Origin of the sequence: Cytobacillus sp. FSL H8-0458 (assembly GCF_038002165.1) — a bacterium.
Classification (GTDB): Bacteria; Bacillota; Bacilli; order Bacillales; family Cytobacillaceae; genus Cytobacillus.
On record NZ_JBBOBR010000001.1, the window covers coordinates 2,303,745 to 2,534,430 of the forward strand.

Consider the following 230,686-nt stretch of genomic DNA (forward strand, 5'->3'; position numbering starts at 1 on the left):
CAGGATAAATCGATGGAGTCTTCATGATCTCCTCAAACTCTTGAAAAAAGCTTTCTTTAAACCAGCGGAAAGAAGCGGCAGCGAAATTGGTCGCGCTATTTTGGTAGAATAAATTATCGACAAGATGATGATAGGTAGTTAGTTTTTCATTCTTGGTAACCGTATCAGTAACCAGACAAAAGTTTCCGGCTGTTGCCAGCTTGACAACACCATCACCATCCTTGATGGTGCCGCAACCATAAACTTCAGCAGCGGTATCCGCCGTGCCGACAATGATTCTTGTCTTTTCCGAAAGTCCAAGCAATTTAGCGATATCAGACGAAATGGTTCCACATTCATCCGTCGGCGATAAAACCGATGGGAATACGCTTTCATTTAGGTCAACTAGTGAAAGTAAAAAATCAGACCATTCCTGTTTTTGAATATCATATAAAAGCGTACCTTCCGCCTCGATATAATCTGTAGCCATCTGGCTAGAAAAACGGTAACGGACATAATCCTTCATAAAGAGGATTTTGTCGATCTTTCCATACTGGTAAGGCTCATACTGTTTCAGCCATAATAGATGGCTGAGTGTCCAGGTCGGATTTGGTGCATTATAAGTAAGTTCAAATATTTTCTTTCCATATAGCTCTCTCAGTTGTTGCGACTGTTCCCCGGAACGCTGGTCATTCCACATAATGGCCGGACGGATTACCTGACGATCCTTATCAAGTAAAACCGCCACATGATGTGGGGCAGTAAAGCTAAGCGCCTTAATATTCTTCCTTCCATACGGGCCTAATTTCTCCGTTGCTTTGGATATCGCCTCAAAGGCAGCCTTGATCCACGTTTCAGGTTCCTGCTCCACCCACTTAGGATGGGGATAAAGAGAGGGATATGGGACATAAGCTTCTGAAAAAATGGTTCCATCAGACTTAAGACAGGTGACCTTACATCCGCCTGATCCATGGTCAATTCCTAAAACGTATTGTTCACTCATACCTTCTCATCCTCATCTGAAATTGAAATGAGAATCTTGATAACATTCTCGCCGTTGTCAATCGCTTCAAACCCTTGCTGAATTGCCCCATCTAGCGGAACTACCTTGCTAATGAGGCTGCTCAGATCCAGCCCTCCGGACGAAAGCAATTCAATGGCTTGATCATAATCTTCTTTCATATAGACCCTTGTTCCGACAAGCTGCAATTCTTTTGCGATAATGCGATACACATCAAAATCGGCATTCTTCTTAGGAAGACCGGTTATCACAACGATCCCCTTTGTGCGGGCGGCTTCAATACAGGCAACCATCCCATTGTTGGTACCAGTTGCTTCGATGGAAACATCCACACCCCGGCCATGGGTTATTTCATTAATTTGTTCAAAGAAATTCTCCTCTGTTGGGTTCAACACTTCAAACCCCAATTGATTGGCAACCTGAATTCGATACGGACTAATTTCTGAGATGAGTACTTTTGCCCCTCTTTGTTGGGCGGTCAGTGCGGTAATAATTCCAATTGGACCGCCGCCAACCACTAATACCGTTTGGCCGGCTGCTATTTTTCCTTTTTCCACGGCATGGACACACACCGCAAGCGGTTCGATTAAGGCTCCGTCCTGCATCGAAATGGTATCTCCCAGCCGGTAAACCTTTGACTCCGGAACTTTAATATATTCGGCAAATGCCCCATCGCTATCAATGCCAATTAGGTTAAAAGCAATCGTGCAAAGGTTATAATCTCCTCTTTGGCAGCTGTCGCATTCGCCGCAGGAGGTAATCGGCTCAACCGTTACTCTGTCCCCTTTTTGATAGCTGGAAGAAGCTCCAGCTTCGTAAACAGTTCCTGAAAATTCATGGCCTAAAATAACAGAAGGCTTTGTCCGTTTGGTCATCCCGCCGTGATAGGCAAGCATATCGGTCCCGCAAATCCCTGCATAGTTTACTTTAATAAGCACTTCCCCCGGCCCGATTTCAGGTATGCTTCGTTCTTTAACGGCTAATTCATTGGGGCCAACATAGCATAAGGCTTTCATAACTCCACTCCTTCTACTAAACTATTAATCAACTAGTTTACCAAATGCCAAATCCTAACTTCCCTGGGTTCATGATTCCTTTAGGGTCGATGCCTTTTTTAATATTTAATAAAACATCAAACATATCTCCATAAAGCTCCGGCATGAGATATCCAAGCTTAAAGCCTATTCCATGATGCTCATTTAATAGTGCTCCATTTTCTAGATTGACCCGTGAACAATCCGCCCAAATTTGGTTATGCAACCGGAATAATTCCCTAGAGTCTTCTGGAGGCTTGGCAATATAAAATCGGTCATAAATCATCGTTCCCCATGGATACCAATGAGAAAAATGGGCCATATATTCTGCGTTATATTCCTTATACTTTTCCTCCACCAGCTGTTTTTTCTCATCGTAAAGCTTGTGGATTTTGTCATAGGTCGTGATGGTTTCTACTGTTCCATATAAAAGCGGATATGACGGCTGAAGCGGTGGGCGGTAGAAATCATAACGGGTATTCCACCAGTATAATCCCGGCTCTTCCCCTAAATCAGTCCCTCCATTTTCGAGGCAGATTTCTAACACCTTATTCATCTGTTCATTAGCGATGCCTTTAAATCCATCCACCATGAGTACCATATTGACACCGTCTACATCCAATCCGGTTCCCTTCAACGATTTTTGTGTGGATCCTGGATCATACAGCCTGATGACAGCAGGGTTTAATCGGTTGATCATGATTTGCCGTCCTGCTTCAATTCCATCGTGAATTTCATTAAATTTAATCATCCGGAATAAACGTGCTTCCGGTAATGGATCCAAGCGGATGCGTATCTTGGTAATCACCCCTAGTGTCCCTTCTGAACCCACAAATAGCTGCAGTAAGCCCGGGCCGGAGGCATGATTGGGAACAGGCAGGGTTTCAACTATTTTTCCATCTGGCAGGACAACTTCCACAGATAGAACCATGTCCTCCGCTTTACCATATTTAGTGGACATAACCCCAGAACCTCTTGCGGCAAGATACCCTCCCAATGTAGCCATATCCACCGAGGATGGGTAATGGGCAAGCATGAATCCATGTTTATTAAGTTTATTTTCTAAGACACGTCCATTGATTCCTGGCTGGGCCGTTAAAACTAACGACTCTTCGTCAATGTTGATAATTTTGTCCATCCGAGTAACGTCAAGCACGATTCCTCCATACATAGTGGCTGCGCCGCCCTGGGTTCCTGATCCTCCACCTCTTGGGACAACCGGCACCTTATAGGTGTTACAGATTCTCATCACCCTTGAGACTTCTTCGGTCGTTTCCGGCCTTATAATATAGTAAGGCATCGGCAGTTCTTCATTCTTTTGTTTCCACATATAGGTCAGCCAATATTGGTCGATTGCCAAATCCTTTTGGGCATCATTCACCACGTCTAACACATTTTCCGGACCTACTGCATCCTCAAGCTCTGACCGGAACATCTCCTGAGCATACCCTTTTAAGTTCAAAATAATTTCCCCTTTCTATTTACCTTTTTGTATTGGTTCGACGGATTTACCGGTACTTTCTCGAAAATATGATTCTATAATCAAGACTGGATTATTCACTGGAAAGATTGATTGTATAGGAGAATTTATCTCCTCGAAAATAGGAGTGTAAAAGTTCAACTGGATTTCCATCATGAAGGTAGGAAATTCTTTCAAAAGAAAAGTAGGGAATACTATCTGATATACCCAACGTGACTGCTACCTGGTCATTCATGACAGCTTCCATATGTTGTTCGGCTTTTTTAATGGGCTTGTTGATATTTTCTAAGTAGGAGTAAAACGATTGATGTTCTAGATCAACTGAGGCTAAATCTGGAACCAGATATTCAGGTATGACTAACTCTTGAAACCCATAAGGAATATCATCAATATACCTGATCCGCTTGATGGAGAAGACTCTGTTTATTTTCCGGATGGCTAACTTTTGGCACTCTTTATCGGTTGGGGGTCTTTTTTGGAATTCCAATAGTTTTGATCTGGGATGAAGGCCAATTTCGAGCATATCCTGATGAAACCCAGTAATTTTATTTAGGCTGCGTTTTAATTTAACATTTCCAACAAACGCTCCTTTTCCTTGAACGCGGTAAACTAACCCATCATTCACTAACTCGGTTACAGCATTTCTGGCTGTCATACGTGAGACACCATACTTGACTACAATTTCATCCTCGGTTGGAATTTTTTCATCCTGTTTATAATGGCCGCTGACGATTTGGCTTCGAATGTCCTGTGATATTTGAATATAAATTGGCATTTGAGTTTTAGCAAAGGTTTTCATTTTTTCCACATCGTAAACCCTTTCATTTTGGTTATTGTAAGGCGTTATTACTTCTTACTGAGCAGTAAATCCTCCATCCACCATTAAATTTGCTCCACAAACAAAAGAAGAATCATCACTTGCTAAAAATAAAATTGCTTTGGCTATCTCCTCCGGTTGACCTAAGCGGGCAATTGGATGTAATCGGATAAGTTCCTCTATCGCTTCAGGAGATTTGTTTCGAATTAAGTCGGTATCAATGTAACCTGGACAAACGGCATTAACACGTATTCCTTTACTTGCATACGTTACTCCCAAGGTTCTAGTTAAATTGGCCACCCCGCCTTTTGAAGCGGAATAGGAAGTGACCTCATTCCTGCCAATATGGCCAAGCATGGATGCTGTATTTACAATGACACCGTATCCTTGAATCAGCATTTTTTCGATGGCATATTTATTTGTTAAAAATACACCGGTCAAATTGACATCAATGGTGCGATTCCAGGTTTCGAGAGAAAGATTATGTATAGGTATGGTTTCTGCAATACCGGCATTTGCAATCATAATATCAAGCTTTCCAAAAGTATCTAATGCTGCTTTAACTAGACCCTTAACAGACTCTTCCTTGGTGACATCCACTTTTACAAACACAGCTTTATGTCCTTTAGCAGTAAGTTCATCCGCAGCAATTTGACCTTTTTCAACATCAAGATCCCCAACAACGACAATAGCTCCTTCTTCAGCGAATAGTTGGCAAACTGATTTTCCTATTCCTTTGGCCCCGCCTGTTACGATGGCAACCCTTCCTAATAACTTCATTCGTCCCTCCACCTTTAGTTATTGTATATACAACTATACATATAATAATACCATAATTCTGAAAATTCAACCTTTTTTTTCTAAAAAATCTGAATTATTTAATTAAAGCCTTTAATAATGAAAATCAGTCAAATTAGCAGTAAAAAGCCGGCTTCATTAGGAAACCGGCCACTTTTTAATAAGTTATTTACTGGTGGTTAATCGAATAAAATTGAAACCTCGGGTGGTGTTAGGCACTGTTACCATGCCATTTTATAAATTTTATAAATATCCTCTTTTTGCAATAACATCGGACTGCGGGCTAACAGACGCTTTTGCTTAATAGCATCATTTGTTAATTCATCAAGTGCCTCCTCAGGGATGTTAAAGCTCCTTAGTGCCTGAGGTATATTTACATCCTTTACCAAGCGTTCGAGCTCCTCTATACATTTGAGAGATGCCTCAACTTGGGATAATTTCATAGAACTAAAACCCATTGCCTCGTATATATCCTTCATTCGCTTTTCACAGCTCTTTCGAATATAGCCCATGACATATGGGAGTAATACCGCATTTGCATTCCCATGGGCAATATGGAATAGACCGCCTAGCGGATAAGCTAAAGCATGAACACCCGCCACTCCTGCATTGAAAAATGCCATACCTGCCAAATAACTCCCATAGCTCATATCGGTGCGGGCCTGCCTATCTTCACCGTTCTCCACTGCCGTACGAATCGATCGGCTTATTAGCCTGATAGCTTGTAGCGCCAGCGCATCCGAAACGGGACTTGCGCTTTTAGAAACATAAGCTTCAATCGCATGAGTAAGTGCATCAACCCCTGTAGCTGCCGTGATCTTTGCTGGCAAAGACACCGTTAAAGCAGGGTCGACAATCGAAACATCCGGCAGTAAATAATCATGAGTTACAACATCTTTCGTAGTCTCAAGAGATAACACAGAAATATTCGTCACCTCTGATCCGGTTCCTGAAGTTGTAGGAATTAAGATTTTGGGGAGACCTTTTTTCTTTATTTTTTTTGTTCCTGTTAGGTTTAAATAATCCTCCACCTTGCCCTCGTTTCCAGCCAATACACCTACCAGTTTCGTCAAATCCAGCGCACTGCCGCCGCCAAAACCGATAACCAAATCAAATCGCTTATCACGAGTATAGGAAACTAGTTTTTCTCCAACGGAAAGAGGAGGCTCAGGAACAATATCCGTATAAATTTCAGGAGAATAACCTGCATTAATTAGAGGGGCAACCACTTCATTTGTCAAGCCAATATTGTGTATTAACGGATCCGTAATGATAAGAATCTTATTGACCTTTAGGCTATTCACTTGGTCGACAAGGTGAGATAGCGAATCCCATCCAGTAAAGCTAACCCGAGGAAAAGTAATTTTTTCAGACATATCAACCGCTCCCTTCATGTTTTGTTCTCCTGGTTTAGAACACAAAAAGGCCCCATTATCCCCTATTTACATATTCAAAAACAACACAAAAATGTGTGAATTAATAAATAACTTACAATAGATGGAGCATACCAGTGAATTTCATCTTAACGAATTTATAAAAGAATGTTTCTAAAGAAAATTTCGCCATCTCTATTTAATTTCCTTCTGCATCACCTTTTTTCCCAACAAAAAAGCGCGCCAGCTTTTATGCTGGACGCGCCTTTATATAGCAAATGCATGGTTGCCGATTTTTTTCACAACTTCACGTGAAAAAATCCACTGGCTTGTAGCTGTGTCAGGGTTATAAAAATAAAGAAGCTCTTCATTTTGCTCCTTATCAACAAGAGCTGTCTCAACGGCCTGAACTGCTTCATTACTTGCCGGTTCATTGATGGAACCATTTTGAACAGGTTCAAAAGCATTCTTCTGATAAATAACATCTTTGACAGTATCCGGGAATTGTTCATGCTCGACACGATTCAGAACCACGTCAGCAACCGCTACTTTTCCTTCAAACGGCTCCCCTTTTGCTTCAGCTTGTACAAGACGTGCAAGCAGCTTTTTTTCTTCCTCTTTGATAAAGCGATGATCTGTTGATGATGACTCTTTCACGTCAACCTCAACATGTTTATATGTTAATGTTTCTGCAGCTTTCTGATCCACTGTCTCAGCATCGAAATGATCAGCAGGAAACACACTATATGAACCCATAATGAGTGAAATGGCAGCAACATATGTTACTAAATTTTTCATTTGTAAACCTCCTGTTTGTAGTTTTTAGGCAAAACAGGCCACTTACAAGGCTAACAGGTTTACAAGGATAACTCATTAGTGAATCAATGGGAGAATTACCAGTCAAGAAATATGAAAATTCAATTTGCTCCATTATTATTTTAAGATGTATATTTGTTATAGCCATGCTTTAAAAAATAAGGTTAATAGCCTGGAAATTGATTGAGGTGTAAAAATAATTGAAAGTACTTGAAACTGACAGATTAATTCTTCGCTGGTTAACAACAGATGATGCAGCATTCATTCTCGAACTTTTAAATGAACCTGCATGGATTCGTTATATTGGCGATAAAGGGGTACGTACGCTTGAGGATGCTAAGAATTATATTGTGACCGGACCAATGAAAATGTATTCTCAGTTTGGCTTTGGCCTTTTTCTCGTTGAGCGAAAAGAAGGAAGCTCTCCTATTGGCATGTGCGGATTGATAAAACGAGATACTTTAGACAACGTTGATATTGGTTTTGCTTTTTTATCCAGATATCAAACGCAAGGTTATGGGTTCGAGTCAGCTTCTGCTACATTGAAATATGGTCATGAGCAGCTGGATCTGAAACGGATCCTTGCCATCACATCCTTGGAAAATCATGCTTCCTCCAGACTACTTGAAAAAATTGGTATGAAATATGAAGGGACGATTATTTTGGATAAGGAAGAGCTTAAATTGTTTGCATCCGAAAAATAAGTTCTTAGAGTATTTTTTCTATTCTTTAAAAAGGTGTCTCCCCCACATTATTAAACCGGGGCAGACACCTTCTTTACAAACTTAAATATCCATTAAATATTCCATCAGTTTTTCCTTTGTCCCTTCATCTGCAAAGGAAGCTTCCACACTATTTGTGTATATTTGTTTATAATCCTCAGCACTCATAGCGAATTCTTTCGAAACTATATCACATTCCTTTGTCATTGTTGTATCTGATACCGTTCTGTTGTCCGTATTAACAGTTACTTTTATTCCATCCCGATGGAAGTCAGAAATGGGGTGTTCGCTAAATTGGTTTACCGCTTTTGTTTGGATATTGCTGGTTGGGCACATTTCAAGCACTACCTGTTTTTCCTTTACAAGCTTATATGCCTCTTCACAGTCTTTAATGAATACACCGTGTCCGATTCTTTCAGCTCCCAGCCATTCAACGGCCTCCAGCACATTTTTACCGATTCCCGTTTCCCCGGCGTGAATGGTGACTCTGTAGCCATATTCTCTGGCCAGCGCAATTGGTTCAATGAATTTTTCGCAGAAGCCTTCCCCCTCGGAAGCACATAAATCAATGGCGACAACCCCTCTTCCAAGGAATTCCTTTCCCTTTTCGACGACCTCAAATGCACTTTCCACACTCATCGTTCTCATGCATGACAAAATGATATTTCCTATAATATCAAATTCTTCTTCTGCTTCTCTCACCCCTTCAATCACACTTTGGATGATTTCTTCTACGGATAATCCCTTTCGAGTATGAAGCAGAGGGGCAAAGCGGACCTCCATGTATTTCACATTTTCCTTTGCTGCACCTTCAAAAAGCTCATAGGATATTCTTTTTAAATTTTCTTTTGACTGCATGACTAAGTTAGGGATGGAGAATCTGTTTAAATATTCATCCAGGGATTCGCAATCCAATGGGGCAATTAGTTCTTCTTTGATTTTTTCTTTATCAAAAGAAGGCAGGCTGATGCCTTCTCTCTTTGCGATATCAATGATGGTTTCTGGTCTAACACTCCCGTCCAAATGACAGTGAAGTTCAATTTTAGGCATAATAGTAAAATTCATAGCTGGACCTCCTAGATTTTTTGGCAAAAAAAAATTCCTGATTACGAAGAAAATACATCACATGTATCTTCTTCGTAATCAGGAATTATAGGTTCCTGGTAGAGACCTCCAAACCATATTATTGGAGTTATACGAATGAAAGTATTTCATTAGGTTTTTTAAAAGGATAAATAATATTATCTTTTTTGTCAATCACTTACTCAATTTTTTAACAGCTCTTCAATATGCCCTATAGCCCGCTGAAGCCGATTCTTGTAATCGCCGCTCAGGATTTTATAATCAATATTATGCTTTCTCAGCAGTTTTTTTAAAGCCTCGTTGTTTTGAAGTCTTATCTCATTCTCTCCATGAACCCGAAGTCCATCATCCACCCATTTTACATCCGGCTCAAGGTATAGCCAGAGATCATAATCCTGAAGCTTTGCAATTTCATCCAGTACTGCTTGATGTTCATGGTTGTAAAGGTTGGAATAGAATTGAGTCACGTTTACCTCCGTATCAATAAAAACAACTCTGTTCGCTTTTTCAATCGCCTTGATTTCTTCAAGCTTATGGCCATAGGCAATTTTGTGGTAATCTTCCTGAACCATAATCCCATCGCAGCCGCCTAATTCTTCACATACGGTTCGTCCATATTCCTCCACATAGGAAGTGTTGTAGATTTTAGCAAGATTTCTAGCCAGGGTAGATTTACCGCAGCTCTCGGTTCCTACCACAACAACCTTTTTAACGAAATAAGGTTTAACAAAGTCAGGGATGTACTCCCAATGATGAAAAACACCTTCATTCCGGATTGCTGTTGCCGAAATATTCACATGTCCCCGATTGGGATCAATCAATTCGTGTTTGGCTTCTGGATATAGTTCATTAAAAATATCGTTATATTCATATTCTGAACTAAATACATAATCAATGCTCTTTCCAATTGCTTCTTTTATATCCCTAGCACCTTCAGCCCAATTGTAATTCTCATTTCCTTGATCGTCTTTAATTGAAATGACCTTTACATGCGGCATATCTTTTATTAATTGACTGAGCCAGCGCAAACGGATATGCGGCGGAATATAAGCCATTTTAGATTGGTCGCACAATTGCCTGTCGCAGTTCGCTATGGGACAGCACAACGTACAGCTCGTCAACGATGGATGTGGCCTGAACTATGGCATAGACATGGCCAAGATGCAGAGGAAGAAACTTGCCTCCAATAAACCCGACTGTCATTTAAACCCCCTCCTTATTCTGTTTCACATATAGCTTCCGCCAGTTGATATAACCATAAATACTGTTGACCAGGAAAGCCGTCCACATGACTAACATCGAAAAGTCATTGCCGCCCTGTGTGATGAGAGCACCCGCCCAAAGGATAATGGATAACACATTAACGGAAATCCACAGGAGCCATTGCTCTGCAAATCTTTTCAGCATCAGGATTTGTGCAGTTATTGAAAGAACGTTTGTAGCTGAGTCCGTCCAGACAAAATTGCCCTCTAAATATCTAAGGAAAAACCCATATCCAATTGTAAGGACGGCGATAGATACTAATGTATAGATCCAGCCTGTTTTAGTCAGGCTTTTAACTTTCACATCTTCCCCTTTGACATCCCGATTTGTTTTATGCTGCTTCCACAGATAAATTCCGATAAATTGCACCGGAAAATAAAACAGGGCATTGAGCATGGCTTCTCCATAAAGACCATAACCGTAAGCAATATAAGCATAAGTTAAGGTCTGAACGATGCCAAAGTAATAGTTTGCAATTTTCCCCTTCGCCACCAGCACCACACATAACATCCCGCTTATGGATGAAATCAGGCCAAGCAGTGAATCAGACCAGGCAAAGAAAAGATAAATGTTGACCAATGTAAATGTTATTAGCCATATTATTTCAAACCGTGTCCAGTTCTTAAAAATCCTCATGTGAATCTCTCCCCTTCTATAATTTGGATTATCACCCTTGCAGCTTATTTCTATATACGGACACAATCGGCTGGAAGTCATTAAATCGATAAAGCTGAGCCGGCGTCTTGGAATAACGGCTTGATTTCTTAGGCTTTCCGTTTTCCGATACCGCTTTAATAAAGGGAAGTGTCGGTGCTTTTCTGAAAAAGGCAGCATCAGTCGAGATTGAAGGATCATCCAACACGGTTAATAAGACCCCCTGCAGTTCAGAAAGCACAAATTCATCAGGAAGAAAATGCTTGGCCAGTGTTGTCAGCGCCATATCTTTTTTAATAAACCAAAGTGCATCATCGATAATAGTCCCATGATCAAATGCAAGATCAAGTTCAAGTGCCGCTTCAAGCGTAAACAGCCCAATTTCAGAAGCATCATAAGTCTTTTTCCGGCTCCATAATGCCCCTTCATTTGCGATAACATAATGTGCATTAGAAATAATCCATCCCCGTTGATCACGGCCAGGAGTATCATAAACACCAAAATGCTTTATTTTCAGCCCTTCCACTCCGGTTTCCTCTGCTAACCTGCGCTCTGCAGCCTGAAATGCTGTCTCTTCGGGACGGACAAACCCACCAGGCAGCCCCCACTTCCCTGCTTCCATATTTGGATTTCCTTCATGGTCCAACTCACTTCTTTTAATCAGCATGATTTTCAGCTCTTTTTTGGGAGGTTTATACTCTCCAACTTGTTCAGATGTGATTGTAAAAACCGCAATATCACTTGTATATCCGTCTGGTGTAATAAATTGATTCTTCAAATTCGGTTCACCTCTTTTTTAATTAACAATTTGTTAATTATTAATTAAAATATATTCCATTTTTTGCTGTTAGTCAAGATCGTTTTTCATTCATATGCAAAAATAAGCTGCCCATTTAATTGAGCAGCTTAAAAAGCGAGATGTTGTGTATGAAAGAAAAAGGTGCTCTTCCCCCACAGTCATGAGCGGAAACACTGAAGGGAAAAAACACCTATATTCCTATTTACAACTTCACTTCAACAGGACGAACTGACTTATCCTCTTCTCTTTGAACAGCAGGTTTCTTTGACCAATAAGTTGCCAGAATCGGCCCTGAAATGTTATGCCAGGCAGCAGCCAGCACGCTTGGAAGAGCCGCCAGTGGACCAAAGTGTGCAGTCGCAAGTGCAACACCTAAACCAGAGTTCTGCATGCCAACTTCAATAGCAATCGCTCTTCGGTTTACTTCATCCTGACCCAGCACTTTTCCTGCAAAGTAGCCAAGCAGGAGTCCGAATCCATTGTGGAGCATGACGGCTGTAAAGATTAGAAGCCCTGATGCAGCAATGGTTGCTGAATTGCCTGAAACGACTGCAGCCACAATGGAAATAATCGCCGCTACCGAAATAAGCGGTAAAACAGTTAAGCTCTTTTCAACAGCGACAGGGAAAAATTTCTTGATAGCCAATCCGAGAACAATCGGTAAGATGATGACCTGGACAATAGACATAAACATGGCAACAGCATCAACCGGCATCCACTGGCCAGCAAGCAGCAGGAGCAGCAGAGGTGTCATGATTGGCGCCAATAAAGTTGAAACGGAAGTCATGGCGATGGACAATGGTACATTTCCCTTGGCCAGATACACCATAACGTTAGAGGCAGTTCCCCCAGGTACACATCCGAGCAATACCAGGCCTGCTGCTAATTCTGCCGGCAAATTCAACAGTTTTGCAATGACGAAAGCGACAAGCGGCATTATAATGAACTGTGCACAAACACCGATTAACACAGGCAGAGGTTTAGTAAAGATGATTTTAAAATCGACTGCCTTCAGTGTAAGCCCCATTCCAAACATGACGACACCGAGAAGGATGGTGATATAGCCTCCCAACCCTAAAAAGGGGTCTGGAAACATAAAAGCAATAACCGATGTTAAAATAACCCACACCGCAAAATACTTTCCTGCAATGGTACTGACCGCTTCTAATACCTTCATATCATCACGCTCCTTCTTTTGTCTTTAAGATTTTATTTGGATTAAAAAGGTTATCCGGATCCAGGGCATGTTTGATTTTTTCCATAACCTGAAGCGCCTGACCATGTTCTTTTTGCTGATATTTCTGCTTGCCAACCCCTACACCATGCTCACCCGTGCAGGTACCGCCCCGCTCCAGAGCATAGAGAACAATTTGTTCATTGAACTTTTCTGCCTTTGCCACCTCTTCGGGATTACTCATATCAATCATCAGGAGTGTATGGTAATTTCCGTCCCCCACATGTCCGACGATTCCCCCAGGAAGTCCGAGTGAATCGACAGCTTCCCTTGCATGACTGATAGCGCCAGAAAGTTCTGAAATCGGCAGACAGACATCAGTAACCATCATTTTCTTTCCGGGATAGCCATGGATATAGGCATAAGCAAGGTTATGCCTGGCCTCCCACAAGCGATTTCTTGCTGCATTATCGGTTTCAAATTCAATATCGAGACAGTGATGGTCTTCGACTATTTCTCTTGTGAAGGCGACATCCTGCTTCAAACCGGCTTCATTGCCGTGAAACTCTAAAAAGAGTGTTGGACTATCGGTATAGTTCGTTTCACTGAACAGGTTCACCTGCTTCATGGATGGTTCATCGACAAGCTCAACCCTGGCAATCGGAACGCCTGCCTGTAAAATGGAAACAACCGCTTCAACCGCATCGTTTAATGAAGGAAAAGAAGCTCTTGCCGCCATCACATGCTCCGGAATTCCATAAACTCTTAATGTCAGTTCCGTAAAGCAGCCAAGCGTCCCCTCAGAACCAACGAATAAACCATTCAAATGGTATCCTGATGAGGATTTAGCAGCTAAATTGCCTGTATGTATGATCGACCCATCAGCCAGAACCACTTCAAGATCACGTACCTGATCACGCATGACTCCATATTTAACCGATGTTGTTCCGCTGGCATTCGTTGCCGCCATTCCGCCAAGCGTAGCATCCGCTCCAGGATCAACAGAGAAGAACAGTCCATACTTTTTCAATTCCTTGTTGAGCTGAGTGCGAGTCACGCCAGGCTGTACACGGACAATAAAATCATGTTCACGCACTTCGAGGATTTTATTCATCAATGAAAAATCAATTGTAATTCCATGTTCGTATGGTATCACATGCCCCTCAAGACTGGATCCCAGCCCAAAAGGAACAATTGGAACTTTATATTCGTTTGCCAGCTTCACAATTTCACTGACCTGCTGTGCCGTTTCCGGAAAAACAACCAGGTCAGGAAGACTCTCCGTATGGTATGATTCATCCCTGCCATGCAATTCTCTTACGGTCTGATTTTCAGTTACTTGCTGCTCAGAAAGAACCTCTTTTAAAGCATGCAGGAGGTTCATACTCGCTGTTTCCATCCTAAACTCCTTCTTTCTTTTCCGGTAAATTTGGTCAAACCAATGTTATAATTGGTCCAACAAGTTAGATTAATTATACTAACTTATCAGAAAAATTCAATTATTAATTTTATTATTTTTAAGATATTGATTAATAGATTTAAGGTCTGTTACATTTAGGAAAGTAAGAGAGGCCTATTTTTGAAAAGAGGTTAAGGGGAATGGCGGAGAAAAAAAAGACCTATCTGGTTTTAGCAGATAAATTGATAGAATGCTATTTGGGAGGAAATCTTAAACCAGGTGAACGGCTGCCTTCAGAAAGGGAATTGGCAGGCCAATTCAACGTCAGCCGCACAACCATCAGAGAGGCCCTCAGAACCCTGGAATTGAACGGACTTATCAATATCCGCCAAGGGGGCGGCAGCTACGTTAAAGTCTCTGATATCCATTCAAGAAAAGAAGAAATCATCACAGCTGTCAAAGCAGAAAATCAGCTAGTTTATGAAATGCTTGAGCTCAGGCGTGCACTGGAGGTCGAATCCTCCTTCCTTGCTGCCAAAAGAGCCACTTCTGCAGACCTGGAGAAGCTGCGAATAGCATTAAATCAAATGGCTCTGGCCAAACCAGACCCGGAGTTAGGGTTAAAAGCTGACCTTGACTTTCACATTGGAATTGCGGAAGCCACCCATAATTCGATTTTTATTGAATTGATACATACCCTCAAGGGACATATGGAAGATACCATTAGAGCTACACAGAATCATCGCTTTAAGGATCCGTCCCGTTATGAGGATACCATGGAAGAACATAAGGAAATTTATCTGGCTATTGCTTCTGGAAATGGAGATAAAGCAAAGGAATTGATGGAGTCGCATATTACGAAAGTCAGGGCGGAACTGGTGGAGTCGATGATTTAATTAATAAGAAGCAGGCACCCTTCAGGCACCTGCTTCATCTTTTACGATCAGCTCAGTATCTAACTTTACTTCATCATCTAAATATTTCGTAGTGCTATACCCATAAATTTCCAGTGATTTAGGTGTTATTTTCTTGCCATGTATCTTTGTACTTTGAACAGTAAAGAAGTGACGGGGCTGTTCCATTACTTCGTATATTTTTGGCGTAATCTTTTTCATATCGTATTCTTTTCCATTTTTATCAACAATAATTCCTTCATGATCCATCTCCATTGAGAAATCATCACCTTCTTCAGTCACTATATTGTAATGAAGTGATTCATACGCCCGATTCTTAATGTCGTGATTGCTGAAAATAACAGTAGCATGCTGACCCATTTCCACCTTATCTATTGAGATGGTACTTCCTGCATATTCAAAGGTTTGCGGAAATTCATCGGCAGCATCAAGGGCTATTGTTTTATTGGCTTGGACTGACAAATATGCACTGGCGAATCGAACCTTAACCTTACTTGTTTTCTTTTCAAACAGAGGCTCGAAATACGCCTGGAACTTGCTCCATCTTAAATCAGACTGCGCATGAACGTATGAATTTCCATATAGATCAGCTTCCGCAATTTTATTGTTAATTTCCAAATTTTTAAAATTAATCATATCGATCCGGTTCTCCGGCTGTTCATTTTTGAGTCCATATTGCAGAATTGTCCCTGTTGGAGCAAGGATTAGCTTATCAATCAGAACTGCTGCTCCCTCAATTTCAACTTCTTCATCCAATGCATACTCGACAGAGGGTTTTTTTGTTACAGGAATGTCAAATTTCCAATTTCCTTCTTCGGGCACCATATTCACATATGAATCTGAGGAGTTTCGTTTTAATTTCAAAACTTTATTTATATTGAGCTGAATGGTGGCTTTATTTTCTTTCAGCGGCCTCAGAATCATTTTCCCATGATAAATGTTCTTTTCCTTTTTATTAAGGTCTGATTCCATATCTGGCGGAATGTACCTCGGATAGGTATTTGCCACCATTATTTTCATTTCGTCTTCAATAAAAATACCATCATCTATGTTAATCATATATTGATTGTTGTCATTGGTATCTTCTATCTCATAAAAAATAAGAGTTTGAATCTCATCAGCAATCACACTCTTAATCTTTATTTTAACCCCATCGCTTTCCGCTTCGAGCCCGAGGCTTTCACCCAAATCCTCCTGAAGAAACACGCGCAGCTCCTGATTTTCTTCTGTCAATGAGTAAAAGATTTTTGAAAAAATCCCGGTAAAAAAACCTGTGCACATGATTAAGGCGAAGACACTTGCTGAAATTAGTCCAATTCTTTTACGTTTCTTCTTCTTCTGCTTAATGAAATGTTCTCTTTGTGAGATTCGTTCTTTTACGTTTTCCATGAAACCTGCAGGTACACTGAATGTCTCAATGGTTTCAGAGGAACTCAAGATTACTTCCTGCAGAGATGCTAAATCATCCTGGCAGTTATGGCAATGATAGATATGCATTTCAAAATCAATTTTCTTCGGCCGCTCCAGTTTTCTTTCCAGGTAATCCAGATAAAGCTTTTGATATTCATTACAGCCCTGATAATGCTCTCCATTACCCAATCTTACTCTGAGTAATTGGAATCCTGAAAATAAAAGCTCCTTTATCCGTTCAGGTGACACTTGGAGAAGCTGTGCTGTTTCCTCCCTTGAGATCCCTATTATATATGTTAGAACCAGCACTTCTCTTTCCTGCTCTTTTAACTGTTGGATTGCATCAAAAATACTTTCCTCTGAAGCTTTTAAACTTTTATCTATTGAAAGCTCCCGGCAGATAGGTATAAAAATAGATAAAACCCGCATTTCAAAAGATGTGCTTCTTGTAAACTTTGACAGCTCCTTATGCACCTGTAAAATGGCACGATAAAAAAGCTCCTCAATCTTGAGTTGGTTCCCCAGATATGACCAGCCGAGTATATAGAGGGATCGCTGATGCTGATCAAACCATTCAACGATGGATTCTATTTCTTTTACACTTATCGTCACGGGTAAAGCGGGTTTATTTTTTGCTGGAATGATCAAGAACATTCTCCCCTCTATGTGCCTAATTATTTGTATACTTGATTTTATTATAGCGATTAAAGTTATATTATTCACCAAAATTTGGATAAGAAAGTCATATTCCCTGAAACAAATAAAAAAACTCCTTTTGCAGAGTCCTGCAAAGGAGTTTTCCCAATGAAAAGCTATCTATATCCCTCAGCATTGACCGGTTTCTCCGGCTCCTGGACCTCAACCAGGTATCTGAAAGCCTCCGGCTGAGAACCATCCAAATCATGAAAATGAACAACTGCCTATACTGTTTCATATTATATAAACTGAATACGTACAGATAGGAGAAATGGTATGCCAAAAGAAAATAAACAGCCAATTCAAGTGGTGAATATCCCCAGTCCAAGCTTGAATTCAAAGCTTGGGAGATATTTTATAGGAAAAACAGAATTATTGAATTTTGGCGGAGGATATTACGCCTGGGGCGGCATAGTAAACCCCATTAATTCTGGAGTCAATCTATATATCGATCTTTTTACCATTACAAACTTTTCAGCTCAAAATTTTATCAGTGAAATTTGGTTAAATGCGGATACGCCTAAAAATGCAGTTGACTCCTTCAATGTAACTCCAACAAATCAGACTGTTTCACCACCTCCAACACCAAAGGCGGTAATGAAGAATGCTGGTTATTCTACTGAACCCATGACTAAAGGTGTGAATATTTTTGATAGAATTGTTACTCAAAATTCCACCCTTGTAAGTGATTCACACAATGGCTCCATAATTATTGGTCCCGGAGGCTCTTTCTCCATACTTCTAAGACCACCGGGATTTCATTATATCTCAGGGACAATCGTTTTGACCTGGTGGGAGGAAAATAAATGAGTCGTCGGTCGATGCATGAATATGAAACGGCAGATATGGGCCTTGAGTTAAAGGATAAGGAAAAACACCCCAAAGAGGTCACTGTATTGCCAGAAAATGTATATCACTCTTATCTTGGGGAGTACTTTCTGGGTCAAACTGATATCATATCCTTAGGAGATGGATACCATGGATGGGGAGGACTAGTCAACCCGGCGGACTCTAATGTAAATTTATTTTTAAATGCCTATACCATTTCCAACTATTCCAATGAACCATTAACAGCTGAAGCTTGGCTAAGCGGTATACTTCCTGCTGGCGGAAAAACATCACCGTTTCTTGCAGCCGGAAACCAAGCCATTACTCCGCCGCCAAGGCCAAAGGTTGAAATAAAAAATGCAAGCTTCGTATCAGGAAAACCCAGAGGCGGTACTTACGCCTTTGTAAGAAGGGTTGAACCCATAGTCACCCTTACAAAACACGATTTTCAAGGTATGTTTATCATGCCTCCAGGAAGTTCCTTTTCCCTATTCTTATTGTCACCGGGAAAAAGGCAGGTAAATGCAAGAGTCGCCTTTGGCTGGTGGGAAGAAAAAGCATAATCAAAATTTCAGATCACAAAAATATTAAATTTTATTTAATCAGGTTGAGATTTTAAAAAGAGTCTGGAGAAAAAGTAAATATTAACTCCATACAAACGAGACGGCTTTTTGAGAATTAAAAAGCCGACTTTTTATGTCATGTAAAATACCTATGCTATTTCTCATTCCATGGTGGTGCTGGCCATACAACCCTTGTTTCAGCAACAGATAATGGCCATATTATTTTATATTCCTGATTGATAATTTGAGCCAGTAATGCATCAGCTAATATGTTCTGCCCATTTGAATCAAAGCGAACGCCTTTCCAAGGCATAATTAAACGTTTTCCTGGAATGTTGGTACCAAGAAGAGCTTTTTTTATTTCATATCTATTATTACTTCCAGCCCGATTAATTGCATCAGCCAGAACAAAAAATCCTGTAAAGCTGCGTGCATTGGTTTCATTCATATCTTCATTATATTTAGAACGGTATAGGTTATTGACTTCCGTTACAATTGGTTTGACTCTTCCCAAACCCAGTGCCCAGGCAACACGACTAATAATGTATTTACCATCTTCTCCTGCCGCTTTTAGAAATTCAGGAATGGTGTAACCTGCATTTTGGACAACTAGCCCTTCAGGAAACCAATTTAACCTATTAAGATCTTGAACTACTTGTGTTGCATCAGATAGGAATTGGTGACCAAATACAACTTGTGCCTTACTTTTTCGAATCCTATCGAGTTCATCCAATAGCGACGTAACAGGCGGGGTATACATTTCAAGTTCTACAAGCTCGCCTGAGAACTTTCGAATCAGACTTTTTTCAATTGCAGCTGCCTCTAACCCAAAAATAGAATCTTCCGTCAGAATAGCAAAATTTTTGATATCTCTGCCTCTGTTTCTTAGAAAATGAAATAATTCAAAGAAAAGATTCGTATACAAAAGATCATTAGGTGCTGTTCTAAAAAAATACTGATAATCCCTCTCTGTAAGTGAAGGTGCAGATGCTTCCGGGGCTAAAAAAGGAACTTTTTCCGCTTCAGAGATAGCAGAAGCTTGTAAAGTCACACTACTTTGATAAGAACCCATCAGTGCTACTACTTTCTCTTTTACAATTAATCGTTCAGCCTCTTCGCGACCAATTGCCGGAATACCCTGAGAATCTCCATAAATCACCTTGATTTTCTGATTCTCTAATAAGGGAAGGCCATTAGTACGAGCTAACGGTAATGGCAAATCGTATCGATTATTTACTATCTCAACAGCCAAATCAATGGCTTGGCGAATATCTTCCCCAACAGCAGCCAAAGAACCTGTAAATGGATAAACGGCTCCAATTTTTATCTCTTTTCCTTCTCCCATAGTTCTACCTCCCTATCTTTAAACTTTTAAAGAAGACGTCACTATTTACTTTATATTCAATAAATGATTCCCTATGATTCATACATTTAAGAAAAAAACTCCTGTTGCAGAAGTACTTTGACTTAAAAAGTTAAGTCCTCTGCAAAGGAGTTTTTCCACTGAAAAGCTATCTATATCCCTCAGGATTGGCCGGCTTCCCCGCCTCCTGGACCTCAACTAAATATCTGAATGCCTCCGGCTGAGAACCATCCAAATCACGAAAATGATACATTTTCGCCAGCTCACCGCTTGAAAAGGACCCGCCGTTCAATCGTTTTTTATCAGGATCTTTTGCAATGGCACTAATTGCTCGTCCTATATACCTTGGTGTTTCAGATATCACAAAATGAGGCTCCTTTTCGGCGGCATCCTTCCAGTTATATTCTGTTACTCCAAACACCTCGAGCATAATTTCTGAACGCATCCAGCCGGGTGAAACAGCAACCGCAGTGCAATCATAAGGCGAAAGCTCGTGGCCCAACGCTTTGGCCATACGGATGACAGAGCTTTTGGCCAAGTCATAATACAGAGACACCCGGTAGCGATTTTGATTATACTCTTCTGTTCCGTCTGTTACTTCGACCACTAATCCCCCTTTGTTTTTGATCAGAAGCTGAAGGGCATAATGACTTGTGATAATATGAGTATCAATCGCCAGCCGAAGCATTCTCATCCCTTTTTCCAGTGAATGCTCCCAGACAGGAATGTCCCATTCCATCAAATTTTCACTTCCCCATATATCATTAACGAGAATATCCAGCCTGCCCTGTTCTCTCTCAATCCTTTCTATCAATGACTGCACCTGATCGGGTATAAGATGATCCACTTGGACAGCTATTCCAGTTCCCCCCAGCTCGGTGACTAACTCAGCTGTTTCTTCAATGGTTTCCTTGCGCCCATATTCCGATATCTGACTTCGCGTTGTACGTCCTGTAACATACACGGTCGCCCCGGCTGCACCAAGTTCCATGGCGATTCCGCGGCCAGCCCCCCGGGTTCCGCCGGCTACCAGCGCCACCTTCCCTTTTAATGAATTCATTCCGATCTGCCTCCTTTTGTGTTATATCTATACTATAATCATTAATGTCGACATCTAATGTCATATTTAAAACTTTTTACCAGAGGTGAACAGATTGCGCGCAGACAGACTCATTGCTATCGTATTATTGCTTCAAAATAATGAAAGAATGACCTCAAGGGAATTGGCAAGAGAGTTAGAGGTAACGGAGCGGACCATACACCGGGATATGGAAGCCTTAAGCGCCGCAGGGATCCCTGTCCTGGCTGAACGAGGAAAATACGGCGGCTGGAAACTGCTTGAGAATTACAGAACAAATCTTACCGGGTTAAAAGCAGCTGAAATCAAAACACTGCTTCTCTCCCCCTCCTTTGAGCACCTTGCAGACCTTGGCATCAGCAATGATTGGAAAGAAGCACGCCAGAAACTCCTGGCGGCCATTCCTGCTTCACTGAAAGAGGATGTGAAAGACATTTCCAACCGGATTCATATCGATACCGGCACGTGGAGGCAAACACCACGGGAAATGAAGTCTTTTGGAAAACTTCAGCAGGCGGTATGGGAGGAGAAAAGACTTCAGATTCAATACGAAAAAGCAGATAATCAGACAAGCGAGAGAATAGTTGAGCCGTTAGGACTGGTCGCCAAAGGGAACACTTGGTATCTTATAGCTGCTTCTGAGGCAAAGATAAAAACCTACCGTGTTTCAAGAATAGTTGATGCCGTGGTGATTAATGAGAATTTCAGCAGGCCGAATCACTTTGATCTCTCTGACTATTGGCAGGAATCGAAGCAGACATTCATTAGCAGCCTGCCTAAATTTGAGGTTAAAGTGGAGATTTCACCAGCCATTCTTCAGAGGATTAATTTTACTGGCCGATTTGTTCAGGTACTTCACACGGATTCGCCTAAGGAAAATGGATGGATTCCTGTAAGCCTTAGCTTTGATACCGAACAAGAGGCAAGAGAGTATATTCTTGGGTTTGGGGATCAGATTAAAATTGTACATCCTGTTTTCCTTAAGAAAAATGTGAGGGAGATGGCTGAAGGTGTTGTTAAGTTATATAAAGAAAATAAGGAATAGCGGAGAAAAGGTTTCACCAGATGACCTGCGCAGTTCCCGCAGACCGGGGCCATTATTCCAAAACCGGACCTCAATCTTTTATAAGGCTCGGTTTTGTTAATGGACCAGGGTACATTTAAGTACTTTAAGTACTTTATATCCTTATTACAATCTTGGCTTACCTTATCCCCTATACTTGATCGTTAGTCCTTTTAAAAAGTTTCTGGCAAAATTGTCTAAGCAAACTTTATAATTTTTATGCCCTTCTTTTCTTAAAAAAGCTCCGAGTTCTCCTTTTGATACGTTTAATCCAGCTTTTTTGAAAACATCAATCATGTCCTCTGTTGTTAAGGACAAGGCGATTTTGATTTTCTTTAAAAGGATATTGTTTATGTTTGTAATGTTTTCACTGGAAGGTTCCGGCAAATTAGTCTGGCCGGGTTTTGGCTTCTGTTTTCCTCTTTTATAGACAATAAAGCCATTTAAAAAAGAATTTAACATACTATTCGTCAATTTTATTTGAGTGTCATTTTCTTCTTCATCATCAGACTTTTTGAGGATCCTTACCACCTCTGGTACGGACACTTCCGCGCCTCCAAGTTTAAAGATCTCTGCCATTTCACTATTTTTGATTTCTAACGCATACCTCAATCGAATTAATATATCATTATTATCCATGATTTAATTTTCCTCCTATTTTAATGCTCTTCGCTTCAGCAGACTGGCTTAACTATCTTCAGTCTATCATCTCTCCAGCCTCACAATACATAGTAAATGGAAACAATTATGTTTGATTACCTAAAGAGATAATATGTGCGGCACAAAAAAACCGCACAGCATCCCACTATGCGGAAATCATATTTATAGTTGGCGGGACCGCCTGGGAATCGAACCCAGCTGACCTGGCACGCAGGTCACAAGCGGTTTTGAAGACCGTGGAGGGCACCAGCACCCCAATCAGCCCCGTAAAGACTCTTCCTATTATAAGGGCAAACGGGACTGCTTTCAAGACTTATGCTTCCTTTCTTGTCGTTTCGCGGGACAAGGCTTATAATAAGGACAGGAAAATATGTGTGTAGGTGAAGAAAATGCTAGAAGGCTGGTTTATGTATTTTATATTGTTCTGGGTTGTCATTCTGATTTCGTTCTTTGCGATTGGCGGCTTTTTTATGTTCCGCAAGTTTTTAAAGCGCATGCCGAAAGAAGATGGCAAATCGGATTTGGATTGGGAAGAGCACTATGTCAATGAAACGCGCCATCTATGGCAGCAGCGGGAAAAAGAGCTGCTGGAGGATCTCGTAAGTCCGGTGCCTGAACTGTTCAGGGATGTAGCAAGAATGAAGATTGCCGGTAAAATTGGAGAACTTGCTGTAAATGAAAAGGCAGATCAAATTGATCAGGACCTTCTGATTCGAGGTTATATTCTAGCCACGCCAAAACGGGACCACAAATTTCTGCGCAAGAAATTGACAGAAAAACAGATAAGTATCACGCCATATGAACATTTATTCTAAGCCATTTCGGAACGCCGGAATGGTTTTTTATTTTTTCCGCCTATAAGAAGGATACTCACCACCTTTATTGAATAGAAATGGAGAGTAACTCTATCCAAAAAGGAGTAATCCAATGACCACAAAAGAAGTGTTATTAAAACAGCTATCCGCCTGTCTTGACCAGCCCAATTGGTTTGTCCCGTTATCAGCTGCCATCGGAGGATTATCAGCAAAAGAAGCATCCTACAAGTCAGGAACCGGTAATTCAATCTGGCAGATCGTCACCCACCTTACCTTCTGGAATGACCGCTATCTAAATAGATTAAAAGAATTACCGCTCACCCAAACCCATATCGCCAATGACGAAACTTTCCGCACCAATGAATCCGTTACTGAAGAGGATTGGCAATCTGCCATAAAAGCTCTTCAAAAAGTATTGACTGAGTGGATCAAAGCCCTGGAAGAATGCAGTGAAGAAAAGCTTCTCTCCTCCGCCTATAAGGAACCGATCGAATCCTGGTCGTCTGTCATTTCAAACTTAACCATCCACAACGCCTATCACATTGGCCAAATCGTAGAAATCCGGAAAATGTATGGACTATGGGACCCCAAAAATGGAGTCCATTAAATAACAATGCAAAAGCCGCCGAGCGCAATACCGGCGGCTTTCATTCAATTAAGTTGTTTTTGGATTCCCCGTTCCATTCAGCTTGTGATGAAGCTTCCGATAATTCATATACATCGCAATTCTCCACGGTACTATCATCGAAAATGCAAGAATCCAGAACATGCCGCTCAGCTGACCATAGTCGATTGTTGAGCTAAGAACTATTTTTCCTATTATGCGGGTTACAAGCAATCCTATTAATATAAAAGCAAAGGCTTTGGAGCGCTTCAGATAAATTTCGCTGTCCTTGATTTCAAAGGAGGATGTTTTAATTAGAAGGATGGAAAACAGCAATCCAACTGTGGCTGCTTCCAGGATCTCCATTGGAGTAACGCGAAAATAAGGAACGGTAAACATAAGAGCACCTGTGCTCATAAAAATCGGCGGCAAGATGATTTTCTTGGCGGAAGCCGGCTTTTTTGCAGCCTTCATGCGGATGACCATCGCGAAGATTGCCATAAATACGGCACCGATTGATGAAATTAATACAAAGTCCATTTGATTTCATCCTCTATTTCATTTGATTACTAACCATATTATATCTTAATAGGTCTGATTAAGGTACTCAGAACGATAAAAGTTCATCAAAAAAAGCCCTCCAGCTGATACCCGGACATATCCGTATGTCCAGGGTACCCTGAGTCAGCTCTTAACTTAATACCCGATTTACCGCTTCTAGTACACGGCCTTCATCAAATGGTTTTATAATAAAATCCTTCGCCCCGGCTTCAATGGATTCAACCACTACCTTCTGCTGGCCCATGGCTGAACACATGATAACTTTTGCATTAGGGTTGTTCCTCTTTATTTCCCTGACAGCTTCAAGCCCGCTCATTTCAGGCATCGTGATGTCCATCATCACCAAATCTGGCTTTAGATTTACGAATAGGTCCACGGCTTCCTTTCCGTTTTCCCCTTCTCCCACAATTTCATGCTCGGCTTTTTTCAGAATGCTGCTCAGTGTAACCCTCATAAACTTCGCATCATCAACTATCAAAATTCTCGCCACCGCTGTTCCCCCCTGCATTGGAAGCTATATATCTATTATACTACATATATAGTAAAAAATACCCATAATAACTTCAATTAAACATCAGGCTAAAAAAAAAATCAGTCCTTTAGTGAGATACATCAATCCACTTCAAAGAACACATATTTCAATATATCGAACTATCAGATAAATTTCAATTGAAAGAATATGACAAATTTCGACCACCAGTCATAGCCCTTTTTCCTTATAACAGAAAAAGAGGCACATTCCCAACTTGAATGTGCCCCTGCCTTTAGAAACCAGTAAATCCGCCAAATAACGGTGAAAGGAAAATAATGATTTTTGTCATCCAGTCAAAGAATAAAACTACACCCATGATCATCATCAATACACCGCCGATTTTCATAATCTTGACGCTGTTTCGCCTAATCCATTGCATTTTTCCGATGAAGAAGGAAAGAACAAAGAATGGAATTGCAAAGCCAAGAATATAAGCGATCATGTAAACCATTGCAGAATTAGGATTTGTGACTGCTAATGACCACACCGCCCCTAATATTGGACCTGTGCATGGGGTCCAGCCTGCTGCGAATGCCATTCCGATCAGAACAGATCCCAGAAGGCCTGATGGACGGTTCTTAAATTCAAACCGCCTTTCTTTCATGAGAAATTCGGGCTTAATAATGCCTACAATTAATAAACCAAAGATAAATACAAAGATAGCGCCAATTTGCCTGATTAAATCCTGGTATTGCTGAAAGAATTGACCAAGCAAGGTTGTTCCAAAACCAATTGCGATAAAAATGGCCGAAAACCCAATCAGGAAGAATAGTGTATGAAGCATGCTCCTTCTCTGCATCATCGCATTTTCTTCTTTAATCTCCCCTACAGACATTCCGGTGATATATGATAAAAAAGCCGGATATAATGGCAGGCAGCAAGGTGAAACAAAGCTTAAAAACCCTGCCCCTAATGCAATAAATACATTCAAATCTGTCATAGTCACAACTCCTGATACTCATTCATTCCAATTTCATTCTAACAAATCCCATCTAGAAAAGATAATGGATAGTATGTGAACATTTTGTGTCACCAACTGTTACTAAAATTTATATTAATTTTCAATCTAAAACATGTAATTTTAATGTAAATGTTACTAAAGTTTAAAACAAGTTTCTTTTGAATTTATTACCATAATTCGATATACTAGTATAGATCTTAACAAATTCTGTTATTATCTTTCAGCTTTTGACAAGGATTCAATTGGCAGAGTATACCCTACATCCTACATATAAGAAATGATCAGAGAGGAACTATTGGCCATGTGTAAACAGGAACTGCTTACATTAATCGAACAAAAAAGAACAGAGTTAATTCAAGTGGCCATGAAAAGCGGCTTAAGTTCTGCCGCAGCAATTCGATACAGCCAGGAATTGGATGCCCTATTAAATGAATATAACCGAAGCTTCATTAAAAAAGTGCAGACACATTAAGAAACAGCCATGCAGTAATTGCAGGCTGTTTTTTACATTTCGTCCATCTGGTACTAGGCAGTTATTTATTAATGACTATCGTTAATTTATAATTTGCATGCTTATTCAAGTCTGTTAAAAATTGATCTAACCGTTCATTAGACGGGAATTTGCATTCAATCAGATAACAGCCGTCTCCGCTGATTTTATAATTATGTATGATTTCCTTCTGTGTTTTAACAAATGTCAGATACGGCTGATGATTCATACTTTGAGTAATAACCGTAATAAAAGTATGGATGGAATACCCTAATTTCTCCTGGTTCACCTTGATTGTGTATCCTTCAATAACGCCCTGATCTTCTAATTTTGCCACTCTTGTTGCGGCTGCCTGGCCAGTTAAATGGACTTTCTCCCCTAGCTCCTTCATGGTGATCCGGCTGTTTTTGGAGAGCTCTTCCAAAATACGCTGATCCGTGTGATCCAGCATTTTTTCAACTCCTTTCACTTTTCAAGTTAAACGGCAAAAAGACTTGATTTTATCTATGTTAGTGCCAATGGGTCTTAGTATAAACTATACATAAATCAAAGAAAAGGAGTACATTTTTATGAATATACAGCAAATCCGCAACGCTACACTAGTTGTCCATTATGCAGGGAAGAAATTTTTAATTGACCCTTTTTTAGCCGAAAAAGAGACTTACCCGCCTTTTCCAAATTCATTAAGGCAAGATCAAAACAATCCTTTAACAGAGCTTCCAGTTTCCATTGATGAAATTATTCACAATGTAGATGCAGTGATAGTTACCCACCTGCATTTAGACCACTTTGATGATGCAGCCAAAAAATCATTACCAAAGGACACTAAAATGTTTGTGCAAAATGAAGAAGATGCTGCTGAAGTAAAAAATGCAGGTTTTAATAATATTGAAGTCCTCCATGAGAATACTGTCTTTGAAGATATCCAACTAATAAAAACAAAGGGCAACCATGGCAGGGGCGAAATTTTAAAACTGGCCGGTCTGGTTTGTGGAGTGGTCTTCAACCATCACAGTGAAAAAACACTTTATGTTGCAGGAGATACAGTTTGGTATGATTCTGTACAGGAGGTCATTGAAACTCACAGCCCTGAAGTCATTGTTGTGAATGGCGGAGATAACCAGTTTCTTGAAGGCGGCTCGCTTGTTATGGGGAAAGAGGATATCTATGAAGTTTCCAAAGCTGCCCCGGATGCCAGGATTATTTCTGTCCATATGGAGGCGGTCAACCATTGGACACTATCAAAGGAAGAGTTAAAAAGCTATAGTAAAGATAAAGGCTTTTCCGATCAACTGTTAGTGCCTGAAGACGGAGAAACCTACTCCTTTTAAGAGACGAAAAGACGTGTGGCCATTCACACGTCTTTTCTATTACCCTACAGCATCCTCCACTTTTTCAGGAGTTCCATTCTGCAGCAGATACATTTTATGATACAATCCCCGCATTGCAAGCAATTCCTGGTGCGTTCCTCTTTCTACTATTTCCCCCTGATGAAGAACGAGAATCAGTTCAGCATCCTGTATCGTAGACAATCGATGAGCAATCGCAATCGTCGTGCGGCCCTTCCGCATTTTTTCCAGTGCGGTTTGAATCGCTTCCTCTGTTTCTGTATCTATATTGGCTGTTGCTTCATCCAGCACAAGAATTTTAGGATTGGCAGCAATCGTCCTTGCAAAGGCAATAAGCTGTCTTTGCCCGCTGGAAAAAGTCGAACCACGCTCAACCACTGCATGCTCATATCCGTCTTCCAGCTTATCTATGAATGTATGAGCCTGAACAAACTGTGCCGCAGCTTTAATCTCTTCATCTGTCAATTCATTACTATGAAGTCTGATGTTATCCTCAATTGTCCCGTAAAAAAGGAAAGGATCCTGAAGGACGAGCCCCATCTTCTTGCGCAATTCTTCCGCTGGATAAGACTTAATGCTTTTTCCGTCAATCAGAATATCGCCGCGCTCATATTCATAGAATCGCATCATTAAATTAATGATTGAGCTCTTTCCGCTGCCGGTATGGCCAACCAGGGCAACGGTTTCGCCCGGTTTGGCTGTAAAAGAAATATTTTTCAATACATCCCGTTTGCCGTCATAGGAGAAGCTGAGGTTCCTGAACTCAATCTCTCCCTCCTTGATTCCATCAGACAGTTTATCCTCCTGTGCCGGAGCAAGTTCCTTTTCGTCCAGCAGAGCAAACGCTCTTGAAGCGGCAATAATTGCCTGCTGATACATGGAAAGCCTCATCATGATCTGATTCACAGGCTCAAAAAAGCGGTCCAGATAGCTGACAAAGGCATACAGCACACCGATTTCGATCGGACTGTTAAAAGAAGAAATGCCAAAGAAGCTCAATACAATAATAAGTGCAAGAACATACACAAGGTCAATGGCCGGCCTTAACAGCAGCCCATCCATTTTGATATTGCGCATACCCGCTTGGTAATGCTGTTCATTGATATCGCCAAATTCCTTACGCAGCCTTTTTTCCTGTCTGAATACCTGGATGATCGACATTCCCTGAAGTGATTCACTCAGTTTTGCATTCAGCTCACTCAGCCTCTCCCTTAGGTCCTTATAGAAAACAGAGCTGTATTTGCGGTAAGTTCGGATGATCATAAAAAGAATCGGGAGAATTACCAGACAAAACAGGGCAAGCTTTACATTCAGGATAAACATTGCCACAAAGATTCCCGTCAGCAGGAAGGCACCCTGAATGAAGGTAACCAGGACACTGACAAACATATCTTTAATCGCCTCTGTATCATTGGTAACCCGAGAAACAATACTTCCCGCAGGTGTTTTATCAAAGTACTTCAAGCCCAGTGACTGTACCTTTGAAAAAACATCCACACGCAGCTGCTGAATGATTTTCAGCGCGATTTCCTGAAATTTGAGCAGCTGAAAATAGGATACCAGCACATTCATGATCTGAATGCCCAGATAGGCTGCACCGAGGACAAATAATGGCTCAAAAACCAGATTTCCAGTTGTTAAATAATCATCGATAAAAATTTTGACAAGAATCGGACCCAGTATGTCTCCAATCGTTGTTAACAGAAGCAGACTGAAGGCAAGTGTGATTGTTTTCTTATGCGGTTTTGTATAGGAAAGCAACCGGAAAAGGACCTTCCGCTGCTCTTTTCCCTTCATAATCGGTGACTTTTCCATTGTCTTATCCCCCATGCTCTACAAGCTCTTCCAGCTGCTGCCGCAGATACATATTCTTATACCAGCCTTCTTCAGCCATTAGTTCATCATGTGTTCCTCTCTGAACAATTCTTCCTTCATCCAGCACCAATATGAGATTCGCATGCTGAATGGCACTCAGCCGGTGAGCAGTAATAATCGTTGTCTTGCCAGCCCGCTCAGCCCGTAATGAAGTAAGAATCGCTTCCTCAGTTTTGGCATCAACAGCAGAAAGGGAGTCATCTAAAATCAATACTTCCGGATTCATCATAAGTGCTCGCGCAATGGAAATACGCTGCTTCTGCCCTCCGGAAAGGGAGACCCCTCTCTCGCCTGCAACAGTATTATAACCTTCTGTAAATTCGAGAATATCACCATGGATATTGGCCAGTTTCGCAGCCGCATAAATATCTTCAATGTCTGCATCCGGCCTCGTGAAAGCTATATTTTCAGCAACAGCGGCAGAGAACAGGAAGTGCTCCTGCGGGACATATCCAATCGCTTCTCTCAGCTTTCCGATTTTATAGCGGCTGATAGGATGTCCTGCAAAAAGAATTTCCCCTTTATAGCCTTCAAACTCTCGAAACAAAAGCTTCAGAAGTGTGGTTTTGCCCGCACCAGTTTTACCTGCTATGCCGAGAGTCTCTCCTCTTTCCAGTCTAAAATGAATATCCTTTAGCAGCCTTTCCTGTTCACCCGGATAGGCGAACTCCTCAATCTTGTACTCAATATCACCGCTTGGAACTTCATTGATGCCAGTCTCATCATCCTTTATATCGATTTCTTCTGCAAGAAGAGCAGAAACTCGATCAAAAGAGGCCCGGCCTCTCTCGACAATGTTGAACAGCCAGCCAAAAGCCAGCATTGGCCAAATCAGGAGACCCAAGTATGTTGTAAATGAAACCAGCTGCCCGATTGTCAGCTCTCCTGCAATAACATATCTTGATCCAAATGCAATAGACAGGAAGAAAGAAATCCCTACAATAATGCTGATCGTCGGATCAAACAAAGAATCAACCTTAGCAACAGAAATGTTCTTTTGCACTACATCTTCAGACTGCCTGCGAAAATCTTCAATATCTTCTTTTTCCTGGCCGAATGTTTTAATCACTTTAATTCCTGAAACACTTTCCTGAGTTTTGTCATTCAGTGAAGAAAAAGCCTCCTGTGCTTTGTGGAACCGCTTATGAAGGAGTGTTCCGTACCAGCTCGTGAGAAGTGCCATGAAGGGCATAGGAATCAAACAGATTAGCGTCAGCTTCCAGCTGATAGTTGCCGCCATGGCAATGATAACGAAGCCGCCTGTTGCCATCGAATCGACAAAAGTGAGGACCCCGGCTCCTGCTGTCTGCTGAATTGCCTGCAGATCATTTGTCGCATGGGCCATTAAATCCCCCACCCGCTTTTTCTGGTAGAAGGACTGTGACATATTCGTAAAATGCTGATAAAGTCTGTTGCGCAGGAGTTTGGACAGCTTTACTGCTGAACCGAAAATCATAATCCGCCAGTAATAGCGGAGCACATACATCATGAGGGCAACAACAGCAAGAAGTCCAATCCACATTAATAATGCTTTTGCAGTCAGCTCGCCATTTTTAATCGAATCAACAACCATTCCAACTACCTTTGGAGGTACCAGCTGCAGCAGCGCCACAAATAACAGCAGAATAATTCCGTTTACATAAGCCTTCTTCTCCTGTTTAAAAAACCACATTAAATCCAAAAAGACCTTCATACCCCATCCTCCGAAATCCATAATAGCTTAAATAGTTTATCAAATATTGAGAAAATAAGGAAGATTTTTCCCACAATAAAAAAGCACCCGGATGGATGCTTTATTGCCCTAATGCTTCTATGCGGTTTATCAGGCTTGTGGCCTCATTAATCGTAGTGAACAGCTCTGAATTTTCCAGCTGATCCAATGCAAGGCTGCCTCTCTCTAATACTTTATTGATCTCTGCCAGAAGTGCTTCATTCTGGATCACAAGTTCCTGATGAATATCCTCTGCCAAGGTTGGGATGTCCTGAATGGCGATAAATTCTTCAACTTCCTGCTTAAGTGTCAACAATCTGTCTTCAAGTTCCTGCTCCATTGCCGGATCTGCTGCCGCATCCTGAATCATTTGAGGCGCCTCTTCGGCAAAGTCGCTTAATGTATTGATATGCTCAGTCGCTACATTAACATAGTCAATGGAATTATTCACTTCACCCAGAACGGAACAGCCGCTTAAAAACATGGAAACGGTAAGGAACCCTATTAGAATTACTTTTTTCATTTGCTCGTTCCTTTCATGATTTGTCATAGTATATATACGGTCTGTTTCAAAGAAGGTTTCATTTTGAAAATAAAAAAACCACCTTTCTGTTATTGTAACAGAAAAGTGGTTTCCGATGGGATTCTTGTCCCTGATTACTTGCCAGTCTGCTTGTTCATGGCATTCATCATTTGGTTGATCTTCTTTTGAGATGGCTTCATGCCCATTTGCATCATCATCATTTTAAGCATTTGTTCATTAATTGGCGGATTTTTCTCAAGGTAGCTCATCATATATTTTCGAGCAATGAAAAATCCTAGTGCTACACCGGCAAGAAGCGCCAGTACACCAACTAGAATGTACATACCCATACTAACTTCCTCCTTCATGTTGTCTATCATACAGTGTACTAGACCAAAGGTTATTATACAATATTTGCTTCAGTTTTTCTCTTAATTTTAGACGAATTTTCTCTCTTTTATCGGTTTTAGCCACCCATAGCGCTTATGCTGGAGGTCAACAGCCAGAAAGGAAGACTCGCTTTTTCGCAGCACTTCGAAAAAAACTGTCTCTGCCTCATAGCTGCCGGCCGCTTCTAAAACCAGGCTCCGTTCAAAAACTTCAAGCTTTGCTCTGCTTCTCTTGCTCATCTCTATATAGTATGCACTTTTTTCTATGATAAAGTCCTTTTTTCGCTGCAGCTGCTGGTGGATATATTTATGCACTTTCAAACCCGGGATTGGCTTAGTCACAAAATCAATTTGCTTCGATAGAATAGACTTCATTTCACCTGACGAACGCTCATACTCTTCAAACAACTGAAAAAACATCCGCTCTCTGCCAAAATAATGGGACGCAAATTCATCTTCTATTAAATACAATTGATAAGCTCTCATCTGGCCCCTCCTTCCGGGACAATCCATTTCTTTCAATTATAAGTAAACGATTTTAAGGAATGTGTCTGAAGATGTTAAAAACTTTCACTAATTTTGTCGAAAGCGAAGAATTCAGTTGATTATGAGGATTCTTGGTGGAAGAACATCTGTTGTTTGATTCTTTTACAAATATTCACTATTGCATATTCCCCGATTTGATTAATCGTAATCTTGTTTTTTGATGACGGCTTGCTTTGTGGCGACCTTTTCTTTTCCTTCCGCTTCCTTTTGGGCTGCATAGTCCTTCTAAGCTCACCCCTATCTTTAATGGTATAAAAAAAGGGAGAGCTTCTCAGCTCTCCCTTCCCGGTTATCATTATCCCTGCAGCAATGCTTTCACGCGTGCTACAACGTTGTCTACTGTGAATCCGTATTCTTCCATAATTTTTTCACCTGGTGCAGATGCGCCGAAGGTATCGATGGCAAGAACATCGCCTTCGTCTCCCGCATAGCGGTGCCAGCCAAGTGAAGATCCCATTTCAATGGCAAGACGTTTCTTGACTGTCTTAGGAATCACGCTTTCTTTGTACTCTTTTGTTTGTGCTTCAAAGCGGTCCCAGGCAGGCATGCTTACTACAGATGCATGGATGCCTTCGCCCTCAAGCGCTTTTTGAGCTTCAACTGCGAGGCTGACTTCTGATCCTGCAGCAAGCAATAATACATCCGCATTGCTGTTGGAGGCTGGTGAAACAACATAAGCACCTTTTTGTACACCTTCGTATGCCTCTGAATCCGTTCCTTTTAAGGTAGGAAGGTTTTGACGGGTCAATACTAATGCAGTTGGCTTGTTTGTTGATTCAATTGCTGTTTTCCAGGCAGCTGCTGTTTCGTTTCCGTCAGCAGGGCGGACAACAGATAGGTTTGGCATTGCACGCAATGCAGCAAGCTGTTCTACAGGCTCATGCGTTGGGCCGTCTTCACCGACAGCGATACTGTCATGTGTGAATACATACGTTACAGGCAGGTTCATAAGAGCAGCCAGACGAATTGCCGGGCGAAGGTAATCAGAGAACACGAAGAATGTTCCGCCGAATACTTTTAATCCGCCGTGAAGCGCCATTCCATTCAAAGCAGCGCCCATTGCAAATTCACGTACACCGAACCAGATGTTGCGGCCATCAAATGATTCAGCCGTAAAGTCACCCGTTCCTTTTATCATTGTTTTGTTGGAGCCTGCAAGGTCAGCAGAACCGCCAAAGAATGAAGGCAGGTTCTGAGCGATAGCATTTAGCACTTCTCCGGAAGAAGCGCGGCTTGCAAGGCTCTTTCCTTCTTCATAAACTGGGATGTCTTTATCCCAGCCTTCAGTAAGCTCACCATTGATCGCCTGCTCCAGCTGTTTCCCTAACTCAGGATGAAATTCTTTGTATTGAGCAAAAAGGTCTTCCCATTCCTGCTGCTTTTTCGTACCATTTTCAACAACTTGCTGCTTAAAGTGATCATATACTTCCTGTGGAACATGGAAGTCTTCTTCAAATGTCCATTTATAAGCTTCTTTTGTTAATTTCAATTCATCAGCACCAAGAGGGGCGCCGTGAACATCAGATTTGCCTGATTTGTTTGGAGAACCGTAGCCAATGACTGTTTTCACTTCGATCATTGTCGGGCGGCTTTCATCCTGTTTCGCTTCTTCAATTGCTTTTGCGATATCGTGAAGATCATTGCCGTCTTCTACACGGATGTACTGCCAGCCGTATGACTTGAAGCGCTGTTCAACACTTTCAGAGAAAGACTTATCAAGGTCTCCATCAAGTGAGATATCATTTGAATCATAAAGAACAACCAATCTGCCCAGCTTCAAGTGCCCAGCAAGGGAAGCAGCTTCAGCCGATACGCCTTCCATAAGGTCTCCGTCTCCGCAGATGCTGTATGTATAATGATCAACAACATTGAAGTTGTCTTTATTGTATGTTGCAGCCAGGTGGCGTTCAGCCATCGCCATACCTACAGCCATAGCAATACCTTGTCCTAATGGGCCTGTTGTTGCGTCAACACCAGGTGTATGGCCGAATTCAGGGTGGCCGGGCGTCTTGCTTCCCCACTGTCTAAACTCTTTAATATCATTCATGGAAACATCATAGCCGGAAAGATGAAGAAGGCTGTATAAAAGCATAGAGCCATGTCCGGCAGAAAGGACAAAACGGTCACGATTGAACCATTCTGGATTTTTCGGATTGTGGTTCATGAAGCGTGTCCAAAGTGTATATGCCATTGGAGCAGCTCCCATTGGCATGCCCGGATGGCCGGAGTTCGCCTTTTCAATGGCGTCGATTGATAAAGTACGAATGGAACTGATGGATAGTTCATCTGTGTGATTAAACATTCAATACATCCTTTCGAGTAGTAATTCTTCACTCTTTTAATATTATCGGGTGTCCCTTTTTTTCACAACCAATAGGGTCAGGTAAAGGACAAAAAAAGCCGGTTTGTTACTATATTGACACAAAAAGACCCGGCATATGTAAAAAAAGCGGAGATAGAACAGTAATGCCATCTCCTCTATTAAAAGAAGGAATACAGCACAGTGTATCCCTTGCAATTATAGTATTAGTGAAGGCGGTTTTTATTTTGGAATTCTTTCAGCTTTTTCGGAGTTACATCGTTTCCTTTCGGGTCAACGATTGTAACGCCTTTCAGCGTGTTTAACATACCAGAGCGGAAAGTCTCCAAATACTCTTTGCGCAGCGACGTCTGTTCCTTCGCTTCTGCTTCTGTTAGTCCGGATTCCTTGGCCTTCTTTGCCAGTTCATTAATTCGGGCAAGTTTTTGTTTAGGCAGCATTTATTAAAACTCCTTTATATCAAAAGTTTACCTTTGAATAATTCCGATGGAAGTTTTTATTATACATCAGCTTCAGACATGGAACAATACTGAAACTCAAATGCCATCATACTAAAAATGAGCACTTTTGACAAGAAAAGTGCCCTACTCAGCAAGTGAATCAATATGTTCTTTATACCTTCTATGAACAGTTGCTTTGGAAATATTATAGCCAAACCCCCTAAGCGTAGCAGCAATTTCAGCAAACGTTAACTCGTTTTTCCTCAGCCGGACAATTTCCTCTATTGGCACCTCTATTCTTTCCCTGCCGCCATTTGCTCCCTGATTACTTAGGTTTTTCTCGGGCCTGTATCCTTTATCAACAGCGCGCTGCATGCCGCGTCTGATTTTGATGTTATGCAGCTTTCTCTGATACTCCTCTACCATTCCTACGATGCTCAGCACCATCGAATCTGATTCCGAAAGCTCCAGCTTTCCGTTATTCGAGATGCTGTATAACTGGACTTCTTCTTTAAAGATGCAATGGAGAATCGCAATCTTGGCATTCCCCCTCCCCAGCCTGGTTTCATCCTGGATGAGAACAACCTTAATATCCTTTTTTTTAATTAAGTCTAAAAGTTCCAATATACCGTCTCTCTCAAGGTCGTATCCGCTGGCCTGTTCGCGTATGACCTTGACTACTTCAAAGCTATGCTTTTCTGCCAGGTTCAAAAGCTCTTCTTCCTGTCTTGAAAGGGACGTTTCCTGAGTATCCTTTGTTGTACTAACTCTGCAGTAAATTATTGCTTTCATAACTTCTCCTTATTCGTTAAGGTCTGAACTGGCAAGCTCTTTATATGGCTGGTCATGCAGGGCTTTTACTGGAATAACAATTTCATCACCCGGAAAAATCCTTCCAGCTGCTATCCCATTATTTTGTTCTACCCAATTTATAAATTGATCTGTAGACAGAGAATGCTCAGAAGAAAAATTTTCAGCAATCTTCCATAAAGTATCACCTTCTGCAACAGTGACTTTCACAAACTTTTCCGTATCAGGTGTTTCTATGAGCACGAGCAATATAAAAGATGCTGCCAAGCTTAAAACGAAGAGAATAATAGCATAAGAATATGATTTCCACAATTTGTTCAGCAAAATATACCACCTCGAAAGAATATATGTTCGTATTTATCGATTTCATTATAGACCGAACATTTGTTTTGTGTCAACATAAATTCGAACTTATGTTTGTATCATATGGTAATTGATGCTATAATTGAGACAATAAAAAACACATACGAGGTGCGTATAGATGGTGAAATTATCAAAAAGACAGCAAGATATATTAGAGTTTATAAAAGAAGAAGTTAAATTGAGGGGATATCCCCCTTCAGTAAGGGAAATCGGTGAAGCAGTCGGCCTGGCTTCAAGCTCGACCGTTCACGGTCATCTGGCTAGGCTTGAGAGCAAAGGACTGATCCGGAGAGATCCTACTAAACCACGCGCCATTGAGATTCTAGATTTGGACGAGGCTTCTAACATCCCCAAGGTCAGCGCAGTCAATGTTCCGATCGTCGGTAAAGTAACTGCAGGGCAGCCGATAACGGCAATTGAGAATGTTGAAGAATATTTCCCTCTTCCGGAAAGAATGGCACCTGCTGACGAGCATGTATTCATGCTTGAAATCATGGGCGAAAGTATGATTGAAGCAGGAATCCTTGATGGAGACTATGTAATCGTCAAACAGCAGAGCACTGCCAATAATGGGGATATCGTGGTTGCCATGACAGAGGAAGATGAAGCAACTGTCAAGAGATTCTTTAAAGAAAAAGACTTTATCCGTCTGCAGCCGGAAAACTCGACAATGGAACCAATTATCCTCCGCAATGTTTCTATTCTTGGCAAGGTTATAGGCGTATACCGTCATATGCATTAATAGATGGATTAAAAGCAGGCATCTCTGCCTGCTTTTTGTTTTTTCCAATTTTAAGAAGGTTATCAGTTCCTATTACCTGGTACTATCAGTTAAATCCTACAAAAGTAACTGATACCTTTCTTTTAGCATAATGTTACAGTCATGTATGACTAATTTATTGTTCAGAAAATTCGGTATTTTTATGCATATTATTTTATAGCCACTTTCTATATAATGGTAATACACCGAGAATCAACCTAAGGTCGCTTGTCCAAAATCTCGACTTTAGGAGTGTGAAGTAAAGATGTTTTTGAACATTACCTTCGCTTTGTTGATTGGTGGGCTGGTTGGTGTCGTTGGACATATTCGGAAAGAAGGCAAAATGGTTAAACCCAGAAGGACAAAGAAATTCATCTATCTGGGGGTCTTTGAAGAGGTAATTATGGGGGCTTTAGCGGCTGTTTTTTTGGTCGTATCTTCAGATCCTGACTCTGCCTTAAAGGTAGTTCTTCTGGCGGTGATTGCAGGATTTGGAGGAGATGCATTGCTGACATGTCTCGATTTCTTAAAAATAAGACATAAAGAATAGAGAGATGCAGAGATAGAAATTAGTTAAAACCTCGTTCAATTGAAAACGGGGTTTTTGCATTTTTCATAATAAAAAACCCCTGGCTTTATCAGCCAGGGGTTTTTCATATTTTTTTAGTACATGCTCAGGTACTGCTCGCGCTCCCATGGATGCACTTGCGTACGGAACATATCCCACTCGATTTCTTTCGCTTCAATGAAATGTTCGAAAATGTGGTCGCCAAGAGCAGAAACAATTACCTCATCTCTCTTAAGCTCTTCAAGGGCTGCTGCCAATGTAGGAGGCAGATCCTTGATTCCCTCTTCCTCACGCTCTTCTTTTGTCATGACATAAATATTGCGGTCCACTGGAGCAGGAGGAGTCATTTTATTTTTGATTCCGTCCAGGCCTGCTTTTAATAATACGGCCATAGCAAGGTATGGGTTTGCAGCAGGGTCAACGCTCCGCACCTCAACACGTGTACTTACTCCGCGGGAAGCAGGGATACGGATGAGAGGTGAACGGTTTTGAGCAGACCACGCAACATAGCAAGGTGCTTCATAACCAGGAACCAGACGCTTGTATGAGTTAACGATAGGGTTTGTCACAGCTGTAAATGCAGTTGCATGGTTTACGATACCAGCAATAAAGTGGCGGGCGTCATCACTTAATTGAAGATCGCCGGTTTCATTGAAGAATGCATTTTTGCCCTCCTTGAATAGTGAAACATTGCAGTGCATTCCTGATCCGCTGACACCGAATAATGGCTTCGGCATGAAGGTCGCATGCAAGCCGTGCTTGCGGGCAATCGTTTTAACCACTAGCTTGAATGTCTGAATTTGGTCACAAGCTGTTAAAGCATCCGCATACTTGAAGTCGATTTCATGCTGGCCAGGTGCAACCTCATGGTGGGAAGCTTCAATTTCAAAGCCCATTTCTTCAAGCTCAAGTACGATATCACGGCGGCAGTTTTCGCCAAGATCAGTTGGAGCAAGATCGAAGTATCCGCCATTGTCGTTCAGCTCCAGAGTCGGCTCTCCTGCATGATCAAGCTTAAATAAGAAAAATTCCGGTTCAGGTCCTAAGTTAAAATCAGTGTATCCAAGATCTTCCATTTCTTTAAGGATGCGTTTAAGGTTGCTGCGCGGATCGCCAAGGAATGGAGTTCCATCCGGATTATAGATATCACAAATCAGACGTGCCACTTTGCCTTTTTCCGCAGTCCAAGGAAATACTACCCAAGTATCAAGGTCTGGATATAGATTCATGTCTGACTCTTCAATGCGCACGAAACCTTCGATTGAAGATCCATCAAACATCATTTTGTTATCAAGCGCTTTTTCAAGCTGACTGATTGGAATTTCCACATTCTTAATTGTCCCAAGGATATCCGTAAACTGTAAACGGACAAATTTCACATTTTCCTCTTCTGCAATACGTTTAATATCTTCTTTAGTAAACTTTGCCACTGGTAGTTCCTCCCTTAAATTTACATGAGTAATTTATTTTTTGCTCTGTTAATGCGCGCTCGGAAATCCAAGACATTATCAACGAGCTTAAAAACGGCTTTGTTAATGAAAAAAGCGGTGGATGTTGCCCTGCCGGGATGAAGAGCGATTAAAACGCCCTGCCTGCACAATTTCTTTGCGTAGAAGTTTCCGGATTTCTTCATCCGATAGATCGCGTCTCGCTTTTTCAGCTTGTTTATTCATGGTTTCAGTTAGCGCTTGCTGTTCTTTAACGAAAAATAGCTGCTTGATCCCGGCCATATTCACGCCTTGATCAATTAAATCTTTGATTTCCAGAAGGACATCGATGTCATTTAAGGAAAAAAGCCTTCTATTTCCGTCAGTTCTAGCTGGAGAAATCAATTGGTGTTCTTCATAGTAGCGAATCTGCCTGGCAGTAAGGTCAGTCAGCTGCATAACAGTACCAATTGGGAAAAGCGGCATGGAACGGCGAATTTCGCTTCCAGTCAACTATTTCTCCCCCTTTTCAATTACTTCTTGAATTTATTATATGTAATGTCAGATAATCTGTCAACAATATGTTAGTTTTTATAACATGATTTTTTCAAAAAATTTTTTCCTTTCATATTTTCATATAATTCTCAGTAAAGCAAAAGAGAGGGACAACTAACTATGTAGCTGTCCCTCTTATATTCACCTAATTTATTTGGACTAAACCCTTTTCCAGCAATTGGTTCAATGCGATGCATACAGCCATTTTCACATGCGAATAGGTAAGGCCGCCCTGGACATAAGCAACGTATGGAGGTCTTATCGGTCCGTCTGCAGTCAGCTCAATGCTTGCACCCTGGATAAAAGTACCAGCTGCCATAATGACATCATCTTCATACCCCGGCATATAAGCAGGGTAGGCTGTTACGTGGGAATTAACAGGTGATGCAAATTGAATCGCCTGGCAAAACCCCACCATTTTCTCTTTATCATCAAATTGAACAGATTGAATTAAATCAGTTCTATTACTGTCCCACTTTGGGTTGGAGTTCATTCCGAGCCGCTCAAGCAGTGCTGCTGTAAAAACAGCCCCTTTCAGCGCCTGGCCGACAACGTGTGGAGCAAGGAAAAAACCCTGATACATTTCCTGAAGGCTGTACAGGGAAGCACCCGCTTCTGCACCAATTCCCGGTGAAGTCATTCGGTAGGAGCAGGCTTCCACCCATTCCTTCTTCCCGACAATATAACCGCCTGTCTTGGCAATCCCGCCGCCAGGGTTCTTGATGAGCGACCCGGCCATCAAGTCTGCCCCAACATGGCAAGGCTCCCTGTCCTCTACAAACTCCCCATAACAATTATCAACAAAAACAATCACATCCGGTTTAATTTCTTTTACAAACTGAATCATTTCTTCTATTAGTTCAATTGTGAAAGATGGTCTTGTTGCGTATCCTTTAGAACGCTGAATGCCAATCATTTTCGTGTTCGGCCTGATGGCTTTTTCAATCGCAGGGTAATTGATGCTTCCATCTTCATTCAGCGGGATGCTATTGTATCCAATGCCGAACTCTTTCAGCGAGCCGTTGCCAGATCCCCGGATTCCAACGATTTCTTCCAGTGTGTCATAGGGCTTGCCTGTTATGTACAGCAATTCATCACCCGGCCGCAATATGCCAAAGAGTGCAATGGAAATGGCATGGGTGCCTGAAATAATCTGAGGACGCACCAATCCGGCTTCCCCGCCGAATACTTCTGCATATATTTCCTCCAATGTATCCCTGCCGATATCATCGTATCCGTAACCGGTTGATGGAATGAAATGAGAGTCGCTGACTTTGAAATTTTGAAAACTCTTTAATACACGGAATTGGTTCTCATCAATCCGCTCATCAATGTTCTTTAATACTTCTGAAATTTGCTGCTCCACTTCTTTTACAATCGGCTGCAGCTTTTCTCCTTGCGATAACTGTTGAAACATGATGTTCTCCTAACTATACTGTATATTTCGTTAAAGGTCCTGAGATCTGATGGTCTTCGAGGTAATAGCCCTTGCAGACATAGAGTTCTTTGTCTTCATTAAATGACAATTCCCTCAGGATGGTTTCATTCTTGAGCTGTGACAGCAGTTTCCCTTCTGTCGACGGCACCTCAACATGATAATGCTTCATCATCCCCAGGATCATCTGCTCGATTTTCCGTTTCAGCTCATTGCGGTCATCTTCTTCAAAGGCACTGATTTGAATCGTTTCTGTCCTGGCGGTCGGGACAAAATCAGGATGCCTTAGATCTCTTTTATTATATACCGTCAGCTGTGGTATTTTATCATTTTCCAAATCTTCTATTAGTTTATTGACTGTCTGCTCATGCTGGTAATAATCTGGATTCGACATATCGACTACATGAAGAAGGAGATCTGCTTCCTTTACTTCTTCCAGGGTGGAACGGAATGCCGCAATCAGCGTAGTCGGCAAATCCTGGATAAATCCGACTGTATCTGTTACAAGTGTAATGAATCCGCTTGGCAAAATCAGCTTGCGGGTCATTGGGTCAAGTGTGGCGAACAGCTGGTTCTCTTCATAAGAATCTGCTTCAGACAGCCTGTTAAAAATCGTGGACTTCCCTGCGTTTGTATAGCCGACAAGCGCAATTTGGAATGCTTTGTTTTTCTTCCTCCGTTCACGATATCTGTCCCGGTGCTGTACAATGACGGAAAGCTGGGCCTTAATATCATCAATACGGCGGCGAATATGCCGGCGGTCTGATTCAAGCTTGGTCTCACCCGGCCCCCTTGTGCCGATTCCCCCTCCAAGTCTTGAAAGCTGGACACCCTGGCCTGACAGGCGCGGCAGCAAATACTGCAATTGAGCCAATTCAACCTGCAGTTTCCCTTCTTTAGAGCGTGCTCTTTGAGCGAAGATATCTAATATCAGCTGTGTGCGGTCAATGATTCGCGCATCCAATTCTGCAGATAGGTTTCGAACCTGGCTTGGTGAAAGCTCATCGTTAAAAATGATAATATCTGATTCCATTTCTTCCTGAAGAGCAGCCAGTTCCTCCACTTTTCCTTTTCCTATATATGTAGACGGATGAACCCGGTCCCTTTTTTGTGTCACCGAAGCTAAAACTTTCCCGTTGGCAGTTTCCGTTAAGGATTCCAATTCTTCCATTGAATATTCAAACCGCTGATCATCTTCTTCAGTATGGCAGCCGACAAGAATGACTTTTTCATAATCTGGCTTTTGTTCCAACCAGCATCCCTCTTTCATAGTCTTATTTTAATTGATCATAACAAAAAACCTGGTCAAATACTAATCTCACCGCTAATCATAGGCTTTTGCACCAATACATAAAAAAAGGTTGTATTTCTATTTTTCCGTGTTAAAATCATATTGTTTGGAAAGAATTTACGTTTGTTCTTAAATTGGACAAAAATAGATATAGAGATTTGCATCATGAGGAGAAATGGCATATGACATGGGAAGTTTTAAGTATGATTGGCACTATTGCCTTCGCTGTCAGCGGTGCAATTGTTGCCATGGAAGAAGAATATGATATTTTAGGTGTATATATCCTCGGGATTGTTACTGCTTTTGGCGGCGGGGCCATCCGAAACCTGCTAATAGGCGTTCCAGTCTCTGCCCTCTGGGAACAGGGGTTATTTTTTCAGATTGCCCTTTTATCCATCACAGCAGTAATGCTGTTCCCGAACAACCTGCTCAAACACTGGCAAAAGTGGGGCAATTTCACTGACGCAATCGGATTATCCGCATTTGCCATCCAAGGAGCATTGTACGCAACTGAAATGAATCATCCTTTAAGCGCTGTAATTGTGGCAGCAGTATTGACAGGAAGCGGCGGTGGAATAGTCCGCGACCTTCTTGCAAGAAGAAAACCGCTTGTATTACGATCTGAAATTTATGCTGTCTGGGCTATCCTTTGCGGCTTCGCAGTCGGACTCGGAATCGCCTCAGCACCGTTTGAACTTTATGCTTTGTTTATCATCATTACCGCTTTGAGGGTTTTATCTTACACATATAATTGGAAGCTTCCCGTTAAGAGTCTGGGGACAAGCAAAAGCATCGGCTAGCCGATGCTTTTTTAATATTTATAGGGTTGTTAAAAACATTGATATCGCAGGGAAATAAGTAATAATAAATAAATCAAAAACCATTACTGCAATAAAAGGAATTACAGCCTTGATTAATTTATCGTAGGAAACATCGGCAATTCCCTTCACAATAAACAAATCCAATCCAACTGGAGGAGTAATTAAACCGATTGATAAGTTTACAACCATAATTAATCCGAAGAAGACCGGGTCAATTCCTGCTCCTAGAGCTATCGGTAGAAGCAATGGCGTAAGGATTGTAATCGCTGCAGATGCATTCAGGAAGCACCCTGCAATAAAGAAGATAATATTGAAGATAAATAGTATCAGATATTTATTTTCTGTTGCGTTCATTACAAGCTGTGCAAGCTGCTGTGGAATTTGTTCAGCCGTTAATAACCATCCGAATAAATTTGCCCCAGCTATAATAAAGACAACCATGGCAGACATTTTTCCTGCGTTAATAAACGCTTCCGGTATATCCTTCCAATCCATATCTTTATAAACAAACTTATTAATGATGAAAGCATATGCAGCTGCTACTGCACCAGCTTCAGTAGGAGTAAAGATCCCTCCCCTTATGCCGAAAATAATGATTAGCGGCAAGAGCAAAGCCAGTATCCCTTCATATAAAGTTTTCCGGAATGTTGTGAATTCGAATGTTCTTTTTTCCTCAGAATAATTGTTTTTCCTGGTTAACCAGTAATTTAACATCATTAAAGACAACCCTATTAATATCCCGGGAATGATGCCTGCTGTGAACAGGTCCCCTATGGAAACTCCCGCAGTTACACCATATACAATCATCGGAATGGACGGAGGTATTACTACAGCGATTGTACCCGCACTTGCAACAGTGGCAGCTGCAAATCCTTTATCATATCCCTTTGACTCCATCATAGGTATCATCATTTTACCTACAGCTGCTGTATCTGCAGCTCCTGAACCGGATATACCTGCAAAAAACATACTTGTTAAGGTTGAAACCTGGGCAAGACCTGCCCTTACCCAGCCCACAGCGGCAAAAGCAAATGCCGCTATTCTTTTGCCCATGCTCCCTGACATCATAAATTCCCCTGTAAGCATGAAGAATGGAATTGCCAGCAGCGGAAAAGAATCAACTGATGTTATCAAACGCTGTGGAACCACTTCAAGAGGAATGTAATATATGCTTGATATAAATCCGGAAATGGAAGCTATAATTAAAGAAATTGCAATTGGCACACCCAGAATCATTAATAAAAACAATACAGCCAATACAATTATTGCTACTGTCATCAATTTCCCTCCCTTTCAACTAACCCATATTTGTATTTTGGGGTTCTGCTTGAACAACTACTCTTTCATCTCTTTTTGCAGTGCGCAGTTCCAAAATATTGACCGATGAGTGAACAAAACAAACAATTGAACTGACCAGGACTGCTCCGTAAATAAAAGTCATATTCAGTCCAAGCGAAGGAGAAATCTGCTGAACAGAAAACTTCAATATTTTTGATCCATAAACAATGAGAAACAGAAATAATGCACTGTTAATACATTCGACCAGCAGCATTACTATACTTTTCCATTTTTCAGATAAATAATGATGGAGAATTTCTACTTGGGCATGCCCTTTGCTTTTATATACGATTCCGATTCCTAAAAAAACGATCCAAACAAACATGTACCTGATAAGTTCTTCAATCCAGGTTAAGTTAAAAATACTGAAGTCTACAAAAGGGAGTATACTTTTTGCAATCGCACTTTGGAGAATGTATCTTGAAAATACCTGATACACTGTGGAGATAAAGGCAATGACAAAAAACAAGATAACAATATTTCTGGATAACTTATCCGCTTTGTCACTCAATTTTGCGAAAAATTCACTCATTTCCAACACCTCCGTCCTTTATTTTAAGCTTTCTATCTTATCAAACAGATCTTTTCCTATCGTTTCTTCATATTCATCATAAACTGGCTTTACTGCTTCTCTAAACGAGTCTAAATCCGGATTCTCTTCAATTTCTATCTCCGTTTTTTTAAGGTCCTCCAGCAGTTTACTCTCATCCTCCGATGCTATTTTGCGTTCATAATCAACTGCTTCTTCAGAAGCTTCAGATACTGCCTTTTGCAGTTCTTCAGGCAATGTGTCATATGTTGTTTTACTCATAAGAAAAACTGCAGCATCATAGTTGTGGGCAGTTAATGTCAAATAGCTCTGCACCTCTTGAAATTTATTTAAGTAGATTTGCGCAAGCGGATTTTCCTGGCCGTCGACCACTTTCTGTTCCAGAGCAGTATATAGTTCACCGAAAGGGACAGGAACTGGTGTTGAACCAAGGGCTTTGATGAATGAGATGTATGGAGGTGACTCCTGAACCCTCAACTTTAAATTCGATGCATCGGCACTTGTCTTAATAGGTTTCTTATTATTTGTCATATGCCTCCAGCCATTCTCCATATACCCGAGGTTGATGAGGCCCCTGTTCTCTAAATCAGAAGCGATCTCTTTGCCTATCTCCCCATCCAGGACCCGAAAAGCATGCTCCCTGCTTTCAAATAAATATGGAAGATTAAGCAAATTAAATTTAGGGGCGAAATTTGTTACCGGTGCTACTGACCCTATATGAAAATGAATGGAGCCAATTTGCGCACCTTCAATTTGGTCTCTTCCATTTCCTAATTGGCTGCTTGGAAATATATCGATTCTTATCCGCCCATTAGATTTTTCTTCCACCAGCTCTTTAAACTTCAATGCTCCTTTGTGATAAGGATGAGTTTCCGTTTGAAGATGGCCCAGTCTCAAGACATATTCTGCATCCGGCTCTTTTCCATTAACATTGCTGGAGCAGCCGCTCACAAATAATAACAATAGGATTGATAAGATGGACAGATATACCCTCATATAATACGCCTCCCGCACATTATTGTAAGCCCTTACAAATACATGAATAAAAACTGCTAGGATTCCCCTGATTTACTGCCGCAAAGGCAACATTAATAAGTTGTTAATATTGTTAAATGAATAGACTAAATTGATTTTCCCCTTAAAATTCCTCCTTTTTATTCACTATCCTGCTGATCTATTAAAATTTTATTATGGAATGACTATTCTTCAAGGAGATTACTCTATTTATGGTACAGTCACCCAACCACTATTCATATTCTATTTATAATTTTCTAAAAAATCAATACTTTCTAAATTTTTTTCTTTAATTTTTATATTTTTCTTGATAACCCTTTTTAAAAATGCTTAAATTAAATTACATTGGTTGGGTCTCCTAACCACTAGACCAATTCTATGAAAAGGAGGCAGATTATTGAGTAATGCTGGAGCAACAAAAATGCATAAAACAAAAACAGTTCCCTTTCACTCCAGAAAAAAAATAAAAACCTTAAAGCTGCAGAAGGGCTGGTTAAAAGGAGTTTTTCTAACTTCAATCCTTGCTGTATTAGCTGGTTCAATAGCGAAATTGCCTGTTTTTTCAGTAATGGGAATTATGATTGTGTCCATACTGCTTGGCATGATCTGGAAAGGAATAATGGATGTGCCAGATGAAGCATCTGCCGGGATTACTTTCAGCAGCAAGACTCTTCTGCGGGCAGGAATTATTCTGATGGGATTAAGACTCAATGTTGAACAAATCTTTGCTGCTGGCTTTTCTCTTATTATTGTCGATATCATTGTAATCGTTTTCACTCTTGTCCTTATGATGTATATCGGAAAACTTCTTTCGGTCGACCGCCATTTATCAGCACTTATCGCAGTTGGAACAGCAATATGCGGTGCAGCTGCCATTGTTGCTGTTGCCCCGCTAATTCGGGCTAAGAATGAGTTTACTGCTATCTCCGTTGCATTTATTGCCATTATGGGTACTATTGTGACTATCATTTATACTTTTTTGTTCCCTGTACTGGGGTTAAACCCATATGATTATGGAGTTTTAACAGGGGCAACCTTGCATGAGCTTGCGCATGTCATTGCAGCTTCAGCCCCAGGAGGAGCTGTGAGCAGTGATACTGCCCTTCTCGTAAAACTGGGACGTGTAGCATTATTAATTCCTGCAGCAATTATACTTGGATTGATATTTAATAAGAACAGCTTTAAGAAACAGAAAACCAGATTCAGAGATTTGCCGATTCCCTGGTTCATCTTCGGCTTTCTGTTTATGTGCCTGGTTAATACTGCTGGAATATTATCTGATAGAATGACCCAAATGCTGATTGCACTAAGTATCTTTTTATTATCTATGGCCATGGCAGGCTTAGGTTTGGGAGTTAATTATTCTGAATTTAAAAAGTTAAACAGCAAGGTGATTTTTACCGGAACTTTCGGAGCTGCCACTTTAGCAGCATTGGGATTTTTAATCGTTTATATCATTTAAAGCTGCCTATGAAGGCAGCTCTATTTACCTTTTTAAGAAAATTAAGACAGCGGTGTTGATTACTTGACTCGTTAATGATTTAATAAAATAGGTTGGGCCATTGAACCATTCTTCCTATAAAAGAAGCCCATCAGTAAATTTGCTTGGAGGGGTTTATTTGGACATTAATAGAAAAGGGATTTCGGAGCAGGTAGCCGATAGTATAAAGAAAAAAATCCAAAATGGCATATACAGAGCCGGTGAAAAAATTCCAGGTGAAAGAGAAATGGGAATGGAGCTTTCTGTCAGCAGAAATACAGTAAGGGAAGCCTATAAAATACTCGAAGCATATGGGTATTTAACAGCCAAACACGGAACAGGGGTCTTTGTAGCTTCTCCTGAGCAGCAGATACAAAAAATGACTGAAGCTTTTTTTGTCTCTTCTGATCAATTTAAGGATTTCTTCTCCGTCAGAAAAATTCTCGAGGAATGGACAGTAAAATGGTCCATAGAGAATTCAAGCCCGGATCTTATTCAGCAATTAGAAGTAATCCTAAAGGAAGCAAACGATATTGTAAGCGGTGACCAGGATTTTGACCGTCTGGCTGAGTTGGACCATAAATTCCATATGACACTTGCAGATCATTCAAATAATGTGGTTTTAGTACGAATCATGCACTTTTTAATCGATCTTCTGTCAGAGTCACGTACAAAATCCATTAACATTCCGGGACGTGCTTTAAAATCTGTCCAGGAGCACGAAAGGATTCTTGAAGCCATAAAGCAGAACAACATTGAGTTGGCTCAAGAACGTATGATAGACCATATTAAAAGTGTTGAATGTTCGATTACTCAGAATACATTATCCAACTAAAAAAGCTGTTATGGTGTTTATATCCTTCATCCAATTGGATGGGGGAATAATCACCATACAGCTTTTTTTAAAGAGAAAGACTTTTACTGGAATGATTAAGTGACATTGCCTCAGGAAAGGGAGTATTGAAATTCTCCCCCAATTCTTTTAATTCCTGTTCAACATTGCCTGATAATTCAATTCCTGTTAATCGCCTGCTGGCACTATCTCTTTTTCTTCTTTCTCCCGGATAACGTATTTCACTTACATCCGGTTTTTTGGGAACTTCTTTCATTTCCTGCAGCAAGTGTTGAATGGAAGTAAAGAATATTGATAAATCCATAAATTTCTCAATATCTAATAATAAAAAGAAATGCCCAACATTTGCATTCTCTGTTTCACTGTCATCATAAAGATTTTTTACATGAGGGCCAAATGCCCCTCCTGAAAGCACACCAGTTAATATCTCAACCGCGAGTGCAAGTGCAGCTCCTTTTGCTCCTCCCAGAGGCAATACTGACCCTTTTAAAGCAGCCGCTGGATCCCTGGTTGGATAACCTTCTTCATCAATTGCCCAGTCATCTGGTATTTCAGTCCCCTGTTTTGCGGCCAGTATGATTTTTCCTCTGGCCACGATACTAGTTGATAGATCAATGATTACAGGCTGATCATTGCCAGTTGGAAAGCCAAACGCGATTGGGTTGGTACCAAAAAAAGCTTCCTTCCCTCCCCAGGGTGCAATCCCTGGCGGGGAATTAGTAAAGCCTAGGCATGCAAGATTCTGCTCGCAAGCCATTTGGCAAAAATACGAAGCAGTCCCAAAATGATTGCTATTACGAATTGCAATTGCTGCAGTGCCATTTTCTTTTGCAGCTTCTACGCCTTCTCTAATTGCCTTCCAGCTGACTACATGGCCCAGACCATTATCACCATCAACCAGCAGCACGGATGGGGCTTTTTTAGTGACTTTAATATCCGGATTGACATTTATTCTTTTATCCATGAATCGTTTGGCATAAATGGGGAGCCTGCTGATCCCGTGGCTATCCGTTCCTTCTAAGTTTGCTTTTACTAGTGAATCCGCGACAACTTCGGAATAATCTTTGCGCATTCCCATTTTCCCAAGAACTTTTTCACAGAATCCCTTTAAATCCGATTCATTATATGTGTTCATGTCTAAACTCCTTTTTGTACTTTCTTTAAAAAAGGATTCTCCCTGCTCAAAAATGTGCAGGGAGAAATTGAATCAGGCGCTTCGGTATAGTTTTGTCATGACAAATTCACGATGTCCTAATGCCTCAGCACTGGTCAAGCGGCCATTTACTGTACGGCAGATAACTTCCATTAATTTGTCGCCTGCTTCTTCCAGGGAAATCTGACGGGACAATAATCCCTGTACATCTACATCAATATGCTCGCTCATTGTTCCAGCTGTTATGGGGTTTGCGGTAATTTTCACAACAGGCTCAATTGGATTTCCGATAATATTACCCTGCCCTGTTGGGAAAAGGTGCAGTACTGCTCCGCCTGCTGCCATTAAAGTAATGCATTCTGCAGCTGCTGAAGAAGTATCCATAAAATATAAGCCATTGCCATTCTCTGGCTTTTCTGCCGGATCAAGTACCCCGATAACTTCCTTCGTGCCCGTTTTGGCTATATTACCGAGAGCCTTTTCTTCTATAGTTGATAGGCCTCCTGCAATATTTCCCTGAGTTGGCTGGGATCCAAGCAAATCTACTCCTTTGGATTCGATTTCACCAACATAATCTTTATAAATAGCCATAAACTTTTCATGAAGTTCAGGCGTTGCCATTCTTTTTGCGATTAAGTGTTCCCCGCCAGTCAATTCAGATGTTTCTCCAAAGAATACCGTCGCACCGGCATCAACCAGGCGGTCAACTGCCTGGGATACTGTAGGGCATGATCCCAGCCCTGTAGTTGTATCCGATTCCCCGCACTTGATGCTGATCGTTAAATCTTTTAGTTCAATTGGCTCTCTCTGCAGTTCAGATGCCCATTGAACATACTCTTTAGCTTTCCATGATGCTTGACGGATTGTTTCAAAATCACCATTTCCCTCGATAGAAAAATAGGATACTGGTTTGCCAGTTTCGGCAATACCTTCCGCGATTTTCTTGGACCAGTTTTCTTCAATGCCGATGACAATAACCGCTGCCACATTTGGATTTGAGCCAGTTCCTATCATAGTTCGGAAATGCAGATCAAGGTCTGGTCCATACTGGAGTCTTCCATATGCGTGAGGAAGGGCCATCGTTCCTTGGACTTGTCTTGCAACAGCCTCACAGGCAGCATTTGAAATATCATCAACAGGCAAAATGATGACGTGATTGCGTATTCCAACTTTTCCATTTTCTCTGCGGAAACCCATTAGTGTATTATTCATTTTTACCACCTCGCCGTTTTAATATTATGAGTATGGACATAATCTCCTACAGTCCATTCTGTTGTAGTTAACCCAATTTGAATTCCGTATTTTAAGACTGGCTGATTACTATTTAAGTCCACTAATGAAATTTTATGCCCTAAAGGAATATCCCCGCGGGACTTTACAGACACCTCAGAATTATCATCCATATAGATTCCGATAACCTGTTCTCCTTCTTTTATCGGACTAGTCGCTACCCCTACATGATCTCCCTTATGATGAATTAAAAACTTATGTGTGCTAACCTCTTTAGATTCAGGAGAATGCGTATCTGCAAGAGTTGTAGATTGACTGTTATTACTCATTCAATTGCCTCCTTTTAGACTTGGTTGGGTGACCCAACCACTGTTTATAAGTTAATTAAACCACTCCTAAATTGTTAAGTCAATTATTTATTTAAATTTTCGGAAACTTTTTTTTAAATTACACATAATGACGGCTGGTTTTTCATAACCTTTGCTACTTCCTTTGCCACCAAAAGGGAAGTTCTCATTTGTGATTCTTCAGTTAGACCAGCAATATGCGGAGTAATGACAGCATTCGGGCAAGCCAATAGTTTGTTCGATGGGAGGATTGGTTCTGTCTCAAGCACATCCAGAAACGCTCCTGCAATCGAACCATTGGTCAAAGCAGCTGCAAGATCACGTTCATTTATAATACCGCCCCTGGATGTATTAATAATATAGGAAGAAACCTTCATTGTTTGAAGTTCTGACTCGGAGATTAAATACTTGGTTGAAGGTGTAAGCGGAACATGTAAGGAAATAAAATCAGATTCAGCAAAGAGAGCTGCTAATGATTCTCTTATTTGAACCCCAGTTTCAAAAAGGATGTGATCATAATCCGCAATAAAGGGATCATAACCAATCACTTTCATCCCAAAAGATATTGCTCTTTTGGCAACGCGATGGGAAATCTCACCTAATCCTATAAGGCCCAGTTTTTTACCATAAAGCTCCAATCCAGTGTATGTTTTTCTATCCCAATTGCCTTTCCTGACATCATAATCAGCAAGATGAAGAGGCCGGGAAGCACTTAGCATGGCCATCATCACATACTCGGCCACCGATGTAGCATTAGCATTCTTAGCATAAACAACTGGAATTCCCATTTTTTTTGCTGATTCTCTGTCTATATTATCAAGGCCGACTCCAAGCCTGCCTACAACCTTTAATTGTGTACCAGCTGCCAATAATTCCTGATCTGCATTTGTTTGATTTCTTACAATTAAAGCATCATAATTTCCGATTTTACTTAATAATTCTTCACGATTCCTCCATAGATTCTCGTCATAATCAACTTCATAGCCATTATTTATTAACTCTTCAATTCCTTCTTTCCATATTAATTCAGTAATTAGGATTTTCATTTCTCAAACTCCTTCCAGAATAAAATGGTTAGGTGACCCAACCAGTTATAATTATTAAAACACCCTCAGAGAAACTGGTCAATGTTTTTTGAAAATTCTTTCTTTAAAATAAAAAACATCAGATTATCTGATGTCAATTTTTGATATTAAAGAAAAACAGAATCACAGTTCAGATGTTATTTGCAGGTTTAAGCTGTTTGTTTGCAAGTTCATGCACTTTCTTTGCAAGATTCCCTATTTGTTTGCAAATACAGGTACTTTATTTGCAGAGTTCACAATTCCATTAAAAAGGCCTGCTCAATAACGAGCAGGCCCCTCTACATTATTGCTTTACATTCGCCATAATCGTATTCGGATCAAAGCCAATGACCCATTTGCCATTCACATTAATTTGAGGAACTCCCATTTGGCCCGTGGTTTCAACCAGTTTTTGTGCCTCTCTCTGGTCATTCTGGACATTAACCTCTTTATACTCCAGCCCCTGCTGTTCAAGGAAGTTCTTCACCATAGTACAGTACGGACAAGTATCGGTAGTATAAACTGTAATTTCATTCACTTTACATTCCTCCTCCAGTAAAAAACAATGTCAATGTTCCTTGACACTGTCTTTTTTATTACAATATCCCCTTAATCAGCTTCTTCAAACACCAAATCATTGCTCCTGATGGTCATCAGATCATGTTTGTCATAGCTGTTTTGCATTAACAGGCGCATGGCCTGAGCTCTTATTGATTTTTCAAGGATGTTTCTGATGTAGCGCCCGTTTGAAAAGCTATTGGGGCTGAGATTGGTTTTTACGAAGTGCAAGTGCTCCCTCAGCTTCTTTTCGGATTCGTGACTTAAAGTATACTCCCTTTCCTTTAGCATCTTCTGCCCAATTTCCATCAGCTGCTCTATCGAGTAATCAGGGAAGTCAACAACAAGGGGAAAACGGGAATGAAGACCCGGATTCAGCGTCAGGAAATGATTCATTTCTCTAGAATAGCCTGCCAGAATCAGGATAAAGTCATGCTGCCGGTCTTCCATATGCTTGACGAGGGTGTCAATGGCTTCCTTGCCAAAGTCTTTTTCTCCGCCTCTTCCTAATGAGTACGCTTCGTCAATGAAGAGAATCCCGCCTATCGCTTTTTTTACCAGATCCCTTGTCTTTTGGGCAGTATGGCCAATGTATTCACCAACAAGGTCGGCCCGCTCTGCTTCAATCAGATGCCCTTTTGACAGCACATTCATTTTTTGAAAAAGCTTTCCTATTAATCGGGCAACCGTTGTTTTACCTGTGCCGGGATTTCCTTTGAACATCATATGCAATGCTTGCTTTCCAGCTTTGAGACCGGCTTCTTCCCGCTTTTTATTCACATAAATCCAGGCATAAATCTCCTTGATCATTTTCTTCATTTCTTCCATTCCCACAAGAGCGCCAAGTTCTTCTTCAATTTCTTTGAGAGCTGTATGCTCAGCCGGAATGACTTTTGGAGCCGCTTGGGATTCGGGAAGCTCTTTTGGGTATGTTTTACGCTTTTGTGAATTGAGCACGATGCTGATCTGTCCGTTATTTTTCAGACGAATCGGCTGGTCCAAAAGCTATCACCTCACATTCTTAGCACAGTATACGCATAGAAGTAATCGTTGTGACAAAAGCCTATATGCATCCGCGAGATTACGGTTATTAGGCTAAAATACGACATGTTCCCGTCCATTTCGGCAATCAATGATGCAAAAGTGTCGGTTCATGCGGTTTCCCGAGAAATAAGGTGAAACTTCCATCAGCTATGGCTATACTCCGTTTCAGCACGACACAGAGTAATTAAGCCGCTCATAATGGACAAGGGAAAGGAGCCCGCAGTCAGCTTCCCCTCATAGAAACAATAAATTCCCATACCTATATGTATTCAGATAGCGTCCATTTCATTAAATGTTTTTGCCTTTCTTATCGCTCTGGCATAAGAAAATAGCCCGCTTTATTCAAAGCGGGCTATTCTTCCTTACTGTGTTATATTCTATTGCTGGTTTTCTAAATCCAACTGAACATTGCGCTGGGGGACGAATGTTGAAATCGCATGCTTGTAAACAAGCTGCTGCTTTCCTTCTGATTCAAATAGTACAGTAAAATTATCAAAGCCTTTAATACAGCCTCTAATTTGGAATCCGTTTAATAAGAACACGGTACAATTCGTATTATCCTTGCGTAGCTGGTTGAGTACCTGATCTTGAATATTGATTGCTGATTTCATAATAATCCTCCTCTTTTATCTCTATCATTATGTATTCGATTTTATTTTCAGCTTTCCTTCAATATGAGCAGAAATTTCAGCGAATTTTTTTTCAAACTCATGAGGATCGACTGAATCGGACATATCAAACCATTCCACATTCATCTTGTTTCGAAACCATGTCAGCTGCCTTTTTGCATATCTTCTTGAATTTTGCTTCAGATTTTCTACAGCATCCTCGAATGAAACACGCCCATTAAAGTAATCATACAGCTCTTTATACCCGATGGCCTGAATAGACTGGCAATCCATTAATCCATTATCAAAAAGGGATCTAACCTCTTCCAGCAAGCCCTCCTGCATCATGATATCGACTCTCTGATTTATGCGGTCATATAAGGTTTCCCGATCCATAGTTAAGCCAATCAGTGCCATATCATATAGAAGTTCCGGGTTTTGTTTTTCCTGATACTGGGACATCGTTTTACCTGTACAATGGTAAATTTCCAACGCCCTGATTACTCTTCGAATGTTATTGGGATGTATTTTTTCTGCGCTTTCAGGGTCTATCTCCAAAAGCTCCTCATAAATAACATTGTTCCCTTCCCTTTCGGCGCGTTCCTCCAAGATTTTTCTGAATTCCTCATCTGAAGGCGCATCTGAAAATTGGTAATCATAAATAACAGATTGAATATACAATCCCGTACCACCAACAATTATTGGAAGTTTGCCTCTAGAAGTGATCTCTGTGATTTTGCTTCGGACCAGTTCCTGAAATTCAGCTGCTGAAAAGGACTCTTCGGGATTTTTGATGTCAATTAGATGATGCGGAATCCCTTCCATTTCTTCTTCTTTAATTTTTGCCGTGCCAATATCCATTCTTTTATAAATTTGCATGGAATCTCCGCTGATGATTTCGGCATTAAATCTTTTTGCCAGAAGAATGCTTAATTTTGTTTTCCCAACAGCTGTAGGGCCAATCAGCACTGCAAGCTTTTCTTTTTCACTCATCTGTTCACTGCCTTTACTGCCATTCTAATTTTATCCTACCATAGGACAGGAAAATTTTTCAGGTATCATCTTACCATTCTTTTCATAAAAACAGAACATTTATGCATTATGAACCACTTTCAGGTTTCTTATTCGACAAGTTTCCTAAAATTTTCTTATAAAATTACATTTTATTAACGATTCTATAACAATCAAAGGTTAACCCACAAAATCGTGTTAATTTATTAGAAGGTTATATTGTGACAATATAAATTTGAAAATAGGTGAAGAATTCATGTTAAATACATCTGAAATTGGAATAGACTTAGGAACTGCTAATATTCTTGTATACAGCAAAACAAAAGGCATTATTCTCAATGAACCTTCAGTAGTAGCAATTGATACAGAAACGAAAAAAGTGTTAGCTGTTGGTAAAGAAGCAAAGGAAATGATCGGGAAAACACCAGGCCGCATCGTTGCCATCCGTCCTCTAAAAGACGGGGTAATTGCAGACTATGACACAACAACCGAAATGCTTCGCCAGGTTATGCGAAAGGCTTCTAAAAAAGTCGGATTCGCCATCAGAAAGCCGAATGTCGTTGTATGTACCCCTTCTGGTTCAACAAGTGTTGAAAGAAGAGCCATCCATGATGCTGTCCGCAATGCGGGAGCGAAGAAGGTACATCTGATCGAAGAACCTGTTGCAGCAGCAATTGGTTCAGGTATGCCTGTCGATGAGCCTGTTGCTAACGTAGTCGTTGACATTGGCGGCGGTTCAACAGAAGTGGCTATCATCTCTTTCGGAGGTGTTGTAGCCTGCAATTCGATCCGCATTGGCGGGGACAGACTTGACGATGATATCATTCAATATGTGCGTAAAGAATACAACGTCCTGATTGGAGAAAGAACAGCCGAGCAAATTAAAATGGAAATTGCCTACGCGCTGATTGACCATGAAGAACTGACAATGGAAGTGCGCGGCCGCGACCTTGTTACCGGCCTGCCTAAAACTATTACATTGTCTTCCTATGAAATCCGCGATGCAATCAAAGAATCATTGCTTCATATTCTTGAAGCAATCCGTGCAACCTTAGAGGACAGCCCGGCTGAACTTAGCGGAGACATTGTAGACCGCGGTGTGATCCTTTCCGGCGGTGGTGCCCTTTTAAACGGCATGCAGGAATGGCTTTCTCAGGAGATTGTTGTGCCAGTTCACCTTGCCCCTAGCCCGCTTGAATCTGTGGCAGTCGGAACAGGAAAAGCGCTGCAATTTATTGATAAGCTGCATACAGCGGTAAGATAACCTATAAGAAGAGCATTCATTTTGCGGAATGGATGCTTTTTTGTTTTGTATAATGATGATTTGAACGACTTATGGTTTCTTATGAGCGAAAAACAATTTTATGGGCAAAACGTCTTTTAGTTCAGTTTAGTTAACATAACATAATTATCGTCTATAATTAAAAAACGCCGAACCAATCTGGTTCAGCGTCATTTCTTTCTACATTACCCTCTTAAACATTTTCTCCATCTCATAAGTGGAGTAATGAATAATGATAGGCCGTCCATGCGGGCATGTGAATGGATCGGATGACCTCCGCAATTCATCAAGGAGCGCCTGAATTTCATCAATGCGCAGGTGCTGATTCGCTTTAATAGATGCTTTACAGCTCATCATGATGGCTGCTTCCTCGCGCAGTTTTTTTATATCGACTCTCTTCATCGCTAAGAGCTGTTCAATCATATCTTCAATGATTTCCTGTTCCTCGCCTTTTGGAAGCCATTGAGGATGGGAACGGACGATAAAGCTGTTATGTCCGAACGACTCCAGAAATACCCCCACTTTTTCAAGCTCAGCTTTGTATTCATCGATTTTGATATAATCATCTGTTGAGTATTCAAAGGTAAGCGGAATGAGCATCTCCTGCAATTCGCTTTCAACCTGGCCCACTTTCTCCCTGAAATACTCGTACTTAATACGCTCCTGTGCGGCATGCTGATCAATGATATAAAGGCCTCGGTCATTCTGGGCAAAAATATACGTCCCATGCATTTGCCCGATCGGATAAAGCGGGGGTACACGCGATGGCTCCTCTACTGTGGCAGTCTCAGCGAAAAATTGTTTCAGTCCTGCAGCTCTCGGCTCTTCGGACTGGAATATGTGCGGATCCGCTTGAGGCAATTCTTCTGATGAAGGGCTAAAGTCCATGGAAGGTGCATCCTGCAAGTCAGGAGCTTTCGCTGCTTGCAGCTCGGCAGGAGGACTTTGCGAGCTATGAAGAACTGCTCCGTCCGGATACTGCCGAAGAACAGCCTCTTCCCTCGTTTCACGCACAAAAGAAGGCACCTGCTCGCGTTGCTCCGGCAAATGATCCAGCTCAAGAGCTGTCTGTTCCGATTTAGGCTTCAGGCTTTTCGGCTGTGTAAACCCGGAAGGAATCAGTTCCTCTTTTTTAAATGCTGCTTTTAATGCTCCAGATACCAGATCATTTAATTCATGCTCCTTGCTTAAGCGCACCTCCATTTTCGACGGATGGACGTTCACATCGACAAGAAGCGGGTCCATCTCAATATTAAGGAGCACAATCGGGTAGCGGCCGATTGGCAGCAGTGTATGATACCCCTCCTGAATGGCTTTGGCTAATGAGTAATTCTTGATGAAGCGGCCGTTGATCATAGTAGAAATGTAGTTCCTTGATGCCCTTGTAATCTCCGGCAATGCTGCATAGCCGCTGATTTTAAAATCGAGTGAGCTCGCTTCAATCTGAACCATCTTTTTCACGATATTTAGCCCATAAATAGCTGCAAGCACCTGCCGGACATCCCCGTTTCCGTTCGTCTGCAGGAGCTTCCGCTCATTATGAATCAGGCGGATGGCGACCTCCGGATGGGCAAGTGCCAGCCTATTAACCACATCTGTTATATTGCCAAGCTCTGTGTGGATCGTTTTCATATACTTGAGCCGTGCCGGGGTGTTGAAAAATAAATCCGTTACAGTGAGGTCAGTCCCTTTCCTGCCGGGTGCCTTTTCCATCACGTCCACTTTTCCGCCTTCGATGACAACCCGCGTGCCCGCATCGCCTGTTGAAGTCTTCATCTCAATTCTGGAAACCGATGCAATACTGGGCAATGCCTCGCCGCGGAATCCGAGCGTGCGGATGCGGAAAAGGTCATTTTCGTCTTTTATTTTACTGGTAGCATGGCGATGAAAGGCATTCAGGACATCATCTTCCTCAATGCCATCGCCATTATCAATGATGCGAATTTTAGCCAGGCCGGCCTCTTCCACTTCAATTTCAATAATCGTGCTTCCGGCATCAATCGAGTTCTCCATCAATTCCTTTACTACTGATGCAGGCCGCTCCACCACTTCGCCGGCAGCAATCTTATTTGAAAGCGAATCATCCAGCTGAATGATTTTCCCCATCTCGTCGCCCCCTGTTTATTAATTCTTCAATTTCCTATGCAGCTCATATAATAAATTTAATGCCTGCATTGGCGTCATATCCAGGATATCAAGCGCTCTGACTTTATCAATGATCTTCTTTTCTTTAGTGCCTATTGAAGGTTTCTTCACGTCTTCAGGCTCCTCAAAGAAGGATAATTGCGCAGCAGGCTCTGCAATCTTTTCTGTAGCAGGAATCTCTTTTTTCACTGGATGAGGGTCGTTCGATTCCAGCCCTGTTAAAATTTCATTGGCCCTGACAATCAGTTCATTCGGCAGCTCCGCAAGCTGGGCAACATGGATTCCGTAACTCTTATCTGCTGCTCCTTCCTTAATTTTATGAAGGAACACAACCCGTCCATTTTGCTCAACAGCGCTGACATGGATGTTTTTCACTTTTTGCAGTTCTTCTTCGAGCACGGTCAATTCATGGTAGTGGGTGGAAAACAAGGTCTTCGCACCAATCCGGTTGTGTATATATTCGATGATTGCCTGCGCCAAAGCCATTCCATCATAAGTAGATGTTCCGCGCCCGATTTCATCAAATAAAATTAAACTATTCTGCGTGGCATTCACAATCGCATTTCTCGCTTCAAGCATCTCGACCATGAACGTACTCTGGCCGGAAATAAGATCATCAGCGGCGCCAATTCTCGTAAATACCTGATCGAAAATAGGGAGCACTGCTTCAGCAGCAGGCACATAGCATCCGATTTGCCCTAAAATCGCAGTCAATGCGATTTGACGCATATACGTACTTTTACCGGACATATTTGGTCCGGTAATCAGCAGCATTTCCCTGTCCGCATCCATATAACAGTCATTTGGCACATATTCCTGTGCGTTCAGCACCTTTTCAACGACTGGATGGCGGCCGTCTTTTATATAAACTCGTCTTTCATTTGAAAAACTTGGCTTTGTATAATGTCTCTGTTCGCTGACAGCGGCGAAGCACTGAAGAACATCCAGCTCACTAACCGTTTTCGCCAGCTTTTGCAATCTCGGAATATATTCTTTTACATATTCGCGGACATTCGTAAATAATTCATACTCGAGCTCCACACACTTTTCCTGCGCTTCCAGTATGAGTGCCTCTTTTTCCTTCAATTCAGGCGTAATAAATCGCTCCGCATTGGTAAGGGTCTGCTTGCGCTCATATTGCCCTTCCTGAAGAAGGTGCAGATTGGCGCGGGTTACTTCGATATAATAGCCAAACACACGATTAAAACCGATTTTTAAAGATTTAATGCCCGTTTTTTCACGTTCCTGCTTCTCTAGCTGGGCAATCCAGGTCTTCCCGTTTCGGCTGGCATCGCGATAATTATCAAGCTCTTCATGATAGCCGTCCTGAATAATGTTTCCATCCTTCAAAGACAGCGGCGGATTTTCCATTATGGCGCTTTCCAAAGTATCCGTGACTTCTTCACAGGAATCCAGGCGCTCAGCAAGCCTCGCTGCTTCCTCATTCGGCAGCTTTGAGACCATTTCTTTTAAAATAGGTATCTGTTGAAGAGATTTCTTCAGCTGTACAAGGTCGCGTGCATTTACATTTCCAAAAGCGACTCTTCCTGCAAGTCGTTCGAGATCATAGACTTCTTTAAGCTTTTCCCGGATTTCTTCCCGTTCAAAGAAAGAGCCTATCAGCGTTTCAACCAATGAATGACGTCGCTTGATTTCCTGTTCATCTATAAGCGGCCTGTCGATCCATTGCTTTAATAGACGTCCTCCCATGGCTGTCTTTGTTTCATCGAGGAGCCACAACAGCGAGCCTTTCTTGCCTTTGCTGCGGATGGTCTCTGTCAGCTCGAGATTCTTTTTTGAGAAATAATCGATTTTCATGTATTGATTTACTTGATAAGTCGCCACTGTTTGCAGGTGATCCAGACTTCTCTTCTGCGTGCGGTACAGGTAATTAATTAATCTGGAAGATGTTCTCCTTAGCTTGTCCTGATTTAAATTACCCAGAAGTCCTTCAAAGGAGTCCCGGACTCCGCAATCATCCTCGAATGAAATCGCCATGACAGAGCGTTCTTTCATTCTCCTCTGCCATTCCCCATCAAAGTCGGAAGAGATGACCACTTCCTTTGCTCCTGACATGGACAGCTCGTTCAAAACCTCATCAAACCCGCTGCTTAACATCGTTACCTTCGTCTCACCTGTGGATAAATCATTGGTGGCAAATCCAAAGGTTTCATCTTCAAAAGCAGTAATCGATGCAATGTAGTTGTTTTCTTTTTCCTGAAGACCTTTGCCCTCCATCATAGTTCCAGGCGTGATAAGCTGAACGACTTCCCGCTTCACAACGCCTTTTGCCTGTTTTGGGTCTTCTGTTTGCTCGCAGATTGCGACTTTGTATCCTTTTTCAATCAATTGTTCAATATAAACCGGTGCAGAATGATATGGCACTCCGCACATGGGAATACGTTCTTCCGTGCCTCCCTCGCGGCTGGTTAAAGTGATTTCAAGCTCCTGTGATGCTTTAAGTGCATCGTCAAAAAACATTTCATAAAAGTCGCCAAGGCGAAAAAATAAAAAGGCATCCTGATATTCTGCCTTTACCCGTAAATATTGCTGTATCATAGGCGTGTATGCTGCTGCCATAAATTCCTCCAACGATCCATAATCTATTATTTTTATAATTTTGTTTTAGAGGATTCCTCTAAAAACGTCTTTTTCATTATATCATAGATTATTAGGTGACTCAGATGTGCAATATTTGCCTTGGCTATTTCTTTACTGGTTATTAGGCTTAGAAATACAAAAGCAGCTCCCAATGGAGAGCTGCCAGGATTCTTAGTTATTAATATATTTTTCAAACACATAGCCGAAGTCTTTCACATTGTATTTCTTGCGGCTGTTCATCAGCCAGTTGAAGGCTGTTTCATTCAATACGCGGAAATTGTCCACTACGTTGGCATCCTGATTGGATACTGACCGTCCAAGGGTGCTTGATGCCAAACTTAGGCTTTTTTCAGCATATTCCATGGAAACTTCATTTTCGCGGCAGATCTCGGAAATGCGGATCAGGGCTTTATATAAATCTTTCAATTCTTCGATATGCTTTTTATGTACGTCGATTGAGAAGGCCTGAGATCCGATCACGAATTTGATTTCCACATCCAAATCAACTGTACCGGCTGTTTCCAGCATAACATTTGAGATTGTGTATTCGCGGTAGCTGTAGCGCTTTAGAGTGCGTTTTTTGCTGACTGCACTGGTTCCATCCAGATGAATAAGCGCCTTATTGGTAAAGCAATATTCATCGGATTTGGACTTGATCAGGAAATAGATTTTCTCATTATCTTCGTGCAGGACATAATCATCAGCATCGACTTTGTCATAATCAGCCGGGTGAATGACGCTTCCCACATCACTTAATCCCAGCACATCAGAAGCAACCTTTTTAAACATAAACACTCAACCTTTCTATATTCATTTTACTACTTTGCTATTTTAACATATTCAGGAAAACATGGCTTTATCATCTTAAAAATAATACGGAAAAGCTCCCGGCAAACCGGAAGCTTCATATACCCGGGGTATTCATCAATACAATCGGCCATCCATCGGGATCTTCAAACGTCAATCCGCCTCTCCCCCAATAAGGGTTATTCGGCTCTGTTTCCAAATATCCAAAAGCAGCAAGCCTGTCGGCAATGTTATCTCTCTCCAGACGATCTCCCACATAAAAGACTAATAGATGCTCTTTTGTGGGCCGAGGAATCTCTATCCTTATCTTGGATTGAGTAAATTCAAGATGGTATTGGCTGTCAGGCAGACCGATCATGATCCCATCATAGCCTTCATGATTCCAAAACTCGCCGACTCTCTTCAGACCCAATCCTTTTTCGTAAAAGGCAATAAGTTTATCAAGCTGATTTGTCGGACGTGCAATGCGAAATTGCACAGCCGGGATGCTCCCGTCCCATTCCTTTCTCACAATCACTTCGTATGGATAATCCTGATGCTTAAACCTTGCATCCCTTTCTCCTGATGCAAATATTTTAACAGGAGAAATAACGGCAGCCTTTTCAGTTGGATACCAATTCCGTCCCTCCTTCACCAGGACAAAAACTCCTTTTCTGTCCCCGTAAAAGGCAAACATCTCACTGGAATCCAATTGTTCATTTTTCAGGTACTGATCTAATTCCTGCTCCATTGCAGCAACATCATTAACAGGCAAACCAACTTCGCCGACATCATGCCATTGGATCCCCTTCTTTTTTATTCCCTCTAAAGGACGCTCCAGCACCTCCAGAATATTTCCGTCCGGATCGATAAAATATGCCTGCTTGCCTTTCCAAAACATGCTGTACTCGCCTTTCTGATTTGGAAGCAGCACACTTTCAGCCCCTAACTTCTGAAACATATGATCAAAGTATTCGGCATTGGTCCGGAAACACACATGGTAATAAGGAATCGCATCACTTTTTTCAAAAAGCAGTTTTGTTGTGCCGGCGATAATCGTAAAATAACTCTCAGTTTCCGCCAGCAGCTCCATTTCCAGCACATTTGTATAGAATTCTTTCATCCTGTGCATATCATGGCACTTTAAATTCAATTGAAATATTTTCATCCTCGCCTCTCCCCTTTACATCCTATAATTCCATTCTAAGGAAATGCTCTTCTAAAGGATTCAGACTAAAGATGGAAGGTGCTGTCGTTATTTCGCTTGATTTTGGCTGACCGTATGAAAATATAAAAAGAAAAACTAGGAAGCAAAACCTCCTAGTTTGTCATTACTCTTCTTCAGTTCCCACCAGAAAATCCGGATTTAAATCCTCGAATTCTTCATCTTCCACATCAAGTCCCCAAGCGTCATCATCACATTCGCATTTGTCTGGGTAAACAGCTACACAAACTTTTGTTTCGCCGATCACCTCGACCATGAACTCTCTTTCCACTGTGACGATGATTTTGTTGCCGTTTGGAGAAATGACAGCTTCACAGCAGCTCGGCTGCTGCAGAACACGGGCGATGACATCATGGTCATCCAGACAGTCCGGATCACGGTACTTCAATTTAATGACATCTTTATACTCAACCCGTTCGGTAACAACTTCAGTTTTTGTATTATTGTTAAAAGAGTACCAAACGTTAATGTCATAATGGCCGCAGATTTCCACTGTTTTTCCGGCTTTTTTCGCCTCGTACGTATGGTTTATGATCCAGCAGCCAAGTATGCTTGACGGATGGTGTGACGGGCAGATCGTATGATTGGACTGTGTGAATTTACGTCCTTTCGCAACGACCGCTTTCGTTATAATCTCTCTGTAATCTCCCATTGCGAGCGAACCCTCCTCATTCATTTTCAATTCATCCTATGCGGGATATTAGACTAGTGTGCGATAATTTTTATGAATGTTAGGCAAAAGTATTGGCATGATTTATAGTATGCCGGAAGCGGGCGAATGTTCCGGTCTGATCAAATCCCTCAGGAGAATAATATATGTAAAATGCCTGCCTTAAGCAGATTACTCTACTCCACAATAGGTAAGTAATTGAAAAATGCACGTTTGTCCTATTACACCAGCGGAGACAGCTTGGCTAATGAATCAATATAATAAACTATCGATAAGGAGGTGAACAGGAATGGCAGACAAGGAGAACTCCAGCTATAAAGTTTCAATCAATGGAAAAGAGCTGACAGGGGAAGAAGCAAAACAATACGCGGAACAAATGGTTGCCAAATTTACTGAGTCATTGGGCGGAATTTATACAAAAGGATTAGAAAAAATTCAGTCTGAAGAGTTAAAAGGAAATCTAATGGAATCTCTTAAGCCATTGAAAAACTTGGAAGGACTCTTCGCAAAAAATTCCTCCGGGATCGGGAATATGATTCCTGCATTAAAAAATCTGCTGCCTGTTGTGGAAACATCCGATGATTATAAACAGGTGAAACTATCTGTAAACGGTAAGAAGCTTCTGGATTTAGATCTTTCCGACATGATGAAGAAAGATTCATAATCTGGACAACAGCCACTTCAATCAATTGAAGGAGGTGAAAACCATGCTATCAAGATGCTATGACGATTACGAAAATGACAATAGCGTATTGCCAAGCGGAGGAGCAGTAAATGGAGCAGACAGCGGCAACGAAGCTGAAGCTTTTACTTTCGCTGCACAAGCCAACCTTCCGCAAACAAACCTGAACGGCCAATTGCCGATTTCAGGAGGCGGATTTGCTGTCAATGCTGCACTGATCAACATTCCGATTCTTTCAGCTCAATACAACATTGCAAATGGAGGAGACTCCACAGCTATTTCTGTTAACACTACAACTCAGCAGCAAAGCAATAAAGCGTAATATAAATAAAGCAATTTTTCTATGCAGAGTCTTACAATGTCCAAAAAGAAGGGAGGGAGTACCATGCTAAGTCAAAATATGCAAAAGCTGGATCTGGATCCGGAAGTCCTCAAGCAGCTGGGTATTCCAAAAGAGTTTATTGATATGGCTGCAGAAGCCGGAATACCTTCAATCAATAACCATGCTGCCGGCGGAAAGGGCGGACGGGCTATTAATCTCACATATGTGGATAATTACTCGACATTGCTCCTTGTATATACTTTTCTTCTTAACTTTTTGGACAAAAAGTCTGATGATGCAGGAACTAAAATGCTCAATCAATCCTTGTTGTCGACATTAAATGCTGCGATTATTGAACAGCAGGAGTATAGAAAAGAATTTTTAAAGGCAGTAGAACTATTGCGAAACCAATAAATGGCCCCCCCCCCACAACCCATGGCCAATACCAATTCCTCCCTTAAATATAGAGCGTAAAAAACACCCTGCACTAACTGGTGCAGGGTGTTTCGGTTTCTGTAATTAATGTGAACAGCTGCTGTTCTTGATCTTTGATCCCGTTTCACCGCTCAGCAAATCTCCGCCTGTAGTAGTAATGACTTCGTCTGTTACTGTGTTGGAAATCGTATTTGCTACAATTTGAAGCAATTCATTAACATCCACCTGGGATTGCTTGAATTCCTGTACAACAGGAATCTCGTCCAGCTGCTGCTCCAATTTGGCTATTTTTTCTTCCGTTTTCTTTAATGCTTCAGCTTTTCCATAATGCTGAAGATTGACAGCCTGCTTTTGAAGTCCTTTGATGGCTGTAATGGTAGCACTAACCTTTTCATTATCATTTATTTGTGCTTCTGCACGTTTGAAGAAATCCACTTCTTCTGTCTCTGCAATCATACGTGCCAAATCCTTCGCACGTTCAACAATCTCGTTCTTTGTGTATTTAGCCATTACTGATTCACCTCAACCGCATCTAGTTCTTCAACCATTTCTCCGTTTAGGGACCATGTTTTTGCATCGGTTACTTTTACTTTTACAATTTTGCCGATCGCTGTTTTTGGCCCCTTAAAGTTTACAAGCTTGTTCTTTCTTGTGTATCCTGCAAGAATTTCAGGATTGTTCTTGCTTTCCCCTTCCACAAGAACTTCGACAGTCTGGCCTTTATATTGTTTCATTGCCTCTGCGGATAATTCATTTACAACTGCATTCAGGCGCTGAAGGCGCTCTTTCTTTACTTCCATTGGAACGTTATCCACCATTTTGGCGGCTGGTGTACCTTCACGTGGTGAGTAAATGAACGTATAAGCGGCTTCGAAGCCTACCTCCCTGTATAGGGAAATTGTTTCTTCAAATTGTTCTTCTGTCTCATTAGGATAGCCCACAATGATATCAGTTGTGAAAGTTGCCTCTGGAATAGCCGCTTTAATTTTGCGAACCAGCTCCAAATATTGTTCTCTTGTATATTTACGTGCCATGATTTTCAGGACATCCGTAGAACCGGATTGAACCGGAAGATGAATGTGTTCTACCAGATTTCCGCCCTTCGCAAGCACTTCAATCAGATGATCATCAAAATCGCGCGGATGGCTGGTTGTAAAACGTACGCGCGGAATATCGATTTTGCGCATTTCATCCATCAAGTCGCCAAGGCCATATTTCATATCCTCAAAATCTTTTCCATATGCGTTTACGTTTTGCCCTAGGAGGGTAATTTCCTGATAGCCCTGTGCCGCTAACTGGCGAACTTCCTGAATGATGTCCTCAGGACGTCTGCTACGCTCTTTTCCGCGTGTATAAGGAACGATGCAGTATGTGCAGAATTTATCACAGCCGTACATAATGTTAACCCATGCTTTAATATTCCCGCGGCGCACTTTTGGAAGGTTTTCAATTACATCCCCTTCCTTAGACCATACTTCAATAACCATTTCCTTTGACATATAGGCTTCTTGAAGAATGTTAGGAAGACGGTGGATGTTGTGTGTTCCAAAAATCATATCTACCTGGTTATATGTTTTAAGAATCTTGTTAACAACCGATTCTTCCTGGGACATACATCCGCAGACCCCAATTAGAAGATCCGGTTTTTCTTTTTTTAAATGTTTAAGATGACCAAGTTCTCCAAAAACTTTATTCTCGGCATTTTCCCGGATGGCACATGTATTAAGCAAAATGACGTTCGCATCTTCCACTGAGTCTGTAGGCTCATAGCCAAGACCAAGGAAAATGCCGGCCATTACTTCGGTATCATGCTCGTTCATCTGGCAGCCGTATGTGCGGATATAGAATTTGCGGCCATTTCCCATGCCATGAAATTCTTCAGGGATGTTAAAATCTTTATGATATTTTACTTCTTCTTTACCGCGTTTTTTCGCTTCCTTTAAGGAAGGTGCAGTGTAAACAGTTTCAAAGTATTTGCTGTAATCTTTTACGGATTTTTTGTCCGAAGGATTTGCTGTTTGCACTTGCTGGCTTTCTAATCGTTGTTTTTCGTTCATCATTTATCCCCTTTCTCTTTCTCCTGAGCAGCATCTATCATTTAAACTCATTTTCAGCTAATATCATGCTGTGCAATATACATGTGCACATTATTATAGTATAAGGCTTTCTGATAGTTAAAACAATAGAAAACCGTACTCTGCCACTTATCAGCAGCTATTACTTGTATGTACGATCAGGGATATTTTTAGTCCTGCACAATCACTAATACTAGACTAAATTTAGTATTTTGTGTGTGACAAGTGTCACAATAAACTCAAAAAAAGAAGCCCGGGTGCCCCGAGCTTCTGTTCTATTACATAAATTCAGCTGCAAGTTTATCAAAGTGAGCTTGATCAAGTTGAAGATCCGCTTGTGATAATGGAGTTTCAGAGTAACCTGAAAGCAGCTCCTGATATGACTTTCGCTCAGTGTCCTGATAGATTAGGCCAGTTACAAGACCGCTGTGCTTCATAAGAGTCTGCATAGCCATTTCGCGGCTTGAATGATCATAGCCTTCCACATCGCTAAGCTTTGTCAGGTTTTCTTTAAACCAGTCATATGTGTTTACTTTGTTGTATGTAACACATGGGCTGAACACGTTAATTAAAGAGAAGCCATCATGCTTGATTCCTGCTTCGATTAACGCAGTCAGATCTTTAAGGTCAGTTGAGAAGCTCTGTGCTACGAAGGTCGCACCAGCTGTTAATGCCATTTCCATTGGAGAAATCGCCTGTTCAATTGAACCTTGCGGAGTGGACTTAGTTTTGAAGCCAGCCGCAGAACGAGGTGAAGTCTGTCCTTTTGTTAAACCATAAATTTGGTTATCCATTACGATATAAGTGATGTTCACATTACGGCGGATCGCATGGATCGTATGGCCCATACCGATCGCGAATCCATCTCCGTCACCGCCGGATGCGATAACTGTTAAATCGCGGTTAGCCATTTTAACACCCTGGGCGATCGGAAGTGAACGTCCATGAATGCCGTGGAAACCATAAGAATTGATATAACCGGAAATACGTCCGGAACAGCCGATGCCTGATACGACAGCTAAGTTCTCAGGCTCTAAACCAACGTTTGCTGCCGCACGCTGAATCGCAGCCTGCACGGAGAAGTCTCCACAGCCCGGGCACCAGTTTGGTTTTACATTATTTCGAAAGTCTTTAAATGTGGCCATTTAGAACAACTCCTTGCATTTTGTGTGAATTTCATGCGGCAAGAATGGATTTCCGTCGTACTTTAATAGCTTATATACTTTCTCAGCATGTCCGACGTTCATCTTCATGATGTTCGCTAATTGTCCTGTAGCATTGTTTTCAACCACCGCGATTTTCTTAGCTGTTTTTACAAGCGGCAATAATTCGTCAGTTGGGAAAGGATGAATCAGACGAACTTGTGCATGGTTTACTTTAATGCCGTCCTGTTCAAGCCTGCTCATAGCTTCCTCAATTGCACCTCTTGTTGAGTTGAAGCCGACGATCAGCAAGTCCGCTTCTTCATGTGGTGCATTCTTGTGAACAGGTGTATTGAATTTAATATTTTCAACCTTGCGGAAACGCTTATCCATTTGTGCGTTGCGGTTTGCAGCTGATTCTGAAGGCTTTCCAGTTTCATCATGCTCAACACCTGTAACATGGTGGATTCCGTTCTTCATGCCAGGAATTACACGTGGAGAAACTCCATCCTCTGTAACCTCAAAGCGCTTAAAGTAACCTTTGTTTTCAATTTCAGGAAGTTCTTCTGTAACAAGCTTTCCGCGGCGGATTTCAACCTTACTGAAATCAAGCGGCTCCACTGTCTGTTTTCCAAGAGAAAGCTGTAAATCTGATAGGATTATAACCGGGCACTGGTATTCTTCTGCCAGGTTGAAAGCTTCAGCAGTATCATAGAATGCTTCCTGTACAGTGCTTGGGGCAAGAACGATTTTTGGAATCTCGCCATGAGTTCCGTAAATCATTGCCATTAAATCAGACTGCTCCTGTTTTGTCGGAAGTCCTGTAGAAGGTCCTCCACGCTGTGTATCCACAATAACCAAAGGTGTTTCAGTTATCCCTGAAAGGCCGATCGCTTCCATCTTAAGGGAAAGTCCAGGACCGGCAGATGCTGTCAGTGAGCGGACACCTGCGTAGTTTGCACCGATTGCCATTGTAACCGCAGCAATTTCATCTTCTGTCTGGATAACAGATCCGCCAAGCGCAGGAAGCTTTTTAATCAGGTATTCCATGATTTCGGATGCAGGTGTGATTGGGTAAGCGGCCATAAATCGGCAGCCGCCTGCGAGCGCACCTAGAGCGATTGCATCGTTCCCGATCATAAATAAACGCTGCAGCCCGTCAGCTTTTTCAAGCTCCAATAATTCCACATCATCGCTAAGCTTTTCTTTCATGAAATCAAAGCCGGCCTGAATGGCTTCCATGTTCTTATCGACAACCTGCTGTCCTTTTCGTCCAAAAATCTCTTGAACTACTTCTTCAAATACTTTAATATCTAAATTTAGAACTGCACATGTCGCACCAACAGCAACCATGTTTTTCATCAGGGATGTTCCAAGCTCTGTAGCAATCTCTGTAAAAGGCACTGCAAACAAAGCTGCATTCGTATCTTCTGGCTGTTTAGGATCAAATTTCGCATCTGCAATCATGATCCCTTTATCGTGAAGTTCTTTGTAGTTTAAATCGATTGTTTCCTGGTCGAAAGCTACCAGAATATCTAAATCGTCTGAAATAGAACGGATTTGTGACGTGCTGACGCGAATCTTGTTGTTCGTGTGCCCGCCTTTAATACGTGATGAAAAGTGGCGGTAACCGTACAGGTAGTAGCCTAAACGATTTAGCGCAATGGAAAAAATCTCTCCGGTACTTTCAATACCTTCCCCTTGCTGTCCTCCAACTTTCCATGAAAGTTGATTGATCATGTCTTACACCCCTTTAGATACGTTAAGAAATTATGTAAAAACGCTTTTTAAATATCAGTGTAGTACTTGTCCAGTCAATCCGGCCATTTTCAACATGCATTTAAGGCTATATTCTGGAAGATGGATGGGTACTAAACGCTTTCAATTCTAGACCTATGTGTCTAAAAAAGCAACCCTTTCCGAATATTTATCGATTAAAAGATGAATATTTTTTTATTTTTTGAAAAATCGTAAAAAGATCATTTAATATTGGATTTTTGAAGTTAGTTACACCCCTTGATATATAGTTTTTTCACCATTTTCACCTTGGAAACCTGCGATAAAAATTGCGAAATAAAAATTTTTCAGCTTGTATATCAGAATAATATTTTAACAGTTCATTTATCAGGCTATCGTATTTTCTTGCATCCTCCAAATCTGTAACTTTTCCATCTGTACCATCAAAATCCGAGCCGAATCCTACGTGATTCTCTCCCCCAAGTGAACATACATATTCCAGGTGCCTGAGAATATCAGTAATTGCCGCTGTTTGTTTGCCTGATAAAAATTCAGTCACAAATGTAATGCCCATCACACTGTCCCTGTCAATCAGCGCTTCAATCTGTTCGTTCGTTAAATTGCGTGGATGCGGGCACAACGAATAGCAGTTTGAATGAGTGGCAACGGGGTAGTCGGCCCATTCCATAACATCCCAGAAGCCCCGTTCAGAAAGATGGGAAACATCGCACCATGCCTTGCTGGCATTTAATTCATAAACAACCCCTTTGCCAAATGAAGAAAGGCCTGCCCCTCTTTCCTCAAGCACTCCATCAGCAGCACAGTTTGCATAATTCCATGTTAATCCCACTGAAGATACTCCCAGCCTTAGAAGTGTCTTCAATTTAAGCAGATCGCAGCCAACTGCATCGCAACCCTCCAAGGTCAGCATCGCTCCTGTCTCATTCTCCTTCAGCATGTCGATGTCCCGGGGGTTTCTAATGAGCTTTAATTGCGGATTGGGCTTAAGCACTTTCTCGTAAAAAAGATTGACCATATACAGGGCTGCGTTGAACTTCATTTCCGTATGGACGGATTCCGGAACATATATGGCAAAGCACTGAACCTTTAAGCCTGATGCCTGAAGCGCTTCCAGATTTACCTGAAGACTGCCTGAATTTTGAAAGTCAATCCTTCTGTCCATAAACATTTTATATAGAACATCACAATGTGCATCAAATATTTTCAAGCTTTCTTCCTCCCTCTTTTTCTCCATAGCATTATCTTATTAAAAAAAGAACCTGTTTGCCTATGACGCAAACAGGTTTTATTATTTTTGTGAGAATCTATATTTTGTGACTTATGCATATGACAAAGGATGATTTCCCATTCTGAAGCTTTTGGGCTAACGCGGCTCCACAATCAGCTTAATGGCAGTCCGTTCTTCGCCGTCGATCAGGATATCCGTGAATGCAGGGATACAAATTAAATCCACTCCGCTAGGCGCTACGAATCCTCTTGCGATCGCTACTGCCTTAACAGCCTGGTTCAATGCACCCGCACCAATTGCCTGGATTTCCGCATTTCCTCTTTCGCGAAGAACTCCAGCAAGCGCACCAGCTACAGAATTAGGATTAGATTTTGCTGAAACTTTTAATATTTCCATTCCTAGCTCCTCCTCGTTTTACCCCTCCTGTATGCATTGCTCAAAGCGTTGATTCACCTTCTGGAAAGGCCGGATGCCATCAGACAGGCAATTTCTTTCCGTTCATAAACAGGCCGCTTTGATGGAATTTAGCACCAGGTCTATATATCATTCCATTGCTACTATATTCAGCTTGGAATTCACATATTCCGGCTTGGACAAAAAAAGCAGGGTTTCAGGCAGATTTTCTTCAGGATTTCTGCTTGTCCAAGGAAAACGCATCTGAAGTCTTGTTTCTGCTAATTCAAAAAGACTGCAATCCGGCCATCCGGATGCAGTCTTTTATCAGTTTATGAGTAAAAAGGGTGGTCATCATTAATTAGGATCCGGTCAATTTTTTTTGCCAATCCTGTTTTAGGATTCAGTTCAATGACCGCTGCGCTTAACTGGCTCCTGCCTTCTTTCGGAACTTCAAATCGAACCGGGAGCCCGGAGATAAACCTTTTGATCACTGCTTCTTTTTCCACACCAAGGATACCGTCATAAGGGCCTGTCATCCCCACATCAGACATAAAGGCCGTCCCGCCAGGCAAAATGCGGTTATCGGCTGTCTGCACGTGGGTATGCGTACCTACGACTGCTGATACTTTTCCATCCAAGTACCAGCCCATGGCCTGTTTTTCACTTGTTGCTTCTGCATGAAAATCAACAAAAATAAATGGAGTCCTTTCCCGGGCTTCTTTTATCAGTTCATCTGCCTTTTGGAAAGGGCAGTCACTTGTATTCATAAAAGTTCTGCCCTGAAGGCTGATAACTGCTACTTCCTCTGTATTAAACTTCAAAATAACCATGCCTTTGCCAGGATTATTAGAAGGAAAATTAGCCGGACGAACCATATATTTCGCGCGGTCAATAAATTCAAAAATTTCCCGATTATCCCAGGTATGATTCCCGAGAGTCACCGCCTGTGCACCAGCCTCAAGAAATCCCCGATAAATCTTTTCCGTAATTCCTTTTCCCCCTGCTGCATTTTCCCCATTAATAATCGTGATATGCGGCCGGTATTTTTCTTTAAGCTTCGGTACATATTCAGTGATCATATCCCGCCCCTGGGATCCCACTACATCTCCGACAAACAATATATTCATGTCATATCCCTTTCTGTTTTTAAAGATATATGTATGCTTTTTCAGTTCTTTTTATTAGTGTAACACAGTTTTCCTGCTTCAATTTAAAGCACACCCTGAAAAAGAAATAAAGCGATGCATGTGCATCGCTTTATTTTGCATATTCAACGGCCCTCGTTTCACGGATAACCGTGACCTTGATGTGGCCTGGATAATCAAGTTCTTCTTCAATCTTCTTACGGATATCCCTTGCCAAACGATGAGCTTCAAGGTCATCAATTTGTTCAGGCTTAACCATAATACGGATTTCGCGTCCAGCTTGAATGGCGAATGATTTTTCAACACCATCATAGGATTCGGAAATCTCTTCAAGCTTTTCAAGACGGCGAATATAGTTCTCAAGCGTCTCTCTTCTTGCTCCAGGTCTTGCTGCTGATAAAGCATCAGCTGCAGCGACAAGTACGGCAATGATTGATGTTGGCTCTGTGTCACCATGGTGGGAAGCGATACTGTTTATGACAACAGGATGCTCTTTATACTTAGTGGCAAGCTCCACACCGATTTCAACATGGCTTCCTTCCACCTCATGGTCGATTGCTTTACCGATATCATGAAGCAATCCTGCCCGGCGTGCCAATGTTTCGTCCTGTCCCAATTCGGCAGCCAGCAGTCCTGAAAGCTGAGCCACTTCCATTGAGTGCTTTAACACATTCTGGCCGTAGCTTGTACGGAATTTTAATCGGCCAAGAATTTTGATTAAGTCTGGATGCAAGCCGTGAACACCAACCTCAAAAGTGGTTTGTTCGCCGATTTCACGAATATGTTCATCCACTTCACGGCGGGCCTTATCGACCATTTCCTCAATCCGAGCTGGATGGATGCGACCGTCCTGAACCAATTTGTCTAAAGCTAAGCGTGCAGTCTCACGGCGAATTGGATCAAAGCCGGATAAAATTACCGCTTCCGGCGTATCATCGATAATAAGATCAATTCCGGTCAGTGTTTCCAGAGTACGGATATTACGGCCTTCACGGCCAATAATGCGCCCTTTCATCTCATCATTTGGCAGGTTGACAACTGATACAGTAGTTTCTGCCACATGATCAGCAGCACATCTTTGGATAGCCAGTGACAGGATTTCCTTCGCTTTCTTATCCGCGTCCTCTTTCGCTCTAGTCTCGCTCTCTTTTACCATAATGGCGACATCGTGAGCCACTTCCTGCTCCGTGCGCTCTAAAATGATGGACTTTGCCTCTTCACGAGTCAAGCCTGAGATGCGTTCCAGCTCAGCTTGCTGCTCTTTAATCATCACTTCCACTTTGCTTTCCATCTCTTCAATATGCTGTTGTCTTTTGCTAAGAGAATCGTCCCTCTTTTCTAAAAGCGCTTCACGTTTATCTAACGTTTCATCTTTGCGATCAAGGTTCTCTTCTTTTTGCATTAAGCGATTTTCTTGTTTTTGCAGTTCATTTCTTCGATCACGAACTTCACCTTCCGCATCTGTGCGGAGCTTGTGAATTTCATCTTTCGCTTCAAGCAGGGCTTCCTTCTTCGTAGCCTCAGCTTCTCGCTTTGCGTCTTCCAAAATCTGCTCAGCAGCATCTTTAGCTCCTGCAATTTTAGCTTCGGCAATAGATTTGCGAACAAAATAGCCAACAAAAGCACCGACGATTAGGCCAAGCAAAATGGAGATGATTGCTGTTACTAGATCCATCATTTCACCTCCTCTTGCTATGAACTTGTTTGTGTTACGTTTTTTAAAGTGTTGGCATGTACATTGTCCAATTCAATATACAGCACTAAGGCTTTTAAACGTTTCAATCTTAAAAAAACACTGGGCATCCATCTGACGGCTGGCAGTTTATTAACGTATGAAAAGCCAATGGAGCCTGGAGCCGGACAAAGTCTGACTCAATAAGAATTTCTTTACATATAAAATGTAAAATATACATTTTTAATTGTAAAGCTGTGGAATTTTATTGTCAAGGGTTTGTCTTAAGGGCTTTTCTTAATATTTCGATTGGTTTGAACACTTTTGAAGAAAAAAAAGCAAAGCCACTCAGGACTTTGCTTTTCCTTAGTATTAATCGATCAGCTCGAATTCTTCCTGCTCTTCGTCTCCGCTGGCTACTTTTTCTTCATCGAGTCCATAATGTTCGCGGATTTGTTTTTGGATAGTTAGACGGATTTCAGGGTTTTCTTTTAGGAATACCTTGGCGTTTTCACGGCCTTGGCCCAGGCGCTCCTCGTTGAATGAGTACCAAGAACCGCTCTTTTGGACAATATCCAGCTCAGAGCCAAGATCGATGATTTCACCTTCCTTGGAAATTCCTTCACCGTACATGATGTCAACTTCCGCCACTCGGAATGGAGGAGCGACTTTATTTTTGACAACTTTAATCTTTGTCTTATTACCAACCATTTCATTGCCTTGTTTAAGAGTTTCTGCACGGCGCACTTCAAGGCGGATGGATGAGTAGAACTTCAATGCGCGTCCCCCCGGAGTCGTCTCAGGGTTTCCAAACATAATTCCGATTTTTTCACGGATTTGGTTAATGAAAATCGCGATTGTCTTTGATTTGTTGATTGCGCCTGATAGCTTACGAAGTGCCTGTGACATTAGGCGGGCCTGCAGACCCACATGGGAGTCACCCATTTCTCCTTCAATTTCAGCCTTGGGAACAAGGGCTGCCACAGAGTCAACTACGAGAATATCAATAGCACCGCTTCGAACAAGGGCTTCTGCTATTTCAAGCGCCTGCTCTCCAGTATCCGGCTGGGAAAGAAGAAGCTCGTCAATATTTACACCAAGCTTTTGTGCATAAACAGGGTCCAAAGCGTGTTCGGCATCGATGAACGCTGCTTGTCCGCCGCTTGCCTGCACTTCTGCAATAGCATGCAGGGCTACTGTTGTTTTACCGGAACTCTCCGGTCCATAGACTTCAATAATACGTCCTCTTGGATAGCCGCCTACCCCAAGAGCTGCATCAAGAGCAAGAGACCCGCTTGGTACAGTGGAAATTCTGCGGTCAGTCTGTTCCCCGAGCTTCATGATAGAACCTTTACCAAATTGCTTTTCTATTTGTTTTAGCGCCATTTCAAGAGCTGCTTGACGATCACTCACTAATAGTTCCTCCTTTTATATAGACGAATCTGTCTTTTGATTAGATTCGATTTGTCTCATCTCAAAACCTAACTCTACTATAAACCTTTTCAATGCATTTGTCGAGCAAAAAGTCGAACATCCATTCGATTTTTTTCATTGAGACATTTTGCCCGAAAATATCAAGACTGCTGGGGAAAGAGAGGTTTTTCAGGGGTCAATCAGTAGATGAAATCGCATTTCGGCAAGAAGTCTGTCTATTATTATGGCTATTAAAAACTCAGAACGCATTTTCAGGCGGTCTGAGTTTCTTTTAATGCTTTAATAAGAAAATGGCAGCCGTATTTTACTGTACGAACCCGATTGGCAGCCCTGGTTCCTCCAAGGTTCAGCTTTTCAGTCTGGACAGGCCTTCCTTTAATCCAGATGCCTATATATACTGTTCCGACCGGGTTTCCTTCCAATTCATCCGGACCAGCAACACCTGTAAAACTGATTCCGATATCGGAATTTGTCAGGCTTGCGACATTCTCAGCAAGCTCGGCTGCACACTGTGCACTGACGACCCCGTCGTTATCAATCGTTTCTTTGCGGACTTTTAATACTTCAGCCTTAACTTCGTTGGTGTAGCAGACCACTCCGCCCTTTAAAAGTCCGCCAGCTCCCGGAATGGATGTAAACTCCTCCTGGAACATGCCGCCTGTTAAGCTCTCCGCTGCGGAAATAGTCATGCTGCTCTCCTTAATCAGCTTGGTTAGCTCGTACATCAATGAAGTATCATCATATCCGTAGAAGTATTCGCCGACACGATCGAGGATTTTAGTTTCCGCTTCATCAATCAGCATCATGGCCGTGTTAGGCTGACTATGCTTTGCTGTGAGCCTCAGAGTAACTTCCCCATCAGATGCAAGCGGAGCAATGGTTGGATTACTCTGCGCATCGATAATATCTTCAATCTCCGTTTCAAGCATGGCTTCCCCAATCCCAAAGAAGTGAAGCACCCGGGAAACAATCACATCATCTGTGCCCAGCTTGGATTGCAGGGCTGGAAATGCGTGTTTGAGGAACATCGGTTCCATCTCATTTGGAGGCCCAGGAAGAAGCATATAAACATGCCGGCTATTATCGGCAATCATTCCGGGTGCCATTCCATGCTCATTAGGAAGCACTTGTGCATCCTCAAGAACCAGGGCCTGCTTTTTATTATTCTCGGTCATCTCTCTGTTGGTGCGTTTAAAATAAAGCTGGATAGACTCAAGCGCCTGTGCGTCCATGACGAGCTCTTTGCCAAGATGACGGGCGATTGTTTCTTTCGTTAAATCATCCTTTGTCGGTCCCAATCCGCCCGTGAAGACGATCAGATCAGAACGGCCTTCGGCAATTGTGATCACCGATTTCAGGCGCTCAGGGTTATCTCCAACCACTGTATGGTAAAAAACGTTAATGCCCAGTTCAGCAAGCTGCCGGGAAAGAAAGCGGGCATTTGTATTAACGATTTGTCCAAGTAAAAGCTCAGACCCGACAGCTATAATTTCAGCATTCATTCAAAAGCCCCCTTCCGGGTAAAGTAATTATTTTGAGTTAATGAAGGCCTGCTTGTTTTTTGCAAAGTAGTCCCAGCCGGACCAGATCGTAAAGAACATCGCAACCCATAAGGCAATCAGGTCAAACCGGATTGAAACCATTTCAAAAATAATATTATGTAAAAGCAGGGCAGAAATGGCTACAATTTGAGCCCAGGTTTTGATTTTGCCAAGCTGATTAGCTGCGACTACTTCTCCTTCCCCTGCCAGTACAAGCCTTAAACCTGTTACAGCAAATTCCCGGCTGATTATAATAATGACAATCCATGATGGAGCCAGACCAAGATCAACCAGAACTATTAATGCTGCAGAAACGAGAAGTTTGTCTGCAAGCGGATCAAGAAACTTGCCCAGATTTGTAACCAGATTGTACTTGCGGGCAAAGTAGCCGTCGACCCAATCGGTAACCGAAGCAATAATAAAAATAAGAGCTCCAATCAGATGGGTAACGGGCATTTCAGCTCCTAACAACTCCACATTTCCCCATGAAAGAGGGACGAGCATGACGAGCAGAAATATTGGTATCAGCAAGATACGGGACACTGTAATTTTATTTGGCAGATTCATGTTTTACCTCCAAGTATAATAAAGTGAAACTTCAATCAGCGGGGAGGCTTTATCTCCCACTGATTGTTAGTTGAGCCAGTCGGGCCATTACGGGCAGTTTGACCCCCATTTATCCCCCTTTGATTCCACTGAGTCTTGAAGCGGGGGTCTTACTGCCCGTTAGACTGCGATAAATGAAACTTCTTGCAGAAAAAGTCTAAGACATTCGCTGCAATCCTTTTACTGATAATTTTTACATAAAAAGCGAAAATAGTCATCTAAAGATGACTATTCGGTCTTCGGCGCATACTTTATGGTAATATCCTGCTTGACGGATTGTGAAGGCGGCACCTTATACTCAATTTTTTCGCCGTTTACATAGATTTCAGTTTGAGTCGAATTTCCGACTACAATGGAAGCTTCCGTTTCCTTTGAAAAGTCTACCTTCTGGCTTTTCGTGCCATCCGCAGTGAGCATTCCCTGGAAGAGGGAATCCCCTTTGCCGTTCTTGATATTCACCCAAGTTTCTCCTGTAGACAAAACCTCCAGTTCAAACTTGTCCGCATTCTTCAATTCATAAACCGTTCCATTTCCGCTGGATTGAACCACAGCAACTTCCTGCTTTGGCTCTTCCTCGGTTTCTTGGTCCTTGCCATCTTCCTCAGCAGCATCTTTGTCATCAGATTCTTCTTTCTTTCCAGCTGAATCATCTTTTTTATTTTCTGCAAGGTTTTCAGACTCTTCTATAACTGTCTGTTCATCAGTCAAATCAGATGGCTTCTCTTCCTTGTCCGCCTGATCTTTGGCCCCAAGAAAATTGTATAGGACCGCAATGAGGCCAACTATAAAGACGCCAATGAGAACCTTTGGAAGAATATCGAATACTTTTGAAGTCCTGCCAGAAAGATCTTTCCTGGATTGAACACGCGATAGCTTTTCTGGAATATCATCATTCACCTGTGCCGGAATATCATCTTTATACTGTTCGAAAATTTCTTCCGGCTCAATTCCAACCGCTTCAGCATACTGTTTAATAAATGCCCTGACATAAAACTTTCCGGGCATCATGCTATAATCGCCCTCTTCAATTCCCACCAAATAGCGTTTTTGTATTTTTGTGACCTTTTGCAGATCTTCAAGGCTCATATCTTTAGCCAGCCGCGCTTCTTTTAATCGATTGCCTAGTTCTGTCAATTTACAACACCTTCCAACTTACTAAAAATCAAAGCCTCCAAAATCTGATTCAGAGAACATATTGTTCTTCTCTACCACATCATATGCAATCTCTTCCTCAGGGTCGTGACGAAGCTCAATAATATAATCAAAATCGTTAAGAGAGTATTCAGTGTTTTGCACGAAAATATCGGGATGCTCCACTACCTTAACTGCCGGGAGGCGCATAATCTCCCGTACGAGCTGCCAGTGCCGTTCGTTGGCACGTCTTGTTGAGACAATTCCGTCAATGATGAACAAATTGTCTTCATTATATTCATCCTCGATCAGCTGATTTCGTATCGTCTGCTTTAGCAGCGTGGATGAAACAAATAGCCAGCGTTTGTTCGCACAGACACTTGAAGCGACTATGGATTCTGTTTTTCCAACCCTTGGCATTCCCCTGATCCCTATTAGCTTGTGCCCTTCCTGTTTAAATAATTCGGCCATGAAATCAACCAAAAGCCCAAGCTCGTCCCTTACGAACCTGAACGTTTTTTTATCGTCGGCATCCCTTTGAATATATCTTCCATGACGCACGGCCAGCCGGTCCCTCAGCTTAGGCTCACGGAGCTTAATCACTTTAATCGTGTCCATCGTATTAAGAATGGACTTCAGGCGTTCAATCTGTTCATGGTCTTTAGCCAAAATCAGCAATCCCCTGCGGCCTTCATCGACGCCATTGATCGTGACAATATTAATGGAAAGCATACCCAGCAGGGAAGAAATGTCACCAAGCAAGCCGGGACGATTCTTTTGGATTTCATATTCCAAATACCATTCTGTTTTCTCCACCGGAAAACCTCCTCCTGGATGATGCGCACGTATTTGCGCATTTTATATGTATATGTAACTCATTTCTGGTATGTAAAATTTTATTAAACTTATCCTAAATTTTCATCTAGGTTCTATAATATATGATTTTATGCCAATATGAAAGGAAAAACCCGTTTGGCCGGGAAGGAAATGTTTTTGGGGAAAAAGCGAAAAGAGAGGCAATCCTCTCTTTTCGCTGATTACTATTATTTTCTTAGCGGGTACCGTCGTTCTGAACAAGCTTTACCATCATATTGGCAATGGCATGCTGCTCATCAGGACTTGCTACAGACCAAAGATCAGCCAGGATTTTTTCCTGGTCATTCTTTGGCTCCACTTGCTTGGCTAAATAATCACCGATTTGATAAGCAAGGTCATTTACTGTTTCCTTATTCATTCCCTGATCCATTCCCTGATGAAGACGATCGCCAAGGAAATCTTTCCATTGCTGCCAGTTTTCTAGTACAGACATAATTTTGCCTCCTTTAAATGTTGTACAATTATATTGTGCTTAGGGGCTGAATAAAATATGCATGTACATAGACATGACTCAAAAATATTGTGACACTTCTTTGAACGAATGGCAGTTACGTATACCAGCCGCCATTCACAGCCATAACCTGCCCGGTAATATACGAAGCCTTTTCTGAAAGAAGAAAGGAAATGGCGTTTGCGATGTCAGCAGGCAAGGCAAGCCTGCCCATAGGAATTTCACTTTTTACAGCATCAAGCTCTTCTTCAGAAAAATCCTTCAGCATGGCCGTCTCAACGGCACCCGGGGCAATAGCATTAACCCTTACACCATTCAGGGCAACCTCCTTGCTTAAAGCTTTAGCAAAAGCAATTTGTGCACCCTTTGCAGCCGAGTAGGCAACTTCACAAGCGGCACCCGTTTGGCCCCATATCGAAGAAACCACTATAATATTTGCGCTCCCCTTTGTTAAAAGTTTCGGCAGAAGCTCTTTCGTCAGGAGAAGCGGCGAGGTCACATGAAGGTTCATCAAAGCTTCCATTTCCGTTTGCTGTATTTCAGTAAGAAGTCCATATTGAGCTGTTCCGCTATTATGGATAATGGCGTCAAGCGAAAATATGTTAGGAATAATTTTTTTATACCCGCCTGGTACAGATAGGTCTGCGTGGATCGGAATATATTCTCCGCCGAACCTTTGCAGGCGGTCCAGAAGCCTGTTAATCCCCTCCATATTATGATTGTAATGTAAATAAAGCGAATAGCCTTCTTCTGCCAGTTTGACGCTGACTGCCTGGCCGATTCCTCCGCTCGCTCCAGTTATTAATGCAAATTTCTTCATTTCATATCCTCCCGAAAAAAGCAAAGCGCCATTTAATGGCGCTCTGCTGAAACTGCTTGTTATTTCTTAGGGACAACCTGGCAAACCGTAAACCGCTCTTCACTTATCAAATTACCAGCCGCGTTTTCCACATCTTCAAGTGTGATGCTTTCAAGGGTCGGCACAACATCAAATAAATCCATTTCATTAAAAGCATACCGGGTAAATTGATTAGCGATATATTCCGGTGAATTGACAGCCCGCAGGAATGCACCTATTTTCTTCTTTTTTGTCCGATCAAGTGTTTCCTGTGAAATAGCTCCCTTTTCCCTAGCATCCAGCAGCATCTTTTGCAGTGTTTCAGCCAAACGGTCAGGATCATTCGTGTCCCCGCCCACCATGGCAAACCCAAAGCCCTGCTCCTGTGTATAATCAAAGGAGAATGTATCATCAATTAATCCTTCGCTATACAGTGTGCTGTAATGCTCAGAACTTTTACCGAACAAGATATCCAGCAGCACATTCAGACTCAGCTCATTTTTAAGCATTTCTTTGCCGGACTGATTTGCAGTACTGCTCTTTATCCCGACCAGGCACTTTGAGGTCTGGACATTCATCTCAAGAACTTTTTTCTTTTTGGCCGCTTCAGAAGGCTCTTCTTCGAATTGGCGTTTGATTTCCGGCATTTCATTATAATCCTTCTTGCTTTGGTTATCCCTCACCTGAGACATAATCTGATCCGGATCAACGGGTCCGACTATGAACAGGAGCATGTTGCTTGGGTGATAGAAAGTCTCATAGCATTCATACAGCATATCTTTCGTGATATGGGAAATGGACTCAATCGTACCTGCAATATCGATTTTAACTGGATGGTTATTAAACATATTTTCGATCAGGCCAAAATATAAGCGCCAGTCAGGATTGTCATCATACATAGTGATTTCCTGGCCGATGATGCCTTTCTCTTTTTCAACAGTCTTTTCTGTAAAATAAGGGTCCTGCACAAAATCAATAAGCGTTTCAAGGTTCATCTCTACATTGGATGTACTGGAAAATAGATAAGCTGTCCTTGTGAAAGATGTAAAAGCATTAGCTGATGCTCCCTGCTTGCTGAATTGCTGGAACACATCCCCGTCTTCTTTTTCAAAAAGCTTATGCTCCAAAAAATGTGCAATTCCATCCGGAACTTTTACAAACTCCTCTTTTCCGGGGGGCAGGAAATGATTATTGATTGAACCATACTTTGTCGTAAAGGTGGCATAGGTCTTGTTAAATCCCTTTTTCGGCAAAATATAGACATCCAGCCCATTTTCAAGTTTTTCATAATACAGCTCTTCCTGAAGCTGGTCAAAAGTGATTTTTTCCATTACTTGCCCGCCTCCTTTCCTGTCAGAAAATACACAGTATCCAAACTGACCTTCTTGGCTGTCGCGGCAATTTCCTCTTTTGTTACCTTATCCATTTCATCCATCCAGGTTTGAAGCGAAATTTCTTTCCCTGACACAACATTATGGTAAAGGACCTCGACAATCCCGCGTGCTGTATCAACAGTCTCCAGAAGCTGATTTTTAATAACTGCTTTGGTCTGTTCCATTTCCTGTTCTGAAAAGTCGCCGTTTTTCATAGCTTCCAGCTGTTCTTTAATAATACTCACTGCCTGGTCATAGTTGCTGTTATCGATTCCTGACATCACCATCATTAACCCTTTATGGCTTTCCAGGCGGCTGGCTACGTAGTATGCCAGACTGGCTTTTTCCCGGACGTTCAAGAACAGTTTTGAATGAGAAAAGCCTCCGAAGATTCCATTGAACACCTGAAGCGCATAATATGCCGGATCACCGTAAACGACATTTGTCCGGTAGCCGATATTAAGTTTCCCCTGCTTCACATCCTGTTCTTCCCGGACTTCGTTTACAGATTCCTTCGTTCTAACCGAGGATGCAGGCGCTGTCTGAGGTGTTCTCTTCCCAAAAGTTAAAAGCTCCCCTGCATAGGATTCGGCATCTGCCTCTTCCACGTCACCTATAACATATAAATCAAGCTCATCCTGCGCCAATGCCTGCTGATAATATTCATAAAGGCCTTGAGGAGTGATATTGTCCACATCTTCTTTCTCGCCATGCACATGCAGTGCATACGGTTCATCTTTGCACATTTCCTGAACCAGCCGATAATTGGAATAGCGCATTTTATCATCGAAAACTGATTGAATCCGCTGTTTAAGCGTCCTTTTTTCTTTTTCAACTGTATCCTGGTCAAAAGCACCTTCATGCACATTTGGCTTCGTCAGGATTTCTGCTAAAAATTGGAACGCTTTTTTCAGAAGAGGAGTTGGATCTGAAAGAAATTTTTCGTTTGCGATTTCAACTGAAATGGTAATGACATGAAACTCGCCCTTTTTCGCCAAATCGACGAAAAGCGTTGCACCATATAATTCATCAAGGTAAGCCCGCAGCTTTCCGGTTGAAGGGTAGGACGAACTGCTGCTCTGCAATACATGAGGCAATAGGGATCTTAATGTAACTGTATTCTTTTCAAGCGGGGCTTTCATTTTCCAAACCAGGGTATTGGTTTTATATTTCTCTGTTTTAACCACATGAAGCTTATAGCCATTCATGGCTTTTACGGATTCAGAGATTACGGCCATGTCTTTTCCTCCTGTCAGTAGATTGATGAGTCCGAAGTACGGTCAATAGTAAAAAGAGAAAACATCGTCTGTATGTAAACACTTTGCTGCTATCTTCTATAATATCCTTTGTAATAAATCATATTCTAACTATACCTTGCCCTATTTCTTTATTTCAAGTTATTGGCTGGATTGGAAGGTTTTTATTGTATGAGAAGCGATAGCGGTTTGCTGATGAATTAGCGAAGACTAAATGCTTTCCCAATAAGAATCTGAGCAATAAAAAAAGCCCCATTTCCGAGAAGAAATGAGGCTTTGCTGTTTAACGTTTTCCTTTTATATATGGAGTACCAGATGCTTTTGGAGCATCGGCGCGTCCGATGAAACCCGTTAATGCCAGAATCGTTAAAACATATGGTGCAATGAGAAGATAGACATTTGGAATATTCTCAAGGAATGGAAGGCTGGAGCCGATGATGCTCAAGCTTTGCGCAAATCCAAAGAATAAAGCCGCGCCCATAACTCCAAGCGGATGCCACTTACCAAAGATCAGTGCCGCCAGAGCCATAAAGCCCTGGCCGCTGATGGTTGCATGCCCGAAGTCTGAAGAAATCGATTGTGCGTACACGCCGCCGCCTATTCCTGCAAGGGCTCCGGAGATTAATACCCCAATGTATCTCATTCTTGTTACATTAATACCCATTGTATCTGCAGCCATTGGATGTTCACCAACCGCCCGAAGCCTTAGCCCGAATGGAGTCTTAAACATCACAAACCAGGCCAGGAATGCAACGGCAATGGCAACAAATGAAGTATAATAAGTGTTTGAGAAGAACAATTTACCGATAACAGGTATGTCACTCAAAAATGGAATATCCACTTTGCTGAATCCTTTTTGAATGATATCTGTCTGGCCTTTTCCATAAATGAATTTAACCAGGAACAGTGCTGCACCAATTGCCAGAAGGTTAATCGCAACCCCTGACACAACCTGGTCAGCTCTAAACGTAATAGAAGCAACAGCATGCAGGATGGATAATAGCGCTCCAACAACCATAGCTGCGAGTAATGCAACCCATGGTGTCATGCTGCCAAATACATCAACAAACGTAAGGTTAAAAACAATGGCAGTAAATGCTCCAATTACCATCAAGCCTTCTAAACCAATATTTACAACACCGGAGCTTTCTGAGAAGTTTCCGCCTAATCCAGTGAAAATAAGCGGGGCTGCCCAAAGCAAAGTTGATGGAATAATAATTAATAAGATTTCCATTAAGCCCACTTACTTCACCCCCTTTTTGCTGATACGGTCAATAAAGATGCGAATCATATAGCTTGCTGCAACAAAGAACACGATAAGAGCAATGATAATATCAACCAGTTCATTTGGAACTCCAGCTTCAAGCGGCATGTTTAGGGCTCCGACCTTCAAGCTTCCGAATAGCAATGCTGCAAAAATAATTCCAATTGGACCATTCCCGCCTAAGAGTGCTACCGCAATTCCGTCAAAACCTACTCCGGTAAAGCCGCCCTTAATGGCTGCATAGCCGAATGTACCCAGCGCTTCCATCGCACCCGCAAGTCCTGCAAATGCTCCTGAGATGACCATTGATAGAATGATATTTTTGCTGACGCTCATGCCTGCATATTCAGATGCATGCTGGTTAAAGCCTACAGCGCGCAATTCGTATCCCTTAGATGTTTTTTCTAATAGGAACCACATAATAAACACACATGCTAAAGCAATTAAAATTCCCCAATGCAGACGAGAATAATCAGTTAATCCCTCAAGAAACGGGGAACGCAATGATGCAGATTCTGCAATCATCTCGGTCCGGTCACTTTTTTCTGAAAGAACCGTCCGGATTATATAGTTGGTTACATGCAGGGCCACATAGTTCATCATGATCGTGACAATTACTTCATGCACTTTGAACTTGGCTTTCAAAAGGCCCGGTATGAATGCCCACAGCGCACCAGCAGCTGCAGCTGCGAGAACCGCGAGAGGCAGATGGATGATTTTAGGAAGTTCAAATGCAACTCCTACCCAAACAGCTGCAAGCCATCCAACGATCAGCTGTCCTTCAACACCAATATTAAATAAGCCTGTACGAAAGGCAAATGCAACTGCCAAACCGGCAAGAATATAAGGTGTGACCTGTCTGACTACTTCACCAGTGTAGTAGATTTCGCCAAAAGCACCGTTCCATAGTGCAATAAATGCAGATCCGGCATTATATCCTGTTGCTATCATAATGATTGTACCTACTAACACCCCGAGCAGAACGGCAACTAGAGGTACGACAATATTCTTCATGCGATTAGACATGGTTTTCGCCACCCGCTTCCTTCCGTTTAGATCCGGCCATCAATAAACCTAATTCTTGTTCAGTTGTTTGTTTCGGGTCAACTACTGCTACAATTTCCCCCTCATAAATAACTGCGATCCGGTCGCTGACATTTATAATTTCATCCAATTCGAATGAAATAAGCAGCACTGCTTTCCCCTGGTCGCGCTGTTCAATCAGACGCCTGTGAATGTACTCAATTGCACCAACATCCAGGCCACGTGTCGGCTGAGCAGCGATCAGGAGATCCGGATTGCGGTCAATTTCTCGTCCGATTATGGCTTTCTGCTGGTTACCGCCGGAAAGTGCCCTTGCAAGTGTATATTCACTTGGGGTTCTAACGTCAAATTCTTTAATAAGCTTTTTTGCTTTGCTGTAGATTTCTTTAAAGTTTAGAACACCTTTTTTAGAGAATGGAGCTTTGTAATAGGTTTGCAGAACCATATTTTCTCCTATTGGAAAATCGAGGACAAGTCCATGCTTATGACGGTCCTGAGGGATATGCCCTACACCAGTCTCCGTAACTTTACGAGGAGACATATTCACAATTTCTTTGCCATTCAATTTAATTGAACCGCTTTCAGACTTCCTCAAACCAGTGATCGCTTCAATTAACTCTGACTGTCCATTCCCGTCTACACCGGCAATACCGACAATTTCACCTGCCCGTACATTGAGCTTGAGATTATTAACAACACCAAGCCCCCGTGAATCTTTCACATTTAAATCATGAATCTCAAGCACCTGTTCCTGCGGCTTTGAGTCTGTTTTATCCGTTTTGAAAGTAACTTCCCTTCCCACCATTAAGCTTGCAAGTTCATTCGGATTTGTTTCAGTGACATTAACTGTACCGATTCCAACCCCTTTACGAATAACCGTTACCCGATCACACACTTCCATAATTTCCTTCAGCTTGTGAGTGATTAGAATAATAGATTTGCCTTCGTGAATTAGAGTTTTCATAATCTGAATTAACTCTTTAATTTCCTGCGGAGTCAGAACAGCAGTAGGCTCATCAAAAATAAGGATTTCAGCACCCCGATATAGAGTCTTTAAAATCTCCACCCTCTGCTGCATTCCTACTGAAATATCGGAAATTTTCGCCTGAGGATCAACAGCAAGTCCATATCGCTCCGAAATCTCCCTGACTTCTTTCTCAGCCTTTTTAATATCTATTTTCCCGCCTTTGGTTGTTTCTTTTCCGAGAATAATATTTTCAGTGACAGTGAAACGGTCTACAAGCATGAAATGCTGGTGGACCATCCCGATGCCCAAGTCGTTTGCTATATTAGGATCGGTGATGCGCACCGGTTTTCCTTTAACTTTAATTTCACCCTTTTCAGGCTGATATAGGCCAAAAAGGACGTTCATCAGCGTTGACTTGCCTGCACCATTTTCGCCAAGCAGCGCATGAATTTCACCTGGTTTCAATTGAAGCGTGATATTATCATTAGCAACGATTCCAGGAAACTCCTTGCGAATGTTGAGCATTTCAATAACATAATCCATTTGTTTCACTCCTTGCTCAAAATAAAGGAAATCATTAGTAGTAAGAGGTCAGACCTTGAAATTTCTTAGAAAAACCTGGCCATAAAAGCCAAGCTCCTAAATAATATGAAAATCATTAGTGCATTAAAAATCTAAGTGAAATACAGAATTTATTCTGTCCTTCATTTAAACTTTTAATATCTTAAAACAGGAATAAGAGGCAGCAGTGCAACCTGCTTATTCCCTAAAATTAATTATTCAGCTGAGAAAGAAGCCAGTTCATCTTTTGAAGATGGAACAGTCAGGTCGCCATTCTTGATCTTTTCCTGCCATTCTTTAACTGCACCTTCGATTTCTGCTTTTGCAGATACTTCCGGGTTGATAGGAGCAAGGCCTACACCATCTTCAGCCAATCCGTAAGTAGTTGTTTCTCCGCCAGGGAAGCCGCCGTCTTTAGCTTTTGTAGAAAGGTCCTTAACAGCATTGTCTACACGCTTAAGAGCAGATGTAAGGATAACATTGTGCTCTTTGCCATCGATTTCTACTACACCTTCAGCTGTCTGATCTGAGTCAACACCAATTGCCCAAAGTTCTCTTGCCGGGTCTTTCTTTTTCAGGTCACGAGCTTCCTTGAAAAGACCGTTTCCAGTTCCGCCGGCAGCATGGAAGATTACATCTACGCCAGAAGAGTACATTTTAGAAGCAATTGTCTGACCCAATTCAGCTTTATCGAATGCACCAGCATATTGAACTTCTACTTTAATATCAGGGTTTACCGCTTGAACACCAGCAAGGAATCCAGATTCAAAACGCTCGATAACCGGAATTTCCATACCGCCGATGAAACCAATTTTGTTTTCTTTAGTTGCATTTGCTGCAGCAACACCTGCAAGGAATGCAGCTTCCTGCTCTTTAAACATGATGCTTGCTACGTTCGGCTGATCTACGACCGCGTCAACGATACCGAAATGAGAATCTTTTTGCTGCTGAGCAATCTCATTGATTGCACCTTCCATTAAGAAACCGATTCCAAAAACAAGATCAAAGTCCTGACGTGCTAATGTATTCAGGTTTGTAGAATAGTCAGCATCTGACTGTGATTGAAGATAGTCAAATCCGCCTTTTCCTTTTTCAAGTCCATTTTCGTCACCAAATGCTTTTAAACCTTCCCAAGCAGATTGGTTAAATGATTTATCATCTACACCGCCGACATCTGTTACCATCGCTACAGAGAATGCTTTTTCTTTATCGTCTCCGCCAGCTGTTTCTCCGCCTTTTTCTTCACTTTTGCCGCAAGCACCCAGAATCGTTCCAGCAGCAAGAACTAAAGATAGCGCCAATCCAAATTTACGCTTTTTCAAGGTTGGTACCCCCTAAGAAATTGTTTTTGCATTAGCGGAATGAATGATTGTGTTTTCTTGCATCCCAAAAAGCTAAATTCTCTTTCTGAGAACATGGAAACTGAACTTATCAGCTCTGAAATAATTGACCGAATAAAGAATCGGAGTATCCGCTTCATCGAAATGCATCTGCTTTAATACAAGCAGTGCAGTTTCCGGGTCACATTCCAGAATAGGGGAAATTTTCTCGTGATAGCCAATAGGCTCGATTTGAGCAACAGCATAAGTGATTTTCCGGTTTGCCTCCTCTTCAAGCATTTTGAGGATCGACTCCTGTTCGTGGGAAAATGTGTCCGGAAGAATATTCTCAGGAACTTTATCCACACAATAAACGACCGGTTCACCATTGGCTGTTCTAACCCGCTCAATCACGGCAATTTCCTGGTCTGAAGCACATGAGAATCTGCGGATATCATCTTCAGTCGGCCCCAAAGTTACAGAACTTAAGAAAACGGTTCCCGGCTTCATCCCTGCCTGCAAAATCATGTTTGTGACACTATTAAGCTGTTCGATGCCGGATGTAAATAGCGGCTTTGCATTGACAAAGGTGCCTACACCGTGACGGCGGATGATGACGTTTTCTTCTTCAAGAATGCGCAGCGCCTCCCGCAGTGTGGCTCTGCTGACACCAAGTTGTTTGGCAAGATCAAATTCGGACGGAAGCTTTTCTTTTTCTTTATAAACTCCATCTTCAATGTCTTGTTTTAATCGATCGATGACTTGCAAATATAAATGCCGGTTATCTGACTTAATAGACATGCAGGGTTCCTCCAACTTCAGTTCTCAAGACATCAGACCTCTGATGTTCAATCATTCCTACTAATCGAAAATACTATAACACTTTTTACCCAATAAAGAAATAGAAATTTATCAATTTGTCGAAAAAAGGTGAAAAGAACAAAATGTTTGTGAATCCCTCTGTACCAATTCTTTTTTTCTGGTATAATACTACTTTGAAAACGATTACATTTAAGGTATCTGCTAAAAATGCGCCAGACAAAAAACCTATTTTGTGATAAGCGGAAAGTACCATACCTCTTTCATTTTATGTAAGCGCTTTTAGTAGTATGGCATATTGAACTTTATTTTTTTTATTGCCTTCATTTTTAAGCATATATCTTCCTAATACATTAAAAAAAATGGCCGTCCGAAGACTGGCCATTTTTGAATATGTCATGCTTATTATTTTTAAGAGCTTGCTTCTTCGGAAGGCTTGCCTTGCAGCACAGCTCTTGGCTTGCTGCCTTCATACGGTCCGACAATGCCCCTTGCTTCCATTTCATCAATCAGCCTTGCTGCTCTCGTATAGCCGATCCTGAATCTCCTCTGAAGCATGGATACAGAAGCAGTCTGCATTTCCAATATCAATTCAACCGCTTCTTCATAAAGATCATCATCCACTTCTCCTGCTGCTTCCGGGATATCCTCTGGAATCATCTCTTCCTGATATTGTGCCTTCTGCTGGCCGATGACGAAGTCCACTATCTCTTCTACTTCTTCGTCTGACAGAAAGGCTCCCTGTACACGGACTGGTTTAGAAGCACCTACAGGAAGGAAAAGCATATCTCCTCTTCCCAGAAGTTTTTCCGCTCCGCCCATATCCAGGATGGTTCTTGAATCTGTCATCGAAGAAACAGCAAACGCAATTCTGGAAGGTATATTCGCTTTAATTACACCTGTGATAACATCCACTGACGGACGCTGGGTTGCGATGATCAAATGGATGCCTGCCGCCCGTGCCATTTGTGCAAGGCGCGTGATTGCGTCTTCGACATCGGAGGATGCCACCATCATTAAGTCTGCAAGCTCGTCCACTATAACAACAATATACGGCAGAAGGGGCTGCTGTGCTTCCTCCTCGGCATTATGTCTTTTTACATACTCATTATAGCCTTCGATATTTCTTGTGCCAGTATGGGAGAAAAGTTCATAGCGCCTTTCCATCTCATTGACAACTTTCTGCAGAGCCTGAGCTGCTTTCTTCGGGTTTGTCACTACCGGTGCCAGTAAATGAGGAACCCCATTGTAAACATTCAATTCCACCATCTTAGGGTCAATCATCATTAATTTTACTTCATGTGGTTTTGCCCTCATCAAAATGCTGGTAATGATTCCGTTAATACAAACACTCTTCCCGCTTCCTGTCGCGCCGGCAACAAGAAGATGGGGCATTTTGTTGAGTTCTGCGAGGACAGCTTCTCCGGTGATATCACGGCCGAGCCCGATCATAAGCTTGGAGTCCGGCTTGTCATTTTGTTTGGATTCAATTACTTCTCTTAGAGAAACCATCGCCACTTCAGAGTTAGGGACTTCTATACCAATAGCTGATTTACCCGGGATAGGTGCTTCGATCCGGATATCCTTAGCTGCCAATGCCAGTGCCAAATCATCATTAAGACTAACGATTTTGCTTACCTTTACACCAACATCAGGATGCACCTCATATTTAGTAACTGCCGGTCCTAAATGAACCTGTGTCACCCTTGCTTTTACTCCAAAACTCTGAAATGTTCTTTCGAGCTTAGCAGCATTCGCGTGGATAAGCTCATATTCACCACTTTGGTCAGTTTGTCTTGGCAGTTTTAAAAGTCTGATAGGAGGCAGCTCGTAGTCTTTGTTTTCCACTTCTGTAAACGTGATTGGCGGCGCATTCTCATCCTCCGGCTCTGCGACTGCCATTTCATGAGGCAGATCAGAAGCTGCTTCCCCGGGATCATCCTGATAAGCTCTTTCGGCAAAGCTTGATATAATTGGTTCGGGAGTTGGTTCAGATACCTGTTCAGAAGAATTATTAATCGTTATTACCGTTTCAGGTTCTTCTTCCTGCTGAAGAGCGTGCTGTTCTTCTTCTCTTCTTGAGTGTCTTTCCTCCCGTCTTTCTCTGCCTTTTTGTTTCCATTCTTTCATGTCATCTATAAAAGCAGCCCATTGTTTCTTGCAGAAATTCAGAATTGCGGCCATCATTTTCCCTGCAGCATCTCCGAATGTTTTTCCTGTTATTAGTACAAAACCGATAATAATTAATAAAAAGGCTACAATTTTTGAACCTGCTTCATCAAAAAGATAATAAAAGAGGGCGAAAAAAATAGCCCCAAGCATTCCGCCGCCTAAATCGGTTGTGCTTGTTTCTCCCCGGACTTCCATCCGGAATAGTTCCCATGTATTGGCTATTACACTCGGATCATCAAACTTCCCTCCATTTGAGAGAAGCTGAAATAATGTTACATGACTCAACAGCAGCAGGGAGCTGATGATGAGATAAATACCGATTAATTTAGTGTGGAACAGGTAGGGAAGTGCCCTCTTCCACATCAGATAACCTGAAAAGATAACGAGTCCAATCAGGCTGAGCATGTACCATTCTCCCATAAAGAAACGGAAAAAAAGCACCGTTGCATTCCCGACCGCTCCGAGCCTTGCAATTGATATTACCGCAAGTGCCAGCAGAATCAGGGCAATTAATTCAAATTTCATCGTCCGTTTCAATGTTTCGTTCTTTTTAGACTTTCTTTTCTTTCTTTTGGCCATATTATCACCTTATCATTGTTCTTATTAACAGCATCATCAAAATTCCATTATGTAATACATCACGTCTGTTATCGAAAGAAGAAGCAGCCATTTTTTGGCTGCTTCTAAAGTTACTTTAATTATATCATAACGATTCCTAGTTAAGGTGTTTTTTGAAAGGATTTATCAGCTTAACTGCGTTAAAGTGATCATGGACCCGGGAGTGTATCTTTCATTCATATAATGAGTAGGATCGCTGCTCATGATTCTTAAAATGCGGCATTCCTGTCCTGCATTCATTTCAACCAGGAGTGGGATTCCTTCATATGAGACAATTTTCTGCTTACCGAAATCGTCCTGCTCATTTTGGTAAATGAGTTCTTGCGGCATCATTGTATAAAGGATCATTGAACCATCACTTCTTCTTTTGGTTTATTCATATCAATCAGCTCGTTCAGCTTTGCGAGCGCAGGCCCGACCCCGCCTACTTCATCAATCAGTCCATATTCAACAGCATCCCTGCCGACCACATTGGTCCCAATATCCCTGGTCAGGTTGCCTTTATCAAACATAAGGTCTTTAAATTTCTGTTCGGATATATTGGAATGCTTCGTTACAAAATTAATTACCCGATCCTGCATTTTATCCATATACTCAAACGTTTGCGGCACACCGATTACCAGGCCGGTCAATCTGATAGGATGGATGGTCATCGTAGCTGTCTCTGCAATAAAAGAATAATCGCATGATACCGCAATAGGAACACCAATGGAATGGCCGCCTCCAAGGACGATAGAGACTGTTGGCTTAGACAATGAGGCAAGCATTTCTGATATTGCCAGCCCAGCTTCCACATCGCCGCCTACAGTATTCAAGATAACCAAAAGACCTTCTATTTTCGGGTTTTGCTCAATCGCGACGATCTGAGGGATTAAATGCTCATATTTTGTTGTTTTATTTTGCGGCGGAAGCTGAAGATGCCCTTCCACCTGTCCAACAATGGTCAAACAGTGAATTTTGGAATCCTGAGACAGCTGGGGTACATTTGTTTGTCCAAGCTGCTGAATTTTCTCCATAAGGGCAGATGGTTTATCCTCTTTCGGCTGTTCTTGCCCTTCTCCTCCCTCATTGCGGGTATTTTTCAAATCGTTTTCCATCCTTATTTCTCCCTTCAAGCAATATATTGTTAGTATGAACGCGTGATCATTTTTCATGCGCATTATTGCCTGAGGGGCAAGATCAAAAAACACAGCCCGGCAATCGATGCGGGCTGTGTTCTAACTGTTATCCCTCCATAAGAATCGGAAGGATCATTGGTCTGCGTTTTGTTTTTTCATAAAGATACTGATTCAGGCTGTCACGCATATCCTGTTTAATACCTGACCAGTCAAATGCTTCTCTGGCAAGGTTCTGTTCTACCGCTTCCCTAACTATTTTTACAGCTTCCTCGAGAAGCTTTTCTGATTCCCTGACATATACAAATCCTCTTGTAATGATTTCAGGACCAGCGGAGATCTTCTTTTCCTTTTTATTAAGAGTAACCACCACTAATAAAACGCCATCCTGAGATAGCAGCTTCCGGTCTCTTAAGACAATATTCCCGACATCGCCGACACCAATTCCGTCAATCAGCACATTACCAGATGGGATTTTTCCTCCGGGAACGATTGCGCCATCCTTGATTTCTGCTACATCGCCTTTATCCGGGATAAAAATTTGTCCGCTTGATAATCCGCACTCCAAAGCAACTTTAGCATGAGCTTTCAGCATTCGATACTCCCCATGAACCGGGATGAAGAATTTGGGACTCATCAGATTAATCATAAATTTAAGTTCTTCCTGGCTGCCATGGCTCGAGGTATTAAAGGTTCCCTTTCCTGGGATTACCTCAGCACCCGCTCTAAACAGCATATCAATCGTTTTGAAAATAAATACCTCTGTTCCTCTTAATGGTGATGCAGCAAGCAGAACGGTATCACCCTGTTTAATATTGACCTGTCTGTGGGACTGCTTCGCCATTTTTTGAAGGGCTTCTATCGGCTCTCCCTGTGTACCCGTGGTAAGAACAACGATTTGGTCATCACCATATTTGCCGATCTCAGTGACAGGAATAATCACATCTTCTCCTACCTGTAAATATCCGAGCTGCATAGCAATATCATAGATTCTCTGCAGACTTTTGCCGACCACAGCCACTTTCCTGCCTGTTTCGATCGCTGCATCAAAAATATGCTGTATTCGAATTAAGTCAGATGCAAATGAAGCCGCTATGACTCTCCCCTTAGCAGCATAGAATGCAGCTGTCATCTCTCTGGCCACTTTCGATTCTGAGCTGGTGTAGCCTGGCTTTTCAGCCTCTGTACTGTCAGATAGAAGGCAAAGAACTCCCTCTTCCCCTAAGCGCGCCATTTTGCCGATTTCAGGTTTGTATAAGTCAGTCGCTGCCTGATCGAATTTAAAGTCGCCGGTATACACAATTGCACCCTCTGATGTATGTATAGCCACACCCACACTGTCCGGTATGCTATGGCTCGTTCTAAAAAAAGTTACATCTGCCGAATCAAATTCAACCTTGGTATCTGAATTAATTTCAACAAACTGTGCTTTGCCTTTGTATTCCTGTTCCTTCATTTTTGCTTTGGCCAGTGCCAGAGTCAGCTTTGTTCCGTAAACAGGTACATTGACCTTTGCAAGCACATAAGACAGTCCCCCAATGTGATCCTCGTGTCCATGTGTCAGAAAAATCCCCTTTACTCTTTCCTTATTTTGAACTAAATATGTAACATCCGGTATGACGATGTCAATTCCGAGCATTTCATTTTCAGGGAACATTAATCCGGCATCGATGACAAATATATCCTCGTCTACCTCTGCCAAATACATATTCTTACCAAGTTCTCCGACTCCTCCGAGTGCTGCCAGCTTGATGCTTTCATTCTGTCTCTTTTTCAATGTATTATCCTCCCATGCATGTTCAGCCGATCAAGATCAGTTATCCATATTATACTTGAAGTCGTAAAACCATTACAACCAAATTTATACATGGGCTTTATTCAAGCATTCCTGAGGCTTTTTAAAATAATGGTCTCAGGTTATAGGACGTCATGACGGCTCTATGGCGACCATTTTCACCTAAGGCTTAACGTTTGGGGCCTTATGACAGCTCTGTGGCGACCATTTTCACCTAAGGATTAGCCTTTTGGGTCTTATGACAGCTTCATGGCGACCATTTTCACCTAAGGATTAGCCTTTTGGGTCTTATGACAGCTTCATGGCGACCATTTTCACCTAAAGATTAGCCTTTTGTCGTCATGACGCTTCCATGACGACCATGTTCATTCAATGCTAATGATTATGGGATCATAAGTTCCCCCTATAAATAATAAAAACCAACCAGCAAAAACACTGGTTGGCAAGCTTTGCAATTATCTAAATAGGGCAGCAACTGCACTGCGTTCCTGTTCTGTTAACGGAACCATTGGAAGACGGACGGATCCGACATCCAGCCCTTTAAGCTGCAGCGCTGTTTTTACAGGCACTGGGCTTGGGGCAGCAAAAAGCCCTTCCATGATCGGAAGTATTTTTTGATGGATTTTTGCAGATTTTTCAATTTCACCATTCAGGTAAGCTGTGATCATTTCCTGCATTTCATTGCCGATCACATGGGAAGCAACAGAAACAATTCCAGTCCCGCCTATTGCCATGCATGGAAGAGTAAGTCCGTCATCGCCGCTGTATAGCATGAAGTCATCATCCGTATTAGCAATAATTTTGGCCATTGCATTCAGATCTCCGCTTGCTTCTTTCACTGCAGCAATGTTAGAGATTTCCGAAAGGCGGATGATTGTTTCAGGCAGAATATTCACGGAAGAGCGTCCGGGAATATTATAAACCATTACCGGGAGGCTTGTGCTTTCCGCAATTGCCTTGAAATGCTGGTAAAGCCCTTCCTGGTTTGGCTTATTGTAATATGGTGCTACGATCATGATCGCATCTACACCAATTTGCTCTGCTTTTTTCGTTAATTCAATGGATTCATACGTATTATTGCTTCCGGTGCCGGCAATGACAGGCACACGTTTGTCAGCTGCTTTCACTGCATGTTTGAATAATGCCAGCTTTTCCTCTTTAGTAAGTGTTGGCGACTCGCCTGTTGTCCCGGCAACGACCAATGAATCTGTACCATTTTCTATAAGATGATTGATAAGCTGTGTCGTCTTAGGGAAATCAATATGTCCCTTGCTATCGAATGGTGTTACCATAGCTGTTGATACTCGGCCAAATAGAACCATGTTTACACTCCTTGCAGATGTTTAAAAGATCGGGAAGAAACGGGCGGATCTGCCGAATAGGATACAAATCCGTCGTTAACCGCTGAATGGCTTTCTTCTCTTTTTTAAACATGTTATTTTCTAAAATTAAATGTCTGTTCTCTCATATTCCGCTAAATCTTCTTCCAGGCGGAAAGCATCGTGCAATGCATTAACAGACTTTATCAAATCTGCCTGCTTCACCAGAACCCAAATTGTTGTATGGCTGTCTGCTGATTGCAGGATGCGGATTCCCTGCTCGGACAATGCCGTAACGATTCGCGAGGCCACACCGGGTACACCCTGCATTCCAGCACCGACAACCGAAACTTTTGCACACTCTCTTTCAACCAGGGGATCATGTCCAAGGCCCTTTAGAATACTAATCGCTTTATCGGTCATTTCTTCCGTAACCGTGTAGTTGACGCCATTCGGATATATATTGATAAAGTCAACACTGATCCCCTGGTTTGCCATGGCTTTAAAGACCTCGGACTGAAGATCATACTGGTCTTTCTTAGCAAGGACCTTTATTTGCGTCACATTGGAAACATGGGCTATTCCAGTTACCGAACGCTCTTTAATATCTGTTCCGCGTCTGTTCTTATTCAATGTTGTGACAAGTGTTCCGAGACTGTCGGAGTATGTTGAGCGGATTCTGATCGGAATTTTAGCCTGCATGGCAATTTCGACTGCCCGGGGATGAATGACCTTGGCACCCTGATAAGCCATATTGCAGACCTCTGTGTAAGTGACCACTGATAATGGGCGTGCATTTTCAGCAATGCGCGGATCAGCGGTCATGATGCCTTCCACATCAGTAAAGATATCTATCCACTCCGCATTAAGGGCTGCTCCAAGAGCCGCTGCAGAGGTATCACTGCCGCCCCTGCCGATCGTTGTGACATCACCTGTTTTAGAAGACCCCTGAAATCCTGCGACTACGACAACATCATGATTTTCAAGCTCTTTCAAAAGCCTGTCGCATTTCATATCAATAATTTTTGCGTTAGTATGATCATTATTCGTTCTAAATCCTGCCTGTGCCCCAGTCAGAGCTGCTGCAGTGATTCCATGTTCATTTAGCATGTTTGAAAATACAACACTTGAGATGACTTCACCGCAGGATAAAAGCAGATCCGTTTCTCGTTTGCTGATTTTGGCATTATTGCCTTCTACCAGTGAAAGCAGTGTGTCAGTTGCATATGAATCTCCTTTTCGGCCCATTGCCGAAACAACGACAACAACCTTGTATCCATCTGCCATAGCCTTTTTTATATGCTTAATTGCATGCTCGCGGCTACTCTCGTCGCGGACTGATGTACCTCCATATTTTTGAACGATGATATTCATTAAAACACCTCTAACCTCTCAGCATGAAGAGAATACGTTAACTATTTTACTATTCCAAGATTAATTAAACTTTCGGCGATCTGCACAGAATTCCATGCTGCCCCTTTAAGAAGATTATCAGAAACCACCCACATATGGAAGCCTTTATCCTCATCCAAATCTTTGCGGATACGGCCGACAAATACATCGTTTTTCCCGACACAATCAGCAGGCATCGGATAAATTTGATTATCCGGATCATCCTGCAGGACAACTCCAGGTGCATTTTCAAGAAGGCTCTTTACTTCATTTGCCGTAACGCTGTCTGATTCCACTTCAAAATAAAGGGACTCTGAGTGTCCGGTTGCCACTGGGAGACGCACGCATGTAGCAGCCACTTGCAGCTCTGGCATATGCATGATTTTCTTTGTTTCATTGATCATTTTCATTTCCTCATATGTGTAGCCATTATCCTGAAATTTATCAATTTGCGGAATCGCATTGAATGCAATTTGATAATGTTTTTTATCGCTCTTCACAGGAAGAATTGACGGCTCATACTCTTCGTTATTTAAAATGGCTTTTGTTTGTTCATTCAGCTCTTGAACTGCAGCTGCTCCAGAACCTGAAACAGCCTGGTAAGTAGAAACAATTACTTTTTTCAAGCCGAATTTCTCTTTTACCGGCTTTAGTGCAACAACCATTTGGATCGTTGAACAGTTTGGATTGGCGATAATGCCATTATGCTTATGAAGGTCTTCCTCATTCACTTCAGGTACGACAAGAGGCACATTGGGATCCATACGGAAAGCACTTGTGTTGTCTACCACAATGGCACCATGTTCGACCGCATGAGGGGCCAGTTCCTGTGAAACGCTTCCTCCCGCGCTGAATAGTGCGATATCCACGCCTTTAAAGCTCTCTGGCTTTGCTTCCTGAACCGTATACTCCTGGCCCTTGAATGCTACCTTTGATCCGGCAGAACGGGCTGATGATAACAGGGTTAATTGAGAGATCGGAAAATCTCTATTTTCAAGTGTTTGAATCATTTGCTGGCCAACTGCACCAGTTGCTCCAACTACCGCGACATGAAATCCTTTTTTCTGTTCCAAATTTCTTTTCCCCTTCCAGTACCATTATATTTTTCTAGCAAAGTTAGTTTTTAGTGAAAAACAATAGCCTAAAATTCAATAGAACGGCAGCCAAAGTAAATTGGCAGCCGTTTTCCTGCCTGAGTATAAAGATGGCAGGCTTCCATTTATATTATCAGCATATTGTCAATACTCCAAGAGGTTAATATTATTTTAAACACAGCTTGAAGGTTGGTTATCTTAGTAATTTTTATTCTAACATATTCGTTCACTAAAGGACTAAAATTTTTGCTAGAAAAAATAGGGGGGCTAATTGTCGTCTTTATATCTTTCCACTAATACCGGCTGAAGCTGTTTGCCTTCCATTGCATGAAGCACTGTATCAGATAATGCTGTCATCCTTGCCACCATTGAATTCGGCTTCTTCACTGGATCATCCTGGCCATATGGAATAAAATATATATTTTTCGTAGCCATTAGTCTCATTAAGTTTACTCCGTTTAAACCTAATGCATCATTTGTAGATATTCCCAGCACGACTGGCTTCCCGTTTCTTAAAGTTGCCTTTGCTGCCATCAGCACAGGCGAATCGGTCATGGCATTGGCGAATTTGCTCATCGTATTTCCGGTAAGCGGGGCAATCACCATGCAATCAAGAGGAATTTTAGGGCCCAGCGGCTCAGCTTTCACAATTGAATCAATCACTTTATGTCCAGTAAGATCTTCTATTCTCTGAATCCAGTCTTCCCCTTTTCCGAATCTGGTCTCAGTGCTCTTTACCGTAAAGGTGACGACGGGAAGGACTTCAGCCCCTGCAAGAACAAGTCTTTCTATTTCCGGGAACACTGCATCATATGTGCAATGCGAGCCAGTTAATCCGAATCCGATTCTTTTTCCCTTCAAACTCATATTGTATTCCCCTTTCTCTTTTGCAAATCTTCCTTAATCAATTGAGAAAGAACATTCGCCAGTATCTGTCCTGCTGTTTTTGGAGCAACGATTCCAGGCAGGCCAGGGGCGAGCAGTGCTTTTACTCCCCGTTTTTCTGCGTAGCGGAAATCGGTTCCTCCAGGCTTTGAAGCCAGGTCAATAATGAGCGTATGTGTCGGCATCTTCGATATGACGGAAGCTGTTACAACTAGATGGGGAGCTGTGTTTATGCAAATATCAACATCTTTTACCGCATCCTCAATCTCTTTCAGGTTAAATGGAGTTAGGCCCATTTCCGTTATCCTGGCGATATGCTCACTTTTTCTAGCCCCCACCTTTACTTTTGCACCCAGTGCATGAAAGGTTCTTGCTACACTCATTCCAACTCTGCCAAGGCCGATTACAGCAATATTAGAACCATGTATGGTGAAATCTGTATGCTGGATTGCCATCATGATGGTTCCTTCAACTGTTGGGATAGAATTATAAATAGCTACATCATCCCGTTCAAATAATTGAACAAGACGGCGGTCTGCCGATTTGGTTACTCCGGTTAAATATGAATTGGTTATGCCGGAATAGACTGTACAGTGTGCTGGAGTCTGGACGAGAATTTCCTCTTCAAAAATCACTTTTTCATTGGAGAAAATCGTTTCAATCTGACCCTCCAGACCCGTACCGGGAACAGGCAGGATAATCGCGTCTATATTGGAAAAGTCCACTTCATCTATTTTTTCTTTTACTGCACCAGAGAACGCATGATCGAGCTGCTCAAAACCAATTAATGCGAGCTTTGCATCAAGCTCAGTCAGTTTACGGATGATTTCGAGCTGCCTTGCATCACCGCCGATGACTGCTATTTGGGTTCCTGTCAGCATGCAACACTCACCTTCTTTTTTCTTTCATTTTAAGAAAGCATTTATTTTTGAAGCCAAAAACTGCATGACTCCTGGTAAAAAATATCCTCGCACCGGCAACGCCGCTATACTAAGCAGCTGCACAAGACAGCAATTGCAAGCAGATTTATCTTTAAACGAAATGTGGCGTTATATTTTGGCCGGCAATTCAATTAATAATCATAAGGGAATTGTTGTAATGAACTACTTCAACATCTTATGTATGAACGGGGCAATAGGTGAGTTTTCCACTTAAAAGAAAATGGGTCAAAGGTGAAAGGGATTTTAAAGGATTGAGGGGATTGGCTTCAAACGGTAAAAAACAAAAAGGACCTAATCGGCCCTTCGTTCAAAACTAATCCTGCTGATCTTCAGATTCCGGGATATCAATAATGATCATGTCATTGCCTATCTTCCTGATATGCTGCCATGAAACCCGGATTTCATCTCCCTGGCGCTTGAAGCCGAACCACTTTAATGAAGGGATGAGCAATGCCTGAATCTGCCCGTTTTTTTCATTTATTTCAAGGTCTGTCTGCCCAAGTACTCCCAGCCGTTCTGCACGCTTCACATCCACAATTTCCTTTCCGCTCAGCTCACTTAATCTCATCATCTGCCCTCCTTTTCTCTTTCTCTATATTTTTATCGTTCAGCCTGGCGTTTTAGAAGTCCAGGACAAAGAAAAGCGCAAGCGCCTTGTCCACGAAGGAACTCGGACCAGGAACGCCACGTCCTGTGGCAACGTCTGCATGATCCCCCATCCTCCCAAAAGCTGTCGCTTTTCGGTCGTGCGATGTTTATGCTGACGAAGCTTTCCTTGTCCTGTGGGCCTCAAGCACAAGATGAGCCTCTCGGAAAGGCGTTCTTTGCATTTCTGGGAGGCTTGGTTTGTGACCTAGAGGGGGTAGGCGCTGGAGCTAGACAGTTATCGAAGTAAAAAATTTATACCTTCTTATTAAAAAAAGAAAACAGCCTGCAGGATACAGGCTGTTTCTCCAATTTTGCTATCGGACCAATATATTAAAGATTTTTTGGAAGTTCTCCATCAGGGCTGATTAAAGCCACAGAATAATGATCTGTAAAAATGGAGTTCGCCATATTATTAACGCCCTGCATGGAAACTGCATCGATTTCATCGACAATTTCATCCATAGACCGATGTCGGCCCAGAAGCAGTTCGTTTTTGCCATTGCGGCTCATCCTGCTGTTTGTGCTTTCAAGGCTTAGCATTAAGCTTCCTTTGAGCTGTTCTTTACTGTTATTCAGCTCTTTATCTGTGATACCTTCTTTTTTAAGAGTGGCAAGGGTTTCGTGAATCGTATCGAAAAGAACATCCAGCTGCTTAGCTCCCGTTCCGCCGTAAAGCGTCACTATTCCGCTATCTTGGAAGGCAGAATGATATGAGAAAACAGAATAAGCCAATCCTTTTTGTTCCCTGACATCCTGGAATAGGCGGCTGCTCATGCTTCCACCCAAAATATTATTTAAAACAATCAGATTGTATATATCCTCATGCCCTACCTGCAGACCCTCGAACCCTAAGCAAAGATGAGCCTGCTCTGTATCCTTTTTACGGGCAAGATGGTTTGAATGAAACTCCGGCTTCTGCTCTGTGCGTTCTCTCTTGCCGCCTTCGTAGGATCCAAAGTATTTTTCTACTTCTTTGATGAAAGATTCCTCGATATTTCCGGCAATGGAAATTACGACATTTTCAGGCGTGTATGTTTCATGCATATACTGTTTTAATGTTTCACCATTAAAAGTGGCCAGCGTTCCTTCAGTGCCAAGAATCGGATAGCCAAGTGAGTGGTTCTCGTAGATTGCTTTGCTCAAAAGATCATGAACGATATCATCAGGCGTGTCTTCATACATTTTGATTTCTTCGTATACAACATTCTTTTCTTTGTTAAGTTCCTCATCCACAAATGTAGAGTTAAAAAACATATCAGAGAGCACTTCGAGTGCAAAATCAGAATGGGTATCCAGTACTTTTGCGTAGTAGCATGTGTATTCTTTTGAAGTGAAGGCATTCACCTGCCCGCCAATGCTATCAAAGCTCTCAGCAATTTCCCGGGCTGATCTCGTTTTCGTTCCTTTGAAGAACATATGCTCAAGGAAATGAGAAATTCCGTTATTCTCGGGAATCTCATTTCTTGAACCTGTTCCGATCCATACTCCTATCGCTACAGAACGGACGGTTGGAATGTTTTCTAGTACGACTCTTACCCCGTTTTGGCATGTATATTTCTTGATCAAATAAATTCCTCCTGTTCTGAAACCCAAAGACATACGCTTACATTAGTTTATATTATTATTGTTATTTTTTCCAAAATCCTGATTATTATTTTCTCTATATTGGATTCTCTTCTCGCTTAACATCTCGGATACTGTTCCTATCTCCAGGTTCTTCTGCTTAAGCCCTGTTATAAGTCTATCAAGTGATTTTTCGGTGGATTCCGTAGGATGCATCAGGATTAATGCTCCATTATGGACCTTTGATAACACTCTGTTTATCAGCACATCCGGGGAGGGCTTCCTCCAATCCACTGTATCAACAGTCCACATGACGGTGCCAAGGTTTTTCTCGGCAGCAATCTTCACTGTTTCATCTCTATAGCTGCCGCTTGGAGGTGCAAACCATGTAATAGGCTTACTCAGTTTTTCATCCATTGTGGCTTCAATCACATCATTTGTTTTTTGTATTTCTTCCCTTGTCCTTGCAGAAGAGATCACTTTCATATCAGGATGGGTGTACGAATGGTTGCCTACTTCATGGCCTGCATCCATAATCATTCTTGCGAGTTCCGGATTATTCTTTACCCATCTTCCTTCAAGAAAAAAACTTGCTGACACATTATGTTCCTTTAAAGTAGCAAGCATACCGGACAAATATTCATTTCCCCATGCCACATTAATAATGAAGCTGACCATCGGTTTATCGGGATGGCCTTTATATACAGGTGACGGCGGCAGGTCCTTTAACTTCACCTTTGGTTCAATTTGTTTAAATACAAGCTTATCATCTTTGAACTTTTTGCCTGATTTCATTTTTTTATATGATGCCTCAACATCTACTTCAATGCCGTTAAGACCGGGAATGGCTTTCCATACAGGGTCTATTTTTGCGTCCTGTGCAGGAATGCTGTATTCCTCTTTTTTCGCTGTAATTTCTTCATATAGTGAATCCTTAGGCTTGGAAACAGTTACGGCATCTGTTTCTTGTTTAAGGCCTGATACATACTGATCAGTAAAAGGATTATTGATAAAAACAAGTGCCATCACAAACATGATAATAATATGGATAAACTTTCTCATTCTTCATGCCTCCTTCAATTCATAGTATGATTTGAAGGGACAAGGTAGAACGGAACCGAAAAACAAAGGTATGCAATATAGGGCAAAAGCCCATGGAAATTCGTATATGTAAAAAGCCAGGGTTTCCCCTGGCTTTTAGGAAAATTCGCCCGCAAAATGCTTCTCTTTTAAATAGAGGTTAGTATTATTGCTGTGCTTTTTCCTTTTGCTCACGCTGTTCACGCAATACGGCTTTGCGGGAAAGATTTACGCGGCCTTGCTTATCGATTTCAGTAACCTTTACTAGAAGCTCGTCACCAATGGATAGAACATCTTCCACTTTTCCTACACGCTCTTCAGCAAGTTCAGAAATGTGAACTAATCCATCTTTACCTGAGAAGATTTCAACAAATGCACCGAATTTTTCAATCCGTTTTACCTTGCCAAGATACATTTGTCCAACTTCCACTTCACGTACGATATCTTCAATAATCTTCTTCGCTTTTTGATTCATTTCTTCATTTACAGATGAAATGAATACTGTTCCATCTTGTTCAATATCGATCTTAACGCCTGTTTCTTCGATGATCTTATTGATCTGCTTTCCGCTCGGTCCAATAACATCACGGATTTTATCTGGATTGATTGACATCATCAGAATCTTAGGAGCATATTCAGACAGCTCTTTTCTAGGCTGTTCAATAGTGCTCAGCATGGAATCAAGAATCTGCATGCGGCCTTTCTTCGCCTGCTGCAGTGCTTCCTCCAGAATCTCACGGGACAAGCCTTCAATCTTAATATCCATTTGCAGAGCAGTAACACCCTTGGAAGTACCCGCCACTTTGAAGTCCATGTCGCCAAGGTGATCTTCCATGCCCTGAATGTCTGTCAGGATTGAATAATGCTCGCCTGATTTAATTAGGCCCATTGCTATACCGGCAACTGGCGCTTTAATAGGCACACCTGCATCCATCATAGCCAAAGTACTTGCACAAATACTTGCCTGTGATGTTGAACCATTTGATTCCAGCACCTCAGAAACAAGACGAATTGTATACGGGAAATCCTTTTCAGATGGAATAATTGGCTCTAGAGCACGTTCTCCAAGAGCACCATGCCCGATTTCACGGCGGCCCGGCCCTCTGATTGGCCCGGTTTCACCTACACTGAAGTTAGGGAAGTTGTAATGGTGCATAAATCTTTTTTCTTCTTCAATTCCCAGCCCGTCCAGAATCTGTACATCTCCAAGAGCTCCTAATGTACAAATGCTCAATGCCTGAGTTTGTCCGCGTGTAAACAAACCTGAACCATGTGTGCGCGGCAGAAGGTCTACTTCTGAGGACAGTGGGCGGATGACATCCAATCCTCGTCCATCCGGGCGCACTTTATCTTCTGTAATTAAGCGGCGTACTTCAGCTTTAACAATTTTATCAAGGATCTGCCTGATTTGCTTCAGCTTGTCGTCGCCTGCTTCTTCACCTTCATATTTAGCTGTGATTTCTTCTTTAACTGCTTTAATGGCAGCTTCACGGGCATGTTTCTCCTGTACCTGGATGGCTTTAATCATATCCTTCTCACAGATGCCGCGTACTTCAGCCTCTAAATCCTGGTCAACCTGGTATAAAACAATTTCCATTTTCTCTTTGCCGATTTCAGATGCAATTTCTTCCTGGAAGGCAATAAGGCGCTTAATTTCCTCATGACCAAACATAATTGCTTCAAGCATTGTTTCCTCAGGCACTTCCTCTGCACCTGCTTCAACCATGTTAATAGCATCTTTTGTACCCGCTACAACAAGGCTGATATCGCTTTTTTCAGCCTGTTCTACAGATGGATTAATGATGAACTCTCCATCGATGCGGCCTACGCTGACTCCCGCAATCGGTCCGCCAAATGGAATATCCGACACAGAAAGGGCTAATGATGAACCGAACATTGCAGCCATTTCTGATGAGCAGTTTTGATCCACACTCATCACCATGCTTACAACCTGTACATCATTTCTGAAACCGTCAGCGAATAATGGACGAATTGGCCTGTCAATTAAACGGCTGGCCAAAATCGCTTTTTCACTTGGACGGCCCTCTCTCTTAATAAAACCGCCCGGTATCTTACCAACAGCATACAAACGTTCTTCATAGTTAACTGTCAGCGGAAAGAAATCCAGATTTTTCGGTTCTTTTGATGCTGTAGCAGTACTTAAAACTACAGTATCACCATAGCGCACTAAAACTGCACCATTAGCCTGTTTAGCAAGCTGGCCAATCTCTACAGTCAATTTGCGCCCAGCCCAATCAAGGCTGTAGACATGTTTATCTTGTCCCATAATTGTACCCCTCTCTGCATTCACTTAAGGACAGGCTTCAATTCTGCCTGGTCCGTTTAATTGTTGATTTCCTGCAATTTCCGCAGGCGTTCCTGCGAAGACAGCAAAAGCCTAATGAGCTTTGCATTACCCGCAGTCCAGTTTTATATAAAAGCATGAAATGCTCGTTAATCATAATAAAATTAGGCATCTTATAGTATGCACAATTTTCCCGTTTGCTAAAATAGGATAAGTTATGTATGTACATGATCAGGAACAAAATTCAAGTTTTTAAAGCTAATAAAAAAGCGGGAAAAAATCCCGCTTCTGTTGATTATCGACGTAAGCCAAGCTTATTGATTAACTCACGGTAACGTGCAACGTCTTTGTTGCGAAGGTAAGTTAATAGGTTACGGCGCTTACCAACCATTTTCAAAAGACCGCGACGTGAATGGTGGTCTTTCTTGTGAGTACGTAAATGGTCGTTCAAATTGTTGATTTCTTCAGTAAGGACAGCGATTTGAACTTCTGGAGATCCAGTGTCGCTTTCATGAGTTTTGAACTCATTGATTAGCTCATTTTTACGTTCTTTAGTGATTGCCATCCGGTTCACCTCCTAAATTTTCAATCCCCTGTTACTGAGCAAGCGTCGGTGACTCGACTTGCCAAGCAAAGGTTCATTTGGTACGTTAATTAGAATACAACTTTTTATGACAAAAAGCAAGGCTAAACCCTGTTTTTCTCAAAATATTGCTCAGTCTGCTGTTTATCCTTTTCGATTTGCGCAATTAACTCCTGAACGCCAGCAAATTTCCTTTCGCTTCTAAGATGTTTATGCCATTCAACTGTCACTTTCCTGCCATAAATATTTGAAGAGAAATCAAAAATATGGACTTCAACAGATGGCCTGTCCCCTTTTTCCTTATTAAAAGTTGGTTTGTAGCCAACATTGCAGACACCTTCATACCAGCTGCCATCTACTGAGAATCTTACAGCATACACACCAGGCGGTGGAATAATGCAGTCATCAGAAACATCCACATTCGCTGTAGGAAAGCCGATTGTACGACCTCTCTTATCACCATGGATAACGATTCCTGATGTTTTATAATATCTTCCTAAAAGACCGGGAAGCTCAGCCGTATTCCCTTCACGGATATATTTCCTTATTAGCGTAGAGCTGATTTTTTCGTCTTCTTTCGCCAGCTTTGCAACGACTGAGTAATCAAATTGATCCCTTGAATGAAACAGCAATGTTTCCATTGTGCCCCGTCCCATTCTTCCGTAGGAATAATCAAAGCCTGCCACGACATGCTTGGCATTAAGACCAATCAGGTATTGGTCAACAAACTCCTGGGGCAGAAGATTAGCAAATTCCCTTGTAAAATTGATAACAAACAAATAATCTATACCGAGATCAGCTATGATAGCAATTTTATCCTCAAGGGACGTAATATACTCCACATGCTGAACGCTTTTCCCCAAAACAACCGAGGGATGCGGATCAAATGTCATGACAGCACTTTTTAATCCTTTTTGTTCAGCTATTGATTTTGCTTCACGGATGACTTTCTGGTGACCCAGATGAACACCATCAAAATATCCAAGTGCTATTGCCAATTCAGGCATTTCGCTTTTATCCATTCGATGGGGATGATGTATATGAATAACTTCCATATTAATATTTCACCTTTTCTCTACAGAGCCTGGACCTATATAAATGCACAGCTTTTTAACAAGTGCTTATTGATCATTCCTTAACACTTTTACTGGCTTCATTAACCCTGGTTTGCGGGGGTGATGCTCATAAATCGCCAGAACAAGACCTTCTTTTTCCTCAATTGCGATTGGGCCTTTAGTGTCGAGTAAATGATCAGGGATAGTTAATACAGCCCCATTTTTTACTTTCTCTGCTACTTTATCACTTATTTGAAATTTCGGCAAATGAGAAAGCGCAGCTTCCATAGGTCGAAGAACCTCAGCCATTGTCCCCTTTTCGACCCTGTCTTCTATGTCTTCAAATGTCAGGCAATCATCAAGAGTGAGTGAGGCTGACTGGATTCTTACAAGATCAGACATATGGGCTGGGTATCCCAATTCAGACCCAATCATGACCGCAAGTGTACGGATGTATGTACCCTTGCTGCAGGCTACACGGAAACGGAAGGTAATATTCTCACCCTCAAACATCTCTCTGTCATCGAGAAGTTCGATTGAGTAGATAGTAACTTTCCTGGATGGCCGCTCCACTTCTATTCCCTGTCTTGCATATTCATAGAGGCGCTTCCCATTTACCTTTACTGCTGAATACATGGGGGGAGTCTGTGTAATTTCCCCGGTAAGGCTTTGAAGTACTTTCATCACCTGATTTCTGGTAATAGGTGCTGCAACAGCTTTCCTCTCCACAATTTCACCTGATGCATCTTCTGTTGTCGTAGAAAAACCTATTGTGACTTCTCCCTCATAAGACTTCCCTGCATCTGTTATGTATTCAGCCACCTTCGTTGCCCTCCCAAGGCAAATTGGAAGTACTCCTGTCACGTCAGGATCCAGTGTTCCGGTGTGGCCGATTTTTTTCATTCGCAAAATCTTCCGCAGCCTGAAAACACAATCATGGGATGTCATGCCCTTAGGTTTAAAAAGCGGCAAAATTCCTTCCATATTATGTACCACCTTGTCTATTTGTCTTTAGAAAAAAATGGATAGACAAAGTGTCTATCCATTCCATTATTCTTCTTCTTTGGAGCGTTCCTCATCTTTGGAACTGCCTTCGTCCTGAATTTGATGAAGCAATGATTCAATACGGTTTCCGTAGTCGATTGATTCATCAAATTCGAATAGAATTTCCGGTGTTTTGCGCAGCCGGATTCGCTGGCCGATTTCAGATCGGATAAAGCCTTTTGCTTTAGCCAGCCCGCGAAGCGTATTCTCCCGCTGTTCCTCATCACCCAGAACGGAAATAAACACGGTTGCCTGCTGGAGATCCCCGGTAACTTGAACATCAGTGACAGTTACAAAACCAACCCGCGGGTCCTTGATTTTTCGGCTGATGATTTCGCCCAGTTCTTTTTTCATTTGTTCTCCAACTCGATTTGCTCTAAGGCTCATTCTATATCACCTCTTCTTAAAGCCACTCTAAATCTGTAATTGTCCGCTCAATTTCAGGGAACGAATCAATCATTTTCAGCGCATTTTGCAGCTCGTGTTCAGTTGAAACCTGGGTGGACGAAACGGCCACAATGGCAATTTTGGTCCGCTGCCATAGGTCCTGATAGTCCACCTCAGATACAGAAACATTGTATCTTTGTTTCAGCCGGGTTAGAATACGCTGCAAAACAGCCCGTTTTTCTTTCAAAGAATGTGTGTCATAAATGATACATTCACAGGCAGCAAGCCCAATTATCATTAACGTTCCACTTCTTCCATTATATATGCTTCGATGACGTCGCCTTCTTTAACGTCATTGAAGTTTTTGATGGTAATACCGCATTCATAGCCTTGGGCTACTTCTTTAGCGTCATCTTTGAATCGCTTAAGAGCATCAACTTCGCCTTCAAAAATTACTACTCCATCGCGGATTAAACGAACGCCGCTGTCACGGGTGATTTTTCCGTCTGTGACATAAGAACCTGCAATTGTACCGATTTTGGAAACTTTGAATGTCTGGCGTACTTCAGCCTGGCCGATAATTTTTTCCTGGAACTCAGGATCCAGCATACCTTGCATCGCCAATTCGATTTCCTCTATTACTTTGTAGATGATGCGGTGCAGACGGATGTCAACATTTTCTGCATCTGCAGCACGTTTCGCGTTATTGTCAGGACGTACATTGAATCCGATCACAATAGCGTTGAAAGCAGCAGCTAAAGTGATGTCAGACTCGTTAATGGCACCTACACCTGTATGAAGGATGCGAACATTAACACCTTCTACATCAATTTTATGAAGAGCAGCTGTCAATGCTTCCGCTGAACCTTGAACGTCTGCTTTCACAACGATGTTTAAGTCTTTCATTTCCCCTTGTTTCATATGTTCAAACAAGTTATCCAGACTTACGCGTGTTTTTTCATTTCTTTGAGCCTGCAATGCCTGCTGGGCACGAGCTTCACCAACCTGACGGGCTGTCTTTTCATCATCAAGAACAGCGAATCGGTCACCGGCTTGAGGAACATCGTTAAGACCTGTAATCTCAACAGGAGTTGAAGGTCCGGCAGTTTTCACACGGCGGCCAAGGTCATTAACCATTGCACGGACACGTCCAAATGAGTTACCGACAACGATTGGATCTCCTACCTTCAATGTACCGTTTTGCACAAGCAGAGTCGCAACTGAGCCGCGTCCTTTGTCAAGCTGTGCTTCGATAACTGTACCAACGGCATTGCGGTCAGGATTTGCTTTGTATTCTTCCACTTCACCTACAAGAAGAATCATTTCAAGCAATTCATCAATTCCCTCGCCTTTAATTGCTGAGATTGGAACAAAGATTGTGTCTCCGCCCCATGCCTCTGGAACCAGGCCATGTTCAGTCAATTCCTGCATAACACGGTCAGGATTTGCTGCTTCCTTATCCATTTTATTAACAGCAACGATGATTGGCACTTCTGCTGCTTTCGCATGGTTAATTGCTTCTACTGTTTGCGGCATAACACCGTCATCTGCTGCTACAACGAGAATTGTTATATCGGTAATTTTCGCACCGCGGGCACGCATAGTTGTGAATGCAGCGTGTCCGGGAGTATCAAGGAAAGTAATCTTTTTGCCGTTTTCTTCAACTTGATAAGCTCCAATATGCTGAGTGATTCCGCCTGCTTCTCCCGCTGTAACTTTCGTGTTGCGGATGGAGTCAAGCAATGTTGTTTTACCATGGTCAACGTGTCCCATGATAGTAACAACAGATGGACGTTCCACCAGTTCGGCATTTTCATCTTCAGCGAAGTATACTTCAAGATCGGTTGTATCAACCAGTATCTCTTCTTCTACTTCGACACCGTATTCACCTGCAATCAGCTCAATCGCATCTTTGTCTAGGTCCTGGTTAATGGTTGCCATAACACCAAGCATAAATAGCTTTTTAATGATTTCAGAAGGCTCGCGGTGAAGCTTCTTTGCAAGTTCCGCTACTGTCAGTGATTCGCTGAAAGTAATTTTTGAAGGAAGCTCCTTCACTTTTTTAGGAGCTGGGGCCACATGCGTCTGCTGCTGTTTGCCTTTGTTGTTTTTATTCTTATTGTTGTTTCGGTTATTGTTATTGTTTCTATTGTTATTATTGTTTCTGTTGTTGGTATTGCCTCTGTTATTGCCGGAGAAGTTTTTGCCGGACTGGCTGCCCTGTCCCTGGCTTCTGTTTTCACCGGATTTATTCTGAGGCTTGCTTTTAGCAGCTGTGGAATTGCCGGCACTATTATTTGAAGCCGGTTTTTGATTTCCCTGCGGCTTCTGCTGGTTTTGAGGTTTGCTCTGCTTTTGAGCCTGGCTGTCATTCTTGATAAAAATACCGTCAAGCTTCTGGACTGCCGCCGGCTCAATCGTAGTCATATGATTGGAAACCTCAATATTCATGTCTTTTAATTTTGTAATAACATCCTTGCTTGAAATGTTATGTTTTTTCGCATATTCATAAACGCGCATTTTACTCATACTTTCACCCCCGCTAGTATTAATCGAGCAACGTTAACAGCTTTTTTGCAAATCCGGCATCTAACACTGCCACCACAACGCGGGCTTCCTTCCCTATAGCCTTGCCGAGCATTTCCCGGTTTTGTATCAGCTTATATGGAACCCCAAATGATTTACATTTATCTGTAACTTTTTTTGCCGTATTTGCGGATGCATCTGCAGACAGCAAAACAAGCTTTGCTTTGCCGTTTCTGATCTCTTTAACAGCAAGCTCTTCTCCCGAAGTAATTTTCCGTGCCCGATTGGCTAAGCCAAGCAATGACATCCATTGATTTGAGTTCATTTGGATTGCCGTTTCTCCTTCTCTATTAACTCCAAGAGTTCTTCATAGATAGCATCATCTATGGAAACTTCTAAATGATTGGCTAAGATATTCTTCTTCTTTGCTAACAAAACTGCTTCCTTTTCTTTGGAAAGATAAGCCCCGCGCCCTGATTTTTTTCCGGTCGGGTCAACAGATACTTCGCCTTCTTTGGAGCGAACGATGCGAACGAGTTCTTTTTTCGGCCTCATTTCACCGGTAGCGACACATTTTCGCAAAGGAACTTTTTTGCGATTGTTCACGATCATTCACCTCTTCCCTATTCTTTTTCCTCTAAAAGCTCATCCTGAAAATCGAAGTCTGCATCATTTTCATAGTCATCGTTTTCATAATCATCATTATCAAAGTTCAACAGTTTTTCATCCCTCGGATAAATTCCGGCTTCCCGGGCATCTGTTTCCGATTTGATGTCTATTTTCCAGCCTGTAAGCTTTGCTGCTAGTCTTGCATTCTGTCCGCGCTTTCCGATTGCCAGTGAAAGCTGATAATCAGGAACTACAACAGTTGTTGCTTTGTCATCTTCATTTACGATTACGTCAAGCACCTTTGAAGGACTTAGTGCATTTGCCACGAATACTACTGGATCTGAAGACCATTTTACAATATCAATTTTTTCGCCCTTCAGCTCATTGACTACCGCCTGTACACGTGTGCCCTTAGGCCCTACACATGAACCTACCGGATCAACTTCTTCATTGTCTGAATGAACCGAGATCTTGGAACGGTCCCCTGCCTCACGCGCAACGGATTTGATTTCTACTGTTCCATCATAGATTTCAGGAACTTCGATTTCAAATAATCTCTTCAGCAGGCCAGGATGGGTTCTGCTTACAAAGATCTGTGGTCCTTTTGTTGTCTTTTCTACTTTTGTAATAAAGACTTTAATGCGGTCATGGGGCTGATAACGCTCATTTGGCATTTGTTCGTTTGCCGGAAGGATGGCTTCAATCTTTCCAAGGCTTACATAGATGAACTTAGGATCTGTACGCTGAACTATTCCCGTCATGATATCTTCTTCACGGTCGATAAATTCAGAATAAATGATGCCTCTTTCCGCTTCACGGACACGCTGTGTAACAACCTGTTTAGCCGTCTGGGCAGCTATGCGCCCAAAATCCTTAGGTGTTACTTCCATTTCTACGACATCTTCCACCTGGTAGTTCGGGTTGATTTTTTGAGCATCCTCAACAGAGATCTCAAGACGCGGATCAAATACTTCATCCACTACCTCTTTGCGGGCAAAGACTCTCATCGTTCCGTTCCCTAGGTTTAAATCAATGCGCACATTCTGTGCCTGGTTAAAGTTTCTGCGGTAGGCTGACACCAATGCAGCTTCAATGGCTTCGATAATCACATCGCGAGAAATGCCTTTTTCTTTCTCAAGCAATGTCAGAGCATCCAAAAGTTCACTGCTCATGAGATTTATATCCCCCTTTATTTCTCTTATAAAAATGATCAACTCTAAAGCAGCAATTTGCTTTTCTTATTAAGACAAGTATTGAGTTTTGTATGTCAATAACTGTCCAGCGCAAGGCGCTTCCGCTTTTCTTAAAAAGCAGGCCCCCATCAGCCGTTATTAAAATACAACGGCTAAACGGGCATTCGCTACCTTCTCATAAGGAATTTCAATATTTTTCTTCCTTGTTTTGATTTTCACTTCTACCGTAACGGTCTCGCCGTCAAATTGGGTTAACACACCTTCAAACGTTTTTTCACCGTCAATTGGCTCGTATGTTTTAATGTAAACATTCTTGCCGACAGCTTTAATAAAATCACTGTCTTTCTTAAGAGGGCGTTCAGCTCCCGGCGATGAAACTTCCAAGAAATAGTTGTATGGAATCGGATCTTCAGCATCAAGCTTTTCGCTTAGCTTTTCACTGACCATTCCGCATTCCTCGATATCAACACCAGTTTCTTTATCAATAAATACGCGAAGGAACCAGTCTTTCCCTTCTTTTACATATTCAATGTCGACTAATTCTAAATTAAGTTCATCCACAATAGGGGTGACCAGTTGTTCCACCGTTTCAGTCACTTTGCTCATTCATATCCCTCCTTTTTCCTGGATTCTAAAGCGCTGTTTTTCAATCAATAACTCAGAAATTGGCTCTGCTAAACTTAATTAACATATAGTTTTAACATAGATCCGATATTAAGAAAAAACCGTACACAACACGAAAGAGTGGGTTGCCCCACTCTTCCTTTTGCGAGAGTTATTCTTAGTATTTCCAATAAAACTATACCATAACCAATTTTTTTATGCAAATGGAATAGCTGTCAGCAGAAGGGTTTGGACCATTCGCTGGTCTTATTTTTAGAATAGAGACAGCTGATTTTGTTCCGGAAGGGATTCCAGGCAGCCATGGTTATCAAGATACTCGATAATCGTCTTGGACACTTTTCCGCGCTGCTGCAGATCTTCCTTCGAAAGGAATTCCCCTTCTCCCCTTGCTTTAACTATATTGAATGCTGCGTTTGTGCCCAAACCCGGAATGGAATTAAACGGCGGGATCAAGGAATTTCCATCTATGATAAACTCACTTGCGCTTGAGCGGTATAAGTCCACCTTTTGGAAGTTAAAGCCCCTTTCGTTCATTTCCAGAGCCAATTCCATTACAGTCAGCAGGTTCTTTTCTTTCGTTGAAGCATCAAGACCCTTTGCATTGATTTCTTCGATGCGTGCACGGATCGCCTGGGATCCTTTAACCATTGCATCCACGTCAAAGTCTTCTGCACGGACAGTAAAATATGCTGCATAGTAAAGAAGCGGATGGTGCACTTTAAAGTACGCAATCCGGACAGCCATTAATACGTAAGCAGCTGCATGGGCTTTAGGGAACATGTATTTAATCTTTTTACAGGAATCAATATACCATTCAGGGACTTCATTCTTTCTCATTTCCTCTTCCATCTCATCGCTTAGGCCTTTACCCTTACGGACCGATTCCATAATTTTGAAAGCAAAAGCAGGCTCAAGGCCCTGATAGATTAAATAAACCATTATATCATCACGGCAGCCGATTACTTCACTTAGGTTACAAATATTATTATGGATTAATTCCTGGGCATTTCCGAGCCAAACATCTGTACCATGTGAAAGACCTGAAATCTGCACAAGCTCTGAGAAAGTGGTCGGCTTCGTATCTTCGAGCATCTGGCGGACAAATCGTGTACCAAATTCGGGTATGCCGAGTGTTCCGGTTTTACACATGATTTGCTCTTCGGTCACACCAAGTGATTCCGGCCCGCTGAAAATCTTCATTACTTCAGGGTCATCTGTTGGAATGGTTTTTGGATCAATTCCGCTAAGGTCCTGAAGCATCCTAATAACAGTCGGATCATCGTGACCAAGTATATCAAGTTTTAATAGATTATCATGAATGGAATGGAAGTCAAAATGGGTTGTTTTCCATTCAGATGTCCGGTCGTCTGCAGGGAACTGAATAGGCGAAAAGTCGTAAATATCCATGTAATCCGGCACAACAATGATGCCGCCCGGGTGCTGTCCGGTTGTCCGCTTTACCCCTGTACAGCCGGAAGCCAGCCTGTCAATTTCCGCACCCCTTATTTGCAGATTATTATCGTTCTGGTATGCTTTGACGTAACCATAAGCTGTTTTATCGGCAACAGTACCGATTGTTCCAGCACGGTATACATAATCCTCCCCGAATAGCACCTTTGTATAGTTATGGGCTCTGGGCTGGTATTCCCCGGAGAAGTTCAAGTCAATATCGGGAACTTTATCTCCCTTGAAACCAAGGAACGTTTCGAACGGAATATCATGTCCATCTTTTTTATATTTTGCTCCGCAGCTCGGGCAATCTTTATCAGGCAGGTCGAAACCGGAGCCCACTGATCCGTCATTGAAAAACTCGGATGTTTTGCATTCCGGGCAAACGTAATGCGGCGGCAGAGGATTTACCTCCGTTATTTCGGTCATCGTCGCAACAAAAGAGGATCCGACAGATCCACGGGAACCAACCAGATAGCCATCATCCAGTGATTTTTTTACAAGCTTATGAGAGATCAGATAGATAACCGCGAAACCATGTCCGATAATACTCTTAAGTTCTTTTTCAAGGCGCGCCTCAACAATCTCAGGAAGCGGATCACCATAGATCCTTCTTGCCATTCCGTAACTCATGCTGCGCATCTCTTCATCTGCGCCTTCAATTTTTGGCGTATACAAATCATCTTTAATCGGCTTTATTTCTTCAATCATATCTGCTATTTTGTTCGTATTCTCTACTACAATTTCCTTCGCTTTGTCTTTGCCGAGAAATGAAAAAGCGTCAAGCATTTCATTGGTAGACCTGAAATGAACATCTGGAAGCTGATGGCGATTAAGCGGATTCGCTCCTCCCTGTGAATTAACAAGGATTTTCCGGTAGATTTTATCATTTGGATTCAGGTAATGGACATTACCTGTTGCGACTACCGGCAGACCAAGCTTATCTCCCAGTTTTACAATATTAGTGATGATTTCTTCCAGCGCTTTTTCATCTCTCACAAGTTCAAGCTCTAAAAGGTGTGCATAAACGGCTTTTGGATGCACTTCAAGATAATCATAGAATTGTGCTGTATCTTCCACTTCATCCGGAGATTTCTGCATCATGCCTTCAAAAACTTCACCTTTATCGCACCCGGAACCAACCAGTATTCCTTCCCGATGCTTTTGAAGGACTGACCTGGGAATGCGCGGCACTCTGTAAAAGTATTCCATATGCGAGATGGATACAAGTTTAAAGAGGTTTTTCAGACCCGTTTCTGTTTGTGCAAGCAGGGTGCAATGGGCAGGCCTTGCACGCTGATAAGCATTTCCCTGTCCCATATTATCATTGAATTGATCATGATATTCGATTCCTTTTTCCTCTGCACCTTTTAGCATTTTAAGAAGCAGATAGCCGGTTGCTTCCGCATCATATATTGCACGGTGATGCTGGGTGAGTTCAACATCGAATTTTTTGGCAAGGGTATTCAGACGGTGATTTTTCATGTCAGGATATAAAAAACGTGCGAGTTCAAGAGTATCTATTACAGGATTAGGCGCCTTGCCAATACCGATCTTTTTATAGCCAACATTCAGGAAGCCCATGTCGAATGAAGCATTATGTGCTACTAAAACAGCATCTCCGGTCCATTCATGGAACTTCTTCAGAACATCTTCCACTTCCGGTGCATTCTCCACCAGATCATCTGTTATTCCAGTCAGATTAATGGTTGTTGCGGATAAAGGGTGATGAGGGTTTGCAAAGGATTCAAAACGATCAATGATTTCACCATCATGAATCTTAACTGCGGCAAGCTCAATAATCGTATCATATACAGCTGATAAGCCGGTTGTCTCAACATCAAATACCACATAGGTATCTTCAGTAAGCTTGCGATGCGAATCATTATAAGCAATCGGTACACCATCATCCACAAGGTTCGCTTCAATTCCATACAGAATCTTAATATCATTCTTTTTCCCGGCACCATAAGCTTCAGGGAATGATTGAGCAACAGCATGATCCGTAATGGCTACAGCTTTATGGCCCCATTTTTTCGCCTGGGAAACCAGTGCACTGACAGATGAAACAGCATCCATTTGGCTCATCGGTGTATGAAGATGAAGTTCAACCCTTTTTTCTTCAGCAGGCGATGTATCCTGCCTTTGGATAGGTTTGATCTCATTAATATCATTCCCGATCATTACCAGATCACGGACAAATGTATCGTTTTGAATGCTTCCGCGGACCTTTAGCCACATCCCTTTTTGAATATGCTGGTATAAAGCGGCATCCTCTTTATCCCGAGAAAACATTTTTACTAGAATGGAACTGGTATAATCCGTAATTTTAAAAGTTAAGAGCGTCCGGCCGCTGCGCAGCTCTCTGGTCTCAGCAGCAAAAACGTAGCCTTCAACGGCTACCCGGCGTTCTTCATCTACTATATCAATCAATTTGCGGTAATCTGCATCATCTTTAATGGTAAGTCCGATTGTAAGCGGCCCCTTAGGTGCTGTGTGATCTGCAGATTCAGCTTCCGCTTCTTTCTTCTGCATCTCGATTGCTGCCTGGAGACCACGCTCCTGGTCTTCTTTGCGTTTGGCTTCCATGAATTTTTCATATTCTTCATTGGAACCATCAATAGATACTTCTGTATCAACTGATAATGCCGGAAAGCCAAACACTTGAAAAACATCTGAAATAGTGCCAGCATACTTCTTCTTGATAGACAATCCTTCCAATTCATTACGGACTTTAATGATAAGTTTGTTGCCCTGTACAGAAGGAACCTGTTCATTCAGAAGTTTTAAAAGCGGCGGCGCCATGCCATCCATTTCTTTAATGCAGTTATGCCAGTATTCAAGTACAAGCTGTTCAGTAAAATCCTGATTTCTAACAGAGATGCTATATGAAATTTCTGCGATATGGGAAAATGTTTTTTCCAGCTGATCTGTAAAACGGCTATATACACTGCAAGGCAAAATCTTTGGAAAGGCAAAGTAAAAATGCCATTTCCGTGACTGTCTTTCGACTATGACCCTTTCGATTTGGGCATCATGAAAGTGCTGCACAAAGGCATCTTCAGTTAGCTGCATCTGCTGGAGCAAGAGCTGAAATCTAGAAGGTTCGCTCATCTTTCTCTCTCCCATCCAATAATCTTGGTTTCTATTTTAAGTTGAATTTTTTAATGTATTTAAAAAAACAGACGGACTTAATTATAACATATCGTATCAGATAGTGATTTAAAAAAACGGATTCCATTTTGGAACCCGTTTTTTCGTCTAAACCAAAGGATATTGCACCTATTTTTTATGCAGGAATACTGCAGCTGCATTAACTTTTTAAAGGAAAAATCTCTGAATATCGTTCCAAGTAACCACTAGCATTAGCAGCATTAAAAGTGCAAAGCCAATAAAATGTACCATTCCCTCTTTGTGGCGGTCAATCGGCTTCCCTCTTACAGCCTCAACTGCAAAGAACATTAATCTTCCGCCATCAAGAGCCGGAATTGGAAGCAGGTTCATAATTCCCAGATTTATGCTAAGAATTCCTGCCCATTTCATCAGGTAGTAGATGCCGGATTTGGCTACAGTATCTGTTGAAACATAAATGCCTACCGGGCCTGATAATGCATCAATAGAAAACTGTCCAGTGACAAGCTTGCCAAGCATGACAAAAATTTCTTTCGTCCAGAAATAAGTTTCCTTGGCTCCGTAGGTAATAGCCTTTAATGGAGACTTTTCCATCGGGCTATAAACACCAATGATCCCTATTTTTTCGCCTTCTACATCCTGAACCTTTGGTGTAACCGATATTGTATGTTCCTGGCCGTTTCTTTCCACTAAAAATTCTAGTTCTTCACTTGGGTTCTTTCTAATGATTTCCACTACATCTGACCAGCTTGAAATTTCGGCTCCATCCACACTTTGAACCATATCGCCTTCCTTAAGCCCAGCTTCATATGCTGCACCATCAGGCGTCAGCTTGCCAAGGGCAGGTTCATTTGTTGGAATGCCCTGCAATAAGGCTATTAGAACAAAAACGATAAAAGCCAGAACAAAATTCATCATTGGGCCTGCGAAAATCGCCATTGTTCTCTGGCCCAAGGTCTTTGATGCAAATTGACGGTCATACGGAGCAATGAGCGTTTCGGTCCCATCCTCAACCAGTACCGCTGAACGGCTGACTTTGAAAATTTGGATTGACTCATCCTCTTCTCCCTCAACATATCCTTTTATTACAAGGGTATGCTCAATATCAGCATCTTCAACTTCAACGATTCTTGCATCAGGATACTTATCTTTGTTGTTTAATATAATTTTGCTAACTTCCTCGTTTTTATCAAGGATTAAGCCAATGCGGTAGCCTGGTTTGATTTCCACCATTTCAGGATCTTCACCGGCCATGCGGACAAACCCGCCGATGGGCAGAAGACGAATCGTGTATACCGTTTCATCTTTTTTAAAGGAAAACACCTTTGGTCCGAATCCAATTGCAAATTCCCGGCAGAGTATTCCTGCTCTTTTTGCGAATATTAAATGTCCGAGTTCATGAAAAAAAACCAGTGCCCCGAAAATAACTATAAAGGCTATTACTGTACTCAAGTTTTAACCACCTTTTTTTAGAGGTTGTTCAAATGCCGCTGGTAAGTGCATTAAGTTATCATCTGTTACGCACTCTTCAGCACTTGAACACAAGCTTATAGAAGCGAGTTAACATATTTTCTCGTTTCCAAATCTGTTTCCTGAATTTCATTCAGGCTTGGATTTGAGATAACGTCATGGCTGCCCAGTGCTCTTTCGATGAAATCTTCTATTTGCAGGAAGGTAATCTTTCCATCCAGAAATGCAGCAACAGCAGCTTCATTTGCTGCATTCAATACGGCTGGCATTGATCCGCCTACTTTTCCGGCTTCATAGGCAAATTTCAGGCAGCGAAAACGATTAAAGTCCATTTCTGCAAAATGGAGCTTGCCGATTTCAGCAAGATTCAGACGTTTTGCTGTTCGCAGCGGGAGCCTGTCTGGATAAGTTAATGCATACTGTATAGGTACTCTCATATCCGGGGTGCCAAGCTGTGCGATGACACTGCTGTCATGATATTCCACCATGGAATGGATAATGCTTTCTTTATGGAGAAGGACATCTATTCTACTGTAATCCATTGAGAAAAGCCAATGCGCTTCAATAACTTCAAGTCCCTTATTCATCATAGTGGCAGAATCGATGGTGATTTTTGCTCCCATTGACCAATTCGGATGATTAAGCGCCTCTTCAACAGTCACATTTTCCAATTCCTTGCGGGAGCGGTCTCTGAAACTGCCTCCCGAAGCTGTTAAAATGAGCCTTTCAATATTTTTTTCTTTTTCCCCCTGCAGAGATTGAAAAATAGCAGAGTGTTCACTGTCTACTGGAAGGAGCGTTACACCATTTCGGTTTGCTGCTTCCATGACCAGATGGCCGGCTGTCACAAGGGTTTCCTTATTCGCGATAGCGATAGTCTTCTTTTCCTCAATCGCCTGCAGGGTAGGGCTTAGGCCTACACTGCCTAATACAGCATTAACCAGTATTTCTGATTTTTTGTAAACGGCAACCTCTATCAAACCTTCATGTCCATATGTAAATGTTATGCCGGGAAACTCCGCTTTAAGAATATCTGCGGAACTTTTTTCTGAAAGTGAGACAAGTTCAGGCTGAAAGTCAGAGATAATCTTCCTGGCAAGATCTATATTCCTGCCGGCAGACATGGCTGCCAGCTTAAATTCCTCGGGGTGCTCTTTAATAATTTCGAGGGTCTGAGTGCCAATAGACCCTGTTGCCCCCATCAAACTGATATGTTTCATAGTCTCCTCCTAATAAGAAAAGCGGAAGCGCCTTGCCCACCCCCAACAACCATAAGACGAGCCTTCAAGAAAGGCGTTTTTTGCCTTTCTGCAGGAACGGCTTAAGACCTCGAGGTGGCAGGCGCTGGAGCTGGACATTTATCTAGTATCCAAATGAATACTGCTCTCTAGCCAATAGGTTACAGCAGATGAAAAAAGTGGAGCAAAGGCAGGACGAATAACAAACTGTCAAAACGGTCCAGGATTCCGCCATGTCCAGGCAGAATATTTCCTGAGTCTTTTACATTATAATGACGCTTTAATGCTGACTCCACTAAATCCCCTATTTGCCCAAACACTGACAGGATGGCTGTAATTACTAATAGCCCCAGCAGGGACTCATCAATATCTGTAAAGATAATAAATAATACCGAAACAGCAAGCGCACAGGCTACACCGCCAAGTGACCCTTCCACAGTCTTATTCGGGCTGATTTCAGGCCAAAGCTTTTTCTTTCCCATTGCCTTTCCAATAAAGTAGGCACCTGAATCTGTTGCCCAAATAAGGAATAATGCAAAAAAGAGATAGGTCAGGCCCTGATCTGCGAAGCGTGTCTCCATAAAATAGTAAAATCCAATGCCAACATATAAAGTAGACATTATCGAAAAAGCCACATCATCAAAAGTAAATTTGTTTTTTGTTGCGACTGTATACGTTAAGAAAAGAAGCACTCCAAAAAGAGCTACCTCAATTTTTGTATAATTCAAATCATCCAGGAATGACTGAAATTCTTTAGGCAAAAGGAAAACCCACAATAAAAGTAAAGAAATAATACCTGGAATCGAGAATAAACTTAAGTTCCTCATTTTCAATAGTTCATATAGTGCAATGGATGCCAGTAAATATGCCAGGATGATGATTGGCATGCCTCCATATATAATGATCGGCAGGAGGATTGCTCCAAATATAATGGCTGTGATAATACGCTGTTTCATTCAATTTTCAACACCTTTATTGTACTCCTCCAAAACGCCTCTGGCGGCTTTGGAATACTTCGATCGCTTCAAGCATTTGCTCTTCATTGAAATCCGGCCATAAGACATCTGTAAACCAGAATTCTGTGTATGCAAGCTGCCAGAGCATAAAATTGCTTAATCTGATTTCACCGCTTGTGCGTATCAGCAGATCAGGATCCTTTAATCCGCCTGTCATAAGGTAGGATGAGAATTTTTCTTCATCCAATTCATTTTCATTCATTATACCACTTTTGCAATCATTTAAGACATGCCTGACGGCTTCGAGTATTTCTGCTCTGCTCCCATAATTTAGTGCAAAGTTCAGCACCAGGCCGGTGTTATTTTTTGTCTCTTCCATCGCTTTGGAAACTGCTTTTCGGGTATGGGCAGGCAGGTGGTCAAAATAACCAATCATTCTTACTTGCACATTTTCTTCTACCAGCTCAGGCAGAAAAGTGCCCAGAAATTCCTCAGGCAGTTTCATCAGAAAGTCCACTTCCATTTTGGGCCGTTTCCAATTCTCAGTTGAGAATGCATATAAAGTTAGAGTCTTCACTCCAATATCACTTGCAAATCTGGTAATTTTTCGGACAACTTTCATTCCCTCATGATGGCCGGCAACTCTTGGAAGCGCTCGTTTTTTTGCCCATCTGCCATTCCCATCCATAATAATGGCAACATGCTCAGGAATGTGCAATTCTTTTATTTTTTCAACTCTCTCTCGGAGATCGGAAGAACTGTTTTGGGACTTCCATAACTTCATTTTATCAAACATAAGTCTGCTCCTTTAAAATAGGTTAATCCTCCGATAAAAGACAAAGTGTGAAACTTCAATCAGCAGGGGATTTTTCCCGCTTATTGATAGTTGAAATTCAGTCATAGTATCTTTTAGAGATTATTCTAATGGTAAAATCATGATATTGCCTCTTTCCGCATGATAATATCATACCAAAAATAATTAAATATATCTCTATATGTTACCAGAAAGTTAATTCAGGATAGGAAACTGCCTTCTTCGCATATATCAGCACAGTCGGCGCCTAAACGCATGATCAGATTATGTATGGCTCCCAAAGAGTAAAAGAACCCCCTATTGATAGAGGGTTCTCACTATAGAATAAATCAGACTGCAAGGATTTCTTTTTCTTTTTCTTTTGTTAATTCGTCAATCTTGCTGATGTGGTCATCCGTAAGTTTTTGAATATCATCAGAAAAACCGCGGAGATCGTCTTCAGTGATCTCTCCATTTTTCTCAAGCTTTTTCAGGTCATCATTGGCATCGCGGCGAACATTGCGGATGGCAACTTTTGCTTCTTCTGATTCTTTTTTAACAACCTTAACAAGCTCTTTACGGCGTTCTTCTGTAAGCTGTGGAATAGCCAGTCTGATTACACTGCCGTCATTTGAGGGATTTAAGCCGATATCAGATTTTAGAATGGCCTTTTCAATTTCTCCCAGTATAGTTTTGTCATAAGGCGTTATGACTAAAAGGCGCGCTTCAGGAGCAGACACTCCGGCAAGCTGGTTAACAGGAGTCGGCGCACCGTAGTAATCAACAGTGATGCGATCAAGCAAAGAAGCGTTGGCTTTACCTGCACGGATGCTGGCAAGCTCCCTTGTATACGCTGAAATTGCTTTAGTCATTCTTTCTTTTGCATCTGCAATAACTTGTTTTGGCATTACTTTTTCCCCCTAACGATTGTTCCGATTGTTTCACCCATTACGGCGCGGTTAATATTGCCTTTTTCCATGATTGAAAATACAATTAACGGAATGTTGTTATCCATGCATAAAGATGATGCTGTAGAATCCATTACAGCCAATCCTTCTTTCAAAACATCAAGATAGGAAAGTTCATCGTATTTTTTCGCGTTTTTATCAACGCGGGGATCAGCTGAATAGACCCCATCAACATTGTTTTTCGCCATAAGAATTACTTCTGCTTCAATTTCTGCAGCTCGCAATGCTGCTGTAGTATCAGTAGAGAAGTAAGGATTTCCGGTTCCTGCAGCAAAGATCACAACCCGCTTTTTCTCAAGATGGCGGATAGCTCTTCTGCGGATGTACGGTTCAGCAACCTGTCTCATCTCGATTGAGGTTTGAACTCTTGTCTCCACCCCAAGATTCTCGAGGCTATCCTGCAATGCCAATGAGTTCATAACAGTTGCAAGCATGCCCATATAGTCGGCGTTTGCTCTGTCCATACCCATTTCTTCTCCGATCTTTCCTCGCCAGATGTTTCCGCCGCCGACAACAACAGCAACTTCAACACCTAGTTCAGCCAGATCCTTAACCTGTGCAGCGATTGATTTAATTACTGAAGGATTAATTCCGAAACCTTGCTCTCCTGCTAAAGCTTCTCCACTTAATTTCAAAACCACGCGTTTGAATTTTGGGCTGCTCATAAGAACCTCCATATGTAGTATAAAAAGCTCAAGCGCTTAAAGGCGCTATTGCTGCATTTACAATTTTATCTCATTCTTGAAAAACAGGGAACACAAAGTGTTCCCTGAGTCATAACTTGATTTATTTCTATTAAAATTATTTCTTAACTTGGTTCATTACTTCTTCAGCGAAGTTGTCTTCACGCTTTTCGATGCCTTCTCCAACTTCATAGCGAACGAACTCACGGATTTTTCCGCCTTTAGATTCAACGAATTTGCCAACTTTTTGATCAGGGTTTTTAACAAAAGCCTGGTCGTTTACACAAACATCTTCGAAATACTTGCCAAGACGGCCTTCAACCATCTTTGCAACGATGTTCTCTGGTTTGCCTTCGTTAAGAGCCTGCTGAGTCAATACTTGACGCTCGCGCTCTACTTCGTCCTGTGACACTTCATCACGGGATACATATTTAGGGTTTAGGGCTGCAATATGCATTGCAACATCTTTCGCTGCATCTTCGTCAGTTGTTCCTTCAAGAACTGTTAATACACCAATGCGTCCGCCCATGTGAAGGTAGGCACCAAATGCATCGCTGTCAGTTTTTGTTTTGATTTCAAAACGGCGAAGAGAAAGCTTTTCTCCGATTTTAGCAATTGCACTATTGATGTGAGATTCTAAAGTAGCACCGTTAGCCATTGTCTGGCCAGCTGCTTCTTCTACTGAAGCCGGCTTTGCAGAAAGTAAGTGCTCTGCGATTTCTTTAACAAGTGTTTGGAATCCTTCGTTTTTAGCAACGAAATCTGTTTCAGAGTTTACTTCAAGGATAACTGCTTCGTTTCCGTCAACCTTAACAGAAGTAAGACCTTCTGCAGCGATACGGTCACCTTTTTTAGCAGCTTTAGCAATTCCTTTTTCACGAAGGAAGTCGATTGCTTTTTCCATATCACCTTCAGTTTCCTGAAGTGCTTTTTTGCAGTCCATCATGCCTGCGCCTGTTTTTTCACGAAGTTCTTTAACCATTTGAGCAGTAATTGCCATTATGAGATCCTCCTTAATGAGTTATGTAATAATATCTTTACCATTTATTACTGTATAGAAAACTAAACTTTGCTTTTTCTTTAAAAAAAGGTGATAAAGGGTGCTCCCTCTTATCACCTTCTTTAAATCAAGAAAAAAGCACCTTAGAGCTGTACTGCTCCAGCGCACCATAGCGCTTCCGCTTTTCTATTAAGCAGTTGTAACTTCTTCACCTTGTTTAGCTTCAAGGATAGCATCTGCCATTTTGCCAGTTAACAATTTAACAGCACGGATAGCATCATCGTTTGCAGGGATTACAACATCAATTTCATCCGGATCACAGTTAGTATCAACGATACCAACGATAGGGATGTTTAATTTATGTGCTTCTGCAACAGCAATGCGCTCTTTGCGAGGGTCAATGATGAATAGAGCATCTGGAAGGCTCTTCATGTCTTTGATTCCGCCCAAGAACTTCTCTAAGCGCTCTTGCTCTTTCTTCAATTGAACAACTTCTTTTTTAGGAAGAACTTCGAAAGTTCCATCTTCAGACATTCTTTCGATATCCTTTAAACGCGAAATACGCTTTTGGATTGTTTCAAAGTTTGTTAAAGTTCCGCCCAACCAGCGCTGGTTAACATAGAACATACCAGAACGGATAGCTTCTTCTTTAACGGAATCTTGAGCTTGTTTTTTAGTACCTACGAAAAGGATAGTACCGCCGTTTCCAGCAAGCTCCTTAACGAAGTTGTAAGCTTCTTCTACCTTCTTAACAGTCTTCTGAAGGTCGATGATGTAGATGCCGTTACGCTCAGTGAAGATATATTTCTTCATCTTAGGGTTCCAGCGGCGTGTTTGGTGTCCGAAGTGTACACCAGCTTCAAGCAATTGCTTCATTGAAATTACTGACATTTGTGTTTCCTCCTAATGGTTTTTATTTCCTCCGCCTATATCATTTTCAGCCGGCAACTGCATGTGAACAGCACCATCCAGCTAAATCCATAAGCGTGTGTATTAACACCATTTGTTAATATAGCATAAGTGTTTTTCACAATCAAGCTATTCTTGCTGATTTTGACGAAATTTAAGCATTAACTCGACTTCTGTTTTCCCTTTGCCTAATTTTTTGGCAATATCCACCGCACTCATTCCCTGTTTTTTCAGAATAAACACTTGATCATCTATTGATGAAGGAATCTCTTCCTTAATTGGCTGACTGCTATCTGACTCTGTGACAGTTTTAATTTCCTTTAAGGATAAGAGATTTCCTTTTTCACTCAATCTATCCTCAGCTTCCCTCAAATTCTGTTTGTAGGCTTTAGATGCCTGGTAGATGGACGCTCTGGCTAATGGCATTGATTGCTCATCTGCTTTAGCTATATCTTGATCATTTTTTCTATTCATATTTACTGGGATACTTTTCTCTTTAATAGTAGAGTCGTTATTTGCATTGATCTGTGAAAATTTGCTTATAAAATCGTCGTTTTCTTCTTTCATATGAACAAGGTACGACGATATAACCTCTTCCATTTCAATAAGCACTTTTTCCTGTCTTTTCTCTGCATCCATTAATTTATTCTGACGCAGATAAAGCAGAATAATGGCTAATAAGGCTACAATATTTAATAGCAGGCTTATAGCTAATAGAAAAGCTGTCATGATATCCCTCTATCCGCTGTAGTCAATAACCTTCCCTTTGTAAGGATGGTTCTCTCTGTCATTTCTGTCTTTTTTTGGATCTTCTTTCCGATCATGTCCCTCGGCCTCTTTTTGTCTTTCACTGCCATCATTGCCAAGATTGACATTTTGTTTATGCTCCTGTTTCATCACAGTTTTCCGCTGCTTTTCAGCTTTTTCCTGTGTACTGTCGGCAGCAAACCCGCTGATGGTCTGTCCCCTCTGCTGAAGCTGATCCTGAATTTTACCTGCTTCGAACGTTCTGGGAAGTGCTACCTGAAGTTCTATTGATTTTAAACTCATCCCAGATCACATCCTTGATAAAGGCTCACTTCTTATTTCTCCTTTTAAAAAATGGAACTTTAAAGATTTGACAGTTTGCCGAATCATTTTTGAATACTTTCCAAAGTGAATGGAGGTGTTGGGATAGAGCTGTCCGTAGATAAGGATCGAAGCATTTATTTTTTCTTCCTTTTCTCTTTCCAGTTCAGCCAGATCTTCATTTAATTTGCTCAAGGTATTCTGCAAATGGGCTTTTGTAGCCCTTTGTTTGAGAATAATAATTCTTTGTTCATCTGTCAGCTTTCCTGTTAGTCTTTCCATTTCTGTTAGTCTTCCTTCGATACTATCAAGCTTTTTGAGTGATTCCTGAAGTTTGGCTGTTTCATTTAATAGATCTTTTTCGGCGTTATCCAATTTGGAATCCATCCCGGCAAAAAGCTCTGTCTTAGTATATAAGTGATTGCCCAGTTCTTTTACCACAATGTCAGAACCTGACTGAAGCTTTCCTCCAATAACCAATGCGCTGCTGCATCTGATGGCTCCGCCAGCTTGAACATGGCTGTGCAGGATTGACTTTTGGATAATTACGTCCTGTTCTGCCTTCACATTTGCCTGATTTAGATAAGCTGCCTGAACAGAACCTCCCGCTATAACTGAGCCTATATGACTGCCTGAAATTCCGCCAGTAACAAGCACGTTATTATCCGCCTGCAGGAAAGAGCCTTCAACCAGACCGGCAACAATGATGTCACCTCCGGCTTTAATCTCATAACCGGCAGGAACATTTCCGCTTATTACAACATTACCGACAAAATTAATATTCCCGGTCTTCAAGTCAAGGTCTCCTTTAACCTCAAACACTGGATTAACAGAAATGCTGTTCTGAGTGAAACTAACCTGTCCATCTAATAGCGAATAATATTTGCCGCGATTTACGAAAACATTTTTTCCTGCCTTGACTCTTAAAGGCTTTCCATCCTTTGCCGGTATCAGCTTGCCAAATATATTCTTTCCGGAAGCACCGGGGGTAGAAGGAATAACAGATGCCAGGAGCTGTCCCTGTGTAACAGATGGGATATGGAGAACATCTCTAAAATTAAATCCCTTTCTACCCTTGTTCCGGTCAAAAGAGACTTCATTTATTAGATATGCATCACTGCCGTTTTCTGCAGGAATTCCTTTTGCTATTCGTATGGGATATTCCACTGAGAACGGATCTTTGCAGATTCGCTGGATTACTTCTTCGCTCACACCAAAAATAACCTTTTCGTCAGCAAGCAGTTTATGGATCATTTCAGACTGGACAGTTCCATCCAGTTCATCAATAGCTATCGTCGGCTGTATCAATGCAGATAAATCGTGAGCATCAACTAAAAGTTGAAATTGGTTTTCCATGCTGATTCCTTCCTTTGCAGAAAGAAATGGCATAAGACTATATGACTTTTTCCAGCAGCTGTCTCAGCTTAAAAATTGACTTTGAATGGATTTGGGATATGCGGGATGTTGATAAGCCCATTACTTCGCCAATTTCTGTAAGTGTTAACTCCTCTTTGTAAAATAAACTTAGCACAAGCTGCTCTTTTTCATTCAATTGTAAGATTTTTTCAGCCATTTCTTCCAAGATTTCATTTTTTAATACCTTTTCTTCTGGAATTATTGCTTTTTCATCCTTAATTGAATAACTGGCATCTTTTTCTTCCGAATCAGGCTGCTCATCAATTGAGAGGATGTTCGCGTAAAAATGTTCGTTCATAACAGAATACACTTCTTCTTCCTGCATATCTGTTTCTTCAGCAATTTCATGCACTGTTGCATTGCGCATCAGCCGCTGCTCCAGCTTCTCAATAGCAGCTTCAATTTTTTTCGCCTTATCCCTCGAACTTCGGGGAAGCCAATCTTCTTTTCTTAATCCATCTAGGATTGCACCGCGAATTCGAAAGGAAGCATATGTATCAAATTTCAAATCTCTTGCAGGCTCAAACTTTTCCAGCGCATCGTACAAACCCATTAGCCCAAGGCTTCGTATATCATCTCTTGAAACATTCTTCGGCAGGGCAGCGGATATCCGCTGTACATGATAGCTTACAAGAGGCAAATATTTTTTTACAAGAAAATTCCCCGCTTGAGCATCACGAGAGTCGACCCATTTAGCCCAGTATGTGCTTTCTTCAGTTATCATGTCTGCCATGGCCATCCTCCTCAAACGTTTCCATTTCTATTAATTATTGTTAGTATATCAAAATGTTCCCTATAAAAATATTAACTTTCATCCTAAATGCTCAATTCTTATCCAATAAATAAGGGGGTGTCCTTCGAGGAAATAATTGGAGAGAGAGCAATAATTAAACCGGAGAGAAAATCAGCTTTTATGGCTGGCAGTGACCATCCGGCAGCATTTAAAAATTGTATAGCAGATCTATATAAAGCTGATTCACCTGTATAGAGAGGAGCTCAAATAACAACTTGGCCTTTATTAACAGTCCGAACCATCAGTTCGCCTGAATGAGGATTGAATTCAATTGTTCTGCCGCTATGGCCGCCAACATCTTCACCTAAAATAGCAATCTTTAAGGAATATAGTTCCTTTTTTACCGCTTCCACATTCCTTGGGCCAATCCTCATTAAATCACTTCCGGAGGAGTATTGGAACATTTGGGCTCCACCGGCAATCTTGGCATTTAATCGTGAAGCTTTTGCACCGCTTTTCAACATTATGCTTACTAAGTCCCGGATTGCTGTATCAGCATATTTAGCTGAATTAAAGCTTGTGTTCTTTGCAAGAGATGAATCAGGAAGCATAATATGTGCCAGCCCGGCAATTTCTGCACTAAGGTCATAAAGAACTACACCTACACAGGAACCAAGTCCTGATGTCCTGATTAATCCGGGTGTTTTAACTATATTCATATCTGCTATGCCAACTTTTACAATTTCTAGAAGACTATTCATAATCCGGAACTCCCAATGCCTTAAAGATTATTTGAAATGATTCAGGATCAGGAAGCAGAAAGAAATGGCCATTAACAGCAGCCGTATTTTGAAGTTCATCCTTTAAAGCTGTATCAATGACGATGGCGTAATCACTTACCTGCGAAATTTCCAGGAGACCCGTTCCGATAATTGCCCCCACCATATCAATGCTTAGCATCGGCACTGAAGGGAAAAGTGACAGCTTAGTAAAATCCGATAACGAAGATAAATATGATCCTGATAGAATGTTGCCAAGCTCCTGGAGAGCGGAAAGAGCAAGTTCATCATATGGCAGCTCATCTGCACAGAAAGGAATGTTTCCCGGCAGTTCCCGAATAAAGATTTCAGCCTGTGCAAGAGGCAGCACAAAAAACATGCTGCCAGGGGCGTCTCCTTCTATCCTTAGAAAAACCCCTGCCACAACATTTTCCGGACCTCCGGCCATATCGATCATTTCATCAAAAGAAACAATTTTCACATCAGGGACAGACATATCAACTTTTTTATTAAGCAGCGTTGCTAATGCAGTAGCCGCATGACCCGCACCAATATTCCCAATTTCTTTAAGAATATCCAATTGCATGCTGCTTATGTTGTTTTCTAAAAAATTCATCCCGCTAATCCTTTTCCATCCTGAGCTGCCAATTCTTCCGGATTCAGGACTTTTTCCAAATCTATTAGGATAAATAACCGTTTTTCGATTTTTGTAACACCCTTGATAAAATCGGCCTCTTCTGAACCGATTACCTCCGGTGGAGGTTCAATTGATTCAGGCGCCACATCAATCACATCATTTGCAGAATCTACAATCAAACCCACTTCCATATCATTCAATACTGCAATGATGACTCGTGAATGCTCATTATATTCAGCCTCTTCCAGATTAAACCTGCTTCTCAGACTAATGATTGGTGTCACAACCCCCCGTAAATTGATTACTCCTTTAACAAAACCGACTGTTCGAGGAACCCGGGTAATATGCTCAACCTTTTCAATGGAACGCACCTGATTAACTGGTATCGCATATTCCTTCTCCTTCAGCTGAAATACAATCAATTTTAAATTCGCGGCTGCCGTCTCACTCATCATGTTCACTCCTTGTCAAAATGTATTATTTAATCAATGCATTGCAGTCCACTATGAGGGCAACCTGTCCATCTCCTAATATAGTTGCTCCGGAAATGGCAAACACGCTTGTTAAGTAGTTTCCAAGTGATTTTAAAACGACTTCCTGCTGCCCGATAAAGGAATCCACTACAAGCCCGGCCAGCTTTTCCCCTTTTCTGACGATGACAACGGAAATGAATTCATCTTCATGATTATCAGATGGCACCTCAAAGATTTCCTTCAATGAAAGGAGCGGAACAACCTTGCCTCTGAAATCAATCACCTTCTGATTATGTGCACTTAAGACGTCTTCTTTTCTGATAATAGCTGTTTCAATAATAGAAGAAAGGGGGATTGCATATTTTTCCTTCTCAATCTCAACGAGCATGACAGAAATAATGGATAAAGTTAGTGGCAGCTGTATGGAGAATATGGACCCCTGTCCAATTTTTGAATCAATTGAAACTGATCCTCCCAATGACTCAATTGTATTCTTTACAACATCAAGCCCTACACCCCGTCCGGAAACATCTGAGATTTTATCCGCAGTTGAGAATCCTGAGGCAAAAATAAGTTCATATGCCTGTTTGTCCGTTAGTGCTGAAGCCGTTTGCTCTGTAATGATGCCATTTTTTAATGCTTTCTTTATAACCTTATCTTTGTTTATGCCTGCGCCATCATCCTCTATTTCAATGAAAACATGATTGCCGCTGTGATAAGCCTTTAGAATGACATTTCCTTCTTCACTTTTACCATTTGCTTTACGGACTTCCGGTGTTTCAACACCATGGTCTAATGCATTTCGGATTAAGTGAACAAGCGGATCGCCAATTTCATCGATAACCGTTCGGTCCAGTTCGGTATCTGCACCGACAATTTCGAGATTAATCTTTTTGTTTAAATCTCTCGCTAATTGTCTGACCATTCTAGGGAAACGATTAAATACTGTTTCTATTGGGACCATGCGCATATTCAGAATAATATTCTGCAGGTCTCCGGAGATTCTTGACATATGCTCAACCGTTTCATGAAGTTCCTGATTGTTTAATTCCTTGGATATTTGTTCAAGTCTGCCTCTGTCAATCACCAATTCTTCAAACAGGTTCATAAGGATATCCAGTCTCTCAATATTCACCCTAATGGTTTTGTTGCTGGCTTGCTTTGCTGCAGGCGCCTTATTTTCCTCTTTTGGCATATTTGAAGCACGATCTGCCTTCTCCTCCACTTCAGGCTGCAGAGTACCTTCATCCTTCACTGTTTCCCGGGAGATGTAATCTCCCATAGAAACTTCGCGCACATCTATCCTATCCACTTCTGAGACCTTCAAAAGTTTCTGACGGATAACTTCGGGTGTTTCCTGGGTCACAATTGTTACAGAGAATTCCTGATCAAATTGTTCTTCTTCAAGCTGCTCAACAGAAGGAGTGGCTTTGATCACTTCCCCACTCTTCTCAAGAACCTCAAAGACCATGTAGACTCTGGCTGCTTTCAGCAGACAATCAGCCCGCAAGGCTATTGATAATTCATAGGTCTCAAAGCCCTGCTCCTTCGATTGCTGAATCACGGTCCACTCGAAATCATCATATGTACTCTTGACCAGTTCTTGCGGTTCAGCAATAGCTGCTGCCGTTTCGGCTCTGGCTTTTGAAAGTGCCGGGCTCTCCCCTTTTTCAATGAGCATCAGCTTTTCAACAGCTATGGAAACATCCCTTTTGCCGTCTCCGCCTTCTGCAATTGATTGGACCATTGCTTCAAGATCATCAACAGCCAGAAAAACAACATCGAGAATTTCAGCATTTACCTTAATCTTCTGATTTCTGATTGCATCAAGAACATTTTCCATCTGATGAGTTAGATTTGCGAGATCTTCATAACCCATGGTGGCCGACATGCCTTTCAGCGTATGAGCTGATCTGAATATCTCATTAACTATTTTTATATCATCAGGATTTTTCTCTAATTCAAGAAGCTGTTCATTACACGACTGCAAATGCTCCTTGCTTTCTTCGATAAATACCTCTAAATATTGGTTCATCTCCATGTGCCTGCCCCCTCGGCTTTAAACAAATTTCAATATGGATTCTGCTATATGTTCAATATTCTGCACATCATCTGCCAGCCCAGACTCTATCACTGCTCTTGGCATTCCAAATACAATTGATGATTCTTTTGATTCAGCAATGGCTTTTACTTCACCGCTTTTCTTCATTGCCTTCAGGCCATTTCTGCCATCTGCTCCCATTCCTGTCATTATGACAGCAATTTTTCTGATCCCGCTGATTTCACCTACAGATTCAAACATCACATCAACTGACGGTCTGTGCCCGTTCCTTGGCGGTGATTCATCCAGATGAATAACAAGATCCCTGCCTGATCTTGCTGCTGTAAGATGAAAGCCGCCAGGAGCAATATAGGCTGAACCGTTTTTAAGAATATCCCCTTCTTCGGCTTCCTTAACCGATAACGCCGATATTCCGTTTAGTCTGCTTGCCAGCGACTTCGTAAATCCGGCAGGCATATGCTGAACAATCAGAATTGGTGCGTTAAGGTTTCCTGGAAGGTCATTCAGCACTTTTTGAAGTGCCCGAGGTCCGCCTGTGGACGTTCCTATACAGATAAGCTGTTTGACATTCAAGCTCGATTCACCAGAAGAACGATTAAGCTGAATAGATTGACCTGGTTCTATTTTACTATAATTTTGATAAAATCCGGCAGATTTTTTTCCATTACCTGAAAAATTAACCAGTCCTTTTATATTCGCTTTGCTTGCCTGCACTACTTTATCAGTTAATTCAGTTTTTATTTTATGCAGGTCCAGTGAGATCGGCCCAGATGGCTTCGCTATAAAATCTACTGCCCCATATTCCATGGCTGTAAAGGTATTTTCAGTACCTTCCTTCGTTGTGCTTGAAAGCATGACTACAGGAACCGGCATAGTTTTCATAATTATTTTGAGAGCTTTCAAGCCGTTTAGAACCGGCATTTCAACATCCATGGTTACTGCATCAGGATTTAATTCTTTAATCTTCCTTAAGCCCTCTTCTCCGTTTCTGGCTGTCCCAATAACTTGAATTCTCTCATCTTCAGACATGAGATTCGCTATCAGTTTTCTCATAAAGGCTGAATCATCTACAACAAGCACTTTGACACTCTTCATACTGATTCACCCCCTATTAAAAAGAAATTTTTTGAGCTTTGAAATAAATTGGGAAGTATGATATTCACCAGCATGCCCGACAGGCGTGCCGCCAACTTTCTCAGTCATACTCCGAATCGCTTTTGAAGCAGCTGAATTTTCCTGATAAATAATAAAAGGAATTTGCCTTTTAACAGCCTGCTGTATGCTTCGATCATCCGGAATAATTCCCAGGAGTTCAGCATCCCTCCCTAAAAATCTTGATGCAACAGCAGAAATCCTCTTATAAGTTTCCTGCCCTTCTCTTTCTCCTTCAGAACGGTTAATAACCAACTGAAAGGGTATCTTATCATCCATAAGATGTATATGCTTCATTACTGAGTATGCATCAGTGATAGACGTTGGTTCAGGTGTAGTAATGACCGCAATTTCCTGAACTGAGAGTATGAACTTTGCCGATTCTTCTGTAATGCCTGCACCCATATCGAAGATAATATAATCATAGTTTTGAATGAGCTGGGCCAGTTCTCCGGTAAATTTTGAAATTTGCTCATCATCGAGTTTCAGAATATGTGAAAGGCCTGTCCCGCCGCCAATATAATTCAGTCCATACGGTCCCTCTGAAATAATATTATTTAAGGGCACATCTTTTTCTAAAAAATCAGCAATTGAATAATTAGCTGATCTTCCCATAAGAATTTCAACATTCCCCATGCCGATATCCAAATCGAATAACAATACTCTGTGGCCCGTTTTGCAAAGGGAAATAGAGAAATTCAATGAGAAATTAGATTTCCCTACTCCCCCTTTTCCGCTTACCACTGCTATTGTTTTATATTGATGACTTCGGCTGTCTTCTTCTTTCAGCCTGGCTCTTAGCCTTTCTGCCTGATCGTTCATTTCTTATTCCCCATTAGTAGTTTTACAATAGCTTCCGGCCCTGCCATAAGGATATCATCAGGAACATCCTGGCCATTTGTAATATAAGCTGCGCCTTTTTTGTATTTATGAATGATGTTGTACATGGCACCGTAAGTTGACGTTTCATCTGCCTTTGTGAAGATAAGTTTATCAATGTCGATAATTGAAAACTGATTATATATATCTTCCATATCCTTTTGTTTCGCGGTAAGCGAGAGCACTAAAAAAGTTTCCATATCCTTCTCAAAATCAATCACATTCTTTAAATCTTCTACATACTGTCTGTTCCTGAAATTCCGTCCGGCTGTATCTATTAAAACAAGGTCATATTCTTTCAGCCTCTCTGCTGCCTGTCTGAAGTCATCTATTGTATAGCAAACTTCTAAAGGTATATCCAGGATGCCTGCGTAAGTTTTTAATTGATCAATCGCCGCTATCCTGTAGGTGTCGGCTGTGATAAATGCAGCCTTTTTTTTATGTTTAATCACACACTCTGCTGCCATCTTCGCCAAGGTAGTTGTTTTCCCTACTCCAGTAGGACCTGCTACATTAATATATTTTTTGGTAAAAGAAATCCCGCTGAATGGAATATCCTCAATTTGCTTTATAATTTCTTCATGCAGCCAGGCTTCTATTTCAGCAACTTTAGCTTTGGAACCGCCCAGGTACCATTTTTCCAGCAATACTTGGAGCACCTGATCCTGAATAGAATTGTCAATTTCCTGTTCATTAAGAACATGCATGACTTTTCTTATCGCTTCAGGATAAACAGTACTTATCTGCTGTCCACCGGCCAATGAGGACATCATTTGTTTCAGGATGCTTATCTCTTTAATCAGCTCATCGGATGTACTCGATTCGGGAAAGTGAGACTCTTCACTGTTTCCCTTGAAATGATTTAAAGCACCAGGAATTGCTGCAGGCTTAACAGCGGGTTTTTGCTCTATTTCCTGATTTGAATCCGCTGCTGCCATCACTTCTATATTTCTCTTTTTAAAAAAGCCTAAAATCCCGCCGGTATATACTACTCGTGAATTTAAAATTACGGCATCCTTACCCAGTTCCGCGCGTATCTGTTTCATCGCATCAGGCATGGACGCTGCCATGAACTTTTTTACCTTCAATCTATATTCACCACCCCGACACTTTGAACTTCCGCATTTGCTTCCAGCTCGTTATAGGAAAGGATCGGTATCTGCGGGAAATACCTCTCTGTTAATTGCCTGACATACATTCTGACTGCTGGAGAACAAAGGACAATTGGTGTCTGCTCCATCAATGAAAGCTGTTCAACCTGGGAAGCAATCGATTCAAGAATATTCTGCGATACTGTTGGGTCCATGGATAAATAATTGCCATGTTCTGTCTGCTGAACACCTTCTGCAACCATTTTCTCGACTCTCCCTGATAGGGTAACGACTTTTATAGAGTCACCCTGCTGTGAAAACTGGTTCGTAATTTGTCTGGCCAAAGCCTGACGGGCATATTCTGTAAGCAAATCTGTATCACTTGTAGATTTGGCATAATCGGCAAGCGTTTCAAAAATAACCGGCAAATTCCGGATCGAAACATTTTCCCTCAATAATTTTGCAAGCACCTTTTGAACTTCACCAACTGACAATGGATTTGGTGTAACTTCTTCTACAAGGATAGGGTAGCTTTCCTTTACATGATCAATCAGCTGTTTTGTTTCCTGGCGTCCTAATAACTCATGGGCATTGCTTTTTATAACTTCTGTAATATGAGTAGAAACAACTGATGGCGGGTCAACGACTGTATAGCCGAAAATTTCTGCCTGCTCCTTCATTTCTTCTGTTATCCATTTTGCAGGCAGGCCGAAGGAAGGCTCAATCGTATCAATTCCTTCGATGCTGTCATCATCAATACCGGGACTCATTGCCAAATAATGATCAAGCAGAAGCTCTCCGCGGGCCATTTCATTTCCTTTTATCTTCAACCTGTATTCATTCGGCTGCAGCTGAATGTTATCACGAATTCTAACTACCGGAATGACTAGGCCCAATTCAATCGCCAGCTGTCTTCTTATCATTACAATCCTGTCCAAAAGGTCCCCGCCCTGATTCGTATCGGCAAGAGGTATTAACCCATAGCCAAACTCGAATTCAATCGGATCTACATTTAATAGGTTAACCACGCTTTCAGGACTCTTCATTTCATCTGTTTCAATTTCTTCTTCCATCTCAAGCAGTTGCTCTTTATCCGGCTGTGGAGTCTTAGCTATCGTATATCCGCCAAAAATCATCAAGCCGCCAATCGGCAGTGTTAAAACGAGCCCTATTGGTGTCAATAACCCCAGCAGAATGATAGTTCCGCCAGTAACATACAACATTTTCGGGTAAGCAAACAGCTGGGAAGTAATGTCTTTTCCAATATTCCCATCTGATGCTGCCCGTGTTACTACAATACCCGTTGCAGTGGAGATTAACAGTGCCGGAATCTGACTGACAATTCCGTCCCCGACGGTCAGCGTCGAATATTTCATAGCAGCCTCTCCAAACGGCAGCCCCAGCTGCATCATCCCAATGACAATACCAAATAATAGATTGATAAGAGTGATAATGATTCCCGCTATGGCGTCACCTTTTACAAATTTACTCGCACCATCCATTGAACCGTAGAAATCAGATTCACGGCTGATTTTTTCACGGCGTTCACGGGCTTCATGCTCAGAGATCATTCCTGCATTCAAGTCTGCATCGATGCTCATCTGTTTACCCGGCATTGCGTCAAGTGTAAAACGCGCCGCCACTTCGGAAACTCTCTCAGAACCTTTGGTAATGACGATAAATTGAATAATAATGAGGATTAAGAATACAACGAGTCCGACTATGACATTACCTCCGGTTACGAATGAACCAAATGTTTCAACGACCTTTCCTGCTTCCCCTTCCGATAAAATGGATCTGGTTGTAGAAACATTCAATCCCAGCCTGAATAATGTCATTAACAATATTAAGGAAGGAAAAATGGAAAATTCGAGCGCTTCCTTCATATTCATGGCCGTCAGCAAAACCATTAGTGCAAGCGCAATATTAATTATTATTAGTACACTTAAAAGCCAAGGCGGAAAAGGAATAATAAGCATGGCTACTATTAGAATTACACTCATCAATACTGATAAGTCTCTTACTTGCATTGAAACTCTCTCCTTACAAAAGCGGAAACGCCTTGGCAGCCATTCAACAGCTTCCTAAGACCAGCTATTTCATATTTCTATGGTTAAATTTTGTTTTTAGTTCTGTACACATAGGCTAAAATCTCTGCAACAGCTTTGAAAAATTCTTCAGGGATAGACTGTCCAATTTCTGCCTGACTATAAAGAGCCCTGGCAAGCGGCCTATTTTCAACAGCTATTACATCATGCTCCTTTGCGATTAATTTAATCTTTTGGGCAACAAAGTCCACACCTTTCGCCACTACAATGGGAGCATCACTTTTTGTTTCATCATAGCTCAGGGCTATGGCAAAATGTGTTGGGTTGGTGATAACCACATCCGCTTTAGGGACTTCCTGCATCATCCTTCTCATTGCCATTTCCCTCTGTCTTTGCTTAATCTTGGATTTAATTAACGGATCCCCTTCAATATTTTTGTGTTCATCCTTAATGTCCTGTTTTGACATTCGGATGTTCTTTTCAAAATCGTATTTTTGATAGAGATAATCCAGGACGGATAAAAATAGCAGTGCCGCTGAAGCAATTAAACCCATTTGAACGGTCAGGCTGGCAATTGTGGCCATCGCCGTTCCGACTGATTTTTGAGAAAGAATTAATATTTCATCTATCCTTAACCATAAAACCGAAAACGCAGCGACACCCACAAAAGCAATCTTGAGCATCGACTTAAGCAGCTCCACGATCGCCCTCATGGAAAAAATGCGCTTAAAACCTTTTATTGGATCCAATTTCTCCAATTTAGGCTGTATTGCTTCTGTTGAAAAAAGAGTACCTACCTGCATGAAGTTTGCAGCTACACCCGCAAGCATAGCAATAAGCATGATCGGACCTAAAAAAAGCACCAGCTCCCTTAAGACATCAAGAAAGATCACCTGAACATTCGCCTCTGTCAGCGGCATCATCATATAATCATTAAATGAATGAGTAAATATATAAAGGATGATATTCTTCAAATACGATCCGGCAAAAAGCAAAAATAGAAACACCGCTAAAAGGACGATGGCTGTATTTACATCCTGGCTTTTGGCTACTTGTCCTTTTTTTCTGGAATCCTGCCTCTTTTTCGGAGTGGCTTTTTCTGTTTTTTCTCCGGAAAACAGCTGGAGATCTAAAGAAAGCAATAACTTCATTCTATGAACCTCCCATAAGCTCCATAAGCCCTCTCATTGTCTGAAGCATCGTTTCAATTGCCAGGGAAAAAGCGTATATTAATACACTCATAACAATGATCAGAACAATAAAACTGACGCCTATTTTTAAAGGAAGTCCGACAACGAAAACATTTAGCTGCGGAACAGTCCTGGCGACAATCCCTAACGCGACATCTACTAGAAACAGACTGCCGACAACAGGGATGGACATCTGAAAGGCAATAACGAACATTGTATTCAAGGCTTTAATGACATATTCAGCCATATTTTTATCCCCGAAAGAAATCCAGGCCTGATCAAGCGGGATAAAATTATAGCTGTAAAACACTCCATCAAGCATTAGATGGTGGCCATTAACGGTTAATAAAAAAAAGAGAGCGATCGTATACAAATACTGTCCCATTAATGGGCTCTGCGCTCCTGTCTGAGGATCAATCACATTCGCAATGGCAAAACCCATCTGAAAATCAATAAATCCTCCGGCAATTTGAATAGCTGAAAGGATCAAATAGGCAATAAATCCAACCATCAGCCCAACAAATGCTTCTTTTATGATTAAAAGAAAAAAAGTGCCGTCAATTTCAAGATCAGGTACATCCATGCCCAGGAACATAATCCAGGCCAAAAAGAAGCCAAGGCCAATTTTGTGTGATGCCGGTATGGATCTGTATGAAAAAAGGGGCATCATTAAAAAGAAAGATGTCACCCTTACAAAAATAAGTAAAAAAGCAGGAAAAGAAGGCAGAAAATCTAACATGCCATCAGCCTACAAACCTGGTCAAATTAGAAAAAATCTCATTTGCGTACGAGAGCATATGGCTAAGCATCCAAGGTCCAAAGAAAACAACACCGACAAGGACCGCTACAATTTTAGGAATAAACGCCAGCGTCTGTTCCTGAATTTGAGTTGTAGCCTGAAAAATGCTGACAACCAAGCCGACTACTAGTGCCAGAATTAGCAAGGGACCGCAAATCATCAATACGGTGATAATCCCTCTTTCTGCAATGGATATAACTGTTTCTGGAGTCATTCTGAATGTTCACCTGCTTAAAAGCTTTGTAAAAGGGATTTAACTACTAAGTACCATCCGTCCACCAGTACAAATAATAATATTTTGAACGGAAGCGAAATCATAACCGGAGGAAGCATCATCATACCCATGGACATCAATACACTTGCAACAACCATGTCGATAACCAGAAATGGAATAAAAATCATAAAACCAATTTGAAAAGCTGTTTTAATTTCACTTATAGCAAAGGCCGGAACAAGACTCGTAAGCGGGATATCTTCAATAGAAGCCGGTGCTTCAGCCCCGGAGTATTCAAGAAATAAAGCCAAATCTTTCTGCCTTGTGTGGGCACTCATAAATTCTTTAAAAGGTATTGAAGCTTTTTCATATGCTTGTTCCAGATTTATTTCTTCATTGAATAAAGGTGTTAAAGCCTGTTCGTTCACTTCCTGCATGGTCGGAGCCATTATAAAGAATGTCAGGAACAGGGATAAGCCGATTAAAACCTGATTCGGCGGCATTTGCTGAGTAGCAAGCGCCGTTCTGACAAAGGAAAGAACGATGACAATCCTTGTAAAACATGTCATTAATATTAGAATACTCGGTGCGAGAGAAAGTACCGTCAGCAATAAAAAAAGCTTCACAGATGTAGATACATTTTCAGGAGAGCTGCTATTAAAAAACTCCATGAATTCATTCATCTTTCTTCTGGCCCTTTCTTTCTAACTCATCAAACAGTTTTTTTCTGCCCTTTTTCATTTCATCCAGCTGCATCCCGAGCAATGCACTGAAGTTTTGCTTGTTTTCCTCTGTTTGCTGTGTTCTTTTCATAACCTTTGTCACAATATCGCTTGGACGGATAAGCTGTTCCAGTTTGTCATTATGCTCTTTGATGATCTGGCTGTACTCTTCTGAGTTGTCTATTTCCTTTAACAGCTGAATATTTTCTCCTACCCCTACTACCAAAATGCGCTTTCCTACTTTTATGAGCTGGACTGACCGGTTTGCACCTAATGCTGTACCACCTAGGTTTTCAACCAATTGCGACCTGTTATATACCTTACTTTTTTTATTAATGAACTTTAGGAGAGCATATAGTAATCCAATAGTAAAGCCTGTTGCTAGAATCATCTTTATAAAATCCCAAAAAGTAAGGCCAATTTTGCCGCTTTCATCCTGTTGATTCTGTCCTTCTGCTGTCTTTGAACCCTTTGATCCTTTTAATTCCTGTTTCTCGCATTCCTCAGGACTTTTCATACATTCTTTAACACTATTATTCAATTGCTCTGCATGGACCAGCGGCTGCACGCCCAGCAGAACAATTGATAACAACAGCAGCAAAGAAATCACTTTCTTTACATTCCACACTAATTTGCACCCTCTAAAAAGAATAATCACTAGCCCAAAGTTTTGCCGATTGCTTCCAGTACTCTATCAGCCTGGAACGGTTTTACGATAAAATCCTTTGCGCCAGCCTGAATGGCATCAATAACCATCGCCTGCTGGCCCATTGCAGAACACATAATAACTTTTGCACTAGGATTTAATTTTTTAATTTCTTTCAGAGCTGTAATTCCATCCATTTCCGGCATAGTTATATCCATTGTGACAAGGTCAGGCTGTGTTTCCTTATATTTTTCAACAGCCTGTGCACCGTCAGCAGCTTCACCAACTACGTCATATCCATTCTTGGATAAAATATCTTTTATCATCATTCGCATAAAAGCTGCATCATCAACTATTAAAATTTTTTGTGCCATTCTAATAACCCCCACTTTTTATCTTAATTTTTTTATACGGTCACTCTGGCTGATAATATCTGTAACTCTCACACCAAAATTCTCATCAATGACAACCACTTCACCCTGTGCAATTAAACGGTTATTCACCAGAATATCAACAGGTTCACCGGCCAGTTTATCCAGTTCAATAATTGAACCGGAAGACAATTCAAGAATCTCCTTTACGGAACGTTTAGTCCTTCCCAGCTCAACCGTTACCTGAAGCGGTATGTCCAAAAGCATATCTAAGTTTTTTGTTTCAGTACCCTGCATATGGTAAGGTTCAAAACTCGAAAAGGCTGCCGGCTGTACATTCGGCTGCACTCCATTTACATAAGAGCCACCGAAATGCTGTGCCTGGTTTTGAGCAGGTGGATAGCTCTGAGGATTTGATGCCTGATTCATAACCGGCTGTGTATATGACGGCTGCTCTTCGGAATAACCCGTTTGAATGTAAGGCTGATCTAATCCGCCTGTGTGTATTTCAGGTTTATGATCATACGAAAGCTGGCTTTCCTGATAATCGGGCTGTGTTTGCCCCGTTGGTTCCTCTTCAGAAACTGCATTATTTTCTTGAAGATCCTGGCCCGGGTTTAATAATTCATTTACAAGGCTTTTGCCAAATTCCAGAGGAAGCAGCTGCATAATATTCGAGTCAATCAGACTGCCTATTTTCAATCGGAACGAAATCCTTACAAGCATGTCATCTGCCGGGACTCTGTCGGCACCTTCTCCCTGGGGCAAATCAAGAATGTCGATTGCCGGCGGTGAAATATCAACCTTTTTTCCAAAGATGGTTGACATCGAGGTGGCTGCAGAACCCATCATCTGGTTCATTGCCTCCTGAACAGCGCTTAACTGAATTTCCCCCATTAGGTCTGCCGGGCTGGTACCATCCCCCCCAAGCATTAAATCAGCAATGATGGCTGCATCCGATTGCTGTATTACAAGCAGGTTGCTTCCGAAGAATCCTTCCGTATAATTCACCTGGATTGCTACATAAGGATGCGGGAATTCATCAGCTAATTTCTGACGCAAAACAACTGAAACAGCCGGAGTTGTGATATCAACTTTTTGATTCAATAAAGTAGACAATGCTGTTGCAGAGCTTCCAAATGAAATATTGCCGATTTCACCTAATGCGTCCTGCTCCATATGGGACAAATAATCCTCGGTTTGAAAAAATGCCTCATTATGACTGTCTGTTTCGTCGCTGTCGTCAGCTGCTCCCCTTAATAGAGCATCAATTTCATCTTGTGAAAGCATATCATCACTCATCATCCTCATCTCCCCCTTTCACAGTGTCTAAAATTTGCACGGCCATTTTTTTATTCATTTTTCCGGGCTGTCCGATGAATTTTGGGATATTGCCGACTTTTATAGTAAGCGACTGGTCAATCCCCTGGTTTAACTCAATAACATCTCCAATATCGAGTGATAAGAAATCCTGAATGGCTATGTCCGAACTGCCGAGTTCACATATGACCGGAACTTCCGCTTTATGAATGTTTCGTTCAAGCCTGGCAATAACCTCAGGCTCCCTTTCCTTTTTGTCAGTCTGCATCCAATAATGTACAGACAGCTTAGGAATAATGGGCTCAAGAACAACGTGAGGTATACAGATATTAATCATTCCGCTCGTTTCGCCAATGATCGTATTTAGTGAGATAACGACAACTGTTTCATTTGGCGAGACCATTTGCAGAAATTGCGGATTTACCTCAAAATCTGACAATATCGGATCGATGTCAGCGATTGTACTCCAGGCTTCCCTTAAGTTTTCAAATGCCCTTTCAAATGTTGCTGACATAATTTTTGTTTCGATTTCTGTTAAATTATCAATTTTATTGATGCTTGTCCCTCGGCCGCCCATCAGCCTGTCCATCATGGCATAGGCGACGTTTGGGTTCACTTCCATAAGAATTCTTCCATCCAGAGGGGGCACTTCAATTACATTTAATATTGTCATTTTCGGTATGGACCGGATAAATTCTTCATAAGGTATCTGGTCCGCAGAAGCAACCGAAATCTGCACATAGGTCCTCAGCTGGGCAGAAAAAAAGGTGGTTAAAAGCCGGGCAAAATTTTCATGAATTCTTGTTAAACTTCGTATTTGATCTTTAGAGAATCTTAATGCTCTTTTAAAATCATAAACTTTTACTTTTTTCTCAGTTTGTTCCTTTTTCAGCTCATCTGCATCCATTTCTCCGGTAGAGAGAGCCGAAAGCAGGGCATCAATCTCGCTTTGCGATAAGACCTCACCTGACATGAATCCTCACCTCCATCTATTGCAGTTAATTATTTGGCTATCACTGAAGGAGAGATTCGGTAATGTACACCTGAACGATCTTTCCTTCTTGCATTAAACCGTTAATCTTGGTTTTTAAATCTTCCTGCAGCTTAATTTGGCCTTCTTTCCCCTGGATATCCTCTGCTTCCATTTCGGACAATTCCTGAATGATGAGATTTTTAACCTGAAAATCTCTTTTTTGCAATTCCTCTTTTGCTTTTTTGTTTTCAGTCTGAATTTTAAAGGAAATCCTGATATAATCATCACTCGCTAAATTAGCTGTTACCTGCGGAATATCAACAGAGGCCTCCAGAACTTCATCTATGTCAGGCTCATTTGAACCATCATCATCCGTAAATTTCATCACAATCAGCAGGGCAATAGCTCCTACAAGCGTGATCGCTACTAGCATCATTAACATAATCATTAATAGCTTATTATTCTTCATTTTCATTCCCCTCCGCCAGCTGCTGCCCCAGTAGATTAACAGATTGATAAAATTTAATAATCGATAGCATAACCTGATCTTCAGATTCCTTTACAACATACTTCTTTCCATTCGTGAGCGTAATTGTCGTATCCGGAAAAGACTCTACTGTTTCTATGTACAAAGCATTCAATACAAAAGTTTTGCCGTTCAGGCGAGATACTTTAATCAATGTTTTTTTCAGGGCTAAAGATCCTGTACCTTCAGCCCTGACCCTCCTTTAGATTAACGTTTTAAATTTACAAGCTCCTGCAGGATTTCATCTGATGTTGTAATGATGCGGGTATTTGCCTGGAAACCGCGCTGTGCTGTAATCATTTCAGTGAATTCTTCTGATAGGTCTACGTTGGACATTTCCAGTGTCCCGGAAACGAGTACTCCTGCACCGTCTTCTCCCGGGGTTAATGGGACTGCATCACCTGAGTTTACAGTGTCCTTATAGAGATTGTCTCCAATTTTTTCAAGACCGCCATTATTATTAAAGCGTGCTATTCCAATTGGTCCGGCAGTCTGCAGTGTATCGTTCCCGTCTATTAAGAAGTTTATAGTTCCATCATTTGATATACTTAAGCTCTTAATAACGGTAGCATCCCCACCATTTAAACGGATAGCTGCCCCATCAGCGCCTTTTACTTTATCTCCTGATGCTGTAACTAGGTTTGCATCATCATCCAGATACAAATTTCCAGCGCGGGTGTAATAGGTGTTATTCCCTCGCTGAACCATCAAATAGCCATCACCTTGAATCCCTATATCCAATACACGGCCAGTAGTTTGTAAACTCCCCTGTGTATCAATTGTATCAATAGAGGATAGCTGGGAACCAAGGCCAACCTGCTTAGGATTAATACCGCCTGAACTATCTCCACTGCCTGTTGCACCTGAAATAGTCTGACTCACCATATCTTTAAAATTAACCCGACCCTTTTTATATCCAAAAGTATTAACATTTGCAATATTATTCCCAATAACATCCAGCTTTGTCTGAAAGTTTTTCATTCCGCTTATTCCTGAATACATTGAACGTAACATTAAATATTTGCTCCTCTCTTTATGCTGCTTCTGTCAGTCCGCAGCTTAGGCTTCCTTATACGGTCCAGCCTAGTTATTTTCCAGAATTATAGTTCCATCGATATTTGTGAATATTTGGGTTTGAGCTTCTTTACGATTCATCGCAGTAATCACTGTATTATTCTTTGCACTTACTATAAGCGCAGCATCTTCAAGCAATACCAGTGATTCCTTAACACCCATTCGCTTGGCTTCCTGAACTTTCTCTTCAATTTGCCCCCACCGCTCTGCACTTATATGTATACCTCTCTGCTGGAGTCTCTGTTTTGCATGCTTACTGACTATTAATGGAGACTCAGTCTGCAAGGCGGTCTGGAGGTGGACAGAGAATGTATTTTTTGATTGCTTTGAAGTTTGAACGGCATTACCCTTTGGTGTTATTACCGGCTGGGTGTGGATCGGACGAAAAATAAGTTTATCCACACACTCACTTCCTTTTCCTTTTATTCATTTAGTTGAGAAATATTTGCTGGTTCAAGCTCCGTTCCATCATCCAAAATAAATATTGCAGAATTATTCTTATACTGGATAGAGACTACTCTTCCAGTTCCTTCTACTATATTTGGCTCCTGGTTTGGTTCACTTGATTCGGTTAATTTATGCCAGATTACATTTTTTCCCAGAAAGTTATTGTATGTCATCAGCTGGTTCTGCTCCTGAAAAGCCAATAACTTCTCCATCGTCTTATTCATATTGGTCATCTGCTCCAATGACGAGAAGGTTGCCATTTGCGCAATGAAGTCCTTGTCCTGCATCGGATTCATTGGATCCTGGTTTTGCAGCTGTGTCATCAGAATCTTCAGGAAATCATCTTTGCCTAATATATCTGAGCCGGTTTTTCGGGTTTGGCTTTGGTAGTTTGATAGCATTAGGGAAGAATCGATTGTGTTTGCCAATTACTATCACTCCTATGCTTCTGTATTAAGAAGTTCTTCTTCAAAAGAGCTGTTAAATTCTCTCTCATGCTGAGGATTACGATCATCCTTGTTCTGCTGCTGCCTCTGTTCCTGCTGCTGGGGATCTTTGTTGAAGGACCGATCCTGCTGCGTCATTTGCTGAGAGACTTCTATTCTCTCGATCTGGATGTTTTGTGAACTAAAGGCCTGCTTCAATCCGTTAATATGTGAATCCAGAATTTCTTTAGCTGCTCCAGATGAAGTAAGTATCCTGGCAATCATTGCAGAGTCCTTTTGAATAAGCTCTATTCGCAGCGCTCCAAGATGGTCAGGGTTCAGCTTGATAAATAACTTTTGTGTCCCTCCCGTTTTGAGGAAACTGCTCCTTGATAATGTGTTTTCAAATTGCTGCATAAGCTGGTCTGCACTTACTGTCTTTCCCTGAGGATTCAGGAGAGCCATCTGTTCAGGTTTTGAAAAGGATTGAACCTGAATAAACCCCTGTAAACCAGTTTCTGCTCTGTGTAAGATTTTAGCAGCAGTCTGACCCGCAGGTTCATGAGCAGCATTATTTTGTTGTTTTATAGAGTTTAATTCGTTTGCAAGCGGGGTAAAAACCTTCTGTAAAATACCCTCTCTGTTGTTTATCAGACTCTCAATTTTCACTTGAACATTATTCAGAAAATCTTTCAGGTTTAGTTTACTAGTGTAAAAGTCCTGTTTCGCAGACAGCAATTCATACAATTTCAGAGCTTTTAATGCCCCGCTAAGATCTTTCCCATGCAAGTTGATGTCTTCTTTTTGCTCAAAATTGGAGATTGCTGAAATTAATAAACGTATTTTATTTACTGCATCTATATCTTCTTTAGGATATACATCCTTAGGCTTTACTTCCGGCAAAACCTGTTCAATAAAACCCTCAAGCATCTGCACCAATTCTTCCTGTGAAAGATCCAGGTGCTCTGAAATGATTTCAATAATATCAGTTTCATTTTGAAAGGAAATCTTCTCCAGCAGCTCGCTTCCGTTTTCTAATTCAGTGATCTCACTTACTCTAAGAAATTCAATTATCTCCTTTAACTGTTCGATATTATTCTCATCTGCCGCAGAAGTTAAGCTTGCTGCTTCCGGTTTGGCTGTTCCGGTTAAAGCGAAGAAAAGACTTCCAAAACCAGTGCTGCCTGTATCTTGCAGAGATAAATTATCTTCGGATGAATATTGTGACTGAATGAGTCCTAATCCTCCGATTTGCACTTATTTCACCTCCTTTCAAAATTTCTTTTAATTATCATCCAATCCGCCTGCTTCTTTAGCAGCTGTCAGGAGTGCGGTATATCGTGCGGCATCTTCCGGATTCATCTTTTCCATGATGGCAGCCAGCGTATCAGAATTAACATTTGATAGGATTTTCACTGCTTCTTCATCCTTCATCTCCGTTAAAATGGGTGCTGCTTTTTTAGCGGAAATGCTTTCATATGTCTTAACGATATCTTTAAATGCCCGCTTGTTCTCTTCCTTTATAGCCGTTAGCTCGCTGATTTCCTCCTCCAGCCTCTGCTTTTCCAGCCCTGCTCTTTCAATTTCCAGCTCTTTGCTGTCAAGCTCGCTTTCCAGCTGAGATATTCTTGCTTCCCGATCTTTAACTTCTGCCTGCAGTCCGATGAGCTGCTCCTCCACCACTTCCTGTGAACGGGAATCCGCATCATCAAAAACCGAAGCTAAAAATGGCATTTTCCGGCTAAATTCATTGGCAGTTTCAAAAATGTTATTTCCGGTAATTGTAAAAACCAGCAGAGCTACAGTTATTCCAAACAGGATTGGGATTAAGAAAGCATATATAAACCACTGAAACCTGCTTGTTTTTGGTTTCTCTTGTTCTTCTGACATTCTTTCCATTTAACCACCTAATTTCCCCGATTCATATACAGCTGAATCGAGATATCATCCATTTGCCTTCCTTCTGCTTGCTTCATACTTTCCAAAAAGCCTGCTAAATCTTTTTCCTGCATTTTTTCATATTTCTTTACTTCAATATTTTTTTCCATTAGTTTTACCTGCTGGAAATTCATTTGGTTTCTTGCATTTGCCACCATCTGTTGATAGTGGTCAATTGTTTTCTCAAGGCTGCTCACAAAATACTGGTGATGCCTGATTTCCTGAACCGGAAGTCCCTCAGCCAGTCTTGATTGCTGATAGACTTCCAGATCCTCTTTCTTTTTCAGCAGATCGTACAGTTTCTTTGCAGTTTCTTCGAATCGTTTTACAGCCTGATTGTATACATCAAACGCCTGATCTTTTTCTCTTTCTTTTATCTTAAGGATTTTATTGAACTTAAATTGGTACTGCATTTATTTTTCCCCTTTTCCAGCTAATCCCTTTAATTGGCCAATGCTTTCCAAGATAGAAATTTTTTCATTCGTTTCTTGTTTTAAAAAAGAGATTATTGAAGGATACAATCGTATGGCTTCGTCTATTTCCATCGATGACCCGCGTTTGTAGGCGCCAATATTAATCAAATCCTCTGCATTGATATAAGTGCTCAGCATTTCTCTTACTTTTTCTGCTGATTTTATATGAGAGGCATCTGCAATATGGTTCATTACCCGGCTTACACTTTTCAGGACATTTATAGCGGGATATTGCCCCTTATTCGCTAATGACCGGTCCAGGACAAAGTGTCCATCCAGTATTCCTCTTACTGTATCCGCGATTGGTTCATTCATATCGTCGCCGTCCACTAATACGGTATAAAATGCCGTTATAGAACCATACTCGTTTGTTCCTGTCCTTTCAAGCAGCTTAGGCAATACGGCAAAAACAGATGGCGTATACCCTTTAGTTGTTGGCGGTTCTCCGACTGCAAGTCCGACTTCACGCTGCGCCATTGCCACCCGTGTTACCGAATCCATCATTAACATGACATTTAAGCCTTTGTCCCTGAAATATTCAGCAATTGCTGTGGCTGTGTAAGCCCCTTTAATTCTCATGAGTGCCGGCTGGTCAGACGTAGCGACAACTACGATGGATCTTTTCAACCCTTCCGGGCCTAAGTCCCTCTCAATAAACTCCCTAACTTCTCTGCCCCTCTCGCCAATAAGGGCAATCACATTTAAATCTGCATTAGTATTGCGGGCTATCATTCCAAGAAGAGTGCTTTTTCCAACTCCGCTGCCTGCAAAAATCCCGACCCGCTGTCCGTTTCCTACAGTCAGCAGGCTATCGATCATTCTTACACCCACTTCAATAGGTTCAAAGATCGGCGGCCTTTTCAGCGGATTAGGAGGAGTTTGTTCCGTTAGGACAGGCGTCAGCCCTTTTGGCAACATTGACCCATCGAGAGGCTGTCCCAGTGAGTCTATCGCCTGGCCAATTAAAGCTGGACCTATCTTTACCTCAAGAGGTCTCCCGGTTGTCTCTACAAGAGAGCCTGGTGAAATATCCTGTACATCTGTATAAGGCATAAGAATCACATTCTCATTCTTAAATCCGACTACTTCCGCCTGGATCTTCCTTGTGCGTCCTTTGCCGATATGAATTATGCATACATCCCCAATTGAACTTTCGGGACCTTGGGACTCAATCATCAGACCGACTACTCTTTTTACCCTGCCAAAACGCTTAAAGCTATCTATTTTTTCAATCTCGCTGATCAGCTGTTCAAGTTTCAATTTGGTTCACTCTCCAGCATCTCAAAGAGCTTTCTTTTTATTTCTTCAAGCTGGCTGTCAACACTGGCTTCAATTCGTCCGTTGGCTGATTCAATTCTGCAGCTTGTATTGCTTAGATCCTCATCCGGATAAATATATAAATCTGTCTCTTTAGGAAATACCCGGATTAGTTCTTCCTTATGGGATAGAAGCAAATCATAGTGCATTGGGTGCACATGAAGCTGAATCTCAGTATATTCTCTCGCTTCCTTTAAAGCCCTTTTTACAATAGAAAGAAATTGGTCACTATTCTGTTCGAGGACTTCCCCGAGTATTTTCCCTGCAACCTTTAATCCGAGATTCAGAATGGTCCGTTCTGATGATTCGACGTGCTGCTGATAATCATGTTTGGCTGAGTTTACAACTTCTCTTGCCATATGAATCAGTTCACTGTATTCCTTGAAAGAGCTTTGTCTGCCTTCATCTGCTCCAGCTGCAAAACCTTGTGATCGGGCTTCCTCAAGAACTTTTTGTTTTTCCTGTTCAAGCGCCACTCGCTGCTCTTCCATTTGCCGGGCTAAATTTTCTGAATCTTCTCTTGCAGAGTTTAAAATTTTCTCAGCTTCCTCACGGGCACTGTTCAGCATGGCTTGAAGCTCTTCATGGGTTATCGCTGCACTCTGCTCTGCTGCCTCTTCAATGTGGTTCGAATTGCTTTGCAGCAGTCTGATCGAAATGACCTTCTTTTCTTCTTTCGGCACTGCGGGAGAGTATGATTTTATTAGCCTAGACAATAATATCATCTCCTCCGCCGCGAGCGACGATGATCTCCCCTGATTCTTCCAATCTTCTTATAATGCCAACTATTCTTGATTGGGCTTCTTCAACATCTCTTAATCTCACAGGACCCATGTATTCCATTTCATCCTTGAAGGTTTCAACCATTCTGGAAGACATGTTTTTAAAGACAATTTCTTTGACTTCATCACTCGACACTTTCAATGAAAGCATGAGGTCCTCACTTTCACAATCACGGATAACACGCTGTATAGCACGGCTGTCAAGGGTAACGATATCTTCAAACACAAACATTCTCTTCTTAATTTCCTCAGCAAGCTCTGGATCCTGAATCTCCAGCGCATCCAGAATAGTCCTTTCTGTTGCACGGTCAACTCCATTAAGAACATCGACCACCGATTCAATGCCGCCGGTCTGAGTATAGTCCTGAGTTACAGTAGAAGACAGCTTTCTTTCAAGAATCTGTTCTACTTCATTAATAATCTCAGGAGATGTACTATCCATAACAGCGATCCTTCTTGCAATATCCGCCTGCATTTCCTGCGGCAGCTCTGACAGAATTTGCCCGGCCTGCGCTGGATCAAGATAAGATAATATCAAGGAGATCGTTTGCGGATGTTCATTTTGAATAAAATTCAGGATTTGTGCCGGATCTGCTTTTCTGGCGAAATCAAATGGCCTTACCTGCAGAGAAGAGGTCAATCTGTTAATAATTGCTGAAGCCTGCTCTGTACCGAGTGCTTTTTCCAAAACTGTTTTTGCATATCCAATCCCGCCCTGCGTAATATAATCCTGCGCCAGGGCGATTTGATGGAATTCTTCGAGAATTTCTTCTTTTGCAAGCGAATCAACTTTGCGGACCCCTGAGATTTCAAGGGTCAATTTTTCAATTTCTTCCTCGCTTAAGTGTTTATAAACAGAGGATGCAACATCTGGACCAAGTGAAATAAGAAGAATTGCCGCTTTTTGCTTACCTGTCAGTTCTTTTTGTTCTTTTTTTGGCATTTTTCATCCCCCTTAATCTTCTGCGATCCATGTACGAAGCAGCTTTGCAAAGTCTTCAGGCTTTTCCTTTGCCATTTTCTCCAGCTGTTTGCGCCTCATTGTACTTTCTGTTTCATGCTCGTCATTAACATCCGGAAGGTTGAATGTCTCTGGTGCCTGTGATTCTATCTCATCTTCTTGTTTCTGCTTCTTTCTGGCTTTGGCAAAAAGGAAGATTAATAGAGCAATGATAATAAGCAGTACTCCCCCGATTGCATAAATCCACCAGGGAATGCTGGTGCTTGTCTCATCAGGGAACTCAACTTTACCGTTGAAAGGCTGTACTGAAACGACAATTTTATCCTGAATTGCCTCATCTGTTAATTCTTCTTCAGCTGCCGCATCCTTATTAATAGTCGTACGAACTACAGTTCCAAGAATTTGAGTAATATCATTAATTCTTTCCTGCGGAAGTGATGCAGGATCATCTGCTGCAGGAGGTTCTACCATTACCTGGATGCCTAAATCCCTGACTTTATATGGGCTTTCAACAATCTCTTTGCGGATTTTATTAACTTCATTATTAATTGTCTCTTCTATTCGTTCATAATCCCCGTTGGAATTTCCATTTTCCTGATAAGTAGCAGCGTCAGTGCCGGCAGGTTCATCGCTGCCGCCAGCCGGAGTAAATCCGCCTGCAGAATCACCGTTTCCAGTAAACGTTTCCGTAATCTTTTGAGCACTGATCGCTATTCCTTCCATATTTTCTTCATCAACAGGTGTAACCAGGTTTTCTTCCCTGTTTTCCTGGGTAAAGTCTATATCGGCGGTTACAGATACAACCACCTTATCCTGTCCCATTAAAGTGCCCAGCATATTCTGCACCTGGCGCTGTACATCACGCTCGATTTCTTTTTTGATTTCATGCTGTGCTGCAAATGTGTTTTCAGTTGAAGAATTTTGATCATTTTTTAAATCAAAATACTCAAAAAACTGGTTGGTAATGACGATATTATCAGTGGGAAGATTTGGTATACTTTTCGCAGCCAGGTGATAAAGCGCCTGAATTTGCGATTCTTCAAATTGATGACCTGGTTTTGTGTTAAGGACAATAGATGCGGAGGCTTCCTCTGAAGGATCATTTACAAAAATGCCTTTCGCCGGGAGGTTAATCATTACCTTGGCATCGTTGACTCCATCGATCCCTTTCATCAAATTCGCAAGCTCAGTCTGCATTGCTTCCAGCTTCAGAACATTGAACTCGTTTTCAGTCATGCCAATTCCGGCATTTTGGCTGAAAAATGAATAATCAATGCTTCCTGATTTCGGAATTCCTTCTGCTGCCAGTTCTACTTTCAGGGTATCTACTGACTCTTCAGGTACTTTAATTGTTGTTCCGCCATCAGCTATTTCAGATACAATCCCTCTAGCATCGAGACTTTCTTTTATCGTTCCAGTTTCAGAAGGTGTCAGGTTGCTGTATAGAGGAACGAGATTGGTCCTGGTACTAAGGAAAGCTGCAGCTGCAATCAGCAGTAAACATAATGCAGCGGCACTAATCATAGTTATCTTCTGTTTTTTCGACCTGCTTCCCCAGTATTCTTTCAAGTTGCCTATATATCTCTGTAGCATCTCTTTCATCACAATCCTCCGGTTATTCTGTCTTAGCTAATAACCGCCATAACTAGTTTTTAGCTTTAATCATTTTCTTTCATTAAAAAATTGAAAAAACCCCACCAATCAGCGGATTCTTTCAATTTTCTAAGTTTTTTCAGTGGAACAGCTGTAATATTAAACCTGCATTCTCATAGCTTCCTGGTAAGCTTCAATTACTTTATTTCTGATTTCTAGTGCAGCCTGCATTGTAATGCTCGCTTTTTGAGATGTAATCATCACCTGGTGAAGATCAATATTTTCTCCCCTGGCAAGTTTTTCGGTCATAGCATCTGATTGAACCTGTGCATAATTTATTTCTTCAATTGATTGCTTTAAGACCGACGAAAAGCTTTGCTGGGCATCGAATGATGTATATGTATGAGTCTTGTGATTTTCAGCAGGCTTTATAGCATTCACTGGCATAAAAGTTACATTATTCATTTAAGGTTCTCCTTATTTGCCGATTTCCAAAGCTTTCATCATCATGCCTTTAGAGGCATTAAAAACCGTCACATTAGCTTCATAGGATCTCGTAGCACTAATAAGATCTGTCATTTCTCTTAAAGGATCCACATTGGGCATTTCAACATATCCTTCTTCATTAGCATCAACATGGGAAGGATCATAAACCATTTTAGTCGGGGTCACCCGATCTTCTTCAATTCTTGACACCTTTACACCGTTCCCTGCATAACTTCCTCTTTTTTGGCTCATGGCCATATTTAAGAAAGTTGAAAATTGGCCTTCTTTCGGTTCCAGTACTACTGACTTCCTTCTGTAGGGTCCAGCACCATTTATACTTCTTGTAGTATCTGCATTGGCCATATTAGAAGAAATTACATCCATACGGAGCCTCTGGGCAGTTAGTGCCGATGCTGTGTTATTCATACTATGAAACATAGACATTACTATTTGCCTCCCCGCAATACATTCTGAAGACTGGAAAACTTACCGCTTACCCGTTCAATAACTGCATTATAGTAAATCTGATTTGTAGCCAGATCCGCCATTTCCTTATCTAAATCAACGCTATTGCCATTATGATTGTAAGAAGTATCAGATTTTGTCACTATACCTCGCCCTGAGGATGAACCATTTTTAAAATCGTAATGTCTGTAATCACTTTTGTTTGCTTCCATCGAATCATTTAAAGCGTTCTTGAAAGCAGCTTTAAAGCTTGCATCTTTTGCTTTATAGTTTGGAGTATCAGCATTTGCAATATTTTGTGATATAACTTTTTGTTTAAGTGATGAATAATTCAGTGCTTGTTCTAATGTTGATATAGTGCCGGAAAACAGCTTCAATCATAACACCTCGTATAAAAACAAATTTAACCTGGTAATTATTGTAGAAATTTGGTGATAATGGACAAATTATGTCATCATAAACATTATTGTAATGAATATGAAATAATATGTCTATGAACATAAGGTTAATTTTAATGATTCTTTTGGCCTATTTTCGACAAATCTTTTAAATATGCTGAAAGTTATACATGTTATTTTGTGATTTTTACCAAAAAAGCTTTGCTCTTTATCTCTTCTGAACTTTTTCGGCATCCCTTGTTATAGTTCTTTAGAACTATATGATTAAATATCATACTTGAACATTATGCAATCTATGACTAATGAACTTATAAAAAATGTTTAAAATACATAAATTTACCAATTTTAAACGTAACAAATTTGTAACAAAAAAACCCGCCATTGATGGACGGGTTTTACGGATTATTTTAGTTTGATTTAAGTTTTTCTAATTCAACTAGGAACTTGTCATTTAGGACTTTGATATAAGTACCTTTCATACCTAAAGAACGGGACTCAATAACTCCTGCACTTTCCAGTTTTCTTAGCGCATTTACGATTACTGAGCGGGTAATGCCTACACGATCAGCAATTTTTGATGCAACAAGTAGTCCTTCGTTGCCGTTAAGCTCTTCGAAGATATGCTCGATCGCTTCAAGCTCGCTGTAAGAAAGAGAACTGATTGCCATTTGTACTACAGCTTTGCTGCGCGCTTCTTCTTCAATTTCTTCTGCTTTTTCACGCAGAATTTCCATGCCAACTACAGTAGCACCATATTCTGCAAGAATTAAATCATCATCATGGAATTGTTCCTGCAATCTGGCAAGAATAAGTGTGCCTAGACGCTCACCGCCGCCGATGATAGGAACAATTGTAGTCAAACCACTTGCAAAAAGGTCTTTGTTTTCAACTGGGAATGCAGTATATTCGCTTTCCATATCCAGATTTGAAGACGTTTCCTGGATGTTAAATAAATTTTTCGTATATTCTTCAGGGAACTGACGATCTTCAAGCATTTGCTTCATGCGCTCATTTTCGATTTGCTGGTTTACTGCAAATCCAAGCAGTTTGCCCCTGCGGCTTACCACGAAGATATTTGCTTCGATTACATCACTAAGTGTTTCTGACATTTCTTTGAAGTTAACCGGCTTTCCGGCTGCTCTTTGAAGCATTGCATTAATTTTTCTTGTTTTTGTTAATAAATCCATTGTATTTCCTCCTATTTGCTACAACCCATAAACATATATTTTGTTAAAATTAAATATCTTATTGCTTCTGTTTGAATCATACGTAATTTTGACTTTTTTCAGGATTCACTTTCCGTTACCCTTTGGCCTTAATCTTTAAACTATAAGGTCATAGTATAAATTGGCTCAAATCCTTATTGCGGGAAATGGCTCCGAGTTTCTCCTCAACATACTGAGGGGTAATTGTGATCTTTTCCATGGTGATGTCCGGTGCTTCAAACGATAAATCTTCGAGCAGTTTTTCCATGATTGTATGAAGGCGCCTTGCACCGATATTATCTGTATTTTGGTTAACTTCGAAAGCAAATTGAGCAATCCTACGAATAGCATCGTCAGAAAATTCAATTTGTATACCTTCAGTTACCAATAATGCTTCATATTGTTTTATTAATGCATTATCAGGCTCCACAAGTATTTTGTAGAAATCTTCAACGGTTAGCTTGGTGAGCTCCACACGGATTGGAAAACGCCCCTGTAATTCAGGAATTAGGTCAGAGGGCTTTGCCATATGGAAAGCACCTGCAGCAATAAACAATACATGGTCTGTTTTTACAGATCCGTATTTTGTTACTACTGTTGAGCCTTCCACAACCGGCAGAATATCTCTTTGAACCCCTTCTCTTGAGACATCAGCTGATGAACCGCCGCTGTTTTTGCTGGCAATTTTATCGATTTCGTCTATAAATATTATTCCTGACTGTTCAGCACGGAATACAGCCTCCTGGCTGACTTCATCCATATCAATCAGCTTTTGGGCTTCTTCATTTGTTAAGATCTTTCTTGCTTCCCTTACAGTCAGTTTTCTTTTTTTCCTTTTCTTTGGCATTAGGCTACTGAGGGCATCCTGCATATTCATGCCCATCTGCTCCATCCCTGAGCCCTGCAGCATGTCAAACATGGAAGGCTGCTGCTCTTCCACTTCAACGGTAATAACTTCATTTTCCAATTCGCCAAGTGCAAGCTTTTCTTTTACAATCTTGCGCTTTTCCTGGAGGTTTAAATCTTCTGTCTGATACGTATCCTGCTGCTGATCATTACCTCCGCCAAATAGCATTTCAAGTGGATTTTTATAATTAGCTGCCTTTTTGGCACCAGGTACAAGCAGTTCAAGTATGCGGCGGTTGGCACTTTCTTCTGCTCTTTCCTTTACGCTGGCCATCTTCTCTTCTTTTACCAGTCGGACAGATGTTTCCACCAGATCCCTGACCATGGATTCAACATCCCTGCCCACATATCCTACTTCAGTGAATTTGGTTGCCTCCACTTTAACAAATGGTGCACCCACCAATTTAGCCATTCTGCGCGCAATTTCAGTTTTTCCAACACCAGTTGGACCGATCATCAATATATTTTTAGGATTTACTTCTTCCCGCAATTTTTCTTCAAGCAAGCTGCGGCGATAGCGATTTCTAAGAGCAATAGCGACTGCTTTTTTTGCATCCTTTTGACCTATGATATATTGATCCAAGCGCTCAACAATTTGGCGTGGAGTTAAACTAGTTCCTTTACCCATGCAACAGCACTCCTTTTATTAGAGTTCTTCCACAATGATGTTGTGGTTTGTATATACACATATTTCGGCAGCCATTTCAAGTGAGGCCTTGGCGATTTCTTTTGCAGATAAGTGTTCGCCTGCATATCTTTTTAAAGAACGTCCAGCTGCAAGAGCATAATTGCCTCCTGATCCAATAGCCAGAATTCCATCATCCGGCTCAATAACTTCACCTGTACCGGAGATGAGCAGCAGACTATCATTATTCATTACAATAAGCATTGCTTCAAGCTTGCGCAGAACCTTATCGCTTCTCCATTCTTTTGCAAGCTCTACAGCTGCTCTCTCAAGGTTTCCATTATACTCTTCAAGCTTTCCTTCAAACATTTCAAATAATGTAAATGCATCAGCTACTGAGCCTGCAAATCCAGCAAGCACCTTCCCGTTGAATATCTTTCTGACTTTTCTTGCAGTGTGTTTCATCACTACTGCATTCCCAAAGGTAACCTGGCCGTCGCCGGACATTGCACATTCTCCATTATGATGCACAGCAAATATCGTGGTTGCATGAAATTCGGACATGAAAGACTCCTCCTTTGGAGCATATTGCCTTTGATTTTTTTCTGCAGACTATTCATCTATGACTTTTTTCCGCTACGCCCGCGGATGATGGGCCATATAAGTTTTTTTCAAGTATTCATTGGTAACATGTGTATATACCTGGGTTGAAGATAGAAATGCGTGTCCAAGCAATTCCTGGACTGTTCTCATATCAGCCCCATTAGCCATTAAATGCGTCGCAAATGTGTGGCGAAGCATATGGGGGTGGATTGTGCCTGTTAGGGATGATTTCTCTATGATCCGGTCAAGAATGGTCCTGATTCCCCTTGCTGTAAGAGGACCGCCTCGGGCATTCAGAAACAAATTTTCCTGCACTTTCCCATTTGCAAGCAATTCTTTACGTCCATGGTTTATGTATGTGTCAATTGCATCCTGGGCGAAGCTTCCGAAAGGGACATACCGTTCTTTGCTGCCCTTACCCCGTACAAGAACCGTTGATAACTGCATATCCAGGTCTTTTAAGCGGATTTGACTGCACTCACTTACACGGATGCCGGTTGCATATAATAATTCAAGAAGGGCTTTGTTTCTTTGCCCAAGAGGAGTGCTGGATTCACAAGCATCAAAAAGCTGTTTCATTTCCTCTTCATAGAAAAATTCCGGCAGCTTTTTCTGTGCTTTCGGAATGGAAACAAGTGCGAAAGGATTCTCAGCGACTATCTCTTCTCTAAGCAAAAATTTAAAAAAGCTCCTTAGGCTTGATATTTTCCTGGCAACAGACTTGCGTGACATCTTTTTTTCAAAAAGATCAGTAAGATATATTCTGACATCCTGATACTCGACCTTTGTTAAATCTGATATGGCTTGTTCAGACATGAACATAAAGAACTCACTAATATCATGCTGGTAATGTTCAATAGTATATTGTGAATAATTTTTCTCGATTTGTAAATATTCAATAAACAACTTTAAAGAAACGTTCACATTTTCAGACATTAAATGTTCACCTCGCATGGGCTACTAAATAGTATCACAACTCAGCAGCCCATGCAACATAATTTACAAATTTTTCATAAAGTTCTGAATTGTTCCCAGTGCTCTTTCTGCATGTTTTTCATTTCGTTCCTTTTTCCCTCTGATTTTTTCAGGAAGTTCAGGGAATAAACCAAAATTCGCATTCATAGGCTGGAAACTCTTCGGGTTTGCTGTAGTGATATAACGCGCCATGCTTCCAATCGCTGTCTCATGAGGAAACTCTATTGGATCTTCTCCTGTAACGAGCCTTGCAGCATTGATGCCTGCCACAAGTCCGCTGGCTGCAGATTCGACATACCCTTCAACTCCGGTCATTTGCCCTGCAAAGAATAAATCCTCCCTATTCTTGAACTGATATGTAGCACGAAGGACTTTTGGAGAATTGATGAATGTATTCCGGTGCATAACACCATATCTTACTATCTCTGCATTTTCCAGACCAGGAATCAATCGGATTACTTCTTTTTGAGGACCCCATTTCAGATGTGTCTGAAAACCTACTATATTATAAAGAGTTCCTGCAGCATCATCCTGGCGAAGCTGGACAACTGCATATGGCCTTCTTCCTGTTTTAGGATCTTCTAAACCTACAGGCTTCATCGGGCCGAAAAGCAAGGTTTTCTTCCCCCTGTTTGCCATCACTTCTATTGGCATACAACCCTCGAAAAAGATTTCCTTTTCAAATTCCTTTAATGGAACTGTTTCCGCGGAGGTAAGAGCCTCGTAAAAGCGGTCAAATTCTTCTTCTGTCATTGGACAATTCAGATATGCCGCTTCTCCCTTATCATAACGTGATTTCAAATAAACTTTATTCATATCGATTGAATCTTTTTCGATAATTGGAGCAGCCGCATCATAAAAATATAAATAATCTTCCCCGGACAGCTCTTTTAATTTTGCGGATAAAGCTTCACTTGTGAGCGGTCCAGTAGCGATAACAGTTGGCCCTTCCGGAATATCTGTCATTTCTTCGTTAATGACCGTTACATTCGGATGGTTTTTGACTTGTTCAGTTACACGGGCTGCAAAATCATGGCGGTCAACTGCCAATGCCCCCCCGGCAGGAACTGCACTGCTGTCAGCTGAATGGATAATAACAGAATTGAGCTTCCGCATTTCTTCCTTTAATACCCCGACTGCATTTGTTAAAGTATTGGCACGCAGGGAGTTGCTGCAGACTAGTTCTGCAAATTTATCGGTGTGATGAGCAGGAGTCTGCCTTACCGGCCTCATTTCATAAAGCTTTACCTTAATTCCCCTGCTGGCAAGCTGCCAAGCTGCCTCACTGCCTGCCAAACCTGCGCCAATTACATTCACTGCTGTATCTTTCATAAATGAACCTCCATATATACTTATGATGACGATGTCATGAATAATTTATATTTTTTAAAAACAGTCTCTCTTACTTTACCCTGTTCTTATTCATTTTGCCATTTTACAATACGATTTAAAAATAAAAAAGTTTCTTGTACTAATTTCTAAAAAAAAAGCCGGGCTGGAAGAATTTTGAATGCTCATCCATCAATAGAAAAGAGTGAGCTTTTAAGCTCACCCTTAACTTTGCTTTTCTTCCTTATAGTCGCATTCAACACACTGAACCTGAACACCTTTTTTGAGCTTTTTCTCAACTAGTAGGTTATCACATTTTGGACAGCTTCTCGGCAGAGGCTTATCCCAAGAAATAAAGTCACATTCAGGGAACCTGTCACAGCCGTAGAAGATCCGGCGTTTTTTGCTTTTTCTTTCAATTATATTTCCTTCTGTGCACTTTGGACATTTCACACCGATGTCCTTGACAATCGGTTTTGTATTGCGGCAGTCAGGGAAATTGCTGCAGGCCATGAACTTTCCATAGCGTCCCATCTTGAACACCATAGGATTGCCGCATTGTTCACAATCCTCACCGGCAGGTTCATCCTTAATTTCTACTTCCTGCATTTCCTTTTCCGCTATTTTAAGATTCTTTTCAAAGTCTATATAGAAATCATCTATGATCTGTACCCAGTTGACTTTGCCCTCTTCAACATAGTCCAGGTCTTTTTCCATTTTTGCAGTAAACTCAATGTCAAGGATTTCAGGGAAGAATTCCATGATTAATTCAAGAACGATTTCACCCAGTTCGGTCGGAATGAAACGTTTATTATCCAGAGCAACATAGCCGCGTTTTTGAATTGTGTCAAGAGTCGGAGCGAAGGTGGACGGCCTCCCAATGCCCTGTTCTTCAAGTGTTTTTACTAGCCTTGCCTCAGTATACCTTGGAGGGGGCTGTGTGAAGTGCTGTTTAGGTTCGATGTCTTTCTTAAGGACCTCATCCCCTTCCTTCAAATCAGGGAGCATATTATCTTTTTCCTCCGACTGATCATCAGTGCCTTCAACATACACTTTCATGAATCCTGGGAATTTCACTTTTGAGCCGGTTGCCCGGAAGATCACTTCACCATTTTTCAGATCAACACTCATGGTGTCCATAACAGCTGGTGCCATTTGGCTTGCAACAAAGCGTTCCCAGATAAGCCTGTATAACCGAAGCTGATCACGCGACAGGTATTCTTTTAAACTTGCAGGCGACCTTAATGTGCTTGTCGGCCGGATTGCCTCATGGGCATCCTGGGCATTGCTGTTTTTCTTTTCTTTTTTCTTTTCACTCTGCAGGAACTCTTTCCCGTAAGAGCTTTGAATATAGTCTGCAGCTTCATTTTGCGCAATTTCGGATATACGTGTTGAATCGGTTCTCATATAAGTAATTAAACCGACAGTTCCTTCCTTGCCGAGTTCAATTCCTTCATAAAGCTGCTGTGCAAGCATCATCGTTTTCTTGGCACGGAAATTTAATTTTCTTGCAGCTTCCTGCTGAAGTGATGACGTAGTAAAAGGGGCTGCCGGATTTCGCTTTCTTTCCTTCTTGGTAACTGATTCCACACTGAATTTATTGCCCTTCATTTTACTTAAAATATTTTTAACATCGCTTTCCGACTTCAATTCCACTTTTTCATTCTTAAAGCCGTAAAATGATGCATCAAAGGCTGTTTTTCCTTTAAGGAACTCTCCATCAATTGACCAGTACTCTTCTGGTATAAAGTCCTTAATTTCCTTTTCACGGTCGATAATCAATCGGACTGCAACAGACTGTACTCTCCCGGCACTTAATCCTTTTTTCACTTTCTTCCATAGTAAGGGGCTGATATTATAGCCGACCAGTCTGTCCAGCATCCTTCTTGCCTGTTGTGCATCAACGAGATCCATGTTGATTGGCCTTGGATGCTTGAAGGATTCTTTAATGGCATCTTTCGTAATTTCATTAAAAACAACACGGCAATCCGACTTAATATCCATATCCAGGCTATGTGCCAAATGCCAGGCAATGGCTTCCCCTTCTCTGTCGGGGTCAGCCGCGAGATAAATTTTCTTAGCTTTTTTGGCCGCTGTCTTAAGCTCCTTTAAAACAGGGCCCTTTCCGCGAATCGTTATGTATTTGGGTTCAAAATTGTTTTCCACATCTATGCCCATTTGGCTTTTGGGAAGATCCCTGACATGTCCCATGGAAGCTTTTACTTTATATTTTTTTCCTAAATAACGCTCAATCGTTTTTGCCTTTGCAGGTGACTCAACGATAACAAGAAACTCTGACATCAATAGTCCTCCTTGAGAGGGAATTTTAAAACATCCAGGCAAAATCTTTTTGAAACACGGTATTTTTCACCTGCTAAACTTGCCTGTCTTCTTTATCTATTAACAATAAAACAGCCTCATTACTGCATGTGTATTGAAATATTCATTATTATTCTACATTCTATTCAAGTTTGTCAAACTTAATCGGATTATTTCCGCAACCGTTTCCAAGAAAAAATCCTAAATTAAATAAATAAGCATTCTCTTACTTTCCTTCATACCTGTTGCAAAATGTATAACAGTTTTAATAGAATTTCAACCTTTTTGTAAAAAATCCTTTAAATAAACAAATTTATTATGAGTGATGTAAGAGAAGGAGCCTTTAATCTATAGGCTCCTTTTTCACTTGATCCGATCAGTAATGGAACTCTTCTAAGATTTCTTCAGCAGATTTAACCAGTTTGGCGCCTTGCTGAATTAACTCATTGGTTCCGCATGAGAATGGACTAAAAATATTCCCTGGTACTGCAAATACTTCTCTTCCTTCTTGCACAGCATAATTAGCTGTAATAAGAGAGCCGCTTTTCCTTTTCGCCTGAATTATCAGTGTCCCTCTGCTAATGCCGCTTATGATTCGGTTTCTCATTGGAAACTGCCACCTTGAGGGCCTTGTGTCTGGCGGATATTCAGATATAACCAGATGATTTTTCATCAGTTCATAAGCAAGCTTCTGGTTTGCCTGTGGATAAATATGAAACAGGCCCCCGGCTATGACACCGATTGTTTTTCCTTTATTTTTTATTGCTTCCCTATGCGCAATGGCATCGATCCCGGCCGCCAGCCCGCTTACAATAATAACCCCGTGTTCAATTAGCTTGGGAAAAATGGACTGAATGGCTTTTTCGCCATACTCTGTTGCCTGTCTGGAACCAACAACGGCCAGATGAACCCCGCTATTCAAAAGACGGGTATCACCTCGGGCATACAAAACCCAAGGCGGCTGGTAAGTTTCTTTTAGCAGAATTGGATATTCTTCGTCAAAAATTGTAATGGCTTTAATGCCGTTTGGTGAGTATTGGCGAATTTGTTCCTGGATCCGATCAGAATGCAGATCCTGGAGTGCATTGGAAAGTAATTCCTGAGTGGTGATTACCTGGGGTATAATTCGTCGGGGTGCATCATTATACAGAAATTTCAATTCGGGATCTTTTTTTAGAATGTAATATATCATTTTCCAGCTCATTCCTCTGCAGTGGTGGAGATGGGTGAGCCTCATATTAAATTCATTCATGGGAGCCTCCTGAAATGTTTTTAAAAAGACGGGGTAAGAGGGGGATAACAGGATTTGACAATGCAGAAATAGTCCCTCAAAAAGAGGGACTACTCTTAAGTTATTCAAAAAAATTAGTGTGTTTTACACTGATCATAAAGGCCTTTTTCTTTCAGGACCTTAATCAGGGTTTCACCCATTACGGATGGAGTGTCAGCTACCTGAATTCCGCATTCATTCATTACACGGATTTTTTCATCAGCTGTTCCTTTGCCTCCTGAAATAATTGCGCCGGCATGGCCCATACGCTTTCCTGGAGGTGCAGTGCGCCCTCCGATGAAGCCTACAACAGGCTTAGTCATGTTCTCTTTAACCCATTCTGCAGCTTCTTCTTCAGCAGTTCCGCCGATTTCACCGATCATGATGACAGCATAAGTATCAGGATCTTCATTGAATGCTTTTAATACATCAATGAAGTTTGTTCCGTTAACCGGATCTCCGCCGATTCCAACAGCAGTAGATTGGCCGATTCCTTCTTGTGTCAGCTGGTGTACAGCTTCATAAGTCAATGTTCCGGAACGGGAAACAACTCCAACATGGCCTTTAGTGTGGATGTAACCAGGCATAATGCCGATCTTACACTCTTCAGGAGTGATAACACCCGGGCAGTTGGGACCTACAAGGCGGGTCTTCTTGCCTTCCATATAACGCTTAACTTTAACCATATCCAATACAGGAATATGCTCAGTGATACAAATCGCAAGATCCAATTCGGCATCTACAGCCTCAAGAATTGCATCTGCAGCAAATGGAGCGGGAACATAAATAACGGAGGCATTGGCACCTGTCGCCTTAACTGCTTCCTCCACTGTATTGAAGACAGGAACACCCTCTACTTCAGTACCGCCTTTACCGGGAGTTACACCGCCGACAATTTGCGTTCCGTATTCAAGCATTTGCTTTGTATGAAAGAGGGCTGTTGAACCAGTAATCCCTTGAACTATAACTTTAGTATCTTTATTAATAAATACGCTCACGTTAATTCTCCTTTCTGGTCTAAAGAGTGCCATTCTGCGCTCAAAGGAATGCCTTTAAAACTGAACGGCCGCTCATTTTTGATTCTTAGCCTACTAAAGAAACGATCTTTTGTGCACCGTCAGCCATGGATTCAGCTGCGATAATATCGATATCGGATTCAGCAAGAATCTTCTTGCCCATTTCAACATTCGTGCCTTCCAGACGTACAACTAATGGCACATTCAAGCCTACTTGCTTCGCTGCTTCCACTACTCCAGTGGCGATGATGTCACACTTCATGATTCCGCCGAAGATATTGACAAAAATACCTTTAACGTTTTTATCAGAAAGGATGATTTTGAAAGCTTCAGTTACTTTCTCAGCTGTTGCTCCGCCCCCAACATCAAGGAAATTGGCCGGGTCTCCGCCATAATGCTTAACGATATCCATAGTAGCCATCGCTAAACCTGCACCGTTAACCATGCAGCCGATGTTTCCATCAAGGGAAATATAGCTTAGGTCATATTTGGATGCTTCGATTTCCTTTGCGTCCTCTTCTTCAAGGTCACGAAGATCCATGATGTCTTTCTGACGGTACAGGGCATTTGCATCGAAGTTCAGCTTAGCATCCAGAGCCATAACCTTGCCGTCGCCAGTTACAACTAATGGATTGATTTCAGCAATAGAGCAATCCTTTTCGATATAAGCTCTGTATAAGCCCATCATGAATTTAACAGCTTGTCCGACAAGCTTTGATGGAATATTGATATTGAAAGCGATTCTGCGGGCCTGGAATGCTGTTAAACCAAGAACCGGATCGATTTCTTCCTTGAAGATTTTTTCTGGCGTCTGTTCAGCCACTTCCTCGATTTCTGTACCGCCCTCTTCCGATGCCATTAAAACAACGCGAGATGTGGCACGGTCCAGTACAAGACCCACATAATATTCCTTCTTAATGTCACAGCCCTCTTCAATAAGTAAACGCTTTACTTCCTTGCCTTCCGGGCCTGTTTGATGTGTAACAAGTGTTTTTCCTAAGATTTCACCTGCATATGTACGAACTTCGTCAAGATTTTTGGCAACCTTTACACCGCCAGCTTTACCGCGTCCTCCGGCGTGGATTTGCGCTTTAACCACACACACCTCAGTGCCTAGTTCTTTCGCAGCTTCGACAGCTTCTTCAACTGTAAATGCCACTTTTCCGTTCGGAACGGCTACCCCGTATTGTCTGAGGACTTCTTTACCTTGATACTCATGTATATTCATTTCCCATCCTCCTATCTAACTCTTCAAAAAAATAGACTGCGCTTTCATTTTATTAAATGACACAACCCTTGTCTACCATTTACTCTAAAATATTATATTTCTTTAAAAATTATAAATATTAGACAGTACACAAACCCTATAATTATAAAGGATTTGAACCTGATTTTACCGAAAAATATTTTATTAAAATAAAGAAAAAGCTGCCTTTCGACAGCTTTCGATTCTATTTAATTTAAGTATTATCCCGTTCTTTTCTACTTGAAAACATTACTGTGAGTTAAACATATTGGTTTACCAGAATAGATTATTTACTATTTTTCCTCTTTCCAGCTTCCTGATCAGCCCTGTAAATGAAAGCAAATACCTCAGCAACAGCCTGATAAAGCTCTTCTGGAATTCCTTCATTGATATTAAGCTTGCCAAGAAGCTCAACAAGAGCAGGATCCTCCTGAACCGGAATACCATGTTCCTTAGCCTTTGCAAGGATATTTTCAGCTGTCAGGCCCTTCCCCTTTGCAGATATCCTTGGTGCCCCATGACTCTCAGGGTCATATGTTAATGCAACCGCTTCTTTCCTTTGTGCAACACGCTCTTTTTTCATATTCTAATATCAACTCCGCTGAATTGATTTGCCTGTACAATCGATGTCATTGTTTCTCTTGTTAAAAGTGAATCTCCTGCAGGCTCGGGCTTCTGGAAGGAAACCGAGGACAGCTTATAATTTAATTTTAATAAATTTGCTTTTAATTCAGCTGCAAATGGAGCTGTTAAATCCTTTATTTCGCTGTGCTCATTAATAACTGAAATGTTGATGATTCTGTTTTGGACCTGAAGGTCGATAATCGTTTCATTCAGGTGCTCCAAATCCAAATAAAAGATAACCCGGCAATGATTTGGATCAATGTTTCCGCCTTCTGTTCTCCTCCCGCTCCACTGCATTGTCATATCGGAGATCTTTCCCCATAAAGATACCGGCAGCTGAAAGATGAAGTGCTGCAATGGTCCTGATTCCTGTGAGAGAGCCTGAAAGCCGGTTATTTTATGCAGAAGCCGTTCCGCTGCATCTTTAGCTGTATGTGCCGGTTCTTCAGTTAAGAAGCCCATCAGGAGCGGTTTGAGGGTGTCCAGATTTTTGGCGGCTCCATCATCATACTGTTTTAATAACTTTAGGACGTCATGTTCATGAGAAAACCCTAATGTTGTGATTCTTCTCTTTAACTCACTATGTATATTACGCTGATCATATGGAAAATGAGATTCGGGACTCATGCTATTTTTCGTTTCTTCCAGCATTGTGCTTTCCTGAGGGTTAAGAGCAGCTGCCGCGGATGGTTTTTCACCGCCCAATAGTCTCCCCGCCTGAACAGCTGCCAGCCTGAACTTGTCTCCATTTAATAAATGTTCTAAATCATCATTAATTGTAAGAGATAGAGCCGATTTAAAAAGGGTGTTAAGTAATTTTTTTTCTGCAGGAAAAGATATCCTGCCATTTCGAAAACCATTAAGTAAGTTTTGTAGAGCTTGAGCTTGTCCGCTGCTTCTAGAACTTTGTGCAATAACTCCATTGAGTTTGGCCAAATTCAATATAAATTCCTGCCTGTTCCCTGATACGCTTGCTTTCAGAAGCTCAGTCAGTATTTGAATAATCGGTTTATTTTGCACACCGCCTTCAATAAGCTGTTTTATGGCAGCATCCTCGGAAGCTTCACCCGGAAACATCCCCACTGTTTTCAGGAGCTTGAAAGCTGTGCGGGAACCTGCCTGATCTTTTGCATTCAGCCATTCTGAAAACAGTCTGACTACTGCCTGCTGTCCCAGTTTGTCCCTTGAAGTCCTTGTCATATTCCCCAGCAGAGAGTATATTTGCTGCCCTTTGGATGATAAATCGGCTCTCTTTAACTCATTCTGCAATTCTCCCATAATCGAAGAAAGAGAGTCCCCGTTTAAGGCTGAGAATAGCGCTGAATAAACATCTTTCGAAAAGGGAAGCTGCCTTATTATCAGCTCTTTTACTGTCCTCAGACCCTCCGCAGCAGATTTGCTTTCATAGATCCATTCCGATGCCATTCTTAAAGTTTCACCTGTAATCGGCAGCTGCTCCTTAAGAAAATATTGAATGAGCATTTTATTTTCCCGGGACAACTTCATTCCCAGCTGACTTAGAAGGCTTTCAGCAGGAGCTCCTTTACTTTGGCCGTTTCCAGATTCCATTACTCTTAAGCGCAGCAGTCCTTCACCCGGTTCGACTCGGAACCAATATCTATTGTCCGCTGACAAAGAAGTTTCAAGCTGCGCAATCACTTTATGTGACCCGATCTGCACCTCTGCCGTCTGATTCGGAAATAGCTTTGCTACTTTTCCGCTGACAATTTGCCCAGGTCTGAACGCAGCTGTTTTTCCTGCATTGCTCTGGTCATGCCTTATGATTTTTTGAATTAATTCAGACGGCTTCATACTTTCACCTTCTATACTATTTTTAATAAGAATCTTTTATTGGAGCAAAGCTTTTCCGGTGATAAGGCGTAATCCCATGAAGTGTTATCGCTTCAAGATGTTCCTTAGTTCCATAGCCCATATTTTTCCCAAATCCATACTGGGGAAACTCTTTGCCTATTTCAGCCATCATTCTGTCTCTGGTGACTTTGGCGATGATAGAGGCTGCAGCAATCGTTACGCTTTTGCCATCTCCCTTAATGATTGCTTCCATTGGATAAGGTGTTAAAAGTTTTACGGCATCTACAAGCAGGAAGTCCGGTTTTGGATTCAGGCCTTCAACCGCCGACAGCATTGCCTTTTTTGTCGCTTCAAAAATATTGATGCGGTCAATTTCCTCTGGTTCAATGATCCCAACGCTGACCGCCTCAGCCTTAGCGTTAATGATTTCAAAATATTCTTCTCTTTTTCGTTCAGGCACTTTTTTTGAATCATCTAATCCCGGGAGGTAAAAATCCTCAGGCAAAATAACTGCTGCAGCTACCACCGGCCCTGCAAGCGGCCCTCTGCCGACTTCATCTATTCCGGCAATAAATTGAAAACCCCGGCTTCTGTACTGACGTTCATAGCGGCTCATTTCTTTATGCTTGTCATATATCTTCTTTTGGAGCAGCTGACGGGATTGCCACTTTGCCAAAAGCTGCTGCACGCCTTTTCTGTCATCCTGTTTAATTGAGTGAAGGAACGGGTCATCCTCTAACTCAATTGTTTTCATCTTTTCTTCTATTTGGCGAATGGTTAACTTTGCCATACTTTTCTCCTTTGTCATCTCAGGCTCTTTTTTAATGATTGTTGTTTTGAATTCAGCCCATTGATTTCCGCTCCAGGCACGCAGCGAACCCGCGGGCAGGAATGCGAGCCCTCCTCGGCTTCGCCTGCGGGGTCTCACACTTCCCTCTCCTCCCGCAGGACATTGAATAAGCTTCCTTGAATGAACACCGCACGAAGGAAATGCGTCAGCATTTTCGAGGATCAAGTGCCAACAGCGAAGATCAACTCAGAGGTCTAATTTAGTTACCTGCCCAAAAGCAACAAACTTTACGAATACAGCCTAATCTATTCTATGTATCGGCATTGCTTCCAAAAAGTAAAGGCCTCCTGCGAACAGAAGGCCTTCATTAAAATTATTCAGCTTCATTCCGCACTGCCATTTCCTCCGGCAGTTCCAATGTAATTGGCCCCATTTTTTCAGAGCGGAATTCTCTGATTACCAGCTCTGTTACCTTATCATAATCAATTTCGCCGCCGCCCATCAGGCAGCCGCGCAGCCTTCCGATTTTATCAAAGACTTCAACGATATCTTCCGGGATTTCTTCGATCTGGTAGCGGTCATTCAGACGATCCGGATATCTGTCACCGAGAAAGCGAAGGGCATAAACTGCAACATCCTGAAGATTTAATATAGTATCCTTGATCGCTCCTGTCAGAGCCAGCTTAAGACCAACTTCCTGATCTTCAAATTTTGGCCATAATATTCCCGGGGTATCGAGCAGCTCCAGCTCTTTCCCTACCTTTATCCACTGCTGGGCTTTCGTAACGCCTGGAGTATTTCCTGTCTTTGCAATATTCTTTTTGGCCAGGCGATTTATAAGTGTGGATTTTCCGGCGTTTGGAATACCGACAATCATTGCCCGGATTGCCCTTGGCTTGACACCTTTCGCTCTCATTCGATCGAACTTCTCCTGAAGAATTTCCTGAGATGCAGAGACGATTTCTTTCATGCCTTGCCCGGCCTGTGAGTTTATCGCAAGAGCTCTTATGCCCTTGTTTTCAAAATGTCTGATCCACTTCTTCGTTGCTTCTTTATCAGCCATGTCAGCTTTATTCAACAAAACAAGCCGGGGTTTGTGCTGAATAATTTCATCGATCATCGGATTTCGTGATGAATAAGGAATCCTTGCATCAACGAGTTCAAAGATGATATCAACTAGTTTTAATTTTTCTGTAACCTGCCTTCTGGCTTTCGCCATATGACCGGGAAACCACTGGATCGTCACAGCCGGCACCTCCATCCAATATGTATTTAACAAACAATCGTCAATCAACGATGCGAATATCCTCTATTGGCCAGTATATTACTCCGGCATCGCCCAGCACTTCTTCCATTGCAACAGGGCCAATGTGACGGCTGTCCTTGCTGAAGCGGCGGTTGTCGCCCATTACAAACAAATGCCCTTCAGGAACTGTTTCCTGTCCGATCTTTTCTTTTAAAGTAAATGGCTCTGTCAGAGGCCCATCGATTACCTGTTTCTTATATTCATCCAGGTAAGGCTCATCATACGCTTTTCCGTTAACATAGAGAGTATCATCTTTATATTCAATCTTGTCTCCCGGAAGCCCAATTACTCGTTTGATGTAATCTTTGTTTTCAGGTGCATGGAAAACAATGATGTCAAAGCGCTCCGGTTCACCAATTTTATAGCTGAATTTATTCACAATCATCCGATCCTGGTCATGCAATGTTGGCATCATGGACAATCCGTCAACCACAATTGGAGCAAATAAGAAATATCTGATGACTGCCGCTAACAGAACTGCGATTACAAGAGCTTTTGTCCATTCCCACAACTCATTTTTCTTTTTTGCCATTAAATCCCCCACCATTCTTCTAACCCATAACTAATCTGCCATGGAAAGTGTTGTCTTACTTATTTTACAAAAATTCTTCATAATAAACACGATGGGAATCTTATTTTTATATTATTTAACATTTATGTAATATTATTTGTACTTTACTATTTCATGAAAGAAAAAGGAGCTTGATTTAACAAGCTCCTTCTTTCTCTCATTGTCCAGCTGCAGCGGCCTAGCCCTTCGAGGTCATAAGCCAAATCACTCCAGAGGCTAACGCCTCCTGCGTGATTCGTCTTATGCTTGTCGGGGCTGGTCAAGGCGCTTTCGCTTTTCATTTTATTATCGAATTTCTTTGATACGAGCTTTTTTACCGCGAAGGTTACGCAGGTAGTAAAGTTTCGCACGGCGGACTTTACCGCGGCGGATAACTTCAAGCTTCGCAATCTTAGGTGTGTGCACAGGGAATGTACGCTCAACGCCTACACCGTAAGAAATCTTACGAACTGTGAAAGTTTCGCTGATTCCACCACCACGACGCTTAATCACAACACCTTCGTATACCTGAACACGCTCACGAGTTCCCTCAACAATACTTACGTGTACACGTACAGTATCACCAGGACGGAAAGACGGAAGGTCAGTGCGAAGCTGTTCTTTTGTGATTTCTTCAATTAACTTTTGCATCGTTTTCAACTCCTCTCAACAGACGCTCTTGCACAACCTATGTTTGCAGCGGAACATCTTTATCAGACGCAAACTGAACAAGTTCAGCCTAAGTCACAAAAAGTATCATATCATATTTGGACGGCAACTTCAATGTTATTTATCTTCTTTTTTTATTTCATTTAGCCATTTTTGCTGTTCACTTGTTAATTCTGCATCTTCAAGAAGATCAGGTCGTCTTAAATACGTTCTTCTCAGGGATTCTTTGGCTCTCCATTCTTCGACAAGGCGGTGATTGCCAGACATGAGAACATCAGGCACTTTAATGCCTCTGAAGTCGGCAGGACGCGTATAATGAGGATGTTCAAGAAACCCTGTGCTAAAAGAATCTTTCATATGAGATTCCTGATTGCCTAATACACCAGGCAGCAATCGGACGACACTGTCAATTACAACCATCGCTCCAAGCTCTCCGCCAGTCAGCACAAAATCACCAATTGAAATTTCATCTGTCACAACATGTTCACGTATTCTTTCATCATACCCCTCGTAATGGCCGCATACAAAAATCAGGTGATCTGCTTCTGCCAGTTCTTCGGCTTTTTTTTGCGTATAGCGTTCCCCTTGGGGACACAGCAGGATAACCCTCGGAGACGCACCGCTTTTACTGCGAAGATCATCAACCGCATCAAATATCGGCTGCGGTTTTAAAACCATCCCCGCTCCTCCGCCATATGGGTAGTCATCAACGGTTTTGTGCTTATTGTCGGCATATTCCCTAAAGTTGACGACATTGTACGTTACCGCTTCATTTTCTGCAGCTTTTTTTAATATGGAATGCCCAAAGACCCCTTCAAACATTTCAGGAAACAGCGTGAGCACATCAATATTCATCATGAAAGCAATCCTTCAATCGCATTAATTTTCACAAGTTTATCTTCCACATTAACTTCCTTAACAACATCTTCAATATATGGGATTAGAATTTCCTTACCGCCTTTTGCTTTAATTACCCACACATCATTTGCTCCGGGAGAAAGAATTTCTTTAATTTTCCCCACTTCTTCTCCATTAAGAGTTTCAACTGTACACCCTATGATTTCATGGTAGTAAAATTCATCCTCTTCAAGATCGCCAAGCTGATCTTCTGAAATTTTCAGAATGCCGCCCTTCATTTTTTCAATCTGATTGATATTCTCGTATCCTTCAAAGGTAAGCAGATCAAATGATTTATGAGTGCGGTGTGATTTCACTGTCAGCTCAACGGGATCACCTTTTGTGTCAGGCATGAACAAATAAAGTTTATTTCCCGGCTTATACCTCTCTTCAGCAAAGTCTGTTTTTGAAATGACTCTCGCTTCCCCTTTAATGCCATGGGTGTTCACAATTTTTCCAACGTTAAACCATTTCTGCATGCACTATCACCTCTAGCGTATTTCATCAACAATTCCATCTCTTATGATGATCGTTTTCCCTTTTTCTATGTCTTCCCAGGGGGTACCCTTTTGAACCTCGATAATCGCCTGGACTTCTTTTTCTTTTAATTCACTTCCTAATGGTAGCATATGTAATTGTTCTATTTGAAAATCCAGCAGCTGGACTTTTTCCTGCCTCAGTTGAATTTCCTTTTCAAAGTGCTGTTTCAGACTGGCAGGATGCAGCTTTTTGTTTTTTTCCTGCTTTTTCAGTTCAAACCTCAACTGATCACTTTCTTTCTGCAGCTGTTTTTTTTTGGCCGCATAGCCTTCCAGCAGTTCTTGCTTGCTGTTCTCTGTCAGCACCTGCTTAACTGTAACCGTTTGAATAATGTTCATGTACAGCGCCTCCCAAATCATAATCCGAATGAAAAAACGGCGTAACTGACACTGCTGTCACATTCTTAGTTGGCGATGTTATTTTTTTAGATTGTAAAAAAAGGAGGGGAAGCCCCTCCTTTTTTGGTATACCCGCTCATAGCAGGATAATTATTCGATGATCTCTAAAAAGATCTTCTTTTCTTCTGATGAACCTGCTGCATAAACAACGGTCCGTATTGCTTTCGCAACGCGCCCTTGCTTCCCAATTACTTTCCCCATGTCATTCTTGTTGACGGAAAGCCGATAGGTTACGCGCTGATCCTCTTCTTGGACATTCACTTGAACATCTTCCGGAAAATCAACAAGGGGCTTAACAATCGTTTCGATAAGCTCTTTCATCTTATAATGAATTACTTACCGTTTTTAGCGTTATGGAATTTTTCCATAATGCCTTGCTTAGAGAAAAGGTTACGTACTGTATCAGATGGCTTAGCACCTGTCTGAAGCCATTTAAGAGCCAACTCTTCATTGATTTCCACGATCGCTGGTTGAGCAACCGGATTGTAAGTTCCTACTGTTTCAATGAAACGTCCGTCACGAGGAGAACGAGAATCAGCTACAACGATACGATAGAAAGGGTTTTTATGAGCACCCATACGCTTTAAACGAATTTTTACTGCCATTTTAAATAAGCACCTCCGAATAGTTTCACACAAGATAGTATAATATCAGATAGTTAATTAGTTTGTAAAGGTTTTTTTCTTTACATGTTATGAAAAGCTTAAATGACTAGAAAAGCGCAAGCGCCTTGCCCACCCCCGACAATCCCTCGAGGGAGCAGGCGCTGGAGCTAGACATTACTAAAAAGGGTTAAAAGGAAGCTTGAATCCGCCTTTTTTCTTGCCTTTTTGCTGCATGCCGGCCATTTGCTTCATCATCTTTTTCATATCCTCAAATTGCTTCAGCAGACGGTTAACTTCGGGGACGGTTCTTCCGCTTCCCTTGGCAATCCGTTTGCGGCGGCTTGAATTGATGATTTCCGGATGAGTTTTCTCTTCCTTAGTCATCGACTTAATAATGGCTTCCACGTGAGTGATTTGCTTCTCATCGATTTGCATATTATTCAAGCCTTTGATTTTGTTGGCACCAGGCATCATTTTCAGAAGCTCATCAAGAGGTCCCATTTGGCGGACCTGACCAAGCTGGTCCAAAAAGTCATCAAATGTGAAAGAAGCAGTGCGCATCTTCTGCTCAAGCTCTTTTGCCTTTTCTTCATCCACATTAGCCTGTGCTTTTTCAATTAGGGATAAGACATCCCCCATACCTAAAATACGGGATGCCATCCGTTCTGGATGGAACGCTTCAAGGGCATCCAGCTTTTCGCCTAGACCGATGAATTTAATCGGCGTGTTTGTTACGGATCTAATGGATAGAGCCGCTCCGCCTCGGGTATCGCCATCCAGCTTTGTCAGGACTACTCCTGTAAGACCCAGCAGATCATTGAAGCTTTGTGCTACATTAACCGCATCTTGACCAGTCATGGCATCTACAACAAGAAAAATTTCATCTGGATTGGAAAGCTCTTTGATTTGCTTCAGCTCATCCATTAAAGCTTCATCCACATGCAGTCTTCCTGCTGTATCGATTAGAACATAATCATTATGATCCTCTTTTGCCTTTGCGATCGCCTCTTTTGCAATTTCAACAGGACTGACTTGATCGCCAAGGGAGAAGACAGGCATATTCAGCTGCTTGCCAAGCGTTTCGAGCTGTTTAATCGCCGCAGGGCGGTAAATGTCTGCAGCAACCAGCATCGGATTGCGGTTATACTTTTTGCGGAGCAGGTTCGCAAGCTTTCCGGTTGTAGTCGTTTTACCGGCACCCTGAAGACCGACCATCATAATGACTGTCGGCGGGCGATTGGAAACAGCAATTTTGCTCTGCTCTCCGCCCATCAGTTCCGTTAATTCTTCTTTAACAACCTTTATTACCTGCTGTCCCGGCGTCAGGCTCTTTAAAACTTCCTGCCCGACAGCGCGTTCGCTGACTTTTTTGACGAACTCCTTGACAACTTTGAAGTTAACATCCGCTTCCAAAAGGGCGAGACGGACTTCACGCATCATTTCTTTTACATCCGCTTCATTAATTTTGCCTTTTCCGCGGATCTTCTGAATTGTATTTTGCAGTCGGTCGGCCAATCCTTCAAATGCCATACATGCCGCCTCCTAATCTAATTTCTCAAGCTCTGCCACTGCTTCTTCCAGTGCCTCTCGGGAAGGGGAACCTTCCTGAAGCATCTTTTTTATTTCTGCAATCAGCTTGCTGCGCTCTTGAAATTTATGAAATAATAACAGCTTTTCTTCATACTCTTCAAGCATTGATTCTGTTCTCTTAATGTTGTCATAAACCGCTTGCCGGCTAACATCATATTCCTCGGCAATCTCTCCAAGCGAAAAATCATCCAGGTAGTAAAGGGACATATAGCTTCTCTGCTTAGGAGTTAACAACGATTGATAGAAATCATAAAGGTAGTTCATCCTCGTTGTCTTTTCGAGCATCCCTATTCCCCCTTGTTAAGTGAAAAGCCTTTACAAAGTAAAGTTTACATAGAATTTCATATCATGTCAAGAAGATATCTTTACAGTGTTGGCAGTACCTAATTCCGGGAGAGCGCTGAAGGCATCATTCAACTCTGATTCCACTTATTTTTTCCTGTTTTTTGCATCCAGCAGCCTTTTCATCCGCTCTTCTCTTTCTTTCGGCGAGAGTTCTGCTGCTGGTTTTGGCCGGTTCGGCTTCTTTGCTTTTGTTTTCTCCGGTGTTTCCTTTACAGGAATTTCTCCTTGAAGTTTAACAGGCGCCTGTTCGGAGGGAGACGGTTTTTTCCTGGAAGCTTTAAGTTTTGGTACCTTCATAGGCACATCTGGCTTTTCTTTAACTTTTCTGTTTTTCTTCAGAATTCCCGCTGCAAGAGCCGTTAGACCAAAGCGCCTTACTGCTATTTCTGAAAAAAAGAGCAGGAATGCAGCGAGAAGCAGCCATTCGCTGATTGGCTGTTTGGTGCTTGCCGTTTTTTTCAGCGGCCGGAATGCTTCTTCTCCGCTTGCCAGCTCCTTGCCACCAGTCATTTTTGAGAGTGACTTCAAATGCTCTTTATTTGTTCCCTTTTGCAAATACTCCTCAGAATATGGAATGGTAAAACCGGTCTGATGAACCTGAATATTTCCATTCTGATCTGTCTGTTTAATATTTAAAAAGTACATTCCCGCACTTTCAGGAATCAGCGCCTCATACTTGCCTGGAGCAGTAAGCCTCATATTGGCTTTTATCTGTTCACCCGTTTCCGACACGATGGATGTCTCAATGGGCAAAGAAATGCTTGCCGCAGATTCCAGGCTGAGCACTGTATTGCCATCCTTGTTCTCAACATCAACCCTATATGGTTCACTTTCATACTGCGGCAGGGTTTTAGTGACAAGCTGATTAATAAAGGACGGCCACTTTTCCCAGCTTGCCCATTCTCCCGACCACTTGCCTGAGATGTCGGATGTAAAGGCCGCTGTCCGCCCCATTCCATATTGCCATTCAGCAAGTACCGGGTCTTTTTTTTCACTTAACAGCGGCACCTGTGCCCGCGGCTTAGCAGTGGAAGCTATATAGGCATTCATTTCCGGCACACCATTTTCAAAAAGAGAGGACCAGTCAGGGTAAGGCTGGATACTTGGGTAAAAAGGTTTGTCCTCGATATAAGTTCGCGTAGCCATTACGGTTTCTCGTGATAAAATGCTTGGTATAACGGAAGAGTCTGTAACATCGTAAAAACGCCCTGACCCCATTCCCGCAAGTTCTTCCAGCAGCCCTCTATCAGCATCCTGGCCAAGAGCAACAGTTGAGAGAGTGATATTCTTCTCTTTCCCGCTTTCAATTAAAAGCTCATAGTCTCCATTTGTGGCAGATTGGCCATCTGTCAGCAAGATGATATGCTTTCTCTGCAGCTGTAAATCTTCAAGCTCACTGTATGCCTGTTCGAGAGAAGTAAAGATTTCTGTCCCCCCGCCCGGTGTAATGGATTTGATTTTTTCAATTGCCTTTTTCTTATCCTTGAGAGGCTTGGTTTCAAGGATTTCCCATGGCCGGTCATCAAACGCAATGAATCCGAGTGTATCTTCTTCACGCAGCAGTTCAACTGAACGGGCAGCCGCCTCTTTCGCCAATTCAATTTTATTTCCTGCCATACTTCCGGAACGGTCCATAACTAACACAAGACCTAAGGAAGGCATTTCTTTCTTGCCTTTGATATCCATATCCACCGGAAGTAATTTCTCAATCGGAGTTTTAAAATAGCCCCCCAGCCCGAAGCTTTCTTCACCGCCAAACATAATAAAACCAGTGCCGAATTCTTTCACTGCCTTCTCCATCAGAATCATTTGCTGCTCTGAGATGACAGTTGCAGGGACATTATTAAAAATAATCGACTGATATTGCAAATAACCTGAGAGTACGGTCGGAAGCTTCTCTGGAATAACGGTGTCTGTCGCAAGGCCTGAACCTTTTAAAAGATTCACAATATCGCCAGCTTCCTCTCCTTGTACGATCAGGACCTTAGGCGTACCCTTCACATTCACAACAGAGTGAAGTGCATTGTTTTCAGAGTATGCATCCCGCTCGGCAGCTATCTCTGCTTTATATACCGTTAACCCTGCGGTATCCGCTTTGTGGGTAAACGTATAAACATTTTTCCCTTCGTTTACTTGAACGGTTTCCTTTAATACTTCTTTATGATTTAACGATACTCTGATATCAGCTTCTTTGGCAACATTGCTGGTAACTTCTATTGTAATCGGAGCCTCTTCTCCTAAATATAGTGAAGGAGGAACGTTTAATTTTGAGATTGAGACATCGTCCCCTGCTGCTGTTCTTAATGGCACATGGTCAATCTCGATATTCCGATTTTTTAAAACTGCTGCAGCTTCCAGGCTTTCGCCTTCCGTTTCATTCCCGTCTGTCATCAAGACAATTCTGCCGGAAGACTCCCTCGGAATGAGTGAAGCGGCAAATTGCAGGCCTGCTTCCAGATTTGATTGGGAATCTTCAGCCATCCCGTTAAATTCGTTTACAGCTTCACGGTTTCTGCCTAAATTCTGTTCAAGCACTGCATTTTTCCCAAAAGCCGCCACTGCAAATTGATCGTCACTTTTCCTGTGGCTGGTGCTGTTTTCTATCCAGGCCAGTGCCTCCTCATTCGTGCCAATGCTTGCAGAACGGTCGGCCAAAAATACGACGGTCTGTCCCTTTACCGGAAGAACCACCTGGGGAACGGTCAGTGCAATAATTAATAATGAGAAAATGATCAGCCTCAAACCGGCAATCCAAAATTTTTCATTTCCTTTTCCGCTGTGATTTCGAATAAATAAAATAATGATTATGACAGCAGGAATCAGGATGAGAAACAGGAAGGGATATTTAACCTCTATGCCCACGGCGATATACCTCCCATTCGATAGCAATCAGGATTAAAGCTATTAACGCCAGCCAGAACCAGAGACTTTCATTAGGCCTTTGGGTCATGCTGCTTTTTTCAGACGATTTAGCATTAATGGTGAAGGATTCTTCTGTTCCTGCACTTTTCTCCCTTTCATCCAGAAGGACTGAAAAATAATAAATTTGATTACCTGATACAGCCTGGTAAGTTCCGGGGATTATAGGAGCTTTAAAGGTTTCCTTGTTTAGATCAAGAGAGTATAGATTTTCGTCTTTATTATTGAAAATTTCCAAGCTTCCAGTTCCATTGCCGATATTTATCCATCTTTCTTCTCCGGAGCTGAAATATCCGAGGAAATCTGATTGCTGAGATAGCCACTGGTAAGAGTTATACAGAAAGATTGGAAAACCTGGCAGGAGAGGCCAATCTGTGTCGGATAGATCAAAATTGACGATAATAATTGGCTGCCCATTATGCATCCCCCTTTGGATTAAAGGAATATCCCCGCTTTTCAATACAGTCTCCCATTCTCCTTTCAATACGGAGGATGCTGAACTGATATACACCTTTTCAAAGTTTGCAAATTCAAAAAGACGATCATCATCACCTGTAATTTCTTCTTCAAGTTTTGCTTTATCTTTGCTTGTATTGAAAAAAATCATCGGCAGGTCCGGGAGTTGCGATAAATTGCTTCCTTCCGCCACAACCACACCTTTCATATCCAAACCTTTCAGAGCAGCAGGATCTGTCTGCAGCAATTCGGCTCCAATTGTTTGAAAGCCTTTCACAGCAAATGGATTTACTCCTCCCATTGTGTAAACCTTTGGTTTTGGGTCGGTGTAAATAGAGGCTGCATGATTATCTGCACTATAGCCATCCTTAATGGAGATAGCTGCCTCATAGTAAGGTTTTTCCGGCAGATTTTTTATTTGAACGGTTTTTTCCTCATTTGCTTTTAATGATAGATTCTGTTCAAACAGGACTTCTTCCTCAGATTTTACTGTAAAACCTGTCTCTATATTTCCAGAAGACTGGTTTTCTATCACTGCAACTGCTGAAATACCATCACCTGCGGCCGCTGTCCCAAACGACTGCAGCGACACATTCCCTGCGTTCTCTCCAATATTATGTACCACAGTGTATAGACCAGCCAATTCCTTCATTAGATCTTTCTTTCCAGCTGAATCTGAAAAAATATGAAGAGCCGTGTCTTTTCCTGAAGATAGGGAGCCTGCCAATAAGATGGCTTTTTCCATATTCTCATGTTCATAAGTAAGCTCCAGCCCCTCAATGGTTCTTCGAATAGTATTTGGATCATCTTCCCGGCTTAAGAGAATCTCATTTTTCTCTCCTGCTTTAATTAAGCTTACCTGCTGGCCATTAAGCTTTCCCGCCAGACCAAGCATTTCCTCTTTTACGATCTCAAAACGGCTTTTCCCTCCGCTTTCAGCTGACATAGAAGCGGATGGATCAATGATAATGATTATGTGTTCTCCTTTTAAAGAATCTTCAAGCCAAAATGGACGCACAAGGGCCAGCACCAATAATAGAAGTGCCAATAATTGCAGCCAAAATAACAGATTCTGCTGAAGCTTTTTCAGCCAAGGGGAAGCCTGCCATTCATTCAGCACCTGCTCCCAAAGCAAATTGGATGAAATGGTCTTTTCCGCATACTGCTTCCGAAAGAAATAAAATAAGACAAACGCTCCGATAAAAATGGATAAAATAAAATAAGCAGGATTTAAGAATTGCATGTTGTTCTCACCTGACCAGCCCCTTCGCATACAGATCCCTGAAAAGAACAGTCTGAAGATCTCTTGTTTCAGGCGCAAAGATATATTGGCCGCCATACCGCTTGCATAAAATCTCAAGCTGTTCATTATGTTTTTTTAGGCGCTTTTCATATTCGGCCAATACGGCAGGACTCATGCTCACATTTATAGCTGACCCTGTCTCACTATCAATTAACTTTACATCTCCAGAATATGCCGGTGTCATTTCTTCATCGGCCTGAACCTGAAATAGCCAGAACTCCTGTTTCAGTCCTCTTAGCTTCCTAAACAGGCTTTCCCATTCCTGAAGCGGCTCAAAGCCATCCGCTATTATTACAGCAAGCTGCTGATGTCTTGAAAGAGTTTCTTTTAAGCTGCCCAGAAAGTTACTGGACAGAGCTGAATGTTCAATTTTCTGGATTTCCATGAATGTTCGCCTGCTGTAAACAGAGCCTTTTCTTTTGATAGGCTGTAAGCCAGCAGAAGAAACAGCTGAAAATAGGAGCCGGTCTTCACCAGAAAGAATCATAAAGCTCAAAGCCGCAGCCAGCGCTTTGGCATACTCCCATTTTGCTTCCATTTTGGTCATTGATGAAGTGGCATCCAGATAAACAGCAATAGACAGTTCCTGCTCATCAAGGAAACGTTTAATATAATGTTTTTGTGTTCTGCCATAGACATTCCAATCTATTTGCCGGATATCGTCTCCGGGCTGATATGCCCTGAAGTCAGAAAATTCCATGGAAGATCCGAATTTATGAGATTGCCTGGAACCTGAATGAAACCCTCTTTTCCTGGTCTTAACCGCAACTTTACGCTTCTGCAGCTTTCCAAGAAGGATTTGATGGCTGTTCATCAGCTCTTAGCTCCCCGGGAATTTTCTTTTATTAGACCTTCAATAATCGAATCTGCCGTAATCCCCGCTGCTTCTCCTTCAAAGTTTAAAAGGAGGCGGTGGCGCAGAACGGGATAGGCAACATTTTTAAGGTCACCTATCGAAACATTGAACCTTCCTGAGCACAATGCTCTTGCTCTTGCCATATTTATCAGACTCTGGAGTCCGCGGGGACCGCTGCCATATTGGACGTATTCTCTTACTGTTTCCGGTGCATCCTCTGAATCCGGGTGTGTGGCAGTGATCAGCCATACAGCATAATCGAGGATATCCTCTGATACGAGGATTTCTCTTGTGAGTTCCTGAAGAGCAACTACATCATTCAGCCCGGCCGCTTTATTTAAATGAGTATTTTGCACACCTGTAGTTCTCCTGGCAATTTCTTTTAATTCTTCCTGTGTCGGATATGCTACGTTTACCTTACATATAAACCGGTCGGTTTGGGCCTCCGGCAGAGGATATGTTCCTTCCATATCAATCGGGTTTTGAGTTGCGAGAACAAAAAATGGCTTTTCCATCCTCTTGGTTTCACCCATTATAGTAACCGTTTTTTCTCCCATTGCCTCAAGCAGGGCACTTTGTGTTTTAGGTGTTGCCCTGTTAATTTCATCTGCAAGGATGATGTTGGCGAATATGGGCCCTTTATGGAAACTGAATGTTTGCCTGCCTGCTTCATCAGGCTGAAGCAGCATAGTTCCGGTTATATCGGATGGCATTATATCAGGGGTAAATTGAATGCGGGAATATTTCAGATCCAGCACTTCTGCAATAGTCTTAATCAGCATGGTTTTACCAAGCCCAGGCAAACCTTCAAGCAAAACATGGCCGCCTGAGAATATGCTCCATAATACTTGTTCGACTACTTCCTCCTGGCCAACTATAAATGATTGAATTTCATCTCTCACTCTTGCAATAGTATCTGCTGCTTGTGCAAATTGCTGTTCTTTTTCCTGTGTTGCGGACATCGAAATCACTCCTTGTCAGGATCTATACTTGTAAAATAATTTTTAACGATTTCCTCTAAATCAGCCGGCAGCTTATACCGGTCGGTGCTCTTCCTGTATGACGCCTCATAATTTCCAAATACCTCACTGTAAGGTCTGATCGTTCCTTTTAATACAGGACCTTCACCGTCAAACTGCTGGCCTGGAGTCCCCTGTCCAAGACTGCCGTTATCACTTTCAATATTCGTCTTACCTTCAATACCTGATGGAATGGTGAGCAGATCCCTGGATCCCTGTCCGAGTCCGGCACCTCCTCCAAGACCGCTGCCTGAACCGCTCCCTGCGCCTGAGCCTGACCCTGCACCAGATCCCGAACCATTTCCGGTTCCGCTGCCTGAACCTGTTCCTGAGCTGCTGCCATTTCCGTTGTTTGGGCTATTGCCAGGCTGGTTTTGATTATTTTGCGGATTTGAATTATTCTGCTGCGCAGGCGGCGATGAATTAGGATTATTTGCCTGGCTCCCCGGCTGCCCGGGAGGCGCAAATGCAAGCTGTCCAGGCGGCATTCCATTGGCAGCCATTTGCTGCTGTAATGATAGCCCTGAACTCTGAAGAGCTTTTTGAGCTGCAGCGAGCTGTTTTAAGAGCTCCTCTGATTGCAAAGCCTTCTCCAGCTGTTCAATAAGTTTTGACAGCTCCTCTTCAGACAGCTGCCCCTCACTGCCGGTAAGCTGTTTCAATGCATTGCTTTGTTCTTCATTAAGTTCTTTCTTCTGCTTCTCAAGTTTTGCTAATTCTTCCCGGAAAGAAGCCAGATCTTTCTCCTCCAGCATTCGGCTTAATTGCTTTAAACCGCTATTATCAAGAGTGTTCTTCATGTTTTCCAGGCTCAGAGATTTTTCTTTTTCTTTGATTGCCTTTAATTCCAGGCTTTTTGTTTGTTTCGCAAGCTCCTTCAAAGCTTCCTCAGCAGACTTTTTTTCTGCAATCTTCTCTTTCGCTTTCTCTAATGCTTTTTTTACTTCAGGATTCTTTTCTTTTTCAGCTTTTTTCTCAAGTTCCTCTTTTGCTTCTTCAACTAACTTGTTTTCCTTCTCCCATTTTTGAGCCAATTCCATTTTCTCTCCCGGAATCATGTATAAAAGTACTGCCAGGCCTAGAAAAGCCAAACACATTAAAACAGGTTTAGGGTGGATGAAAACCTTCTTCCTGCCTAAAACCTGATGGTGTACCTTTTTCATATGCTTTACTGCATCTGCAAGCTGCAATCTTGCCAGAACAGCATCATCCAAAAGGAAAGAATGGGCTGTAATGACCCTGTCTTCTCCTACAAACCCGTTATACAATGCAGCTGCCTGGATTATGTCAGGCCGCTTCTTCCAAATTCGAAAAGCTGCGACAAAAGCTGAGAGCAAAATAATCAGCAGAAAATAGTTTTGCAGGTATGGGATAACGAAAATTCTTGCTAAAACCATAAGACAACAGGCCAAGACAGCGGCTGCTAAAAGGAACACCTGAAATTCCTTAATGATCAGCTGAATGAGGAGCTGTCTTTTTACCGGTTTTAAGAGTTTAAGATATTGATTGCGGTCTTCCACCGATATCATTCCCTTATTATAAATTTCGGGCAATCCCCTCTCCAGGGGATTTGCCCGAATAAAGTGAAACTTCAATCAGTGGGGGGCTTTATCCCCCAATGATTGTTAGTTGAGGCCCACGGAAAGTGGGTCACAAAGACGTTGCCACAGGACAAGGAAATCTACGGCAGCGATACCTCGCACGACCGAAAGCGGCAGCTTTTGGGAGGACGTGGCGTTCTTAGTCTTTGTCCTTCTTTCGGGCCTTTACATTATAAAGCGAGGCGACTTGCCTTGGGGTGACAAGCATAAGACGAGCAGATGCTGGGAAGTGCTTTTCTTCCCATCAGCTGATTGGCTTATGACCTCGAGCCCCTAGGAGCCGCAGCTAGATTGGGCAGTTTGACTCCCACTTATCCTCCTTTGATTCCTCTTAGTCTTGAAGTGGGGGTATTACTGTCCGTTAGACTAACGATAAACTCTAGCCCTTTCTCATATTGGGACGGAGTTTTATAATGCTAAGCAGCACTGCTCCAATGAAAATCAAAGTATATGAAATTAAGTAAGAAATCCACAAAGGAAATTCAATGCCTGTTGATCTTGTAATCTCATTGGTCATTTCCGGCTCAAAGGTACTCATCAGAATAATGACCGGATTGAGCATAGCCGGGAAATATGCCAGCGGATTCGTCGGCTGAGTTCCAGTATACCCATATGCATTTGTTAATTGCATAAAAATTAAAGCAAGGAAAGCCGTTCCGCCTGCTAAGAATAAAGTAACCCCATAGGTGGTAACCATCGAGACAATGGTTTTTCTGATTAGCGTTGAAAATAAGACTCCAATGCTGCCGTAAACCACGATTGTAAACAAATAAAATCCCATTGTCGTAAGCAGCTGGCCTGGAGAAATACCTCCAAATAAAAACACAAAGCTATAGAGAGGCAAACTTGCCGCAATCAGCAGAATTAAATATGAAATGGAAGAGATCAGCTTGCTTAATATTATGCTTGAGGAGCTTTGAGTCGTCGTGAGCATGATATTTAAGGTCTGCCTCTCTCTTTCACTGCTGATAACGCCTGCTGTTAATCCAGGGGTAATAAATAGAATCAAACCAAGCTGCAATATAGATAAAACCATAAACATTGTCCGGCTCTGTTCCGGTTTAAAAAAGCCCTGCATGTTGTTTGACAGTGATTCAATAAAAATGAATCCAACAATGATAAGCCCTAATGCCAAGAGGTAAAATAGGACCCCAAGGTAACTTTTAAAGCTTCGGAAGCGGAGCTTAAATTCTTTATTCAGTACAGGATTTACGACTAAATTCTTCATGTCAGCTCAACTCCCTTTGTAATTTCCATAAAGACATCTTCCAGGTCTGTTTCCGCTTCTGCAAAGCTGGTGATGGCCAGATTACTTAATATGGCTCTTTTAAGAAGTTCTGTTTGCTCTTCAGGCGTCCCTTTATAAATAAACTGAAAAGATAACCCGTCCTCCAGCAAAGATAATTTAAAAATATTTGGGTCATCTTCGAAAAAGGAGATGGCATTTTCAGCACTCCCATGAACTTTTACAAGAATCAGCCTTTCTCCTCTAAGCTGCGACTGGATATCAGCAACAGACCCCTGAGCCACAAGTTTACCCTGATCAATAATGCCAATGGTATCACACATTTCTGCAAGCTCAGGCAGAATATGTGAAGATATTAAAATCGTCTTGCCCATGCTTTTCAATTCTTTTAATATTTCCCTCATTTCTACCCTTGCTCGCGGGTCAAGTCCTGATGCAGGTTCATCCAGAATCAGCACTTCAGGGTCATGAATCAGGCATCTTGCCAGGCATAGACGCTGTTTCATCCCTCTTGATAGAAGGTCCACGTATGACTCTCTTTTATGTGACAAGTTGACAAGGTCGAGCAGCTGTGGAATCAGCTTCTCGCGTTCTGCGAATGGAATACCGTAACTTGCACCGTAGAAGTGAAGATACTCATCAGCCTTAAGCTGATCATAAACCCCGAAGAAGTCCGGCATATAGCCAATTTGCTTTCGTACGAGCTTTGGCTCCTTTTGCACATCATACCCGTTTACATAAGCGGATCCCGAAGTTGGGGCAAGCAGTGTTGCCAAAATGGAAAATGTTGTGGATTTTCCTGCACCATTCTGTCCGACAAAACCAAAGACACTGCCTTTTTCAATAGTAAGATTTAAGGAATCAAGTGCTGTGAATTTTCCATATCGTTTCGTTAAATCTATTATTTCGATCATTTCGCCACCTCCCCTTTTATTGTTACAGCCGGCAATGGAACGAATGGATCTCCCTGTGAAGATTTAATAAGCTTCAAAATAAATTGACCCTCTTTTGAAACATACTGAGACAAGTTATCTTTACTTGTCAGCTTTAAGCTCCTTTGATCCGGTTCAATCGGCAGCCATTCACCTGTTTTATGGTTTTTTAATGAATACTGTACGTTTTGGCTATTAATCCTTACCGAAATTTCTTCCAGTTTATAGGTTTTCTCTTTAAGCTGCTTCGGAAGGCTTAGAGAATATTCATATTCACCGTCTTCAAGCATCATTTCACCACTCGTACTATCCATGCCTTTTTCATAAATCTGTCCCTTAATCACATTCCAATCAGCTGCCATCATGCCATCCTTCAATGTAAATTCGCCGGAAAACTCATTTTTGGCCTCAAATGGCTGAACAATCAGATTGGTGTTATTCTCTTTTGCTTTCTTCCCTTTCATGGTTACATCAATGACAGATTCTCTTGTAATTCCTGCAAGGACTGGCTGTGCAATATCTCCCAGCAGAAATGTATTAGAAGCATATTGAAGCCTTTCTTTTCTTAATTTATTAATATCATTTTGGCTATTGGAAGGATTTCCTCCATTAAATGCCCCTCCGTACGGTCTGCTCAGAAGGGACTGTTTTGTGGCTTTATCTACTTTAATGGTCTCACCTTTTTTAATTGAACCCAGTTTAATTGTTTCGTTTCCTGACCAAATATATAATTCTTCAAAATCAAAGTCACTTTGGTTTTGAATTGTTCCTGTTAATCTTTTTTCTTTAAGGGTGATATCTGCTGTCAATTTCCCATTTATTTCTGTTTGAGCTTTTCCGTAAATGGTTTTAGATGACCAATATTCTACCTCTGGGAAAATTATCTCATTGTTTTTTACTCTTTCAGCCATAATTCCGCCTCTAAGCGGGTCAGATGACGTGGAATTGTTTGAATAAACCACAGCATTATATTCACCTTTTGGCATTGAGAGGATGTATTCACCGCTTTTATTTGACAGCAGGGTTGAAGCCTGATAACCGGTAAGCAGATTGTTATTCACTTTATATATCCCCATCTGGTTCAGCTGCGGCTGAGAAATTCTGTCTTTTGCTCCCATTCCAAAGACAGCTGCACCCATTAAAATGGCTATAGAAGGAATGATCCACCAGGAATGCTCCCGTTTATCAAGCTTTCTTAACACAAAATAAAGCACAGGCACTATTAGAATAATATAACCGGCAAAAAGTCCAATAAGCTGTCCGACTGAAAAATTGGATGCAGGAAAGAATTCATTTATTTCTGCAAATTCCCAATAAAGCTGGTCAAGATAATCCTGTGAATAGGGGCTTGATCCAATGCCTGAACCTGATGCCTGTTTAATATAGCCTTCAAACCATGTGTCATAACCCTGCCATGAAGATAAAGGCTCATCCCCCAATGAAAAAGCTGTCTGCAAAATTGTCCCGCTTCCATACTCCTTTTTCAACGCTGCAGGGAGATCGCCACTTTTTGCAATAACTTCTGCACTCTTATCAACCGGACCAGTGAAGAAGTTGAGCTCATCAAATTTTGGCTCCTCTCCCTTTGCCGGCTGAAGGAATTTGACTGGAGCGGATGCCTCATTTTCTGATTTCATCGGCAGCAGTGAATATAAATTTCCATAGGAGCCGCTGGCATCTGGTCCTCCCCCGGCAATCAATGTTCCACCACTGAATATCCAGTCCCTTATAGCTTTTTGCTGTTTTTCACTAAGCTGGGAAACCTTAAATTCATCAATAAGCAAGTAATCGAGTGTCTCCAGCCCTGTTGCATCATCCGGCAAATCTTCCCCTTTAAGTTCAAGCAGCGATTTAGAAGGAAGTGTTCTAAGCTCTTTTACACGGTCATAGTTTTCACTTAGAACTCCAATTACTTCAGTAGCCATATCTACAAATTTAGGCTTTAGTGTATTTTCTCCTTTAAATCTAACTTTTTTTCCGTCTTCCCAATCTCCTTCATAAAGAGTCAGCAATGGAATATTCTGATACATGGAGGGGTGGTCCTCCGTCATTCCAGGTATGGAAACCAGATATTCCTTAGCTGTTCCGGCAGGCAGCTCTACTTTTACAGAAACCGCACCGCTGGTATTGTAGGATGGATGGTAACTTATCAGCAAATCTCCGCTAAATGCGTCACCTGAATTTTCCATCTTAATACGCAGAGGAAATCCCTCTCCTCTTTTTACTTTTCCGTCAAAGCCCTCATCAAGAGTAACTTTAATGCCTGTACCGGCAGCTTCTGCTGATTGGAATGGATGAAACAATAACACAAAGCAGAATAAAACCATAATGATTACTTTTAATTTACCGTGCAACCCTATCTCCCCTTTAAATATCGTAAGTATTAGCTTTTTATATTTATAGGCAGCTTCTATAACAATGATTATTGCCAGCCTGATAACTTCTTCGATTGTATAGACGCAGCTTAATGACAAAAAGTTCCTGAGGATATTAAAATAATTTGTTTTACAGGTTTCTTGATGAAGAACAACATCATTATAGTGTAATTTTACACTAAAAATTTAACTTTTTAAACTATTTTTTATTTTCATTCTATTATCTTTATTATAAAAAACAGCCTGAGAACGGATTCTCAGGCTGTTTAATCAGTAATATTTTTATTCTTCCTCTTCTTCTGCTTCTTTTTCAACTATGTCGGCAAAGAGTCCATAGACATATTGTTCTGCAATAAATTCCTGCAGGTCATCCATTTTTTCACCTAAACCTACGAATTTCACAGGTATTTCCAGCTCGTTTCTAATTGCCAGAACGATGCCGCCTTTTGCAGTACCATCCAGCTTTGTAAGAACGATACCGGAAACATCTGTTGCTTCCTTGAAGGTCTTAGCCTGAATCATTGCATTTTGTCCGGTAGTAGCGTCAAGAACAAGCAATACTTCGTGCGGGGCACCAGGTACTTCTCTTTCAATTACGCGCTTTACCTTTTCCAATTCTTTCATCAAATTGACTTTATTTTGGAGACGTCCCGCTGTATCACAGATTAAAATATCGGCCTTGCGCGACTTTGCAGACTGAACAGCATCATACATGACAGCTGCAGGATCAGAGCCCGCTCCCTGCTTAATGACATCAACACCGACGCGTTCACCCCAAACCTCAAGCTGTTCAATTGCTCCTGCACGGAAAGTATCACCTGCTGCAAGAAGGACATTTTTCCCTTCACTTTTGAACTTATGGGCAAGTTTTCCGATTGTCGTTGTTTTTCCGACACCGTTAACACCAACAAACAGGATAACCGTAAGGCCATCTGTCTGTATATTTAGTTCTGTCGTGGTTTCGCCTGCGCTGTCATAAATCTCTACAAGCTTCTCAGAAATTACTCCCTGAACCACGCGCGGATCTTGAATATTCTTGCGCTTTACTTCTCTTCTCAGCTCATCCACCAGTTCCATGACAGTGTCAAATCCGACATCTGCCCCGATTAAGATTTCTTCCAGCTCCTCGAAAAATTCCTCATCCACTTTCCGGTATCTTGAAACAAGGTCATTTACTTTATTTGAAAAATTATCACGCGTTTTGGTTAATCCGTCTTTAAACTTTTCTGTAACACTATCTGTCTGCTTTGTGATTTTTTCTTTTAGTTTTTTAAAGAAACTCATGTTTTCACTTCCTTAATGCAATATGTATAAGTGCGGAACAATGCTGCAAGCAGTTCCGCATTAAGGCTGCTATTGAGTAATTAATTCCCTGGTTTCTTCAAGACGTACAGATACCAGTTTGGATACACCGGATTCCTGCATGGTTACACCGTAAAGGACATCCGCTTCTTCCATTGTTCCTTTTCTGTGGGTGATAACGATGAACTGGGTTTCGGCGCTGTATCTTTTTAAGTATTTGCTGAACCTTTGGACATTCGCTTCATCCAAAGCAGCCTCAACTTCATCAAGAATACAGAATGGAACGGGCCGTACTTTCAAAATGGAAAACAGTAATGCAATAGCTGTAAGTGCCCTCTCTCCCCCAGATAATAATCCGAGGTTCTGCAATTTCTTGCCTGGCGGCTGTGCGACAATTTCCACACCTGTATTCAATAAATCATCAGGCTGTGTCAAGCGTAAATCTGCTCTGCCGCCGCCGAATAAAGATTGGAAAACCGACTCAAAATGAAAACGGATCCCTTCAAAGGTTTCTTCAAATCGCCTTTTCATTTCAACATCCATTTCATCAATAACCTGGAATAATGTATCTTTTGCTTCCTGAAGGTCTGTTTTTTGCTCAAGCAGGAATTCATAGCGTTCCGATACTCTTTCATATTCCTCGATTGCTCCGAGATTTACTGCGCCAAGTTCCTCGATAGCCAGCTTTATGAGTTTTACTCTTTTTCGCGCTTCCTCAATTTCAATTTGCAGCGGGTATTCTTCTTTAGCTGCTTCAAAAGACAGCAGGTATTCTTCCCTTAAATGATTCAGCCTATTCTCAAGCTCAACATCCAGCCGGTTCTGTTTAACTTCCTCATCTTTCAGCACTTCTATGAGGCCTTTATGCTGGCGTTTTAATTCTTTCGCCTCAAGCTCAAGATCCTCTAAAGATGCTTGGAGCTTTAATCGCTCATTCCTTCTTGAAGCAATTAGTTCAAGCGTATCATTCTTTTCCTTTAGTTTTTGCTGTGCTGCTTCTTCCAGATGCTGTTCACCTGAAGAGCTGTTTGTCATTTCGGATGAAAGCAATTCTAAATCTTCTTTAACGGTTTTCAGCTTCTCCTGGGTAACAGCAAGCTCAGAATTTATGGCGGCCAGCTTGTCCTCAGCATGGTTCAGCTGCTCACTTTTGGAAGCGAAGCTAATTTTCAGCTCATTAATTTCAGATACTACAGTTTCCTTTGAGGTCTGCTGGGTGTTTTTTCTTTCTGTTAATACTTTTATCTCCTGATCAAGATTAGCAATTTGCATTTGCTGCTGTTCCAATAAAACTGAAAGCTCGCTCTTTCTTGCCAGCAGTCTCTCTATATCTTGCGAAAACTGTGCTTTGTCCATATCATAAAGGGATAGGCGCTCATTAATGCTTTTCTCTTCAAACTCTGCTTCTAAAAGTTCTCCTTTTACCTTCTGTTCCATCAAACGAAGCTCTTCGCCTGTTTTTCTAAGCTGCTCAATGCGTAAATCCTGTTTTTGAATTTCACTTTTTTGCAGTTTTACTTGCTTTTCGAGATTTGCTGTTTTGGATTCCATATCCGTAATTCTGGACTTCAGCTCTTCAAGTTCACCTTTACGTGAAAGAATTGAAGTACTTTTTTGTTTCACAGCTCCACCGGTCATGGAGCCGCCAGGATTAACCACATCTCCGTCAATTGTTACGAGCCTCACACGGTATTGAAGCAGCTTCGCAAGTTCATTGGCACCTTTAAGATCCCGGGCAATAACCACATTGCCAAGCAAGTTCTCGATAGCAGGCTGGTGCCTCTCTTCAAATTGTATCAGTGAAGCAGCTTCACCAATAAAGGCAGGGTGGCCTTGAACCGATTGCATTTGGGTGGTATTCAGCTTCTTCCCCTTAATTACACTTAAAGGCAGAAATGTGGCTCTGCCGTATGAATTCTTCTTCAGGAATTGAATGGCACTTCTTCCGTCCTGTTCATCCTGTACAATGATATGCTGCATGGCACCGCCGAGAGCTGTTTCAATCGCAGTTTCGTACTCTTTTGGCACCTGAATTAACTCAGCTACGGCTCCTTCAATTCCCTGCAGCTTGCTGCCTCTTGCTTTCAATACTTCTTTTACTCCTTGGAAAAAACCCGAAAAATCCTCTTCCATTTCTTCAAGCATTTCCTGACGGGATTTCGCCTGCTGCAAATATTGATAAGCCTGATACAAGGTTTTTTCCTGCTTTTGATAATTATTCTTTAATGATTCAAGCTTGCGGTCTTCATTTCGGAATAGATGAACTTGATTTTCTAATTCCTTTTGCAGGTTTTCAAGATTTGATTGTATCTTTTGTTTTTTCTCTTCATTTTTCTTGCGGTCAGCAATAAATTTTTCATTATCCATTTCAAGCCTTGAACTGCGCTGCCCCTGCTGACTCAGCTGCTGATCAATATTCTGCAATTCATTCCTTGAAGCTGCCTGGCTGTTCAGCACTTCAATATAATCACTTTTCAGCGATTCAATTTTTTCTTCTGTATTTTCACTGAATAGTTTGAGCTGCTCCTGCTTTTCCTTTAATGCTTTTTGAAGCTTAACAGCTTCTGTCTTCACTTTTTCCGTGAGAGTCGAGTGCTTTTCTTTCTGCTCTTTTAACTCAGCAATCTTCATTGTAAGTTCTTTCATATTTTTATGAAGCTGGTCTTTATTCTGGCTGGCATTTTTCTTTCGCTCTTTGAGTACTTCTTTTCTGCCTTCCAGTTTTTCCAGCTCTTCACTGGCATGAAGGAGGACATCCTGCAGATCATTTACTGATTCATCAATTGCAGCAATATGATCCTTTAACTCTTCCATTTTTGCTTCTTTGTTTTGGATAATGGCCGAGAGCTTCAATTCATCTTCCGTATGCAGCTCGAGCTGACGTGAAAGCTGCTCCCATTTTGAATGCAGATCCTCGATCTCATAAACGGTAAGGGCAACCTCTATTTTCTCCAGCTCTTCTTTCTGCTGCAGATAATCTTTTGCGATTGAAGCCTGTATTTTCAAAGGCTCTACCTGGGTTTCCAGTTCATGAAGAATATCATTCACCCTGTTTAAGTTATCCTGGGTTTCTGAAAGCTTGCCTTCCGCCTTTTTCTTTCTTGTCTTGTATTTAAGTACGCCAGCCGCTTCTTCAAATATAGTCCGGCGTTCTTCAGCTTTACTGTTTAGAATTTCTTCAACTCTGCCCTGGCTTATGATTGAGAAAGCTTCCCTGCCAAGGCCTGAATCCATAAATAAATCTACAATATCTTTAAGTCTGCATGTTTGCTTATTGATCAGGTATTCACTGTCTCCGGACCGGTAGACCCTTCTTGTAACACTGACTTCGCTATACTCGATCGGCAGACCCTGATCGGCGTTATCAAGGGTCAGTGTCACCTCTGCAAAATTCTGTGCTCTTCGGGAATCACTGCCCGCAAAAATGACGTCCTCCATTTTCGCACCGCGAAGGGACTTAGCTGATTGTTCACCCAATACCCAGCGGATGGCATCCGTTATATTGCTTTTCCCGCTTCCATTCGGACCGACAACTGCTGTGACGCCTGGAACAAAATCAACCGTTATCCGCTCAGCAAACGACTTAAATCCAATAACATCAAGCCTTTTTAAAAACAACCTTGCTCCCCCTCTGTCTCCTCATGTTTCTGCTCTTTGATGTCAGAGTTAGAAAATGTTTCACTTTATATGATTTTTTAATACTTCAAGAGCCATTTGGGCCGCATGCTGTTCGGCTTCTTTCTTTGACCGGCCAGTGCCTGTCCCAAGTCCCCTGCCATTTAGAGAAACAGTGGAAACAAATTCTCGATTGTGGGCAGGCCCCTTTTCCTGAAGGATTTTATATTCAATTGCACCTGCTCCATCCCGCTGCACAAGCTCTTGCAGCTGGCTTTTAAAATCCATCACATGCGAAAAAGCACCTGAATCAATCTTTGGAAAAACAACTTTTTCCAAAAAACCGACAACTGTATCTAATCCTTTATCCAGATACAATGCACCTATAAAGGCTTCAAATACATCTGCAAGCAGGGCCGGACGGGTTCTTCCTCCGGTCATTTCCTCCCCTTTACCAAGGAGCACAAGGCTGCCAAATGACAATTCATGGGCAAATGAGACCAGGGATGGTTCGCAGACAACCGCTGCCCTCAGCTTTGTTAATTCGCCCTCGCTCATCATCGGATATTTAAGGTAAAGGAATTTTGAAACAGTCAGTTCGAGGACAGCATCTCCCAGGAATTCCAGTCTTTCATTGTCTTCATAAGGCTTTCTCCGGTGCTCATTCACATAGGATGAATGGGTAAAAGCTTGTTTTAGTAATTTTTCATTTTCAAAGTGAATTCCGATATCCGTCTGGAATTCTTTAAATTGTTTTTCGATTGCGCGAAATGATTTTCTTTCTTTATCTTTATTGCTGCGCATATTGCATCCACCTTGCTAAAAATTAATATTCTTCTTGAGTTAAACACACTTAATTGGTCTTCCCTAAGTTTACGTAATAAAGAGGAAAAACGCAAAAAACTTCGATATAAAGCAATTTTATGTTTCATATGGTTACGGCCATTTTCACAGAAGAAAGCCCCGTTATCAAACGGAGCTTTTGAGAATCGTATTTACTGTCCACAGTCACCTGCTAAAGGCTGAAAGCTTAATCCCAAGCTGCCCTTTCGATGCTGCAGGTAACACCGGACAGTAAACATCTGAAAAAATTGCTGCAGTGAGGGGGATTCCCTCACTGCAGAGCGGTTCTACTAACGATTATTGGCTAGCTTTTATGTAATTTACAGCGTCACCGACTGTTGCGATTTTCTCAGCGTCATCGTCAGAAATTTCCATGTCGAACTCATCTTCTAATTCCATTACTAATTCTACTACATCAAGGGAATCAGCACCTAGATCATCTTTGAAAGAAGCCTCCAATTTCACTTCAGACTCTTCAACGCCAAGACGGTCCACGATGATCTTTGTTACACGTTCTAATACTTCTGCCATGCTTGTTCACCTCCCCTCAAGTATTATAGATTATTTTTAGCCTTTATTGAAAGCTTTTATAAAAAATTTTGCATTACAACCCTGTTACAAATCACATGACCATTCCGCCATCAACATGCAGGGTTTGCCCTGTCATATAACGGCTGTCTTCTGAAGCTAGAAACACTGCCACATTTGCAATATCTGCAGGATCGCCGAAGCGCGCCAATGGGATTTGTTTCAGCATCTGATCCCTTACATCCTCGTTCAGCTTATCCGTCATATCAGTTGTGATGAAGCCTGGTGCAATGGCATTGACTGTTATCCCTCTTGATGCAAGTTCCTTTGCTGAGGTTTTTGTCAGGCCGATAACCCCTGATTTGGCAGCGACATAGTTAGCCTGTCCAGGATTTCCACTCACACCCACAATGGATGAAATATTGATAATGCGGCCGCTGCGCTGTTTCATCATTTGCCTTGTAACAGCTTTTGTACAAAGGAAAACACCTTTCAGGTTAATGTTAATAACATCATCCCATTCGTCCTCCTTCATTCTCATAAGCAGGTTGTCCTTCGTAATCCCCGCATTATTAACCAGAATATCAAGCTTGCCAAACTTTTCTACTGTTTCTTTTACCATGCTTGTCACGGAATCACTATTTGACACATCGCATTGGATAGCAAAAGCATTTCTGCCTAATGCCTTTATTTCATCAACGACTTCGTTCGCCCTTGCCTCACTTCCGGAGTAGTTAACCGCAATATCTGCACCTTGCCTGGCAAGACCCAAAGCGATTTCTCTTCCGATTCCGCGGGAAGCTCCTGTTACTAAAGCGGCTTTTCCCTCTAGCTTCATCTCAATTCCTCCTTCAAGGATTCTGTAACTGCCTGGCATGATTCTGCATCTGAAACGGCATACGTTTTAAGGGAACGATCTACCTTTTTCACTAAGCCTGACAATACTTTTCCTGGACCTATTTCTATAAATGTATCCACTCCAAGCTCTATCATCCTGCGGATTGAATCCTCCCATAGCACAGGAGAATACAGCTGTTCAATCAATCTGCCATTTATTTCTGAAGCAGATGTCATTTCAGAAGCTGTTACATTGGCAATGACAGGAACCTTTGCATCTTTAATCTCAATTTCGTCAAGGATTCCCCTGAACTTCTCAGCAGCAGGCTTCATTAATTGGGAATGGAAAGGACCGCTTACCTCCAGTGGAAGCACACGCTTGGCACCTTCTTCTTTAGCCTTTAGAGAAGCCAGTTCCACGCCTGCTTTTGAACCTGAAATGACAATTTGTCCAGGACAGTTCAGGTTTGCAAGCTGCACCGGATTTCCTCCTGCAGTAACCTCTTCTGTAACTGCAGTAAGCTTGTCCCTGTCAAGCCCCAATACTGCAGCCATTGTTCCCTCGCCATTAGGAACGGCTTCTTCCATGAATTCGCCCCGCTTACGGACAGCATATACCCCATCCTCAAAGGATATAGCTTCCGCAGCGACTAGTGCAGTATACTCACCAAGGCTATGTCCCGCAACAAAATCAGGTGTTATACCAGACCTTTTAAAATAATCGAGAATGGCAATGCCAGTGGTCAATAGTGCAGGCTGTGCGTTTGTTGTTAACGTCAATTTGTCCTGAGGCCCTTCAAAAATAAGTTCCGATAATGAAAACCCAAGTTTTTGATCGGCTCTTTCAAAAAATCCTTTTACGTTTTCATCCTGTTCAGCTAAGACTTTTCCCATACCTGCAGCCTGGGACCCCTGCCCAGGGAATAAAAAAGCGATTTTACCCATCGTGCTTTCCCCCCAAGTTAAAAATGTTTATTTAAGTGCTGTCTTTCTGGCTTCTTTTTCAACTGCTTCCTTAATCGTATCAGCAACATTGTTTTCGACCATGTTCCTGGTCTGCCTCACTGCACTGAATAAAGCTGTTGCATCTGAAGAGCCATGCGCCTTGATAAGCGGCGCCTTTAATCCAAATAATCCGGCACCGCCGTATTCAGAATAATCCATTTTAGATTTAAGCTGGTATAGATCGGGCTTTAAGGCTGCTGCTGCCAATTTTGTTTTAAAGCTGCTGGTCAGAGCTGTTTTTAGCATTTTAAATACAGATAGAGCAGTACCTTCAATTGTCTTGAGGACCATATTGCCGGTAAAGCCATCCGTCACTACAACATCCGCAGCTCCCTCGAGCAAATCGCGCGCTTCAACATTGCCGATAAAATTGATATCCGCCTTCTTCAGCAGATCAAATGTATTTTTTGCCAGCTCATTGCCTTTTTTCTCTTCCGTTCCGATATTTAGGAGCCCTACTCTGGGATTGGCTACACCCCTGACTTTTTCGGTATATATAGATCCCATAATCGCATATTGAAGAAGATGCTCCGGCTTCGCGTCCACATTCGCCCCTACATCAAGCAAAAGGAACCCTTCTCCGTCTATTGTTGGAAGCGTAGGTGATAATGCCGGACGTTCAATGCCCTCAATCCTTCCTACCACAAAAAGGCCTGCTGCCATTAGAGCACCCGTGTTTCCTGCGGAAATGCATGCATCCGCCTTACCATCTGTAACAAGCTGCGCTGCAAGCACCATGGATGCATTTTTCTTTCTGCGTACAGCTCTCACCGGCTCATCATCCGGCAAGATGACTTCATCTGTATGTAAAATGTCAATTCGCTCATTTGAAGTAAGGTATTGGTTTATTTTTGACTCATCGCCTACAAGGGTAATATGTACATCCTTATATTCTGCGGCAGCTTTCATTGCCCCAAGGACAATTTCCTTCGGAGCATTGTCGCCTCCCATTGCGTCTATGGCAATTTTCATGGTGCTTCATCCTTTTAGTGATTATTTTTTTCTGAACATGTCAAATTCGCCCTTGAATACCTGTTCGTTATTCACAAAGCTATTGACTTCAACCATCGTCCTTCCGCTGTCAATGTCAATTGTAAGGACCTTTGCTTTTGCAATGACACGTTCATTTAATCTCACAGGCCTTGTAAATTGAATATTGGCTTTTGCCGTTAATGCCAGCTCATCATTTATGACGGCGACCGCCAGTGAGTTGGCCTGTGCAAACAGGTGGTGCCCCCGAGCAATTCCATTACGTTTGAAGACATGTTCACTTTTTACATCGAAAATGGATATCGCCGTTTTATCCAATTCTATATCTATTATTTCACCGATTATTTCTTCTATTGGTAAAGATCGCACTTCATCCTCAAAACTTTTCTCGGCAACATGCTTGATTCTCTCACGCAATTCCGGAATTGATAATTCCAGCCGATCGAGCCTGATTGTCTGGACGCTGACAGAGAACTTGTCCGCAAGTTCCTCGTCCGTAACAAAAGGATTTTCTTTTATTGTGTCCGTTAATAATGTTTGACGTTCTTTTTTGTTTCTTTTCATTAAAATCCCACCGTCCGAGATATTAAGACTAGGTACTAATAGTAGTATATAATCAAAAAAAGCAGATTGCAAGAAAGAACTTTTCCGCAATCCGCTCTGATTACCTTATTTCTAGTCCAGTTTTTCCCCTTCCAGCACTCCTGCTTCCTTTAAATAATGCCGCAAAGGCAGGTACTCATCCGAGTGCCAGAATTCATCGGATTCCACTAGAGTTGATGCATCGTTCCTGGCGGTTTCGAGCGCACGGTAATCATGGACCATATCAGCGACTTTAAATTCCGGAAGCCCGCTTTGTTTTCTTCCGAAAAAGTCTCCAGGACCTCTCAGCTCAAGGTCCTTTTCACTTAGAGCAAAACCATCATTGGTTTCTGTCATGATTTTCATGCGTTCTTTTCCAACTTCCGATTTCGGATCAGCCAGAAGCACACAATAAGATTGTTGATCTCCTCTTCCTACCCTGCCCCTCAGCTGATGCAGCTGAGCAAGTCCAAACCGCTCCGCATCATAGATCACCATCATCGTTGCATTTGGAACATTTACACCTACCTCAACAACCGTCGTCGAAACAAGAACCTGAGTTTCATTACGGCTGAAAGCTTTCATAACACTTTCCTTTTCATCCGGATGAAGCCTGCCATGCATGAGTCCGACATCATAACGGCCATGAAAATGATGCATCAATGTCGCATGGACATCTATAGCGTTTTGAACATCCAATTTATCTGATTCCTCAATAAGCGGGCAGATCACATAAACCTGCTGACCTGCTGAAAGCTCCTTTTCCATAAAACCTAGGACCCTGTCCAGCATTTCAGGTTTTGCCCAATAGGTTTCAATTGCTTTTCGTCCTGCCGGCATTTCATCTATGATGGATACATCCATTTCACCAAAAACGGTAATGGCCAATGTTCTTGGGATTGGCGTTGCAGTCATGAACAGAACATCAGGATTTTCACCTTTTTCCCTGAGTATCCGCCGCTGCCCTACCCCGAATCTATGCTGCTCATCAGTAATGACAAGTCCCAGTTTATTAAATTCCACTTCATCCTGGATAAGTGCATGTGTGCCTATGAGAACATCAATCTCTCCATCCTTTAAAAGCTGGAGAATTTCTCTTCTTCGCTTTCCTTTAACAGAGCTTGTCAGGAGTTCACATCGCAGCCCAAACGGCTCGAGCATCGACTTTAAAGATTCCGCATGCTGCTCTGCCAGGATTTCGGTCGGGACCATTAATGCTCCCTGAAAGCCTGCTGTCCTGCTGGCGAATAGAGCAATCGCCGCCACAGCCGTTTTGCCGGAACCAACATCCCCCTGTAATAGCCTGTTCATCCTGTAAGGAGATTTCAAATCAGACATGATCTCATTAACTACTCTTTTTTGTGCTCCGGTTAAATCAAATGGCAGTGAGTCAATGAACTCCATTAGTCTTGAAAGATCATAAGCCTGTGCAACCCCTTTTGACTGCTCTCTTTCAATCTTTCTTAGTGCCTGCATTTTTAATTGAAAATAGAAAAACTCCTCATAAACAAAACGCCGCCTTCCCTGCTTGAGTTCCTGTTCATTGGCGGGAAAATGAAGTGATCTCACAGCATCTCGCCTATTTAATAGTCTATATTGCAATAAATATTTTTCAGGCAAAGCTTCTGATATGTCATTCCCATACTGTGAGAAAGCCAGTTTAATAAATCGCCTGATGCCCTTGACCGTGACATTTCCTTTTACAGCGTAAACCGGCTCAAAATCCTTATTGCCAGAGGCATTTCCTATTTTAAGTTCACTGGCTGTAATCACCTGCCGATGCTGGTCCCATTTTCCAGTCACCGTAACCGTTTCGTTTAATACAATTTTGTTCTTCAAATAAGGCTGATTGAACAGAATCACTTGGATGAGATACCGTCCTACAAGCACCCGAACAGTGAGCCTGGAGCGTTTCCTGCCGTAATAAGCAAGTGAAGGTTCACTGTGAACCTTTCCTTCAACCGTCACTCTTTCATCATGCTTCATTTCTGCCAGGTCCTTGAGCCTGTAATCTTCATATCTATATGGAAAATATTCAAGCAAGTCTTTTACAGTGTAAATATTCATTTCAGCCAGTAATTCAGCTGATTCCTCTCCGATGCCTTTAACAGCTGTAACAGACTGGATTAAATTTGGATTCACATTTATTGAACGGCTGCCAATTGTATGTTCTTTCAGGCAGTCCGCCATCCCTCCCTGCTCCGTTACTTTTATATACAGGCTTATGAAGCGCCTGCTTTATAACTAGCACATTGTGATTAAAAAACGCAAGAAAGTAACCTTAAACCTAATAAGAACTCATGCTTCAAAGCATTTATTAAAGGTCTAAAATGGACAAAAGCGAAGGCTGGGCCCTCGCTTTGTTTATTGTTTACTGGTTATTCAATTGCGAAAATGAAAGAGTATAGAGGCTGTTTTCCATCATGAAGCTCAACCTCAATATCTTCATATTTATCTTCAATATAGCTGATAAGTGAGTCTACTTCCTCATCTGCTGCATCTTCACCTTTTAAGACGGTAAGGATCTCAGAGTCTTCGTCGATCATTCCTTCCAGAAGATCTTTGGCAGCCTGTACTCTATCCTTGTTTTTCACAACAATTTTGCCGTCTGCAATGCCCATGAAATCATCTTTTTCGATCTCAAGGCCATCGATGCTTGTATCACGGACAGCAAACGTGATTTGGCCTGTTTTCACATGCTGAAGAGCATCTGTCATGCCTTCTTCGTTTTCTGTAAGGTCAGCACTTGGATTAAAGGCAAGAAGTGCCGCCATTCCCTGAGGAACAGTCTTTGAAGGAACAACCACTGCTTCTTCTTCAGTCACTTCTGCAGCCTGCTGTGCAGCCATAATGATATTTTTATTGTTTGGCAAAATGATTACTTTTTTTGCATTTACTTCTTTGATGGCTTTTACAATATCTTCCGTGCTGGGATTCATTGTCTGTCCGCCTTCAATGACAGCATGTGCACCGATGCTTCGGAAAAGATCCGCGATGCCGCTGCCCATTGATACTGTCACAATTCCGTACTCCTGCTTTTCTTTTGGCTTAGCCTGCGCCGCCAAAGGTGTAGGAACATCTTCGACTAAGTTGGTGTGCTGCTGGCGCATGTTTTCAATCTTCATATTGATTAAACTGCCATAGCGCTGTCCGTATGTCAGGCAATCTCCCGGCTTTTCAGAGTGGATATGTACTTTTACAAGCTGCTCATCCGCAATCACCAGAAGTGAGTCGCCATATTGGCTTAAGTCCTGGCGGAACCTGTCTTCTGAAAAAGGATTAGCAGAGATTTTTTCATCTTCAAATTTGACCATAAATTCAGTGCAATAACCGAACTCAATATCCTCAGTGTTCATAAAACTGTGAACATTTTTATGGTGTTCTGCGCTAACCAGGTCATCCATCTTTGGAAGGGCTGCCGGTGTATCAGGAAGTTTTTCGCCCTTTAGCTCGGCAAGGAATCCTTCATATACAAAAACAAGGCCCTGGCCACCGCTGTCTACAACCCCTACTTCTTTTAAGACTGGAAGAAGATCTGGAGTGCGGTTTAGGGAAGCCCTTGCTTCTTTTAAAACTTCCTCCATAATCACGATGATATCATCTTCATGATTAGCAGCCTGAACCGCTTTCTTAGCGGAATCTTTTGCAACAGTAAGGATCGTTCCTTCAACAGGCTTCATCACAGCTTTATATGCCGTCTCTACACCAGAATTCAGAGCATCAGCAAACTCTTTTCCACTGATAGAAGCTTTATGTTCAATCGCTTTTGAGAAGCCTCGGAACAGCTGGGAGAGAATTACTCCCGAGTTCCCTCGTGCTCCCATAAGCAAACCTTTAGAAAGAGCAGTGCCTACCTTTCCAATATGCTCCTGGATATTAGCTTTAACTTCCTTTGCTCCGGAAGTCATTGACAAATTCATGTTGGTTCCTGTGTCTCCATCAGGAACAGGGAATACATTTAACGCATCCACTAATTTTGCATTAGCAGATAAATGGTTCGCTCCTTGTATGACCATTTCGGCAAAAAGCTTCCCATCTAAATCTTTTTTTGACACAAGTCTTTCCTCCTCACTACGGGTTCGTTACTCGAACTCCCTGAACGTAAATATTAACCGAGTCAGTGCTAAGCCCAACTGTTTTATCAAGGGTGTATTTCACTTTAGATTGCACATTGTGGGCAACCTCGGAAATTTTCGTTCCGTAACTTACAATAATATACATATCGATATGTACTTCATCTTCTTCCTGGCGAACAATTACACCACGGGTAAAATTCTCTTTTCGCAGTATATCTGTCAGGCCATCCTTAATTTGATTTTTAGAGGCCATTCCTACAATGCCGTAGCAGTCAACTGCTGCTCCGCCTGCGATTGTTGCAATTACATCATTAGAGATATCAATTTGCCCGAAATTTGTTTTTAATTCGATGGACATGGTTCGTTCCCCCTTTGGAAATTGCTTTTCATAAAAGCTTCTTCAGGCACTTCCGCTTAACGATAGTGCTGGCTTTCCCCTGAATTGCACCCTGGAGGCTAAGCCTTCCGGCAAGAGACAATTCACCTTTTTTAGCTGGGCAGCGGTCTTTCTAACCTCAAAGCTTAAAGCATACCTTATAATATTTTACTATATGGGCTGTGATATTGAAAGTCATACTTCTCCATCTCTATTATAGCTCATGTTCCATCCCCCTATGTCAAGGAAATTTTCTTGAAAGCAAACTATTGCAATCAGAAGGGTTGTATGATAAATTATTAAAGTATCTTTTAATGTCGAAATCCGCACATGGATTCCGCATTAATTCAGATGGATGAATCTGACTATTGCAGATGAAAGCATTGAAAAATAGTTTCAGCTTATGCTTTTAGTAAGGAGGGAAACATACATGCCACGCAAATGTGTAGTAACTGGTAAAAAAACAACTTCAGGTAACGCACGTTCTCACGCAATGAACGCTAACAAGCGCACTTGGGGTGCTAACCTTCAGAAGGTACGTATTCTTGTAGACGGTAAACCTAAACGTGTTTGGGTTTCTGCAAGAGCACTTAAATCAGGTAAAGTTGAGCGCGTTTAACATGCTCAGGGACATCCCTTTTGGATGTCCTTTTTATTTCCTTTTTTGGCCCACTATCATTCTCCCCCATTTAGGCAAAAAATAAAAGCACCCCAGGTGAGGTGCCAAGTTTTGATGCTATTTTCTTTTTAATTTATGGGTGTCTACCCCTTTTTGAAGGTCCCTAACATGGCACGCACAATGCCCCCTAAAAATTTAGGAAGTTTGATTGTATAAAATCTCATTACTCGTGTCCCTCCTCACGATCTTACGCATCCATTCTGTCCTTAAATCGTCTTTACCATCTTATTCAAATAATTAAAGATGAGTACTCATGATTAAAAAAAATGATCAGAAAGCAATTCATGCTAAGACTCTTATCCAGCTTTCCCGCATCTTGCAGGGAAGCGGCCCGGCACTTAATCCTTGCTTCTTACAACCATTAATATGCCTTCAGTAAAAGAAAAAGTACCACAATCATCAATAAGTTCATTACTGACACAAAGAGTAGAACCGGCAGGAACGGTCCGATCTGTCAGCGGATACTTGAAATTTCTCAGGGTGAGGCCTTTAATTTCCATAGTGACCGGAACAAACGAAATGTATTTGAAATTTGAATGCTGCTTTATGCTGTATTTACCTGGAGTCTTAATATAAATCTTATTAGACTTGTCAATAATTTCGACAGGAACAAAGTCTTCCGCCAGTGCAGGCTTTATTAACAGCTGAATGTTTGCGAATAAGTGGTCAAGCCTGCCGCCTGTGGCACCAAACAAACGGACTTTTTCAGGTTTTTGGCCGAGTGCCCAATTCAGGGCAAGCTCCATGTCCGTTTCATCCTTCTCCGGCTTGAACCTGTTCAGCTCTTTTACATTTTCTTCAATGAGCAAAAGCTCTTCATCCGACACCGAATCAAAATCACCAAATGCCATTTCCGGCTGAATGCCACTTTGAATTAGAGTAAGCACCCCTCTGTCTACTCCGACCCAAATATCAGCTGTATTACTGAACGAATGCAGATCAGGCAGCAAGTCATCTGGGCCGCCAGCTAAAATATTGATAATCATTATACATTGCTCCATTCATATATGTATCTTATATGACAAAAAGCCAGCTGTATTCCAGCTGGCCTTTTTTTATTGCGAACCCTTTAAAGCAGCAATCGCCGCTGCTCTATCTTTCTGATTATAAATTGCAGACCCGGCAACCAGTACATTGGCTCCAGCTTCAATGCACAATCGGGCTGTTTCTTCATTCACTCCGCCGTCCACTTCAATTTCAATGTTTAGACCTTTCGCGTCAGCCAATTCCTTAACAGCTGCAATCTTAGGCAGAACGGCTGGGATGAATTTTTGCCCTCCAAAACCAGGATTAACAGACATAAGCAATACCATATCAATATCTTCGATAACATGCTCTATCATATTAACTGGTGTAGCTGGATTAAGAACCACTCCTGCCTTGACGCCAAAGGATTTAATAAAATGAACCGTTCTGTGAAGGTGCTTGCATGCTTCTGCATGAACAGTGATATAATCGGCCCCCGCATTAGCAAATGCCTCAATGTAGCTATCCGGATCTTCTATCATTAAATGAACGTCAAGGGGCAGCTTTGTTACTGGACGAATGGCATCAACTATTAATGGACCAATTGTAATATTCGGCACAAAATGGCCGTCCATTACATCGACATGAATATAATCAGCGCCGCCGTGTTCAACATCTTTAATCTCTTCTCCCAATTTAGAAAAGTCTGCCGATAAAATAGAAGGTGCGATTTTTACCATGAATTAATACCTCGGCTTTCTATCTTTGATTTCCTGCAGAAAGGTTTTGTAATGTTCATACCTGTAGGATGGAATTTCACCGTTTTCACAGGCGGCCTTTACAGCGCATTTAGGCTCAGCCATGTGCAGGCATCCTCTAAATTTGCAAAGTTCGCTTTGCTCCTGAATTTCCGGGAAGCAATAATTGAGATCCTCCAGTTCAATATCTGTGAATTCAAGTGAGCTGAATCCCGGGGTATCAGCAACAAGCCCTTTTCCAACCTCGATCAGCTCTACATGCCTGGTCGTATGCTTTCCCCTGCCCAAATGTGAAGAAATGTCATTTGTTTTCAGCTCCAGGTCCGGTCTTAGAACGTTTAACAAAGAAGATTTCCCCACCCCTGACTGCCCGGCAAAAACAGATATCTCACCTTCCAGGTAGGGCATCAGATCTTTAACGCCTTCTTCTGTTTCAGATGAAGTCAGCAAAACATCATAGCCGGCTTTGCGGTAATCTGAAGCATATTGCTGTATCTCCCTATACTCATTTTCGTCCGCCAGATCAATTTTAGTAATGCAGATGAGCGGCTTTATATGATTGAATTCAACCAGCACCAGGAAACGATCCAGAAGGGATGTGCTAAAACCCGGTTCAACAGCTGAAAATACAAGAATGGCCTGATCAACATTGGCAATCGGCGGACGAATCAGCTCATTTTTCCGTTCCTTTACTTCTAAGATGTATCCTTCTGTATTACTTTCTGCCTGAAACACTACTTCATCACCGACAAGCGGTGTAACTTTATTTTTCCTGAAAACTCCGCGTCCGCGGCACTGAATGGTTTCATTTCCGCTTAATACATAATAAAACCCTGCTAAGGCTTTAATAATTTTGCCCTCAGGCATAGCAACACTCCTTGCTTATGATTCTTCATCAGGATAAGGTATTTCCTTTTCCTCAAAAACCTGGCCATCCCGCAGAACCTTATAAGTGGCATTCTGTCCGGGAGCTATTGTCAGATCAATTGGTATTACCACATCTTCATATATCAGCTCTGTATGCATTGGTTCAGAACCTGTATTATTCATATCCTTAATGAAAATCTGAACTTCATTCGGCTCACCTTCTGCGGCAGGCTCATATGGAACGCTGATCTCAATATTTTCAGTCTTTGGAAGGAGTTCTTTTTTTCCTTTTGAAAGAACTACTGTCACCTTCTGTCCCCTTGTCAGATTTGTGCCTGCTGCCGGGTCCTGTTTGATGACCAGCCCTTCAGGGACTTCCTCATGGTACTCTTCTTCCCCATATTCTACTTTCAATCCGGAGGATTCTTCGTACTCCTGCAGACCCTTTTCGTTATAGCCGCGTAAATCTTTTAATGCTATTGGCGCCGGTCCTTTGCTCACAGTGAAAATCAATTCTGTATCCTCTGGAACGACAAGGTCGCCTTCTGATAAGTTTTGATCCAGAATGGTCCCAGCCGGCTCACTATCATCGGTTTCTTCGTTTTTTTCAATGCTTTTAAAATTTTTGCTTTCAAGCAGGCGGACAACATCATCATATTGCCTGCCCTGGTAATCTGCTAATTCAAATTTTTCTTTGCCTGAGCTTTCATAGATATCAATGGAGGTTCCCTCTTTGACAGTTCTGCCTGCTTTCGGATCTGTTTTAACTACCAGGCCTTCTTCAACTTCAGGATCACTGATCGGCTTTGTATCCCTAACCGTAAAACCTGCGGCAATCAGCTCTGCTACTGCATCTTCCACCTCTTTGCCGGATACATCCGGAACCTGAACATCCTTTGGCTCCATCAGATCAGGAAAAACAGTTATGGCCAGGATCCCTGTCACAATCAGAAATAAAAAGACTGATACCAGGATTATCGGCCATTTCTTTTTCTTCTTTTTTTCTTTTTTCTTCTTTTCAGGGAGAGGCTTTGCCACAGGCTGAGTATCTCCCTTGGGATCCTTTGCATGCACAAGGGTTTCGTCCATACTTTGATATGGGCGGTCATCTGTAATAACAGGTATAGCTTTTGTAGCATCATCGTCAATTGGCACTATGAACTTTTTTTCATGCAGTCTTTCGGGCTCAAGAGCTGTTCTGATATCTTCTTCCATTTCTTCAACGGTATCATACCTGTGAAAAGGATCTTTAGCGGTCGCTTTTAAAACGATATTTTCAACACTTTGCGGTATGGATGGATTCCATCTCTTCAGGGAAGGTGTCTCAGATTGCAGGTGTTTGAGTGCTATTGATACCGCAGATTCACCCGAAAAAGGAAGCCTGCCTGTCAGCAGCTCAAACATAACAATGCCAAGGGAATAGATATCAGACTTTCTGTTGGCCATTCCCCCTCTGGCCTGTTCAGGAGATAGATAATGAACAGAGCCTAACACTGAATTGGTCTGGGTTATGCTGGTAGCGCTTAATGCCATGGCAATTCCAAAATCAGTAATCTTAACATTACCATGCCTGTCTATCAAAATATTATGCGGTTTTATATCCCGGTGTATGATATGGTTCTGATGTGCATGAGATATGGCTGAGGTCAGCTGTTTCAAAATTTCCAGGGCATCATCTATGCGAATAGGGCTGTTTTGCTGTATGTATTGCTTTAACGTTTGTCCATCTACATATTCCATTACAATATAATAGATTGTATCCTCCTCGCCAACATCATAGATATTGACGATATTCGGGTGTGCTAAGCTGGTAGCAGACTGGGCTTCACGATGAAAACGGCGGATAAATTCTTCATCTTCGGCAAAGTCCATCCGAAGCACTTTCACGGCTACATCACGATCAAGAATCATATCATGGGCCAGGTAGACATTCGCCATGCCTCCTCCGCCAATCATATCAATAATCTTATAGCGGCCGCTTAATCTTTTTCCCTTAATCATCACTTATCATCCCGCTCTCATTGCTTTCATAATACTCAGCAATCACGAGCGTAATATTGTCTTCGCCGCCATTATCATTGGCCTTTTCAATCAGCACTGAGGCTTTGTCTTCCAGTGTACCTCCGTTTTTGAGGATTTCACTCATTTCAGCCACAGCTACCTTGTTGGACAATCCGTCAGAGCATAATAATAATAAGTCGCCTTCTTCAAATGTAATAGTTTTAACATCCATCTCAACAGCTGCTTCAGTTCCCAATGCTCTCAGCAGCACATTTTTTCTTGGATGATGCTCGGCATCTTCCTTTGTAATCTGCCCTGATCTTACAAGTTCATTTACCAGGGAATGGTCTTCCGTCAGCTGCTGAAAACCTGATTCATTTAAAATATAACATCTGCTGTCGCCGATATTCGCAATAGTCGCAAAACGGTCGGTACATATGGCAGCAACAACAGTAGTGCCCATACCTTCGCATTGTTCATTCACTTTTGAATGTTCATAAAGGATGGTGTTGACCTCTGCAATATGCTTCTGCAGCCACCCTTCAGCCTCATCGGCAGTCTGAAAGTCATCTGTCTGATCCCAGAATCCTTTTAAACTTGTTAAAGTCATTTCGCTTGCCACATCGCCAGCACGGTGGCCGCCCATGCCATCTGCTACGATGGCAAGGCGCTGGCCGCTGCTGTTCACATAGATGCCGCCATTATCTTCATTATGCTGCCTGACTTTGCCTCTATCTGTCATGAAAACAGCTTTCATTCTGTCACCTCGTCTCCTCTTTTCGCTCCTTTGCACGAAGTTGTCCGCATGCTGCATCTATATCGTGACCGTGCTCCCTGCGAATGGTTACATTAATGCCGTGATTCTTCAGTGTCTTTTCAAAAGCAAAAATTTGATCCTTGGGTGTTCTTACATAATCCCGTTCAGGCACATAGTTTACTGGAATCAGGTTAACATGGCACTTTACATTTTTTATTAACTTTGCCAGCTCTTCAGCATGTTCCACCTGATCATTTACTCCTCCGAATAAGCCATATTCAAAGCTTACACGTCTGCCTGTCTTATTTATATAATACCTGATTGAATCCATAAGGTCCGGCAGCTTATATGCTCTATTTATCGGCATCAGGCGGCTCCTGATCTCGGTGTTTGGAGCATGTAAGGAAATTGCGAAATTAATCTGCATATTTTCATCTGCAAATTTATAAATTTTCGGGATGATTCCGCTTGTCGAAACAGTGATATGGCGTGCGCCGATATTCAGCCCTTTATCATGGTTGATAATTTTAAGGAATGAGAGCATGCTGTCATAATTATCAAAAGGTTCACCGATCCCCATAATGACAACTGAGCTGACCCGTTCATCAGTTTCATCAAGTGCCTGTTGTACTTTTACGACCTGAGCAACGATTTCTCCTGCTTCAAGATTACGTTTTAATCCGCCTAATGTGGAGGCACAGAATGTACATCCGATTCGGCAGCCCACCTGAGTGGTTACACATACTGAATTCCCATAGTCATGCCTCATCAGTACAGTTTCAATCGAATAGCCATCATGAAGTTCAAATAAGAATTTTATTGTCCCATCAGCTGACTCCTGCTGGATGATCGTTTTAAGGGTTGTCAGCGAAAAACTTGCTGATAGCGTATCCCGCAGCCCTTTTGACAGATTCGTCATATCCTCAAAAGAGGTAACTCTCTTTGTGTAAAGCCAATCAAATATTTGCTCAGCCCTGAAGGCTTTCTCATTATTTTCTTTAAGCCATTCCTTCAGCTCATGAAGCTGTAAAGTATAAATGGATGGTTTTTGTTCTGCTGCTGTAATTTTCTCTGCTGCTTTTTGTTCCATTTATTGCACCTTCTTTCTCAGACAGGCAATATAAAACCCGTCCGAACCAATATCCTGCGGTAAAATCTGCAGTTCAAAGCCATCTATTAATGGAGCAATCGCATAAGGCATCCGCTCCTGAACAGATAGATCTCCTTCAAATTCCGCATTGTCCTCTAAAAACGCGTGAACAACATGCTGATTTTCTTCTTTGTCCACTGTACACGTACTATAAACAAGAATACCACCTTTTTTCAGTAAAGGTGAAACGGCATCCAATAGACTCCTCTGAATCTTATGGAGGTGATATAAATCTTCTTCTTTTTTGGTGTATTTCATATCAGGCTTTCTTCTCATAACTCCAAGACCTGAACATGGAGCATCCAATAATATGCGGTCAAAGGATTCTTTTTCATAATGCTCCTGGACTTTTCTGCTGTCAAGGGCGTTTGTCTTAATATTTGTCAGTCCCAGTCTATCGGCATTATCATTTATCAGCCTTACTTTATGCTCGTGAAGGTCCAATGAAATGACCTGACCGGTATTTTGCAGTTTTTCTGCTATATGTGTCGTTTTTCCTCCCGGAGCTGCACAGGCATCAAGGATCTTCTCATTGGGATTTCCTCCAATGGCATAAGCAGCAAGCATGGAGCTTTCATCCTGAATAGTAATCAGCCCATCTTTGAAGACACGGGAATTGGCCAGATTGCCTCTTAAACATTTAATGGCAGCTGGAATAAACGGACTTGGCTCCACTTCAAATCCCTCTTCCTGAAGAAGTGACAGGCACTCCTCCCTTGAAGCCTTTACTTCATTTACCCTTGCCGTCTGCAGCGGGGCAGTTAAGTTTATTTCACACATTTTCTTTGTTTCTTCAAATCCAAGCTGATCGTCCCATCTTTTTACAAGCCATTCGGGATGGCTGGTCTCAATGGAGAGGCGCTTCACCCTGTCCTCAATTTGTTCGGGATCCGGAAGCCCCTTCCTCTGAATGTTTCTCAGCACACCGTTGACCATGCCGGAAATTCCTTTATGCCCTCTTCGCTTTGCTATTTCTACTGCCTCGTAAATGACTGCCCGGTCAGGAATTTTATCAAGATAAACCATCTGATACAGTGTCAGCCTCAAGAGCTGATTTACCCAGCTTTCGATTTTTTTATTGCCTGCCAAAAAGGGCTTCAGGTAAAAATCGAGTGTCATCCGGCGCTGAAGGGTACCATATGTCAGTTCAGTAAGCAGCCCAATGTCCTTCTGGTCAATTTCATTCTTTTTTATGGCGTTATTCAGTAAAAGATTGCTGTAGGACTGATTTTTTTCAATCGACTCAAGAAGCTCCATTGCCGTTTCTCTAACATTTTTTGTCTGTAGTTTTTTCATTCGATGTCTCCCAGACGGCCGCCGGCAGTGAGATTGGACCCAGCACCTCTTAAAAATTGTTCTGCTGGCATCTTTTTCTTTCCTGAAGGCTGCAGTTCAGTTATTTTAACGGCTGTATCATTCCCTGCTGCCACAACGATCCCGTCTTCCTCAAGCCTGATGATTGTTCCCGGTTCTTCACTTTTAGCTTGTTTGACTTTCTTTGAATTCCAGATTTTAACCACTTTGCCATCAAATGTTGTATAAGCAACCGGCCATGGGTTTAACCCTCTAATGTGATTATAGATTTCTTCTCCGGTTTTGCTCCAGTCGATTTTTTCCTGTTCTCTTTTAATGTTATAAGCAAAAGTGGCTTCTTCTTCATTTTGCCTGATGGGATTCAGTTCACCATTCAGCAGTTTCGGCAGAGTTTCAGACAATAGCTTGGATCCTGCCTCGCTAAGTTTATCGTGAAGAGTGCCAACTGTATCTGTTTCAGTAATCGGCACCTCAACTTGTGTTAGTATATCGCCGGCATCCAGCTTTTCAGCCATATACATAATGGTGATTCCTGTTTTTTCTTTCCCCTGAAGAATGGAGTAATGAATGGGTGCACCTCCACGCAATTCCGGAAGCAATGATGCATGTACATTTATACAGCCAAACATAGGCGCATCCAGAAGCTCCTTGGGCAAAATTTGACCAAACGCCGCTGTGACAACAAGGTCAGGCTTAAGAGCAAGAACTTTCTCCAGCTCTTCCGGCTGGCGGATTTTTTCAGGCTGATACACAGGAATGCCCTGTTTTTCAGCTTCGACTTTTACAGGAGGGGGAGTAAGGACCTTTTTCCTTCCAACCGGCCTGTCAGGCTGAGTAACCACTCCGATTACTTCATATCCGTCCTCTATTATTTGCTTTAGTACCGGCACTGAAAAATCGGGTGTGCCCATAAAAACGATTTTTGTCATTCAGCTTCCAATCCTTCCAACTCTTCTTCATTCAAGTATCTTGTTACTTTTGAGGTAAATAGCACCCCATGCAAATGATCAATTTCATGGAGGATCGCTCTTGCCAGGAAACCCTCAGCCTCCAGGGTAAAAAATTTCCCTTTGCGGTCCTGCGCCTTTATTTTGACATATTCAGGCCTTGTAACTTCACCATATAACCCTGGAAAACTCAAGCACCCCTCAGGGCCTGTCTGCTCCCCATCCGTTTCAAGAATTTCCGGATTGATCATTTCAATTGTTCCAAACTCATCATCTATATCAACAATGGCAATTTGCAGTTTTTGCCCAATTTGCGGAGCAGCGAGCCCGACACCATCGAATTCAAGCATCGTATCATACATATCATTTAACAATTTGCCAAGCTTCTTATCAAAGACTTTAACTGGTTCGCATTCTGCCTCCAGAATTTCAGCCGGATAAGTAACAATTTTTTTTACCGCCAAAACATTTCCTCCATTTTTATCTATTTTCAACCAATTTGGGTTTATTCATAACCAGAAAAGCACAAGCTCCTTAGTGCACTTCTTCTAAAAGCTGACTCTTTTAGAAACTACATTAAAATATATGGATTCAGGTCAATTGAGACGGTTAGGCCACCGGCAGAAATTTCCTGCTGGTAATTATCCAGAATCTTTTTCAGCGTCTGGCCTAGTTCCGGCTCCCGCTTGTATTTTATCAGACATTGATACCGATATCTATTATTGATCCGCGGTATCGGGGAGGCAACCGGACCAAGAACAATGCTCTCTGCAGATAATTTTGACTGAATGTACTGCGTGATCTTCTCGGTTACCGAAACAGCCTTCATTAATTCCTCGTGGCTGACGGTGACAAGGGAGATATAGAAGAAAGGAGGATATCTATGGATTTTGCGGACCATCATTTCTCTATCATAAAATTTATCGTAATCCTGCTCCCCCGCAAGCTCAATACTATAATGTTCAGGAGTGTAGGTCTGGATGATTACCTCCCCTTCTAATTCATGCCTCCCGGCTCGCCCGCTTACCTGTGTCAGCAGCTGAAAGGTTTTTTCAGAAGAGCGGAAATCAGGCAAGTGCAGCATGGTGTCTGCCGAGAGTACGCCCACTAAAGTAATATTGGGGAAATCAAGGCCTTTAGCAATCATCTGGGTCCCAAGAAGAATATCTGCATGTCCTTCCTGGAATTGATCGAGGAGCTTTTCATGTGCACCCTTTCTGCTGGTGGTGTCGACATCCATCCGGATTACCTTCGCTTCCGGCAGAATCTTTGCCAATTCCTCTTCCACTTTCTGCGTACCGGTCCCAAAATAGCGGATATGCTCACTTTCACATTCCGGGCATGCATTCGGCACCGATGCCTCATATCCGCAGTAATGGCATTTCATCTGCTGGTTATAACGATGATATGTCAAAGATATATCACAATGCGGACAATTTATAACATATCCGCAGTCCCTGCACATAACAAATGAGGAGTGCCCTCTTTTATTTAAAAATAATACGATCTGCTCTTTTTTTACAAGACGGTCTTTTATTTTTTCAAGGAGCTTCCTTGAGAACATAGACCGGTTACCTTCTCTCAGCTCTTCCCGCATATCGATGATATCAACGGCAGGGAGAGCCTGATTGTTCATTCTGTTTTCGAGAGTGAGCAGATGGTAAACTCCTTTTTGTGCCCGCGCGAAAGACTCCAATGAGGGAGTTGCACTGCCGAGCACCACAGGACATTTATGATTTTCCGCTCTTTTGATGGCAACGTCCCTTGCATGGTATCTTGGGTTTTCTTCCTGCTTATAGCTGGTTTCGTGCTCTTCATCAATTATAATAATTCCGAGATTTTCAAAGGGGGCAAAGATCGCCGACCGGGCTCCTACAACAACCTTGACTTCCTTACGCTGAATCTTTCTCCATTCATCATACTTTTCTCCAGCTGAAAGGCCGCTGTGCATAACCGCAACCTGATCGCCAAACCTTCCTTTAAAGCGTTTGACCATCTGCGGAGTTAAGGAAATCTCAGGAACAAGGACAATGGCTTCTTTGCCATCCTCAAGAACCCGCTGGATGGATTGCAGATAAACCTCCGTTTTTCCGCTTCCTGTTACTCCATAGAGCAAAAAGGTTTCATGCCTGTTATCTCCAATGGAATCAAGGATGGGGATAATGGCTTTTCTTTGTCCATCAGTCAAAGAGAGCGGTTCGGTTCTTTCGAATTCACGGTCTCCAAAAGGATTGCGGTAAATTTCCACGTCCTTCTGGCCAAGCAGCCTTTTTTGCAAAAGCCCTTTTAACGTAGAAGAGGTGATTCCAAGCAAGGAAAATAACTCTTTCTGATCGACCGGCCCTTCCTCCTGAAGAAAATACTCCAGCACTTCCTTTTGCTTAGTTGCATTGCCAGGAAGGTTTTGAAGGTAATCAGCAAGCTCTTTAGGGGGAGAGGCAGCAAACACCTGCTTGACCTTTTTCTTTTTCACCCGTTCTTTTACCTGGTAAATTATTTCGATATTTCCATTGGATGCTTCCTTCTGAAGAAGCGGCAAAGCACCGCCCTTTACTGCATCATCCCAGGTAATTTCTTCAGCATTCTGAAAGAGTGTACATACTTTTTCAGGGAGCAGCTTACGATCTGCATTTTCCGCCATGACAAGCTTCTTTTCATATTTTGCCTTCAATGCTGCAGGCAGCATAGCCTGAAAGGCTGAAATTTTGTAGCATAATGTTTTTTCTGTCAGCCATTCACCAAGGATTAAAAGCTCCTGATTAAGGACTGGATTTAAATCCATCGGCTCTAAAATGGATTTTAACTGCTGAAAATCCGACTCTGCTTTTATTCCTGTAACAAACCCCTGTATTTTCCTCGGCCCAAATGGAACAACCACCCTCATCCCGGGGAAAATGACACCTTTCAGATGAGAGGGTATTTTATAGTCAAACGCCCGGTCAGTCTGTTTGGCAGGAACATCGACAATTACACTGGCTATATTCATTCATGCTCATCCTTTAGAAGCTTGGAGGCTTCTTCAAGAATTTTTTCGGCAACATCTTTTTTAGACATTAGCGGAAGTTTTTCCGATGATCCATCCTTTTTAAATAATGTAACAATATTAGTGTCAGTTCCAAAGCCAGCACCTTCTGCTGTTACATTATTGGCAACGATCATATCGGCGTTTTTCTTCATTAGCTTGCCCTTAGCATACTCTTCGACCTGTTCGGTTTCAGCCGCAAATCCTATCAGGATTTGCTTCTCCTTTTTTTGTCCCAGCTCGAACAATATATCCTTTGTTCTTTCAAGCTCCAATACTTCATTCCCGGGCTTTTTCTTCATTTTTTGCGCAGAAGTCACCTTTGGACGATAATCGGAGACTGCAGCGGTCTTTATGACAACATCGGCATGGCCAAATTCATTTATTGCCGCATGGTACATTTCTTCAGCAGATTCCACCTTTATCAGTTTTAAGCCGGCAGGCGCATTAATTGAAACCGGGCCGGATATTAATACAACTTCAGCACCTGCAGAGACGGCAGCTTCCGCTATTGCATAGCCCATTTTCCCCGTAGAATGGTTCGTAATATAACGGACAGGATCAATTTTTTCCCTCGTTGGGCCTGCAGTTATAACCACTTTCCGGCCAGTAAGCTCCAATCTGGAAGGCTTGAAAAACTCACTAATTGTTTCTGTAATTTTCTCAGGCTCTTCAAGCCTGCCTTTTCCAACATAGCCGCATGCAAGATACCCTTCTGAAGGCTCTATGAATCTGCAGCCAAAACCATATAAGGTTTCAATGTTTTTTTGGACAGCGGGATGGCTGTACATATGCACATTCATTGCAGGTGCAACCCAGATCGGTGATGATGCAGCCAAAAGGGTTGTTGTGATCATATTATCTGCAATTCCATTGGCAAGCTTCCCGATTATATTTGCTGTAGCCGGAGCAACAAGAATTAAATCGGCCCAATCAGCCAGGTCGATGTGAGCAATAACCTTTGAGTCTTTTTCATCAAAAGTGTCGGTGTAAACATCATGTCTTGAAAGGGCCTGAAAAGTTAATGGTGCAACAAAATTAGCAGCCGATTCACTTAGGATAACTTTCACCTGCGCCCCGGCCTGTGTCAGTTTGCTTGTTAAGGCTGCAGCCTTATAAACAGCAATTCCTCCGGTTACACATAATAATATCTTCTTTCCAGTCAGCATTATATGACCCCACCAATCTCAAAAATAATTCTTCTCTATGAAAACGGCCTGGCTATCTATTTCTATACAAAGCCTGGCCATTAATGGCAATTAGCTTTCATGATAGTTTTATTATGCAAGAAGAGCAGTGAATTTTCATCTAATAAAACCTCAAACAAAAATAACAACCTTTTGAAAGGTTGTTATTCAGCGATTTCACTCGTATGATTCATTGGCTGTTTTTTCGCCCAGGCGGTAATGAAGCTGGTCTGCATGTATTTCCTCAAGTGCTTTGCCCACATTTTTATGTGATTTGTATCTTTCAAGCTGCGGTCTGGCATTAAGCTGAAGCTTGCGGGCACGCTTGGCAGCAACAGAAACAAGTGAATATTTGGAGTCAATCTTTGTCATTAGAGAATCAATAGAAGGATAAAGCATATTTATTCAACCTCCAGCATTTTTTTATATTTAGGTTCTACACGTTCCCTGCGGCAGTGTTCAGCTACCACAATGGATTTTATTCTTTCACAGGCCAGATCGATTTGATCATTCTCTACAACATAATCATATAGATTCATCATTTCAATCTCTTCTTTCGCTGCGTTCATGCGATTGTTGATGATATCTTCTGTCTCTGTCCCTCTCGTCACGATACGGTTCTTAAGCTCTGATAAACTAGGGGGAACCAGGAAGATGAATAGGCCGTCCGGAAATTTCTCGCGTACCTGGCGGGCACCCTGAACTTCAATTTCAAGGAAAACATCTTTGCCGCGGTCGAGTGTTTCTCTTACATAATCAACCGGTGTTCCGTAGTAGTTCCCGACAAACTCTGCATATTCAAGCAGCTTATCCTGTCTGATGAGCTCTTCAAACTCCTCCCGCGTTTTGAAAAAGTAATCAACTCCATCGACTTCTCCTTCTCTCGGAGATCTCGTTGTCATTGAAATAGAATATTCAAACGCAGTATCAGACTGAGCAAATATCTCTTTTCTTACTGTTCCTTTTCCTACACCTGAGGGGCCGGATAGAACGATCAATAACCCTTTTTCTTCCATTTATAAAATCCTACCCTTCCTCAATAATTTCATCACGGTCATTTAATCGGTGCGCGACGGTTTCCGGCTGGACCGCAGACAAAATGACATGGTCACTGTCCATAACGATAACTGCCCGGGTGCGCCTGCCATATGTAGCATCTATTAAAGAGCCCCGGTCCCGTGCGTCCTGAATAATCCGTTTTATCGGGGCAGATTCGGGACTGACTATTGATATAATCCGGTTGGCAGATACAATATTGCCAAAACCGATATTGATCAGCTTAATTGACATTTGGGTCCTCCAATCATCAGTTATTTAGTTTGACCCCCAGAGCCGGAATCTAAACAACTGCTATTCAATATTTTGAACCTGTTCCTTCATTTTTTCCAATAAACTCTTTATTTCTACCACTTCGGCAGCTATATCTGCACTATTTGCCTTGGAACCGATCGTATTGGCCTCCCGGTTCATTTCCTGCAGAATAAAGTCGAGCTTTCTTCCTGCCGGATCTGTAAGCTGAAGTGTATGCTCAAACTGGCTTATATGGCTTTGCAGCCTTATCAGTTCTTCACTGATATCCGCTTTATCAGCGAATACCGCTACCTCTGTCAAAATTCTCGGCTCATCCACCTGGCCATCAAGAAATTCCTTCATACGCTTATGCAATCTTTCCTGGTAAAGCTGTGCAACCCTTGGTGCATACTCTCTCAGTTTGCTGACACTATTGGTTAAAAGACTAAGATGGCTGCGAAGATCTTTTTCCAGCTCATCGCCCTCTGCTTGCCTCATTTGCATTAAATGCAGGCATGCCTCTTCAGCAGCAGAAAGGACCAGCTGGCTCATTTCCTCATTGCCGGACTCTTTTTCTTCAATGCCAATTAATTCTTCGCGAATGACATCCCCGATGGATAGCTCCCTTTGAATTTGATACTTTGCTTGAATTGCAGTTATGTATTGATAATATTCATCTAATAGTTCCCAGTCAACATTTACTTTCCTGCTGGCCAGGACATCGCCGTCAATGGTGATAAAAACCTCGATTCTTCCTCTTTTGAGATGCTTATTAAGCTTTTTCTTTATTTTGTCTTCTATATGCATCAGCTGTCTGGGCATTCTTATTTGAAATTCGGAAAAACGATGATTTACAGTTTTTATTTCAACCGTAATGGAGCCTTGCCCGAAATCTTTCTTGCTTCTGCCATAACCAGTCATGCTTACTGCCATTTCTCACACTTCCTTTTGGGAAAAGCACAGCTTATAAAAAGCACTTACTTTCAGTTAGCGGCATGATGCCTGTGCAGTTTATGTATAAAAACCAAGTAGTGATGGAGATTTATATGTTTGCGCAAAAAAGAAAGGTAATAGAGTTCTTCTCTACTACCTAAAGGATTATAACATATTTTATTTTGTTTTTCTTGCCAAAAATGTGCCTGCCAGTAAAAATGTTGGAATGGCTGAGAGTCCTGTGATCATAAACCAGTCGCGCATTTCAATAGGGACAGTATGGAAAATTGGCTGAAGCGGCGGATAGTATATGACAATCAGCACTAAAACAAGGGAAGAGATGACTGCCCAGACTAAATATTTATTGCCAAATGGATTTCTTGAGAACACGGATTTTTCACTGCGGCAATCAAATACATGAATCAGCTGAGCTATTACCAATGTGGCAAACGCTACTGTCTGTGCGTATGCAAGATGATCCGGATTTGCCCGGTAGGCAAAAATAAACGCCAGTAATGTCACAAGCCCAATTAAAAATCCTCTGGAAACCACTTTCCAGCCAAGCCCTCTTGAAAAGACACCTTCCTTAGGGCTCCTTGGCTTCCGCTTCATCACATTCTCCTCAGGCTGGTCAAGGCCCAGAGCCATTGCCGGAAGTCCATCCGTTACGAGGTTCACCCAGAGAATCTGAATTGGCACTAATGGCAGCGGAAGGGCTAGAAGCATAGCAAACAGCATAACCAGAATCTCACCAACATTTGATGCAAGCAAATACCTGATGAACTTGCGGATATTTTCGTATATATTTCTTCCTTCTTTTATCGCGGCTTTTATGGTAGCAAAATTATCATCAAGCAATACAAGTGCAGATGCCTCTTTAGCAACATCTGTGCCTGTAATGCCCATTGAAATGCCAATATCTGCTGCTTTAATGGCCGGAGCATCATTAACTCCATCACCTGTCATGGCAACGATATGACCTCTATTCTGGAGAGCCTTGACAATTTTCAATTTGTGCTCAGGCGATACTCTGGCAAATACTGCGACATCCTCAACCACATCTTCAAGGTCTTCTACAGACATCTCTGCCAGGTCTTTGCCCTGAAGTACTTTCGAACCTTCTGTTAAAATCCCTAACTGTTTTGCAATGGCCTGTGCTGTAATCACATGATCTCCTGTGATCATGATCGTTTTGATTCCTGCTTCCCTGCATTCCTTGACTGCTTCTTTAACCTCCGTCCTTGGCGGATCAATCATCCCCTGCAGCCCGATAAACGTTAATCCCTTCTCCGCCTCTTTTTCATCAAGAATGACATTTTTAGATGGGATTTCTTTATAACCAATTGCGATGGTTCTTAATGCTTGTGAAGCCAGGTCTTCTATGGCCGCCTGAATTTCACCTGAAAGCTCCCTCGAAAGAATCTGCCGTCTTCCCTCCCAAAGAACCGATTCACTTTTCCCGACTAAGACATCGGGGGCACCTTTGGTAACAATAAATTGTCTTCCATTATGATCCTTTACCACAACACTCATCATTTTTCTGGCAGAGTCAAACGGAAACTCATTAATAATCTGAAATTGATTCAGCAGACTGCTCCTGTTATAGCCAGCTTTCATGGCTGCTACAAGGAGAGCACCTTCAGTTGGGTCACCGTCAATCACAAACTCATTATTTTTCTGCTGTATTTCCGCATGGTTGCATAGCATGCCAAACATCAGCATCTGCTGGAGCGCTTTATCACTTTTCGGCTCAATTTGGCTCTCATTTCGATAAAACTGCCCTTGCGGCTCATACCCGACTCCATCTACTCTCCATTCTTTCCCTCCGCTCCAGAGATGGGTGACGGTCATTTTGTTTTGGGTCATGGTTCCGGTTTTGTCTGAACAAATAACAGACGCACATCCAAGTGTTTCAACTGCAGGAAGCTTCCGTACGATTGCCTTTTTCCTGATCATTCTTTGAACACCAAGCGAGAGCGCTACCGTGACAATGGCCGGCAGCCCTTCGGGAATTGCCGCAACAGCCAATGAGACACCAGCAAGGAACATTGTATATAATTCCTGTCCCTGTATCACGCCTGCCGCAACGACGAGAACTGTAAGGAAAATCGCTGCCGTAATGAGGATTTTGCCGAGTTGTTCCAATCTCCGCTGAAGCGGTGTTGTCATGGTCTCGGCATTTTGCAGAAGATCAGCAATTTGTCCCATAGCGGTATTCATCCCTGTACCGACAACCACTCCCAATCCATTGCCGCGGGTCACCATTGTACCCATAAAAGCCATATTTTCCATATCGCCAATAGCGAGGTTAGGCGTTTTCAGGGAACCGGTCCTCTTTTGAACAGGCAGCGACTCTCCCGTTAAAGCAGACTCCTCAATTTCAAGGCTATTGGATTCTACTATTCTTACATCTGCCCCCACTCTGTCGCCCGTGGAAAATTTAAGCAGATCCCCGACTGCCACTTCTTTAGAAGGAATTTTCTTCCACTCTCCATCCCGAAGAGCAATCACTTGGGGAGCGGATAACTCTTTAAGTGCACTTAGCGACTTTTCCGCTTTCCTTTCCTGAAAAAAGCCCAGAAACCCATTTATGATTACAATCGCAATAATGGCAATCGCATCAATATATTCACCAAGCAGCCCCGAAATCAAGGTGGCAGCTAATAAAACAAGAACCATGAAATCTTTAAATTGACTAAAAAATAAGAGTAAAGCAGACTGCTTTTCTCCCTCTTTCAATTCATTAAAGCCATATTGTTTGTGGCGTTTTTTTACATCATCCTCTGTTAAGCCTGCCTTAATGTCTGTATTTAAGGCCTGCTCAACTTCCCTTTCATTCATTTCATGGAACTTCATCCGGACATCACACTTCCTCCTTTGTGGTTTGAGAAAAGCCATGAGTGCCTCCGGTGCAGGGAATAAACCGAAAAAGAATCCCGTAAGCACTCACTGCCAGACTTTAAAGAGAATCCGCCAAATGGCAGATTATCCTCTACTGCTAAATTAAGGCAGAGTTGTCCAATCTCACTCTAAAGAAAGCATATTCAGCCCTGTCCAAAAAAATGCTATTATTAAAAAGAAAAGCGGAAGGCGCCCGCTTATCGGCGACAAGCATAAGACGAGCCGGCATGAAGGTTGTTTTTAACCTTCTTGACGGATTGGCTTATGACCTCGAGCCGATGGCGCCCGGAGCTAGACAGTATTAGAAAGCGGAAGCTCCTTGCATATAGATAACCAAGCATTAAAACTTGATTTTTACTCAATAAATGAAAGAATATTGTATATCTAATGTAATTTTTATAGAAGAGGATGTTCTAATATGTCATTTGATGGTTTGTTCACAAGAGCTATGACGAAAGAGCTTATAGATGTTTTAAAGGGCGGCAGAATCAATAAGATTCAGCAGCCATATAAAAATGAAATCATTTTAGTTGTGCGGGCAAACGGGAAGAATCACAGGCTTTTGCTGTCAGCCCATCCAAGCTACGCGAGAGTCCAGCTGACGAATGAAACACACGAAAACCCTTCAGAGCCCCCGATGTTCTGCATGCTTTTAAGAAAGCACCTGGAAGGCTACATACTTGAAGATGTCCATCAAATCGGGCTTGACCGTATAATCGTGTTTGAGGTGAAAGGCAGGAATGAGATTGGCGATACATCCTATAAACAGCTGATTGTTGAGATTATGGGCAGGCACAGCAACATTACGCTGGTGGATAAATCCCGCAACATCATTCTCGACAGCATCAAACATGTTTCTTTTGCCGTTAATAGCCATCGTGCGATTTTGCCCGGACAGGAGTATATACTCCCTCCATCTCAGGATAAAATGAATCCCTTCGAGGCGGATGAAGAAGCTATACTGCGTAAGATTGATTTCAACAGCGGGAAAGTTGATAAACAGCTAGTGGCGGGCTTCTCCGGAATCTCACCGCTTTTTGCAAAAGAAGTGATGCACCATGCAGGTCTTGTAAACAGGACAACTGTTCCTAAGAGTTTCCAGCATTTTATTGACTTGCTGAAAGTCCATAGAATAAGGCCGGCCATTACAGAAGGGGAAAATAAAGAAAGCTTTTATTTATTGCCTCTTCAGCATTTAAAAGGGGAAAGCCGGGAGTTTAATTCCCTGAGTGAAATGCTGGACCGCTTTTATTTTGGCAAAGCCGAAAGAGACCGGGTCAAACAGCAATCCAATGATCTTGAACGGTTTATAGTAAATGAAAAAGAAAAGAATGAGAAGAAAATTGAAAAGCTGAAAAGGACCCTTCATGAAGCGGAAAATGCCGATAAACATCAATTATATGGGGAATTGATCACGGCAAATATTTATGCCATTCAAAAGGGTATGAAGGAAGCTGAAGTCGTCAATTATTACGATGAAAATGGCGCTTCTGTGATGATTCCTTTGGATCCTCAAAAGACTCCTTCGGAGAATGCACAAAAGTATTTTACAAGATACCAAAAAGCAAAGAATGCCGTAATTGCAGTAAAAGAGCAAATTAAAAAGGCAGAAGAAGAAGCGGCATACTTCGAGTCTCTTCTTCAGCAAGTAGAAACGGCATCAACAAGAGACATTGCCGAAATAAGAGAAGAGCTTGCAGAAGGCGGTTATATTCGTGAAAGGCAGAAGCGGGGAAACAAGAAACAGCAAAACCTAAAGCCTGTTTTGGACCGTTATACTGCCACTGACGGAACGGAAATTCTAGTCGGGAAAAACAACAAGCAAAATGACTATTTAACGAACAAATTAGCCGGAAGGGATGAAATCTGGCTGCATACAAAAGATATCCCCGGTTCACATGTGGTGATTCGAAGCAAGGAACCGGCAGAAGACACAATTCTTGAAGCTGCATCCCTCGCAGCTTACTTCAGCAAGGCACGCAATTCCAGTTCCGTACCTGTTGACTTCACCCAAGTCAGGCACGTGAAAAAGCCAAGCGGCGCGAAACCTGGATTTGTCATATATGACAATCAGCAGACTGTTTACGTTACGCCTGATGAAGAAACGGTTCTGTCCTTAAAACAAAATCTTTAAATAAATGAAAAAAGCAAGCTCCGATGCTTGCTTTCTTCATTTGGCTAAACCTGAGATACTTTTCCCCACTCAGCAGGGTCTTTTCGCCATTCAACCAGCTTCTTCATATCCTCTTCCTTGATAAAGCTCTTTTCAACTGCTGCTTCTGTCATAGCTTCAATATCAGTCAGAGTATATGCTTCAATTTTCTCTTCGGCCAGCATTTGTTTTCCTTTTTCAAGCTGGTATGTGAAGATGGCCGCCACACCCAGCACTTCACAGCCTGCTTCTCTTAAAGCCTTGACAGCAGTAATCGCACTTCCACCTGTTGAGATCAGGTCTTCTACAACAACAACCTTCTGGCCTTTATTTGCTTGACCTTCAATTTGCTTTCCTTTTCCATGGCCCTTTGCCTTGGAACGAACATAGCACATTGGCAGTTCCATAATGTCACTGACCCAGGCTGCATGAGGAATGCCCGCTGTGGCAGTCCCAGCAATTAGTTCTGCTTCAGGAAATTTATCCAGAATTATAGTTTGAAGACCGGCAGCAATTTCTTTTCTGACTTCAGGATAAGACAGTGTCAGACGGTTATCACAATAGATTGGGGCACGCAGTCCTGAAGACCAAGTAAAGGGATCGTTTGGGTTTAATGCTACAGCCTTAATATCCAGTAATTTTTCTGCTATTTTATGCTTCATTCAGAACACCCTCCCAGGATTGTTTGCATTGAATATACTTTTCGAAAGGATTTTCTGCTCTGGTAATCGACCGTCCCACCACAATGGCAGAAGCTCCTTCTTTTCTTGCGAATTCAGGTGTGGCTACTCTCTTCTGATCTCCATGATCGTCTGATGACAGGCGTATTCCTGGTGTTACAGTCAAAAAGGCAGAGCCTATTTTTGAACCTATCGCCCTTGCCTCAAAGCTTGAACATACTACACCATCAAGTCCGGCTTCTTTGGCGAGTTTTGCATAATGAAGAACAGATTCGTTTAATGAAACAGGAATTAATTGCTCTGAATTCATTTGCTGTTCTAATGTGCTTGTCAGCTGTGTCACTGCAATACAAGATGGCCTTTTCCCAGTGCTGCCTGCTTCAAGTCCTTCACATGCTGCTTCCATCATGGTTTTTCCTCCTGCGGCATGCACATTAACCATATCGCAGCCAAGCCCCGCAAGTCGCTTCATGGCACTTTTAACTGTATTCGGAATATCATGAAGCTTGAGATCAAGGAAAATATCGTGCCCCTGTTCCTTTAAATCGGAAACAATGGAAGGTCCCTCCTGGTAAAATAACTCCATGCCGACCTTAAGAAATAATTTTTCATTTTCAAAGTTTTGCAGAAAATGATTAACTTCCTGTTTTCCTGGAAAATCAAGAGCAATAATGAGCGGCTTTTTCACGTTTCTTCCAGCTCCTTCCTGTGCATTCTGAAATATGTTCATACCCCAGCTTTCCAATAAGTTCCGGCAGTTCACCAATAATTTTCGGACACACAAAAGGATCTACGAAGTTAGCTGTTCCAACCGCTACTGCACTTGCACCTGCGTAGAAGTATTCGATGACATCCTCTGCAGATTCAATTCCTCCCATGCCGATTATCGGAAGGGATACCTGCTGGCTCACTTCATAGATCATCCGGAGTGCGACTGGCTTAATGGCTGGCCCTGAAAGCCCGCCTGATTTATTTGCCAGAATCGGCTTGCCGGTTTTTAGATCGATCCTCATGCCAACAAGCGTGTTGATCATCGTTAAACCGTCAGCTCCGCCATCTTCTACTGCTTTAGCCATTTCTACAATATTTGTGACATTTGGTGAGAGCTTCACATAGACAGGCACCTCAGAAACCTCTTTTACTTTTCTCGTTAAATTTTTTGCAATTTCCGGAATAGTGCCGAATGCAATTCCGCCTGTTTTCACATTCGGGCATGAGATGTTGAGTTCAAGCGCATGTACATTCGGACTTGCAGATATTTTCCTGGCAACCGCAATATAATCCTCTTCCTGCGAACCGGCAACATTGGCTATGATTGGAACCTCAAAATGTTCAAGCCAAACCAGTTCTTCATTTACCACTTTTTCCAGGCCGGGATTCTGCAGCCCAATTGCATTTAGCATCCCTGCAGATGTTTCAGCCACTCTGGGTGTTGTATTTCCAAATCGGGGCTCTAAAGTCGTCGCCTTGATCATGATTGCGCCCAATTGGCTCAAATCATACAGCTGACTGAATTCTCTGCCGAAGCCAAAGCATCCTGATGCAGGCATGATTGGATTTTTTAATTTCAACCCAGGCAGATTGACGTTTAATGAATTCATAGAACCACCTCCCCTGCTTTAAAGACCGGTCCGTCACTGCAGACTTTTTTATAACTGTATCCTTCCGGGTCATCCCCTGTATGGCAGACACATGCAAAGCATGCCCCGATGCCGCACCCCATTCGTTCTTCCAATGACAGGAATACCTTTTTATGAGGGAATTGATTTTCAAGCGCCTTCAGCATCGGCGTTGGGCCGCAGGAATATAAAACATCGAAATCAATATTCAATCCATTAATAACATCAGTAACAAAGCCTTTTTTTCCTGCGCTCCCATCAGCTGTGGCCAGATAGGTCTCGCCCAGCCGGGCAAATTTTTCTTCATAGAAAACCGCACCGGACGATTGAAAGCCCAGGACGTGAATTACCTTAACGCCGCGGTTTACAAGCTGGTTAGACAGTTCATATAAAGGGGGTACTCCGATTCCTCCCCCTACAAGAAGTGCCGTCTCTCCCCTGCCAGCTTCGTTTATAGGAAATCCATTTCCAAGCGGTCCCAATACATCAGCGTAATCACCGGGTTTTTTTTCTGATAGCAATGCCGTTCCTCTGCCTTCAGCACGATAAAT

222 protein-coding genes, 1 tRNA gene, 1 pseudogene and 1 riboswitch (2 of these 225 only partly in view) are annotated in these 230,686 nt (G+C 42.0%); of the genes and pseudogenes, 20 read left to right on the top strand and 204 right to left on the bottom strand.

Annotated elements, in window-relative coordinates; genetic code table 11:
* The 7 genes from xylB to NYE23_RS11195 all read right to left on the bottom strand — a co-directional run.
* Nucleotides 1-982: the 5' portion of a xylulokinase gene (xylB, locus tag NYE23_RS11165; RefSeq protein ID WP_341077864.1), read on the bottom strand. The gene continues 533 nt to the left of window position 1, outside the view; the window shows 982 of its 1,515 coding nt (coding positions 1-982); the start codon lies at nt 980-982; its stop codon lies off the left edge, out of view.
* Nucleotides 979-2,016 (bottom strand): zinc-dependent alcohol dehydrogenase, encoded by a 1,038-nt coding sequence (locus NYE23_RS11170; RefSeq protein WP_341077866.1) that lies wholly within the window; start codon nt 2,014-2,016, stop codon nt 979-981. The genes xylB and NYE23_RS11170 overlap by 4 nt, the downstream gene beginning before the upstream one ends.
* 37 nt (nt 2,017-2,053) lie before the next feature.
* On the bottom strand, nt 2,054-3,496 hold the full coding sequence (locus tag NYE23_RS11175; protein WP_341077868.1) for an FAD-binding oxidoreductase: 1,443 nt from the start codon (nt 3,494-3,496) through the stop codon (nt 2,054-2,056).
* Between the two features lie 91 nt (nt 3,497-3,587).
* A complete protein-coding gene (locus NYE23_RS11180) occupies nt 3,588-4,313 on the bottom strand; it encodes a GntR family transcriptional regulator (protein WP_341080697.1) in 726 nt (241 codons plus the stop codon).
* A 54-nt stretch (nt 4,314-4,367) separates the two neighbouring features.
* Nucleotides 4,368-5,111: an SDR family NAD(P)-dependent oxidoreductase gene (locus NYE23_RS11185; RefSeq protein ID WP_341077871.1), complete on the bottom strand. Its 744-nt coding sequence runs from the start codon at nt 5,109-5,111 to the stop codon at nt 4,368-4,370.
* A 239-nt stretch (nt 5,112-5,350) separates the two neighbouring features.
* Nucleotides 5,351-6,505 carry an iron-containing alcohol dehydrogenase gene (locus NYE23_RS11190; protein ID WP_341077875.1) on the bottom strand — a complete coding sequence of 385 codons (1,155 nt, stop codon included), beginning with the start codon at nt 6,503-6,505 and terminating at the stop codon, nt 5,351-5,353.
* Nucleotides 6,506-6,769: 264 nt separating this feature from the next.
* A complete protein-coding gene (locus NYE23_RS11195; RefSeq protein WP_341077878.1) occupies nt 6,770-7,300 on the bottom strand; it encodes a cell wall hydrolase in 531 nt (176 codons plus the stop codon).
* Between the two features lie 218 nt (nt 7,301-7,518).
* Here NYE23_RS11195 and NYE23_RS11200 point away from each other — a divergent pair, with 218 nt between their 5' ends.
* Complete coding sequence (locus NYE23_RS11200) at nt 7,519-8,022, top strand: GNAT family N-acetyltransferase (protein WP_341077879.1); 504 nt, start codon at nt 7,519-7,521, stop codon at nt 8,020-8,022.
* Between the two features lie 81 nt (nt 8,023-8,103).
* On the opposite strand, the gene add is transcribed toward NYE23_RS11200, so the two are convergent.
* The 7 genes from add to NYE23_RS11235 form a co-directional block, all read right to left on the bottom strand.
* Nucleotides 8,104-9,105 carry an adenosine deaminase gene (gene add / locus NYE23_RS11205; protein ID WP_341077880.1) on the bottom strand — a complete coding sequence of 334 codons (1,002 nt, stop codon included), beginning with the start codon at nt 9,103-9,105 and terminating at the stop codon, nt 8,104-8,106.
* 55 nt (nt 9,106-9,160) lie between these two features.
* Nucleotides 9,161-9,260, bottom strand: a riboswitch (purine riboswitch).
* 45 nt (nt 9,261-9,305) lie between these two features.
* On the bottom strand, nt 9,306-10,178 hold the full coding sequence (gene nadR, locus NYE23_RS11210) for a multifunctional transcriptional regulator/nicotinamide-nucleotide adenylyltransferase/ribosylnicotinamide kinase NadR (protein ID WP_341077881.1): 873 nt from the start codon (nt 10,176-10,178) through the stop codon (nt 9,306-9,308).
* A 1-nt stretch (nt 10,179) separates the two neighbouring features.
* Nucleotides 10,180-10,326: an adenylyltransferase/cytidyltransferase family protein gene (locus tag NYE23_RS11215; RefSeq protein WP_341077882.1), complete on the bottom strand. Its 147-nt coding sequence runs from the start codon at nt 10,324-10,326 to the stop codon at nt 10,180-10,182.
* On the bottom strand, nt 10,327-11,022 hold the full coding sequence (pnuC, locus tag NYE23_RS11220) for a nicotinamide riboside transporter PnuC (RefSeq protein WP_341077883.1): 696 nt from the start codon (nt 11,020-11,022) through the stop codon (nt 10,327-10,329).
* Between the two features lie 31 nt (nt 11,023-11,053).
* A complete protein-coding gene (locus tag NYE23_RS11225) occupies nt 11,054-11,818 on the bottom strand; it encodes an NUDIX hydrolase (protein ID WP_341077885.1) in 765 nt (254 codons plus the stop codon).
* 223 nt (nt 11,819-12,041) lie between these two features.
* On the bottom strand, nt 12,042-13,016 hold the full coding sequence (locus NYE23_RS11230) for a bile acid:sodium symporter family protein (protein WP_341077887.1): 975 nt from the start codon (nt 13,014-13,016) through the stop codon (nt 12,042-12,044).
* Nucleotides 13,017-13,020: 4 nt separating this feature from the next.
* A complete protein-coding gene (locus NYE23_RS11235) occupies nt 13,021-14,412 on the bottom strand; it encodes an FAD-binding oxidoreductase (protein ID WP_341077889.1) in 1,392 nt (463 codons plus the stop codon).
* Nucleotides 14,413-14,612: 200 nt separating this feature from the next.
* Between NYE23_RS11235 and NYE23_RS11240 the strand changes: the two genes are divergently transcribed.
* Nucleotides 14,613-15,308 carry a FadR/GntR family transcriptional regulator gene (locus NYE23_RS11240; protein WP_341077890.1) on the top strand — a complete coding sequence of 232 codons (696 nt, stop codon included), beginning with the start codon at nt 14,613-14,615 and terminating at the stop codon, nt 15,306-15,308.
* A 21-nt stretch (nt 15,309-15,329) separates the two neighbouring features.
* Here NYE23_RS11240 and NYE23_RS11245 read toward each other — a convergent pair whose 3' ends face one another.
* Nucleotides 15,330-17,384 (bottom strand): DUF4179 domain-containing protein, encoded by a 2,055-nt coding sequence (locus NYE23_RS11245; RefSeq protein WP_341077892.1) that lies wholly within the window; start codon nt 17,382-17,384, stop codon nt 15,330-15,332.
* Nucleotides 17,385-17,708: 324 nt separating this feature from the next.
* Between NYE23_RS11245 and NYE23_RS11255 the strand changes: the two genes are divergently transcribed.
* Together NYE23_RS11255 and NYE23_RS11260 are read left to right on the top strand one after the other, a co-directional pair.
* Nucleotides 17,709-18,242, top strand: a complete 534-nt coding sequence (locus NYE23_RS11255; protein ID WP_341077894.1) for a DUF6143 family protein — start codon at nt 17,709-17,711, stop codon at nt 18,240-18,242.
* A complete protein-coding gene (locus tag NYE23_RS11260; RefSeq protein WP_341077895.1) occupies nt 18,239-18,823 on the top strand; it encodes a DUF6143 family protein in 585 nt (194 codons plus the stop codon). Before NYE23_RS11255 ends, NYE23_RS11260 begins: the two co-directional genes overlap by 4 nt.
* A 154-nt stretch (nt 18,824-18,977) precedes the next feature.
* Here NYE23_RS11260 and NYE23_RS11265 read toward each other — a convergent pair whose 3' ends face one another.
* Complete coding sequence (locus tag NYE23_RS11265) at nt 18,978-20,168, bottom strand: ABC transporter substrate-binding protein (protein WP_341077896.1); 1,191 nt, start codon at nt 20,166-20,168, stop codon at nt 18,978-18,980.
* Nucleotides 20,169-20,334: 166 nt separating this feature from the next.
* Complete coding sequence (locus NYE23_RS11270) at nt 20,335-21,246, bottom strand: SDR family oxidoreductase (RefSeq protein WP_341077897.1); 912 nt, start codon at nt 21,244-21,246, stop codon at nt 20,335-20,337.
* Between the two features lie 94 nt (nt 21,247-21,340).
* On the opposite strand from NYE23_RS11270, the gene NYE23_RS11275 reads away from it, so the two are divergent.
* Entirely contained in the window at nt 21,341-22,309 is a 969-nt protein-coding gene (locus NYE23_RS11275; RefSeq protein ID WP_341077899.1) for a helix-turn-helix transcriptional regulator, read from the top strand.
* Between the two features lie 162 nt (nt 22,310-22,471).
* On the opposite strand, the gene NYE23_RS11280 is transcribed toward NYE23_RS11275, so the two are convergent.
* Together NYE23_RS11280 and NYE23_RS11285 are read right to left on the bottom strand one after the other, a co-directional pair.
* Nucleotides 22,472-22,966 (bottom strand): YehS family protein, encoded by a 495-nt coding sequence (locus NYE23_RS11280; protein WP_341077901.1) that lies wholly within the window; start codon nt 22,964-22,966, stop codon nt 22,472-22,474.
* A 190-nt stretch (nt 22,967-23,156) separates the two neighbouring features.
* Nucleotides 23,157-23,253, bottom strand: a tRNA-Sec gene (locus tag NYE23_RS11285).
* 123 nt (nt 23,254-23,376) lie between these two features.
* Between NYE23_RS11285 and NYE23_RS11290 the strand changes: the two genes are divergently transcribed.
* Nucleotides 23,377-23,802: a DUF2621 domain-containing protein gene (locus NYE23_RS11290; RefSeq protein ID WP_341077902.1), complete on the top strand. Its 426-nt coding sequence runs from the start codon at nt 23,377-23,379 to the stop codon at nt 23,800-23,802.
* A gap of 112 nt (nt 23,803-23,914) precedes the next feature.
* The gene (locus NYE23_RS11295) at nt 23,915-24,409 is read left to right on the top strand and encodes a DinB family protein (RefSeq protein WP_341077903.1); all 495 of its coding nucleotides are present in this window, start codon (nt 23,915-23,917) and stop codon (nt 24,407-24,409) included.
* Between the two features lie 48 nt (nt 24,410-24,457).
* Here NYE23_RS11295 and NYE23_RS11300 read toward each other — a convergent pair whose 3' ends face one another.
* From NYE23_RS11300 to NYE23_RS11310, 3 genes are all read right to left on the bottom strand, one after another.
* On the bottom strand, nt 24,458-24,946 hold the full coding sequence (locus NYE23_RS11300; protein ID WP_341077904.1) for a CcdC family protein: 489 nt from the start codon (nt 24,944-24,946) through the stop codon (nt 24,458-24,460).
* Between the two features lie 151 nt (nt 24,947-25,097).
* Complete coding sequence (locus NYE23_RS11305) at nt 25,098-25,457, bottom strand: response regulator (protein ID WP_341077905.1); 360 nt, start codon at nt 25,455-25,457, stop codon at nt 25,098-25,100.
* Between the two features lie 274 nt (nt 25,458-25,731).
* Complete coding sequence (locus NYE23_RS11310; RefSeq protein WP_341077907.1) at nt 25,732-26,439, bottom strand: cytochrome c biogenesis CcdA family protein; 708 nt, start codon at nt 26,437-26,439, stop codon at nt 25,732-25,734.
* A gap of 322 nt (nt 26,440-26,761) precedes the next feature.
* Here NYE23_RS11310 and NYE23_RS11315 point away from each other — a divergent pair, with 322 nt between their 5' ends.
* Nucleotides 26,762-26,932: an aspartyl-phosphate phosphatase Spo0E family protein gene (locus NYE23_RS11315; protein ID WP_048009069.1), complete on the top strand. Its 171-nt coding sequence runs from the start codon at nt 26,762-26,764 to the stop codon at nt 26,930-26,932.
* Between the two features lie 61 nt (nt 26,933-26,993).
* On the opposite strand, the gene NYE23_RS11320 is transcribed toward NYE23_RS11315, so the two are convergent.
* The gene (locus tag NYE23_RS11320; protein WP_341077909.1) at nt 26,994-27,401 is read right to left on the bottom strand and encodes an Lrp/AsnC family transcriptional regulator; all 408 of its coding nucleotides are present in this window, start codon (nt 27,399-27,401) and stop codon (nt 26,994-26,996) included.
* A gap of 118 nt (nt 27,402-27,519) precedes the next feature.
* Here NYE23_RS11320 and NYE23_RS11325 point away from each other — a divergent pair, with 118 nt between their 5' ends.
* On the top strand, nt 27,520-28,281 hold the full coding sequence (locus tag NYE23_RS11325; protein ID WP_341077911.1) for an MBL fold metallo-hydrolase: 762 nt from the start codon (nt 27,520-27,522) through the stop codon (nt 28,279-28,281).
* 39 nt (nt 28,282-28,320) lie between these two features.
* Here NYE23_RS11325 and NYE23_RS11330 read toward each other — a convergent pair whose 3' ends face one another.
* The 9 genes from NYE23_RS11330 to yneA form a co-directional block, all read right to left on the bottom strand.
* Nucleotides 28,321-30,114, bottom strand: coding sequence for an ABC transporter ATP-binding protein (locus NYE23_RS11330; RefSeq protein ID WP_341077912.1), 1,794 nt, complete (start codon nt 30,112-30,114; stop codon nt 28,321-28,323).
* 4 nt (nt 30,115-30,118) lie between these two features.
* Entirely contained in the window at nt 30,119-31,867 is a 1,749-nt protein-coding gene (locus tag NYE23_RS11335) for an ABC transporter transmembrane domain-containing protein (RefSeq protein WP_341077915.1), read from the bottom strand.
* Nucleotides 31,868-31,967: 100 nt separating this feature from the next.
* Nucleotides 31,968-32,408, bottom strand: a complete 441-nt coding sequence (locus tag NYE23_RS11340; RefSeq protein ID WP_341077917.1) for a DUF6376 family protein — start codon at nt 32,406-32,408, stop codon at nt 31,968-31,970.
* 134 nt (nt 32,409-32,542) lie between these two features.
* On the bottom strand, nt 32,543-32,758 hold the full coding sequence (locus NYE23_RS11345; RefSeq protein ID WP_009330559.1) for a YneF family protein: 216 nt from the start codon (nt 32,756-32,758) through the stop codon (nt 32,543-32,545).
* A gap of 87 nt (nt 32,759-32,845) precedes the next feature.
* Nucleotides 32,846-33,283, bottom strand: coding sequence for a sporulation inhibitor of replication protein SirA (gene sirA, locus NYE23_RS11350; RefSeq protein ID WP_341077922.1), 438 nt, complete (start codon nt 33,281-33,283; stop codon nt 32,846-32,848).
* Nucleotides 33,284-33,638: 355 nt separating this feature from the next.
* The gene (tkt, locus tag NYE23_RS11355) at nt 33,639-35,645 is read right to left on the bottom strand and encodes a transketolase (RefSeq protein ID WP_341077924.1); all 2,007 of its coding nucleotides are present in this window, start codon (nt 35,643-35,645) and stop codon (nt 33,639-33,641) included.
* A gap of 224 nt (nt 35,646-35,869) precedes the next feature.
* Complete coding sequence (locus tag NYE23_RS11360) at nt 35,870-36,103, bottom strand: DUF896 domain-containing protein (RefSeq protein ID WP_009330562.1); 234 nt, start codon at nt 36,101-36,103, stop codon at nt 35,870-35,872.
* 144 nt (nt 36,104-36,247) lie between these two features.
* The gene (locus NYE23_RS11365; RefSeq protein WP_341077925.1) at nt 36,248-36,895 is read right to left on the bottom strand and encodes a YneB family resolvase-like protein; all 648 of its coding nucleotides are present in this window, start codon (nt 36,893-36,895) and stop codon (nt 36,248-36,250) included.
* A 9-nt stretch (nt 36,896-36,904) separates the two neighbouring features.
* Entirely contained in the window at nt 36,905-37,237 is a 333-nt protein-coding gene (gene yneA / locus NYE23_RS11370; RefSeq protein ID WP_341077928.1) for a cell division suppressor protein YneA, read from the bottom strand.
* Between the two features lie 157 nt (nt 37,238-37,394).
* On the opposite strand from yneA, the gene lexA reads away from it, so the two are divergent.
* The gene (gene lexA, locus NYE23_RS11375; protein ID WP_048008928.1) at nt 37,395-38,018 is read left to right on the top strand and encodes a transcriptional repressor LexA; all 624 of its coding nucleotides are present in this window, start codon (nt 37,395-37,397) and stop codon (nt 38,016-38,018) included.
* 283 nt (nt 38,019-38,301) lie between these two features.
* On the top strand, nt 38,302-38,586 hold the full coding sequence (locus NYE23_RS11380; RefSeq protein WP_009330566.1) for a DUF4257 domain-containing protein: 285 nt from the start codon (nt 38,302-38,304) through the stop codon (nt 38,584-38,586).
* Between the two features lie 113 nt (nt 38,587-38,699).
* On the opposite strand, the gene glnA is transcribed toward NYE23_RS11380, so the two are convergent.
* The 4 genes from glnA to hflX form a co-directional block, all read right to left on the bottom strand.
* The gene (glnA, locus tag NYE23_RS11385; RefSeq protein ID WP_341077929.1) at nt 38,700-40,034 is read right to left on the bottom strand and encodes a type I glutamate--ammonia ligase; all 1,335 of its coding nucleotides are present in this window, start codon (nt 40,032-40,034) and stop codon (nt 38,700-38,702) included.
* Between the two features lie 102 nt (nt 40,035-40,136).
* On the bottom strand, nt 40,137-40,544 hold the full coding sequence (locus NYE23_RS11390; protein WP_061792612.1) for a MerR family transcriptional regulator: 408 nt from the start codon (nt 40,542-40,544) through the stop codon (nt 40,137-40,139).
* Nucleotides 40,545-40,731: 187 nt separating this feature from the next.
* Entirely contained in the window at nt 40,732-42,003 is a 1,272-nt protein-coding gene (locus tag NYE23_RS11395) for a methionine gamma-lyase family protein (protein ID WP_341077931.1), read from the bottom strand.
* Between the two features lie 13 nt (nt 42,004-42,016).
* Nucleotides 42,017-43,273: a GTPase HflX gene (gene hflX / locus NYE23_RS11400; RefSeq protein WP_341077933.1), complete on the bottom strand. Its 1,257-nt coding sequence runs from the start codon at nt 43,271-43,273 to the stop codon at nt 42,017-42,019.
* Nucleotides 43,274-43,494: 221 nt separating this feature from the next.
* Here hflX and NYE23_RS11405 point away from each other — a divergent pair, with 221 nt between their 5' ends.
* On the top strand, nt 43,495-44,112 hold the full coding sequence (locus tag NYE23_RS11405) for a trimeric intracellular cation channel family protein (protein WP_341077935.1): 618 nt from the start codon (nt 43,495-43,497) through the stop codon (nt 44,110-44,112).
* Nucleotides 44,113-44,130: 18 nt separating this feature from the next.
* On the opposite strand, the gene NYE23_RS11410 is transcribed toward NYE23_RS11405, so the two are convergent.
* From NYE23_RS11410 to NYE23_RS11420, 3 genes are read right to left on the bottom strand one after another with little or no spacing between them, the layout of a single operon-like run.
* Complete coding sequence (locus tag NYE23_RS11410; protein ID WP_264737270.1) at nt 44,131-45,411, bottom strand: TRAP transporter large permease; 1,281 nt, start codon at nt 45,409-45,411, stop codon at nt 44,131-44,133.
* Between the two features lie 19 nt (nt 45,412-45,430).
* Nucleotides 45,431-46,003 carry a TRAP transporter small permease gene (locus NYE23_RS11415; protein WP_341077940.1) on the bottom strand — a complete coding sequence of 191 codons (573 nt, stop codon included), beginning with the start codon at nt 46,001-46,003 and terminating at the stop codon, nt 45,431-45,433.
* An 18-nt stretch (nt 46,004-46,021) separates the two neighbouring features.
* Nucleotides 46,022-47,017, bottom strand: coding sequence for a TRAP transporter substrate-binding protein (locus NYE23_RS11420; RefSeq protein ID WP_341077941.1), 996 nt, complete (start codon nt 47,015-47,017; stop codon nt 46,022-46,024).
* A gap of 415 nt (nt 47,018-47,432) precedes the next feature.
* Here NYE23_RS11420 and NYE23_RS11425 point away from each other — a divergent pair, with 415 nt between their 5' ends.
* Nucleotides 47,433-48,497: a YeiH family protein gene (locus NYE23_RS11425; RefSeq protein ID WP_341077942.1), complete on the top strand. Its 1,065-nt coding sequence runs from the start codon at nt 47,433-47,435 to the stop codon at nt 48,495-48,497.
* 157 nt (nt 48,498-48,654) lie between these two features.
* Nucleotides 48,655-49,350, top strand: a complete 696-nt coding sequence (locus NYE23_RS11430) for a FadR/GntR family transcriptional regulator (protein WP_341077944.1) — start codon at nt 48,655-48,657, stop codon at nt 49,348-49,350.
* 67 nt (nt 49,351-49,417) lie between these two features.
* On the opposite strand, the gene NYE23_RS11435 is transcribed toward NYE23_RS11430, so the two are convergent.
* The 8 genes from NYE23_RS11435 to miaA form a co-directional block, all read right to left on the bottom strand.
* Nucleotides 49,418-50,503: an Ldh family oxidoreductase gene (locus tag NYE23_RS11435; protein ID WP_341077946.1), complete on the bottom strand. Its 1,086-nt coding sequence runs from the start codon at nt 50,501-50,503 to the stop codon at nt 49,418-49,420.
* A gap of 72 nt (nt 50,504-50,575) precedes the next feature.
* Entirely contained in the window at nt 50,576-51,733 is a 1,158-nt protein-coding gene (locus NYE23_RS11440; RefSeq protein ID WP_341077947.1) for a UxaA family hydrolase, read from the bottom strand.
* A gap of 2 nt (nt 51,734-51,735) precedes the next feature.
* Nucleotides 51,736-52,080: a UxaA family hydrolase gene (locus NYE23_RS11445; RefSeq protein ID WP_341077949.1), complete on the bottom strand. Its 345-nt coding sequence runs from the start codon at nt 52,078-52,080 to the stop codon at nt 51,736-51,738.
* A 113-nt stretch (nt 52,081-52,193) separates the two neighbouring features.
* A complete protein-coding gene (locus NYE23_RS11450; RefSeq protein WP_341077951.1) occupies nt 52,194-53,144 on the bottom strand; it encodes a hydroxyacid dehydrogenase in 951 nt (316 codons plus the stop codon).
* A gap of 322 nt (nt 53,145-53,466) precedes the next feature.
* Nucleotides 53,467-53,700: a glutaredoxin family protein gene (locus tag NYE23_RS11455; RefSeq protein WP_341077953.1), complete on the bottom strand. Its 234-nt coding sequence runs from the start codon at nt 53,698-53,700 to the stop codon at nt 53,467-53,469.
* 71 nt (nt 53,701-53,771) lie between these two features.
* Entirely contained in the window at nt 53,772-54,722 is a 951-nt protein-coding gene (gene spoVK, locus NYE23_RS11460; RefSeq protein WP_341077955.1) for a stage V sporulation protein K, read from the bottom strand.
* Nucleotides 54,723-55,141: 419 nt separating this feature from the next.
* On the bottom strand, nt 55,142-55,375 hold the full coding sequence (hfq, locus tag NYE23_RS11465; RefSeq protein ID WP_035330690.1) for an RNA chaperone Hfq: 234 nt from the start codon (nt 55,373-55,375) through the stop codon (nt 55,142-55,144).
* A gap of 27 nt (nt 55,376-55,402) precedes the next feature.
* Nucleotides 55,403-56,365 carry a tRNA (adenosine(37)-N6)-dimethylallyltransferase MiaA gene (miaA, locus tag NYE23_RS11470; protein WP_341077957.1) on the bottom strand — a complete coding sequence of 321 codons (963 nt, stop codon included), beginning with the start codon at nt 56,363-56,365 and terminating at the stop codon, nt 55,403-55,405.
* A 274-nt stretch (nt 56,366-56,639) separates the two neighbouring features.
* Between miaA and mreBH the strand changes: the two genes are divergently transcribed.
* Nucleotides 56,640-57,647, top strand: a complete 1,008-nt coding sequence (mreBH, locus tag NYE23_RS11475; RefSeq protein WP_341077960.1) for a rod-share determining protein MreBH — start codon at nt 56,640-56,642, stop codon at nt 57,645-57,647.
* A gap of 198 nt (nt 57,648-57,845) precedes the next feature.
* Here the strand turns inward: mreBH and mutL are convergent, their stop codons facing one another.
* From mutL to NYE23_RS11505, 6 genes and pseudogenes are all read right to left on the bottom strand, one after another.
* Nucleotides 57,846-59,771, bottom strand: a complete 1,926-nt coding sequence (mutL, locus tag NYE23_RS11480; protein ID WP_341077962.1) for a DNA mismatch repair endonuclease MutL — start codon at nt 59,769-59,771, stop codon at nt 57,846-57,848.
* A gap of 18 nt (nt 59,772-59,789) precedes the next feature.
* Entirely contained in the window at nt 59,790-62,390 is a 2,601-nt protein-coding gene (gene mutS / locus NYE23_RS11485) for a DNA mismatch repair protein MutS (protein WP_341077963.1), read from the bottom strand.
* A gap of 192 nt (nt 62,391-62,582) precedes the next feature.
* The gene (locus NYE23_RS11490) at nt 62,583-63,200 is read right to left on the bottom strand and encodes a PH domain-containing protein (protein ID WP_048008949.1); all 618 of its coding nucleotides are present in this window, start codon (nt 63,198-63,200) and stop codon (nt 62,583-62,585) included.
* A gap of 115 nt (nt 63,201-63,315) precedes the next feature.
* On the bottom strand, nt 63,316-63,705 hold the full coding sequence (locus NYE23_RS11495; protein WP_341080699.1) for a VOC family protein: 390 nt from the start codon (nt 63,703-63,705) through the stop codon (nt 63,316-63,318).
* Nucleotides 63,706-64,050: 345 nt separating this feature from the next.
* Nucleotides 64,051-64,365 (bottom strand): annotated as a pseudogene (locus NYE23_RS11500) (VOC family protein); the annotation flags it as partial.
* Between the two features lie 163 nt (nt 64,366-64,528).
* Nucleotides 64,529-65,074, bottom strand: a complete 546-nt coding sequence (locus NYE23_RS11505) for an outer spore coat protein CotE (protein ID WP_035330703.1) — start codon at nt 65,072-65,074, stop codon at nt 64,529-64,531.
* Nucleotides 65,075-65,381: 307 nt separating this feature from the next.
* Between NYE23_RS11505 and NYE23_RS11510 the strand changes: the two genes are divergently transcribed.
* From NYE23_RS11510 to NYE23_RS11520, 3 genes are all read left to right on the top strand, one after another.
* Nucleotides 65,382-65,756 (top strand): hypothetical protein, encoded by a 375-nt coding sequence (locus tag NYE23_RS11510; RefSeq protein WP_341077964.1) that lies wholly within the window; start codon nt 65,382-65,384, stop codon nt 65,754-65,756.
* A 43-nt stretch (nt 65,757-65,799) separates the two neighbouring features.
* Complete coding sequence (locus tag NYE23_RS11515) at nt 65,800-66,096, top strand: hypothetical protein (RefSeq protein ID WP_335691380.1); 297 nt, start codon at nt 65,800-65,802, stop codon at nt 66,094-66,096.
* A gap of 63 nt (nt 66,097-66,159) precedes the next feature.
* On the top strand, nt 66,160-66,510 hold the full coding sequence (locus NYE23_RS11520) for a hypothetical protein (protein WP_009330660.1): 351 nt from the start codon (nt 66,160-66,162) through the stop codon (nt 66,508-66,510).
* Between the two features lie 105 nt (nt 66,511-66,615).
* Here NYE23_RS11520 and NYE23_RS11525 read toward each other — a convergent pair whose 3' ends face one another.
* The 130 genes from NYE23_RS11525 to NYE23_RS12170 all read right to left on the bottom strand — a co-directional run bounded on the left by NYE23_RS11525 (nt 66,616) and on the right by NYE23_RS12170 (nt 206,894).
* On the bottom strand, nt 66,616-67,041 hold the full coding sequence (locus NYE23_RS11525) for a RicAFT regulatory complex protein RicA family protein (protein WP_048008955.1): 426 nt from the start codon (nt 67,039-67,041) through the stop codon (nt 66,616-66,618).
* Nucleotides 67,041-68,591, bottom strand: coding sequence for a tRNA (N6-isopentenyl adenosine(37)-C2)-methylthiotransferase MiaB (gene miaB / locus NYE23_RS11530; protein ID WP_341077966.1), 1,551 nt, complete (start codon nt 68,589-68,591; stop codon nt 67,041-67,043). Before miaB ends, NYE23_RS11525 begins: the two co-directional genes overlap by 1 nt.
* Before the next feature lie 293 nt (nt 68,592-68,884).
* Complete coding sequence (locus NYE23_RS11535) at nt 68,885-69,751, bottom strand: 2-oxoacid:ferredoxin oxidoreductase subunit beta (RefSeq protein WP_197207314.1); 867 nt, start codon at nt 69,749-69,751, stop codon at nt 68,885-68,887.
* Nucleotides 69,752-71,488 (bottom strand): 2-oxoacid:acceptor oxidoreductase subunit alpha, encoded by a 1,737-nt coding sequence (locus tag NYE23_RS11540; RefSeq protein ID WP_341077969.1) that lies wholly within the window; start codon nt 71,486-71,488, stop codon nt 69,752-69,754. It lies immediately after the preceding gene.
* A 301-nt stretch (nt 71,489-71,789) separates the two neighbouring features.
* Nucleotides 71,790-72,713 (bottom strand): dipeptidase, encoded by a 924-nt coding sequence (locus tag NYE23_RS11545; protein WP_341077970.1) that lies wholly within the window; start codon nt 72,711-72,713, stop codon nt 71,790-71,792.
* A 156-nt stretch (nt 72,714-72,869) separates the two neighbouring features.
* Nucleotides 72,870-73,130: a stage V sporulation protein SpoVS gene (gene spoVS, locus NYE23_RS11550; protein WP_009330666.1), complete on the bottom strand. Its 261-nt coding sequence runs from the start codon at nt 73,128-73,130 to the stop codon at nt 72,870-72,872.
* Between the two features lie 329 nt (nt 73,131-73,459).
* Nucleotides 73,460-74,257: a TIGR00282 family metallophosphoesterase gene (locus tag NYE23_RS11555; RefSeq protein ID WP_341077972.1), complete on the bottom strand. Its 798-nt coding sequence runs from the start codon at nt 74,255-74,257 to the stop codon at nt 73,460-73,462.
* Between the two features lie 130 nt (nt 74,258-74,387).
* Entirely contained in the window at nt 74,388-75,953 is a 1,566-nt protein-coding gene (gene rny, locus NYE23_RS11560) for a ribonuclease Y (RefSeq protein ID WP_386850996.1), read from the bottom strand.
* A gap of 366 nt (nt 75,954-76,319) precedes the next feature.
* Nucleotides 76,320-77,360: a recombinase RecA gene (recA, locus tag NYE23_RS11565; protein ID WP_341077973.1), complete on the bottom strand. Its 1,041-nt coding sequence runs from the start codon at nt 77,358-77,360 to the stop codon at nt 76,320-76,322.
* Between the two features lie 272 nt (nt 77,361-77,632).
* Complete coding sequence (locus NYE23_RS11570) at nt 77,633-78,883, bottom strand: competence/damage-inducible protein A (RefSeq protein ID WP_341077974.1); 1,251 nt, start codon at nt 78,881-78,883, stop codon at nt 77,633-77,635.
* A 27-nt stretch (nt 78,884-78,910) separates the two neighbouring features.
* Nucleotides 78,911-79,489: a CDP-diacylglycerol--glycerol-3-phosphate 3-phosphatidyltransferase gene (gene pgsA / locus NYE23_RS11575; protein WP_061791007.1), complete on the bottom strand. Its 579-nt coding sequence runs from the start codon at nt 79,487-79,489 to the stop codon at nt 78,911-78,913.
* 267 nt (nt 79,490-79,756) lie between these two features.
* Nucleotides 79,757-80,662, bottom strand: coding sequence for a helix-turn-helix domain-containing protein (locus NYE23_RS11580; protein ID WP_341077975.1), 906 nt, complete (start codon nt 80,660-80,662; stop codon nt 79,757-79,759).
* Nucleotides 80,663-80,683: 21 nt separating this feature from the next.
* Nucleotides 80,684-81,475, bottom strand: a complete 792-nt coding sequence (locus NYE23_RS11585; protein ID WP_341077977.1) for a YmfK family protein — start codon at nt 81,473-81,475, stop codon at nt 80,684-80,686.
* Nucleotides 81,476-81,710: 235 nt separating this feature from the next.
* Nucleotides 81,711-81,968, bottom strand: coding sequence for a DUF3243 domain-containing protein (locus tag NYE23_RS11590; RefSeq protein ID WP_061791010.1), 258 nt, complete (start codon nt 81,966-81,968; stop codon nt 81,711-81,713).
* Between the two features lie 115 nt (nt 81,969-82,083).
* Nucleotides 82,084-82,806, bottom strand: coding sequence for an elongation factor P 5-aminopentanone reductase (ymfI, locus tag NYE23_RS11595; RefSeq protein WP_341077980.1), 723 nt, complete (start codon nt 82,804-82,806; stop codon nt 82,084-82,086).
* Between the two features lie 59 nt (nt 82,807-82,865).
* Complete coding sequence (gene yfmH / locus NYE23_RS11600; protein WP_341077981.1) at nt 82,866-84,155, bottom strand: EF-P 5-aminopentanol modification-associated protein YfmH; 1,290 nt, start codon at nt 84,153-84,155, stop codon at nt 82,866-82,868.
* The gene (yfmF, locus tag NYE23_RS11605) at nt 84,155-85,435 is read right to left on the bottom strand and encodes an EF-P 5-aminopentanol modification-associated protein YfmF (RefSeq protein ID WP_341077983.1); all 1,281 of its coding nucleotides are present in this window, start codon (nt 85,433-85,435) and stop codon (nt 84,155-84,157) included. Before yfmF ends, yfmH begins: the two co-directional genes overlap by 1 nt.
* 301 nt (nt 85,436-85,736) lie before the next feature.
* Nucleotides 85,737-86,696 carry an ABC transporter permease gene (locus NYE23_RS11610; protein ID WP_035329089.1) on the bottom strand — a complete coding sequence of 320 codons (960 nt, stop codon included), beginning with the start codon at nt 86,694-86,696 and terminating at the stop codon, nt 85,737-85,739.
* Entirely contained in the window at nt 86,697-87,743 is a 1,047-nt protein-coding gene (locus NYE23_RS11615) for an ABC transporter permease (RefSeq protein ID WP_341077986.1), read from the bottom strand.
* A complete protein-coding gene (locus NYE23_RS11620) occupies nt 87,736-89,271 on the bottom strand; it encodes an ABC transporter ATP-binding protein (protein WP_341077988.1) in 1,536 nt (511 codons plus the stop codon). Before NYE23_RS11620 ends, NYE23_RS11615 begins: the two co-directional genes overlap by 8 nt.
* Nucleotides 89,272-89,504: 233 nt before the next feature.
* Nucleotides 89,505-90,611, bottom strand: coding sequence for a BMP family lipoprotein (locus NYE23_RS11625; RefSeq protein WP_341077990.1), 1,107 nt, complete (start codon nt 90,609-90,611; stop codon nt 89,505-89,507).
* Nucleotides 90,612-90,683: 72 nt separating this feature from the next.
* Nucleotides 90,684-91,409 (bottom strand): GntR family transcriptional regulator, encoded by a 726-nt coding sequence (locus NYE23_RS11630; RefSeq protein WP_341077992.1) that lies wholly within the window; start codon nt 91,407-91,409, stop codon nt 90,684-90,686.
* Between the two features lie 429 nt (nt 91,410-91,838).
* Nucleotides 91,839-94,178 carry a DNA translocase FtsK gene (locus tag NYE23_RS11635; protein ID WP_341077994.1) on the bottom strand — a complete coding sequence of 780 codons (2,340 nt, stop codon included), beginning with the start codon at nt 94,176-94,178 and terminating at the stop codon, nt 91,839-91,841.
* Nucleotides 94,179-94,343: 165 nt separating this feature from the next.
* Nucleotides 94,344-94,565 (bottom strand): YlzJ-like family protein, encoded by a 222-nt coding sequence (locus NYE23_RS11640; protein WP_341077995.1) that lies wholly within the window; start codon nt 94,563-94,565, stop codon nt 94,344-94,346.
* Nucleotides 94,562-95,314 carry a ClpP family protease gene (locus tag NYE23_RS11645; RefSeq protein WP_076255864.1) on the bottom strand — a complete coding sequence of 251 codons (753 nt, stop codon included), beginning with the start codon at nt 95,312-95,314 and terminating at the stop codon, nt 94,562-94,564. The genes NYE23_RS11640 and NYE23_RS11645 overlap by 4 nt, the downstream gene beginning before the upstream one ends.
* Nucleotides 95,315-95,441: 127 nt before the next feature.
* Nucleotides 95,442-97,109, bottom strand: a complete 1,668-nt coding sequence (locus tag NYE23_RS11650; RefSeq protein WP_341077999.1) for a ribonuclease J — start codon at nt 97,107-97,109, stop codon at nt 95,442-95,444.
* Nucleotides 97,110-97,582: 473 nt separating this feature from the next.
* A complete protein-coding gene (gene dapA, locus NYE23_RS11655) occupies nt 97,583-98,449 on the bottom strand; it encodes a 4-hydroxy-tetrahydrodipicolinate synthase (protein WP_341078001.1) in 867 nt (288 codons plus the stop codon).
* A 126-nt stretch (nt 98,450-98,575) separates the two neighbouring features.
* Nucleotides 98,576-99,820 (bottom strand): aspartate kinase, encoded by a 1,245-nt coding sequence (gene dapG, locus NYE23_RS11660; protein WP_341078003.1) that lies wholly within the window; start codon nt 99,818-99,820, stop codon nt 98,576-98,578.
* 41 nt (nt 99,821-99,861) lie between these two features.
* Complete coding sequence (asd, locus tag NYE23_RS11665; RefSeq protein ID WP_341078004.1) at nt 99,862-100,911, bottom strand: aspartate-semialdehyde dehydrogenase; 1,050 nt, start codon at nt 100,909-100,911, stop codon at nt 99,862-99,864.
* 288 nt (nt 100,912-101,199) lie between these two features.
* On the bottom strand, nt 101,200-101,799 hold the full coding sequence (dpaB, locus tag NYE23_RS11670) for a dipicolinate synthase subunit B (protein WP_341078006.1): 600 nt from the start codon (nt 101,797-101,799) through the stop codon (nt 101,200-101,202).
* Nucleotides 101,796-102,698 carry a dipicolinic acid synthetase subunit A gene (gene dpaA, locus NYE23_RS11675; protein ID WP_341078007.1) on the bottom strand — a complete coding sequence of 301 codons (903 nt, stop codon included), beginning with the start codon at nt 102,696-102,698 and terminating at the stop codon, nt 101,796-101,798. Before dpaA ends, dpaB begins: the two co-directional genes overlap by 4 nt.
* A gap of 373 nt (nt 102,699-103,071) precedes the next feature.
* Nucleotides 103,072-103,326 (bottom strand): YlmC/YmxH family sporulation protein, encoded by a 255-nt coding sequence (locus NYE23_RS11680; protein ID WP_341080701.1) that lies wholly within the window; start codon nt 103,324-103,326, stop codon nt 103,072-103,074.
* Between the two features lie 410 nt (nt 103,327-103,736).
* Nucleotides 103,737-104,972, bottom strand: coding sequence for a M16 family metallopeptidase (locus NYE23_RS11685; protein ID WP_341078008.1), 1,236 nt, complete (start codon nt 104,970-104,972; stop codon nt 103,737-103,739).
* Between the two features lie 42 nt (nt 104,973-105,014).
* Nucleotides 105,015-106,031: a polysaccharide deacetylase family protein gene (locus tag NYE23_RS11690; RefSeq protein ID WP_341078010.1), complete on the bottom strand. Its 1,017-nt coding sequence runs from the start codon at nt 106,029-106,031 to the stop codon at nt 105,015-105,017.
* Nucleotides 106,032-106,215: 184 nt separating this feature from the next.
* Nucleotides 106,216-108,336, bottom strand: a complete 2,121-nt coding sequence (gene pnp / locus NYE23_RS11695) for a polyribonucleotide nucleotidyltransferase (RefSeq protein ID WP_341078012.1) — start codon at nt 108,334-108,336, stop codon at nt 106,216-106,218.
* A gap of 313 nt (nt 108,337-108,649) precedes the next feature.
* The gene (gene rpsO / locus NYE23_RS11700; RefSeq protein WP_009330698.1) at nt 108,650-108,919 is read right to left on the bottom strand and encodes a 30S ribosomal protein S15; all 270 of its coding nucleotides are present in this window, start codon (nt 108,917-108,919) and stop codon (nt 108,650-108,652) included.
* A gap of 122 nt (nt 108,920-109,041) precedes the next feature.
* A complete protein-coding gene (ribF, locus tag NYE23_RS11705) occupies nt 109,042-109,992 on the bottom strand; it encodes a bifunctional riboflavin kinase/FAD synthetase (protein WP_341078013.1) in 951 nt (316 codons plus the stop codon).
* Nucleotides 109,993-110,058: 66 nt separating this feature from the next.
* The gene (gene truB, locus NYE23_RS11710; RefSeq protein WP_341078014.1) at nt 110,059-110,976 is read right to left on the bottom strand and encodes a tRNA pseudouridine(55) synthase TruB; all 918 of its coding nucleotides are present in this window, start codon (nt 110,974-110,976) and stop codon (nt 110,059-110,061) included.
* 66 nt (nt 110,977-111,042) lie between these two features.
* Nucleotides 111,043-111,423: a 30S ribosome-binding factor RbfA gene (rbfA, locus tag NYE23_RS11715; RefSeq protein ID WP_341078016.1), complete on the bottom strand. Its 381-nt coding sequence runs from the start codon at nt 111,421-111,423 to the stop codon at nt 111,043-111,045.
* Between the two features lie 16 nt (nt 111,424-111,439).
* Nucleotides 111,440-111,721 (bottom strand): DUF503 domain-containing protein, encoded by a 282-nt coding sequence (locus NYE23_RS11720; RefSeq protein WP_009330702.1) that lies wholly within the window; start codon nt 111,719-111,721, stop codon nt 111,440-111,442.
* Nucleotides 111,721-113,952 (bottom strand): translation initiation factor IF-2, encoded by a 2,232-nt coding sequence (gene infB, locus NYE23_RS11725; protein WP_341078017.1) that lies wholly within the window; start codon nt 113,950-113,952, stop codon nt 111,721-111,723. Before infB ends, NYE23_RS11720 begins: the two co-directional genes overlap by 1 nt.
* A 19-nt stretch (nt 113,953-113,971) precedes the next feature.
* On the bottom strand, nt 113,972-114,274 hold the full coding sequence (locus NYE23_RS11730) for a YlxQ family RNA-binding protein (RefSeq protein WP_009330704.1): 303 nt from the start codon (nt 114,272-114,274) through the stop codon (nt 113,972-113,974).
* Nucleotides 114,271-114,555, bottom strand: coding sequence for an RNase P modulator RnpM (gene rnpM / locus NYE23_RS11735; protein WP_009330705.1), 285 nt, complete (start codon nt 114,553-114,555; stop codon nt 114,271-114,273). The genes NYE23_RS11730 and rnpM overlap by 4 nt, the downstream gene beginning before the upstream one ends.
* Nucleotides 114,556-114,572: 17 nt before the next feature.
* Nucleotides 114,573-115,730 (bottom strand): transcription termination factor NusA, encoded by a 1,158-nt coding sequence (nusA, locus tag NYE23_RS11740; protein WP_341078018.1) that lies wholly within the window; start codon nt 115,728-115,730, stop codon nt 114,573-114,575.
* A gap of 159 nt (nt 115,731-115,889) precedes the next feature.
* Entirely contained in the window at nt 115,890-116,357 is a 468-nt protein-coding gene (rimP, locus tag NYE23_RS11745; protein ID WP_341078019.1) for a ribosome maturation factor RimP, read from the bottom strand.
* A gap of 270 nt (nt 116,358-116,627) precedes the next feature.
* Nucleotides 116,628-120,938: a PolC-type DNA polymerase III gene (locus tag NYE23_RS11750; protein WP_341078021.1), complete on the bottom strand. Its 4,311-nt coding sequence runs from the start codon at nt 120,936-120,938 to the stop codon at nt 116,628-116,630.
* A 207-nt stretch (nt 120,939-121,145) separates the two neighbouring features.
* A complete protein-coding gene (rseP, locus tag NYE23_RS11755; protein ID WP_076255837.1) occupies nt 121,146-122,408 on the bottom strand; it encodes an RIP metalloprotease RseP in 1,263 nt (420 codons plus the stop codon).
* 95 nt (nt 122,409-122,503) lie between these two features.
* Nucleotides 122,504-123,646 carry a 1-deoxy-D-xylulose-5-phosphate reductoisomerase gene (gene dxr, locus NYE23_RS11760; protein ID WP_341078023.1) on the bottom strand — a complete coding sequence of 381 codons (1,143 nt, stop codon included), beginning with the start codon at nt 123,644-123,646 and terminating at the stop codon, nt 122,504-122,506.
* A 179-nt stretch (nt 123,647-123,825) separates the two neighbouring features.
* Nucleotides 123,826-124,620 (bottom strand): phosphatidate cytidylyltransferase, encoded by a 795-nt coding sequence (locus NYE23_RS11765; protein ID WP_341078024.1) that lies wholly within the window; start codon nt 124,618-124,620, stop codon nt 123,826-123,828.
* Nucleotides 124,621-124,636: 16 nt separating this feature from the next.
* Entirely contained in the window at nt 124,637-125,416 is a 780-nt protein-coding gene (locus NYE23_RS11770) for an isoprenyl transferase (protein ID WP_341078026.1), read from the bottom strand.
* 347 nt (nt 125,417-125,763) lie between these two features.
* Nucleotides 125,764-126,321: a ribosome recycling factor gene (gene frr, locus NYE23_RS11775; protein WP_035329016.1), complete on the bottom strand. Its 558-nt coding sequence runs from the start codon at nt 126,319-126,321 to the stop codon at nt 125,764-125,766.
* On the bottom strand, nt 126,321-127,046 hold the full coding sequence (gene pyrH, locus NYE23_RS11780) for a UMP kinase (RefSeq protein ID WP_163145104.1): 726 nt from the start codon (nt 127,044-127,046) through the stop codon (nt 126,321-126,323). The genes frr and pyrH overlap by 1 nt, the downstream gene beginning before the upstream one ends.
* Before the next feature lie 136 nt (nt 127,047-127,182).
* Complete coding sequence (tsf, locus tag NYE23_RS11785; RefSeq protein WP_341078029.1) at nt 127,183-128,064, bottom strand: translation elongation factor Ts; 882 nt, start codon at nt 128,062-128,064, stop codon at nt 127,183-127,185.
* Nucleotides 128,065-128,253: 189 nt separating this feature from the next.
* Nucleotides 128,254-128,955 carry a 30S ribosomal protein S2 gene (rpsB, locus tag NYE23_RS11790; protein WP_035329011.1) on the bottom strand — a complete coding sequence of 234 codons (702 nt, stop codon included), beginning with the start codon at nt 128,953-128,955 and terminating at the stop codon, nt 128,254-128,256.
* A 147-nt stretch (nt 128,956-129,102) separates the two neighbouring features.
* Nucleotides 129,103-129,702 (bottom strand): DUF6115 domain-containing protein, encoded by a 600-nt coding sequence (locus tag NYE23_RS11795; protein ID WP_341078032.1) that lies wholly within the window; start codon nt 129,700-129,702, stop codon nt 129,103-129,105.
* Between the two features lie 9 nt (nt 129,703-129,711).
* A complete protein-coding gene (locus NYE23_RS11800; protein ID WP_341078033.1) occupies nt 129,712-130,023 on the bottom strand; it encodes a hypothetical protein in 312 nt (103 codons plus the stop codon).
* Between the two features lie 6 nt (nt 130,024-130,029).
* Nucleotides 130,030-131,397, bottom strand: coding sequence for a DUF342 domain-containing protein (locus NYE23_RS11805; protein ID WP_341078035.1), 1,368 nt, complete (start codon nt 131,395-131,397; stop codon nt 130,030-130,032).
* A gap of 37 nt (nt 131,398-131,434) precedes the next feature.
* Entirely contained in the window at nt 131,435-132,190 is a 756-nt protein-coding gene (locus NYE23_RS11810) for a FliA/WhiG family RNA polymerase sigma factor (protein WP_341078038.1), read from the bottom strand.
* Nucleotides 132,191-132,453: 263 nt separating this feature from the next.
* The gene (locus NYE23_RS11815; protein WP_341078040.1) at nt 132,454-132,951 is read right to left on the bottom strand and encodes a chemotaxis protein CheD; all 498 of its coding nucleotides are present in this window, start codon (nt 132,949-132,951) and stop codon (nt 132,454-132,456) included.
* Entirely contained in the window at nt 132,944-133,585 is a 642-nt protein-coding gene (locus NYE23_RS11820) for a chemotaxis protein CheC (protein WP_341078042.1), read from the bottom strand. The genes NYE23_RS11815 and NYE23_RS11820 overlap by 8 nt, the downstream gene beginning before the upstream one ends.
* Nucleotides 133,582-134,058 carry a chemotaxis protein CheW gene (locus tag NYE23_RS11825; protein WP_341080703.1) on the bottom strand — a complete coding sequence of 159 codons (477 nt, stop codon included), beginning with the start codon at nt 134,056-134,058 and terminating at the stop codon, nt 133,582-133,584. The genes NYE23_RS11820 and NYE23_RS11825 overlap by 4 nt, the downstream gene beginning before the upstream one ends.
* Nucleotides 134,059-134,083: 25 nt before the next feature.
* Nucleotides 134,084-136,120 carry a chemotaxis protein CheA gene (locus NYE23_RS11830; protein ID WP_341078044.1) on the bottom strand — a complete coding sequence of 679 codons (2,037 nt, stop codon included), beginning with the start codon at nt 136,118-136,120 and terminating at the stop codon, nt 134,084-134,086.
* Between the two features lie 18 nt (nt 136,121-136,138).
* Nucleotides 136,139-137,236: a protein-glutamate methylesterase/protein-glutamine glutaminase gene (locus NYE23_RS11835; protein ID WP_341078045.1), complete on the bottom strand. Its 1,098-nt coding sequence runs from the start codon at nt 137,234-137,236 to the stop codon at nt 136,139-136,141.
* 6 nt (nt 137,237-137,242) lie between these two features.
* Entirely contained in the window at nt 137,243-138,115 is an 873-nt protein-coding gene (locus NYE23_RS11840) for a MinD/ParA family protein (RefSeq protein ID WP_341078046.1), read from the bottom strand.
* A complete protein-coding gene (flhF, locus tag NYE23_RS11845; RefSeq protein ID WP_341078047.1) occupies nt 138,112-139,260 on the bottom strand; it encodes a flagellar biosynthesis protein FlhF in 1,149 nt (382 codons plus the stop codon). The genes NYE23_RS11840 and flhF overlap by 4 nt, the downstream gene beginning before the upstream one ends.
* Nucleotides 139,257-141,293 (bottom strand): flagellar biosynthesis protein FlhA, encoded by a 2,037-nt coding sequence (gene flhA / locus NYE23_RS11850; RefSeq protein WP_341078048.1) that lies wholly within the window; start codon nt 141,291-141,293, stop codon nt 139,257-139,259. Before flhA ends, flhF begins: the two co-directional genes overlap by 4 nt.
* An 83-nt stretch (nt 141,294-141,376) precedes the next feature.
* Complete coding sequence (gene flhB, locus NYE23_RS11855; protein WP_341078049.1) at nt 141,377-142,462, bottom strand: flagellar biosynthesis protein FlhB; 1,086 nt, start codon at nt 142,460-142,462, stop codon at nt 141,377-141,379.
* Nucleotide 142,463: 1 nt separating this feature from the next.
* Nucleotides 142,464-143,240 carry a flagellar biosynthetic protein FliR gene (gene fliR / locus NYE23_RS11860; protein ID WP_341078050.1) on the bottom strand — a complete coding sequence of 259 codons (777 nt, stop codon included), beginning with the start codon at nt 143,238-143,240 and terminating at the stop codon, nt 142,464-142,466.
* 4 nt (nt 143,241-143,244) lie between these two features.
* Entirely contained in the window at nt 143,245-143,514 is a 270-nt protein-coding gene (fliQ, locus tag NYE23_RS11865; RefSeq protein ID WP_009330744.1) for a flagellar biosynthesis protein FliQ, read from the bottom strand.
* Between the two features lie 17 nt (nt 143,515-143,531).
* A complete protein-coding gene (gene fliP / locus NYE23_RS11870) occupies nt 143,532-144,197 on the bottom strand; it encodes a flagellar type III secretion system pore protein FliP (protein WP_035328986.1) in 666 nt (221 codons plus the stop codon).
* The gene (locus tag NYE23_RS11875; RefSeq protein ID WP_341078051.1) at nt 144,190-144,864 is read right to left on the bottom strand and encodes a flagellar biosynthetic protein FliO; all 675 of its coding nucleotides are present in this window, start codon (nt 144,862-144,864) and stop codon (nt 144,190-144,192) included. The genes fliP and NYE23_RS11875 overlap by 8 nt, the downstream gene beginning before the upstream one ends.
* A 29-nt stretch (nt 144,865-144,893) precedes the next feature.
* Entirely contained in the window at nt 144,894-145,256 is a 363-nt protein-coding gene (locus NYE23_RS11880) for a response regulator (protein ID WP_341078053.1), read from the bottom strand.
* Between the two features lie 18 nt (nt 145,257-145,274).
* Nucleotides 145,275-146,558 carry a flagellar motor switch phosphatase FliY gene (gene fliY / locus NYE23_RS11885; RefSeq protein ID WP_341078055.1) on the bottom strand — a complete coding sequence of 428 codons (1,284 nt, stop codon included), beginning with the start codon at nt 146,556-146,558 and terminating at the stop codon, nt 145,275-145,277.
* Entirely contained in the window at nt 146,548-147,546 is a 999-nt protein-coding gene (gene fliM / locus NYE23_RS11890) for a flagellar motor switch protein FliM (RefSeq protein ID WP_341078057.1), read from the bottom strand. Before fliM ends, fliY begins: the two co-directional genes overlap by 11 nt.
* 40 nt (nt 147,547-147,586) lie before the next feature.
* Nucleotides 147,587-148,015 carry a flagellar basal body-associated protein FliL gene (fliL, locus tag NYE23_RS11895; RefSeq protein ID WP_341078060.1) on the bottom strand — a complete coding sequence of 143 codons (429 nt, stop codon included), beginning with the start codon at nt 148,013-148,015 and terminating at the stop codon, nt 147,587-147,589.
* Nucleotides 148,005-148,226, bottom strand: a complete 222-nt coding sequence (locus NYE23_RS11900) for a flagellar FlbD family protein (protein ID WP_341078061.1) — start codon at nt 148,224-148,226, stop codon at nt 148,005-148,007. Before NYE23_RS11900 ends, fliL begins: the two co-directional genes overlap by 11 nt.
* A gap of 53 nt (nt 148,227-148,279) precedes the next feature.
* Nucleotides 148,280-149,086, bottom strand: a complete 807-nt coding sequence (gene flgG / locus NYE23_RS11905; protein ID WP_341078062.1) for a flagellar basal body rod protein FlgG — start codon at nt 149,084-149,086, stop codon at nt 148,280-148,282.
* Nucleotides 149,087-149,155: 69 nt separating this feature from the next.
* Nucleotides 149,156-149,548: a TIGR02530 family flagellar biosynthesis protein gene (locus NYE23_RS11910; protein ID WP_341078063.1), complete on the bottom strand. Its 393-nt coding sequence runs from the start codon at nt 149,546-149,548 to the stop codon at nt 149,156-149,158.
* 20 nt (nt 149,549-149,568) lie between these two features.
* Nucleotides 149,569-150,021 carry a flagellar hook assembly protein FlgD gene (flgD, locus tag NYE23_RS11915; protein WP_341078065.1) on the bottom strand — a complete coding sequence of 151 codons (453 nt, stop codon included), beginning with the start codon at nt 150,019-150,021 and terminating at the stop codon, nt 149,569-149,571.
* A gap of 12 nt (nt 150,022-150,033) precedes the next feature.
* Entirely contained in the window at nt 150,034-151,275 is a 1,242-nt protein-coding gene (locus tag NYE23_RS11920) for a flagellar hook-length control protein FliK (protein WP_341078067.1), read from the bottom strand.
* Nucleotides 151,276-151,302: 27 nt separating this feature from the next.
* Nucleotides 151,303-151,917 carry a MotE family protein gene (locus NYE23_RS11925; RefSeq protein ID WP_341078068.1) on the bottom strand — a complete coding sequence of 205 codons (615 nt, stop codon included), beginning with the start codon at nt 151,915-151,917 and terminating at the stop codon, nt 151,303-151,305.
* Between the two features lie 8 nt (nt 151,918-151,925).
* On the bottom strand, nt 151,926-152,369 hold the full coding sequence (gene fliJ / locus NYE23_RS11930) for a flagellar export protein FliJ (RefSeq protein WP_341078070.1): 444 nt from the start codon (nt 152,367-152,369) through the stop codon (nt 151,926-151,928).
* Entirely contained in the window at nt 152,370-153,689 is a 1,320-nt protein-coding gene (gene fliI / locus NYE23_RS11935; RefSeq protein WP_341078072.1) for a flagellar protein export ATPase FliI, read from the bottom strand. It lies immediately after the preceding gene.
* Nucleotides 153,686-154,471, bottom strand: a complete 786-nt coding sequence (gene fliH, locus NYE23_RS11940) for a flagellar assembly protein FliH (RefSeq protein WP_341078073.1) — start codon at nt 154,469-154,471, stop codon at nt 153,686-153,688. The genes fliI and fliH overlap by 4 nt, the downstream gene beginning before the upstream one ends.
* Nucleotides 154,455-155,471, bottom strand: coding sequence for a flagellar motor switch protein FliG (gene fliG, locus NYE23_RS11945; RefSeq protein WP_341078076.1), 1,017 nt, complete (start codon nt 155,469-155,471; stop codon nt 154,455-154,457). The genes fliH and fliG overlap by 17 nt, the downstream gene beginning before the upstream one ends.
* 12 nt (nt 155,472-155,483) lie before the next feature.
* On the bottom strand, nt 155,484-157,091 hold the full coding sequence (gene fliF / locus NYE23_RS11950) for a flagellar basal-body MS-ring/collar protein FliF (protein WP_341078077.1): 1,608 nt from the start codon (nt 157,089-157,091) through the stop codon (nt 155,484-155,486).
* A gap of 150 nt (nt 157,092-157,241) precedes the next feature.
* A complete protein-coding gene (gene fliE, locus NYE23_RS11955) occupies nt 157,242-157,547 on the bottom strand; it encodes a flagellar hook-basal body complex protein FliE (RefSeq protein ID WP_341078079.1) in 306 nt (101 codons plus the stop codon).
* 12 nt (nt 157,548-157,559) lie between these two features.
* The gene (gene flgC / locus NYE23_RS11960) at nt 157,560-158,012 is read right to left on the bottom strand and encodes a flagellar basal body rod protein FlgC (protein ID WP_341078080.1); all 453 of its coding nucleotides are present in this window, start codon (nt 158,010-158,012) and stop codon (nt 157,560-157,562) included.
* A gap of 2 nt (nt 158,013-158,014) precedes the next feature.
* Nucleotides 158,015-158,410 (bottom strand): flagellar basal body rod protein FlgB, encoded by a 396-nt coding sequence (gene flgB / locus NYE23_RS11965; RefSeq protein WP_341078081.1) that lies wholly within the window; start codon nt 158,408-158,410, stop codon nt 158,015-158,017.
* A 428-nt stretch (nt 158,411-158,838) separates the two neighbouring features.
* On the bottom strand, nt 158,839-159,618 hold the full coding sequence (codY, locus tag NYE23_RS11970) for a GTP-sensing pleiotropic transcriptional regulator CodY (RefSeq protein WP_035328947.1): 780 nt from the start codon (nt 159,616-159,618) through the stop codon (nt 158,839-158,841).
* A gap of 148 nt (nt 159,619-159,766) precedes the next feature.
* Nucleotides 159,767-161,170: an HslU--HslV peptidase ATPase subunit gene (gene hslU, locus NYE23_RS11975; protein ID WP_341078084.1), complete on the bottom strand. Its 1,404-nt coding sequence runs from the start codon at nt 161,168-161,170 to the stop codon at nt 159,767-159,769.
* Nucleotides 161,171-161,188: 18 nt separating this feature from the next.
* Nucleotides 161,189-161,731 (bottom strand): ATP-dependent protease subunit HslV, encoded by a 543-nt coding sequence (hslV, locus tag NYE23_RS11980; protein WP_341078085.1) that lies wholly within the window; start codon nt 161,729-161,731, stop codon nt 161,189-161,191.
* A 72-nt stretch (nt 161,732-161,803) separates the two neighbouring features.
* Nucleotides 161,804-162,706, bottom strand: coding sequence for a tyrosine recombinase XerC (gene xerC, locus NYE23_RS11985; protein ID WP_341078088.1), 903 nt, complete (start codon nt 162,704-162,706; stop codon nt 161,804-161,806).
* 63 nt (nt 162,707-162,769) lie between these two features.
* A complete protein-coding gene (gene trmFO, locus NYE23_RS11990) occupies nt 162,770-164,077 on the bottom strand; it encodes an FADH(2)-oxidizing methylenetetrahydrofolate--tRNA-(uracil(54)-C(5))-methyltransferase TrmFO (RefSeq protein WP_341078090.1) in 1,308 nt (435 codons plus the stop codon).
* A 222-nt stretch (nt 164,078-164,299) separates the two neighbouring features.
* The gene (gene topA, locus NYE23_RS11995; RefSeq protein WP_341078092.1) at nt 164,300-166,375 is read right to left on the bottom strand and encodes a type I DNA topoisomerase; all 2,076 of its coding nucleotides are present in this window, start codon (nt 166,373-166,375) and stop codon (nt 164,300-164,302) included.
* A 394-nt stretch (nt 166,376-166,769) separates the two neighbouring features.
* Nucleotides 166,770-167,645 (bottom strand): DNA-processing protein DprA, encoded by an 876-nt coding sequence (gene dprA / locus NYE23_RS12000; protein ID WP_341078093.1) that lies wholly within the window; start codon nt 167,643-167,645, stop codon nt 166,770-166,772.
* Between the two features lie 113 nt (nt 167,646-167,758).
* Entirely contained in the window at nt 167,759-168,661 is a 903-nt protein-coding gene (gene sucD, locus NYE23_RS12005; RefSeq protein WP_341078096.1) for a succinate--CoA ligase subunit alpha, read from the bottom strand.
* Nucleotides 168,662-168,746: 85 nt separating this feature from the next.
* Nucleotides 168,747-169,907: an ADP-forming succinate--CoA ligase subunit beta gene (gene sucC, locus NYE23_RS12010; RefSeq protein ID WP_061791075.1), complete on the bottom strand. Its 1,161-nt coding sequence runs from the start codon at nt 169,905-169,907 to the stop codon at nt 168,747-168,749.
* Nucleotides 169,908-170,211: 304 nt separating this feature from the next.
* Nucleotides 170,212-170,508: an EscU/YscU/HrcU family type III secretion system export apparatus switch protein gene (locus NYE23_RS12015; RefSeq protein WP_341078098.1), complete on the bottom strand. Its 297-nt coding sequence runs from the start codon at nt 170,506-170,508 to the stop codon at nt 170,212-170,214.
* Nucleotides 170,505-172,361 carry a hypothetical protein gene (locus NYE23_RS12020; RefSeq protein ID WP_341078100.1) on the bottom strand — a complete coding sequence of 619 codons (1,857 nt, stop codon included), beginning with the start codon at nt 172,359-172,361 and terminating at the stop codon, nt 170,505-170,507. The genes NYE23_RS12015 and NYE23_RS12020 overlap by 4 nt, the downstream gene beginning before the upstream one ends.
* Nucleotides 172,362-172,383: 22 nt before the next feature.
* Entirely contained in the window at nt 172,384-173,151 is a 768-nt protein-coding gene (locus tag NYE23_RS12025) for a ribonuclease HII (protein ID WP_341080704.1), read from the bottom strand.
* A 373-nt stretch (nt 173,152-173,524) separates the two neighbouring features.
* Complete coding sequence (gene ylqF, locus NYE23_RS12030; RefSeq protein ID WP_035328930.1) at nt 173,525-174,397, bottom strand: ribosome biogenesis GTPase YlqF; 873 nt, start codon at nt 174,395-174,397, stop codon at nt 173,525-173,527.
* Between the two features lie 40 nt (nt 174,398-174,437).
* A complete protein-coding gene (lepB, locus tag NYE23_RS12035; RefSeq protein ID WP_061794314.1) occupies nt 174,438-174,989 on the bottom strand; it encodes a signal peptidase I in 552 nt (183 codons plus the stop codon).
* 324 nt (nt 174,990-175,313) lie between these two features.
* The gene (gene rplS / locus NYE23_RS12040; protein ID WP_009330779.1) at nt 175,314-175,658 is read right to left on the bottom strand and encodes a 50S ribosomal protein L19; all 345 of its coding nucleotides are present in this window, start codon (nt 175,656-175,658) and stop codon (nt 175,314-175,316) included.
* 135 nt (nt 175,659-175,793) lie between these two features.
* Complete coding sequence (gene trmD / locus NYE23_RS12045) at nt 175,794-176,531, bottom strand: tRNA (guanosine(37)-N1)-methyltransferase TrmD (RefSeq protein WP_341080707.1); 738 nt, start codon at nt 176,529-176,531, stop codon at nt 175,794-175,796.
* Nucleotides 176,531-177,052: a ribosome maturation factor RimM gene (rimM, locus tag NYE23_RS12050; protein WP_341078102.1), complete on the bottom strand. Its 522-nt coding sequence runs from the start codon at nt 177,050-177,052 to the stop codon at nt 176,531-176,533. The genes trmD and rimM overlap by 1 nt, the downstream gene beginning before the upstream one ends.
* A gap of 12 nt (nt 177,053-177,064) precedes the next feature.
* On the bottom strand, nt 177,065-177,451 hold the full coding sequence (locus NYE23_RS12055) for a YlqD family protein (protein ID WP_341078104.1): 387 nt from the start codon (nt 177,449-177,451) through the stop codon (nt 177,065-177,067).
* A gap of 150 nt (nt 177,452-177,601) precedes the next feature.
* Nucleotides 177,602-177,832, bottom strand: a complete 231-nt coding sequence (locus NYE23_RS12060; RefSeq protein ID WP_341078105.1) for a KH domain-containing protein — start codon at nt 177,830-177,832, stop codon at nt 177,602-177,604.
* An 11-nt stretch (nt 177,833-177,843) separates the two neighbouring features.
* On the bottom strand, nt 177,844-178,116 hold the full coding sequence (gene rpsP, locus NYE23_RS12065; protein ID WP_009330784.1) for a 30S ribosomal protein S16: 273 nt from the start codon (nt 178,114-178,116) through the stop codon (nt 177,844-177,846).
* A gap of 177 nt (nt 178,117-178,293) precedes the next feature.
* Nucleotides 178,294-179,646: a signal recognition particle protein gene (gene ffh, locus NYE23_RS12070; RefSeq protein WP_341078107.1), complete on the bottom strand. Its 1,353-nt coding sequence runs from the start codon at nt 179,644-179,646 to the stop codon at nt 178,294-178,296.
* A 12-nt stretch (nt 179,647-179,658) separates the two neighbouring features.
* Nucleotides 179,659-179,991, bottom strand: coding sequence for a putative DNA-binding protein (locus NYE23_RS12075; protein ID WP_341078109.1), 333 nt, complete (start codon nt 179,989-179,991; stop codon nt 179,659-179,661).
* A gap of 144 nt (nt 179,992-180,135) precedes the next feature.
* Nucleotides 180,136-182,913, bottom strand: coding sequence for a VWA domain-containing protein (locus NYE23_RS12080; RefSeq protein ID WP_341078112.1), 2,778 nt, complete (start codon nt 182,911-182,913; stop codon nt 180,136-180,138).
* Nucleotides 182,897-184,669, bottom strand: a complete 1,773-nt coding sequence (locus NYE23_RS12085; protein ID WP_341078114.1) for a vWA domain-containing protein — start codon at nt 184,667-184,669, stop codon at nt 182,897-182,899. The genes NYE23_RS12080 and NYE23_RS12085 overlap by 17 nt, the downstream gene beginning before the upstream one ends.
* Nucleotides 184,670-184,676: 7 nt before the next feature.
* Entirely contained in the window at nt 184,677-185,543 is an 867-nt protein-coding gene (locus NYE23_RS12090; RefSeq protein WP_341078115.1) for a DUF58 domain-containing protein, read from the bottom strand.
* Nucleotides 185,543-186,547, bottom strand: coding sequence for an AAA family ATPase (locus NYE23_RS12095; protein WP_341078117.1), 1,005 nt, complete (start codon nt 186,545-186,547; stop codon nt 185,543-185,545). The genes NYE23_RS12090 and NYE23_RS12095 overlap by 1 nt, the downstream gene beginning before the upstream one ends.
* A 5-nt stretch (nt 186,548-186,552) precedes the next feature.
* A complete protein-coding gene (locus tag NYE23_RS12100) occupies nt 186,553-188,157 on the bottom strand; it encodes a hypothetical protein (RefSeq protein ID WP_341078120.1) in 1,605 nt (534 codons plus the stop codon).
* A 427-nt stretch (nt 188,158-188,584) separates the two neighbouring features.
* Nucleotides 188,585-189,433, bottom strand: coding sequence for an ABC transporter permease (locus NYE23_RS12105; protein WP_341078121.1), 849 nt, complete (start codon nt 189,431-189,433; stop codon nt 188,585-188,587).
* Nucleotides 189,430-190,365 (bottom strand): ABC transporter ATP-binding protein, encoded by a 936-nt coding sequence (locus tag NYE23_RS12110; protein ID WP_341078123.1) that lies wholly within the window; start codon nt 190,363-190,365, stop codon nt 189,430-189,432. The genes NYE23_RS12105 and NYE23_RS12110 overlap by 4 nt, the downstream gene beginning before the upstream one ends.
* Nucleotides 190,362-192,737, bottom strand: coding sequence for a hypothetical protein (locus tag NYE23_RS12115; RefSeq protein ID WP_341078125.1), 2,376 nt, complete (start codon nt 192,735-192,737; stop codon nt 190,362-190,364). The genes NYE23_RS12110 and NYE23_RS12115 overlap by 4 nt, the downstream gene beginning before the upstream one ends.
* A 303-nt stretch (nt 192,738-193,040) precedes the next feature.
* Entirely contained in the window at nt 193,041-194,042 is a 1,002-nt protein-coding gene (ftsY, locus tag NYE23_RS12120; protein ID WP_341078127.1) for a signal recognition particle-docking protein FtsY, read from the bottom strand.
* Between the two features lie 69 nt (nt 194,043-194,111).
* The gene (smc, locus tag NYE23_RS12125) at nt 194,112-197,678 is read right to left on the bottom strand and encodes a chromosome segregation protein SMC (RefSeq protein WP_341078129.1); all 3,567 of its coding nucleotides are present in this window, start codon (nt 197,676-197,678) and stop codon (nt 194,112-194,114) included.
* A gap of 60 nt (nt 197,679-197,738) precedes the next feature.
* Nucleotides 197,739-198,479 (bottom strand): ribonuclease III, encoded by a 741-nt coding sequence (gene rnc / locus NYE23_RS12130; RefSeq protein WP_341078132.1) that lies wholly within the window; start codon nt 198,477-198,479, stop codon nt 197,739-197,741.
* 336 nt (nt 198,480-198,815) lie between these two features.
* Complete coding sequence (locus NYE23_RS12135; RefSeq protein ID WP_009330799.1) at nt 198,816-199,049, bottom strand: acyl carrier protein; 234 nt, start codon at nt 199,047-199,049, stop codon at nt 198,816-198,818.
* Nucleotides 199,050-199,140: 91 nt separating this feature from the next.
* Nucleotides 199,141-199,884, bottom strand: a complete 744-nt coding sequence (fabG, locus tag NYE23_RS12140; protein ID WP_163145316.1) for a 3-oxoacyl-[acyl-carrier-protein] reductase — start codon at nt 199,882-199,884, stop codon at nt 199,141-199,143.
* Nucleotides 199,881-200,828, bottom strand: a complete 948-nt coding sequence (gene fabD / locus NYE23_RS12145) for an ACP S-malonyltransferase (protein ID WP_197207390.1) — start codon at nt 200,826-200,828, stop codon at nt 199,881-199,883. Before fabD ends, fabG begins: the two co-directional genes overlap by 4 nt.
* A gap of 27 nt (nt 200,829-200,855) precedes the next feature.
* Nucleotides 200,856-201,860, bottom strand: coding sequence for a phosphate acyltransferase PlsX (gene plsX / locus NYE23_RS12150; protein ID WP_341078139.1), 1,005 nt, complete (start codon nt 201,858-201,860; stop codon nt 200,856-200,858).
* A 21-nt stretch (nt 201,861-201,881) separates the two neighbouring features.
* Nucleotides 201,882-202,442, bottom strand: coding sequence for a transcription factor FapR (fapR, locus tag NYE23_RS12155; protein WP_061790976.1), 561 nt, complete (start codon nt 202,440-202,442; stop codon nt 201,882-201,884).
* 111 nt (nt 202,443-202,553) lie between these two features.
* The gene (gene recG / locus NYE23_RS12160; RefSeq protein WP_445662617.1) at nt 202,554-204,602 is read right to left on the bottom strand and encodes an ATP-dependent DNA helicase RecG; all 2,049 of its coding nucleotides are present in this window, start codon (nt 204,600-204,602) and stop codon (nt 202,554-202,556) included.
* A gap of 236 nt (nt 204,603-204,838) precedes the next feature.
* The gene (locus tag NYE23_RS12165) at nt 204,839-206,515 is read right to left on the bottom strand and encodes a DAK2 domain-containing protein (protein ID WP_341078144.1); all 1,677 of its coding nucleotides are present in this window, start codon (nt 206,513-206,515) and stop codon (nt 204,839-204,841) included.
* A gap of 16 nt (nt 206,516-206,531) precedes the next feature.
* Nucleotides 206,532-206,894 (bottom strand): Asp23/Gls24 family envelope stress response protein, encoded by a 363-nt coding sequence (locus NYE23_RS12170; protein WP_009330806.1) that lies wholly within the window; start codon nt 206,892-206,894, stop codon nt 206,532-206,534.
* 448 nt (nt 206,895-207,342) lie between these two features.
* Here NYE23_RS12170 and rpmB point away from each other — a divergent pair, with 448 nt between their 5' ends.
* Complete coding sequence (gene rpmB / locus NYE23_RS12175) at nt 207,343-207,531, top strand: 50S ribosomal protein L28 (RefSeq protein WP_019381740.1); 189 nt, start codon at nt 207,343-207,345, stop codon at nt 207,529-207,531.
* Nucleotides 207,532-207,674: 143 nt separating this feature from the next.
* Here the strand turns inward: rpmB and spoVM are convergent, their stop codons facing one another.
* The 17 genes from spoVM to NYE23_RS12260 all read right to left on the bottom strand — a co-directional run bounded on the left by spoVM (nt 207,675) and on the right by NYE23_RS12260 (nt 225,639).
* Entirely contained in the window at nt 207,675-207,755 is an 81-nt protein-coding gene (spoVM, locus tag NYE23_RS12180; protein ID WP_019381739.1) for a stage V sporulation protein SpoVM, read from the bottom strand.
* Nucleotides 207,756-207,929: 174 nt separating this feature from the next.
* Entirely contained in the window at nt 207,930-208,577 is a 648-nt protein-coding gene (locus tag NYE23_RS12185) for a thiamine diphosphokinase (RefSeq protein WP_341078146.1), read from the bottom strand.
* 69 nt (nt 208,578-208,646) lie between these two features.
* Nucleotides 208,647-209,297, bottom strand: a complete 651-nt coding sequence (gene rpe, locus NYE23_RS12190) for a ribulose-phosphate 3-epimerase (RefSeq protein ID WP_341078147.1) — start codon at nt 209,295-209,297, stop codon at nt 208,647-208,649.
* Nucleotides 209,298-209,300: 3 nt separating this feature from the next.
* Nucleotides 209,301-210,182 (bottom strand): ribosome small subunit-dependent GTPase A, encoded by an 882-nt coding sequence (rsgA, locus tag NYE23_RS12195; protein WP_341078149.1) that lies wholly within the window; start codon nt 210,180-210,182, stop codon nt 209,301-209,303.
* A 15-nt stretch (nt 210,183-210,197) separates the two neighbouring features.
* The gene (gene pknB, locus NYE23_RS12200) at nt 210,198-212,183 is read right to left on the bottom strand and encodes a Stk1 family PASTA domain-containing Ser/Thr kinase (protein ID WP_341078151.1); all 1,986 of its coding nucleotides are present in this window, start codon (nt 212,181-212,183) and stop codon (nt 210,198-210,200) included.
* Nucleotides 212,176-212,940, bottom strand: coding sequence for a Stp1/IreP family PP2C-type Ser/Thr phosphatase (locus NYE23_RS12205; protein WP_341078152.1), 765 nt, complete (start codon nt 212,938-212,940; stop codon nt 212,176-212,178). The genes pknB and NYE23_RS12205 overlap by 8 nt, the downstream gene beginning before the upstream one ends.
* Before the next feature lie 4 nt (nt 212,941-212,944).
* Complete coding sequence (gene rlmN / locus NYE23_RS12210) at nt 212,945-214,030, bottom strand: 23S rRNA (adenine(2503)-C(2))-methyltransferase RlmN (protein ID WP_341078154.1); 1,086 nt, start codon at nt 214,028-214,030, stop codon at nt 212,945-212,947.
* Nucleotides 214,031-215,386, bottom strand: a complete 1,356-nt coding sequence (gene rsmB / locus NYE23_RS12215) for a 16S rRNA (cytosine(967)-C(5))-methyltransferase RsmB (RefSeq protein ID WP_341078156.1) — start codon at nt 215,384-215,386, stop codon at nt 214,031-214,033.
* Complete coding sequence (fmt, locus tag NYE23_RS12220; RefSeq protein ID WP_341078158.1) at nt 215,383-216,333, bottom strand: methionyl-tRNA formyltransferase; 951 nt, start codon at nt 216,331-216,333, stop codon at nt 215,383-215,385. Before fmt ends, rsmB begins: the two co-directional genes overlap by 4 nt.
* Nucleotides 216,330-216,815 (bottom strand): peptide deformylase, encoded by a 486-nt coding sequence (gene def / locus NYE23_RS12225; RefSeq protein WP_341078161.1) that lies wholly within the window; start codon nt 216,813-216,815, stop codon nt 216,330-216,332. The genes fmt and def overlap by 4 nt, the downstream gene beginning before the upstream one ends.
* 107 nt (nt 216,816-216,922) lie before the next feature.
* Nucleotides 216,923-219,337, bottom strand: coding sequence for a primosomal protein N' (priA, locus tag NYE23_RS12230; RefSeq protein WP_341078162.1), 2,415 nt, complete (start codon nt 219,335-219,337; stop codon nt 216,923-216,925).
* The gene (gene coaBC, locus NYE23_RS12235; RefSeq protein WP_341078163.1) at nt 219,334-220,542 is read right to left on the bottom strand and encodes a bifunctional phosphopantothenoylcysteine decarboxylase/phosphopantothenate--cysteine ligase CoaBC; all 1,209 of its coding nucleotides are present in this window, start codon (nt 220,540-220,542) and stop codon (nt 219,334-219,336) included. The genes priA and coaBC overlap by 4 nt, the downstream gene beginning before the upstream one ends.
* 195 nt (nt 220,543-220,737) lie before the next feature.
* A complete protein-coding gene (rpoZ, locus tag NYE23_RS12240) occupies nt 220,738-220,959 on the bottom strand; it encodes a DNA-directed RNA polymerase subunit omega (protein WP_035328865.1) in 222 nt (73 codons plus the stop codon).
* 2 nt (nt 220,960-220,961) lie between these two features.
* Nucleotides 220,962-221,576: a guanylate kinase gene (gene gmk / locus NYE23_RS12245; protein WP_341078164.1), complete on the bottom strand. Its 615-nt coding sequence runs from the start codon at nt 221,574-221,576 to the stop codon at nt 220,962-220,964.
* A 10-nt stretch (nt 221,577-221,586) separates the two neighbouring features.
* Nucleotides 221,587-221,850: an extracellular matrix/biofilm regulator RemA gene (remA, locus tag NYE23_RS12250; protein WP_026585597.1), complete on the bottom strand. Its 264-nt coding sequence runs from the start codon at nt 221,848-221,850 to the stop codon at nt 221,587-221,589.
* A gap of 60 nt (nt 221,851-221,910) precedes the next feature.
* Nucleotides 221,911-222,783 carry a YicC/YloC family endoribonuclease gene (locus NYE23_RS12255; RefSeq protein WP_341078165.1) on the bottom strand — a complete coding sequence of 291 codons (873 nt, stop codon included), beginning with the start codon at nt 222,781-222,783 and terminating at the stop codon, nt 221,911-221,913.
* 177 nt (nt 222,784-222,960) lie between these two features.
* Nucleotides 222,961-225,639, bottom strand: a complete 2,679-nt coding sequence (locus NYE23_RS12260; protein ID WP_341080709.1) for a calcium-translocating P-type ATPase, SERCA-type — start codon at nt 225,637-225,639, stop codon at nt 222,961-222,963.
* Nucleotides 225,640-226,102: 463 nt separating this feature from the next.
* Here NYE23_RS12260 and NYE23_RS12265 point away from each other — a divergent pair, with 463 nt between their 5' ends.
* Entirely contained in the window at nt 226,103-227,818 is a 1,716-nt protein-coding gene (locus NYE23_RS12265; RefSeq protein ID WP_341078168.1) for an Rqc2 family fibronectin-binding protein, read from the top strand.
* Nucleotides 227,819-227,862: 44 nt separating this feature from the next.
* Here the strand turns inward: NYE23_RS12265 and pyrE are convergent, their stop codons facing one another.
* The 4 genes in view from pyrE to NYE23_RS12285 are tightly spaced (each overlapping or abutting the next) and all read right to left on the bottom strand, a layout consistent with a single transcriptional unit that may run on beyond the window.
* Complete coding sequence (gene pyrE, locus NYE23_RS12270; protein WP_341078169.1) at nt 227,863-228,498, bottom strand: orotate phosphoribosyltransferase; 636 nt, start codon at nt 228,496-228,498, stop codon at nt 227,863-227,865.
* A complete protein-coding gene (gene pyrF / locus NYE23_RS12275; RefSeq protein ID WP_341078171.1) occupies nt 228,488-229,204 on the bottom strand; it encodes an orotidine-5'-phosphate decarboxylase in 717 nt (238 codons plus the stop codon). Before pyrF ends, pyrE begins: the two co-directional genes overlap by 11 nt.
* Complete coding sequence (locus NYE23_RS12280; protein WP_341078173.1) at nt 229,176-230,117, bottom strand: dihydroorotate dehydrogenase; 942 nt, start codon at nt 230,115-230,117, stop codon at nt 229,176-229,178. The genes pyrF and NYE23_RS12280 overlap by 29 nt, the downstream gene beginning before the upstream one ends.
* Nucleotides 230,114-230,686, bottom strand: the 3' portion of a protein-coding gene (locus NYE23_RS12285) for a dihydroorotate dehydrogenase electron transfer subunit (RefSeq protein WP_341080712.1). It continues 204 nt past the right edge of the window; 573 of the gene's 777 nt are visible here — the last part of the coding sequence; its start codon lies beyond the right edge, outside the window; it ends in the stop codon at nt 230,114-230,116. The genes NYE23_RS12280 and NYE23_RS12285 overlap by 4 nt, the downstream gene beginning before the upstream one ends.

Coding starts and splice junctions, on each gene's coding strand:
- NYE23_RS11170 (WP_341077866.1), bottom strand. CDS start 2,016: ATGAAAGCCTTATGCTATGTTGGCCCCAATGAATTAGCCGTTAAAGAA.
- NYE23_RS11180 (WP_341080697.1), bottom strand. CDS start 4,313: ATGAAAACCTTTGCTAAAACTCAAATGCCAATTTATATTCAAATATCA.
- NYE23_RS11185 (WP_341077871.1), bottom strand. CDS start 5,111: ATGAAGTTATTAGGAAGGGTTGCCATCGTAACAGGCGGGGCCAAAGGA.
- NYE23_RS11190 (WP_341077875.1), bottom strand. CDS start 6,505: ATGTCTGAAAAAATTACTTTTCCTCGGGTTAGCTTTACTGGATGGGAT.
- NYE23_RS11195 (WP_341077878.1), bottom strand. CDS start 7,300: ATGAAAAATTTAGTAACATATGTTGCTGCCATTTCACTCATTATGGGT.
- add (WP_341077880.1), bottom strand. CDS start 9,105: ATGAATTTTACTATTATGCCTAAAATTGAACTTCACTGTCATTTGGAC.
- nadR (WP_341077881.1), bottom strand. CDS start 10,178: ATGGCTTATATTCCGCCGCATATCCGTTTGCGCTGGCTCAGTCAATTA.
- NYE23_RS11215 (WP_341077882.1), bottom strand. CDS start 10,326: ATGACAGTCGGGTTTATTGGAGGCAAGTTTCTTCCTCTGCATCTTGGC.
- pnuC (WP_341077883.1), bottom strand. CDS start 11,022: ATGAGGATTTTTAAGAACTGGACACGGTTTGAAATAATATGGCTAATA.
- NYE23_RS11230 (WP_341077887.1), bottom strand. CDS start 13,016: ATGAAGGTATTAGAAGCGGTCAGTACCATTGCAGGAAAGTATTTTGCG.
- NYE23_RS11235 (WP_341077889.1), bottom strand. CDS start 14,412: ATGGAAACAGCGAGTATGAACCTCCTGCATGCTTTAAAAGAGGTTCTT.
- NYE23_RS11240 (WP_341077890.1), top strand. CDS start 14,613: ATGGCGGAGAAAAAAAAGACCTATCTGGTTTTAGCAGATAAATTGATA.
- NYE23_RS11255 (WP_341077894.1), top strand. CDS start 17,709: ATGCCAAAAGAAAATAAACAGCCAATTCAAGTGGTGAATATCCCCAGT.
- NYE23_RS11260 (WP_341077895.1), top strand. CDS start 18,239: ATGAGTCGTCGGTCGATGCATGAATATGAAACGGCAGATATGGGCCTT.
- NYE23_RS11265 (WP_341077896.1), bottom strand. CDS start 20,168: ATGGGAGAAGGAAAAGAGATAAAAATTGGAGCCGTTTATCCATTTACA.
- NYE23_RS11270 (WP_341077897.1), bottom strand. CDS start 21,246: ATGAATTCATTAAAAGGGAAGGTGGCGCTGGTAGCCGGCGGAACCCGG.
- NYE23_RS11280 (WP_341077901.1), bottom strand. CDS start 22,966: ATGGATAATAATGATATATTAATTCGATTGAGGTATGCGTTAGAAATC.
- NYE23_RS11290 (WP_341077902.1), top strand. CDS start 23,377: ATGCTAGAAGGCTGGTTTATGTATTTTATATTGTTCTGGGTTGTCATT.
- NYE23_RS11295 (WP_341077903.1), top strand. CDS start 23,915: ATGACCACAAAAGAAGTGTTATTAAAACAGCTATCCGCCTGTCTTGAC.
- NYE23_RS11300 (WP_341077904.1), bottom strand. CDS start 24,946: ATGGACTTTGTATTAATTTCATCAATCGGTGCCGTATTTATGGCAATC.
- NYE23_RS11310 (WP_341077907.1), bottom strand. CDS start 26,439: ATGACAGATTTGAATGTATTTATTGCATTAGGGGCAGGGTTTTTAAGC.
- NYE23_RS11315 (WP_048009069.1), top strand. CDS start 26,762: ATGTGTAAACAGGAACTGCTTACATTAATCGAACAAAAAAGAACAGAG.
- NYE23_RS11320 (WP_341077909.1), bottom strand. CDS start 27,401: ATGCTGGATCACACGGATCAGCGTATTTTGGAAGAGCTCTCCAAAAAC.
- NYE23_RS11325 (WP_341077911.1), top strand. CDS start 27,520: ATGAATATACAGCAAATCCGCAACGCTACACTAGTTGTCCATTATGCA.
- NYE23_RS11330 (WP_341077912.1), bottom strand. CDS start 30,114: ATGGAAAAGTCACCGATTATGAAGGGAAAAGAGCAGCGGAAGGTCCTT.
- NYE23_RS11335 (WP_341077915.1), bottom strand. CDS start 31,867: ATGAAGGTCTTTTTGGATTTAATGTGGTTTTTTAAACAGGAGAAGAAG.
- NYE23_RS11340 (WP_341077917.1), bottom strand. CDS start 32,408: ATGAAAAAAGTAATTCTAATAGGGTTCCTTACCGTTTCCATGTTTTTA.
- NYE23_RS11345 (WP_009330559.1), bottom strand. CDS start 32,758: ATGGGTATGTACATTCTAGTTGGTGTACTGGCGCTTCTTGCCGGTGTA.
- sirA (WP_341077922.1), bottom strand. CDS start 33,283: ATGAGAGCTTATCAATTGTATTTAATAGAAGATGAATTTGCGTCCCAT.
- tkt (WP_341077924.1), bottom strand. CDS start 35,645: ATGTTTAATCACACAGATGAACTATCCATCAGTTCCATTCGTACTTTA.
- NYE23_RS11360 (WP_009330562.1), bottom strand. CDS start 36,103: ATGCTGCCTAAACAAAAACTTGCCCGAATTAATGAACTGGCAAAGAAG.
- NYE23_RS11365 (WP_341077925.1), bottom strand. CDS start 36,895: ATGAAAGCAATAATTTACTGCAGAGTTAGTACAACAAAGGATACTCAG.
- lexA (WP_048008928.1), top strand. CDS start 37,395: ATGGTGAAATTATCAAAAAGACAGCAAGATATATTAGAGTTTATAAAA.
- NYE23_RS11380 (WP_009330566.1), top strand. CDS start 38,302: ATGTTTTTGAACATTACCTTCGCTTTGTTGATTGGTGGGCTGGTTGGT.
- NYE23_RS11395 (WP_341077931.1), bottom strand. CDS start 42,003: ATGTTTCAACAGTTATCGCAAGGAGAAAAGCTGCAGCCGATTGTAAAA.
- NYE23_RS11405 (WP_341077935.1), top strand. CDS start 43,495: ATGACATGGGAAGTTTTAAGTATGATTGGCACTATTGCCTTCGCTGTC.
- NYE23_RS11410 (WP_264737270.1), bottom strand. CDS start 45,411: ATGACAGTAGCAATAATTGTATTGGCTGTATTGTTTTTATTAATGATT.
- NYE23_RS11415 (WP_341077940.1), bottom strand. CDS start 46,003: ATGAGTGAATTTTTCGCAAAATTGAGTGACAAAGCGGATAAGTTATCC.
- NYE23_RS11420 (WP_341077941.1), bottom strand. CDS start 47,017: ATGAGGGTATATCTGTCCATCTTATCAATCCTATTGTTATTATTTGTG.
- NYE23_RS11435 (WP_341077946.1), bottom strand. CDS start 50,503: ATGAACACATATAATGAATCGGATTTAAAGGGATTCTGTGAAAAAGTT.
- NYE23_RS11440 (WP_341077947.1), bottom strand. CDS start 51,733: ATGAATAATACACTAATGGGTTTCCGCAGAGAAAATGGAAAAGTTGGA.
- NYE23_RS11445 (WP_341077949.1), bottom strand. CDS start 52,080: ATGAGTAATAACAGTCAATCTACAACTCTTGCAGATACGCATTCTCCT.
- NYE23_RS11450 (WP_341077951.1), bottom strand. CDS start 53,144: ATGAAAATCCTAATTACTGAATTAATATGGAAAGAAGGAATTGAAGAG.
- hfq (WP_035330690.1), bottom strand. CDS start 55,375: ATGAAATCAGCAATCAATATTCAAGATCAGGTACTCAACCAGCTACGC.
- miaA (WP_341077957.1), bottom strand. CDS start 56,365: ATGAGTGAAAAAGAAAAGCTTGCAGTGCTGATTGGCCCTACAGCTGTT.
- mreBH (WP_341077960.1), top strand. CDS start 56,640: ATGTTAAATACATCTGAAATTGGAATAGACTTAGGAACTGCTAATATT.
- mutL (WP_341077962.1), bottom strand. CDS start 59,771: ATGGGGAAAATCATTCAGCTGGATGATTCGCTTTCAAATAAGATTGCT.
- mutS (WP_341077963.1), bottom strand. CDS start 62,390: ATGGCAGCAGCATACACGCCTATGATACAGCAATATTTACGGGTAAAG.
- NYE23_RS11490 (WP_048008949.1), bottom strand. CDS start 63,200: ATGTTTAAAAAGGTTGCTTCTGATGTGCTGGGATTAAGTGATGTGGGA.
- NYE23_RS11505 (WP_035330703.1), bottom strand. CDS start 65,074: ATGGGAGATTACAGAGAGATTATAACGAAAGCGGTCGTTGCGAAAGGA.
- NYE23_RS11510 (WP_341077964.1), top strand. CDS start 65,382: ATGGCAGACAAGGAGAACTCCAGCTATAAAGTTTCAATCAATGGAAAA.
- NYE23_RS11515 (WP_335691380.1), top strand. CDS start 65,800: ATGCTATCAAGATGCTATGACGATTACGAAAATGACAATAGCGTATTG.
- NYE23_RS11520 (WP_009330660.1), top strand. CDS start 66,160: ATGCTAAGTCAAAATATGCAAAAGCTGGATCTGGATCCGGAAGTCCTC.
- NYE23_RS11525 (WP_048008955.1), bottom strand. CDS start 67,041: ATGGCTAAATACACAAAGAACGAGATTGTTGAACGTGCGAAGGATTTG.
- miaB (WP_341077966.1), bottom strand. CDS start 68,591: ATGATGAACGAAAAACAACGATTAGAAAGCCAGCAAGTGCAAACAGCA.
- NYE23_RS11535 (WP_197207314.1), bottom strand. CDS start 69,751: ATGGCCACATTTAAAGACTTTCGAAATAATGTAAAACCAAACTGGTGC.
- NYE23_RS11540 (WP_341077969.1), bottom strand. CDS start 71,488: ATGATCAATCAACTTTCATGGAAAGTTGGAGGACAGCAAGGGGAAGGT.
- spoVS (WP_009330666.1), bottom strand. CDS start 73,130: ATGGAAATATTAAAAGTTTCAGCAAAATCTAATCCTAATTCTGTAGCT.
- NYE23_RS11555 (WP_341077972.1), bottom strand. CDS start 74,257: ATGAATATATTGTTTGTCGGAGATGTAGTGGGATCCCAGGGGCGGGAT.
- rny (WP_386850996.1), bottom strand. CDS start 75,953: ATGATGGATCTAGTAACAGCAATCATCTCCATTTTGCTTGGCCTAATC.
- NYE23_RS11570 (WP_341077974.1), bottom strand. CDS start 78,883: ATGAATGCTGAAATTATAGCTGTCGGGTCTGAGCTTTTACTTGGACAA.
- pgsA (WP_061791007.1), bottom strand. CDS start 79,489: ATGAATCTGCCAAATAAAATTACAGTGTCCCGTATCTTGCTGATACCA.
- NYE23_RS11590 (WP_061791010.1), bottom strand. CDS start 81,968: ATGTCTGTACTAGAAAACTGGCAGCAATGGAAAGATTTCCTTGGCGAT.
- ymfI (WP_341077980.1), bottom strand. CDS start 82,806: ATGAAGAAATTTGCATTAATAACTGGAGCGAGCGGAGGAATCGGCCAG.
- yfmH (WP_341077981.1), bottom strand. CDS start 84,155: ATGGAAAAAATCACTTTTGACCAGCTTCAGGAAGAGCTGTATTATGAA.
- yfmF (WP_341077983.1), bottom strand. CDS start 85,435: ATGGCCGTAATCTCTGAATCCGTAAAAGCCATGAATGGCTATAAGCTT.
- NYE23_RS11615 (WP_341077986.1), bottom strand. CDS start 87,743: ATGTCTAATCGCATGAAGAATATTGTCGTACCTCTAGTTGCCGTTCTG.
- NYE23_RS11620 (WP_341077988.1), bottom strand. CDS start 89,271: ATGGATTATGTTATTGAAATGCTCAACATTCGCAAGGAGTTTCCTGGA.
- NYE23_RS11630 (WP_341077992.1), bottom strand. CDS start 91,409: ATGTCTATTAAGTCAGATAACCGGCATTTATATTTGCAAGTCATCGAT.
- NYE23_RS11635 (WP_341077994.1), bottom strand. CDS start 94,178: ATGGCCAAAAGAAAGAAAAGAAAGTCTAAAAAGAACGAAACATTGAAA.
- NYE23_RS11640 (WP_341077995.1), bottom strand. CDS start 94,565: ATGATCCTTTATACAATGATGCCGCAAGAACTCATTTACCAAAATGAG.
- NYE23_RS11645 (WP_076255864.1), bottom strand. CDS start 95,314: ATGGAAAACGATTTGAAAAATACCCGCAATGAGGGAGGAGAAGGGCAA.
- dapA (WP_341078001.1), bottom strand. CDS start 98,449: ATGGTTCTATTTGGCCGAGTATCAACAGCTATGGTAACACCATTCGAT.
- dapG (WP_341078003.1), bottom strand. CDS start 99,820: ATGAATATCATCGTTCAAAAATATGGAGGTACATCAGTCCGCGACGAG.
- dpaB (WP_341078006.1), bottom strand. CDS start 101,799: ATGAGTTTGAAGGGAAAAAGAATCGGATTCGGATTAACTGGCTCGCAT.
- dpaA (WP_341078007.1), bottom strand. CDS start 102,698: ATGCTGACAGGAACCCAAATAGCAGTCATCGGCGGTGATGCAAGGCAG.
- NYE23_RS11680 (WP_341080701.1), bottom strand. CDS start 103,326: ATGAGATTAAGTGAGCTGAGCGGAAAGGAAATTGTGGATGTGAAGCGT.
- NYE23_RS11690 (WP_341078010.1), bottom strand. CDS start 106,031: ATGAGAAAGTTTATCCATATTATTATCATGTTTGTGATGGCACTTGTT.
- pnp (WP_341078012.1), bottom strand. CDS start 108,336: ATGGGACAAGATAAACATGTCTACAGCCTTGATTGGGCTGGGCGCAAA.
- rpsO (WP_009330698.1), bottom strand. CDS start 108,919: ATGGCAATCACTAAAGAACGTAAAAATGAGCTAATCAATGAGTTCAAA.
- ribF (WP_341078013.1), bottom strand. CDS start 109,992: ATGGAAGTTATTCATATACATCATCCCCATCGAATGGATAAAAGCGAA.
- truB (WP_341078014.1), bottom strand. CDS start 110,976: ATGGAAGGAATTTTGCCGCTTTTTAAACCTAAGGGCATGACATCCCAT.
- rbfA (WP_341078016.1), bottom strand. CDS start 111,423: ATGAGCCTTAGAGCAAATCGAGTTGGAGAACAAATGAAAAAAGAACTG.
- NYE23_RS11720 (WP_009330702.1), bottom strand. CDS start 111,721: ATGATAATTGGGCTTGCTGCCTGTGAATGTATCATTTATGACACACAT.
- infB (WP_341078017.1), bottom strand. CDS start 113,952: ATGAGTAAAATGCGCGTTTATGAATATGCGAAAAAACATAACATTTCA.
- NYE23_RS11730 (WP_009330704.1), bottom strand. CDS start 114,274: ATGAACTCAAATCAATGGATGTCATTGCTTGGCTTAGCCAATCGGGCA.
- nusA (WP_341078018.1), bottom strand. CDS start 115,730: ATGAGCAGTGAACTTTTGGATGCTCTGACATTGCTTGAGAAAGAAAAA.
- rimP (WP_341078019.1), bottom strand. CDS start 116,357: ATGAGCAAAGTGACTGAAACGGTGGAACAACTGGTCACCCCTATTGTG.
- NYE23_RS11750 (WP_341078021.1), bottom strand. CDS start 120,938: ATGAGCGAACCTTCTAGATTTCAGCTCTTGCTCCAGCAGATGCAGCTA.
- dxr (WP_341078023.1), bottom strand. CDS start 123,646: ATGAAACATATCAGTTTGATGGGGGCAACAGGGTCTATTGGCACTCAG.
- NYE23_RS11765 (WP_341078024.1), bottom strand. CDS start 124,620: ATGAAACAGCGTATTATCACAGCCATTATATTTGGAGCAATCCTCCTG.
- NYE23_RS11770 (WP_341078026.1), bottom strand. CDS start 125,416: ATGTTTGATAAAATGAAGTTATGGAAGTCCCAAAACAGTTCTTCCGAT.
- frr (WP_035329016.1), bottom strand. CDS start 126,321: ATGCCAAAACAAGTTATTGCAGATGCAAAAGAAAGAATGACTAAAGCA.
- pyrH (WP_163145104.1), bottom strand. CDS start 127,046: ATGAGCAGCCCAAAATTCAAACGCGTGGTTTTGAAATTAAGTGGAGAA.
- tsf (WP_341078029.1), bottom strand. CDS start 128,064: ATGGCAATTACTGCTCAAATGGTTAAAGAACTTCGTGAAAAAACAGGC.
- rpsB (WP_035329011.1), bottom strand. CDS start 128,955: ATGTCAGTAATTTCAATGAAGCAATTGCTTGAAGCTGGTGTACACTTC.
- NYE23_RS11795 (WP_341078032.1), bottom strand. CDS start 129,702: ATGACAGCTTTTCTATTAGCTATAAGCCTGCTATTAAATATTGTAGCC.
- NYE23_RS11800 (WP_341078033.1), bottom strand. CDS start 130,023: ATGAGTTTAAAATCAATAGAACTTCAGGTAGCACTTCCCAGAACGTTC.
- NYE23_RS11805 (WP_341078035.1), bottom strand. CDS start 131,397: ATGGAAAACCAATTTCAACTTTTAGTTGATGCTCACGATTTATCTGCA.
- NYE23_RS11810 (WP_341078038.1), bottom strand. CDS start 132,190: ATGGCAGACATGATAACTGAAGAAAGCACATACTGGGCTAAATGGGTC.
- NYE23_RS11815 (WP_341078040.1), bottom strand. CDS start 132,951: ATGAATAGTCTTCTAGAAATTGTAAAAGTTGGCATAGCAGATATGAAT.
- NYE23_RS11820 (WP_341078042.1), bottom strand. CDS start 133,585: ATGAATTTTTTAGAAAACAACATAAGCAGCATGCAATTGGATATTCTT.
- NYE23_RS11825 (WP_341080703.1), bottom strand. CDS start 134,058: ATGAGTGAGACGGCAGCCGCGAATTTAAAATTGATTGTATTTCAGCTG.
- NYE23_RS11830 (WP_341078044.1), bottom strand. CDS start 136,120: ATGGAGATGAACCAATATTTAGAGGTATTTATCGAAGAAAGCAAGGAG.
- NYE23_RS11835 (WP_341078045.1), bottom strand. CDS start 137,236: ATGAAGAGTGTCAAAGTGCTTGTTGTAGATGATTCAGCCTTTATGAGA.
- NYE23_RS11840 (WP_341078046.1), bottom strand. CDS start 138,115: ATGAACGATCAGGCAGAAAGGCTAAGAGCCAGGCTGAAAGAAGAAGAC.
- flhA (WP_341078048.1), bottom strand. CDS start 141,293: ATGCAAGTAAGAGACTTATCAGTATTGATGAGTGTAATTCTAATAGTA.
- flhB (WP_341078049.1), bottom strand. CDS start 142,462: ATGAAGTTATTGCTTTCTTTAGATCTCCAGCTGTTTTCCGGAGAAAAA.
- fliR (WP_341078050.1), bottom strand. CDS start 143,240: ATGTTAGATTTTCTGCCTTCTTTTCCTGCTTTTTTACTTATTTTTGTA.
- fliQ (WP_009330744.1), bottom strand. CDS start 143,514: ATGACTCCAGAAACAGTTATATCCATTGCAGAAAGAGGGATTATCACC.
- fliP (WP_035328986.1), bottom strand. CDS start 144,197: ATGAATGAATTCATGGAGTTTTTTAATAGCAGCTCTCCTGAAAATGTA.
- NYE23_RS11880 (WP_341078053.1), bottom strand. CDS start 145,256: ATGGCACAAAAAATTTTAATAGTTGATGATGCAGCTTTTATGCGAATG.
- fliY (WP_341078055.1), bottom strand. CDS start 146,558: ATGATGAGTGATGATATGCTTTCACAAGATGAAATTGATGCTCTATTA.
- fliM (WP_341078057.1), bottom strand. CDS start 147,546: ATGTCAGGTGAGGTCTTATCGCAAAGCGAGATTGATGCCCTGCTTTCG.
- fliL (WP_341078060.1), bottom strand. CDS start 148,015: ATGAAGAATAATAAGCTATTAATGATTATGTTAATGATGCTAGTAGCG.
- flgG (WP_341078062.1), bottom strand. CDS start 149,086: ATGTTACGTTCAATGTATTCAGGAATAAGCGGAATGAAAAACTTTCAG.
- NYE23_RS11925 (WP_341078068.1), bottom strand. CDS start 151,917: ATGGAAAGAATGTCAGAAGAACAAGAGAAACCAAAAACAAGCAGGTTT.
- fliJ (WP_341078070.1), bottom strand. CDS start 152,369: ATGCAGTACCAATTTAAGTTCAATAAAATCCTTAAGATAAAAGAAAGA.
- fliH (WP_341078073.1), bottom strand. CDS start 154,471: ATGATATTATTGTCTAGGCTAATAAAATCATACTCTCCCGCAGTGCCG.
- fliG (WP_341078076.1), bottom strand. CDS start 155,471: ATGCCAAAAAAAGAACAAAAAGAACTGACAGGTAAGCAAAAAGCGGCA.
- fliF (WP_341078077.1), bottom strand. CDS start 157,091: ATGAAAGAGATGCTACAGAGATATATAGGCAACTTGAAAGAATACTGG.
- fliE (WP_341078079.1), bottom strand. CDS start 157,547: ATGAATAATGTAACTTTTATGCCAGTGAATGCTATAAAGCCTGCTGAA.
- flgC (WP_341078080.1), bottom strand. CDS start 158,012: ATGTCTATGTTTCATAGTATGAATAACACAGCATCGGCACTAACTGCC.
- codY (WP_035328947.1), bottom strand. CDS start 159,618: ATGGATTTATTAACAAAAACAAGAAAAATTAATGCAATGCTTCAAAGA.
- hslU (WP_341078084.1), bottom strand. CDS start 161,170: ATGGGTAAAGGAACTAGTTTAACTCCACGCCAAATTGTTGAGCGCTTG.
- hslV (WP_341078085.1), bottom strand. CDS start 161,731: ATGTCCGAATTTCATGCAACCACGATATTTGCTGTGCATCATAATGGA.
- xerC (WP_341078088.1), bottom strand. CDS start 162,706: ATGTCTGAAAATGTGAACGTTTCTTTAAAGTTGTTTATTGAATATTTA.
- trmFO (WP_341078090.1), bottom strand. CDS start 164,077: ATGAAAGATACAGCAGTGAATGTAATTGGCGCAGGTTTGGCAGGCAGT.
- topA (WP_341078092.1), bottom strand. CDS start 166,375: ATGTCAGAGTTTCTTGTTATCGTTGAGTCACCTGCAAAGGCAAAAACG.
- dprA (WP_341078093.1), bottom strand. CDS start 167,645: ATGAATGAATTTAATATGAGGCTCACCCATCTCCACCACTGCAGAGGA.
- sucC (WP_061791075.1), bottom strand. CDS start 169,907: ATGAATATACATGAGTATCAAGGTAAAGAAGTCCTCAGACAATACGGG.
- NYE23_RS12015 (WP_341078098.1), bottom strand. CDS start 170,508: ATGAAAAAAGAGCGTGTTGCACAAAGGAAAGAAGCGGTTGCATTAACA.
- NYE23_RS12020 (WP_341078100.1), bottom strand. CDS start 172,361: ATGAAGCCGTCTGAATTAATTCAAAAAATCATAAGGCATGACCAGAGC.
- NYE23_RS12025 (WP_341080704.1), bottom strand. CDS start 173,151: ATGGCAAAGTTAACCATTCGCCAAATAGAAGAAAAGATGAAAACAATT.
- lepB (WP_061794314.1), bottom strand. CDS start 174,989: ATGGCAAAAAAGAAAAATGAGTTGTGGGAATGGACAAAAGCTCTTGTA.
- rplS (WP_009330779.1), bottom strand. CDS start 175,658: ATGCAAAAGTTAATTGAAGAAATCACAAAAGAACAGCTTCGCACTGAC.
- trmD (WP_341080707.1), bottom strand. CDS start 176,531: ATGAATATTGATGTGCTCACGCTGTTTCCTGAAATGTTTGAAGGGGTC.
- rimM (WP_341078102.1), bottom strand. CDS start 177,052: ATGCAGAAATGGTTTAACGTTGGAAAAATTGTGAACACCCATGGCATT.
- NYE23_RS12055 (WP_341078104.1), bottom strand. CDS start 177,451: ATGAACATTATTCAAACGGTTACAGTTAAGCAGGTGCTGACAGAGAAC.
- NYE23_RS12060 (WP_341078105.1), bottom strand. CDS start 177,832: ATGAAAGAGCTTATCGAAACGATTGTTAAGCCCCTTGTTGATTTTCCG.
- rpsP (WP_009330784.1), bottom strand. CDS start 178,116: ATGGCAGTAAAAATTCGTTTAAAGCGTATGGGTGCTCATAAAAACCCT.
- ffh (WP_341078107.1), bottom strand. CDS start 179,646: ATGGCATTTGAAGGATTGGCCGACCGACTGCAAAATACAATTCAGAAG.
- NYE23_RS12075 (WP_341078109.1), bottom strand. CDS start 179,991: ATGCTCGAAAAGACAACGAGGATGAACTACCTTTATGATTTCTATCAA.
- NYE23_RS12085 (WP_341078114.1), bottom strand. CDS start 184,669: ATGCAATTCTTAAATCCTGCTTATTTTATTTTATCCATTTTTATCGGA.
- NYE23_RS12090 (WP_341078115.1), bottom strand. CDS start 185,543: ATGAACAGCCATCAAATCCTTCTTGGAAAGCTGCAGAAGCGTAAAGTT.
- NYE23_RS12095 (WP_341078117.1), bottom strand. CDS start 186,547: ATGTCCGCAACACAGGAAAAAGAACAGCAATTTGCACAAGCAGCAGAT.
- NYE23_RS12105 (WP_341078121.1), bottom strand. CDS start 189,433: ATGAAGAATTTAGTCGTAAATCCTGTACTGAATAAAGAATTTAAGCTC.
- NYE23_RS12110 (WP_341078123.1), bottom strand. CDS start 190,365: ATGATCGAAATAATAGATTTAACGAAACGATATGGAAAATTCACAGCA.
- ftsY (WP_341078127.1), bottom strand. CDS start 194,042: ATGAGTTTCTTTAAAAAACTAAAAGAAAAAATCACAAAGCAGACAGAT.
- rnc (WP_341078132.1), bottom strand. CDS start 198,479: ATGCGCAGCAATAAAGATAAAGAAAGAAAATCATTTCGCGCAATCGAA.
- NYE23_RS12135 (WP_009330799.1), bottom strand. CDS start 199,049: ATGGCAGAAGTATTAGAACGTGTAACAAAGATCATCGTGGACCGTCTT.
- fabG (WP_163145316.1), bottom strand. CDS start 199,884: ATGAAGCTAGAGGGAAAAGCCGCTTTAGTAACAGGAGCTTCCCGCGGA.
- fabD (WP_197207390.1), bottom strand. CDS start 200,828: ATGGGTAAAATCGCTTTTTTATTCCCTGGGCAGGGGTCCCAGGCTGCA.
- plsX (WP_341078139.1), bottom strand. CDS start 201,860: ATGAAAATTGCCATAGACGCAATGGGAGGCGACAATGCTCCGAAGGAA.
- fapR (WP_061790976.1), bottom strand. CDS start 202,442: ATGAAAAGAAACAAAAAAGAACGTCAAACATTATTAACGGACACAATA.
- NYE23_RS12170 (WP_009330806.1), bottom strand. CDS start 206,894: ATGTCCATCGAATTAAAAACAAATTTCGGGCAAATTGATATCTCTAAT.
- rpmB (WP_019381740.1), top strand. CDS start 207,343: ATGCCACGCAAATGTGTAGTAACTGGTAAAAAAACAACTTCAGGTAAC.
- spoVM (WP_019381739.1), bottom strand. CDS start 207,755: ATGAGATTTTATACAATCAAACTTCCTAAATTTTTAGGGGGCATTGTG.
- NYE23_RS12185 (WP_341078146.1), bottom strand. CDS start 208,577: ATGATTATCAATATTTTAGCTGGCGGCCCAGATGACTTGCTGCCTGAT.
- rpe (WP_341078147.1), bottom strand. CDS start 209,297: ATGGTAAAAATCGCACCTTCTATTTTATCGGCAGACTTTTCTAAATTG.
- rsgA (WP_341078149.1), bottom strand. CDS start 210,182: ATGCCTGAGGGCAAAATTATTAAAGCCTTAGCAGGGTTTTATTATGTA.
- pknB (WP_341078151.1), bottom strand. CDS start 212,183: ATGATTAAGGGAAAAAGATTAAGCGGCCGCTATAAGATTATTGATATG.
- NYE23_RS12205 (WP_341078152.1), bottom strand. CDS start 212,940: ATGAAAGCTGTTTTCATGACAGATAGAGGCAAAGTCAGGCAGCATAAT.
- rlmN (WP_341078154.1), bottom strand. CDS start 214,030: ATGGAACAAAAAGCAGCAGAGAAAATTACAGCAGCAGAACAAAAACCA.
- rsmB (WP_341078156.1), bottom strand. CDS start 215,386: ATGAAAAAACTACAGACAAAAAATGTTAGAGAAACGGCAATGGAGCTT.
- fmt (WP_341078158.1), bottom strand. CDS start 216,333: ATGACAAAAATCGTTTTTATGGGCACACCCGATTTTTCAGTGCCGGTA.
- priA (WP_341078162.1), bottom strand. CDS start 219,337: ATGAATATAGCCAGTGTAATTGTCGATGTTCCTGCCAAACAGACTGAC.
- coaBC (WP_341078163.1), bottom strand. CDS start 220,542: ATGCTGACTGGAAAGAAGATATTATTATGTGTAACCGGAGGAATTGCT.
- rpoZ (WP_035328865.1), bottom strand. CDS start 220,959: ATGCTTTATCCTTCTATTGATTCTCTAATGACAAAGATTGACTCCAAA.
- gmk (WP_341078164.1), bottom strand. CDS start 221,576: ATGGAAGAAAAAGGGTTATTGATCGTTCTATCCGGCCCCTCAGGTGTA.
- remA (WP_026585597.1), bottom strand. CDS start 221,850: ATGTCAATTAAGCTGATCAATATCGGTTTTGGCAATATTGTATCTGCC.
- NYE23_RS12255 (WP_341078165.1), bottom strand. CDS start 222,783: ATGGCAGTAAGCATGACTGGTTATGGCAGAAGCAAGAAAGATTTCGGG.
- NYE23_RS12260 (WP_341080709.1), bottom strand. CDS start 225,639: ATGAAGTTCCATGAAATGAATGAAAGGGAAGTTGAGCAGGCCTTAAAT.
- NYE23_RS12265 (WP_341078168.1), top strand. CDS start 226,103: ATGTCATTTGATGGTTTGTTCACAAGAGCTATGACGAAAGAGCTTATA.
- pyrE (WP_341078169.1), bottom strand. CDS start 228,498: ATGAAGCATAAAATAGCAGAAAAATTACTGGATATTAAGGCTGTAGCA.
- NYE23_RS12280 (WP_341078173.1), bottom strand. CDS start 230,117: ATGAATTCATTAAACGTCAATCTGCCTGGGTTGAAATTAAAAAATCCA.